The organism is Paenibacillus sp. FSL W8-0426 (genome assembly GCF_037969725.1).
Lineage (GTDB): Bacteria > Bacillota > Bacilli > Paenibacillales > Paenibacillaceae > Paenibacillus > Paenibacillus hubeiensis.
Genome location: NZ_CP150203.1, coordinates 6,067,501 through 6,298,186 on the forward strand (window position 1 = coordinate 6,067,501; position 230,686 = coordinate 6,298,186).

Here is a 230,686-nt window from a genome sequence, read left to right on the forward strand (position 1 = left end):
CATTTCATCCAGCTCTTTGCGTAAAACATAGTCCAATTCCTTGCATTCCTTATCGTTAAACAGCATACCCAGCATTAGAGTTCTCCTTTTTCAGCATATGGATAGTTATGTCATCTCTCGCCTTTCCCGCAAACAAAGGCATTCTATTTGACAACGCGGCGTCAGCAGCGGTTGCCGTTCCTCACTGAAGATTTATTGTAACTGCTGGCACCCGTTTTATTGTTATGGTCAACTTTCTGAAAAATTATGAATGTAATTGCATACAAATTTATCCACGCACAATGCTATACGTAATCGTGCTCTCTATAATGGCGGCAATAAATAACAGAATAACGATCCAACATGAAGCGGCTATCGTCGTACGCAGAAATTGTGCCCATTGCCGACCGGTCTGTTGACGTTTCTGGCCGCCAAGCTGAATCAAACTACGCAGCGCCAATCCGCCAAATTTCAGCCCAAATGCGCAGGCAATAATAATTACAGGTATTTCGATAATGCCATGAGGCAGCAATCCTTTAACAACGATATCGAACAGACTTGCACCATTACTCGTCGTAACATTAACGAGAAATCCGATCACCATCCCATTAATCAGGAGAAAAACCACTGGCAATATTCCAAAGAAAATACCGGCATATATGACCAGCACACTTTTAATGGCATTGTTGAAGAAAATGAACAAGAAGAAGTTCCACTGCACGTTGCCCCCTTGCTCCAATTGCTCACTGGCTTCGCGCAAGCCCCTGATCTGCCCCAATAATACATCTTCAAGCGCTCCCGTACTGATCCACCCAATACCGATTCCTGCGGCAAACAATATGAACGACCATACAATCGCGCTCCGAATGGAGCCCATACCTTCTAGAAAGGTGCTGAATTTAAACATGAATACCTCCTGCGGATTCTATTTTTTTCGAATTTGTACGTAAACAACCTTCCGGCTTAAAGAATAACTGGGCGGTACGAGCATACATTGAAAAGTAAACAAGCATTTCTTAGGGGAGAGGGGCGCTTAGCGAAATGAACTCGTTCTATGTATTCAGCGGCAAAAAAATCAAACGGTATCTGATCGTGCTGGCTGCTGCCGTGTTTGCGATTGGAATCATCTATTTGGAAACCGGGGACGTTTCCGTATTTTCGGAGGACACGCCATCTGCTGTGTATAGTGTGCCCACCGAGAAAAAAGTAATCGCTCTTACCTTTGACATCAGTTGGGGCGATAAACGCACAGAACCGATCCTGAAAGTGCTCAAAGAGAACAACGTGCAGAAAGCAACCTTCTTTCTATCATCTCCTTGGAGCAAAACACATCCTGAAATCGTCAGTGCAATCAAAGATGCAGGGTACGAAATCGGCAGTCATGGCCACAAACACGACAACTACAGCAGAATGACGGAAGAAGAGATTCGCAAACAAATTATGACAGCTCACAGCATTTTAACCGATTTGACGGGAAAAGAACCAAACCTCCTGCGTCTGCCGAATGGCGATTTTGACAAACGTGTGCTCCAGGTCGCGAGCAGTCTGAACTATCAGGTGGTGCAGTGGGATACGGATTCCCTCGACTGGAAGAATCCAGGTGCACAGACCATTGTGGACCGCGTTGTCAGCAAAGCCCACCCCGGAGACATCGTTCTACTTCATGCAAGCGATTCTTCCAAACAAACGCATGAAGCGCTTCCTGCCATTATCGCCAAACTGCGCCAACAAGGCTACGAGTTTGCCACCGTGTCCGAACTGCTGAACCATTCCAACGTAAAGGGATCTGAAGTTCGCGATCAAGCCATTTCTCAGTAACCGCCCGAAAGGCCAAACGAAAAGAGCTAACCCGGTTAGCTCTTTTGTCATGTATCCATATACGTTTATCGACTGCTTTATGCTTCAATTTTAGGACTTCTGCCTTTACTGCTTACCGGCTGAGCTAATCCCTGCCCCTCCACAAGTCTGTGCAGCAGCAGGATCTGGTATGCATTGCACAGAAGCAATGGAACGACAATAAACACGGTGGCTGCATTAACATCGATGCGGAGTACGCCGATTGTTTCCACGATCGTTGCTGCAATCATGAAAAATAGCGTAGGCACCAGCGCGGAAATGTGGGTTTGCTTCACCTTTACGTAAGCGGTAACAATTGCCGCCGCCAAAATGATGATGCCGAGCACAACGTCCGACAATCTTTCTTGCCCCCCTGCGACAAACAACCGCAAAAACATGACATCCAGCAGCGCAAATATGGTTAGCACAATTTGAATGATTTGCCAGGCACGTTTAGGGAAAACGCCTTTGCCCATGTAATTCAAGATCAGATAAGCGAAAAAACCCATTTGCGAATAAACGCTAATCATTACGCCCGAGCCGAGCAGTATGAGGAGATAAAGCAGAATATCGGCGAGACCATTCGTCCTCTCCCCGTTGAACAACATCATAGCAATACCGGTAAAGAGGGAACCAACTGCCCCAATCAGCAGGGCTGTCCAAAACAGAAACAACCATTTACGCAAATTCAAATGTTTTCCACCCCCCGATTGTTTATTTTACCAACCTTCACAGTAAAAAACCATCATCGGCCAACATATTTCGAAGGCGCTTATCACATACTACATCCAGTATCTCATCAAGGAGGGATTATGCCTATGAAACGGCCTTTATGGCAGCTTTGCGGCGTTATGCTGGGCCTCTCCGTCGCACTGGCGGGCTGTGGTTCAGATCAGAATTATTCGGCCCCCCAGGGCAGTTATAAAGAGATGAAAACAATGGTCGTCGATATTCTCAAAAGCGATGAAGGCAAAAAAGCCGTGGAGGAGGCCATAACTGGCCAAAGCTCTTCTGGGGCCGGGGGAACACAAGGTTCTGGCCAAGGCGGAGGAGGAACAGGGACGATCGGCATGAAAATGCTGATGCCTGCGCAATCCTCAGAGCAGATCCGCATCGCGGTGAAGGATACAATTACGGCTCCGGAGTACCAGAAGGAATTTGAAAAGATCATGACGGATCCGCAATTTGCGGGAGAATTCGCCAAAGTGGTCAATGCGCAAAGCAAGCAGCTTCATATGCAGCTTATTAAAGACCCTACGTACCAAAAGTCGATCGAGGACATCATGAAGTCCCCCGAGGTGTCCAAAATGTTCATGGACATGACGAAAACACCCGAATACCGTAAACAAACCATGACGGTTATGCAGGAAGTAATGCAAAATCCGCTTTTCCGCATGGAAGTGTTAACACTGCTCAAAAAGGTTGTGCAGGATGAGTTGCAGCCGAAAGTCGAAAGCGGCGGACAACAGAAGCAGGAAGGCCAAAGCGGCCAAGGTCAAGATAGCGGCGACGGCGGGAAAGATGGAGGCGGCGACGGTGGTGGCGGTGGCGGCCAAGGTTCATAAGACAGCGAAACAAACGTTTATAACAACGGGGCAGGACATCATCCACATATATTTTGTTATGAAAGACGTCGAACTCGGCTCGCTTTAATTGGGGTACGGATTGTAATGATCAGAAAGCAATCGATCAGCCTGGGCTTTAGCGGAAATGCTGATTCAACAATAGCTCGCACCCTTCATGGATGCGAGCTTTCCTTTTTAGTCTTCAGAACTCGTTATCGATCAATTGGGCAACCTCATCATACAGAGCTCCAATACGCGTATCCGCCTTGAATACCGATGGCGAGAAATCCGGCTCTGAGACGTGGTTATCCGGTGAGCCAAGCGGAATCTGGGCAAGCAGTTTGGTGTGCAGGCTTTCAGCAAGCTGTCCGCCCCCGCCACGACCGAATATGTATTCTTTTTCACCGCATTTGCCGCACTCGTGGTAAGCCATATTCTCCACAACGCCGAGCAGTTCGTGATTGGTCTGAATCGCCATCGCTCCCGCACGGGCTGCTACAAATGCAGCGGTGGCATGAGGCGTCGTGACGATGATTTCTTTGCTCTGCGGCAGCATCTGATGAACGTCCAGAGCCACGTCGCCGGTTCCAGGCGGCAGGTCCAGCAACATATAATCCAGTTCTCCCCAATTCACGTCGGTAAAGAACTGCCGTAACATGCGTCCAAGCATGGGACCCCGCCAAATTACAGGATTGTTCTCCCGGATGAAAAATCCCATGGACATCACTTTGACGCCAAACCGTTCAACAGGCTGGATGACGCCATCCTCCACGACAGGGTATTCCTCGATGCCCATCATGTCCGGCACACTGAAACCGTAGATATCCGCATCGATCACCCCTACCTTCTTGCCTTGCCGTGCAAGCGCTGTCGCCAAATTCACCGTAACGGTTGATTTCCCCACGCCACCCTTGCCGCTTGCAATTGCAATGAAGCGTACTCCGGATTCCGGGTCAAGCAATTCATGGCCGTCAAGTCCGGCTGCATGGCCTTTTACAAGGACTTCATCCTCCTCTTCCGGTATAGAAGATTCCCCCAATACCTTATCCCGTTCGTGCTCGGATGCCGCACGGAGCCGGATATGTACATCCTCGATCCCATGCTGCAATAAAATGGCTTGTACAGCATCACGAAGAGTTTCTGTGTCCTCCGGCTTATTGTCCAGCGTTACGATGGTGAGGGACACATGATGTTCCTTTACCATGACATCTCGAATCCATTGCAGCTCCGTCAAACTAACGCCCAGTTGTGGCTCTTGCAAAGGCTGCAATAGTTCAAGGATCTGTTCCTTTGATAACATCATCAGACAGCACCTCAGCTTTATCTATTGGCATGTATTTAAATATGCTGCCTTAATTATACCACTCTCATTCTCGCCTGTGGCTACCTTTTGGGCCTTTCCCCGGACGAGTACCGCAAGATGCCATTATAGATGGATGCGGCGACCTTCCGCTGATAGTTCTCATCCGCAAGCAGTCGTGCTTCCTCAGGGTGCGACAAGAAACCAACCTCTACCAGGGCGGAAGGAATTTTCAGTGCCTGCAAAAGATACACCGTATTCACCGTTTTGGCGATCCGGTCGGTGTTTTCGAGATTGCGAATAATCTCGGACTGCAACAGATTGGCCAATGCTTCATTGTCAGGGTGGTTAGGTGTATAGAACACCTGCGCCCCGCTCCACCGGTTGGAAGGAACGCTGTTCATATGAATGCTGATAAAGAGGTCTGCCTGCTTATCCTCAATCCGTCTAACCCTCTGCTTGAGGTCCTCCGTTTTACGTTTGGAGTATCCCTTGGTGTCCGGGGAAGCCAAGTCCTGATCAATCTCCCTGGTCATGACTACCAACGCGCCAGCTTGCTGCAAGTAGTCACGAACATACAGGGCGATGGACAGGTTAATATCTTTCTCGATGACCCCCTGCTTGCTTACGGCCCCTCCATCCGGTCCTCCATGTCCTGCATCAATGGCAATGACTTTGCCGGCCAAAGGCAAGCTCCAGTATCCCGACGTTTTGGCAGAAGGGAGTTCATAAGAGACTACCGCTACAAACATGGCAAGAAGGCACAGACTGAATAAGAGCCGTTTGACCGTGCGTAAACGAATCCACAATACGAAATGTTTACCCACCTTTTTACGCATACAAAAAACCACCTCGTCCCATATAAATGACTCTAATCATCTATATGGGACGAGGTGGACAAATATACCCCTGAGCGCTAGACGCTTACTTGGTCCGTCATTTCTTCGATCAGGATCTTGGCGACCTCAGAACACGTAATTCCAGTGGAGGGCACTCTCCGTTACGGAGCAAACCACGCACTTTTGTGCCAGACAGCGTCAGATGCTGTGATTTGTCGTGCGGGCACGTTTTGCTCGATGCCATGTTGCTGCATTTGGTGCAAAAGAAGCTATGTCAAGAACAATGGCGTAATGCCCAATTCTTCAGCCGTAAAGTTCGAGAAAATCTCTTGTGCTTCATACGTGCCGTAGTAGTCGCCTACACCTTCATGGTCAGTTTCTCGCTGTCCCGCAGCAATTGTTCACGTTCTTCTCCTTGTGCGACACGCTGTACCAGCGTACCTCCATGAGGCAGAATCGTAGTTATCTTGTCAGCTCGCTGTATAGAATATGGTTATTTGTGCAGCCCGCACTCTGTTTTCTCGTTTCCGGACCAGCGGCCCGCACGTGGATCTTCGCCAGGCATGACCTGACGGGTGCAATGTTCGCAGCCGATGCTTGGATAGTTCTGATCATGAAGCGGATTGTAAATGACATTGTTCGCACGGATGTATTCCCAGACATCATCGGAAGTCCAATGGGCAATCGGATTGAATTTCATCAGCCCGAATTTCAAATCGTATTCTACCTTCTTCGCATTGGCGCGTGTAGGTGCCTGGTCCCGTCGAATTCCTGTAATCCATGCATCGTACTGGGACAAAATCCGAGTCAGCGGTTCTACTTTACGGATGTTGCAGCACGCATTCGGGTCAGATTTCCATAACTCATCCCCATGCTGTGCAGCTTGTTCCTCTGGCGTAATTTTAGGGGAAACACGAACAAAGTCAAGATTATACCGCTCTTTCAGTTTATCGCGAGTCTCATACGTTTCCTTAAAGTGAAAATCGGTATCTAAATAAAAAATGTCCGTAGACGGGCTGATCTTTTGCAGCATGTCTACAAGCACAACATCTTCTGCACCGAAGCTGCATGCAAACGTAATGTTCGGAAATGTCTCGATCGCGTAACGAATTATATCCTCGGGACTTGCGTTCTCCAACTCCTCGGCCTTCGTGCGCGCAAGCTCTTCCTTTTCGAACAAATTCATGATTGAATATCCCCCAATCTGCTTTTCAAAAAACATAAAACCGACTAAACAAATATGAATTATACATAGTATAAATCTTTCATTGGCATTGTCAATGCCTGACATTTGGCAAAAATGGCCCTCCAACGCCTGTTAAGGGCTGTTATTTTTATTCACTTCAGCTGCAGCTTTCATCAGTTTTACATTGCCAGCGAAAAAAAGTGCAAACGCAGGTCCTGACTAAAGGGAGCGCATTTCGAACAGCTGCATTCAAAGGCGTTGCTGGAGCAAGGCTTTACGAATTGTTCATCATACATCCTTTCAGACTAAAACGTTCCACGCTTCATATCAGATCGAAATTAAGGGAATAAAATGCAAGCCTGAAATGTCCTGTATTCTGTCGTTATCTCTAAGTAATGCTGATGAAATCCATAAGAAATCCTGATGACTTTCATCCATTATGAATTTAACGGCAGTTAAATCATGGTTGCAGCCCCTTTCCCTTCATCCATTCATTAAATCTGTGCCTTCCTTTGAAAGATAAAAAAAACCTCTGGCCATAGGCCAAAGGCTTTTGTCGTACAAATTAACGTTTGGAGAACTGAGGAGCGCGACGAGCCGCTTTGAGACCGTATTTTTTACGTTCTTTCATGCGTGGGTCACGAGTCAGGAATCCAGCTTTTTTCAGGGATGCACGGTACTCCGGATCTGCTTTCAGCAAAGCACGGGAGATCCCGTGACGGATTGCACCGGCTTGACCGGAGATTCCGCCGCCATGAGCGATAACCAGAACATCGTAGTTGTTCAATGTTTCAGTCAAAGTCAGTGGTTGTTTTACGATCAGTTTAAGAGTTTCCAAACCGAAGTATTCATTGATATCACGTTTATTGATGACAATGCGTCCTTCACCCGGTACGAGACGAACACGAGCTACCGAATGTTTACGACGACCTGTCCCATAGTATTGTACTTGTGCCATGAAACTGTCCTCCTTTTAATTAACCGCGAAGTTCGTAAACTTCTGGTTTTTGTGCTGCATGTGGATGCTCTGTGCCTCTGTACGCTTTGAGTCTCAGCTTCATTTGCTCGCCCATGCGAGTTTTAGGAAGCATGCCGCGAACAGCCAATTCCAACATACGTTCAGGTTTGTTTTTAACCATCTCTTCAGCAGTAGTTACTTTCAAACCACCTGGGTGCATCGAGTGACGGTAGTATTTTTTATCGGACATTTTTTTACCAGTCAATACGATTTTCTCCGCATTGATGATGATAACGAAATCACCAGTATCCACATGTGGAGTGAATTGTGGCTTATGTTTGCCGCGGATCAATGCAGCTGCTTCGCTTGCCAGGCGTCCGAGCGTTTTGCCTTCAGCATCAATGATGTGCCATTTGCGCTCAACTTCGTTTGGCTTCGCCATGTACGTGGTACGCATGAATAGTTCCTCCTTAATTGTTTCCAATCATCATTTTCATTTATCTTCGTTCGTTAAGTTATAACTTTAGGTGTTGATGGATAGTTGTTCATTGTGCAGCTCTTAATTGGGGCTGTGGGAAAGCCATTAAGAAAACACAACTTTTATATTACAGGATAAGGGACAAAATCGCAAGTATAAATTGCAGTTTCGTAAACCAAATTTATTCTTTCTTGTATTCCAGATCCCATAACATCAAACCGTGGCTTACCGCAGTAGGACCTGCAGCAGCACGATCGCACGCAGCAATCATCTTTGGCACATCAGAGGCTTTCCGCTTGCCCTCTCCGATCTGCAGCAGCGTGCCCACCATGATTCGGACCATATGCTGCAAAAAACCGTTACCGGTCACATAAATGTGAATCACACCTTGATCACGCGGGTTATCTCTGCACATGGAACGATCCACCTCAAGCCAGGCGTCGTATATGGAACGGACATGGTTATCCTTCTGCGAGTGCCTCGAAGCGAAGGTCGTAAAATCATACGTCCCTATAAAATGACGCAACCCTTCCTGCATGGCCGCGATATCCAGCTTTGCATGGTGATGGTATTGCAGTCTCCTGTTGAACACATCCGCGAATTGGTTCGCATTGATGGTATAGCGGTACGTTTTTCTTTTCGCCTCATATCGGGAGTGAAAATCAAGCGGCACCTCGATCGCATCGATCACGACAATGTCGGAAGGCAAACGGGAGTTTAACGCTACGCACCATCGTTCCACCGGAATTTGGGAAGACGTGTGGAAATTGAAAATTTGCCTGCGGGCGTGAACGCCTGCATCGGTCCTGCCGGAGCCTGTAATCTTGACCTTTTCTCCGGTTAGCTCAAAGATGGCCTTTTCAATATAATCCTGGATCGTATTCCCGTCCGGCTGCGACTGGAAGCCGTAATAAGCCGTACCGTCATAGGTCAACGTCATACACAAGTTGCGCATCATTACCTCACCTTTGTTCCATACTAAGCCTGTTCCTGTCCCGAACAGCAAAAGAAGCCCCTTTCGGAGCTTCAATTACAGCGCGGAATCCGAAATGAAGAGAAAAAAAGGGATGATCCAAAATCCTCAGATTCTGTCCCCTTTCTTATCCCATCTGTTTTTACGCGCGGTCTACCAGTTCCAGGTAAACCATAGGAGCTGCGTCACCACGACGAGGTCCCAGTTTCAGGATACGAGTGTATCCGCCTGGACGCTCAGCGTAACGAGTGGACAGTTCGCTAAACAGTTTTTGGATTGCATCTTGCTCTCCATCGATTGTTTCGCGACGAACGTAAGCTGCCACTTGACGGCGGGCATGAAGATCACCTTGCTTCGCTTTCGTGATCAGTTTTTCAGCAATAGAGCGAACCTCTTTTGCTTTAGCCTCAGTTGTCTGAATGCGTTCGTACAAGAACAGGTCGGTTACCAGATCGCGGAACAAAGCTTTACGCGCGCTGGAGTTACGGCCCAACTTTTGGTATGCCATTGTTTTCCCTCCTCCACACAAGCACTCGGCTGGTTATTCTTCTGTACGAAGTCCCAGTCCCAATTCCTCGAGCTTCTCTTGAACTTCTTCCAAAGACTTGCGACCCAGGTTGCGCACCTTCATCATGTCTTCTTCCGTTTTCGTGGTCAGCTCTTGTACCGTGTTGATGCCGGCACGTTTGAGGCAATTGTAGGAACGAACAGAGAGATCCAACTCTTCGATCGTCATTTCGAGCACTTTTTCTTTTTTGTCTTCTTCTTTTTCAACCATGATCTCTGCGTCTTTCGCTTCGTCTGTAAGACCTACGAAGAGCATCAGATGCTCGGTCAAAATTTTAGCGCCAAGGCTTACTGCCTCTTCCGGACGAATACTTCCGTCAGTCCAAACTTCCAACGTGAGCTTGTCATAGTTGGTTACCTGGCCGACACGCGTATTTTCCACGGCATAATTGACGCGACTGATCGGGGTAAAGATCGAATCGACAGGGATGACGCCGATCGGCTGGTCATCGCGTTTGTTCCGATCTGCCTGGACGTAGCCGCGACCGCGATTGGCAAAAATACGCATATGAAGTCTCGAACCTGGTCCAAGCGTAGCGATATGCAGATCCGGGTTAAGGATCTCCACGTCGGAATCCGCACGAATGTCTCCTGCCGTTACAACTCCTTCGCCTTCAGCATCAATCTCGAGCACTTTCTCCTCGTCCGAATGAATCTTCAGCGACAAAGCTTTCAGGTTCAGGATAATTTCCGTCACATCTTCCATTACGCCAGGAACTGTAGCAAATTCATGTAGAACGCCATCGATTTGAACCGAAGACACTGCCGCACCCGGCAGCGAGGAGAGCAAAATACGGCGAAGCGAGTTGCCCAGCGTCGTACCGTACCCGCGCTCCAGCGGTTCTACTACGAATTTCCCATAGGTGCCATCATCGTTGACGTTTACCGTCTCAATTTTCGGCTTTTCGATTTCAATCACTGCAATACCCCTCCTTCAAAACGTCGGTCCTCTATGAAACATTTACCTTCTCTTGCGAAAACATGTAGTAGTATGCCTAAACAACCATTATTAGCAGATTGCACGGTTTTTATACCACACGCAGGGGCAAATCTCATTAGACACGACGACGTTTTGGAGGACGGCATCCGTTATGCGGGACTGGAGTCACGTCTTTGATCAGGTTAACTTCAAGACCAGCGGCTTGCAAAGAGCGGATCGCAGCTTCACGGCCAGCGCCTGGTCCTTTAACCATAACCTCAACGGCTTTCATACCATGTTCCATTGCAGCTTTGGCAGCAGTCTCAGCAGCCATTTGTGCAGCAAACGGAGTCGATTTACGGGAACCTCTGAATCCGAGGCCGCCGGAACTTGCCCACGAAATTGCGTTTCCGTGAGGATCCGTAATGGTAACGATGGTGTTATTGAACGTGGAGCGGATATGTGCCACGCCAGATTCAATATTTTTACGGTCACGACGTTTAGTACGTACGACTTTTTTCGGTTTAGCCATTTTCTCTTATCCCCCCTTATTATTTCTTCTTGTTCGCTACAGTACGACGAGGACCTTTACGAGTACGGGCATTCGTTTTCGTACGTTGTCCGCGAACAGGCAGACCACGACGATGACGAACTCCACGGTAACATCCGATCTCCGTCAAACGTTTAATATTCAAAGAGATTTCACGACGCAGGTCACCTTCTACTTTGACCTCTTTGTCGATACTTTCACGCAATTTGCTGACTTCATCTTCCGTCAAATCACGAACACGAGTGTCCGGATTGATGCCTGTAGAGCTCAGAATTTTCTGGGAAGTCGTTTTACCGATTCCGAAAATATAAGTCAAGGCGATCTCAACGCGCTTATCACGTGGCAAATCCACACCAGCTATACGTGCCATTTTACGCTACACCCCCTTCATTAACCTTGTTTTTGTTTGTGTTTCGGATTTTCACAGATAACCATTACATTCCCTTTGCGGCGAATGACTTTGCATTTTTCGCAAATCGGTTTGACCGAAGGTCTTACCTTCATGTGAATTACCTCCTCAAAGTTTTGCTTAGCAAAACTCTCTTCGTAAGCATTGACCTGGTTTTACCATTGTAAAACCGGCTTCGAAGCTTTCGCAAGTTTTGCCGGGCAAAACCCGCTCATAAGCTTCACAGTTCATTGCAACTGTCTACAACTATTTACGGTAAGTTATGCGACCTTTTGTCAAGTCATAAGGCGATAACTGTACAACCACTTTGTCTCCAGTCAGGATCCGGATGAAGTGCATCCGCAACTTGCCGGAAACGTGAGCGAGAATTTGGTGACCATTCTCAAGCTCAACCTTGAACGTCGCGTTCGGAAGCGGTTCAAGGACGGTACCTTCCACTTCAATGACATCTTCCTTGGCCATAATTCAGTCTCCTTTCTCTTCAGCTTGAATGTTGGTGGATTCCAGAAACGAATGCACCGCATAGCGCAGCTTTCCGTTCGTCACCCGCCCACTCTCGTTTAAACTGTTTACGACCTCGCTGCTAATCATCGGCTGGAGCTCCAGATGAAGAATATTTTTCTTCTTGGGCTGATCAAACTTACGTTTGTCTCCATCCGCAATATATACGAACCTGCTGTCCGCGATAGCAACAATTACTGCGGCTTGGTCCGCATTGCGGCCTTTACGGATCTTCACAAGTTGACCGAGCTGCGGAGTAGAGGTATTGTTCATGCCTTATCACCTACGCATTCAGTTTTGTGAAAATTTCCATGCCATCGGGCGTAACTGCCACGGTGTGTTCAAAGTGGGCGCATAATGAGCCATCTACTGTGACGACGGTCCAATTATCCTCCAATGTTCTCACATACCGTTTGCCTGCGTTAACCATCGGCTCAATGGCCAGCACCATGCCCGCTTTGAGCCGTGGTCCCCGATCAGGGAGACCGTAGTTCGGAATATCAGGATCTTCGTGCAGCTCCGCGCCTATGCCGTGACCGGTATATTCGCGAACGACTGAAAAGCCTGCATCCTCGATATATTTTTGAATCGCATGAGATATTGTAAACAAGCGAACGTCCGGTTTAACCAGCGCCAGACCTGCGTATAACGAAGCCTCGGTAACGTCCAGAAGACGCTCGGCTTCTTCGGAAATACGGCCGACTGGATAAGTCCAGGCAGAATCTCCATGATACCCCTGGTACTGCGCGCCAATGTCAAACGTAACGATATCGCCTTCGTTCAACTTGCGTTTGCCGGGAAATCCATGCACCAACTCTTCATTGACTGAAGCGCACACACTGGCAGGAAAACCGTTATAACCTTTGAAAGACGGCACAGCTCCTTGACTACGGATATATTGATCGGCCATATGGTCAAGTTCACCAGTCGTAATTCCGGGAGCGATATGCTCTGCCAGGAGCCGATGCGTTTCCGCAACAATCCTCCCTGCTTCCCTCATCAAGCCCAGTTCCGTTTCTGACTTACCAATGATCATTCAATTAACCCCGCAACAAGGACACGATTTCTTGAGAAACCTGTTCGATCTCTTGCTCTCCGTCAATTTGGCGAAGGAGATCCTTGTTCTCATAGAACGTGAGGAGTGGTGCTGTTTTGTTGATATATTCGTCAAGGCGTGTGCCTACGCTCTCCTCGTTATCATCCGAGCGTTGGTATAACTCGCCTCCGCATTTATCACAAATACCTTCCTGCTTAGGCGGATTAAACACGACATGATAGGTAGCTCCGCAATTTTTGCAAATCCGGCGTCCGGTAAGACGAGCCAGCAGCTTGTTGCGGTCTACTTTCAGATTGATGACATGATCCAGACCAGAGTTCAAACGTTCCAGAATGCCATCCAGCGCTTCTGCTTGGGAAAGGGTTCTTGGAAATCCATCCAAGAGAAAACCTTCCTTGCAATCAGGCTGCTGCAAACGTTCTTCAACGATGCCGATGGTCACATCATCCGGTACGAGCAAACCTTGATCCATGTATTCCTTGGCTTTCAGGCCAATGGGAGTTCCCTGTTTAATCGCGAGGCGAAATGCATCGCCTGTTGAGATATGGGGAATACCGAACTCTTTCACGATGACGTCTGCTTGCGTTCCTTTTCCTGCCCCCGGAGGGCCCATGAATAGGATGTTCACGTTATGTCACTCCCTCCAAGACTACCCTACATCAACAAACAGCACAATAGGTGCCGGGCAAGTAAATGTTAGCTTGACCGGTACCTATTGCCTATTTATTGATAAAACCTTTGTAGTGGCGTTTGATCAATTGGCTTTCGATTTGCTTCATCGTATCCAGCGCAACACCGACAACGATCAGGAGGGAAGTTCCTCCAATTTGCGCGGATTGAGGCAAACCAGAAAGTGCGCCCAAGATTACAGGCAGTACGGAAATGACAGCCAAGAAGATGGCTCCGGCCATTGTCAAACGAGTCATGACGCGGGTCAAATATTTCTCAGTTGCTTTCCCCGGGCGAATGCCTGGGATGTAACCGCCGTTCTTTTTCATGTTATCAGCCATCTGCTGCGGATTCATCTGTACGAAAGTATAGAAGAAGGTGAAACCAAAGATCATGACAACATACAATACCATACCGAGTGGTTTGTGCGTTGTCAGGTTGGCTCCGATCCATTGTGCCCAAGCACGGTCAGCCCAGAAGTTTGCGATGATCGTAGGGAACATCAGCAGTGACGAAGCAAAGATGACAGGAATTACACCAGCTGCATTAATCTTCAGCGGAATGTGAGTATTCTGTCCACCGTACATTTTGTTGCCTACAACACGTTTGGCATATTGAACCGGAATTTTCCGAATCGCCTGCTGAATGTAAATGACCCCCATGATAATCAATACAATCACGATTGCAATGATTACACCTTTCAGGATGTTCATAAACAATTGATCAGCTTGGATGAAATCGGACTCGATGGTTTGTTTGATAATGTTAGGCGCTGTTGCCAGGATACCTGCAAAGATCAAAATCGAAATCCCGTTTCCGATGCCCTTCTCGGTGATCTGCTCACCAAGCCACATCAGGAATGATGTACCCGCTGTAAGAACAATTGCGATCAGGATATAATCTGCAAAGGTTGCATTCGGTATCATTTGAGTATTGTACAAGCGATTGAATCCGATCGAAGTACCAAACGCTTGAATCAATGCCAAAGCTACCGTTAGGTAACGCGTAAGCTGTGCCGATTTTTTCTTACCCTGCTCGCCCTGCTTAGCCCATTCTGTCAATTTAGGAATGACGTCCATGGACAGCAGCTGCACGATAATCGATGCTGTAATGTAAGGTACGATCCCGAGTGCAAAAATCGAGAACTGGAACAGCGCTCCACCCGAGAACGTATTAAGCAGCCCAAAAATTTCCTTACCTGCAGAGTTTGTTGCTTCAAAAACTGCTTTGTCAACTCCCGGTACAGGAACGAACGATCCGATGCGATAAATGATCAGGACAAAAAGGGTAAATAATACCCTTTTGCGCAGATCTTCAACCCGCCAGATATTCTTTAGGGTCTTGAACATTAAATCACCTCGGTTTTACCGCCGGCAGCTTCAATTTTCTCCACCGCAGATTGAGAAAACTTGTTAGCTTTAACAGTCAACTGTACAGTGACTTCGCCGTTACCCAGAATTTTGATGCCAGACTTAGCGTTTTTAACAACGCCGTTTGTCAGCAGCAATTCTGGAGTTACTTCAGTACCCGCAGCAAAACTGTTCAGGTCTTCAATATTCACAACCGCATATTCTTTGCGAGTTGGGTTTACGAAACCGCGTTTTGGCAAGCGACGATACAATGGATTTTGTCCACCTTCGAAGCCCGGACGCACACCACCGCCGGAACGAGCGTTTTGTCCTTTGTGACCGCGACCTGATGTTTTACCCGTACCGCTACTTGGACCGCGACCTACGCGTTTGCGCTCTTTGCGGGATCCAGGAGCTGGGGAAAGCTCATGTAACTTCATCGTTCGTTGCACCTCCTTAAAGATTTGTGGGATTTACCCGTCTTAAGCCTCGATTTCTTTAACAGAAACCAGGTGGCTTACTTTGTTGATCATACCACGAATGGCAGGATTGTCGTTTTGAACCACTTTGCTGTTGATTTTGCGCAAGCCCAATGTTTTCACAGTTGTTCTTTGCGTCTCCGGACGTCCGATCAAGCTGCGGACGAGGGTAATTTCCAATTTAGCCATGAGATTCCCCTCCTTAACCCAGAAGCTCTTCGACGGATTTGCCGCGCAGTTTTGCAACATCTTCAGCACGTTTCAAACGGGACAAACCTTCCAAAGTCGCATTGACCATGTTCATGGAATTCGAAGAACCCAGAGATTTTGTCAAAATGTCGCCCACACCAGCCAGCTCGAGAACCGCACGAACCGGACCGCCGGCGATAACTCCAGTACCTTCAGCAGCTGGTTTCAACAGAACGCGTCCTGCACCGAATTTACCAGTTACCAAGTGAGGAATCGAAGTTCCTACGAGTGGTACGTGGATCAGATTTTTCTTAGCATCTTCGATACCTTTGCGAATCGCGTCAGGTACTTCGCCTGCTTTACCGATACCAGCTCCAACCCAGCCATTGCCGTCACCGACAACAACCAGTGCGCTGAAGCTGAAACGACGTCCGCCTTTTACTACTTTAGCTACGCGATTAATATTTACAACTCTTTCAGTCAGTTCCAAAGTATTCGGATCTACACGCAACAAGTCGTTAACCTCCTTTTGAAAAATATCTTAAAACTCAAGTCCTGCTTCACGAGCCGCTTCAGCCAATGCTGCGATGCGACCATGGTACAGATAACCGCTACGGTCAAATACGATGTTCGATACACCTTTGTCTTTCGCACGTTTAGCGACGAGTTCGCCAACTTTACGAGCAGACTCAACAGATGCGCCGTTTTTGATGTCGCTGCTCAGTTCTTTGTCTACAGTAGACGCGGAAGCGATCGTTACACCAGCTACGTCATCGATGATTTGAGCGTAAATATGTTTACCAGAACGGAAAACGTTCAAACGAGGACGCGCTGCCGTTCCTTGGATTTTCTTACGAACGCGCAGATGTCTTTTCAGACGTGCCTTGTTTTTATCCTGTTTCGTAATCATCTCTGGATTTCACTCCTTTCAGGTTACCTCGCAGGCTTCAGAGATGAAGCCACGGGGTATATTAGATACACGAGAAGCAAGCAAACCGAAAGCCGCGCAAAGGCGGTAAGAGAAATCTTATTTCTTCTTACCGGCTTTACCTTCCTTACGGATGATACGCTCGCCTTCATATTTAATACCTTTACCTTTGTACGGCTCAGGTTCACGAACGGAACGGATTTTAGCAGCGTAAGCACCTACGCGCTCTTTGTCGATCCCGCGAACGATGATTTTCGTATTCGAAGGAACTTCGAATTCGATTCCCGCTTCCGGAGTGATTTCAACCGGGTGGGAGTATCCAACGTTCAGTACGATTTTATCTCCGGATTTGCTTGCACGATATCCGACCCCAACCAGTTCCAGAGATTTTGCGAAACCTTCAGTTACACCACTCACCATGTTGTTTACAACGCTACGCGTAGTTCCGTGCAAGGAACGGTGAGTTTTGTTGTCGGAAGGACGCACAACTGTAATTTCGTTGTTTTCAACTGTGACCTTCATGTCTTTGTGAAGTTCACGAGTCAACGTTCCTTTTGGACCTTTAACCGTAATAACGGAGTTTTCCAAAGTGATGTCTACACCACTTGGTACAGTGATTGGTTTGCGACCAATACGGGACATATGTTGCACCTCCTATCTTGTGACGTTATATTACCAAACGTAGCATACGACTTCGCCGCCGGCTTTTGCTTGACGAGCTTCTTTGTCCGTCATAACACCTTTGGATGTCGAGATGATCGCGATTCCGAGACCGCCGAGTACGCGAGGTACTTCGTTGCTCTTCGTGTAAACACGAAGACCTGGTTTACTGATTCTTTTCAGACCAGAGATAACGCGCTCGTTGTTTTGTCCGTATTTCAGGAAAACACGGATAATCCCTTGTTTGTTATCATCGATATATTCTGCATCACGGATGAAACCTTCACGCTTCAGAATGTCAGCGATTTGTTTTTTCATCGTCGAAGCAGGCATTTCTACCGTTTCGTGACGAACCGTGTTCGCGTTACGAATACGAGTAAGCATATCTGCAATTGGATCAGACATAGTCATTGTGAGTTAACCTCCTTCCCGTTCAGAACTTTTTACCAGCTTGCTTTTTTCACGCCAGGAATCTGGCCTTTATAAGCTAATTCACGGAAGCAAATTCTGCAAATTTTGAACTTCTGCAGCACCGAGTGTGGACGTCCGCAACGCTCACAGCGTGTATAAGCACGTACTTTGAACTTAGGTGTGCGTTGTTGTTTAACTTTCATCGAAGTTTTTGCCACTTAGCCTGACACCTCCTAAATAATTTCGGAGAAAAGGGAGTCTTTCCAGACACCCGGAAACGTTACGTCAACTTATTTTACGAAAGGCATTCCCAGTTGCGTAAGCAACTCGCGGGACTCTTCGTCAGTTTTTGCAGTAGTTACGATAACAATGTCCATACCGCGAACTTTGTCTACTTTATCGTACTCGATCTCTGGGAAGATCAATTGCTCTTTCAGACCCAGAGTGTAGTTACCACGGCCGTCAAACGCTTTGCTGGACACACCGCGGAAGTCGCGGACGCGTGGCAAAGTTACGTTGAACAATTTATCGAGGAAGTAGTACATACGCTCACCGCGCAGCGTTACTTTCACACCGATTGGCATGTTCTCACGCAGTTTGAAACCTGCGATGGATTTTTTCGCACGAGTGATTACAGGTTTTTGACCTGCGATCAGCTGCAAATCGTTTACAGCCGAATCCAACACTTTGGAGTTTTGGACTGCATCGCCCACACCCATGTTGATTACAACTTTCTCGATTTTCGGCACTTGCATTACCGTCGTATAGTTAAACTTCTGCACCAAAGCAGGAGTGATTTCGTTCAGGTAACGTTCTTTCATTCTTGATGCCATGAATCATAGCCCTCCTTTCTTGATCGGTTCGATTAGTCGATGATTTCTCCGGAACGTTTTGCAACGCGAACTTTTTTACCGTTATCCAATACTTTGTAACCGATACGGGTTACTTTTCCGCTCTTTGGATCGATATGCATCACGTTGGAAACATGAATCGGAGCTTCTTTCTCGATGATGCCGCCTTGCGGGTTTTGTTGGTTAGGCTTCTGGTGTTTTTTCACCATGTTCACACCTTCCACAAGGACGCGGTTCTCACGAGGATAAGCAGCGATGACACGGCCTTTTTTGCCTTTGTCTTTACCGCTGATCACCATAACTGTGTCTTCCTTTTTCACGTGAAGTTTGTTGTTATGGGATTCCAGAACTTTTTTCACTCTTGGCATTTCGTACACCTCCTGTTTCTCACATCACGAGCTAAGCTATTAGATAACTTCTGGAGCCAAGGAAACGATTTTCATGAAATCCTTCTCGCGAAGTTCACGAGCAACAGGTCCGAAAATACGTGTTCCGCGCGGGCTTCTGTCTTCTTTGACAACAACCGCTGCGTTTTCGTCAAAGCCGATGTAGGAACCGTCTTTACGACGTACAGAACGTTTCGTACGAACGACAACCGCTCTTACTACATCACCCTTTTTGACAACGCCGCCTGGTGTTGCTTGTTTTACAGAGCAAACGATCAGATCGCCGATTTGAGCTGTACGACGTCCCGTACCACCCAGTACACGGATACACATCAGTTCCTTCGCACCAGAGTTGTCGGCTACAGCCAAACGTGTAAATGGTTGAATCATTTAGTTTTCCTCCTTTCAGCTATGCTGCCGAGTCATTAGATGATAACCGCTTTTTCAACGACATCAACCAGTCTCCAGCGTTTATCTTTCGAAAGCGGACGAGTTTCCATGATTTTCACGGTGTCACCGATTTTCGCAGTGTTTTCTTCGTCATGCGCTTTGAATTTTTTTGTGTATTTAATGCGTTTATGGTACAAGTCGTGTTTTTTGTAAGTTTCTACAGCAACAACGATTGTTTTGTCCATTTTGTCACTAACCACTTTACCGATTTGCACTTTACGTGCGTTACGTTCTTCGCTCATTGTTGGCCTCCTTCCTGATCACGGACGGAATATCCATCCGGTCGATATTAACCGATTCCCAGTTCTCTTTCACGGATAATGGTTTTAGCACGAGCTATTTCTTTCCGCACATCACGGATCCGAGTCGGGTTATCCAGCTGACCGGTAGCAAGTTGAAAGCGCAGATTAAAGAGTTCTTCTTTAAATCCGGCAATCTTTTGCTCGATTTCAGCAGAGGTTAGGTTGCGAAATTCAGTTGCTTTCATTTGCTTCACCACCCACTTCTTCACGTTTCACAAACTTCGTTTTGATCGGCAGTTTGTGAGCAGCCAGACGCATTGCTTCACGAGCAACTTCTTCTGGTACGCCAGCAAGTTCGAACATGATCTTGCCTGGTTTCACAATTGCTACCCATTTTTCTACGTTACCTTTACCGCTACCCATACGAACCTCGAGAGGCTTTTGAGTGATCGGTTTATCAGGGAAAATTTTGATCCATACTTTACCGCCACGTTTGATATAACGAGTCATCGCGATACGAGCCGCTTCGATCTGACGGTTAGTAATCCAAGCTGGTTCCGTTGCTTGCAGACCGTATTCGCCGAAGTTCAGCGTAGTTCCGCCTTTAGCTTGGCCTTTCATGTGACCGCGTTGTTGCTTACGGTGTTTTACACGTTTTGGTACCAACATGATTAGTTGCCTCCTTCCTTAGCAGCTTGTTTCTTAGCCGTAGGAAGAACCTCTCCACGATAGATCCATACTTTTACGCCCAGACGACCGTAAGTAGTATGAGCTTCAGCTGTACCGTAGTCGATGTCGGCACGAAGCGTATGCAGTGGAACAGTTCCTTCGCTGTAGCCTTCCGAACGTGCGATCTCAGCACCGCCAAGACGTCCGCCCACTTGAGTTTTGATCCCTTTAGCACCGGAGCGCATAGTTCTTTGAATTGCTTGTTTCAGAGCACGACGGAAAGAAACACGGCGTTCCAGTTGTTGTGCAATGCTTTCAGCAACGAGGACTGCGTCCAGGTCTTGGTTTTTGATTTCAGAGATGTTGATGTGAACTTTTTTGCCACCTGCGATTTTGGTGATTTGACCACGCAGATTTTCAACTTCCGAACCACCTTTACCGATAACCATACCTGGTTTCGCGGTGTGGATTGTTACGTTCACACGGTTTGCCGCTCTCTCGATTTCGATGCGAGATACAGCGGAGTCTTTCAGTTTATTTTTAAGGAATTCACGAATCTTCACGTCTTCCAACAAGAGATCACCGAAGTCCTTGCCTGCATACCATTTCGATTCCCAGTCACGAATAATACCGACACGAAGTCCGACTGGATTTACCTTTTGGCCCACACGTTTTCCCTCCTTCTATTTTTCAGATACCACCAAAGTGATGTGGCTAGTACGTTTGTTAATACGACTTGCACGTCCCATTGCACGAGGGCGGAAACGTTTCATTGTCGGTCCTTGGTTTACGAACACTTGAGAAACAACCAAGTTATTAACATCCATAGAGTAGTTGTGTTCCGCATTCGCAATCGCCGAGTTGAGCAATTTCTCAACAACCGGAGAAGCGGATTTCGGAGTATGGCGAAGAATGGCAACCGCCTCACCAACTTGCTTGCCGCGAATCAAGTCAACAACGAGTTGAACTTTACGAGGAGCAATGCGGATAAACTTAGCATGTGCTTTTGCTTCCATTGTGTAACCTCCTCTCAAACGTTAGAGATAATCAATTTATCTTCTTGTTTTCTTATCGTCATCTGTATGGCCTTTGTACGTACGGGTTGGAGCGAACTCACCCAGTTTGTGTCCGACCATATCCTCAGTAACATAAACCGGCACGTGTTTACGACCATCGTAAACGCCAAATGTATGTCCGATGAATTGCGGGAAAATTGTAGAACGACGGGACCACGTTTTGATGACAAGTTTCTTGCCGGAAGCGTCCATGTCTTCTACTTTTTTGAGCAGGTAGCCATCAATAAAAGGCCCTTTTTTCAAACTGCGACTCATGGTAAAATCCTCCCTTCAACCGTTGCTATTATGCATCCGTAGATGCCTCACGAAGTTATGCACAGTGTGTATTACTTCGTGCGGCGACGGATGATGTATTTATCAGAAGCTTTGTTTTTCTTACGCGTTTTGTAACCAAGAGTTGGTTTACCCCATGGAGACATAGGCGATTTACGTCCGATTGGAGCGCGGCCTTCACCACCACCGTGAGGGTGATCGTTAGGGTTCATTACTACCCCGCGAACTTCAGGACGTTGACCCAACCAACGGCTACGACCGGCTTTACCGATTTTCACGAGCTCGTGGTCTTCGTTACCTACGGAACCGATTGTTGCACGGCAAACTTTCAGAATACGGCGAACTTCTCCGGAAGAGAGACGAACGGAAACGTATTTTTCTTCTTTACCGAGCAATTGAGCTTCTGTACCAGCAGCACGAACCAACTGTCCGCCTTTACCTGGTTTCAACTCGATGTTGTGAATAACGGTACCTACTGGAATGTTTTCCAATGGGAGCGCGTTACCGATTTTGATGTCGGCTTCCGGTCCAGAGAACACTTGATCGCCAACTTTCAGACCTTTAGGCGCGATGATGTAACGTTTCTCACCATCAGCATAGTGGATCAGGGCGATGTTCGAAGTACGGTTTGGATCGTACTCGATTGTAGCAACGCGGCCCGGTATTCCATCTTTGGTCCGTTTGAAGTCAATGATACGGTATTTACGTTTGTGTCCACCACCGTGGTGACGAACCGTAATTTTACCTTGGTTGTTGCGGCCTGCCTTTTTACTCAAAGGAGCGAGCAACGATTTCTCCGGCTGATTTGTGGTGATTTCCTCAAATGTCGATACGGACATATTCCGTCTTGCCGGGGATGTCGGTTTATACTTTTTGATTGGCACGAGTTTTCCCTCCTTACTTTAGCAAGATCAATTAAACAGTTTCAAAGAACTCAAGCGATTTGCTGTCCGAAGTCAGCGTAACGAACGCTTTTTTCCACTCGGAAGTGTAACCACTGTAACGGCCATAGCGTTTTGGTTTCGCCGGAACACGAAGAGTGTTCACGTTTTTCACTTTCACGCCAAAGATCGCTTCTACAGCTTTTTTTACCTCGGTTTTGTTTGCACGGATATCGACTTCAAATACATATTTCAAGTCGTTCATCATGTCAGCAGTACGTTCCGTAATAATCGGACGTTTGATAATATCACGAGGATCCTTCATTACGCGAGCACCTCCTCTACCTTCTGAACTGCTTCCTTCGTAATGATCAGTTTGTCGTGCGCGAGCACGTCAAGAACATTAATGCCGTCAGCTGCAACGAATTTCACGCCTGGAATATTCCGTGCGGAAAGTGCAACATTATCATCGAAGCTAGGAGCTACGATCAAAGCTTTGCGGTCAACATTCAGTTTGCTCAGAATGTTAACAAATTCTTTGGTTTTTGGCGTGCTCAGTGCAAGAGCGTCCAATACGATAATGTCTTTGTCGACAACTTTGGAAGAAAGAGCCGATTTGATCGCCAAACGACGAACTTTTTTAGGCAGTTTGAACGCATAGCTCCGAGGAGTCGGACCAAATACGATACCGCCGCCTTTCCATTGTGGAGAACGAATCGAACCTTGACGAGCGCGACCTGTACCTTTTTGTTTCCAAGGCTTACGTCCACCGCCACGGACTTCGGAACGTCCTTTTACTTTGTGAGTACCCGCACGCAGGGAAGCGCGTTGCAGCAATACTGCATCGTGAAGAACATGCACGTTCGGCTCGATACCGAATACTGCATCATTCAATTCTACTTCGCCAACTTGGCTACCTTCAACATTGTAAACTGCTACTTTTGGCATTTCGTGTTCCTCCTTTCTTTAGTGGTTATTTTTTCACCGTTTCTTTAACATTCACGAAGCTGTTTTTAGGTCCTGGGATGGAGCCTTTAACGAGCAGAACGTTACGCTCAGCGTCGACTTTAACAACTTCAAGACGTTGGATCGTTACTGTTTCATGACCCATGTGTCCTGGCAAGTGTTTGCCTTTAGGAACGCGGTTCGCTTGGATGGAACCCATGGAACCCGGACCACGGTGGTAACGCGAACCGTGAGACATAGGACCAGTGCTTTGTCCCCAACGTTTGATTACGCCGGCAAAACCTTTACCTTTGGAAATACCCGTTACGTCAACAAACTCGCCTTCTGCGAAAATATCAGCTTTCAACTCTTGGCCAACTTCATAATCCGCAAGGTTGATTCCGCGAAGTTCACGAACGTAGCGCTTAGGGGCAGTGTTCGCTTTTTTGGCGTGCCCTGCTTCTGGCTTGTTAGCATTTTTCTCTTTCTTATCAGCATAGCCGATTTGAATTGCTTCGTAGCCATCATTCTCAAGATCTTTCTTTTGCAAAACAACACAAGGTCCTGCTTCGATAACTGTTACAGGAATAACATTACCTTCAGCCGTAAACACTTGAGTCATTCCAAGTTTTTTTCCTAAGATACCTTTCATGTTGACACCTCTTTTCCTTTGTACATGAGATTTATTTCATCTATTACAGTTTGATTTCGATATCTACACCGGACGGCAGATCCAAGCGCATCAAGGCATCCACAGTTTGTGGAGTCGGGTTAACGATGTCGATCAAACGTTTATGTGTACGCTGCTCGAACTGTTCCCGAGAATCCTTGTACTTGTGCACCGCACGAAGAATAGTAATGATTTGTTTTTCAGTCGGAAGCGGAATCGGACCGGATACACCAGCACCGGAACGTTTTGCTGTTTCAACAATTTTCTCCGCGGATTGATCAAGAATTCTGTGGTCGTAAGCTTTCAAACGAATACGAATTTTTTGCTTTGCCATTTTAGTCCCTCCTTCTATCGCCCAATTTGGTATCGGACATACTCCGTGAAAATTTTCCGACCACCCTCCCATGGCAAAGGGGCCGGGTGTGTCAGTAACCTCTCACATCATCGCAACGTCTCAGAACAACATTCATTATTATACAGAAAAGATAGGCGTATTGCAAGCATATTTAAGAAATACATTTAAAAGAATAATTCTTTGCAGAAACAACTCATTCAAATGTTCATTTGCTATGCCTGTTGCCTTTACCGTTTCTTCTCGTCAATGTTTGCTGTTATTCCCTGACGCCCGTTCCGATTCATAAAACAAAAGAGTTCTTTACCCGATATCGGATAAAGAACTCTTTTCCGAAGCTTCGTTCCAGTACAGCGTTACTCGTTCCAGTACAATGTTACATATAATCATTCAGCAAGAAGCCGAATTATTTTTGGATTGTTGCTACCGCACCGGCACCAACTGTACGGCCACCTTCGCGGATCGCGAAGCGAGTACCTTCTTCGATCGCGATTGGAGCGATCAGTTGTACAGTTACTGTGATGTTGTCGCCTGGCATTACCATTTCAGTACCTTCTGGCAGGTTGATGATACCTGTTACGTCAGTTGTACGGAAATAGAATTGTGGACGGTATCCTGTGAAGAAAGGTTTGTGACGTCCACCCTCTTCTTTAGTCAGGACGTAAACTTGAGCTGTGAACTCAGTGTGTGGCTTAACGGAAGCCGGTTTGGACAATACTTGTCCGCGCTCGATTTGAGTACGGTCAACACCACGCAGCAATGCGCCGATGTTGTCACCCGCTTGAGCGGAATCCAGCAATTTACGGAACATTTCAACGCCCGTAACGACGGATTTTTTAGTTTCTTCGTGGATACCAACGATTTCAACCTCGTCGCCGACTTTAACTGTACCACGCTCTACGCGGCCAGTAGCAACTGTACCACGACCAGTGATGGAGAATACGTCCTCGACTGGCATCAAGAATGGTTTTTCAGTGTCGCGCTCTGGAGTTGGGATGTAAGTATCGATTTCTTTGAACATCTCAACGATTTTTTCAGCCCAAGGACCTTCTGGGTTTTGCAGAGCTTCACGAGCGGAACCGCGAGTGATTGGAGTGTCATCGCCTGGGAACTCATATTCGTTCAACAGGTCGCGAACTTCCATTTCAACCAGTTCAAGCAACTCTTCGTCTTCAACCATGTCGCATTTGTTCAAGAATACGACGATGTAAGGAACGCCTACTTGGCGGGACAACAGGATGTGTTCGCGAGTTTGTGGCATTGGGCCGTCAGCTGCGGATACAACCAGGATCGCTCCGTCCATTTGAGCCGCGCCAGTGATCATGTTTTTAACATAGTCGGCGTGACCTGGGCAGTCAACGTGAGCGTAGTGACGAGCGTCAGTTTCGTACTCAACGTGTGCTGTGGAGATTGTGATACCGCGTTCGCGCTCTTCTGGAGCTTTGTCGATTTGATCAAAAGCGATCGCTGCGCCACCGTAAGTTTTGGACAATACAGTAGTGATTGCAGCAGTCAGAGTTGTTTTACCATGGTCAACGTGACCGATAGTACCAATGTTAACGTGTGGTTTATTACGTTCGAATTTAGCCTTTGCCATTTGAACGTGGCCTCCTTATAATAATTTGATTTATGTTTGCATCAGGTGGTATGGACTCACACGCTCATAGAGCCGTGAGTACACGTTCACCTGATGTGGAGAAACTATTCGCCGCCTTTGTTCTTGGATACGATTTCTTCAGCGATCGATTTAGGAACTTCTTCGTAGTGAGAAAGCTCCATCGAGAACACGCCGCGTCCTTGCGTACCGGAACGAAGAGTTGTAGAGTATCCGAACATTTCGGACAAAGGTACTTTAGCACGGATGATTTGGGCTCCACCACGGGAATCCATACCTTCAATGCGGCCACGACGGGAATTCAACATACCCATAACGTCACCCATGTACTCTTCCGGAACGGTTACTTCAACTTTCATGATTGGCTCAAGCAGTGCTGGTTGTGCTTTATCTTTTGCCGCTTTCAGTGCCATCGAACCGGCGATTTTAAACGCCATCTCGTTGGAATCGACATCATGATAAGAACCATCCACGATGGTAGCTTTAACGTCTACTACCGGGAAGCCTGCAATGACACCATTTTTCATTTGCTCTTCGATCCCTGCCAAAGCTGGTGCGATATACTCTCTAGGAACAGAACCACCGACGATTTTGCTGTCGAATTGGTTACCTGTACCTGGCTCGAGAGGTTCGAACTCAACCCATACGTGACCGTATTGACCACGACCACCGGACTGACGAACGAATTTACCTTCGACCCGAGCTGGCGCACGGAATGTTTCGCGGTAAGCTACTTGCGGTTTACCCACAGTCGTTTCAACCTTGAACTCACGACGCATACGGTCGATGATGATATCAAGGTGAAGCTCACCCATACCAGCCAAGATGGTTTGGCCTGTTTCTTCATCAGTATGTGCGCGAAGAGTTGGATCCTCTTCAGTCAACTTACCGAGAGCAACACCCATTTTATCTTGGTCAGCTTTAGTTTTAGGTTCTACGGCGATTTCGATTACCGGATCAGGGAAGTTCATGGACTCCAGGATAACCGGATGTTTCTCATCACACAGTGTATCACCTGTACCAGTATCTTTCAAACCTACGGCAGCTGCGATATCACCGGAGTAAACTTCAGTGATCTCTTGACGGCTGTTCGCATGCATTTGAAGGATACGGCCGATACGTTCGCGTTTACCTTTAGTAGCGTTCAATACGTAAGAACCGGATTGAAGTACGCCGGAGTAAACACGGAAGAACGTCAACTTACCAACGTAAGGGTCTGTCATGATTTTGAAAGCCAATGCGGAGAATGGCTCTTCATCAGAAGATTTACGAACCGCTTCAGTTCCGTCTTCCAGAACACCTTTGATGTCCGGTACGTCAACTGGAGCTGGCAAGAAGTCGATTACGGCATCCAGCATCAGCTGAACACCTTTGTTGCGGTACGAGGAACCACAGATAACCGGGAAGATTTTAACTTCGACTACACCTTTACGGAGAGCGGCTTTGATCTCATCAACTGTGATCTCTTCGCCTTCCAGGTATTTCATCGTCAAATCTTCGTCGAGTTCTGCAACGCGCTCGATCAGTTCGTTACGGAGTTCTTCGACTTGGTCAGCGAATTCCGCAGGAACGTCCACAACATCGATATTTTGTCCCAGGTCATCCTGGTACATATGAGCTTTTTGCTCAATGATATCGATGATGCCTTTGAAATCATTTTCCGCGCCGATTGGCAGTTGGATTGCAACAGCGTTCGCTTGAAGGCGATCACGCATGTCAGCAACAACGTTCAAGAAGTCGGCACCGATGATATCCATTTTGTTTACATATGCGATCCGAGGTACGCCATAACGGTCAGCCTGTCTCCATACGGTTTCGGACTGAGGCTCAACGCCTTCTTTCGCACTGAATACACCTACTGCTCCGTCCAATACACGAAGGGAACGTTCAACTTCAACAGTGAAGTCAACGTGTCCCGGGGTATCGATGATATTGACGCGGTGGTTTTTCCAAGAAGCGGTAGTCGCAGCGGAAGTAATCGTGATCCCGCGCTCCTGTTCCTGTTCCATCCAGTCCATTGTCGCAGCGCCTTCGTGAACTTCACCGATTTTGTGCGTACGGCCTGTGTAGAACAAGATCCGCTCAGTTGTAGTGGTTTTACCCGCGTCAATGTGAGCCATGATCCCGATATTACGTGTATTTTTCAAGGAGAACTCTCTTGCCATGAAATGGGTCTCCCTTCAAAATTGAAGTTTTTAGTATGAACTGAATCCTACCAACGGTAGTGAGCAAACGCTTTGTTCGCTTCAGCCATTTTGTGCGTGTCTTCGCGTTTTTTAACGGAAGCGCCTGTGTTGTTGGAAGCGTCGATGATCTCAGCCGCCAAACGCTCTTCCATCGTTTTCTCACCGCGGTTGCGGGAGTAGTTCACGAGCCAACGTAATCCCAGGGAAGTACGTCTCTCTGGTTTTACCTCGATTGGTACTTGGTAGTTGGCACCGCCGACACGGCGAGCTTTAACTTCCAGGACTGGCATGATATTTTTGATTGCTGCTTCAAATACTTCCATCGGGTCATTACCCGTACGTTCTTGAATCAACTTGAACGCATTGTACAGGATGCTTTGAGCAACACCGCGTTTTCCGTCGAGCATGATGCGGTTGATCAAACGAGTAACCAACTTGCTGTTGTATACCGGATCTGGCAACACGTCTCTTTTCGTAACTGGACCTTTGCGTGGCATGGATATCCCCCTTTCTTTCTTGTTCGGCTAATCCGGCTTATCTGGCAGCAGCCAGAGTCATGCCGAGATTACCGCTATTCTTTAATTAGGCTTTTTTAGCTTTTGGACGTTTCGCACCGTATTTGGAACGAGCTTGCATACGGTTGTTCACGCCTGCAGTATCAAGAGCGCCACGAACGATGTGATAACGTACCCCCGGAAGGTCTTTTACACGACCGCCACGGATCAGCACAACGCTGTGCTCTTGCAAGTTATGTCCGATACCCGGAATGTAAGCCGTCACCTCTACGCGGTTCGTCAAGCGAACACGAGCGTATTTACGAAGCGCGGAGTTCGGTTTTTTCGGAGTCATTGTACCTACACGAGTGCAGACACCACGTTTTTGTGGGGCACTGATGTTAGTAGCTTCACGTTTCAGAGCGTTGAACCCTTTTTGCAAGGCTGGCGATTTGGACTTGTAGATTTTAGCTTGGCGTCCTTTACGAACCAGTTGGTTAATAGTTGGCATGTGATTGCCACCCCCTTCCTCAATTATTCATGTTTCTTTATAAACCTTTACTCTAAGCCCACAGACCCAGGCGGTTCATAAAAAGACAAATGAAAAGTTTTTGCCTTTGAGAATCCATAAAAATGTTCCCTGACAAAAACGTTCCTAACATTATTTAACGACAGCTACCATTGCTGCCCCTACTCCAATCCCGCATGCCTTGCCGAGATTTTTCATCGTGTCCACTTTCGTGTACTTGACATTGTGCTCTTCGCACAAAGCGATGATTTTGGAAGTAAGCTGCGGATCGCAATCCTCAGCCACATAGACTTCGGAAGCCATTCCTGACTGAACCATCCGCATGGTCTGTTTGGTACCAATCTTGACATGAGCATCTTGCAGACCTTTTTCATTAGGCATCGTACATTCCTCCGAAATTGGATCAAATACAATCATCTGCTCACGCACCTTTGATATATTAGCATCTAGCGCAAGCATTGTCAATGCTAATCAGAAACATTTATCATAAAGTTTGCAACATCAGAGGACGTATAGGCACGCTCATGCCATCATCCCCTGATGCCCAAAACTCTATGTCTTTGTTCAGGTGCTAGAAAAAGCGATTAATCTACGGATACCGGCTCCAGCTCTTCTACCGAAGATTCGCCGTCTTCCGGACCGGCAAACTCGATGCTGCGGTAACGGTTCATACCCGTACCTGCAGGAATCAGTTTACCGATAATTACGTTTTCTTTCAGACCGAGCAACTGATCGACTTTTCCTTTGATCGCTGCATCTGTCAGGACACGTGTCGTCTCCTGGAAGGATGCCGCGGACAGGAAGGAATCGGTCTCCAGGGATGCTTTGGTGATCCCGAGCAGGATCGGTTTGGCAACCGCTGGCTCTTTGTTGCTGAGGAATGCCGCTTTGTTTGCTTTTTCGTACTCGTGGGTATCCACGAACGATCCTGGCAACAAGTTGGTGTCCCCTGCATCTACGATGCGGATTTTGCGCAGCATTTGACGGATCATGACTTCAACGTGTTTATCGTTGATTTCTACACCCTGGTTACGGTATACGCGCTGTACTTCCTGCAAAATGTAGTTCTGCACGCCACGTACGCCTTTGATGCGCAGCATTTCTTTCGGATCGATGGAACCGTCCGTCAACTCGTCGCCCGCTTCGATCTCCATGCCTTCGCTTACGCGCACACGGGAACCATAGGTAACCGAGTATACTTTGGACTCCGCTTCACCTTGGATTTCGATCTCGCGACGATCTTTCGCCTCGCGGATCTCTTTAACGACACCGTCAATCTCACTGATCGTAGCCTGACCTTTAGGGTTACGGGCTTCGAAGAGCTCTTGGATACGCGGCAAACCTTGCGTGATATCGTCTCCGGCTACACCACCGGTGTGGAATGTACGCATCGTCAACTGGGTTCCTGGCTCACCAATGGATTGTGCAGCGATAATACCGACTGCTTCCCCGATCTCCACATGTTTACCTGTCGCCAGGTTGCGACCGTAACATTTTTTGCAGACACCATGACGAGCACGGCAGCTGAGTACGGAGCGGATTTGCAGTTTCGTTACGCCCGCTTTGACAATCGCTTCCGCTTTATCGGAATCGATCAATTCATTGCGGTGCGCAATGATTTCATTCGTTTCCGGATGACGAACCGTCTCAAAGCAGTATCTGCCTTCGATACGGTCATAGAGATCCTCGATAACCTCTTTGCCGTCCTGGATACGGCTAACAGTGAAGCCTTTATCCGTACCGCAATCGTCTTCGCGTACGATGACATCTTGGGCTACGTCTACGAGACGACGAGTCAAGTAACCGGAGTCCGCTGTACGAAGGGCCGTATCGGCCAAACCTTTACGGGCACCGTGCGTCGAGATAAAGTACTCGAGTACCGTCAGACCTTCACGGAAGTTCGATTTGATTGGGAGTTCGATAATCCGGCCGGATGGGTTGGCCATCAGACCACGCATACCGCCCAGCTGGGTGATCTGCGATTTGTTACCCCGCGCTTTGGAGTCAACCATCATCATGATGGAATTGTAACGGTCCATCGACTTCATCAGGATATCGGTGATATCGTCTTTCGATTTCGACCAGATATCGATGATGCGGTCATAGCGCTCTTCGTTCGTGATCAGACCGCGGCGGTACTGATTCGTAACGATTTGGGCTTTTTCTTCGGACTGCTTGAGAATATCGATTTTTTCATCAGGCACGACAACGTCCGACACGGCCACGGTAATACCGGCACGGGTCGAATACGTAAATCCGAGTTGTTTGATTTTATCCAGAATAACGGCTGTTTCCGTTGTGTGATAAATTTCGAAACAACGCGCGATGATCGAACCGAGATACTCTTTTCCGACACCGCCAGCCTGAGGAGCATTCATGATCGCTTCTCTCAGATCGGCACCTTTCTCATATACAAACGAGTGCTCCGCAGTACCTTGATAAAGGTTAGCACGTGTAGCATCGTTGATATACGGGAAGCTCGCAGGGAAAATTTCGTTAAAGATGATTTTGCCGACCGTTGTCAGCAGCATCGCCTCTTGTTGTTTCTCCGTGAAGCTTGTTTTGCCCAGTGCTTTAACAGGAATAGCCACGCGTGCATGCAAACCTGCAGTACCGCGTTGATATGCGGATACAGCTTCGTTCACCGTACGCAAAATCATGCCTGTTCCCTTTTCTTCCTTGTTGTCCATGGTCAGGTAGTAAGAACCGAGGACCATATCCTGGGAAGGGGTAACAACCGGTTTACCGTCTTTCGGGTTCAAAATGTTGCCCGATGCAAGCATCAGAATCCGCGCTTCTGCTTGAGCTTCCGCAGACAAAGGAACGTGCACGGCCATTTGGTCACCGTCAAAGTCGGCATTATACGCCGTACATACGAGCGGGTGAAGACGAATTGCCTTACCTTCAACCAGAATCGGTTCAAATGCTTGAATACCAAGACGGTGAAGCGTAGGGGCACGGTTGAGCAGAACCGGATGCTCTTTAATGACTTCTTCAAGAACGTCCCAAACTTCCGGGCTTACGCGTTCGACTTTGCGTTTAGCGCTCTTGATGTTGTGGGCAAGCCCTTTATTCACAAGCTCTTTCATCACGAAAGGCTTGAACAGTTCAAGCGCCATATCTTTAGGCAGACCGCACTGATACATTTTCAGGTAAGGTCCTACGACGATAACCGAACGACCGGAGTAGTCAACACGTTTACCGAGCAAGTTTTGACGGAAACGTCCTTGTTTACCTTTCAGCATGTGGCTGAGGGATTTCAAAGGACGGTTACCAGGACCCGTTACCGGGCGTCCGCGACGGCCGTTGTCGATCAATGCGTCAACCGCTTCCTGAAGCATCCGTTTTTCGTTTTGCACGATAATGTCCGGTGCGCCAAGATCCAACAGGCGTTTCAGACGGTTGTTACGGTTGATTACACGGCGATACAGGTCATTGAGGTCAGACGTTGCGAAACGTCCGCCGTCCAGCTGTACCATTGGACGAAGTTCTGGCGGGATCACTGGAAGAACATCCATGATCATCCACTCAGGCTTATTGCCGGAATTGCGGAAAGCTTCAATGACTTCCAAACGTTTGATTGCACGGTTGCGGCGTTGTCCTTGCGCAGTGCGAAGCTCTTCTTTCAGGAAGTCGAGCTCTTTTTCCACATCAAGGTCTTGAAGCAGTTTTTTGACTGCCTCTGCACCCATGCCGGCCTGGAATCCATATCCGTATTTTTCACGGTAGCTGCGATATTCTTTCTCGGACAGCAGTTGTTTTTTCTCCAGTGGAGTTTCTCCTGGATCGGTTACTACATAAGATGCAAAATAAATAATCTCCTCAAGAGATCTTGGAGACATATCCAAAGCAAGACCCATACGGCTCGGAATACCTTTGAAGTACCAGATATGCGATACCGGAGCAGCAAGCTCGATATGCCCCATCCGTTCGCGACGTACTTTCGCACGTGTTACTTCAACGCCACAACGGTCACAGACGACGCCTTTATAACGAACGCGTTTGTATTTACCGCAATGACATTCCCAGTCTTTCGTAGGGCCAAAAATCTTTTCGCAGAACAGCCCTTCTTTTTCCGGTTTCAACGTACGATAGTTGATCGTTTCCGGTTTCTTCACTTCTCCGCGGGACCAAGAACGAATTTTTTCAGGGGAAGCAAGCCCGATCTTCATGTATTCGAAATTGTTGACGTCCAACAAGGAGCAACCCTCCTTAACCAAGTCCTGTATTCTAGGTTACGCCCTCCCCGGCCGAAGCCGGAGAAAGACGCGAGCCTGATGAAAAAACGCCGGTCAGCTATGCCCGAAGGCGATTATTCCGCTCCGACCTCTGCACCCTCGAGGTTGAGGCTGAGTTTGTCGTTCGCAGCGTCATCTTCATCGTCGATTTCTTTCATTTCAATTTCCTGTTCGTCTTCGCTCAGGATTTTGACGTCCATACCCAAGCTTTGCAGCTCTTTGATCAAAACTTTGAACGATTCAGGAACACCCGGTTCCGGAACGTTCTCGCCTTTGACGATGGACTCATACGTTTTCACACGACCTACAACGTCATCGGATTTGACGGTCAGGATTTCTTGAAGCGTGTAGGCTGCGCCGTAGGCTTCAAGCGCCCAAACCTCCATCTCCCCGAAACGCTGGCCACCGAATTGGGCTTTACCGCCCAGCGGTTGCTGCGTAACCAGAGAGTAAGGACCTGTGGAACGGGCATGGATTTTATCGTCAACCATGTGCGCCAGTTTGATCATGTGCATGACACCGACCGTAACTTCACGTTCGAAGCGTTCTCCCGTGCGGCCGTCGTACAGAACCGTTTTACCATTGCGCTGCATGCCTGCTTCTTCCATCGTATCGAAGACGTCATACTCCTTCGCTCCGTCGAATACAGGCGTTGCCACGTGAATACCCAGCTGCATCGCAGCCATACCAAGATGGACCTCAAGCACCTGACCGATGTTCATCCGCGATGGTACGCCCAGCGGGTTAAGAACGATCTGTACCGGAGTACCGTCCGGCAGGAACGGCATATCCTCTTCAGGCAGAATACGTGCCACGACCCCTTTGTTACCGTGACGTCCGGCCATTTTGTCACCCTCAGAGATTTTACGTTTCTGAGCGATATAGACACGAACCAGCTGGTTAACGCCTGGAGGCAGCTCGTCGCCGTTTTCGCGTGTAAACACTTTAACGTCGACTACGATACCGTCCGTACCATGAGGTACGCGCAGGGAAGTGTCACGAACTTCACGTGCTTTCTCACCAAAGATCGCATGCAAGAGGCGTTCCTCGGCAGTCAGTTCCGTTACGCCTTTAGGCGTTACTTTACCAACCAGGATGTCGCCGGCTGCGATTTCGGCACCGATGCGGATAATTCCGCGCTCATCCAGATTGCGAAGAGCCTCTTCGCCGACGTTCGGGATGTCACGCGTAATTTCTTCCGGTCCAAGCTTCGTATCACGTGCCTCGGACTCGTATTCCTCGATATGGATGGATGTGTACACATCTTCCTTCACGAGTTTTTCGCTCAGCAGGATCGCATCCTCGTAGTTGTAACCTTCCCAAGTCATGAAGGCAACGACTACGTTGCGGCCCAGTGCCAATTCGCCCATTTCCGTGGATGGGCCGTCAGCAAGGATATCTCCCGCTTTGACGACGTCGCCGCGTTTGACGATTGGACGTTGGTTAATGCATGTTCCTTGGTTGGAACGCATAAATTTGTGTAATTTATATTTAACGATATCGCCCTTGACCTCTTGGCCATCGATCGCTTCTATGCGACGGAGCCAGATTTCATTGGCAGAAGAACGTTCGATAATCCCGTCGTATTTGGAAACAATACATACACCGGAATCTTTTGCGGCTTTGTGTTCCATACCTGTTCCGACAAGCGGAGCTTTAGGCACGAGCAAAGGAACGGCCTGACGCTGCATGTTGGATCCCATCAACGCGCGGTTGGAGTCATCGTTCTCAAGGAACGGAATGAGCGCCGTCGCAACGGATACGACCTGCTTCGGAGATACGTCCATGTAGTCAACGCGCTCGCTCGGCATCGTCAGGATGTTATCCGACTGTTTGTTGTAACGCACGATGATCGACTCTTCGGCAAACGTTCCGTCCTCGTTCAACTTCGCATTCGCCTGAGCGACAACGTAGTTATCTTCTTCGTCCGCCGTCAGGTAGTCGATTTGCTCCGTGACTACGCCTGTTTTCGGGTCAACCCAACGATACGGCGCTTCGATGAAGCCATATTCGTTCACGCGGGCAAATGTCGACAGGGAGTTGATCAAACCGATGTTCGGTCCCTCCGGCGTCTCGATCGGACACATCCGGCCATAGTGGGATGGATGGACGTCACGGACTTCCATGCCGGCACGCTCACGCGTCAAACCGCCCGGTCCGAGTGCGGACAGACGACGTTTATGCGTCAACTCACCCAGCGGGTTCGTTTGATCCATAAACTGCGACAACTGAGAGCTGCCGAAGAACTCTTTAATCGATGCAATGACCGGACGGATGTTGATCAAAGCCTGCGGCGTGATCACGTTAGCGTCCTGGATGGACATTCTCTCGCGCACAACGCGTTCCATACGGGAAAGACCGATGCGGAATTGGTTCTGCAAGAGCTCGCCCACGGAACGCAAGCGACGGTTACCCAGATGGTCGATGTCATCCGTGCTTCCGATGCCATGCAACAAGTTCAGGAAGTAACTGATGGACGAGATGATGTCCGCAGGCGTGATGTTTTTAACCGATTTATCGATGTTCGCATTAGCAATCAGCTTGACTACTTTGCCGTCTTCAATCGGAGAGAATACATCAATCGTCTGTACCGGAATATCATTGGCATCCAATACACCGTTTGCCACATGGTATGTGCGGAACCCGACGCTTTTCTCAAGGTAGGACATGATTTCATCCAACAAGCGGCGGTCTACCATTTGGCCCGCTTCAGCGATGATCTCGCCAGTGTCCGTATCGATCAAGGACTCCGCAAGACGCTGGTTGAACAAGCGGTTTTTGATGTGAAGCTTTTTGTTGATTTTGTAACGACCTACGTTGGCGAGGTCATAACGTTTTGGATCAAAGAAGCGCGCTACGAGCAAGCTTTTCGCGTTATCCAGCGTTGGCGGCTCGCCCGGACGGAGACGCTCGTAAATCTCGATGAGTGCTTTCTCCGTGGAATCCGTGTTGTCTTTGTCCAGTGTGTTGCGAATATATTCGTCATTACCGAGAAGATCCAGAATCTCAGCGTCTGTGCCGAAACCAAGTGCACGCAGCAGAACCGTCACCGGTATTTTGCGTGTGCGGTCGATCCGGACGTAAACGATGTCCTTCGCGTCCATCTCAAGTTCCAGCCAAGCGCCACGGTTAGGAATCACTGTAGCGGTATACGTTTTTTTGGCGTTTTTATCTACTTTTGTGCTGAAGTAAACGCTAGGAGAGCGAACCAACTGGCTGACAATAACCCGTTCCGCACCATTAATAATAAATGTGCCGGTTTCGGTCATCAGCGGGAAATCTCCCATGAATACTTCCTGCTCTTTGACTTCGCCGGTTTCCTTATTAATGAGCCGGACTTTGACCCGAAGCGGTGCTGCATAAGTAACGTCACGCTCTTTGGCGTCGTCTACTGTATACTTCGGTTCACCGAGACTGTAATCGATAAATTCCAAAATCAAGTTGCCTGTGAAATCCTGGATCGGCGAGATATCCTGGAACATTTCGCGCAACCCTTCCTCCAAAAACCAATCGTAAGATTTTTGTTGGATTTCAATCAGGTTCGGAACTTCGAGTATCTCGTTAATTCGTGCATAACTGCGCCGAGTGCGTCGACCATATTGAACAAGATGTCCTGCCAACTTAAACTCACCCCTCAATGTCTACTCACATAAAAATTTCGTTGCGAACCTCTGTTTGTAACCTTATAATGGTACACATACAGAGCAAAGCAATGCATCCACAAATAAAGAAAAGCCCTTACTCGAATGTCGTTCGAAAAAAGAGCAACCTTGTATTCGGTGGATATCTTGCCAATCATACTTATCCCCAGTTTGCCCAAAATGTACATATTATACGCCAAACGTAGGCATAATATGCCCGTTCGGCGCAAAAAAGGTGGACATTTTTAGTTAGCTAAAGCCAAGTAGGGCATCTTAATACTGACATTTTATAATAATACCACGACTGGTTTTTCAAGTCAATAGTCCTATTGCTAAAAAATCTTATGCCTGCTTACTTTACAAAAAACGAAGAAAAGATTATGAAACCACCACTTCGTCCTTCGTAGCTTTAAAAATGCGATAACCTTTGTCCTTCGTAACCTCTTCCACCCTTGCAAACAAAGACTCCAGTTTAGCCTTGGCCGACGGCGCTCCTTGCTTTTTCTGAATGACCACCCATAGTGAACCACCCATCTTCAAATGATCGTACGCCTGCTCAAAAATAGCATGAACCGTGTCTTTGCCGGCTCGGATGGGCGGATTGGTCAGAATGACGTCAAAATCCGTTCTCTCCACTTCAGCAAGTAGATTGCTTTGCATCACCGTAACATTGGCAACGCCATTCGCCCGTGCATTTTCCTTGGAAAGCTCAACCGCTCTCTCGTTGATATCAATCATGGTGACATGTCCATTCGGCACAAGCTTTGCTGCCGTGAGCCCGATCGGCCCATATCCGCAGCCAACATCCAAGACAAGCGCACCTGCAGGCAATTCCATCGCATCGATCAATACTCTGCTGCCATAATCAATTCCGTTTTTGGAAAACACCCCTGCGTCCGAAACGAACCGCATTCCAAACCCGCGCAGCAGCGATTCATTCACTTTTCTGTCATGCGCCACTTGCGGTTTATCCGAATAATAATGATTGGACATGTCCTCACTCGCTTTCCATGTACAATTACAGCAACAAACCCCTTGAAGTAGTTCAAGGGGTTTGTTGTTTTGTTTAATAATGTTAGCTAGAGTAAGCTAAATTATTTAACTTCGATTGTAGCGCCTGCTTCTTCCAATTTAGCTTTGATGGATTCAGCTTCTTCTTTGCTTACTTTTTCTTTCAACGCTTTTGGAGCGTTGTCTACTACTTCTTTCGCTTCTTTCAGGCCCAGACCTGTAATTTCGCGAACTGCTTTGATTACGTTGATTTTGGACGCACCAGCGTTAGCCAGGATTACGTCGAATTCGGATTGCTCAGCTTCAGCTGCAGCAGCGCCGCCGCCTACAACAGCTACTGGAGCTGCAGCAGTTACGCCGAATTCTTCTTCGATTGCTTTAACGAGATCGTTCAGTTCCAGTACAGTCATGCCTTTGATTGCTTCCAAGATTTGCTCTTTGCTCATGATTGAACCTCCATATATAGTTTAGATTTTTTTTATTTCATTACCGCTTAAGCAGCATTCAGATCAAGAAGCTTACGCGCCTTGCTCTTCTTTTTCTGCAACAGCTTTAACCGCAAGCGCGAAGTTGCGCACTGGCGCTTGAAGCACGCTGAGGAGCATGGAAAGGAGACCTTCGCGGGATGGCAGTTCTGCCAGCGCTTTGACTTCCTCTACACCCACTACGCGACCTTCAACAACTCCACCTTTAAGTTCCAGCTTGTCGTTCTTTTTAGCGAAGTCGTTCAGAATTTTGGCTGGAGCCACAGCGTCTTCTCCGCTGAATGCAATCGCAGTAGGACCTGTCAGAACGCTATCGAGTTCAGTCAGTTCTGCTGCAGCAGTCGCACGGCGAAGCAACGTGTTTTTCAGCACTTGGAATTCGATTCCGGCTTCACGAAGTTGCTTACGCAACTCAGTTACTTGAGCAACGTTCAATCCGCGGTAGTCAACCACAACTGTCGTTGCGCTCTCGCGCAATTTTGTCGTAATTACTGCAACGGACTCTTCTTTTGCTTGAATCACTTTTGCATTTGCCAAACTGTACACCTCCTGTCAAATTTCACGTCCGGCACACCGGACTTATCCCAATAAGAAAAGCCTCCGTAGAATCACGAAGGCTTGATATATACTCATAACCGATCCGAAATCAGTCTAAGCTCTATAATCACACCTCGGTAGGAAATTAAGCCCTGAGGCACCTACTGTCTACGGTAAGCATATTCAAATATCAACGGTCAGTCACTCGGACTCACAACTCTTATAGCATATCAGAACAGAACAAGTCTGTCAACAGATATTATCTAAAAGCAGCTGCGTTCACGCGTGCGCCAGGGCCCATCGTGGAAGAAAGAGAAACGTTCTTCAGATAAACACCTTTTGCTGCCGCCGGTTTAGCACGGTTCAGAGCGTCCATGAGAGCTTTCAAGTTCTCGTTCAGTTGCTCTGCAGTGAAAGAGGCTTTACCGATCGGTGCATGAATTTGACCTGCACGATCCAGACGGTATTCGATTTTACCAGCTTTGATTTCTTGAACAGCTTTGGTTACGTCGAATGTTACCGTTCCGGCTTTAGGGTTAGGCATCAGGCCTTTACCGCCGAGCAGACGGCCCAATTTACCTACTTCACTCATCATATCAGGTGTCGCTACGCAGACATCGAATTCGAACCAGCCTTGTTGGATTTTGTTGATCATATCTGCATCGCCAACATAATCCGCGCCAGCCGCTTCCGCTTCTTTCGCTTTGTCACCTTTTGCAAATACCAATACGCGTTGTGTTTTACCTGTACCATGCGGCAGGACAACAACACCACGTACAGCCTGGTCTTGTTTACGAGGGTCTACGCCCAAACGCACTGCAGCTTCGATGGTTTCATCGAACTTAGCAGTGGCTGCCTTTTTCACAAGCTCAACAGCTTCTGAAGGCTCGTAAGTTGCTTCGCTGTCGATCAGCTTGGCAGCTTCCAGGTATTTTTTACCGTGTTTAGCCATGTTATATTCCTCCTTTGTGGTTTTAGCGGATATACCTCCCACATTGACCGGCCGCGAATCGGCCGGCTTTACGAAGCCATGTTTCCTAAGAAAAATTAGTCTTCGATGGTGATACCCATGCTACGGGCAGTACCTTCGACCATACGCATAGCGGACTCAACGTTCGCTGCATTCAGGTCAGGCATTTTTTGCTCCGCGATTTGGCGAACTGTGTCGCGTTTAACGGTAGCAACTTTTTTCTTGTTCGGTTCGCCGGAACCTTTTTCGACTTTCGCCGCAACTTTCAGCAGGACTGCTGCTGGTGGAGTTTTGGTGATGAACGTAAAGGAACGGTCCTCGAATACTGTAATTTCAACAGGAATAATCAATCCCGCTTGATCAGCTGTACGCGCATTGAACTCTTTACAGAATGCCATGATGTTGACACCCGCTTGACCCAAAGCCGGACCTACTGGAGGCGCTGGATTCGCTTTACCTGCTGGAATTTGCAGTTTTACCATTTTGATTACCTTTTTTGCCATGATTGACACCTCCTTGCGAAATAGTGGTCACCGGACCTTCCGGTCCTCCCACAAGAAACTTGAAGAGCTATATCTTCTCCACTTGGGTATATTCCAACTCAAGCGGCGTTTCCCGTCCAAACATGTTCACATGAACTTTCAACTTGCTTTTGTCTACCAAAATTTCTTCCACGGAGCCCACAAAATTCGCAAAAGGACCCACTTTGATGCGCACGGATTCCTTAATATCGAATTCAATTTTCGGCTTCGGTTCAACCATGCCCATATGCTTCAGAATTTGTTCCACTTCTTCGGGCAGCAAGGCGGTTGGCTTGGACCCGGAACCTGTCGAACCGACAAATCCCGTAACCCCTGGCGTGTTGCGAACAACATACCAAGAATCGTCCGTCTGGATCATTTCCACCAAAACATATCCGGGGTAAACTTTACGCATGACGGTTTTTTTCTTGCCGTCCTTGTTTACCACTTCTTCTTCCATAGGAACAAGAACGCGGAAAATTTTGTCTTCCATGCCCATGGACTCTACGCGTCTTTCCAAATTGGCTTTGACCTTATTCTCATACCCGGAGTAGGTATGAACAACGTACCATCTTTTTTCCATATCAAGCCACCTGGGACCCTTCTTAAATAATCGCTTCGATCACAGCGGAGATGCCGATATCAACGACCCAAAAAAACAGCGTCATAACCACAACAGTGCCTAGAACGATCAATGTGTAGTTGGTCAGCTCTTTACGATTAGGCCAGCGAACCTTTTTAAGTTCAGCCCAGCTTTCGGAGAAAAAGGAAAACAGAGATTTGAAACTGCGTTTCACGCCGACTACACCTCCCAAAAACTATCTGGTTTCGCGATGAGAAGTCTGCTCGTTACAAAACTTGCAAAATTTCTTCATCTCCATGCGGTCGGGGTGATTACGCTTGTTCTTTGTCGTTGTGTAATTTCTTTGTTTGCAATTTGTACAAGCCAAAGTAATAATTACCCGCATGATGTACACCTCCCGAAGACTTCCACTTTGAAGCAGAGTCTCTTAATTGAACCTAAAAAAAAGCCGCGAATTTAGGCCTACCTAAAACACTTTATCATAAGGGTATTTCCATGTCAACGAAAGAATCACCTTTCAGAACCTGGTAAAAGTTCCGGCCGTTACGCAGCCGCTTCACCTCTCCTTTTTTTCCTCTGCTCCTGCTCGAACCAAGCGATTACTAGTATAGTCATTTTCAAATTTTCTAAACGAAAGACAAGCAAAAAAAGACTCAACTTCCGAGCCTTTTCCGTCAACGACAACTTCTTATCCAGCTCAATGATCACGAACTTCCAAATACTTCTCCAGCTTGCGCTTGACGCGCTGAAGCGCATTATCAATCGATTTCACATGCCGATCCAGGTCTACGGCAATTTCCTGATAGGATCTTCCGTCCAAATACAGCATCAGCACTTTTCGTTCCAGGTCGCTCAGAATCTCCGACATTTTGTCTTCCAGGCCAACAAACTCTTCCTGGTTGATGATCAGTTCCTCTGGATCGCTAACCTGTGTTCCACAAATTACGTCGAGTAACGTACGATCGGATTCTTCGTCATAAATTGGCTTATCAAGTGACACATAGGAATTCAGCGGAATGTGCTTCTGCCGCGTCGCTGTCTTGATTGCCGTAATAATCTGCCTGGTAATGCACAGCTCGGCAAACGCTTTGAACGAGGCCAGCTTGTCCCCTTTGAAGTCCCGAATAGACTTGTAGAGGCCGATCATCCCTTCCTGAATGATGTCCTCCCGATCAGCCCCAATCAGAAAATAAGATCTCGCCTTGGCGCGTACGAAATTCCGATATTTGTTGATCAGATATTCCAGCGCTTCGCTCTCACCTTCACGGACCGCTTCGACAATGTCTTCGTCGCTTTGGTAATCATACTTGGATAACATGATATCTTTGAGGTCGACACTCACAGACAATCCCTCCGGCTGCAACGCAAGGTACCCCCGTTACTCTACTCTATGAAATATACGAACAGTATATATGATGCCACCTCACACCGTCAACCACGCCGTCCCTAAAAAAGATCATGAATAACATAATTGTCAAGAGTTTCAAGATTGAAATTTATGCCAGACATCGCCGAATTTCCCCGGATCACTCCCGGCGCCAGCGTTCGAATTGCTTTAATATTTCGGGACTCAGCTTGGCCCCAAGCGTATTTCGCGTGGATTTCGCCTGATCTTCTTCGAGCCGCTTTTGCAGTTCTTTTTCATTCTGCTCGACCTCGATGAGCAGCTCCCTGGCAGATACCCTTAGCGCTCCCTGACCGAAAATGACATGCTGTTCCACCATATCGCTGGTAGCTACGTAGATTTGGCGTCTTCGCGTGCTCAACTCCCGAACGAGTCTCTCGATGCATTCATCGGCCGTCTCTTTTTCCTTGGTAAAATAAATCTGAACCTTGCTCTGAGAATACGACCTGCCGAGTCCGGGCACGAGGTATGCGTCAAACACCACGATGACCCGGCGGCCGGAAAATGCCTGATAGTCCGCAAGGCGGGAAAGAAGCCGATTCCTCGCTTCCTCCAGCCCGCTTTCCGCCAATCGGGTCAGTTCCGGCCAGTCACCGATCATGTTGTACCCGTCCACAAGAAGCACATCACGGGAATCAGCCATGGCTGTTATCCTTGCGCTTGGCGCGACCGGAGCACTTCATACATGACAACGCCCGCAGCTACCGAAGCGTTGAGCGAATTGATCTGGCCTTGCATCGGCAGTTTGATGAGCACGTCGCATTTCTCGCGAATGAGCCGGCCCATGCCTTTGTTTTCGTTTCCGATCACAAGCGCTACGGGACCTGTGAACACGCCGTTGCCAAACACGTTCTCTGTCGCGGCAACGTCCGTGCCGACTACCCATACCCCTGCCTCTTTCAGCCGATCAATCGTTTGGCCCAGGTTGCTGACCCGGGCTACAGGCACGTATTCCACCGCTCCTGCCGAAGTTTTGGACACCGTAGCCGTAACGGCTGCCGAGCGGCGTTTGGGCACAATGACGCCATGAGCTCCCGTGCAGTCTGCCGTACGCAGGATGGAACCCAGGTTATGCGGATCTTCAATCTCGTCCAGCAAGATCAGGAAAGGAGGCTCGTCCTTTTTCGCAGCCGCGGCCAAAATGTCTTCTACTTCGACGTAAGCGTAGGGAGCGGCTTGGGCCACCACGCCCTGATGCTGAATGCCTGGAACCGCTTGGTCCAGCTTGCGTTTGTCCACGTGCTGGATAACGATCCCCAGTTTTTTGGCTTCCGCAATGATCGGTCCTGTCAAATGTTTTTGCGCCGTATCTGCAATCCATATTTTGTTGATGGTCCGGCCTGAACGCAGCGCCTCCGTGACGGAGTGTTTACCGGCAATCCATTCTTCTTCCATACTTCGTTCGATCCTCTCTGTAGCGCCAAGTTGTTGGGTCGGGCCGATTCGACAGCCGGTCCCCATGCTCAACTTCGCGCATTTCGTTGATTTTCCGTTTATTTCGTCAAGCTTTGGGCGTGTTCGATGCCCTGTGTAATCAACTCGATCATCCGTTCATGTTGTCCGCTGCTGTACAAATAGCCGATCAGGCATTCCAGCGCTGTGGCATGCCTGTACTCGAGCACGTCTGCATTTTTCGGAACGCTGCCCGACTTGGCGTTGCGTCCCTGCCGGACGATATCCTGTTCTTTTTCGTTCAGCAAACTTTCGATGCCTGCCAAAATTCGACTCTGGGCCTTGGCCGACACCAGCCCCGTCGCACTTCGATGCAAATGAGCGGGTCGCATATTGGGCTTGGACAGCAAATATTGTCGAACCGCGACTTCGTAAACCGCATCGCCGATGTAAGCAAGAGCGATCGGCGGAATCAGATGGGCCGGACGCGAAGGGGGATACGGGAACCAGCCCCCGGCCGAGCGTTCCGCCGAACGACCGCCGGACGAATCCACTGCCCCGCCTGCCGGCTCAGCCTGCAGATCCGCGTCGTGTCCAGTCGTTTCAGCCACGTTGGGAGCGGTGGAGTCCATGGACGTTTTCTTCAGACCCTCGCTCATTTGCGCCGCCATCTCATGCCTTGTGCCGTATCCTCCAGCAAAATGCCTTCTGCCGACAAAATGTCGCGAATTTCATCGGCTCTTGCCCAGTTTTTCGCTTTGCGCGCTTCGGTGCGCTCTTCGATCAAACGCTCGATCTCCTCGTCCAGAAGCTCCGGCTCCGCTTCCGTATAAAGGCGGAGCACGGCGTTCAATTCCGCGAACAATTCCAGCAGCGCGCGAATGTCTCCCGCATTGACCACATCCTGCTGCAGCAGAAGATTGGCTTCGGCTGCCCATTCGAACAATGCCGTGATCGCGTCAGGCGTATTGAAATCGTCCTGCATCTTTTCATGATACTGGCTGCGAATCTGTTCCAGGCGGGCTGCCAGCTCCGCCGAAGTTTCCCGTTCCACCGTCACGGCCTGCAGGCGGTGCTTGAGGTTGCCCACAGCGTTCGCGATCCGGTCCACGCTTTTCTGAGCTTGCTCCATCGTATCCTCCGTAAAGTTCAACGGATTGCGATAATGCGTCGACAACATGAAATAACGGATGGCCTCGCGTTTGTATTGTGTTCGCAAATCTTTGACCAACACGCCGTTTCCAAGCGATTTCGACATTTTTTCATTATCGATGCGGATAAAGCCGTTATGCATCCAATAATTGGCCAGCGGCTTGCCGGTCAGCACTTCGGATTGCGCGCATTCGCACTCATGGTGCGGGAACTGCAAATCCTGTCCGCCGCCATGGATATCGAGCGTGTCGCCCAAATATTCGCGCGCCATGGCCGAGCATTCGATATGCCAGCCCGGACGCCCGTCTCCCCATGGGCTCGACCAATAAATCTCTCCCGGCTTCGCGGCCTTCCAAAGCACGAAATCTTCGGGATGTTCCTTGCGCTCATCCACGCCGATGCGGATGCCGAACTGCAGCTCTTGCAGGTTTTGCTTGGACAATTTGCCATACTCGGGGAACTTGCCCGTGCGATAATAGACGTCCCCGCCGTTTTCGTAGGCATAGCCTTTGTCGACCAATTCACGGATAAAATCGATGATAAGCGGCATGTTCTCCGTTACGCGCGGATTGCTGCTCGCTCTCGGAATGCCCAATCCTTCAAGGTCTTCATAATACGCCGCGATGAACTTCTCGGCGACATGAGGCACATCTGTTCCAAGCTGCTCCGCTTTGCGGATGAGCTTGTCGTCGACATCGGTAAAATTCACGACATAATTCACTTCATGGCCGATCTGTTCAAGATAACCGCGAACCGCGTCGAAAAAGATCACCGGCCGGGCATTCCCGATGTGAATATAATCATATACGGTCGGGCCGCATACATACATTTTTACCTTCCCCTGCTCTTGGGGAACAAATTCTTCCTTCGCACGACTCATCGTATTATAAATATGAAGCGTCATAGTCACTTTCCTTTCGTCCGTTTCCGTATATAAAACTTGAACCTAAAATTCTGAACGTTAATCACCGTTCTTTGGCACGGGAGAGCGATCGTATCAACAGCCGCCTAACCGGTGCAAGCCTCCGCCAAATTAACCTTTGCTTCCCCCGTTAATTGTATCACGCTCGCGCTCGGTTTCGCGCGCTGATTGCATTGTACGCATTTCGTCCCGCAATCGTTCGATTTCCTGCTGCATGCTGCGCAAGGAGTCAACGACCGGATCGGGAAGCTGCTGGTTCAAGCGATCCACCCGTTTGCCATCCCGTTTGACGATCTTACCCGGAATGCCCACCACCGTACTATTTGGCGGAACTTCCTTCAGCACGACCGAATTGGCGCCGATATTGCTCTGATCGCCGACGCGAAATGAACCCAGCACCTTTGCACCTGACGAGATAACCACATTATTGCCAATTGTGGGGTGTCTCTTTCCCTTTTCTTTCCCGGTCCCCCCGAGGGTCACCCCCTGGTAAATGACGACATCATCGCCGATCTCGCACGTTTCGCCAATCACGACGCCCATGCCGTGGTCAATGAACAACCGCTCGCCGATCGTTGCACCAGGGTGAATCTCAATACCTGTCATAAAGCGGCTGACTTGCGAAATAACCCGTGCCAAAGAAAACCATTTCCGTTTGTACAACGCGTGTGCCATGCGGTGTGCCCATATGGCGTGCAAGCCGGAATAGGTAAACACCACCTCAAACCAACCGCGCGCCGCCGGATCGTTTTCAAATACCGCCTGAATATCCGATCTGATCTTTTTGAACATGTTCTTCCCCTCTTGTTCAGTTCTGCGTTCTCCCGCTTGCGCAGGAAACAGGATCTTCATGATCGTGCGCCAAGCTCGAATCCTCTCTCATGCATTGGTGTACCGGGATTTTTAAAGCGAACCACCATCGCGCACCCTAATGGCTTCCGCAGGATAATCGTGAGTCCGCGCTCCCAGGTGCAATAAAAAAACGCCCCTGCAGCCCGAAGCTGCAGAGGCGTTGGTCGCGGTCCCACTCTGCTTGGTTCTTTCGTAAGCAACGCAAAATATGCGTAACGCACGCAAGAACCCTCTTGCGGTCCGGTAACGGGAACCACTCGGCATAACCTATCCTGACGTTTTCCTGATCTATTCGTGCTCAGGCGGGGCCGGATTCGGCTGTGCGGCTCACGGGCGCAATTCGGCTGACGGACAGCGGATGGCTCGCAGCCACCGCTCACAGGCCTTTTCAACCCTGCGAACGGGACCATCCTCTCTGGTGCTGTCCGGTTCAGCGTACTCCTCCCGGTCCTTGCCGTTTGTATGATTAACGTAAATTGAACATCTAAAATCAAAACTTATGCCTTTGTGTTGCTATTATAGCGAAAAGGACAGAGACTGACAATAACGTTCCTTGCCTCAGACACACAAAATGTTAAACGAGTTACGCGCCTTGAACCTGTGCGTGCAGACGCTCGATGACCGTATCCTTGCCCAGCAGCACGATCGTTTGGTTCAAATCGCGACCATGGGTTTGACCGGTCAACGCTACACGAATCGGCATAAAGAGCTGTTTGCCCTTAAACCCGGTTTCCTTCTGCACTTCCTTGATCAAAGCAGCCATTTTGCTTGGCGTGAATTCATCGCTGTCCTGTACCTTATCGGCAAAAGCCTTCAGCACGGTCGGCACTTGCTCCTCTGCCAGAACGGCACTTGCTTCCTCGTCCAGTTCCAGGCTCGAGCGGAAAAACACCTCAGACAAGGCCACGATGTCGGAAGCAGCCGTCATTTGCTCTTGGTACAAACGTACAAGCGCGTGCGCCCATTCCCGCTGCTCGGACGACAATTCGGCCGGAAGGCGGCCCGCTTTTTGCAAATGCGGAATGGCCATTTCGGCAATTCGTTCCGGATCGGCATTTTTGATGTAATGGTTGTTCAGGTAGGCCAGCTTGTTCGTATCGAAAACTGCCGGGCTCTTCGACAGGCGCTTCGTATCGAAAATGGAAATCAGCTGCTCTTGCGAGAAAATTTCCTCTTCCCCTTCCGGAGACCAGCCAAGCAAGGAAATGAAATTGAACAACGCTTCGGGCAAATAACCGAGCTCTTCATACTGCGAGATGAACTGAATGACGGATTCGTCGCGTTTGCTCAGCTTTTTGTGGTTCTCGCCTACGATCAGCGTCATGTGGCCGAATATCGGCGGCTCCCAGCCGAGCGCTTCGTAAATCATCAGCTGACGCGGCGTGTTCGAAATATGATCCTCTCCCCGCAGCACGTGGGTGATTTTCATCAGATGATCGTCAATGGCAACGGCGTAGTTGTACGTGGGAATGCCGTCTTTTTTTACGATGACGAAGTCTCCGCTCTCTTTGCTGTTAAATGAAATAGTGCCCTTCACCATGTCATCGAACGTGTATACCCGCTCTTCAGGTACGCGGAAACGGATGCTAGCCACGCGGCCCTCGGCCTCGAACGCCTCAATTTGCTCCGGAGTCAGGTTCCGGTGCTTGCCTGAATAACGCGGCGTTTCGCCACGCGCGGTCTGCTCCTCACGCTCCTGCTCCAGTTCTTCTTCCGTGCAGTAGCAGCGGTATGCCAGCCCTTTATCCAATAATTCCTGCGTATATTTCCGGTAGATATCAAGGCGCTCGGTTTGGCGGTACGGTCCGTATTCGCCGCCCACATCAATGCTCTCGTCCCAATCCATGCCCAGCCATTTCAAATATTTCAGCTGGCTTTCTTCCCCGCCCGCAATGTTGCGTTTCACGTCCGTATCCTCGATACGGATGATGAATTTTCCGTTATTGTGTTTGGCATACAAGTAGTTAAACAGCGCGGTCCGGGCATTCCCGATATGCAGGTGCCCCGTCGGACTCGGCGCATAGCGCACACGAACTTCCGTGCTCATACTATCCCCTCCGTCTCTAATTCGTTGATGATACCACGGGTCCCCGAACCAGGCAAACCACGGATTGGGCAGCTATGCCTTCTCCTCGGCCCGGGAATCCAAGCTGCTCGGTCGTCGTCGCTTTGACGTTGACTTGCTCCACGTCCGCTTCAAGCGCCTTGGCAATGATCTCCGCCATTTGAGGGATATACGGAGCCATTTTCGGCTTCTGGGCAATGATGGTCGAATCAATGTTGCCCAAACGGTATCCACGCTCTTTGGCGAGCTTCCATACATGCCCAAGCAGCTTCAGACTATCGGCATCCTTGAATTCGGGATCCATATCCGGGAAATGCTTGCCGATGTCTCCCAGCGCAAGCGCCCCGAGAATGGCATCGCTGATGGCATGCAGCAGCACGTCGGCATCGGAATGCCCCAGCAAACCTTTGTCATGCGGGATCGTGACTCCGCCAATAATGCACGGGCGTCCCTCTACCAGTTGGTGTACGTCAAACCCTTGTCCTACGCGTATCATTGTTTCTTCTCTCCCCCCAGCACAAATGCGGCATAATGCAAATCTTCCGGTGTAGTCAATTTGATATTGGTATAACTGCCTTCCACAACTTTGACGGACATGCCGTGGCGCTCCGCCAGCATGGCATCGTCCGTTCCCAGAAATCCGTCCCGTTCCGCCGACTCGTGCGCATGGAGCAGGGAAGAAAGACGAAAAGCCTGCGGGGTCTGAATGCTCCACAGACTGCTGCGTTCGGGCGTTGCAATGACGATGCCCTCAGCATTGACTTGTTTGATCGTATCCTTCACCGGTACAGCCAGCACGGCAGCTCCAATGTCTATCGCGGCCTGCATGCAAGCCCGGATCTGTTCCCCGCTCACAAAAGGACGAACCCCGTCGTGAACGAGGACCCACTCGGTGCCCAGAGCTTTTAAGCCTTCATGCACCGAATGTTGCCGCTCCTTCCCTCCGGGGATGACGCGTACGCGCGATTCCAGACGATATTCCTTTACCCATTTCAGGCAGCGTTCAACGTCCGCCGCTCCAGTCACAAGCACGATTTCGCCAATGTCGTCCAAAGCGGCAAACACTTCAAGCGTATGTATGAAAACGGGCTTGTCCTGCAGCAGCAGAAACTGCTTGCTCTCATCGGTACCCATTCGGGTTCCCCGTCCTGCTGCCACAACGACAACGCCCCATTCTTTCCTCATGCCGCGATCCCTGCCTTGTCTGTCAGTTTATCGCTGATCGATATTCCCGCGCCTCGGGACGCGTTCGGGCTATCGCCAAACGACACACTACCCATCATACCGCTTTATTGGGCTTTTTCCAACAGTTTCGGTTTCGCAAAAATCATTCGTCCCGCAGAAGTCTGCAGTACGCTGGTGACGAGCACCTCCATCATCAGGCCGATGTAATCGCGCCCGCCTTCAACTACGATCATGGTGCCGTCATCCAGATAAGCGACGCCCTGACCGTTTTCCTTGCCGTCCTTGATGATCTGTACCATGATCTCTTCGCCAGGCAGCACCACCGGCTTCACTGCATTGGCAAGGTCGTTGATGTTCAACACCGAAACCCCTTGAAGCTCGCACACTTTGTTGAGGTTGAAATCGTTGGTTACCACTTTGCCCTGCAGTACTTTGGCCAGCTTGACCAGCTTGCTGTCGACCTCGGAAATCTCTTCGAAATCTCCTTCGTAGATCAAAACTTTAACGTCGAGCTCTTTCTGGATTTTGTTCAGAATGTCCAGACCACGCCGGCCGCGGTTACGCTTGAGCAGATCCGAGGAATCGGCAATATGCTGCAGCTCCTCCAGCACGAATTCCGGAATGACGATGGTTCCCTCAATGAATCCGGTTTTGCAGATATCCGCGATGCGGCCATCGATGATGACACTCGTATCCAAAATTTTGTGCTCCTCGAGCCGTCTCTCTTCTTCTGCACCATCGCCGTGTCCCCAGCGTCCGGACATCCAGAAGGCTGCCAGATCCTCTTTCTTTGCCATGGCCAGCATATATCCCGAATACGCACTGATCATCGTCAAAGCCAGCTGAAGCACTTCCCCGGATGTTCCCAACCATGCCAGGCACGGGGAGAGCAGCAGCGCAACGACAAGTCCTGTGAGGATGCCGGCTGCACCAGCAGCCAGTTCGTTCATCGGAATTTTGGCCAGTGCATCAATGCCATGATTCAATTTCGCGGCAAGCATTGTTCCTCCAATGCTGCATAATGCGATGAACAGCACCGCACCGAGAATGGTCGCTATGCCCGCGCCCAACAACCCTGCCGATTGAATCCATTCCGCCATCCAAGGGACCGATTTTCCAGCCAGTTGATATGCCGTGTAACCAAACCATGCACCGCACAATCCCGTAAAAGTTAAAATGCCTCTTTTCCACATAAGTCCCCTGCACCTCCTTCAAATGTTTTCTCATATCCAGTATGATCCAATTCGCGGATTGCTAATCCGTTAAACAAGAACTTTTTGGAAGTGAAGCAATCCTTGGTTGAAGGAGGTAAATTATTGGCATATAATGAATTCAATTCATAACCGAGGTGAGTGGGCAAAATGAGTACGCCAAGTTTACAGTCATTTCAGGATCAGGTTTCCGAGCTGTTGCTTCGTCATCGCAGTCTGATTGATGTACTGTCCAAAACGGGACAAGCCGGTGCTTCCGTGAACCGTGCCGTGTCCAAGGCCATTACCGAGTGTGGCTGCATTGAACTGCACGCCACCAAGCAGAAGTATGCTCCCGGGCGCAATATTGCGCAAAATACGCCCTTGCTCGAGACCCATGTGGAAGGTGAATTGTGCGAAAACTGCAAGGAGGTTATCAGCTCCGAACTGGGCCGCAACCTGTTTTATATGTCGGCACTCTGCAATCTGCTGAACATTAGCATGGAAGACGTCGTCGAAAGCGAGTCCCAGAAATGCTCGACGCTTGGCATGTTTAATTTGTCTTAAGTAAAATACAGATCACACGGCTTGCAAATCGTTAAGTTAATATCACTTGCATAAATCATTTCCTGGCACCTAGGTGGCATGGAAAATAAATTCAAAAAAGCACGCCTCTTTCCTTTCGGAAAATGCGTGCTTTTCTCATGTTTCTTGGATCGGCTATGCAATAATAATGAACGGCACAACGTCAATTGGAATCACCGGGAGGATTTTTCGTCCTTGCGCTTTTTGGCCCGGTTTCGGGACGCGGTGGTTCGCATGCTATGTTTCATTCCGTAGAGTGCGTATAACACCAAGGGGATAAAAATCAGTTTGGATAACTGCTCCGGGAACATCACCGCCATCCCCACGGCCAGCAATACAACCCAGGGTGCGATCCATATCGCTTTTCGCGGAAAGCCCACTTTTTTGAAATTGGGATACTTGAGGGAGCTGACCATAAGATAAGACAACAAGAGCGTGGCAATCATCATGCTGACCGGACTGATGTCTTTATTGAACAACGTCAGCGTTGCAAGCACGCCTCCGGCTGCCGGAATCGGAAGACCCGTAAAATACCCCGGGATTCCGGGACGTACGTTAAAGCGAGCCAAACGGATCGCGCCGCAGATGGGGAAGCTTGCCGTGGCGATCCATGCCAGCATGGGCAGGGTGTCCTGAAACGATACCATGAACATGATCAGCGCTGGCGCTGCTCCAAACGAAACCATGTCCGAAAGGGAATCCAATTCTTTCCCGAAGTCGCTTTGAGCATCTAGAGCCCGGGCCACCCTGCCATCCAAACCATCCAGCAGCATGGCGATGATGACCATAATGGCAGCCAAGCTGTAACTTTCGTTGATTGCCAGCAGAATCGCCATCATTCCAAGAAACAGATTGCCCAGGGTAAAGAGATTCGGAATGAATCTTGTTATCATCGTTGTTCACCTCATCGTCTTGGAACCATTCTCGCAGAACCCTATTCACGTTCAAATATTCCATTCTTATCTGTTTACGGCACCGTGGAGTTAAGGGTTACATCTGTCTGTCAATGAACATCTGCTCCTGCAGACGTTTCAGGCCTTCCTTGATCGTGCGGGCACGGACTTCACCGATGCCGTCCACCTCATCCAATTCTTCGATCGTTGCCATGATCACGTGCGGAAGCTGTTCGAACCGTTCCACCAAATTGTGAATGATCACGTTGGGAAGACGAGGTATCTTATTCAATACCCTGAATCCGCGAGGCGCAACCGATTCTTCGGATGTCGCAGCGGAGGAAGGATAACCTAACAAACGCACGATATGATGCGCGTCCAGCAATTCGTCGTCAGACAACCGTTTCAATCCCAAAATGATATCGCGGATTTTTTCATCGCTATCGTCGCGCGCATAATCCTTATAGAGCAACCAGGCTTCTTCCTCCGTTGTGCCGACCAGTTCCTCCATTTGCATCGAAATCAGCCGTCCTTCGTTGCCAAGCTCGTGAATGTAACGTTTGATTTCCATTTTGATGCGCATGACCATCTCGGTCCGTTGGATGACATTGACCACCTCCGGAATCGTCACCAGCTCTTCGAATTCCGATGCGCTAAGATTCGTCAGAGCTTGCGTGAGAACCGCCTTGTATTTCTCCAGCGTCTGGATGGCCTGATTCGCTTTCGTCAAAATGACTCCGATCTCCTTGAGCGAGTATCGCAGCGTTCCTTGATAAAGAGTAATGATATTTCTCCGTTGGGAGATGGAAACGACGAGTTTTCCCGTTTGCTTTGCCACACGTTCCGCTGTTCGGTGACGAATGCCCGTCTCTGAGGACGAGATCGATGAATCCGGGATCAGCTGAGTATTGGCATATAAAATGCGCTTCAAATCTTCGCTAAGAATGATGGCGCCGTCCATTTTGGCAAGCTCATACAAATAGTTCGGGGAGAAGTCGCAATTAATGGAGAATCCTCCATCCACCACTTCCATTACCTCGGGACTGTAGCCGACGACCAGCAATGCTCCCGTTTTGGCGCGCAGCACGTTCTCCAACCCTTCCCGGAACGGTGTGCCTGGCGCGATCAGCCTTAATAAATCATTCATTTTATCCAGTTGGCTCGAATCCTTCATCTCTTATGCCCCCTAATCTAAAGCAACCGCTAGTGCATCTGCCACAGTATTCACACCGATCAACTGTATTCCGCGGGGATGCTTCCACCCCTTCAAACTTTTTTCGGGTAAAATGACCCGTTTAAATCCAAGCTTCTCCGCTTCCTTTACGCGCTGTTCTGCACGCGATACCGCTCTGACCTCCCCCGTCAGGCCGATTTCGCCAAAAATGACGTCATCCGGCTTGGTCGGCACATCCCGCAAGCTGGATGCTATACTGACCGCGACGGCCAGGTCAACAGCAGGCTCATCCAGACGGACTCCGCCCGCCACGTTCAGATAGGCGTCTTGCGTTTGCAAAAACATGCCCATCCTTTTCTCCAGTACGGCAATGATCAGGTTTAAACGATGATGATCGATGCCTGTCGCCATCCGGCGCGGGGATGGAAAGTGGGTTGCCGATATCAGCGCCTGCAGTTCCACAAGCATCGGCCGCGTGCCTTCCATGCTGGCGACGACGGTAGATCCTGCCACGCCGAGCGGGCGCTCCGACAAAAACAATTCGGAAGGGTTGCCCACTTCGCGCAGCCCATCCTCGCCCATTTCGAAAATGCCGATCTCGTTCGTTGAGCCGAAACGGTTTTTGACCGCTCGCAACAAGCGATACGTGTGGTGACGCTCTCCCTCGAAATAAAGAACGCAATCCACCATATGCTCCAGCAAGCGGGGACCCGCAATGGCTCCTTCCTTCGTAACATGCCCCACAAGTACGGTTGCAATGCCCTTGCCTTTCGCAATTCGCATGAATCGCGAGGTACACTCCCTGACTTGGGCAACGCTGCCGGGGGCGCTGGTCACCTCGGGCAAGTACACGGTCTGGATCGAATCGATGACAAGAAAATGCGGTTGGATCTGCTCCACCGCCTCTTCAACACGTTCCATATTCGTCTCGCATAAAACGTACAATTCGGGCGATAACGCATTGAGGCGATCTGCCCGCAATTTGGTTTGTTTCACCGACTCCTCTCCCGAAACGTATAACACCCTCAAACCTGAATGGGTTAACGCATGGGATGTCTGAAGCATCAGCGTGGATTTCCCGATTCCGGGGTCTCCCCCCACCAATACAAGGGAGCCTGGAACGATGCCGCCGCCCAGCACGCGGTTCAACTCACCGATGCCCGTATGCACGCGAGGTTCCTGGCCACTATCTATGTTTATGATGGGAAGGGGTTTATCTTTACTGTCAAACAGAGGTGAATTTCTTCCCTGCGTTTTGACAATTGTTTCCGTTTCCTCCACCATGGAGTTCCAGGATTGGCAGCCCGGGCATTTGCCGTACCACTTCGGGGCTTCGTAGCCGCATTCTGTACACTGAAACTTGGTCTTTGTTTTAGCCACTTCAGCCTCCTGAAAAGTTTTATTTTATTTCAACGTTTTGCATTTTTCGACGAATTTTGACCTGAACATCCTGACAGGCAGGCATACTAAAAGTTTACCATTGTTTGAGATTTTTCGTAAAGGATTATCGTAAACTTTACACATGTTGTTGCATAGCAAAAAGAGGCCCGCCAAAAATCGGCAGGCCTCTTTGTACTTAACGTCCGATCGGCCGAAGCCGAAAGGAATAACTTTATGGTCGGATCTAGGACGGAACCCGTCCATGAAGATCCGCTTATTTGGTTTCGATTTCCTCATTGGCAGGAGCAATTTCCTTTTTCGTAACCGACAGCTCGCCGTCTTTTTCATCAATCAACAACGAATCGCCTTTCTTTACGCTGCCTGTGAGCAATTCTTCGGACAGACGATCCTCGATGTGCTTCTGAATGGCCCGGCGCAATGGACGTGCACCGTAAGCGGGATCAAAGCCTGCTTTAGCCAGGAACGCTTTGGCCGAATCCGTCAATTCGAAGTCCACATCGTAATCACGCAGACGTTTGCGCAGTTCTTCGCTCATAAGAGAAACGATCTCGGCGATATGTTTCTCTTCGAGAGAATGGAATACGATGATTTCGTCGATCCGGTTCAAGAACTCCGGACGGAAGCTTTTCTTCAGCTCATCCATCACTTTGCCCTTCATGTTGCTGTAATCGGCGCCCGCATCCATAACCGCGGTGAAGCCGAGCGTGGAATTGCGTTTGATCGCTTCAGCTCCGACATTGGATGTCAGAATGATGAGGGTATTGCGGAAGTCGACAACCCGGCCCTTGGAATCGGTCAGGCGTCCATCCTCCAGCACCTGCAGCAAGATGTTGAACACTTCAGGGTGTGCCTTCTCAACTTCGTCCAGCAATACGACGGAATATGGTTTGCGGCGCACTTTCTCGGTCAGCTGACCGCCTTCTTCATAACCAACGTATCCTGGGGGCGCTCCGACCAGACGAGCCGTGGAGTGTTTCTCGCCATATTCGGACATGTCGATGCGGATTACCGCATTTTCGTCACCGAACATCGCTTCTGCCAAGGCACGAGCCAGCTCGGTTTTACCGACCCCGGTTGGACCGAGGAAGATGAAGGAGCCCATTGGACGCTTCGGATCTTTCAGACCGGCACGTGCGCGGCGTACGGCACGGCTCACGGATTTAACGGCTTCATCCTGACCGATGACGCGTTCATGCAAAATTTGCTCCAGATTCAGCAAACGCTGAGTTTCTTCTTCTTTCAGCTTGTTCACCGGAATGCCGGTCCAGTTCGCTACGACTTGAGCGATGTCTTCCGGTGTTACTTCGGAATCGGTGCGTCCCTGTTTTTCTTTCCATTGGTTTTTGGTCAGATCCAGTTCTTCGCGAATTTTTTGTTCAGTATCGCGCAGCGCTGCCGCTTTTTCGAATTCCTGGCTTTGGACGGCTGCGTCTTTCTCCTTGCGGATATCTTCAAGACGGCCTTCCAGCTGTTTCAGATTCGGCGGAATGGTATACGAGTTCAGCCTTACTTTGGAACCCGCTTCGTCAATCAGGTCAATCGCTTTGTCCGGCAGGAAACGATCCGTAATATACCGATCGGACAGTTTCACGGCCTGTACAATGGCCTCATCCGTAATTTTCACGCGGTGATGCGCTTCGTAACGATCACGCAAGCCGTGCAAAATTTGAATGGCTTCTTCCGGAGAAGGCTGATCCACCGTAATCGGTTGGAAACGGCGCTCCAACGCAGCGTCTTTCTCGATGTATTTGCGGTACTCATCCAGCGTTGTTGCCCCGATGCATTGCAGCTCACCGCGTGCCAGCGCCGGTTTCAGGATGTTGGAAGCATCGATGGCGCCTTCGGCTCCACCTGCACCAATCAGGGTGTGCAGCTCGTCAATGAACAGCACGATGTTGCCTGCCTGACGAATTTCGTCCATGATTTTTTTCAAACGATCTTCGAATTCGCCCCGGTATTTCGTACCTGCAACGACCGAACCCATATCCAGAGTCATTACGCGTTTGTCTCGCAGCGTTTCCGGAATTTCGTTATTGATGATTTTTTGGGCAAGGCCTTCGGCAATCGCCGTTTTACCTACGCCCGGCTCCCCGATCAATACCGGGTTGTTTTTGGTGCGGCGGCTCAACACCTGAATTACGCGTTCGATTTCCTTGCTGCGGCCAATAACCGGATCAAGGTTGTTTTCTTTCGCGTATGCCGTCAAATCGCGGGCCAAGCTGTCCAGCGTTGGCGTGCTAACGTTCGCAGGTGCTCCATTATGGCTGGATACCGCTTCGCTGCTGCCAAGCAATTGCAATACTTGCTGACGAGCCTTGTTGAGGCTAATACCCAAATTGTTGAGCACACGTGCCGCAACGCCTTCACCCTCGCGGATCAGACCAAGCAAAATATGTTCTGTGCCCACATAAGTGTGGCCCAGCTTGCGTGCCTCATCCATGGACAATTCGATCACTTTTTTCGCACGAGGCGTATATGCAATGTTCGTAGGCTGCTCCTGGCCGCGGCCAATCAGCGTCTCTACTTCATCTTGAATTTTTTCCAATCCGAGTCCCAGGCCGATCAGCGCTTTGGCCGCAATGCCTTCGCCTTCTCGAATGAGGCCGAGCAAAATATGCTCTGTACCGATGTTATTGTGACCGAGACGGACAGCTTCTTCCTGCGCGAGTGCGAGCACCTTCTGGGCCCGTTCCGTAAATCTTCCAAACATCATATCTCCTGCACCTCCATGGTTTTGGATATAAGCGGGACCATTCTAATTTAAAGGCTCCGCTGTAGTAATCTTTGTTGTGATGCTTTTTTGCGGCCATATGCCGCGAATAATATCATTATATAAAAGCCGCTTTAACGCGGACGTGAAACCCAAATCGATTCTCTGGTGAAGCCGTTAGGAATTTTTGGTTGTACTGATCGTATCACGAATCAGCTGCGCACGGTAGATGTCCCGTTCATCCGCTCGCATGTCTTCCCCGAACGTTTTCTGCAAAAAGCCGGGTTGCGTCATGACGTTAAGCTCATTCATGACGGGGATGGACAATCCATCAAGGAGACCAAGGTCCACACCCAACCTGACGTCGGAAAGGCGCTGTGCCGCTTCTTTGGAATCCATGACAGCCGCATAGGACAAAATACCGTAAGAACGCATCACCCTATCCGTGATTCGCAGCCTGGAGTCCGTCATCAAACGTTTTCTCGCTGTACGTTCATGCTCGATAATTTGGAGCACCACGCCGTGCAGATTGTCGATGACTTCCTGCTCCGTCTGTCCAAGCGTAATCTGGTTGGAAATCTGGAACAGGTTTCCCATCGCCTCACTGCCTTCCCCATAGATGCCTCGTACGGTAAGCCCCACTTGGGAAACGGCCGTCAAAATACGGCCAATCTGCTGTGTCATGACCAGTGCAGGCAGATGCATCATGACCGATGCTCTGACCCCTGTGCCTACATTCGTCGGACAGCTGGTCAGATAACCTCTTCGATCATCGAAGGCATAATCCACATGGGCTTCAAAAGCATCATCGATCGAAGATGCCCTCTCCCACGCTTCCTTCACCTGAAATCCCGGATAAAGACATTGGATGCGCAGATGGTCCTCTTCGTTAATCATGATGCTGATGGATTCATCCTCGCTCAGAATGACGGCGCCATTTCTGGACTCGCTCGCCAAGCTGGGACTGATCAGATGTTTCTCGACGAGCACCCTTTTATCAAGGTCAGGGACATCTGCCAACTCCAACGTGTGGAAATTGGCAAAAGCCCGAATATCATCATGTTGAAGCACTTCGCTCAGTTTGTTCAGCACTTCTTCGGATTGCTGGTTGGTAGCCAGCATCGGAAACGGATAGTGCTGCAGGTTGCGGGCGATTCGAACGCGGCTGCTGATGACGATTTCGGAATCGGCTGCATCGCTTCGCATCCAGTCGCTTAGTGCCTGTTCCGTGAAGCGCAGACTAGGCATTTGCATATCCCTCCTACTCATGACTCTTGACCAAACTTTACTCCTGAGCCAGCCGTTTTTCAAGCTCCCGGATCTGATCGCGGATCCCCGCGGCGGCTTCGAATTCCTCTCCGGCAATGCTTTCCTGAAGGTCCTTCTTCAGATCGGCGATTTGCCGTTTCAGCTTGATGCGTCCCCCCGCTCTCGCAGGGACCTTACCCACATGAGAGGTGCTGCCATGCACCCGCTTGAATAACGGATCCAGCCGACTGTCGAAATATTTATAACATGAGCTGCAGCCGAATCGGCCGATTTTGCTAAACTGTGAATAGGTCATTCCGCACTCTTCGCATCTCAGCGATTGTGGAGAGGATGCGCCTGCGGAGCCGTTTTTGCCGGCAGGATCGAAATCAAGCAACCCCGACAACAGGTTGTGAATCGAGAATCCGCCTGCTGTTCCAGGGATAATCTCCCCTTTTTCGCGAGCACATGACTCGCAAATATGAAATTCCGTCTTTTCTCCATTTACGATTTTCGTGAAATGAAGTGTCGCCGGACGTTTGTTGCATTCCTGGCACAGCATAATGATGTACCCCCCAAACGTTTTATTTACCGAGCAACGAGATGATCATTGCTTTCAACATTCTGGCACGAATTTGATCCCGGTAAGGAAGTTTGACCATTATAATTTCCCTCGACATCGCGGCACGCATTAAAGCTGCCTCCCGCTTGCTCAGGAAACGCGCTTCCTCAAGTTGATAAATCAGCCCCTCAGCCGCCGTCTGCCCGATCTCCTCGCCTATGCTATGGTGCAAATGGTGATGTAGGTCCGAATGTGCGGGCAATTCGATCCGTTGTATCCGGACATAACCGCCGCCACCACGTTTGCTTTCGACCAGGTAACCTTTTTCGAGCGTAAAACGCGTGCTGATGACATAGTTGATCTGCGAAGGCACGCATGAGAATTGATCAGCAAGGTCGTTGCGCTGAATCTCAATCATCCCCTCGGGACTTTCATGCAAAATACTCTTCAGATATTGTTCGATAACATCAGAGATATTACGCATCGACTCATCCTCCACTGTTTGAAACGTTAAGTCAATTAGGACCCACACGCCCCCACAGAGTACAACCTCTCCCCCATTTTAACCATTCAAGGAAACAACGAATCTGCATTCCAAGCCGGCAACCGGTGGGTGAGGACGCTTGAAGTTCTGATGGAAATTCGCCTTATCACCACAAGATCAAGGCTGATTTCGACTTTCAGTTGACTTTGACTTTCTTTGACTTTGTTTACATTATAACATATTCTGTGGTTTTGCCAAGAGGGGTCTTCCTTCATTTTTTACGATTTTACACGAAATATTCCGCATATACAAAAAAACCTCTCTCCATCGTGGAAAGAAGTCCTTTTGTCTTCCATTTTCTCCGTATCTCTCGTTAAGCGCTCCATGCCCCAATCGGGAATTCCTCGCTCCCCACCGTTTCCGGCAGGACATCTCAAAAAAAGTCCAGCAGATACGTCTCCCTATTCGGAATGGCCCGTTCCAGTGCGGCCACACTCTCCGTATTGCCTTCAATACGACCCATAGCCAACAGCTCCGAAGGTCTTTTATAGCCCAAAAGCATCGTTGTTAGCGTCTGAATGCTGACCTTGACGTCTTGGCCGTTCGCGTTCGTTTCTGCAGAAGACTTCCAGATGGAGGCCGTGCCGTTTAACGCAATATTCAATTCCCATACGCCCTCATTCCACGGAGCATGTTCGTCCTGGACTTGAAGCATAAGGCGAATCGGGGAATCCAGGTCTGCAAAAGGGTACTGCGATACAAACTGCTCCACGCTCACGATTCGCGCCATAAAGTATGGAACGATCTCCTGCTGGATTCGCGGATTATCCAGTCGAAAAGCAAGATCATCGCTCGCAGGCGCCTGAAGCGTCACCTCTTCAATCATGGAATCGTGGTTGGCAATGAATGTCCAGAGCCCCTGTTTCGCTTCTTCGTTCAGGCAGACCATCTCATCGATGGTAAACTTGCGATCCTTCACCTCGTATAAAACGTAGCCCTGCGGTTGTTTGGCTGCATCGTAATACACGGCCTTCTGGCTGGTACCTTCCGTCAATACGGAGTACTCCCACCAATTTCGATCCCGAACGAGCGTTCCGTTAAACCGGCTTGCGTAAGCCTGGTATATCGTATCGAGCAGTTCGAGCTCAGGCTCACCCCGACGAATCGCACCAGGGGTCTCCTTCTTTGCAGGCAGATGCGTTACCGGGACTCGATACTTCTTGTATTCGATGTACGCTTCCCATCCGTATTTGCGGTAAAAGCCAAATGAAAATGGATGTAAAAACGAAATGCTTTGCTTGTTGCGATTCATCTCTTTTAGCGCATGGCGCAATAAGCTGGCGACCCATCCTTTGCGTCGATATTCGGGCCAGGTGGCAACCCCCGCAATCCCGCCCATGGCAAACGCCTTTTCATGAATATAGGTCTCAAAAGGAACAATGTGGAGCTTCGCTCCCAGTTGTCCTCCTTCATATACACCCCATGTGTCCTGAGCATTAAACTGACTGCGCCGCTTCTCCTTCTTTTCTTCGGTCAAAACGTACTGAAAGGCATACTGGGAGAGCGCAATGCTGTCTTCGTAGTCATCTGTCGTTAATTTGCGAATGTCCATATCCTTCTGCACCTCGTTCTCTGAATTTTCGGATTGAGCCACTATAAGCCATTGATCCAAAAGAATGTCTCATCTTATGAGTCTGTCAGAGGTACGGAACAAAGTCAATTCATGTATACTTATTATTATAAAATAAAAAAACCACCACCGATGACATCGGCAGTGGTTCTTCGCTTGGCGGCTTCCTACTCTCCCAGGACCCTGCGGTCCAAGTACCATCGGCGCTAGAGGGCTTAACGGTCGTGTTCGGGATGGGAACGTGTGGAACCCCTCCGCCATCGCCACCAAACATGATTTTTCGAAGCCTACGCTTCTCGAAATCGCTGCGAGAAAAGTTCAGCCCTTAAAGGACAGCCTATTCTCAAGCCCAGAGATTGCTCTCTGAAAACTGGATTCGAAACGAAACTTGCGATCTTAGAACCTGCATTTCTTTGGATAAGCCCTCGACCGATTAGTACTGGTCAGCTCCATGCATTGCTGCACTTCCACCCCCAGCCTATCTACCTCGTCGTCTTCAAGGGGTCTTACTAATTGGGAAATCTCATCTTGAGGGGGGCTTCACGCTTAGATGCTTTCAGCGCTTATCCCGTCCGTACATAGCTACCCAGCGGTGCTCCTGGCGGAACAACTGGTACACCAGCGGTACGTCCATCCCGGTCCTCTCGTACTAAGGACAGCTCCTCTCAAATTTCCTACGCCCACGACAGATAGGGACCGAACTGTCTCACGACGTTCTGAACCCAGCTCGCGTACCGCTTTAATGGGCGAACAGCCCAACCCTTGGGACCTACTTCAGCCCCAGGATGCGATGAGCCGACATCGAGGTGCCAAACCTCCCCGTCGATGTGGACTCTTGGGGGAGATAAGCCTGTTATCCCCAGGGTAGCTTTTATCCGTTGAGCGATGGCCCTTCCATGCGGTACCACCGGATCACTAAGCCCGACTTTCGTCCCTGCTCGACTTGTAGGTCTCGCAGTCAAGCTCCCTTATGCCTTTGCACTCTTCGAATGATTTCCAACCATTCTGAGGGAACCTTTGGGCGCCTCCGTTACTCTTTAGGAGGCGACCGCCCCAGTCAAACTGCCCACCTGACACTGTCCCCGTACCCGATCAGGGCACCAGGTTAGAACCTAGATACGATCAGGGTGGTATCCCAACGGTGCCTCCACACAAGCTGGCGCTCATGCTTCTCAGGCTCCCACCTATCCTGTACAGATCGTACCCAAATTCAATATCAAGCTGCAGTAAAGCTCCATGGGGTCTTTCCGTCTTGTCGCGGGTAACCTGCATCTTCACAGGTATTAAAATTTCACCGGATCTCTCGTTGAGACAGCGCCCAAGTCGTTACGCCATTCGTGCGGGTCAGAATTTACCTGACAAGGAATTTCGCTACCTTAGGACCGTTATAGTTACGGCCGCCGTTTACTGGGGCTTCGGTTCACAGCTTCGGGATTGCTCCCTAACCGCTCCCCTTAACCTTCCAGCACCGGGCAGGCGTCAGCCCGTATACTTCGCCTTACGGCTTCGCACAGACCTGTGTTTTTGCTAAACAGTCGCTTGGGCCTTTTCACTGCGGCCCCCTCGTGCTATTCACACTACCGGGGCACCCCTTCTCCCGAAGTTACGGGGTCATTTTGCCGAGTTCCTTAACGAGAGTTCTTCCGCGCGCCTTAGAATTCTCTTCTCGCCTACCTGTGTCGGTTTGCGGTACGGGCACCTTCATCTGGCTAGAGGCTTTTCTTGGCAGTGTGAGATCATGACCTTCGCTACTGTAATTTTCACTCCCCATCACAGCTCAGCCTTACGGTTAGCGGATTTGCCTACTAACCAGCCTCACTGCTTGGACAGGCATCCATCAGCCTGCGTCACTACCCTACTGCGTCCCCCCATCGCTCGTAACGATTTACGGTGGTACAGGAATTTCGACCTGTTGTCCTTCGACTACGCCTTTCGGCCTCGCCTTAGGTCCCGACTTACCCTGAGCGGACGAGCCTTCCTCAGGAACCCTTAGGCTTTCGGCGGATCAGATTCTCACTGATCTTTTCGTTACTCATACCGGCATTCTCACTTGTATGCTCTCCAGCGCTCCTTACGGTACACCTTCAACGTACATACAACGCTCCCCTACCCCTGATCATAAGATCAAGCCATAGCTTCGGTGGTGTGTTTAGCCCCGTTACATTTTCGGCGCAGAGTCACTCGACCAGTGAGCTATTACGCACTCTTTAAATGGTGGCTGCTTCTAAGCCAACATCCTGGTTGTCTGTGCAACTCCACATCCTTTCCCACTTAACACACACTTGGGGACCTTAGCTGATGGTCTGGGCTGTTTCCCTTTTGACAATGGATCTTAGCACTCACTGTCTGACTCCCGGAAGTAAGTCTATGGCATTCGGAGTTTGACTGAGCTTGGTAACCCTTGCGGGCCCCGCACCCAATCAGTGCTCTACCTCCACGACTCTGTTTTCCGAGGCTAGCCCTAAAGCTATTTCGGGGAGAACCAGCTATCTCCGAGTTCGATTGGAATTTCTCCGCTACCCCCACCTCATCCCCGCACTTTTCAACGTGCGTGGGTTCGGGCCTCCAGTGCGTGTTACCGCACCTTCACCCTGGACAGGGGTAGATCACCCGGTTTCGGGTCTACGTCCACGTACTATGTCGCCCTATTCAGACTCGCTTTCGCTGCGGCTCCGGCTTCTCACCTTAACCTTGCACGGGAACGTAACTCGCCGGTTCATTCTACAAAAGGCACGCCATCACCCCTAAAACGGGCTCTGACTTCTTGTAAGCACACGGTTTCAGGTTCTATTTCACTCCCCTTCCGGGGTGCTTTTCACCTTTCCCTCACGGTACTGCTTCACTATCGGTCGCTAGGAAGTATTTAGCCTTGGCAGATGGTCCTGCCGGATTCATACGGGGTTTCACGTGCCCCGCACTACTCGGGATCCGTCTCGGAGGGAGCAGACTTTCAATTACAGGGCTTTTACCTTCTATGGCGGGCCTTTCCAGACCTCTTCGTTTAACCGGCTCCTTTGTAACTCCATGTGAGACGTCCCACAACCCCAGAGAGCAAGCTCTCTGGTTTGGGCTGTTCCGCGTTCGCTCGCCGCTACTGACGGAATCACTATTGTTTTCTCTTCCTCAGGGTACTTAGATGTTTCAGTTCCCCTGGTATGCCTCTCCTGCCCTATGTATTCAGACAAGAGTAACTGGGTATTACGCCAGCTGGGTTTCCCCATTCGGACATCCCCGGATCAAAGCTTGCTTACAGCTCCCCGAGGCAGTATCGTTGTTCGCCACGTCCTTCATCGGCTCCTAGCGCCTAGGCATCCTCCGTGTGCTCTTAGTAGCTTAACCAATTGCTCGGATGAGCAATGCAGTTTTCACTAATATATAAACTTGTTGACACAAGTTCAGCTAGGATGATTGTTGATCGGTTACTTGAACCGAACAAGCATTCATCCGAAAAGGAATGTTCTAATTCGCATTTTTCGTTTCGATATCCAGTTTTCAAAGAACAAGCTATTTCAGATGAAATTCGTTGGTGGAGCCAAGCGGGATCGAACCGCTGACCTCCTGCTTGCAAGGCAGGCGCTCTCCCAGCTGAGCTATGGCCCCTCAAATTCCATCAAAACTGAACAAATGAATAAGCAATTGTTGTTGCAGATCACGTCTGCATTATTTGAATGTCTTCGTTGCAGAAGACGATTCTCCATAGAAAGGAGGTGATCCAGCCGCACCTTCCGATACGGCTACCTTGTTACGACTTCACCCCAATCATCTACCCCACCTTCGGCGGCTGGCTCCTTGCGGTTACCCCACCGACTTCGGGTGTTGTAAACTCTCGTGGTGTGACGGGCGGTGTGTACAAGACCCGGGAACGTATTCACCGCGGCATGCTGATCCGCGATTACTAGCAATTCCGACTTCATGCAGGCGAGTTGCAGCCTGCAATCCGAACTGAGACCGGCTTTTTAGGATTAGCTCCACCTCGCGGCTTCGCGGCCCGTTGTACCGGCCATTGTAGTACGTGTGTAGCCCAGGTCATAAGGGGCATGATGATTTGACGTCATCCCCACCTTCCTCCGGTTTGTCACCGGCAGTCACCTTAGAGTGCCCACCCGAAGTGCTGGCAACTAAGATCAAGGGTTGCGCTCGTTGCGGGACTTAACCCAACATCTCACGACACGAGCTGACGACAACCATGCACCACCTGTCTCCTCTGTCCCGAAGGAAAGGACTATCTCTAGCCCGGTCAGAGGGATGTCAAGACCTGGTAAGGTTCTTCGCGTTGCTTCGAATTAAACCACATACTCCACTGCTTGTGCGGGTCCCCGTCAATTCCTTTGAGTTTCAGTCTTGCGACCGTACTCCCCAGGCGGAATGCTTAATGTGTTAACTTCGGCACCAAGGGTATCGAAACCCCTAACACCTAGCATTCATCGTTTACGGCGTGGACTACCAGGGTATCTAATCCTGTTTGCTCCCCACGCTTTCGCGCCTCAGCGTCAGTTACAGCCCAGAGAGTCGCCTTCGCCACTGGTGTTCCTCCACATCTCTACGCATTTCACCGCTACACGTGGAATTCCACTCTCCTCTTCTGCACTCAAGTCATCCAGTTTCCAGTGCGATCCGGGGTTGAGCCCCGGGATTAAACACCAGACTTAAATGACCGCCTGCGCGCGCTTTACGCCCAATAATTCCGGACAACGCTTGCCCCCTACGTATTACCGCGGCTGCTGGCACGTAGTTAGCCGGGGCTTTCTTCTCAGGTACCGTCACCTTGAGAGCAGTTACTCTCCCAAGCGTTCTTCCCTGGCAACAGAGCTTTACGATCCGAAAACCTTCATCACTCACGCGGCATTGCTCCGTCAGGCTTTCGCCCATTGCGGAAGATTCCCTACTGCTGCCTCCCGTAGGAGTCTGGGCCGTGTCTCAGTCCCAGTGTGGCCGATCACCCTCTCAGGTCGGCTACGCATCGTCGCCTTGGTGAGCCGTTACCTCACCAACTAGCTAATGCGCCGCAGGCCCATCCTCAAGTGACAGATTGCTCCGTCTTTCCAGTTCTCTTCAGGCGAAGAAAACAAGTATTCGGTATTAGCTACCGTTTCCGGTAGTTGTCCCAAGCTTGAGGGCAGGTTGCCTACGTGTTACTCACCCGTCCGCCGCTAAGCATCAAGGAAGCAAGCTTCCTATCAACTCCGCTCGACTTGCATGTATTAGGCATGCCGCCAGCGTTCGTCCTGAGCCAGGATCAAACTCTCCAATAAAGATGAATTTCAGTCACGAGGTTAATCGTGATGAAAATCATCTGAGGTATTGAAAAGAGCGATTAGCTCATTTGAATCTGACGATTCATTGTATTGCACAATTGCTTATCATTTGTTCAGTTTTCAAGGAACTTGATTGTCCACAAGACGTTTGTCCCGGACAGGAATCTTATCATATCATGTCGACCATTTTCTTGTCAACACTTTTTTCGACAGCTTTCGGAGCGTTTCAACAATCATCCGTCCGAAGCGACAAGAAATAATATATCACGAATGAATTTTTAATGCAAGCATATTATTTAAATTTTTATATATTTACTGATTGCCACCGCTATATACCTGTATTCCAACCTTTTTCTCACTACCCTATCGAGTTTGGTCTCCCATCCATAAACCTTTATAATGAAGTATATGAAATTAAAGACGCTTCTTTAGTTTACAGCAACCCACTTTATAGCGAGGTGATCGTTTTTGAAGAAGTGGTTGAATTCCGCCCGCAAAGGGTATGGCAAAAAGCTGGTCTCCATTCACGCCTGGAATGCCTGGATAGTGCTGATCCTTTCAGTTACTGGACTGATGCTTGTCGGGGCATTCTGGCGGGAATTGCTCGGCATCGGGCGGATATGGCTGAAATGGCTGCATATTGTCGCTGGTCTGATGATGCTGGTCCCGGTCGGTTACTACTTACTGCTCGCGGGCAAGCATTGGAAGCAGCTCCGGAACAAACCTTGGCAGCGAACCAATACCATCGTTGTACTTACGCTGCTTATGGGATGGATTTTGTCGGGAATTGTACTGTGGCAGTTTAAGCTTTCCGGTCCCCGGTGGTCCAATGCCGCACTGTTGGTTCACGATGCGTTGACCTGGGTGGGCCTTCCTTATATGATCTACCATTCGATTACGCGATCCAAGTGGCTTAAGGAGCCCTCTCGAAGAACCATCCGTCCCGTTACCGACGATGCGATTTCCCTTCCTGTTTCAAGTACCAAAGCACCTCCGGCTTCCAAGAGCCAAAAAAGCCAATATCCAGAAAATACCGTACGCCAAGATACGCCACAGCCTGTTTACACACGGCGTTCTTTTCTCAAGACTGCAGTTGGAGCAGGACTTGCCGTTACGCTTGGGCCTACGTTTGTTTCATGGGTCGGAAAAAACCTGAACAGCAGCAACAGCATGGAAGAATTGCTGGCCAACGATCCCAATCGGATGGTACCCGCTCCTCAACCGCACTCTTCCTCCAATCCTCCGATTGGCGGCGGGGCGGAAGGCCGTTTCCGCGTGTATACAGTGACCCCGATCCCTTCATTCTCCAATGAAAACTGGTCTTTCCGCGTCGACGGACTGGTTGAGCATGCGCAGTCATGGAACTGGGAGCAATTCGTCAAGCTTCAGCGGACCGTACAGGTTAGCGATTTTCACTGCGTTACCGGATGGTCGGTGTACAAAAATACGTGGGAGGGCATTCCGCTCAGGCATTTTCTCGCACAGGCCAAAGTCCAACCCGAAGCCCACAGCGTCAAGTTTTATTCCGCCGATGGCGTCTACACCGATGCGATTACCCTTGACCAGGCGCAAATGGATGACATCATGATCGCCGTCATGCATGACGGCAAGCCGATCCCTGCCGATCTGGGCGGTCCGGTACGCCTGATCATCCCGCAAATGTATGCTTATAAGTCGGTAAAATGGCTAAACCGGATTGAGCTGATTTCCGGCGAACATATCGGATATTGGGAGGAACGCGGATATGATAAAGATGCCTGGCTTACAGGAGCGGTCGCCCGCCTTCCAAACATCCGTTGATATTCTTCCCCAAATTCACTCAAAAATAAAAATCCCCGCTAGCCGCGTCAATGCAGCTACCGGGGATTCTTTGCGTTATTTCGTTTCAGTTCGTCCGTGTTTCATTATCCTTGATTCAGCAGCCTTACAAGCTCATCCTCATCCTCGATCGTAGGAATGCCCAAATCATGCGCTTTCGCCAGCTTGCTGCCTGCTTTCTCGCCGGCGATGACCAGATCGGTCTTCTTGGATACGCTGCCGGTCACTTTGGCACCAAGTGCCTCCAGACGCTGCGTAGCCTCGTCCCGGGTCAGTTGATGCAGGGTGCCGGTAAGCACCACCGTTTTGCCGCTGAAGAATGAATCCTGCACAACGGCCGCCGGAGCTTCCGGAGCCTGAGCCTTGACGCCAAGGCTCAACATTTTCTCGATGGCTGCTTGCATGAACGGGTCCGCAAAGAAAGCTACAATGCTCTCGGCGACGATGCCGCCCACGTCCGGAAGCTCAATGAGCTCTTCCACGGTAGCGTTCATGATCGCATGAAGATCGCGGTAATGATCGGCCAGCATTTTTGTCGTCGTTTTACCGGTGTTCGGAATGCCCAGGGCATACAGGAACGAAGCGAGGTCGCGATCCTTGCTTTTCTCCAGTGCCGCCAAAAGGTTATTCGCCTTTTTCTCGCCGAACCGCTCCAGCTTCACCAAATCCTCGAATTGAAGGGTATAGAGCTCTGCCGGTTCGCGAACGCTCAATTCGTCATACAGCTGGATGGCTGTCTTCTCGCTGAACGTTTCGATATCCATGGCATCACGGGATGCAAAATGGGCAATGCGTGCCACGGTCTGCGGTTTGCATGCCAATCGGTTGTTGCAGAACAGGTGCGCTCCGCGCTGCTCGAGCGGGAAACCGCAGGCAGGGCAACTTTCCGGATAGACGATCTCCTCTCCGTCATTTTCTTCGGTTACTTTTCCGAGAATTTCCGGAATGACGTCATTGGAACGGCGGATGAACACGCGCGTGCCCAATGCGAATTTCAGGTTTTTGCGCTCGATGTCCCCCACGTTGTTCAACGTGCAGTTCTGAACCGTAACCCCTGCCAGCTCGACCGGCTCGACACGTGCGAGCGGCGTGACCTTTCCGGTACGTCCTACGTTCCAATCCACCGACTTCAGGACCGTCGTCGTCTCTTCCGCCTCGAACTTGAACGCAACGGCCCAGCGAGGGAACTTGTCCGTATATCCCAACACTTCGCGGGTGCGCATGTCCGTAATCTTGATGACCGCCCCATCGATGAGATAATCAAGCTGATCCCTGTTTTCCTGAATGGCGTCCAGCTGCTCCACCACATCCTCGAACTCATGAAAGTATGTGATCGACGGGTTTACTTTGAAACGGTTTTCGCGCAGAAAGTCCATCATCTCCTGATGGGTGGCGAACCGAAGATTGTCCGAGTACCCGACATTGTAAAAATAAGCATTCAGCCTGCGTTCCGCAGTGACCTTCGGATTGAGGTTGCGCAGCGCGCCCGCGGCGGCATTACGCGCATTTTTGAGCGGTTCGGCGGCCGTCTCGTTATATCTGCTCAATACGGACAGGTTCATGATGCCCTCGCCCTGCACTTCAATCGTTCCCGCCGTATATGGGATCTTGAGCGGAACCGATTTGATCGTTTTGACTTGCGCCAAAATGCCTTCGCCCACCGTGCCGTTGCCGCGCGTGGATGCCTGAACGAGTTCACCGTTCGTATACGTCAGGTTCAGGGTAAGACCATCGAATTTCAGCTCAATGACATAACCCGGGGCCGGCAGAGGATGATCCGGATTTTTGCTGTTGTAGTCGTTCACCAGCTTGATCACGCGGGCATTCCAACTTCTCAGCTGCTCCATGTTCTGGGCTTTGTCCAAACTCCACAGCGGGGATAGATGACGATGCGGTTCAAATCCCTTAAGCAGTTCACCACCCACGCGCTGCGTAGGCGAATCCGGCAAAACGATGCCGCTTTCCCGTTCCAGCGTAACCAGTTCGTCGTACAGAAGATCATACTCCTTGTCACTGATCTGCGGCTGGTCCAACGTGTAATACTGGTAGTTATGCTGATTGAGCTCGGTTACGAGTTGCTCCATCCGGTGCATCGGATCCATATGGGGCCATCCCTCCGTATTTAAATGGTTTATATGTGTTGTTTAAAAGCACGTCATTATGTAGAACGAACGTCAGAGCAGGTCTGGCGTTCGTTCCGTTGCAAGATTTATTATTCCACTTTGGTGATCGGGGCAAAACCGGCAAGCAGGCGTTTGACGCCAACCGGGGCCGGAAATGCAATCTGCAGCTCCGTATCGTTACCCGTGCCTTTGACGGCAACGATGGTTCCTGTCCCCCATTTGCCATGCTGTACTTTGTCGCCGGCTTTGAACGCACCTGATCCGTCCGCTGCAGAAGCAGGCTTCGACGAAACCGACGGTGTGCTCATGGTCACGCGAGAAGACGCAGCCGAAGTAACCGAGGACGTCGCCGAAGAACCGCCGCGGCTCTGACGGTCGAACAGCTTGCTTCCGCCGCTGCCGAAATTGCTGCCACCGGTGCTGCCCAACCCGCGTCCGCCGTAAGAACCGCCACCCGTACTGCTGCCGCGGCGATATCGGTCACGCGCCATTTGCGTGTCTTCTTTCAGCTCGTCGGGAATCTCGTCCAAGAAACGCGAAGGCGGATTCGCCGTAGTCCGGCCGAACAGCGTCCGCATCTGTGCACAGGAAAGGAACAATTGTTCCTCCGCCCGTGTAATGCCCACATAGGCCAGGCGGCGCTCTTCCTCCAACTCTTCGTTATCCATGAACGCACGGCTGTGCGGGAATACGCCCTCCTCCATACCGATGATGAACACGACCGGGAATTCCAGCCCCTTCGCACTGTGCATCGTCATGAGGGTTACCGCGTCGCTGCGGTCTTCCTCATCGTCATTCATCGTATCGATGTCGGCAATCAGCGCCAAATCCGTTAGGAAGGATACAAGCGTCTTGTCTTCATTGTTTTTCTCGAATTCCATCGTAACCGACAGGAACTCTTCGATATTTTCCAACCTTGCTTTCGACTCGAGCGTATTCTCGGCCTGCATTTCCGTGCGGTACTGGCTCATCTCCAATATTTTCTCTGTCAGCTCGGTCACCGACAAATACTCGACCATTTGGTGCAGTGCAGCAATCATGTCATAAAATTCAACGAGTGCATTACGCGTACGTCCTGCAAAGCCGAGGTCATCCACCACTTGCAGCACGCGATAGATGGATACGCCGCGTTCAGCCGCGGCCGCAGCCAGCTTGGCCACCGTCGTGTCGCCGATGCTGCGCTTCGGCACGTTAATGATGCGGGTCAAGCTGATATCGTCGTCCGGGTTGGAGAGCAGGCGCAGGTATGCCAGAATGTCCTTGATCTCTTTCCGGTCATAGAACTTGATGCCGCCGACGATCTGGTACGGGATATCCGATTTGATCAAAATTTCCTCGATCACCCGGGACTGGGCATTGGTCCGGTACAAGATGGCATGATCCTGATAGGATTTTCCGTTCTTTGCGTTTTTACTAATTTCGGAGGTAACGAAATACCCTTCATCATGCTCGGAATCGGCACGGTACACCTTGATCTTCGCTCCGCCTTCCTTGTCCGTCCACAATTTCTTCGGTTTGCGGCCCGAGTTCAGGGCAATGACTCCATTCGCCGCGTTCAGGATGTTGGACGTGGAACGATAGTTCTGCTCCAGCATAATGGTGCGCGCTTCGGGATAGTCCTGCTCAAAGTTCAAAATGTTGCTGATGTCGGCACCGCGCCAGCGGTAGATCGACTGGTCGCTATCGCCCACGACGCAGATGCGGTGGTGGCTGTCTGCCAGCATGCGGCACAGCATGTACTGGGCACGGTTCGTATCCTGATACTCGTCCACATGGATGTACTGGAATTTCTTTTGATAGAAATCGAGCACTTCCGGCACTTCCTTGAACAATTGGATCGTAGCCATAATGAGATCGTCAAAGTCGAGCGAGTTGTTCGCCTTCAGCCGCTTCTGGTACATGGTGTAGATCTTGGCCACGATGCCTTCGAAATAATCCCCGACCTTGCGTTCGTATTGTTCGGGTCCGATCAGTTCGTTCTTGGCCGTGCTGATCATCGCTTGAACGGCCTTCGGCTCGAACTTTTTCGTATCGATGTTCTGGTCCTTCATGCAGCTGCGAATCACGGACAGTTGGTCCGAAGAGTCCAGAATGCTGAAATTGGACGTAAATCCGATCCGTTCGATGTCGCGGCGCAAAATGCGAACGCACATGGAGTGGAAGGTGGATACCCAGATGTCGCGGCCGTCGCGGCCGACCAGCTGGGCTACCCGATCCTGCATCTCGCGGGCGGCCTTGTTTGTAAACGTGATCGCCAAAATGCCCCACGGCGGGGTCTTCCGTGTAGCGATCAAGTATGCGATCCGGTGCGTCAGCACCCGGGTTTTGCCGCTGCCCGCTCCCGCCATAATCAGCAGGGGACCGTCGGTTGCTTCGACAGCCTGACGCTGAGGCGCATTCAGCCGGGCTATGGCGTCATGTATATTTACAGGTTGCATGCATGCATGCTCCTTTCGTGATGAATTCGGTCTTGCACGTGAACAGTTGCGAGGCAAAGCTTTATTTTAACAGATTATGCGGGAGAAATGGGAGAATGGGAAGCATTGCCCGCCATACTTGTTTCAGGAGAGATTGGAAAACGCCAAACGGATCTCCGTTAGCCGATTCGGACGCTACACCGAGGCTTTAACAGCCTGCACCGTCTCCAGTGCCTTCGCCAAATCGCTGTATACGATATTGCCAACGACAACGGTATCTGCCGCCTGGGCAGCCTGGGCCGCTTTCTCGGCTCCATCGATGCCCCCACCGTAGATCAAATGCGACAGCTCCAGCTTTCGGCGCGTTTGCGCAACCAGCTCCATATCCCCAAACGTGCCGCTGTACTCCAGGTACACGACGGACAGTCCCATCAACCGTTCCGCAGTCTGGGCATACGCCACCACCGCCTCTGTGCTCAGATGGGTGTCTGCCCCCGTCATTCTGGCCACGGTCGAATCGGCATTAAGCACGATATACCCTTCCGCAATGAGCTCGTCCCAGGGAATCAGGTAACCGTATTGCTCGATGGCACGCTGGTGCTGTCCGATCAGCCACTGGCTGTCCGCCGTATTAAGCACCATTGGAATGAGATAACCATCGAAGCCGGGCACCACCGCCTCCAAATCGGAGACTTCAAGCACGCATGGCAGCTCATAACGCCGCACTCTGGACATGAGGTCTACCGTATTGTCATAAGTTACTCCCGACGAACCTCCCACCATGATGGCGTCGGTTCCGGACATGCAAACGCGATCCAACGCTTCATCGGTAATTTCCCGATCCGGGTCGAGCTTAAAAACATGTCTCCACTGCTTTATCATATCGATCAACGAACATTCCTCCAGAGGTTCTTCTGCATCTTCAAAACACTTGTAAACTAAGTCTATGCCAGCAGGGAGTGAGTGTCAATGTTCGCATAAAAAGGGGAACAAAAAAAGGAAGCCAACTACGGCTTCCACGCAACGCGGGTGTTCATCCGCTCGATTTCCTCTTCAGTGAGCACGTCGGAATATACGCCGTACACGCCCCATTTTTCATAATTGGCCACCTGATCCGTTTCATTGATCGTATGCACGTACGTAACCGCCCCTGCCCGTTTCAGCCTGGCAACGAAATCCCGGTTCACCTTGTATTCGGGCATGGTCACCGCTGCAATGTCATGATCTTGCACAAAATCCACCACCTGAGCCTCGGTATCCTGCGTAGCATACAATGTATAGATAATGGACGAAAAATCATGAATTTGCTTCACCGACTCCAGCATCGCTTCATTATAAATCTGGACCACGACCCGATCGAGCAATGCCGGATCACGCTCCTGCGCAGCATCCACCAGTGCCGTGAGCACCTGCCGGATATCCTCGTCCTGCTGCTCCTTCGTATCGGTCACGATGTACATGTCGGGATACTCGGCCAGCACGTCCATGATGCCGTCTGCATCCATCGGTTGGTACATGCCCAGAATGGGGGTGTTCATAAATTCCTCATGCGTCAGCGGGCCGGCTTGTTTTTCTTCGGGAAGCTCCTCATCTTGACCCAGCAGTTTGCTCATATTCGCCGTCCATTCATGCCTCGCCACCACCTTGCGGTCAGACGTCAGCATGAAGTCGATCTCGAACACACGCGTGCCCTTTTCGTAGTTGGCGATCATCGCTTCGTAGGCATTCGTGTAAGGCTGGTCGCGGATGCTGCCCATCGCATGGGCAATCAACCGATAAGCGGTAAAACCGTCATGCTGCTCCTCGCTCTGGCTGTCATAGGCAAAGAACAGCATGCCCACGGTCACGATCAACAACGTTATGGGAGCAATCCATCGTTTCATATCGTTCACATCCTTGAGCCCGGCTTCAATCTCAGTCTGGAAAACAACTCATTCTTTCAGGGTTCAGCGTTTATTGCTAACTACCCGGTTTTAGGGGAATGGAAACAAAAAAGTCGCCTATTGGCGACTTTTGGATGATGACACGATGTGGCCGTCTACTTTTGGGGAAGGTATTGCCCGTTTCATTCAATAAGCATTTTTCATGCCGTTGCGGATCGTTTCCCAAATGATTTTGATATCGAATAATAGCGACCAGTTCTCAATATAGAATATATCCTGTTCAATGCGGTCCTCAATAGAGGTATCTCCCCTTAATCCCTTGCTCTGGGCTAACCCCGTAATTCCCGGCCGGACGTGATGTTTGATCATGTATTTGGGAATCTCCTCACGGAACTGGTTCACATAGTACGGCCGCTCGGGACGTGGTCCAACGACGCTCATATGCCCCAACAGCACGTTGAAGAACTGCGGGAGTTCGTCCAGGCTGGTACGCCGGATGAAGCTGCCGAATGAGGTGCGGCGCGGGTCGTTCTGGGTGGACCATCCCGTATCTACCGTTCCTTCAGGCAATACCTTCATCGAGCGGAATTTGTACATGAAAAATGTACGCCGGTTCAGCCCGACCCGTTCCTGCTTGAAAATGATCGGACCAGGCGACGTCAATCGTACGCCCAAAGCGACAACAAGCATCACTGGGGCAGTGAGCACGATGGCCGCCAACGAGAAAAGGATATCGAATGCGCGTTTCAATAAGCGGTTCACGGCGATGTCAAGCGGAATATCGCGCACGTTAATCATAGGCATGCCCGCAAAGTTGTCAAAATGAGGCCGTGCCGGCAAATAGTCAAAAAAGTCGGGAATAATCAACGTTCGCACTCCCGCCTTCTCGCAGACGTCAATAATATGCGGATACTTGTCATGCGCATCGAGCGGAAGAGCAAGGATGACTTCATCGATCAGGTGTGTCGACAGGATTTCCTCCAATTGATCGATCCGTCCCAGGATCGGTTTGTAGCGCTGCTGCTCCTCTCGATCCCAAGAACGATAATCGTCAAGGAACCCATGAACTTCATAACCCAGATCCGGATAACTGCGGAGGTTGTTGTAGAACCTTTTGCCAAGAGAACCTGCGCCCAAGATCAGCACGAACTGACGATTGAAGCCCTTTTTGCGAAGTCTTCGGAGCTGCAGCTTGACGATATACCGGTAAATCAGGGTAAAAGCAACATTGCCGATCATGTACATGGCCAGATATGCGCGAGAGATGTTCACTTCTTTGAAAAAGAACATCAAACTCATTAACATAAAGAAGGCGATACCATGGATTTGGATCAATTTCATGAATTCATCCACAAAACGTTTCTTGCGTTTCGGCACGTAAAGGGAAGACATCAGGCCCGTGATGATTGCAAGCCCCCCGTATACCAAACTCCAAGCGAAGTATTTTTCAATGGGCAGTGGATCCTGATGTGTCAGCAGATCACTTTCGAACTTGATCCACCAGGCCAGCAAAAACGAGACCTGGATCACCATGAAATCTGCCGCAATATACAATTGGGTTAAAAATCGCTGATTACGACGAATCATGTGTTCACCTCGGATGATGTCTCTCGATCTGCCCCATGGCCTAATGACGAACTCTTCCGTGGAGCCGACCTGATGAGCTTATTGCGGATAAGAGACATTGAAAATTTTAGTGAAATGCCGAGCCATACGACCGTGTTCGTAAAAAGGCTATACCGCTTGGCATAATGTTTACGATGAAAAACCCACATCGCCCTATGAAACTCATAGACAATTTTCATAGGTTTGCGCCGGGCACTCGCACCCTTGTAATGCACAATATATGTACGCGGGTAATAATAAATGCCCCAACCTGCCTCTTTGATTCGGTAACACCAATCAACATCTTCTCCATACATGAAAAAGGTTTCGTCCAACCCACCAACCTGTTCCACAACCTCCCGGCGAACCAACATAAATGCACCAACAAGGCAGTCGATCGGATATTCATCATCCGGACTAAGATGCCCCAGCTGATATTGGTTAAACTTCGGGCGGTCAGGGAATAGGCGGGATAGACCAAAGGCATAATAGAACGAAGCCGATGGCGTAGGAAACCCACGTTTGCATGCTTTATCCAACGAACCATCCGGAAGAATCACCTTGCAGCCGGATGCCCCCATCTCTGGACGGCGATCCATGAATCCAATCATAACCTCCAGCGTATCCGGCTGAACGACCGTATCGGAGTTGAGCAGCAAAATGTAACGCCCTCTGGCCACCTTCATACCTTGGTTATTCGCAACGGCGAATCCCGTATTGTCACCATTGGCGATCATAAGAACCTCCGGGTATGCCGTCCGGATTGCCTCCACCGAGCCATCATGAGAAGCATTGTCGATTACGATGATCTCATAATGGTAGGCTGTCCGAGAAGCGTATACAGATTCCAGGCAATCCAGCGTCAGCTGCCGCGTATTGTAGTTGACGATGATGATGCTGACGTCTACATGTTTCGTTTGGTTGTTTTTTAATCTGCTCCACGAGGGAGCATCGATCGTTTCGGTCATTGCATAAACTCCTGACTTCATATTGCTGTGACAGCGTTCGACATTTGCGAGTATGCTGCACCGATCATTGAAATCTGGTGCCATCTACCGAAAGTATAGCATATTATGATTGAAGGGAGTCAGGGATTATTCGTAATTACGACTTCATTCTCTTTCTTTTCTATAATATGTTGTTCCTGCTTTAATAAATGAGTTATCCTGTATAGTGTTTCCGTTAACAATTATAGAGGAAGCCCCTAAGAAACAATGGTTGCCCACATGGACGAACCCGCAGATATTAACTCCAGGAGATAAAAAACAATTGTTTCCAATAACGGAGTCGTGATTTATGGTTACGCTAGGCCAAATAAAGTTTGCTTCTCCCACCTGAACATTGAAATCTACAGTTGCTCCAACAGAAATCATGGTTCCTTTTCCGATTTTCGCGGTTTTGCTTACATATGCTTTAGGATGAATCAACGATATGACCTCATAGCCCTGATTGATGATTTTTTGGTATACATCCCACCTGGCTGCAAGGTTATTGTATCCAATGGCTATGGCAATTTCGTACTCGCTCGGACTATATTTTTTTCTGACATCCTCAAAAGAACCGAGAACATCTTCTCCCTCCTTGAAATCATCAATGAATCCAATAAAATGGTGACCGCAATCCAGAACGAGCTCTCTCACATAATAAGCAAAACTTTGCGAACCATAGATGATTACGTTTTTTTTCTTCAACATCTTCACCACCCTAGTAGGTTCCGTAATATATTTATATATTTGTACTATCCTTAGGTATAATTGCATTTCAAGCTTCGTTTACACCAGTTTTTCCTAATATCCCCTTTTGAAATTTGGATTCATACAGCAGAGTTACATTGCTATGGCCCCACGTATTCCGAATATCTCAATGACAACCTCTCTGGTGCTTTATCAGCTAACTCGGGGCCAGATTGGCAGGCAGAAAAAAAGAACAATGAATCTGTTCTTTTTTCTGCCCCTCCCCATTTGCCTCGTATTCTTTAAAGTATGAGTTCCCATGTTCGGATGCCAAAGGCCCCTTGAATGCCTAGCATTATACTTCATATGCTCCGCTACCCAAATCACATGATTCTTCAGTTCACTCTATAGTAAAGTATGTGCAGATATCAGTTAGAGATTTAAACGGATACCATCTATTCGTCCTTGCATTTGGAAATCAAAAAACTTTTTAACCCTTCTCGCCAAGGACGCAAATCGAGAAAACCGTTAGTTCGGATCGACAAATGATCCATCACCGAGTTGCGTGGACGCGGTGCCGGTCGAGGAAATTGCTCGGTTGTACATGGCTCCAGTTTCGCTTGAATAGAGAGCCCCGCTATAGCTTGCGCTTCCTCGAAAATTGCCTGGGTAAACTCATACCATGTGCAGGATCCAATGTTGGATGCATGATATATGCCATACTTCTCGTCTGCCATGAGGTCAAGCAGGAATTTTGCCAAATCCACGGTGTACGTCGGTGAACCTTTCTGGTCATGAACCACCTGCAGCTTGGGCTTCTCTTGGCCGAGTTTCAGCATCGTTTTCACAAAATTATTGCCGTAAAGCCCGTATACCCACGACGTTCGCACAATAAACCACCTTGAAGACAGCGTCTGCACAAGTAATTCTCCTGCTCGCTTGGACTTTCCGTATACGCTTTGTGGGTTGGTATTATCATATTCCTGATAAGGCGTAACCGAAGCGCCGTCAAAGACGTAGTCCGTACTGATATAAATGAGCTTCGCTCCTACCTTTTCTGATGCGACCGCAACATTACGAGTTCCCACCGCATTCACCCTGTAAGCTCCATCCATATCCGTTTCGGCAGCATCAACGGCTGTATAAGCAGCACAATGAATGACTACTTCTGGTCCAAAGGAAACGATGACGTCATTAACCTTTGATTGATCCGTAATATCCATCTGATCGCGGGTGCAAGCAAGGACGGAATGTCCCTCCTTTTTCAAAAGGAGCACGACATCCCGTCCCAGTTGTCCGCTAGCCCCGGTAACTAACACCTTCATTGCTTCGTATCTCCCAAGCGGGAGCCGTATTGTTTGGCGTAATACTCCTGGTAAACGCCCGACTGAATTCGTGTCCACCATTCCTTGTTGTCCAGATACCATTGAATGGTTTCCTTAATCCCGGTCTCAAACGTGTGCTTCGGCTTCCAGCCAAGCTCGGACATCGTTTTGGTTGGGTCGATCCCGTATCTGCGGTCATGTCCAGGACGATCCTGTACATATTTAATCAGAGACTTTGGTTTGTTAAGCTGCTCCAGAATCGTTTTTACAATGTGCACGTTGGTTCGCTCGTTATTGCCGCCAATATTGTATACCTCACCGTTCCGACCCTGGTGGATAACCAGATCGATTGCACTGCAGTGATCCTCAACATAGAGCCAATCCCGGATGTTCAAGCCATCTCCATATACAGGCAATGCCTCATCCGCCAAGGCACGGGATACCATCAATGGAATCAGTTTTTCCGGGAACTGATAGGGACCATAGTTATTGGAACAGCGCGTAATGTTTACGGGCAGCCCAAAGGTTTCATGATACGCACGTACAAGCAGGTCTCCTCCTGCTTTGGACGCCGAATACGGACTGTTGGGCTGAAGCGGCGTCTCTTCCGTGAACAAACCTGTAGGGCCGAGCGACCCGTAAACCTCATCCGTCGATACCTGGACGAATTTGGTGATCCCATGTTTTTTGGCAGCTTCCAGCAGTACTTGAGTACCATTCACATTTGTTCGTACGAACACATCCGGTTCAAGAATGCTTCGGTCCACGTGGGACTCAGCCGCAAAGTTAACGACCACATCAACACCTTGGCCGATCAGGCGGTCCATCTCCGCAGCATCCGTAATATCTGCTTTAACAAAGGTATGATGCTTGTTACCTTCGAGCGATTTCAGATTTTCCAGATTCCCCGCATATGTCAAGGCGTCCACGTTAATTATTTCGTAGCTTGGATGCTGCTGCAGCATATACATCACAAAGTTGCTTCCAATAAAACCGGCACCGCCGGTAACGAGCAGTTTCATAAATTGAAACCTCCTGTATCCTTCGCTATCTATTTAAAAATTGAAATTGATCTCCGCATCCTGAAGCAGCGGGTGCTTCTGGTCCTTTTCCGATAGGACCGGATTGGATGTGGGCCAATCTATCCCAAGTGCCGGATCACTCCATAATATGCCGCGGTCATTCTCCGGGGAATAGTATTCATCCACTTTGTATAAGACTTGAGTGTTTGGAACGAGCGTACAAAATCCATGGGCAAACCCTTTCGGAACGAGCAGCTGACGATAGTTGTGCTCGCTTAAAATAAATCCTTGCCACTGCCTAAATGTCGGTGAACCTTTACGGATGTCCACAATGACATCATAGATTGATCCGGAGATAACCCGAATAAGCTTCGTTTGCGCCTTGGGGTTCAGCTGATAATGCAAACCGCGCAATACGCCTGGCTGTGCAGACAAGGATTGGTTATCTTGTATAAAGTGGTAGTTGAGTCCGTGCTGCTGCATGAGCTGATCATTGTAACTCTCCATAAAAAAACCCCGATGATCTCCGTGAACCATCGGTTCCAGTAGACTGGCTCCTTGCAGCTTCAAAGGAGTTACTTTCATGATCGGGTTCCCCCTGACTTAAATTTTCAGTTTGCCGAATTCTTCGCTAAAAATTAACTCTTGGGCAAGTTCATTCGCTCTAGCTAGTGATGCATGCGTACCCGCATCTGTCCACCAGCCTTGAAGGACATCGTAGGTAAGCTGTTCCTTTTCAATATATGCATTATTAACATCCGTGATCTCCAACTCGCCTCTTGCGGACGGTTTTAATGTCTTTATAATATCAAATACATGATGATCAAACATGTATATCCCTGTTACAGCAAAATTGCTTTTTGGGGATTGTGGTTTTTCTTCGATAGATAAAATACGATCTCCCTGAATTTCAGGTACTCCAAACCGATTTGGATCACTAACTTCTTGTATGAGGATTTTAGCCCCACAAGCTTGAGCTTTAAAATTTTCAACATAGGGCCCTATATCGTCGGCGAAAACATTGTCGCCAAGAATAACAACCATTTTTTCATTCGCTACAAACTGTTTAGCCAGGTTCAAAGCTTGAGCGATTCCTCCAGCTTCATCTTGTACTTTGTAAGTAAAAGAAACATTCATCTCGCTACCACTGCCGAGGAGATTAACTACATCTCCCATATGTTCTTTACCTGTGACAATAAGAATATCCTCAATTCCCGCCAATTTAAGTTTATAAACGGCATGAAAAATCATAGGATATTTCCCGACGGGAAGTAAGTGCTTATTCGTGACTTTAGTTAAGGGGTATAAGCGAGAACCAGTACCGCCTGCAAGAATTATACCTTTCATTTCAAACACATCCTTATTCTAGTGGTAGAAGTTGTATAACGACTCTATAACTTTACTAATATCATTGTCATCCATATTGTAATATATCGGAAGTCTTAGAATTTTGTCACTTTCCGAAGTTGTATAATGATCTGCTCCATGAAATCTGCCAAATTGTATACCTGCAGATGATGAGTGCAGTGGAATGTAATGAAACACGCTTTGAATTTCTTTACTTTTCAAAAATTGAATTAAACGTGTTCTCTCCTCGAGCGATTTGCACTTGATATAAAACATATGGGCATTATGTTCGCATTCATCAGGTATAAAAGGAAGCTTGATTCGTTCTTCTTGTTGTAATTGTTCTAGCCCGCTGAAATACTTAGCCCAGCTCTCTTTGCGATTGTCATTGATGACGTCCGCCATTTGCAGTTGAGCGTACAAAAACGCAGCATTGATTTCACTGGGTAAATAAGAAGAGCCTATATCTACCCAAGTATACTTATCCACTTGGCCTCTAAAGAAACGGGAACGGTCTGTTCCTTTCTCCCTGATTATTTCTGCTCGTTCCACGAACAATGAATCATTCACGAGCAAGGCCCCGCCTTCTCCACAATTGTAGTTCTTGGTTTCATGAAAACTATAGCAACCCAGATGCCCGATACTACCAAGATATCTTCCCTTATACCGACTCATAACTCCTTGTGCAGCATCTTCAATAACAAGCAGGTTATATTTCGCCGCTATCTCCATAATCGTGTCCATTTCACAAGACACCCCCGCATAATGAACGGGAACTATAGCTTTAGTCCGCGGAGTAATCGCAGCCTCAATTAGTGTTTCATCAATATTCATTGTATCAGGACGAATATCGACAAATACAATCTTTGCACCTCTTAAAGCAAAAGCATTAGCTGTTGAAACAAACGTATAAGAAGGGAGGATAACTTCATCTCCTTCTTTAATATCAGCTAGTATAGCGGCCATCTCCAGTGCATGAGTACAGGAGGTAGTCAGCAATGTTTTAATCGTATCAAATCTCGATTCCATCCATTTGCTGCTTAACTTGGTGAATTCCCCGTCCCCAGAAAACCGGCGATTTTGAACAGCTCTCTGAATGTACTCTTGTTCTTTACCAGTAACTCCAGGTACATTGAATAGTATCATGAGAAAAATAGCCCCTATCGTTTGGATTCATTAAACAAGCTCATAGATTGAAAATAATTACCCCTGCAATAATGAAGAGACTTGCAATAAACTTTTGTCTAGTAAACCTCTCTTTCAAGAAAATATACGAAAATAGTAGAGTACCCAGATAGTTGAGTGCAATGATTAAAGTGAAATTTTTCAAGGCCATGAATTTTAACAAATAAACCGACAGAACCGTCGAAACCAAAAAGAACATGTACCCTGTCACGATGGGAAGATTAATAGAGACTATCCCCTTACCCTTCTTCCCTTTTACTGCACCGACTTTCAGCAAAATTTGAGCCAAGCTGTTAATTAAAATCAATAACGCGCTAACCAATATAATCATTGCTTTGCGCTCTTTATATTTAGGATAATGATACCTGTCATAATAATAAGCACTCCGATTAGATTATTGAAAGTAACTTCTTCATGAAACAAAAAATAGCTAAACGCAACAATAATAATATTGTTTAATGCAGTTAATGGATAAGCAAAGGACAGGTCTAGATCCCTAAGGGTATATTGCCAGAATATAGCCTGGAAAAACAAGAAAACTAAAGACAATATATAATAGCTATTCGTAACAACCAGTAATATATGTCCTTCTCCAACGGCATCTGCAGCAAATTTTGAGAAAAGGGAAGCAGTAGATTGAGAAAGTATGCTAAAAAAAAGGAAAACATAGCTTTTTGTTAGTTCAAATTTCATTTTCTCTCCAGCCCCAAATATAATAGGAAGCATCCGGTCCGGTATGGAATAACAAATCAAAAATCGTGACATAGTGATCAAAAGGAGGGTGAAATTGATTGTATTCTGGATAATGTTTGTAATCCTTATATACTAATTTAATCCCTTCTTCTTCAAAGCGACCGTCGTCAATGTAGTCCTTGGCAGCGGGACCTGAAACATAAAGGTCCGTTCCAGACTTGTGAAGCAGGTCCAGTAATCTATCTAATTTTTTTCCTTCGCTATTAAATTCCCTCGAATCCTTAAACGTTGTCGAAATACCCAATAATTCTTTGGAAATATATTGAATCAAATATTGATTAAGCTCGGATAGACTGCACCATTTACGCTCCAAATAAACATGCTCAAGAAAGTCTTTATATATTTTAAAATAAGGTGCTTTTGAATATAAGGCGCTAATCGTTTTAAAGTGTTTTACATTCCAATTCGAATTAGGCAGCAGCACTTCACAGATCAACGAATCATTCGAATTGTTCACAGGAATTGTAAGCCACTGAGCTCCCGTCGCACTTTTGACTTTATTGCGATTTCTCCAATCGTTTTTTGTATATTGGACATCGTCATAGAAGATGAAAGTATCCACATCATTAATAATATCGAAATAACCTTTCCACGGTATATAGTTCGATTGAAGTACAGCAGTTCTGTTCATAGTTCATCCTCACTTACTTGAATACTTAAGAGTTTCGAGTTTCGCTTCCCTGTTCATATACTTTTCTAACAACAGAGATTGGCCGATCTTTAGTCTCATTAAAAATTTTGGATACATATACGCCTACTACCCCTACTGAAAAAATAATAAGGCCACTCATTAACCATATAGAAACCATCACACTGGTCCATCCGCTTATCACCGATTGAAAAAACACCTTCCGGAACACTAAAAATAACGCATAAACGAGCGATAAAAAAGCTATTAAAGACCCACTTGCCATAATAAGCAAAAGAGGCCTGCTACTGAATGAAGTAACCCCATCCATCATGAGCGTCAATTTCCTAATTAAATTATAGGAGCTTGAGCCTTTGTAAGTCTTTTTTATGGCAAAAGGCTTCTGTCTGTATCCTACTTTTTCGAACATCGCTGCCAAAAAAACGTTTTGATCTTTGAATTCTAATAGACTGCTCACATAACGTTTAGTCATTAAACGTATCGTACAAGGGTTTTTGGGGATTTTTTCGTCGGAAATCAAATTAAAGAACTTATAAAATAAATCCCCCGCAATCCTTCTATAGAAGGTCCCTTCTCTCTCTCGCTGTACCCCGAAAATAACATCAAATTCTCCATTCCCCTGCAACCATTCATTATAGAATAATTCCAGATTTTCTGGTTCCTCTTCCAGATCACAATCCAATAAAAATATCAAATCACCTCTAGCATAAGAAAGTCCGCTTAAAATTGCCTTATGATGACCAAAGTTCTTAGACAAGTCTATCACTTTAACACAAGGATCCTGTTGTTGAATACCTACTGCTACATCTAGCGAGTTATCCGGAGAACCGTCATTCACCATAATAATTTCATAGGACAATCCAAGTTTAGCGACATTTTCTTTTATTCTTGCATAAAATTCAGGAAGGTACGCGGAGGAACGGTACATAGTGGTTACAACAGAGATCTTCATAACTCTTCCCTTTCTCAGTGAATACAATTTGTAATTAGCTTGAGACTTCAATTTAGCTAGTAAACAGTGACACTATTAATTACAATAGATAACTCTCTTTCATCATCTCCAGTTCCTATCTGACTTGGAATGAAAGATTTGTCTAATTCCAAACGAATTTCAACTTTTTTGTCCTTATCTAAATCATATTTCAATTGAAACGGACCTTCCTTCAGAGATTCTACTCGATATAACGAATCATTAATATAAACCTTCATTTTTGCTTTTTTTAAAGTTTCTGGTAAACTACCCGTTATACTGACTTCACCTTGATTTCCAGTGGTTATTATTGCGGTCGCTTTCTTGTTTATCCATCTGTACCCCCCTTCATCATCGTACCATCCATCTAAATACTCAACATTATTACTAAAACTGAATCGAATTTTATTAGGGTCAATTTCAATTAGATCATATTTAGAATCGTGCACTATGAGATCGATTCCACTGGCATTTCTGATTTGATTAAGCAGCTCATAAACAAATGACCAATCTCCTGAGCTAGATTTAGGCATTATTATATATTGAGTATGATTCCATTTTAAATATTCGACCAAACTGTCCATGCTGGAAAAGACTTGAGAATTCCCTAGATAGTCCGAAGCTGAGGTGTTAACAGTTTCCATTCGGCATGAAAGTTGATTTAATACAATATCGTCGCCCAATCCCAAACATCGTTCCATACTTTCTGATTTTCTTAAATAGTTCTCAATATTTGACAATCCATTATACTCAAATAAATTACTTTTATACTTTTGTGTGTTATTTTCAGAAATCGGAAGCTGTAAGGGCGGAAGGCCATAACTCCACGATGGATGTGAAACAAACATGGTCATAAATTGCATAGGAAGAAATAGTAAAAGCGAAAAAAACAAAACTTTTCTTAATTGAAAAACAGTCGAGATATACTTAAACAAAACAATCATAGCTAGGATCAATGGAATTTGATAAACATTCCCGTCGCCACCATTCGGCATCGTGGTCCCATAATATAGCCAAGCAAGAAAAACCGGAAATATTAAAAGAAGAAAGTCCTCTTTAGATATTCTCTTAATGTTAAAAGCATTGAAAATTAAGAATAGGAAAATTAAAAGTAGAATCACATTCCCAGTCCAGAGCATTATTACATGTGCAAACGGTTGAGGATCAAAAAACATATGGTACCAACGATCCATAATATCAGTTAATTTGAATGAAGCGGATGCTGATGTATCACCAATATTTTTGGTTATGAAAGGATATTTAACCTCAAATCCAAGTGATTTCCACAAACTCCCTACAATCGGATACATAGGAACGCCAGTTATCCTATATGTCCGATAACATATTCCCAAAAACACGATAACGGAAATTGAAAAAAGAAGCATAAAATTCCATTTAAAGCCTATTCCGTTCAATACTTTTTTTAGACCAAACAAGCTCCTATTAGCTATAAAATAAATAATAACTCCGAATATAATGAGTGGTGTATATAGCATACTAGTTGACTTGCCGCCTAAAGAAAGAACAAAAGAAATAAGAGACACCCAAAAATAAAGATGTTTGGCTCCATTATCCATTTTTAAACTATTGATCCATCTCCATATATAAAGAGACCCGAGAAGAATTAGGGCAGTAGAAAACAAATCCGTTTTAGCTGTTGATGCCATATTAGAAAGAGCAGGTAAGCAGCTAATTATTGAGGTAAAGAAAAGAGATTGAAATTTATTTAACTCTAACTCTCTTAATTTGGAATATATAATGTAAATAATCAAAATAAAAAATATAACATTTACTGATAAAATGTAGCTATAGTTCCCTAAATTACTTAGAGGAATAATGAATAATTCAAAGAGTTTAGGATAAACATGAACGAAACTCAGATAACCAAGATTATCAAAAAAGGAATTGTCCCCCACTAAAACCGCTTCTGGTCTTAAACCATACCAAACAGAGTCATATTCATACGCTATCAAAGTATTTGTTTTGCCAAATTGAATCAATACTAACAGTAATAAAAAAAATGAAATTAACAATTCATTCCGCTTAAATCTAATCATTTTTTTATAAACGCTGAAGAAAAAAGGAACATTAAATCCGTTAAAGAAACTTGCAAAAGTTAAAATAAGAGTTACAATTCTCAGATCATTGAAGGTTCCGAAATTAAAAAAAGAGCAGAAAATAGCTACAAAGCTCCAAACTAGGAACCCAATCAAGAAAAACACTAGATATTGATTATGATCTTTTCCATTTTTAAAGAAATAATTTGAAATTGATCGTCCGATAGATATTATTGCTTCAAAGTAGAATAAGCAAAGTAACGCTGCTAAAAACACTCCATGGAAAATTAGAAATAAAACACTAACTATTGTTGCTAAAAAAACAGGCCAAAATCCTTTGAAAAACAAAATAAATATCAAAAAGAGCAATGAAATCAATGAAATTTCTATTAGTCCATGAATTGTTTCCGGTTGAACTAAATGCCATTTGTAAACTTTAAACAAAATATTTTTTATCGTAGTAAATTGCAATAATAATGAAAATAAAATAATGGAACCAGCCAACAAGAAATAATGCTTTTTTTGGCGTCTCAAAAAGACTTCTTTCATGTGTTCCTCCAAATAAAGGAATTAATAATAAACTTAATGTATGTTATTACAATAATAATGTGCCATTTTAAATGGATGTTAAATCCTTCTATTATTGCAGAAATGAATACCGAAAGCATCATCTTTTTCATTCTAACTTTTACCGTTGCAATAATTCTTATTATCTACTCACTTAGGTTTCTTTCCGTTCATACTCGTTGCAGTTAGGTTTTAATCAATCCTCACTACATCGTCTTCCCCAATATACTCCCCTACTTGAACCTCAATTAAATGTAGATCTATCTTCCCTGGATTTTCGACAGTATGCTCATCTCCCACGCGAATGAATGTGGATTCATTTTTACGAAGCAGGGACTGTTCCCCGTTTACTGTAATTAAAGCCGTCCCGCTTACAACGATCCAATGCTCATTACGGTGGAAATGTTTTTGAACAGTGAGTTTTTTTCCCGGCCTCACTACTACTTTTTTTATCTTATAATTCGGTGAAATGTCTAGCTCAGTATGATTTCCCCACGGTCTGTAAGCAGTAACATGATTATCGCAAAGATTAGACTTTCTCTGCTTCAGTTCATGAACGATTTCCTTTACTTTTTGAGAAGATCCTTGCCTGGAAATCATTAATGCATCAGGCGTATCTACAATCATGAGGTCTTCCACATCGATTGTAGCGATCATCCTGTCATTTGACAGGACAAGATTACGTGAAGAATTGACACTAATATAATTGTTAGCCAAAGAATTGCCCGCCTCATCTTTGGGCAACTGCTCATACAATGCTTCGAAGCTGCCAAGATCTGACCATCCAATATCGGAAGAGACGACTTTTACGTTTGTGCTGTATTCCATAACCGCATAATCGACGCTGTTAGCAGGAATGGCCTCCATCTCTTCCTTGGATATACGAATGGTGTCGTAATGCACTCTCGCATTGTTGAAAGCAGAGAGTGTCCTATCATAGATTTCTTTAGCTGCCGACTCCAACTCCTTGAGGAATACCCCGGCTTTGAACAGAAACATTCCACTATTCCAATAAAAGTTTCCCGATTTCAAATACCTTTCAGCAGTTAATAAGTCCGGTTTTTCTTTAAACGAAATCACATTGTGGCCGTCAGCCTCTATGTACCCGTATCCTGTTTCAGGATAATTCGGGTGGACCCCGAAGGTTACCATGTATCCTTCGAGGGCCAGTTCCTTAGCTGTTTCTATGCAACGAGTATATTCATGCTGATTTTGAACAACATGATCAGACGGCGTAACCAACACCAACTCATCATCTCCCACAGCCAAACAAGCCAAAGCTATAGCCGGCGCGGTATTCCGGCCGACTGGCTCCAGGATAAATTTATCAGCTTTCATCTCCAACTCATTAAGGTGATCCAATGCCAGGAAATACTGTTCCTCATTAGATACAATAAATTTTTTATCACAAAGGAGGGCATTTCTCTCCACGGTCAGTTGAAATAAAGAGCGATCTCCGATCATCTTGTTAAATTGTTTAGGATACAAAGTTCGAGATAGCGGCCATAACCGGGTACCATTCCCCCCGCATAATACAACATTTATCATAATACTTGTATCTCCTAGTCTTTAAAATCGAGAGCAAGGATGCTTCTAGCAGCTTCTCGGGTAAAGTATTTTTCGATATATTGGACAGATTCCTCGAAATAGGAATTCCATACGGTCTCATCTTGATATAATTGAATGACAGAATCAGCAAACTGATGCGCATCTTCTGCTATTGTCATAACCGTCTCAGCCTCTTCCAACCCTTCAGAACCGATCGATGTTGTAACAATAGGAACTTGGTAGTATAGCGCTTCGACTACTTTCCCTTTAACGCCCGCCCCATAACGAAGAGGCACAATAACCAGTCTAGAACGATTATAATATCTCTCCAGTTCTTCGTCGGATACAAACCCCGTGACGATTACATCGTCTGCGGATTTTGCTTTTAAATCATCAGGGGGATTCGAACCCACAATATAAAGCTTCACATTTGGAATCTGTTTCTTGATCCTACCAAAGATCTCATCCAAAAACCATACGATTCCGTCATAGTTGGGAGTATGGTTAAATCCGCCAACGAATAATATATCTTTCCTCGCATCAAATCCCTCAACATGACTAGCGTTAGCATATGGTTGGTCATAAGGAAACAATGGGATATTTCTTACCGGTTTATCCGGAAATTCCTTTTGAAGCAAGGATTGTTCATATGAACCTACAACATGAATAACATCCGCATCATTAAACAGCGAGAACTCCGTTTTCTTCCATTCTTCCGAAGATTTGATAAGATGTATATTTCCCGTTAATTCAAAATTTCTCATTTCTCTAAGGAAGTGAAGGTCATGACCGAAATAAATAATTTTTGCTGAAGTAGATTTCTTAAATATTTCCATGTACTTAATAGAGATATGTGGACGATTAAGATAAACATAATCAATGTAAGAACCATTGTTTTTAATCCATTTGTTTATATTTTTCGCATAATGGTCCCCATATAGGACCTCTATTCCAAGTTCTTGTAGATTTGAGGTATAAGGCTCATGTCTGAAGAAGTTGTCACCAATAAAAATCACATGGAAACCCATTGAAACAAATAACTTCAAATAGAAATAAGTGGCCCGGCCACCTGCATCTTTGTCATAGTGAGGAACATAATGATCCACGACGACAATAGTTTTTCTGTTTCTGCTTCGATCTCTGGCCCAGAAGACGTGTTCGGCATTAGGAAAATGATCTTTGGATAATTCTTCTCCCCATTTTTCCATGAATTTCTCTTTATTGGAAACTTGATAACTCTTAATGCCGCTGTTAGTATCTGTTCCGTGAGAGATACCTTCAAAATGCACGATAACGGATTTGGGTTGCAATAAAACCTTATAGCCTAATCGTCTAACCTCAAATGCTAGGTCTGTATCCTCAAAATAAGCTGGTACGTACCTTTCATCGAATCCCCCGAGTTCCTGCCAGATTATGTGTCTAATCAAAATAGCAGCACCGGAAATATAATCTGCTTCTTTCACATAGTTGTATTCCGGCTTCTCCGGATCATCCAAACGGCCATAATTCCAACCGCTTGCATCATTCCAAATGATTCCACCAGCTTCCTGTAATCTACCATTCGGGTACACAAGTTTAGACCCTACCATACCAATCGAAGGATCAGACTCAATAAGTTCGACAAGAGTACTCAGCCAATCTGTTTGAACGTTCGTATCATTGTTCAGGAAAAATAGATATTTTCCACGCGCTGATTTGGCAGCATTATTACAATTAAGCAGGAAGCCTCTGTTTACCCCATCTCTTACTACGGTAATGTTTTCAGCATACTGAGCAATATTAACGGTTTCATCGGTAGACATATCATCTGCAATAATGACTTCGTAAGGCAGGTCCGATGTATTTTCCAATATAGAAGCAAGGCAGGAGTAAGTATAATTCCATTGATTGTAAACCGGAATAATAATAGATACCAAGGGTGCCTCATAATACTTAAACTTTAACTTTCCGTAGTTTGTTACATTATATAATTGCAGGTCAGATTGAGGTACAGTTTCTTCATGACGTTCGACATAGGAGTCAATTCTGTTCATTAGCCGCGCAGGCTCTTCAGAACCCAAGTATCGTTTAAACTTCTTTAAATTTCCTGTATTCAACTTGGAAAGCATCAACTTCGGGTTTTTCAAAGCCTTTTTGGCAAGTTTCAAGATTACTTTTCTTTTTGAATTATGAGGAATGATCTTATCTCTTGCCATATAATATTTACTTAAAATTCGCCATCCATGGGATGCATATATATTTTCTAATCTTCTTTCACGTTCAAGCAGCTCATTGATATGACCGTCTTTATTCTTTAGTGCTACAGATGCTTGCTCTTTAAAATCAGCCAATTCTTGTTCTAAATTACTCATTTCCTTTTCTTTGACTGCAAGCTTGGCTTCAGTTTCCAACCTTTTTTTGTTAAGTTCATCTATATCATGCTCTTTTGAAGAGATTTGCAAATTCAAAGAAGAAACCAGCTGGTCAGCTTCCTTCTGTATCTGTTCAGCTTCCTTCTGGATTTGTTCAATTTGTTCATGTAATGATCGCAACTTTTCATCTTTCACCTTAATCTCCGAAAGAATCTCTTCCAAGGAAGTTATGTGCTTCAATACTCTTTCAGCATTCTGGTACTCCCTTCCTTGTCCAAATACATATTGCTGGAAACCTTTCTCCATTTTTTCGAAGATTGGAATGTAATCAAAATTTATTCCGAAAAAGCGAAGAAACTCTTCTTTCTTAGCAAAGTGATTTAGATAGTCTGAGTATTTAGCATAAAACTCATTTACGCTTCTAAACAAAATAAATTCTACAGGTATCATGATTTCGAATACCCACTCATAATCAATTACAGTAAATTGTCCTTGATCAAACGTTAAATTATCAAAAGTGAGATCTACATTGGACAAGCTAAGACACATTACATTTGTGAAAGAAGGCGTTACCCCAAACACTTCATTAAACTTTGCTTCAGGTTCGAAATTTTCAATGAAATCAAGGGGTTGCTGAAGTACCATCATTTTGTATTGGTTCAAATAAGAAAATAGTTTTTCTTTGTTTTTCTCTGTTATTTCCTTAAATAGTAGGGAATCAAATCGAGGAGAACTAATATACTCGAATGTAATGTCATTTTCACCCAAATGGGGTTTCGCTAATTTAATATTGTTCATCACGGATTTTAATTTTGCATAATTTTCTTGAATGTTGCGTATATGAAAATAAGCCTCCTCAGTTAAGGCCTTTTTTTGCGCAAACACTCCCCCAGCCGCATCCGAATAAATAATAGTTGCTGTCTGGTATTGAGGTAACCGCTCCCTATTAAATTTAGAATATATAACTTTCATGAAACAATCCCCTCATTCTTTTGAAAATATCAGAAATGAGTTGGAAAAAAAAGGGAACATCTCATTCTGAATTATATTATCAAAGGTTATTTTCTCGTTAAACAAAAGTAATCGATCACGGTCAAAGTTTGGAGAAAGTTTAAGATCGCCCGGCTTGGGTAAATAATCATCCGAAAATATTTGAGACGGCAATTTATAATCCGGCATTGGATAATAAAATTCATTATTTGAAAATCCTGCTCCATTTAACAACTCTTCAATTTCTTTTTTGCCGAAGGTCCGTACATCGTCATTTCCCAAATAATGCTCAATACTATCAAACAAACGTCCTGTATGGTCTTCAAGAGCTCCAGCCCAATATTTCAATCCATATTTGTTTTCAATAGCCACAATAAGCGTGCCATCAGGAGCAAGCATTGACTTGGCCTTCTTCAAAAAATCCAGATATGGCGACGATCCTCCCCCAAATTTACCGGAGTACTCCAGAACTCCAATTAGTGTAATGTAATCGAATTTATGACTGAACTGCATATCTTCAAAATTGCCAACCAATACCTCTATATTCTCGCGATCCTCATGCCTTCTCGCAAGAATTTCCGCTCTTTTTTTGGAAAGCTCTACAGCAGTCACTTTACTTACCTTATTACTGAAAAGTCCGGTTAGTGCTCCACATCCTGCACCGATCTCCAATAAGGTAGCTGTCTCTTCAAATGGATACCATTCAAGCAGGTTGGCTCTAAGTGGAGATAAGTGGTACAAGATAGGCCAACTAGTGTTGGTTTTAAGAATGTGATGAAAAGACTTATGATTTTCAGTGATTTGGAGCAGTTCATCTTCTACCTCTCCATCACTATACAGGTCTTCCCCATTATAGTAATTTAAGTTGAGTTTCAAAGTTTATTCCCCTTTTCTATAACCGATCTAATTGTATTTTAGTATTTAAATCCGTTATTCCAACAATAGATTTCAATAATACAACTCTAAAAAAAATAACATCGTATAATCGGTGAAACACTACCAGTTCGTCATTTTCATAACCCGTACAACCGAACGATAAGGTATAAGTACCACCTTGTAGATTCAATTGATGCGAGAAAGAAACCACTACTTCATCACCCGACTTAAAATCACCCGTAAATTCTCCACTATACCACGTGTTCGTTCCAGCAATCTCCATACCTTTAATATCCTTAACAACAAAAGCAAAAATAGGATTGGATACAGTAGAGTGAAAGCGAACCCTGATTCTAAAGGTTGTCACTTCATCGCTCTGAAAAGAATGATTTAATTTATTTAACTGATCAAACATTCCGAAATCGATAATTTCAGCTCTCTTGTCACCATACTCCAAAAAGTCCGGATGAACATCCATTTCAAGTTTCCAGTTCGTACTGGTCTCCTTTATTCCAGCATTCATTTGATATTCAGGTTCAGAAGGAGTAGTAGTCGAAAAGCTTTTTGTAAGTATTCTTTTATAAACATCAACCATCTCTTTGGGAGAGCCCTGATCTATGAGTTCACCCTCATTAAGCAATATCGCGGTGTTACAGTATCGAATTACGCTATCCAGGGAGTGAGACACAAATAAGATCGTCTTTCCGTTTTCCTTGAACTCGTCAAATTTTCTGTAACATTTAGCCTGGAAATGAATATCTCCCACAGATAGGGCTTCATCAACGATTAATATATCTGGGTCAACATTAATGGCTACAGCGAATGCAAGTCGGGCAAACATGCCACTAGAGTATGACTTGACGGGTTGTGTAATAAATTCACCTATATCAGCAAAATTTAAAATATCCTCAATTCTCTCATCTACTTGCTCTTTAGAGAGGCCCATTATTGTTCCATTTAAATATATATTTTCTAAGCCCGTATACTCCGGATTAAATCCCGCTCCAAGTTCTAACAAGGCAGATATTTTCCCGTTTACTGTAACGCTTCCGCTACTAGGTGTAAGAACTCCCGTTATAATCTTTAGAAGCGTTGATTTCCCCGAACCGTTCTTTCCAATTATAGCCAGCGCATCTCCCTTTTTAAGTTCAAAAGATACCCGATTTAATGCATTGAAATCACGATGGTAACTATTTTTAAAAGGATTTAAGCTTTCTTTCAAACGATCGACAGGTTTCTCATATATTTTATAAGTCTTTGTTAAGCCCTCGACTTTAATTGCAATATCCGAATTCATCCTTGTCCATTCTCCTTATTAAAGTACGTCTGCAAAATGCGGACGAAGTTTCTTAAACATGATCCTGCCTATAATTAGTATCGCTATAGTACAGAGCCAGAAGTTGAGCGTTAACATCGGATGCTCCCAGAACCACTTCTTATAAATGAAAGTATCTCTGTAGCCCTGAATAATATAGAATGCAGGATTGATTTTCATAAGAAAAATATATTTTTGAGGGATAATGTCTACTGAATAAAATATAGGTGTTAGCCAAAATCCAAATTGAAGTACGGTCGATACAATTTGCCCCATGTCTTTAAAGAATATGATCAAAGACGACGTAATCCACGAAACACCCAAAACTAAGGCTGATATACAAAAAATATAGTATACGATCTGGATATTATATAAATCCGGGAAGTATCCGTAGATAGCAAACATCAAAAAAATGACTGCAACAAAGAACAGATGAACCCATAAAGCCGAATAGATCTTAATGATAGGTAAGAAACTTACTTTAAAGACGACTTTCTTTACTAAATAACTATTATCTATAATTGATGTAGTTGCACCCTGTATAGAATCGGAAATGAAGAACCACGGAATCATGGCTGAAATTAGCCATAGTATAAATGGAAAGTTGTCTATGGGTGTAGACTTAAATCCGACCTGAAAAACGAACCAAAAAATCACAATTTGAATCATTGGTTGGATAAAAGCCCACAGTACTCCTAAAAAAGATCCAACGTATCTTGTTTTAAAATCTTTCTTTGTCAGTTCAAAAATAAATCGATATTTCGCATTAAATTCTACATTCCTTTTAGAGAACATCCACATATGAACCTCATTTCTATAAATTTAACACAATCTAGGAAGTAGCGGTGATTACACGCCTATGCTAAAATAATGTCGTATCTACAAGCAAAGGAGACTCAAACCTTGTCGAATCCAGTATACGGGAAACCCAAGAAGACGTCGAGCAAACTCTCTACGAGTTCGGCTTCACCGCTTCTATGGACATTGACCATAGGGCTTATCTTATTTTTACTCTGGTCATCGTTTCAAGTTGCGTTATTTAATGGTCAAACTCTGCAATACGAAAGCCCCATTTATTGGGCATTAGCGATTACAATCCTCCTTTTCATCATCTGGGCTGTAGTCTACTACAAAAGCATAAAGCTGGAGACCCAGCGGGATTGGCTCAAGATCGCCGTCATTCTGCTGCCGCTTACCTATGTACTGTCACTGATTAGTGCCGCATCGCAATATTTGGCAGTCAACATGATCTTGATCCAATGCATCTACGCCATGCTGTTCGTCATGACCATGTATCTGTTTCAGAACAAACAAATCAATCATATCATACAATCTTCCTTAATAGGAATTGCATATATAATTGTCGGCTTTGGTTTGTTGAACTGGCTTGGTGCATTCAGCTTCGCAGGTAAGTTGGTTGGTTGGTTCTCTGCAGGCGTAGTCAATGGAGTATACAACCAGGCCATCTGGAACGATTCCAATGGTCCGCGGCTTGCTTCCGTATTCCAGTATCCGAATACATATGCAGCATTCCTGATGGCCTTTCTGTTCATAGGCATATTCAGCATGATTCGTTCCAAAAAAGCATATGTCCAGCTTCTGCACGGTTTCATGCTGGTGCCGGTGATTCTGTCGCTGCTGCTGACCCTTTCGCGGACAGGGCTCGTCATGATGCCGATCGTCTTTGTTATCCTTCTTCTGCTGCTCAGACCTGCAAAGCAGATTCTTTGGTTCATCCATCTTGCCATCGCGGGGATTGGCACGATTGCCATTTTGAATCCGGTCAATACGGCCGGGCTTGAGCTTCAGCAGACATTCACAAGCGCTCTTGCAGCCAAAGGCTGGGGTTACCTGATCGCGGCCTCGATTGTCGTTGCCGCGTTATGCTGGGCTGTTCAACGCTGGATTGCGCCGCGACTGGAAGGTAAACTTCATTCCTGGGCAGAACGCAAAGGTTCCAGCCTCTGGATCCCGCTGGGCTCCATTGTGCTCACTGCGATCCTAGCGGGGCTGCTTCTGGGCACCAGCGTACGCAACATCCTGCCGGACAGCATCAGCACCCGGCTGGAGAACATCAATTTCCAACAGCACAGTGTGCTGGAACGGATTACTTTTTACAAGGATGCCTCCAAACTGTTTGCCGATTACCCGATTATTGGTGCCGGTGGTGGGGCATGGGGATCCTTGTATGTAAAATACCAGAACAACCCTTACGTCAGTGCGCAGGCACATAACTTCTTCATGCAGTATCTGGTTGAAGTCGGATTGATAGGATTCCTTGTTTTTATGTCGTTTATACTTTACATCTTCTATCAATTCGTACGAAGTTATAACCGAAGAAACGAGGAAGAACGGGAATCACATTTTGTCTACTTCATTTTGACCATGTCGATTCTGGTGCTGAGCGTTCTCGATTTCAATATGAGTTATGTCTTGATCGGCATGCTCGTCTTCCTTGGACTTGGCGGGATGGCCGCTGCAATGGAACCTCGTTCGCTTGCACGATTCAAGCTCAGCGATTCCTCTGCACGGGGAAGCTATACCGTTATTGCCGGAATATCCGTTATTGTATTATTGATTGTGTCCGTGCGTTTCCTGCAGGCCAATCACTATGCTTATGAAGCAAAAGAAGTAGCCCAAACCAGTCAAGACTTTGGGGAAATTAAAGCACCGCTGGATAAAGACCTGTCGATTCGCGGTACGCATTCCGACTCGGTGTTATTACTGTCTTCCCTCTATCAGCAAGGGTTCCAGCAAACTCAGGATGATCAGTTCTACACCGCAGCCGTAGGCCTTCTTCAAAAAGGGCTTCAGTCCGAACCGTACAACAAAAGCATGGTAACCAGGCTGATCGAGCTGTACGAACTGAAGGGCGAGAATGAGCAAGCCTTTGCCCTGCAAAAGGAATACGCAGCCAACTATGTCTGGGACATGGCATGGTACGAGAAACTGATCAACCGTTCGTTTGATCTCGGGTACCAGGCTTTGGGACAAGGGGACGCTGCCAGCAAAGAAGCCTATTTCACCGCAGGCCTGAATGCTTATCAGCATGTGGTGGATGGTGTGGAACACCTGAAGACGCTGCCTGAAGGACAGCAGCAGGGTGAGCCGTTTGAGCTGACTCCAACGATGATCCTGAATGCAGGAAAAATAAAGTATATGACCAATGATGCAGCAGGTGCGGCTGCCATCCTGAAAAGTGGAATTGCAGAGGATTTATCCGATGCAACCAACCGCGAGATTGTGAGATGGTACCTCGGCGCCTTGAGTAAAACAGGGCAGCAGGATCAGGCATTATACGACAAATTCGTTGCGGATTCTCCTGACGAAGCTGAACAGATCAAGCGCATTGCCGAAATGAACTTCTAAATGACAAACAGCCCATGAATGGATATATACGTCCACTCATGGGCTGTTTGATCTAGCGCTCCGACTCCACCACTTCCCTCAAATATTTCAACAAATCCTCTCGCAGATCGTCATGCTGAAGCGCATAATGAATCGTCGTTTCGATAAAGCCAAGTTTCTCGCCGACGTCATGGCGAAGCCCCTCAAAATGATATGCCAGTATCTCTCTCCGCTCATTCAATCGGGACAATGCATCGGTTAGCTGAATTTCCCCTCCGACACCAGCAGACTGCTGTCCAAGAATCTCAAAGATATCAGGTGTCAAAATATAACGTCCCATAATGGCCAGGTTGGATGGCGACTGTTCCGTGCTCGGCTTCTCAATCAGGCGGCGCGCTCGGAACACGCGTTCATCGGTACGGGAGACGACTTCGCCGTCCACGATTCCGTATCTGGACACTTCGCTCCAATCGACGGGCTGCACGCCGACAATGGGTGATTGCAACTCGTCATACACCTCCATCATCTGCTGCAGACACGGCGTATTGGCTTCAACAATATCGTCCCCGAGAAGTACGGCAAACGGTTCGTCTCCAATAAATTTCCGTGCACACCAGATGGCATGTCCCAGTCCCTTGGGTTCCTTTTGCCGGATATAATGAATGTCCGCCATCTCGGATGGTTTGCGAACTTCGCTGAGCAGGTCCCACTTTTGTTTGTCAGCTAAATTCTGTTCCAGCTCGAAGGAGTAATCGAAGTGGTCTTCGATCGCACGTTTCCCCTTGCCAGTCACGATGATAATGTCTTCTATTCCAGAGGCGACGGCCTCCTCGATGATGTACTGAATCGTCGGCTTGTCAACGATCGGCAGCATTTCCTTTGGCATCGCTTTGGTGGCAGGCAGAAAACGTGTCCCCAGCCCAGCCGCAGGAATAATCGCTTTACGGATTTTCATGAAAATCATGGCCCCTTTTCAAAGTTCAAACAGTCGAAATATACGATGAATTCGAAGAGTAATCCAGTCAATACTGTACACTTCATTAACACAAAATGGCTAAGTGAACCCAAGTATACCATGGTTTTTTAGGCACTGTAACAACGATACACAAATTATATTGCTTCTCATGGTACCACGAAAAGGGCGATGCCGGAATTGCTCCACTGCATCACCCTCATGTCTTGTTACACCATCAACAGCTCCCGGATATCCTGCTCGGAAAGGGCGGTGGCCCCTCCGTCTCCCGGCTCAATCACTTCGGCGATCAGATCTTTTTTGCGCTGCTGCAGCTCCAGAATCTTCTCTTCGATCGTTCCTTCCGACACAAGGCGGATAACCTGCACAACCTGCTTTTGCCCCATCCGATGGGCACGTCCGATCGCCTGCTCCTCCACGGCGGGATTCCACCACAGATCGTATAAAATGACCGTATCCGCACCCGTGAGGTTGAGGCCAGTTCCGCCTGCCTTCAAGGAAATCAAAAACAAGTCGCCTTCTCCCTCGTTGAAACGTCGGCACATGTCCACCCGGTCTTTAGCAGGCGTTTGCCCATCGAGATAGAACAAGCCATGCCCCTGTGCAAGCAGCGTCTGGCGAATCATGGCGAGCATGCTCGCAAACTGGGAGAAAATCAGCATGCGCCTGCCTGAAGCCATGGCGTCCTCCACGATGTCCAGCAGTTGTTCCATTTTGCCCGACTCGCCCCGGTAGTCTTCCACAAACAGAGCCGGGTGGCAGCACAACTGGCGCAAGCGGGTAATGCCTGCCAAAATTTTGATACGATGCTGCTGGAAACCGCCTTCTTGCAAATCGCGGGACGTTTCGTCCTGCAGTTGGGACAGATAAGCCGCGTACAGCTTCTTCTGCTCCTGGTTCAACTCCGAACGATGCACCGTTTCGATGCGGTCCGGCAGTTCTTCGAGCACGTCTTTCTTCAGGCGGCGCATGATAAATGGACGAACCATGCGGGCGATGCGCTCTGCCTGAAGATCGCGGAAGCGGCGATAGCTGGGGAACAGTCCCGGGAATATGGCCTCGAAAATGGACCACAACTCGTCCAGCGAATTTTCGACCGGCGTTCCCGTCAGGGCAAACCGGCGCGGAGCCTGGATTTGCTTCACGGCCCGAGCCGTCTGGGAAGAGGAGTTTTTGATCGCCTGCGCCTCATCCAGGATGAGCGTATGGAACGCCCTGCCCAAATACGTATCCAGATCGCGGCGAAGCAGCGGATACGACGTAATGACGACGTCAGCATGCCCCATATCCGCCAGCATCGAGGCGCGTTCCTCCTTCTGCCCGGCCGCGACAAGCACGTTCAGATGGGGCGCAAAACGCGCAAATTCATGGGCCCAGTTATACGTTAGCGATGCCGGCGCAACGACGAGCACTGGAGGATGACTTGTGATTCCATGCAAATTTCCTAACTCGCGATTCAGTTCATCGCCGGAAGGGTTTCCGTGTGCCGAAGCACCCTCCTCGCCTCCATCCGCAACAGTTCCTTCAGCATGCCATAAAGCCTCCACCTCCGGATTGTACCCGGAATCCTGCCGTTTCTCAGCCTCCTCAGCCAACTCGGCCGTAATGTACGCGATGCTTTGCAGCGTTTTGCCAAGCCCCATGTCATCGGCCAAAATGCCGCCAAAGCGGTAAAACGCGAGCGTACGCAGCCACTGGTACCCGCTGGCCTGATAATCGCGCAGCACGGAGGACAGAGTGCCTGGCAGCGCGAAGTCCATCCGGTCCGGGTCGCGCAGATCGGCAAGGAAGCGCCGGATGGCACCGCCCCACTTCACATGGCCGGATACCTCGTCCCGGCCCGGAAGCTGCAAGGCCCGGACAGCCGGCAGCTGAATGTGGCTGCCGCGAATATCGCCAGGCTCCAACCCGAGCGAGTCCGCCACGCGGGCAAAGCTGTGCATGCCTTCATTTTCAAGCGAGATAAACGTGCCGTCACGCAAGCGCATATAGGCTTTCTTTTCAACGATGTTACGCATCAGCTCCTGAATCTCCAGTTCATCCAATCCGTCCATCTCGAAGGAAATTTCGAGCCAGTCCAACCCCTTGCCGAGATCGACCCGAACTTTCGGATGAATCTGTGCGGCGGGCATCATCGCTTTGACTGCGTTCGGCACATAAACATCGGCGTATTTTTCGAGTTCAGGCACCAGGATATACAGGACGTTATAAATGGCATCCTCCTGCTCGCTCACCCAGACGCTGCCCTCCCGCTCAAGCAAAGACGCATCCAACGCGTCGATCAAATGCTGCTCACGGCGGCGGTCACGGATCAGAATCACTTTTTCTTCCTCTTCTTCGATCAAATATTCCGCGAGTGGATTGATGACCATCACTTCGTAATCGAATTCGAGGCGGGCCGTAATCCGTTCCCGATAGAAATCAAGGTACAGCTTCGGCGTGAGCGTCGGCTCCACGATCTGTTCCCGAACTTTGGCATCGATGGAAAGATGGCCGAGCATCCGTAATTCAGGCACCACATGCTGCACGAACTCGTTCACCTGATGTTCCGAGATATCAATGCTCTCCTTGATGCCGTAGGACGTAAGTGCACCCACCAAATCTTCCAGACTTCGCATCTGTGTCGGACCCAGCATGTGCAGCTCGCCTTCTACGACTGCGGCACCGTATGCCGGAAGAAGCAATACCTCGCGCAATCCCGACACTTCAAGCTGATACCCTTCCTGCTTGCCTTCGGCGATCCGATAGTACAAGGGCAGCACCCCCTGTCCCAGCGCAAGCGGACCGTTCACGAATCCGGTCCCTTCCATTCGGCTGTCCGCCTGGAGTAACAGATCGAGCAGCGGTTTCCATACCAGCGGCGCAATCAGGATGTCCCGGCTATCCGAAGCACCAAGGTAACCCGATATCGATTCCCGGTAAGCTTCTTCGCTGTGGCGCATGCGAATCAGCATCGATAGAATCTCTTGGTTGCGCGGACTGAAATAGTGACGGGACGGATCATAGGCAAAATGTTTGGTAAACAGCATCGATACACCCTTTTCGACGCTGTTCAGAAACTGCTTGACCTTTGGAACGACGTACAGACGTTTTTCGCCTACCTTGAGTTCCAGCGCCAGTTTGGCCTCTCCTTTGCGGACCTGTGCCAACTTGCAAATGAATTGGACCTGCAGTTCTTCCTGGAACGGGGAGCGCAGTTCCGGAGCTGCCATGCTTCGTTCCAATCCGTGCATGGGATTTCGTTCCCTCGCAAAGAGCGACAAAATTTCGTCCGCCGTACGATAGGAGGGTTTGTCTGCGGACCTCCCCCAGCCGGGCGCCGAGCTTGGACGGCCCGCCTGCGCCAATGAAGAAGGAAGAGATGCATGGGGGCGCTCCCATGCGTTTTCCTCTACCAAAGTCCCCATGCGGGATGAGCCTTCTCCTCCTGCCTTCGAAGATGAAGTTCCTGCAGAAACGCCAACCGAAGTCGCCGGCCGCTCACTGTGCGCATCGCTTTCCCCCCGGGTCTTCTGGGCGGCAGGTTTTGCCTGTTCCCAGCGCTCGTGAATGGTCAAGAGGACGGCGGCCACGTGCTTGCAATAGTCGTAATACGTCCCGTAGGCAGGACAATCGCAAAACGCCTCGATCTCTCCCGCCTCGTCTAGATCGATCTTCACCTTGTATCGCTTGGTTCCTCGCACGATCGCGTCATAATGCTGCTCATCCTCGCTAACAACTAGATTGGTCACACGTCCTGACTTATGGTAGTCATCCCCTCGTTTAAATGCCGTGACACCGCACAGCAATTTGATGTCCATCATTGAGAATGGCGCCACGTATCCCCCTCCTCCTTGCAAATCAATCTCCATACTCCGCCAGCAACGTATTATCAACAGATTCGTTCGTCTGTTCGTTATCGGCCGCCCGCGTTTCTTGAATGTTTCTATTGGCGGGTCCTCTACCCGCTCCGTTTATGAAAAAGACCCCAAGAGCTCCTTCAAGCAGAGATTGGGGTCCGTTCTTCGTTCTTCGTTCCTCGTTCTTCATTCATGCATGGCGCTGTTTTTGTTATTTCACCAGCTGACCGCGGGTAACGCCAAGCTGGTTGGTCGCTTTCAGCGTTTTCCATACTTGCGTGCCGCTAATTTCGCCGCGCAATGCACGGTTGTACAGATCGATAACCTCACGCACCTGCTCCGGCGTTTCTTCCAGGAACTCCACGCGGTAACGGGACACGCCCAGATCCATGAAGTTGGTCAGGTATTCTGCGCCGGACTGCTCTACCGCATTGTACACCGTGTTGCGGCAGCCTTCGTCCACACGCACCGGGTGGGACATGCCAATCCGGTCCTGTAAGGAAGCGCGATGCTCTTCGCAAGGACGACCGCAGTTCGTGTAGTCCGTGCCTTCGCTCATAAATGTGCAGTACACGCAGTGCTCTGTGTGGAACATCGGCAAATGCTGGTGAATGACCACTTCGGTGCGGTCCGTACGTGCGCGTCGGAGCAGGTCCACCATTTGTTGAATGTTCAGGTCGTAAGATGGCGTCACCCAGTCGCAGCCTGCTTCCAGGAACAATTCAACCGCTTTGTGATTGGCGATGTTCAGGGAGAAGTCGCCGATCAGCTGCGGATGCTTCGCATCCGGGTTCTCCATCCGGTGGCGCAGGTAGTAGTAGAGCGCTCCGGTGTTGCGCACCAGCACGGCATCCGGCTGCAAGCGCAAAATGTTGGCATGGTAGCCGTTCTCGCCAGGCATATGGATGCGCGGCGTCGCCAGCGCGATTTTGCGGCCTGCGGCACGCACGGCCTCCACCGCTGCCGGGAACTGCTTGATGAACTCGAAGTCGGCGTAGATCATGCCGACGCCGGCCTCGAGCGCTGCCTCCACTTGCGGCAGGCTGCGGCACAGCGCGGTCAGCTCGGCTTGACCGCGCGCCACCGGCGTTGCGGGCACGGCCGCATCGCCGTACACGTCCACCGCCCGTTTCACGTAGACGGGCGGTTTCGGGCGCTCGCCCGCGAGCTGTTCTACCGCCTGACGGCGAATGTTGTTCAGCTCGCGCATCGGGATGATGACGTCACCGTGCAGGTTGACGTCCAGCTCTTCCAGCTGGAACACGGTACCGCCGAGACGGCCAAACTGCTCTTCGAGCAGCTCATGCGTCATCGGGCGCTTCTGCGCGATGTCCAGCTCCATCTCCGAATCGACGCGCACCGTCGTGCCTTTCTGCACGTCGGTCCACCATGTGCTGAGCGGCTGCCCCGGGCTGCCGATGACTTTGACGTGTACCGGGAAGACGCGGTAAGGTTTGTCGGTCTCGAAGGTCTGGCGCAGACGTTTGTCCAGCGCAGGGTCATTCGTTTTCCATACCTTGTCGCCCACTTTCACGCGACGCAGGTCGACGTCGCTGCGGCCGGGCACGATGTCCACGATCCAGCCCTCTTGGCCTTCGCCTTCGAGTTTGACGCCTTTGCGGCGAACGTCGTAGACGCGTCCACCCTCTTCTTTTTTCGTCGGGTCGCCGGCATCGAACACAATGCCGTCCCCACGTTTAACGGGTGCATCCAATTTGACGACGACGCCGTCGCGCAGCACTTGATCCACACGCCCCAGATAGACGCCGCGGCTTTTCGGGAACGTGCCGTCCACCAGTTTTTTGTTGTTCGTGCCTTCCAGGAAACCGTGCGTAAAACCGCGCGAGAAGCTCTGCTGCAGTTCGCGAACCTCTTCCTTGCTTGGACGGGTATCGTCGCCGTCGAAATAACGGTCGATCGCCTTGCGGTATTTGCTGACCACGTTTGCCACGTATTCCGGCGTTTTGAGGCGGCCTTCGATTTTGAAGGACGTCACGCCCGCTTCGATCAATTCCGGCATCAGGTCAATCGCGGCCAAATCCTTCGGCGACAGAAGATACGCCACATCGCCCATCGGTTTGTGTTCGCCATCCACCATTAAGTCATACGGCAAACGGCAAGCCTGAGCGCATTCTCCGCGGTTCGCCGAACGTCCGCCCCACATTTCCGAGGTCAGGCACTGTCCCGAATAGGAGACGCACAACGCGCCATGGACAAATACTTCCATCGGCAGTTTCGCCTGCTCACCGATCTTTTGGATCTGCTTCAAGTTATTTTCCCGGCCAAGCACAACTCGCTCCATGTCAAACGGCTTTGTGAACTCTACCGCTTCCGGCGACGTAATCGTCATTTGAGTGGAACCGTGAATCGGGAAGTCCGGCGAAATTTCGCGGATCAGCTTCACCAATCCCAAATCCTGCACGATGACCGCATCCACGCCTGCATCCACGCAAGCGTCGATCAGTTCCTTCGCGTCCTCCAGCTCATTTTCAAAAATCAATATGTTAAAGGTCAAAAAACCTTTCACGCCATAGCTGTGCAAAAACGCCATAATTTCCGGCAGCTCGTCCATGCGGAAATTGTTCGCGCGCGCACGCGCATTGAATTTTTCGACGCCGAAAAAAATCGCATCCGCTCCGTTGGCTACCGCCGAACGCATGCAATCCCAGTCCCCTGCAGGTGCCAGAAGCTCAACGTCCTCTCTTCGAATTGCTGTTGTTGTCATTGTTTCCTCCCCGTCACCGATCCTTGGATCGGATTTCTTGCCCAACCTTCCGTCTTGGCGACTCTTATATATCTATACATTATGACTGTATTGCCCGATATTCGGGTGCGCAGTCATCCATTTCCGGTCGATCAGCAGTCATAACTCCTGAACTAGTATAGTGTATCACTTCTGTCTTGCCACATCTACGTTTTCCTGAAAAATCCGTATATTGTTACTGCAAACTTTTCCATATCATTTCAACTGCAAATTGGTAGTCATCACATGTCCTCGTATATGAAAAAACGGAAGGTCCCATGGCCCTCCGCCTACGTATTCAGATCTGACGATCTCCATATTGTTTCTTCTATTATTTGATCAAAGTAAATGAGTTCACTGCTTTTTCCAGCGCCGCCACCTGCGCCTCCGTGCTGTTGGCATCGTTCAGAGCTGTTGTGATTGTGTACGTCATGCCGCCCTGTTCAAACACAATCTGCCGGCCGCTGTACGGGATGCCGTTCTCCACCTCATGGTATCGGAAGGAAAACGCCGGAATGCCCGCAAACGTCAGTTCCTCGCTGCCGAGCAGCTTGAAATTTTTGCGTGATTTGGCCGCTTCCGCGTAGGCTTCCCGCAGCTGGCTGACCGTCATCTCCACCGAGCTGTTCGCGTTTGCGGCGATGGAAAATTCGCCTCCCGTGAACGTGTACATGACCGGCGAATACTCGAACTGGTCACTGTATGGCGTCCAATAGCGCGGGATGTTCACGCTGTACTGGTATCGTTTGGACGTGCGCTTCACCGTTTTGCTTTTATCGATCAGGTATGGATCTTCATCCAGCTGCCCGAAATTGTCAGCCACCGTATCGAAATCGATCTGCATGCTGTCCATCACCCGTTCAAACCATTTCCGATTGGCTTCCTGAGCCTCGGGGAACGAGAACTCTGCATAATAACGGTAACCGTTCTTCTGCAGGAACACATCAAACTCCGTCTGCCAACCATCTCCGAAATTGTACCGGAACTCGCTGACCTCAGCCGTCTCGCCGGCAATGTTCATCGTATAGGAACGGACAGGTTCATAGCTTTCGCCCACGAACGTTTCGCGCATCCATTGATCCAACTGGCCGCTCCATTCCTTTACGGTTGTTCTTGGGGGAGCGGAGGTCACGCGCAGCTGCAGAAATGCCCCGTTTTTGTCCTGGTACGTCATCTGATTGTTGTCCATCGACCAGCCTGCCGGTACCTGGAGCTCAATGCCATAATCTTCATTCGCCGCGAAACGCATGCCATCTTCAACGGTAGACAAATCCTTGATGCTTTTGTCCGATGCCGGAAAAGAAAGCTGGAAGGAATTCAACAGCGATGCGCGTTTGCCCAAATCTTTGTAGTTCAGGGCCTCGGAGTCGGCCAGGTACACATCGTATTGGCGGCCTTCGCTGACATATTGCCGCATCTCCCAAAAGGTTCCGTCCGGATCCTTGCCAACGATGCGAGCGTACGGCGTTTCCCCCTTGGATACAGTCTGCCTGTCGAGCACCGTGCCACCGTTTATTTTCGCCTCTTGCACGAGCTGTTGCAGCATGTCATCCGGATCAAGGGCAACCTCCTGATCGCTGACGTATACCTCGAAGTAATAACTGCCATCCGTTGATCGGAACGACATCAATCGTTCCTGGTCCCCGCTCTGCAGGAACATCAGGTCTGCCGGGTAGTTGATGGACCAGCCGTAATAGCTGTTCCCCACCTTCGTTTTATTATCGTCCAGGGCAATGTCATCCTCGTCATCCGGATCTGCCGCTTCGCTCCATTGAGGCAATCGGATGACCAGTTCTCCCGAAGCGTTCGGTGCAAGCGTGGCTCCAATGCCTGCAGCTACGGGCCGCAAGGGCACCATTAACACCCCGTTGACCATCTTGGGAGCGGCGCCCATCTCTTTTTTTACCCCGTCTACCCAGGCAATGGTACTGCCCATCGTCAGCGTGACGGTATGCGCGCCTTCCTTGATTTTGATCACGTCGTCCTTTTCCAGCCGGATTTCGCTGCCGAACGCTTTTTTGAAAATCCCCACGGGAACCATGGTGACCCCATTCGTTTGATATGGCTTGATTATCGTTTGTTTGTTCCCATTGATATAAGCCCCTGTGCTGCCGGTTTTGATCCGCAGTTCACTGGTTATCATTTCCGCCGCGGATGCCCACTGGGGCATGGACACGCCTGCGGTTAATATGCCGGTCAATATCGCTGTGCCAAGTACATGCATAACATGCTTTTTCATTTCGTTTTTCTTCCTTTCGGGATTCGCTCTGTATCATGGGTGAACACACTAATCCTATTGTTCTTCGGCATACGCCTCATCGGAATCGGAATCCGGATCAAGCCCCACGTCGGCGAAATCGACCAATGCCAGCGTACGCGTAACGATATCTCCGTCCGACTGCATCAACAGCTTCACTTTTTGCCCCGGCAAATAGCCTTTCAACAGTTCGTTGATGTCCACCATCGACGTTATGCGTGTTCCCGCAACGCTGTATAACAGATCGCCTTCCTTGATTCTGGCTTTGCTCGCTTCGGGTGACAGCACACCCGTCACGGTCAACGGGTCGTCTGTCGGAAGCCCCACGATGGCGGACCAGCTCTCTTCGAGCTCAAGTCCCAGACTTGCCCGCTTCACTTCCCCGTATTTGAAAAAATGCTGGATCACATATTGGACCGTATCCACAGGGATGGAAAACCCCATGTTTTCAATGCCCACCTCGGCGAACTTCATGGAGTTGATACCCACCACCTCGCCTTTCAGATTGACCAAAGGCCCCCCGCTATTGCCCGGGTTGATGGCCGTGTCCGTCTGGATCAGGCGATACGTTTCCTGTACGCCGCGGTTCAGACCGCTGATTACGCCGACGCTCGCCGAATTTCGCAGGGAAAACGAAATCGGCGTGCCGATCGCGATGACCGTTTCCCCAACGACGGCTTGCGAAGCTTTGGCAAAGGTCGCAGGCTGAAGCGACTTGCCATTGATTTTGATCAATGCAATATCGCTTAACGGATCGCTGTAGCTCTCGGTGATCTTATATGTATTGCCATCTGTCGTAACGACGACCGGGTTGTCCAACCCGTCAATGACGTGAGCGTTCGTGACAATCCAGCCATTCGCGCGAATTATGACGCCTGTGCCATGGGCAAGATTGTAACGGTCCGCTGTTCCTGTGGTTCCTTCGGTGGATTTGCCGATAATGCCTACTACGGAAGGTGAAACTTTTTCGATGACCTTGGGGATGGCTTCATTCCCTTTATACTGGTACAATCCTGTCTGTGCATCGTATTGCCCGCTGCCTCCCAATGCCTTGACCAGATCAGCCGTGCTGACATATACCTGTCCGTCAATCACTTTTGCCTTCATGTTCGCCGCTGCCTGTGCCGGTCCGGGTGTCAACGCAACCCCGATGGACAACACTGCAGCCATGAACACGGCCATGCTTTTTTTCCCCAATGCTTTCATTCTCTCAACCTACCCTCTTTTAATAAAACAATCTGCACGCACACATGTCATCCTGGTGGATCCTACGATTCAAACGGAAGTTTCATATGGGTAAGTTCCAATGTAACATACAAAATATTCCTGCACAATTGACTATGGACCTGATTTCTCGCAGCAACATCTCAAGGCCGTCCAGAATCTATTAAAAATAAAAAAACACCCTCCATGGAAGTTGGAAAGTGTTTGATGATTCGGGTTCTCATGCTGTTATGTACTTGTCGGTCGCATCATTCATCAGGAACCGAACCAGCCGGTAATCATGGCATAATCGGTCATCAGAAACACCAACAGACTGACGACGGCAAATCCGATGGCAAACACGTTTTTCTTTGGAGCCCGTAGCAACCGAATCAACCCGATCAAGATGATGACGGTAAACAATAGAACAAAGATGTCAAACGCATTGAAATTCGATGTACTCGCCGTGGCGGCTTCTGCAAGCAGCATGGATAGACAGACCTCCTCACCATAGTTGAACATCCAACACATCCCTGAGTTCTTTCTCTATGTTATCCGTCCCCCGCTTGCAATGCAAGCACTTTCATCCAAAAATATGAAAAACAGGATAACGAAAACGGCCCCAAACCGGGAAAGGAAAGAACTCCACTCTCTACTGAAGAACGTGAATAATAAACCTCATTCCACAATCGATAAAGAGCAGTTCCCTTTCATAGGGGGCCGTAAATCGCAATCCAGCTAATTGTCATCCAAGGTCCTGAACCCTTGGACCGCCCTTGCACCAATGATGATGGGCTTGGGCTTCGAGCGATCCATTCGGATTATTGGGTGAGCTGCAGCGCTTTGCTTCGTTCCGTATCGCGCTCCAGAATCGGTTTCAGGTACTTGCCTGTATAGGATTCCTCTACTTTCACGATATCCTCCGGCGTTCCGGTCGCCACGATCGTTCCGCCGCCGCTGCCGCCTTCCGGCCCGAGGTCGATAATGTAATCGGCGGTCTTGATGACGTCCAGGTTATGCTCGATGACAAGCACCGATTCTCCCGAATCGACCAGACGGTGCAAGACGTTAAGCAACCGGTCGATATCGTCGACATGCAGCCCGGTTGTCGGCTCGTCCAGGATGTAAATCGTTTTGCCCGTGCTCCGGCGATACAGTTCGGAAGCCAGCTTCACGCGCTGCGCTTCGCCCCCGGAAAGCGTCGTTGCCGGCTGGCCCAGGTTGACATAGCCAAGACCTACGTCAAGCAGCGTTTGCAGCTTGCGATGAATCTTCGGAATGTTTTCGAAGAACCGGGTCGCATCCTCCACCGTCATGTCGAGCACATCGGCAATGCTTTTGTTTTTGTATTTGACTTCAAGGGTTTCCCGATTGTAGCGTTTGCCCTTGCAGACTTCGCACGGAACGTAAACGTCCGGCAGGAAGTGCATCTCGATCTTGATGATGCCGTCCCCGCGGCAAGCTTCGCAGCGCCCGCCCTTGATGTTGAAACTGAAGCGGCCTTTCTTGTATCCGCGTACCTTCGCTTCATTGGTTTGCGAGAACAGGTCGCGAATGTCGTCGAAGACGCCGGTATACGTTGCCGGATTGGAACGCGGCGTACGGCCGATCGGCGATTGGTCGATATCGATGACCTTGTCCACATGCTCAAGGCCGCGAATCTCTTTATATTGTCCGGGACGAACACGTGCCCGATTCAGGTCACGCGCCAGCGTTTTATATAAAATTTCGTTCACCAGCGTGGATTTACCCGATCCGGATACCCCCGTCACCGCAGTAAACACACCCACCGGAATTTTGACGTTCAGGTTTTTGAGGTTATTCTCCTTCGCCCCGCGTATTTCCAGCCAGCGATCTCCCACGCTGCGGCGCTCGTTGCGGATCGGAATGAACTTGCGGCCGCTCAAATACTGGCCTGTCAACGAGTTTTCATTGTTCATGATCTCTTCCGGCGTTCCCTGCGCCATAATGGTTCCGCCATGAATACCAGCTCCAGGTCCGATATCGATAATATAGTCGGCTGCCATCATGGTGTCCTCGTCGTGCTCGACAACGATAAGGGTATTACCGATGTCCCGCATATGCGCAAGCGTCGCAATCAGGCGGTCGTTATCCCGCTGATGCAGCCCGATGCTCGGCTCGTCCAAAATGTACAGCACGCCCATGAGACTTGAACCGATCTGCGTAGCCAAACGGATCCGCTGGGCCTCGCCGCCCGACAACGTTCCCGCGGCACGGCTCATGGTCAGATAGTCCAAACCAACGTTCACCAGGAAGCCGAGACGGCTGTTGATTTCCTTCAGGATCAGCCGCGCAATGGATTCTTCTTTTTCGCTCAGCTGCAGCGACTCAAAGAACCGGCCGGCCTCGCCGATGGACAATCCCGTGACGTAAGCCATATTGTGGTCGTTAATGGTCACTGCCAGACTCTCGCGCTTGAGGCGTTGTCCTTTGCAAGTACCGCATGGTTTCGCGCTCATGTACCCTTCAATGAATTCGCGAATGCCGTCGGATGCCGTTTCGCGGTAACGCCGCTCAAGATTGTTCACGATGCCCTCGAACGTCACCATCGCTTCCTTGCGTTGGCCAAAATCATTTTCGTACCGGAAACGAACTTTTTCCGAACCTGTTCCGTGCAGCAATTTGTTCATTTGCTCCGCAGGCAGCTCTTCGACAGGAACGTCCTGCGGAATGTTAAAGTGCTCACACACCGATCTGAGGAATTGGGGATAGTACGTCGAAGTACCTCCCGTCCAAGCATCAAAAGCGCCTTCTTCGATCGTTTTGCTCCGATCGGGAACGAGCAGATCGGGGTCCACGATCATTTTGACGCCCAAACCGTCGCAATCCGGACAAGCACCGAACGGGCTGTTGAAAGAAAACATTCGCGGTGCCAGCTCGTCCATGCTGAAGCCGCAGATCGGACAAGCAAAGGTCGAACTGAAGCGCAGCTCCTCCTGATCGATGATATCTACCAGCAGCTGCCCTCCCGACAGATTCAATGCGGTTTCGATCGAATCGGCCAGCCGTGCTTGTACTTCTTCCTTAATGACGATCCGGTCCACGACGACTTCGATCGTATGCTTTTTGTTTTTCTCCAGCTGGATGTCTTCGGACAAGTCACGCAGCTCGCCATCTACGCGTACGCGCACAAAACCCTGTTTAGCCACGTCCGAGAACACGCTTCTGTGTTCGCCCTTGCGCCCTGAAACGATCGGCGCCAAAATCTGCAACCGCGTCCGCTCCGGATATTGCATGATGCGATCCACCATTTGCTCAACGGTCTGGGAAGTGATCTCGACCCCGTGGTCCGGACAATGCGGATGCCCGATGCGCGCAAACAGCAAACGCAAGTAGTCATAGATTTCCGTTACGGTTCCCACCGTAGAACGAGGGTTGCGGCTCGTCGTTTTCTGATCGATGGAAATGGCCGGTGACAGCCCTTCAATCGAGTCCACATCCGGCTTCTCCATCTGGCCCAGAAACTGTCTGGCATACGCCGATAACGATTCCACGTAGCGCCGCTGTCCTTCGGCATATATCGTATCAAAGGCCAGCGAGGACTTGCCCGAACCACTCAGCCCCGTCAAAACGACAAATCGGTCACGCGGGATGGTTATGTCGATGTTTTTCAAATTGTGCGCTCGCGCGCCTTTAATGACAATATTCTCGCTCGCCAATGGTTATCCACCCTTTCAACAGTCAAAATCTTGCCAACCTTCCATCCTATTAACCTTTTAACCCATTTGTTTGTTAGTACCAGTATAGACTCGTTTCTGAAATTTCAACATGGCAATATGATCGGTTCTTATTGTATAAAGCCGAATCTACCAAGCCTTACTCAACAAGAGAACGGCCGTCCGGCCGTTCTCTTGTTGCAATCATTCTTCACCATTCCCCGAATGCCAAGGAACTGCTCCGACTTATTCGGCCCGAAGTTCAAGCAGCGCGTCGCGAAGCTCGGCGGCACGTTCGAATTGCAGGTTCTTGGCAGCATCCTTCATCTCTGCCTCCAGGCGTTGAATCAGCGACTGGCGCTCCTTCTTCGACATTTTGCCGGCCGCGCCGGACAAGTATTCGTTCTTCGATTCGGCCACCTTGGTCGCCTCGATCACGTCACGCACTTTTTTGCGGATTGTCTGCGGTGTAATGCCGTGCTTCTCGTTGTACGCGATCTGGATGGAGCGGCGACGTTCCGTTTCCTTGATCGCCATGTCCATCGAATCGGTCACCTTGTCGCCATACAATATAACCCTGCCCTCGCTGTTCCTCGCGGCCCGGCCGATCGTCTGGATCAGCGAACGCTCGGAACGAAGGAATCCTTCCTTGTCGGCATCCAGAATCGCCACCAGCGATACCTCAGGCAAATCTAGTCCTTCCCTCAGCAGGTTGATGCCGATCAACACGTGGAACGTCCCCAGCCTCAGATCGCGAAGGATGGCCATCCGTTCCAGCGTTTTGATATCCGAATGCAGATATCGCACCTTGATCCCGATTTCCTTCAGGTAGTCGGTCAGGTCCTCGGCCATTTTCTTCGTCAGCGTGGTGATCAGCACGCGCTCATCCTTCTCGATCCGGTCGCGAATTTCCCCGATGAGATCATCGATCTGGCCTTTTGTAGGACGCAGGTCAATGACAGGGTCAAGCAGGCCGGTAGGTCGAATGATTTGTTCCACCATTTTATCGGTATGCTCGATTTCATATGGTCCCGGCGTTGCCGATACGTAGATGATCTGGTTCATCTTTTCCTCGAATTCCTCGAACTTGAGTGGACGGTTATCCAGTGCCGACGGCAGACGGAAGCCGTGTTCGACCAGCACGGTTTTGCGTGCCTGGTCACCGTTGTACATGGCCCGGATCTGCGGCAGCGTCACGTGCGACTCGTCGACCACAATCAGCATGTCGTCCGGAAAATAATCCAGCAGCGTATAAGGCGTGTCGCCACGTTCGCGGAACGTCAGCGGCCCCGAGTAGTTCTCGATTCCCGAACAGAAACCGACTTCCTTCATCATTTCGATATCGTACCGCGTGCGTTGCTCCAAGCGTTGGGCCTCAAGCAGCTTGCCTTGCTCGCGGAACTTCTCAAGCTGCTCCTCAAGCTCTCGTTCGATATTGACCAATGCGGCGCGCATCGTCTCTTCCTGGGTAACGAAGTGAGACGCCGGAAAGATCGCGATGTGCTCGCGCTCGCCGATCAGTTCCCCCGTCAGCACGTCGATTTCGGTAATGCGTTCGATCTCGTCGCCGAACAGCTCGACCCGGACAGCATGCTCGCCTTTCGATGCCGGGAAAATCTCGATGACGTCGCCGCGCACTCGAAAGGTGCCGCGCACGAAGTTGATGTCGTTCCGCTGGTACTGTATTTCCACCAGACGGGACAGAATCTGGTTTCGCGGTTTCTCCATGCCCACCCTGAGGGACAGCAGCATGTTGGAATATTCGTGCGGCGATCCCAAACCGTAGATGCAGGACACGCTCGCTACGATAATGACATCCCGGCGTTCGAACAGCGAACTGGTCGCCGCATGCCGCAGCTTGTCGATTTCCTCGTTGATGCTCGAATCTTTCTCGATGTAGGTATCAGAGGAAGGAATGTAGGCTTCCGGCTGGTAATAGTCGTAATAACTTACGAAATACTCCACCATGTTGTTCGGAAAAAATTCCTTGAATTCGCTCGCAAGCTGGGCAGCCAGCGTTTTGTTGTGGGCAATGACCAGCGTCGGGCGCTGCAGTTTGGCAATGGTTTGCGCAATGGTGAACGTCTTGCCCGTTCCGGTCGCCCCCAGGAGCGTCTGATACCTCTTCCCTTCCTGAACGCCCTTCACCAACTGTTCGATGGCTGCAGGCTGATCACCTTGGGGAGAAAACTCTGACTCGATTTCGAACGTTTTGTCGCTCATGATAATATCGCTCATTGCCGTATCTCACCCTATCGTCTAAAATAATAGTCACTATATATTGTCGAAGTTCCCCGAATTTTGATATGGGAAAACTTATATCAATAGGAATATTTGTTCCCGTTCAATTATACCCTGTTGATGCAAGCGATGCAAACACGAAGTGAAGACAGGAGTGGGTTATTTTATGGATATTGCGACACTTATCGGTATCATTGCCGGGATTGCCGCAGTTATCAGCGGATTTCTGTGGGAAGGGGGCCAGCTATCCGGACTTTTGCAAAAAACGGCTGCATTGATCGTTTTCGGCGGTACGATCGCCGCCGTGGCCGCCAGCTTCCCTGTACATCGGCTGCGAACGATTCCTGCCGCGCTGCGCATGGCTTTCGGGCGGGGCGGCGACGAATCGAAGCAATGGGTCGACGAACTCGTGGACATGTCTACGCTCGCCCGTCGATCAGGGGTGCTCGCACTGGAGCGCAAAGTCATGGAACATCCGAACCAATTTCTGAAAGACGGCATTCAGATGGTTGTGGACGGCACCGACCGGGACGTCGTTCGCCAGATCATGGAACTGGAGATCGATGCCGTCGAGCAGAAGCATGAAGGCTATGCCAAAATATTCGAATCTGCCGGAGGATATGCCCCTACCATGGGTATCATCGGCACCGTTATGGGTCTGATCCAGGTCCTGGGCAGCCTTACGGATCCAACCGGACTGGGTCCGGCCATTGCCGTTGCTTTCACCGCAACCTTGTATGGCGTAGCCAGCGCGAACTTGATCTTTTTGCCTATCGCCTCCAAAATCAGGTCCCGCAGCGCGGAAGAGATCCAGACCATGGAGGTCCTGCTTGAAGGCGTGCTTGCCATTCAGGCCGGAGAGAACCCGATGCTGGTACGCAAACGGCTGGAATCTTTCACCCTTGCCCATCGCCAGGTCACCCGCACTACGTTGAAGGAGGGGTTGGATGAGCCGGCGCAGTAGGCGGCGGGGAAAACGCATGTCTGCCGATCATCGGGATCGGTGGATGATTACCTATGCCGACCTGATTACCCTTTTGCTGATATTCTTCGTCATCATGTACGCCATGAGCAATCTGGACACGAGCAAGTATACGGTCGTAACCCAATCGCTGCAGAGCACGTTCAGTGAATCCCATTCCCTGCTGGAACAAGGAGAAGGCCTGGGCGGAACCGCGGGACAAGCCATTACGAAGAATCCACCGCCGTCGACGGAGGGCGAAGGAAACGGGGAAGGGCAGCAGTCGCCAGCCGATTCCGAGGAAACACCGCTTACCGAGCGGGAAGAACAATTCAGGGCTCAGGAGCAGGAATTGCAGAACCTGTACGACGTCATTACCCAATACATCAACGAAAACAATCTTGGCGAACAAATTTTCGTCGCGGATAAGCCCCAAGGCATTTCCATCACGTTAAGCGACCGCTTTCTCTTCGATCAAGGCCAGGCCGCGCTCAAAAGCGGAGCCGCACCAACGCTGGGCAAGCTTGCCAGCCTGTTCCAAGACCTGAGCATGACGATCAGCATCGAAGGGCACACGGACAATGTGCCGATCGGAGTCAAATCGCCGTATGAAGACAATTGGCAGCTTTCGGGGGAACGCGCTTTGTCGGTACTGAGGTTTTTCCTGGATGAAAAAAAACTGGATCCCGATCACTTCCAATATGCGGGTTACGCGGATACGCGTCCTGCCGCCGACAACGCCACCGCCGCGGGACGGCAAAAAAACCGGCGCGTGGAAATTACCGTATTGCGCCAGCTTCAGCCTTGATCTAACATCAACAAAAGCACGGTCCATTCGGCAAACGAACGAATCGTGCTTTTGTCATTTGGGATTTTGAAAATTTAATGGTAGTGCGATCTACTGCAATGCAAGATCCCACTTCACTCTAATGTAGATGCTGTCGGGATCTGTAAATAGCTGTTGTACAATTTTCAAGTGCTTCTGTACTACGGTTTCTTCGGTTGTCCCTAACCGGAACAGCCTACCTGCCATGAAAGCGACAGCGTACTCCTTCCAGGAGTTATATGCAGATTGTGCCTTCAATGCAATGTCCAAAAGAAGAGCGTTTGATTCGGTACGGGTAATGATGCCTACATGGGCACATTTACGACACAAATACGCATCATATGCCCAATCCCATGCTGCAATTCCTGCCGCAGGCAACTGGTACATGTAGGTTCTTACAATTAAATATTCGTGATATTTTGTATTCTCAGGCTTCAGCGATTGTATGTACTTCAGTTGTTCCTCATCGCGCATCGTATCCAGAAATGCCCTCATCTCTTCAAACAAACGGCTGTTTTCGCCACCTTTGACTCGTTCAATCCATAATAACATCGACGCTTTGTCGTGAATCTCCCAATCCTCCAGCAACGTTTCACGCATTCGTTCCCGTTCCTCCTCACCGGCTTCGAATTCATAGTCATTGCGTTTGCTCAGATGTTCAAGCTCGTAAATGACTGCGCTCATTCCCCGGAGCCAGGGCCCTTTATCCGCAAGCTTAAGGCTTGGTGGGACCTGGCCTGATAATTCCGCGCGTTTCCACCCGTTCAATGAAAATCCCCCTTATACAAAATGCAGACTGACCGGCTCCTCTGGCACAAGATACTGAAGAGGAATCATAGAAGGCCATTGTTCATAAGCAGGTTTGCGTTTCTTGAAAATATCCCGTAAGGAGAAACTTGCCCGAGACTTCTGGGCCTGCATGCCTTGATGACGCCGTATATAATCCGGGTGTTCCGGCTGTTCCCGAATCGCTTCATCGGCATAATTAAGTGCCATTTCAATGTTGCCCATATCGTAATAAACCATGCTCAAATAACTGCAAACCTCTCCTCCATGCCCTTCTTCGTAGGCCTTACCCAATTCAAGTAATGCTTCGTCTAGATGACCTGTTCGATAAGCGCAAATACCGGCATATAACCAAATATGAGAGTCTATGTTTTCCGGCGGCTCGCCATCCAAATAAATTTCAAAACATGAACGGAAGCGCTCCCAGTCTTGGGCTTCGATCAGATAACGGGCAACGAACAGCAATCCCCAAAGCTTGAGCGAAGACATATCCCACATTTTTCTAGCCATTTCGTTTAATATAGCATGACTCTCTTGAGGATCGGCATCCATGGCGCAAAGAATCGTCATTCTGGCCAGTTCCTCGTCGTCAGGGAATTGTTCCAATCCCTGTTTATAAACATCTATCGCTTGTCGACTCCACCCTTGCTCACGCAAAATATCCCCTTCCAACAAAGGGCCCCTTGAATCCCCAGGCTTACCCCGACGAAATTGGCGGATGCACTCCAAAGCCTTATCTGTTTGTCTCAACTTTGCGTATACAATAGATAGATAGTAGGGAACTTCCAGAAGATTCTCTGGTGATTGCTCCTCGCTCTGCGAAACTTCGAATGCTCGAATCGATTGTTCGTATTGCCCCAGTTTAAGGTGCGCGATGCCTTTTTGCAGCCAATCAACAGGGTAATCGTCGTCGCTTGTTTCAAGGTATCTATAGTCCTGCAACGCTTCCACGAAACATTTATTATTGTAATAAACATACGCTCTGAGCGATCGATATTCATAGGTATCCGGGTCCAGGGCAATAGCCTTGTCTGAGTATTGAATCGACAATTCATTATGTACCTGTAAATGCGCAGCATAAGCAAGAAGATGCCAGGCCTTGGCATGTTCAGGGTCCAGCTGAGTTGCCCGTTTCAGATCCGGTAACGCCTTTGCACTATTCTCCATTTCAAGGTACAGCTGCCCTCGTTCAAAATAAATCTCGAATCCGCTCTCTTTTTCGGGACGGAATGCATTTTCCGAAAGACGAAGGACTGCCGTCGCTTCCTGATTCCTATCCTGGCGATGACATGCCTGAGCCCATAAAACATACAACGCGTCATTCAGTTCATGCATAATGTGGAGCTCTCCGATATATTGGATGACTTTCTCATCCCCATGAAGCTCCTTATACTCCAATGCAACCCGATATTGAAGTTCTTCTCGGATGTCTCGATCCTGCTCGATCTCTGCATCTATGCTCATCTTTTCGGCCAGCGTCAGCCTGCATTCTCTCAACGTAATCTGTGCTCCAAAATCATGAGGGAACAGCAAAACAAGCTTTTCCAAGACACGAATAGCCTCTCTATCACTGTTGTAATGGCGATAATAGCGTACCGTTCCATGCAAGGCGTCGGGATGATCGGGATTGAGCTGCAGTACGTTGTTGTAGAAATGAAATGCCTGTACCAGTTCCCCTTCGGCCTCGCACAACCTGGCGCTATGAAGCCACCCATCGATGGCCCCTGGCTCAAGCCGTTTAAACTGTTCGAACAATATACGTGCCCTCGCCTGATCTCGCTTCCACAAGCGGAATTTACCCGCAAGCCGGATCAAATCCGGATCGTTTGCATAGATCGCCATCGCTGCATCGATATGTGACTCGGCATCCCCCATGTTACCTTGCACCATGATTTGCAGAACGATTTCCCGAATACGGAAAAATGTTTCATGATCGACATTCTGTTCGCCTTTGAACGAATCATAACGAAGCTCGTGAACCCGTTCGAGCACAATGACAGGATATCGTGCAGTTTCTTCAGGCAAAACCTTCTTCAATTCATCTTGTATCTCTGACCATGCAAAAAACTCGTCCAGTTGCTTCCAAATTACTTTAGGCAGAAACGGACGCTCGGCGAGCAACCGAAGCAATTCTGTCCCTATTTGAAATTTCATGTCCAGCCGCCACAATTCCTCCGAATGTGTCCATTCCTCCCACACTGACGGATCGTTTCGCAGAGCTAAATTCCCTAAGATTCCTCGTGCTTGATTCAAAATCAAAAGGTTGCCATCGAAGTCCCGGTGCTCAGTCTCATACATCATCGTTCTATTCCACAGTCGACGACCAGTATGTACGGAAAACTCGTTTGGTAACTGCTCCTGTTCGAATTCCTGATGTTCCATGAAAGCAGCATGGGAAGGATTGATCCAGCGATATTCGTCGGGTAAATCAAAGACCTGATTCCCGTCAGCGTCGTTAGTTTCATCTATGTCTTCTTCTGGGTGTTGGTTATATGGAACTGCCCAACGATATTCTAGGGAATAAGAGAATGATTCGTCTGGAACTTGCTCGGATATCTCGAACGTCTGCCCCGGGTGGCTAAAGGATACTGGAATAATCTCATGGTCTATATGAGAAAACGCCGACGTATCTATCTCATTTTCATATTCGTATTCATCTTCAGGATCAAATAACTCCGCAGCGCGCAGCGCTTGTTCATATGCTTCCCGAAGCTGTTGAAAGCCCACTGGATCATCCTCGGGATGAGTATGGCGAAGTTGCCGGGCGTAAGCCCTCCTGATGGCTTTAACATCATACGTATGCTCAATTTCTAATCGATTCCAAATATCCATACCCATCTCACCATAACCTTAAAAATTCCTCGATTTGATCCAAAACTCGTTTCAATTTCTCGGCTTCCTGCTTAATCTCACGCATGTCCTGTTTCTTTAACTTGTCCTCGAATCGTACCATCGCATCTACGATCACCTGACGTTGCTCCGCCAAACTTTCCTCGTACAGCCGCTCACCGCGTGCCAGCAGGAGCCTGTTTTCCAACCGCTCGCGCGGATGCACTTTGATGGCTTCGAGTTCTTTGAACCGCTCGGCGATCTCTTCAAGAGACAGCCCCGTCTCTTTCTCCTGGATGATGGCCACCTTCTTCTCACCTGTCTCCACTGAAGATACCTCCACTTCGAGAATGCCGTTAATATCGTACGTATAACGAACATCAATGGATTGCAATCCTGCAGGCGCAGGAGGCACGTTAATGGTCAATTCTCCAAGCAGGATATTGTTCTCCACCAGACGGCTCTCTCCTTGATAAGTATCTACTGCAATGGCTGTTTGATTGTCTATTAAGGTGTTATATCGCCGAACCCGGCTTACTGGAACAACCGTGTTCCGTTCGATGATCGGGTCGAATATGCCTGATTCGTACCGTCCATTCCCCAAAGATTTTGAAATTGAGGTCCCCAACGTATAAGGGCATACATCGGTCAAAATAATTTCTTCCAGATCTTCATGGCGCTCCTTCATCGCCGCCTGAATTCCAACACCAATCGCGACGGCTTCATCCGGATGCAAGGAATTGGCTGGCAGCCTGCCAAACAATTTGCCTGTAAACGAAAAAATGACTGGCATCCGGGTCGCTCCTCCGACAAGGATGATTGCATCCAGTTCGCCGAGTTTGACGGCAGCATCACGGAGCGCACGTTCAACAGGCTTTTGCAAACGTGCCAGCAGCGGCTTCGCCAACTGCTCAAAGCGGGCACGATCGATGCTGATCTCTTTTACACCGTCTTCAAACTGCAGGGTCATCGTGCAGTCACGACCAGTACTCAATGCTTGCTTGCATAGTTCTGCCTGCTTCCAGAGTGCCATCTGCACTTTGCCCGAAAGCTCGCTTTGTTCCATTTGGTGATGGCTCAAAAACAAACTGGCCAATAAACCGGTAAAATCCTCGCCACCCAGAAAATTGTCGCCAGCTACCGATTTCACTTCCATAATGCCGTCGAACAGTTCCAAAATCGAAACATCGAAGGTTCCCCCACCTAGGTCAAAGATTAGAAACTTGGTTTCCGGTTCCTGTTGATGCAAACCATATGCGATGGCGGCAGCCGTCGGTTCGCTGAGCAAACGCTCCACTTTTAGCCCTGCCAACTGCCCTGCTCGTTTGGTCGCCCTGCGCTGTGCATCATTAAAGTACGCAGGTACACTGATGACGGCTTCCGTAATTTCCTTACCCAAATAGGCCTCTGCATCGGCCTTCAACGATTTCAGAATAAATGCCGATAACTCTTCCGGCAAAAAACGATATGTACCCAAACTAAATGCTTTGCTTGTTCCCATATATCTTTTAAATACAGATGCTGTCTTGCCAGGATGTGTGATTAGCCGCTCTTTGGCGACTTCACCCACCACGATCTCCCCGTTTTCGTCCACACTAACGACCGAAGGAGTGAGGCGATTGCCTAGTGCATTTGGTATGATGACCGATTCTCCATTGATCCAACAAGATACGAGACTATTCGTTGTGCCTAAATCGATGCCAATGATTGTCATGAATGTTCGACCTTCTTTCTACTTAACTTCCATAAACGATTGAACACACGTCCCTCATGGTACAATTTAACATATATTCTTTAATACAGGACATAGGTGTTCTCTCACGAAAAATCTTTTCGCAAAACCGCACATCCAAAACGCTATAGAGGGCTGTTTTTCATGCAAAATAATAAAACCCGAATGCACTGATGAAGTGCACCCGGGTTTATTAGGTTCATGCATCTTCCCCCGTTTGGGTGGGACGGAGAATGGCAGAACCGACGGTCAGCAAAATAAGGGCCATGATTCCCAAAATCAGCAGCGGCATTCGGATGTCGGACAACGTTCCCCCTGCCGAGATCGTTTCCACGGCCTGGATCGTCCATTTCTGGGGCACAACATTCGCGATCTTCTGCATATAGTCCGGCATGATGGACAACGGCCAGAAACATCCGCCAAGCATGCATGTCGGCGTAATAATCAAGGAATTCAGCATGCCCACGTTTTGCGATTTGCGAACCAATCCGGCAACCGTACTGGCGATTCCCATGGCTACCAGCATAAATGCCCCAAGAATAAGCACATGGGTGCCGAACGGAATTCCCGCATCATAATGCAATACCCAGCGGCTGATCGCGAGAACGAGCACGATCTGTACCAGTCCGATCGCCATGCTGCCCAAAAAATTGCCGATGGCAATCTCGTGTGCGCGCACCGGCGCCGTGTATACACGCGCCATCGTCCGCTGCCTGCGGTCCTCCATAATGACGGTCACCGCACTGCTGACCAATCCCATCATGAACATGATCGTAAATCCCGTGACGTTGTTCAATCCCGGCTTTGGATAAATGCGAAGTTCTGTCGTCTTCCCGGAAATGCGGTGTTTCCCCGTTTCCGCAAGCAGCTGTTCGAATTTCCCATCCATCTCGGAAGAAGAAAGAGTTACGCTCGAACCGGCCGCTCCGTTCGCATCGTTTAACGCAGCCTGCCTTACCGCAGCAGCGGACTGGCGGAATCCCTCATCCAATCCTTCGACGGCCGCTTTGAACGCGTATGAACCTTCCGTGACCTTCAGTTCGGTCAACCGAACCGAATTCGGTTCCCCGGCCAGCAAACGCTCGGTGTATCGGGACGGAATAACCAGCCCTATGCTTCCTTTCTGCGACTGGATCTTTTCCTGTACCTCTGCCTCGCTGTCCATCGGCTGGAGCACATACTCCGACTTCAGCGAAAGCTCTTGAATCATCGCAGCGCCTGCAGCACCTTGATCCTCGTTGACATAAGGAATCACTTCCCGCATGTTGTCGTCGTTTCCCAAAAGGGCAACGGCTGCCGTTACCACGACACAAGGAAGCAGAAGATACGAGAGTATGCCTCTCTTGCGTCCCAACGTGCGCCGAATCATTAACCAGGCGATATTCAGACTATTCATGACGGCCACCCGCCTTTCCATAGATCAATACTGCGGCTGCCAACAGCACCGCGCACACCGTGCCAAGCATCGTGATATTGTGCAGGATTTCCTGTATGGGAGCGTTCAGCATCATGGCCAGAAAGCTTTGAAGGGCCCAATGATTGACGGTAAATTCGCTTATTCGCTGTACGAACTCCACGGGAATCGGGGTAAATCCTCCGCTCACAAACGTCATCGCAATAATGACGGTCTGCAGGGCGGCATTGGCTGCGGGGGCGCTTTTGAACAATGCGGATAAAATGACGCCGAGCACCATCGATGCCACCGTAATCAGCAAACACACGAGGACGACCAGCATAGGGTGCATTCCCCAATTCACGTCATACAGCCAATACGTCATCAGCACGATGACCATGCCCTGCATGAACGCAAGCAGGCTGCTTCCGGCGATTTTGCCCGCAAAGATTTCAGAGCTGCGGAGGGGAGCTGCCTGCAAACGAAGCAAGGTGTTCCGGCTCTTCTCTCCGGAAATGCTGTTAATGGCCGTCATGCCCGAATACAGCATAAACATCGCCAGCATGGATGCCGCATAATATTGGGAGGCGCTGTATGTGCCGCCGCCATTTCCCGGATGGCTGACCTCTACAGAGGGGGTCTGTCCCGAATAATCCCCGGCTTGCTGCCGGTTGACTGATGCAGCCGCCGCATCCGGTCCAAGCACTTTGGCGACGGCCGCCTGCCGGTTCAATTCGTCCGCAAATCGGGAAAATACGGTTTCCCCCAGGGCGTTCTTCACGCTATCTTTTCCCGGAATCCAAGTCATTGTGGCCTGTTCCCCCTGCGTGGCGAGCTTTTCCAAACCGGCAGGAACGACTATCGCAAAATCGAGTTCCCCGTCCCGAAGTGCACGAACGGCTGCCTCTTGGGTGGCCATGGACCGTGGTTTGACCATGCCAGCCACTGCCGGAGTGGCCACAAAAGCATTCAGCGTCTGGCTGATCGTGCCGTCCGGTTCGTGCAGGACCAAGCCTACGCGCACCGGATCGATATGATCAACTTCTTCCGAACCCATCGTACCCGAGAGAGCCGCGCCCAGAATGAAAATCAGCAGCAACGGCAAGATGAACAGATTGATGAGCACCGAGCGCATGCGTAAAATGCGCTGCAGTTCAAAGATGCAAATATGCCATACTTTTATCATCTGTTCCCCTCCTAGTCCCGCAGCGTGCGTCCGGTGAGATGGAGGAACAGCGTTTCTAAGCTCGGCTCTTCCACCTTCAGCGACTGAATGGAAATATCGTGTTTGCTGCAAATGAACAGCATATCCTGCAAATCCTGCTGTGCCGAAGGCAGCGTGATGACGAGTTCATGGCCTGCGCATTCCACCGCGTGCACGCGGGGATGAAGCCTGATCTCTTCCACGGCAGCGTCCGTGATGCCGGACGTGGCCAGCACGATTTTTTCCTCGGAAGCCACCCGTTCCCTCAGCTCAGCCTCGGTCCCGCACGCAATGACATGCCCCTGGTCCATAATGGCCACCCTGTCGCTGATCGCCGCCACTTCCTCCATGTAGTGACTGGTATATATAACGGTCGACCCCATATCGTTCAACGTTCGTACCGACTCCAGTATGTGGTTCCGCGATTGCGGATCGATTCCTACCGTAGGTTCGTCCATAATAATGACATCCGGTCGGTGCATAATGGCACAAGCAATGTTAAGCCTGCGCTTCATTCCACCGGAAAACGTGGACGGAGCATCTTTTGCTTTGTCCTGCAGGCCGACGAATTCCAGCGACTCCTGCACCCGTTCCTTGAGCAGATGGCCCCGCAAGCCGTACAGGCGAGCAAAAAAAGTGACGTTTTCAGCCGCGCTCATCGATTCGTACAACGCCAGGTCCTGCGGCACGAGCCCAAGTCTGCGTTTGACTTCTAGCGGCTTTTCTTTGACAGATATGCCGTCCAGCCGGATATCCCCCTGGTCTATTTTGAGCAGCCCGGCAATCATGCTGATGGTTGTGCTTTTCCCTGCCCCGTTCGGACCGAGCAATCCGAAGATTTCGCCCTTTCCGATGCTCAGATTCAGATGGTCTACGGACAGCTTGCTGCCATACCGTTTAACTACGTTTTCGATTTCGAGTATGCCCATGCATCACACGCTCCTCTTGTCTCCGGCTTGTCGCGTCCGGTCCTTATAGTAGTATCATAACGAACAATAGGCTGGATTGGAGGTACGAAAGGTCATGAAACGAAGGTGACTTAAGTCATCTCCTGAACCCAAAACGTCCTATGGTATAATGGCAGAGAAACGAATTCGGCAAAGCCTGCCTGTGGTTTAACCCATTTTTGTATAAAAGGATGACGCTGCCTTATGCCGATACGTGCCCTGCAATACGGTTTGATCATGATCCCCGCGCTGCTGTACATGCTGAAGCTCCCCCTCCACGATGAAGGAGCCTATACGCTGAATATTCTTATCGGGCTTGGCATTGCGGTATGGAGAGATTTCACGGACATGCGTACCTGGAGACCTCTGCTTCTTTTCGCGGAAATGCTCTGGACCTGCTGGCTCATCGCCCTATACGGCCCCTGGATGATCCTTATTTCACTATCGGTGCTGTACGTATATATGTATACTCTGGAGAAAAACCAACGCTGGTTGATGCTGGGACTGCAACTTCTGGCCACCAATGCTGCCCTGTACTTTCACTACGCTCCCGGTGCGTTGTCGCCCTGGCTGCATGCCATCCACACCGGGACGAGCGATGCCTTTCTGGACGAAGCGGCGGGACGAATCATCTGCAACTTGATGCTGCTTATTACGGCAACCCTTTCCTGGCAAGGTTCAAAAACCGCGAGCAGCCGCGAACAGCTGGAACAGGTATATGACGCCCTCCGCAAAAAGCATTACGAACTGCAGGATGCGCGGGCACAACTGCTTGCGTTCGCAAAACAATTGGAGGATGCCGCCCAGGCAGAGGAACGGACCCGCATCTCCAGACAACTGCACGACGATATCGGCCATCGTCTGATTCGAGCCAAAATGATGTCCGAAGCAGCCATCGTCACGTTGCCGGCCAAGCCCGAGCAAGGTTTGGAGATGGTGAAACAGATCCGCGACCAGTTGTCTGCCACGATGGACGATATGCGTTCCACGCTTCATAAACTTCGTCCTGCCACCCATTTGACCGAGGCTTATGCACTGGATCGGCTGCTTGAAGATGTTGGGCGTGAAACCGGCGTGAAAACCGTTTACCGCGTCACGGGTGAAGTGGTGCCGCTCTATCCAAGCTTGCAGATCGTATTGTACAAAAACGCCAAAGAGGCCCTGACCAATGCGCTGAGGCATGGGAAGGCCGGCAGTATCGATATTGAACTGCACTATTCGGCGCATGAGATATGCATGGTTGTCAGCAATGACGGCCACGCAGGCATATGTCCGCAATCCGACAACCTGCAGCGCGAGGATTCATCGCTCGAAAAGGCGCCGCCATCCCCCTCCGGCCCGAATGGCAAAACAACGCTTGCCAGCACCGGACTTGGCGTAGAAGGGATGCGCGTTCGCACAGAGCTTGTAGGCGGCGAACTGGAAATCCAGCCGGCATATCCGTATACCGTAATCACCCGCCTGCCTATCGCCCGCAAAGCTGACATGATCTGAAGAAGGAAGTGACCCCGTGCAAGAAAACACCCAGAACCCGCCCATCCGCCTTATCCTCGTTGATGACGATGCATTCATTCGCGAAAGCCTCAACGTATTGATCGGCCTGGACCCTGCCATTAACGTGATCGGAACCGCCTCCAATGGTAAGGAAGCCATGGCGCTGCTTCAAGCGGGAAACGAGGCTGACGTCGTGCTGATGGACATTCGAATGCCGGAATGTGACGGCGTTGAAGGTACGCGGCTAATCAAACAGGCCTCCCCCTCAGTGAAAGTATTGATGCTAACCACATTCGACGATGACGAATACATCATCAAAGCATTGCAGCATGGGGCCAGCGGATATTTGCTCAAAAACGTGCCGCCTGACCGTATTATCGAAGGCATCAAAACCGTGCATCGCGGTGACATGCTCATTCACCCGGATATCGCCCGCAAACTGGCGGGACTCCTGCGTCCAGCGGCTTCCCCTCCGGCGCATGAGAAGGTCGAATCCTTCGGTCTCACGCGTATGGAACAGGCCGTGGCGGAAGCCATTTCCGAGGGACTTTCCAACAAGGAGATCGCGGCCAAGCTGTTCCTGAGCGAGGGTACGGTCAAAAATTACGTTACCGACATTCTCGGCAAGTTGAACTTGCGAGACCGTACGCAAATCGCCATCTTTATGCTCAAAACATGAGAAGGTATCGTTCCGGCTCCAATTAAAAAAGGTATTCCACACCTGACCCTCAGGAGCGGAATACCCTTTTTTCTTTCAACGCCTATCCCGTTCAAACATCAACGCAGCGCTTCTTGAATCGCAGCGCAAGCATCACATTTCGGCCGACTTTTGCTCCCCTGCAGGGACTGCAGGCGGTGCCTCAAGCGCCAGCGGCGCACGGGCCTCGCGCAGGTCCTTCCGCCGGGCAAACAGCTTAAGGGTCGCCAAATGAACGAGATTGGCCGGACGCATTCGAATGGCCCACGTCTCTTCATTGTTGGGTGCGAAGATCACGCCGAGCTGATGATGCTCCCCTTCATAAATGGCCCGCTGCAGAAACTTGCTCTCTCCCTGCCGATTACGTACCTCCAGTTTGCAAAAAGCCGGGTTCATGCGCAGCGAGCGATGCAGCTCCTCCGGGGAATGCACCAAAACGCCATTGGCCTTGTAAACCGTCTCGCCGACTTCAATACCCAGCTCTTCTGCAGGGCTGTCCGGAATGACGCCCAGCACCTTCAAACCGTGTTCGGGATGAACGAATGCAGGACTGCTCATGTTTTCCTCATACCCGCTGTACCAGACCAGAAATTCATGCCCAGCAAAGGCCGCAAGGGCGGCTACCAAGACAAGCGGCGACCACCATGCCGCCAGGACAGCCAGAACCAGCAATCCTGCCCCGTAATACATCAAACGTTTGGAAGAAAGCCGGGCCTTCTGTTCAGGGAGCATGCTCTGCGTGACTTCGCTAAAGCCGATCAGCACCGGCAGCGCCATCAGCGCATAACCGCCTCCCCCGTGCAGCAATGGCGACCATGCAAGCTCAGCGCCGCTTCCCCCAACCGGAACCAAAATAAGAAGGGGGATCGGCCACAGATGGTGAAGCTGATAACCTCCCACCAATTTCCCTCGTTTGCCTTCGAACAGCAGCGGGGAAGACAACGCCACGCCTTGCATGCGCACGAGCATCGCCTCGCCCAAATGCAGCAGGGCGGCAAGCACCAGCAGGGCAGGCATGTCCAATGCCCGCAGCGTATCCATGGCACTGCCCAGCCAGCCTGAAGGCTGCCAGCCCGGCGCCAGATTCAACCCGAATTGCAGCACGCCCAGCAAACCTGCCGCGTACGCGATGCACAAATACCGTACCCGGAACAACGCCAGAAATAACGCTGCCCCCCAGAGCCAAACGAGACTGCCCCATGTGAAATGCGAACCGATGAACAAAGACAATAAGGACACGATGATACCAATCATGAATCCACCCAATACGGATCGGATCGTCTGGATCATTGAACTTTGCAAGCGGACGTGAAACAATTTGCGTTCCTGCAGCAATTGGCGTTGATACATGAGCGCAACCAAAATGATTCCTATGTAATAAAACGGCTGAACGATCATTTGCAGCATTGCTTCTCCGATCGCAGCCAGCCATGGCCAAGCCCATTCCATGATGAATGATCACTCCTCTCTTGCATCCCGTTGGAAAAACAGCCCTGCGCATTCAAAGAAAGACAGGCAACACGCTCTGGCAGATGTTTAGCGGCGTTCATCGAAACCTTCGTTTTCGCTGAAGGGCCGTATAATGGAGGCTGAGACATCCCAGAAAAAAAGAAGGCTGAAATCAGCCTTCTTTATGGCTTCGACACGGCAGTCGAAATCTCCTTCGAGATATTTTCAAGCGCGCGTTTCAGCTGTGCATCATATTGAGGATTCGCAATGCGCTCGATCAAAGCTGCCTCGAGCGATTCAGCAGTCGCCTGATCAATCTGTCCGGTTGCCTGAATGCCTTTCTGCTTCTGGAACGCCTTGACCGCTTCCTCGGTCTTCTGGTCGTAGTAACCGTCCACGCGATCCGGTTTGAAGTCAAGTCCTCTCAACATCGTCTGTGCACTCTTCACATCCGTGCTGTTGCTGTCGAATTTCAAAGGCAATTTTTCTTTGTTGATCGGCGCCACCGAGAAGTAGTCCGGCTGGTTAACCGCAATATCCGGCTTGATGCCTTTCTCGTGAATCCAGTCGCCGTTCGGCGTCAGCCATTTCGCTATGGTGATTTTCAGCAGGCTTCCATCGCCCATCTGTTTGTCATAACTCGTCTGAACCGTACCTTTACCGAAGGAATTTTCGCCGACGAGCGTTGCGCCTGCGGATTGTTTCAATGCACCGGCCAAAATTTCCGACGCGCTCGCGCTTCCTTTGTTCATGAGAACCGTAATCGGATACGGCTTTACTTTGGATGGACCGTTAGACTTGCTTTGTTCGCGCTTGCCATTTTTGTCCTCGACCTGCACGATGACCTTGCCTTTTGGAACAAACTGCTCGGCAATGTCGATCACGACTTGCAGGACGCCGCCCGGGTCATTGCGCACGTCGATGATCAAGCCTTTCATGTTCTGCTTCTCCAGCTTGGCGAGCTCTTCCTTGAAGCGTTCGCCCGTATTCATCGAGAATTGCGTAATCGAAATAACCCCGACGCCGTTGTCCTCCATGTGGGCATAAACGGTCTCCATGTCGATGTCATCGCGCACGATCGTGAATTCGATGGCTTCCGTCGAACCGGCGCGTTTCACCTGGATCTTGGCTTCGCTGCCTTTTGGCCCTCTGATTTTGTTAACGGCTTTGTTCAGCTCGAGCCCTTGCAGGGATTCACCGTTAACGGAGAGGATAATGTCTTTGGCGCGAATGCCCGCTTTTTCGGCCGGCGAACCTTTGATCGGGGACACGACAACAACGTTGCCGTCTTGCGAAGATACTTCGGCCCCGATGCCCGTAAACGAGCCTTCGATGGACTCTTCGAACTGGGCCGCCGTTTCCTGGGCCATGTAGTTGGAGTACGGGTCGCCGAGGGATTCCATCATGCCGTTGATCGCCCCGTCGATCAGTTTGGTTCGATCCACGTCTTTATAATAGTTGTTCGAGATCAAATCCATCGCGGTTTGAATCTTCTTCAAATCGTTCTTCTGCTGCGTGCTGCCCGTTACGCTCGCCAGCAAGCCTTCACCTGGGGTGGTTCTGGCCGCAATGCCGGGATACGTCATCAACACCATGGTTAGCAGGCTTCCCCCGAGGAGGCCCAGAATAACCAGCAGCAGCGCCGATCTTTTCTTCATCATCCGTTTGCCACCGCCTTTGTTTTCGAAGGAGTCTCTCTCACAGCCCGGCTCCTTCGGCATATTGCTTCCCTGAACATGCCAGCTTAGTATATGTCTAGCTTGTACGGATTATGATCTTTCCATTCCCGGGCAGATGCCGTGTCTACAAGTAGTTCATCGGATTGACAGGGTTATCGTTGTCCCGTACCTCAAAATGAAGGTGAGGACCGGTCGAGTTGCCGGTATTGCCCGATTCCGCGATTTTGTCTCCGCGGGATACGTTGTCACCTTTGCTCACGCTGATGCTGTTCAAGTGGCCGTACAGCGTCCACAAGCCGCCGCCATGGTCCACGATGACCGTGTTTCCGTATCCGTTCATCCATTCGGCCACGATGACGATGCCGTCGGATGCGGCATGTACGCTCGTACCGATCGGCACGGCGAAGTCAACGCCGTTGTGCATCTTGCCCACTTCGCCCGTAATCGGATGCGTGCGGCGTCCAAACGGCGAGGAGACATATCCTCCGGAGACGGGTTTGGAGAAGATGCCGCTGCCGGAACTGTACGAAGAACCTCCGTCTGAACTTACCTTGGTCGTTGTCTTCGCAGAGGCTGCGGCTGCAGCTTGGGCTTTCGCCTTGGCTGCTGCCAAGGCCTTTGCTTTGGCCGCGGCTGCGGCTTGTTGTTCGCGCAGCTTGTTTTTCTCCTGCAGCAATGCGGAACGTTTGCTGGCGATTTGCAGCAGCATGGTCTCCTGCTCCTGCGTTGCCTCTTCCGACTCTTCAATTTTAGCATCATAAGAGGCGAGAAGCACCTGCTTCTCCTTCTCTTTCTGGTCCAGCTGCGCTTTGCGCTGCTTTTTCTGTGCGTACAGGCTCTTGGCTTCAGCATACTGCTTGTCCAAATCCGCCTTTTTTTCCACGACAAGCTGTTTGTCTTTTTTGTGCTCATCGAGCAGATGCTGATCTTGGTCCACGATCGTTTTCAGAGAATCCGCACGTGTCAGGAAATCCGAAAAACTCGTGGAGGACAGCAGAACATCCAGATACGAAACGGCACCGTCCGTGTACATCAGGCGCACCCGCGACTCGAGCAATTTTTGGCGGGAAACGATGCGCTCTTCTGCAGCCTTAAGCTCCTTTTTCGTGGTTCGGAGATCTTCTTCCGTATTCTCGATCTCCAGGGTAACGTTCGTCAGTTCGTCGCTGACCACGTTGATCTGCTCCATGACGATCTTCAGGTATGCATTGGTTTTGTTTTTGTAATGTTGGGCCTTCTGCTTGTTGGCAGCGGCTTTTTGCTGCTCTTTTTTGGCGGCAGCCGCTTTGCTCTCCAACTGCTGAATCTGCTTGTCAATATCGCTGATGCTTTGCGCATATCCGTCAGAAGCTTGAAAGGTCAAACCGGCCAATAACGATAAGGCCAGCAGCGAAGCTGTTTTTTTCAAAATGGTGATCCCCCATCCTATGAATTCACGAGAAAGCAACCTGCACAGGTGGTGAACAGCATGTTCCTGCTTTCTTCATCTAAAAGACTCCGTCAATGTACATATCGTCAAACAGGGTCCGTTAGTGAACCTGCTTTGCCATTCGATTTCGACAAAATTCGCAATTTCCAATCATTCGCGCCGTCCGCAGCTTACACTTGAAGCGACTTGCGGATGGACAACGTGCTTCCCAAAATACCTACGAGCACACCCAAAACCACAAGCAATGTACCCATAAGGAACCAAATATCCCCGAGCGGGATCAAATTGAGCATCTGCATGAACATATCCTGGGAAATGGTCGCCATCAGGCGGCTGTACCCAAAGAATAGCACCGCTACCGTAACGACCGAGCCGATCAGACCGATCAATGCCCCTTCAATGAAGAAAGGCCAGCGGATGAACGTGTTCGTGGCACCGACCAGCTTCATGATGCCAATCTCCCGGCGACGGGCCAGAATCGTTACGCGAATCGTATTCGAGATCAGGAACATGGACATCAGACCCAGCCCGCCGACAAAAATAAAGCCGATGTTGCGCACAAGCTTCGTAAACTTAAAGAGGACTTCTACCGTTTCTTTGCCGTAGTTCACTTTCATGATCGGTTTTTCCGGATGCTTCTCATTGAGGGCTTCGATTTTTTGCGCCACAAAAGTGACGGTTTCCGGTTCGATGACCTCGACTTCGATCGTCTCCGGCAGCGGATTGTTGTCCACGTCAAAACCGTCAAGCACGTTGTCTGCGCTATCGCCGAGCCGTTCGCGGAATTCCTTCAGCCCTTCCTCCTTCGAAACGAAGCGGATTTCCTTCACTTCAGGCATGGCGCTGATCTCCTGCTCCAGCGTATTGCGCATCTGCTCGTCCACGTTGAGCTCAAGGAAGGTGCTGATCTGCACCTGGCTGTCCACTTGATTCGCCATGGAATTCACGTTGAGCACCAGCAGCATGAACACGCCCAAAATAAGCAGCGAGACAATAATCGACATGATTGAGGCCACCGACATCCAGCCATTACGGAATACGTTTTTGAATCCCTCCCGCAAATGGCGCACGAGAGTGCTAAAATTCATAACCGTACTCCCCTCTCATCTGGTCGCGCACGATTTGACCGCGCTCAATGGCGATAACCCGTTTGCGCATCGTGTTGACGATATCCTTGTTGTGGGTCGCCATTACGATCGTCGTTCCCCGGAAATTGATCTCGTCCAGCAGCTGCATGATGCCCCAGGACGTCTCCGGATCAAGGTTGCCCGTAGGCTCGTCCGCGATAATGACGGACGGATTGTTCACGATGGCCCGCGCAATCGCAATGCGCTGCTGTTCGCCGCCCGACAGTTGGGAAGGCTCGCGATTCGCTTTTCCTTTCAAACCGACGAGGTCGAGCACTTCCAGTACCCGTTTCTTGATATGGCGCTTTGGCGCCTCGATGACTTCCATCGCAAAGGCTACGTTCTCATACGCGGTCATTTTCGGCAGCAGCCGGAAATCCTGAAAAATAACGCCGATATTGCGGCGTACGTAAGGGATTTTGCGCGGCTTCAGCTTGCCGATATTAAATCCGTTGATGGAGATCTGTCCTTTGGTCGGAATTTCTTCCCGGTACATCAATTTCATAAATGTCGATTTACCCGCCCCGGACGGACCGACAATATAAACGAATTCGTTGCGGTCGATCTTCACCGACACCCCTTGTAATGCGTGGGTACCATTGGGATAGGTCTTCCACACGTCCTGCATTTCAATCACATCATCACTTCCTGCTCGCATAGTTAGCCATTATACTTTCGACATCATACCGTCATTTCCTTTAAAAAAGACTGAATTTCATCAGCAATCCCGCATTCTCCCTTTTTCGAGCCCGAAGAATGGCTGCACATGAAATTTATTGTAACAAATTTGTTACCTTTTGAGTACCCGAAAGTTTTCCAACCTTGGATCATATAGATAAAGCATGTTGCAAATGACGGAACAACAGAAGCCAAAAGGAGCGTACGCTGATGAAAAAAATACATTTGACGGTCATTGCCCTCTTTTCGTTACTCCTTCTCGGTTCCGCTTCTTACGGTGTGCTCTATATGTACGTGAACCAGCCTAACCTCCCCAAAGAAGTCGTCGTTGGCGGTTGGTCCGTGGGGGGACAGCCCCGTAAAAGTGTTTTGAGCACGCTGGACGAGCGATTGCAACAGCTATCGGACTGGCCCGTCTCGCTTGAAGTGGTCGAACCGGAACCCCAAACACTGCAATTCACGGCATCCGAAACGGGAGCCCGCTATGGGGCAGACGCATTCCGGTCCGCCGTTAAGGCGTTGGAGGAAGGGGATGTATGGGAACGTGCCTATGCGCGCTATCATTTCGCCGAGACGTGGTCGCTGGACATGTCGTATGATGCAGGCATCCTCAAGAAGAGATTGAATCCGGAATGGGAAAAAGAGACCTTCGGATCGCCCGCGAACGCCGTCCGCCGCATCACCGCAGGCGACAAAGTACAATACATCCCCGAGAAAGGCGCCCGCCGGATCGCCTGGGATGAGCTGGCAAGCCTGATGGCAGCCAAGCTGCCTCATGATTTTACCGGAATTGACTCCGCCACGGAACGCAAACCCGTGTCGGTTCGGCTCCCTCTGTACACCCAGCAACCCGAGGTGACCGTGCATTCGCTGCAGCAGGAAGGCATCGAACGGAAAATCGTCCAGTTCTCCACAAGCTTGGGAAACAGCAGCAACGGACGGATACATAACGTCAGCTCGGCGGCCCAGGCGGTAGACGGCATGATTCTGCCTCCGGGGGGCATGTTCGATTATGAAAAGGTCATTCGCAAGGCCGAAAAAGAATACGGCTTCCGTGAAGCTCCGGTGATCGTGAACGGCCGCTTGACGCCAGGCATCGGTGGCGGCATCTGCCAAGTATCGAGCACCGTATACAATGCCGCCCTTTTGACGGGACTGGACATCGTCGAGCGCCGCAATCATTCCCTGCCGGTCAAGTATTTGCCGAAAGGACTTGATGCCACTTTTGCCTCGGGGGCGATCAATTTCCGTTTCAAAAACAATACCGGGAAGTCGCTGCTAATCCATGCCAAGGTTCAGGGCGGATACCTCACCGTCAAATTTTTCGGCACATTCCCCGAGAATGTCACCTATGAGCTGGAATCCCGGACGGTCGAAACGCTCGGCGTTCCGGTGAAATACGTCTCAAGCAACGTGCTGCCCGAAGGCGTAGAGCAGGTTCTCCAAAACGGCCAACCGGGATATATCGTAGAAACCGTTCGCATCAAAAAAGTCGACGGCAAGGTCGTGGAAACCCAAACGATCTCGCGAGACACGTACAAAGCACAAAACCGCCTGATTGCCCGCTCGGGCCACAGCAGCCTGCCCGATCTGCAGGAACCGTCCGTCGTGGAGGATGGGGTCAGCAGCAGCAGCCCCTGAGGGAAAGTTTGGAGATGATGGTCCCGAGGGCAGGGCGAACAGGTCATGCAGGGTCAATCTCGGGTGAGTTCAATGTAGGCATGCGAAGGCGCAGAAGGTTTATGCATCTATCGACATAGTTTGCTGAAGAGCATGACGCGGTATTTGCAACAGAAGCTTCCATAGATTGCACTTGTGTATTCATGTGCCCGATGTGATAAAAGGAGCACAACCTAATACGAACGGTGAGGTTCGGATGGTTGCGCTCCTTTATCATTCTCCAGGTGTGCTCGGGGCCGGTAGGCTGGTTCACTGCGACTTGGGGCTAATCGCGAGTACGCTTACGAACTTCACACGCGTTATATGGAGGCTTTTGCACACTCAAAAATTGTAACGAACCCAGGACACGCTATTCATAGGAAAATGCGCTGTTTAGGCGCAATCCCCTTGAAATAACGTGCGTCAGGTTCATTACAATTTTCCACATGCTGATTTTCACGGAATAAGGTGCCTCAGATTCGTTACAGCTTGTTCGCTCCACATCAAAAGGACCGCCCCTGTCATATTTATGACTGGACGGTCCCTCGATGATGTTAGTGATGCGGATAATTAACATTCATTGTGTATGTTTGCGTTCGTTTGCTGCATGTACGATTCTGTTTTGATGGATCACGCCAAGCATGGATTGGATGCTCCTCCACAACGCTTGCCTGCTGCCGATGCTTCGAACGAGTCGTTCATTGCAATAGCAAGTTTGCGTGATGGAATATGCTCAGCAAAACATGAACCAAACTTCCCACTTAGTGGCCTGCGGTATACTCTCCCTGCTCCTCGCCCACAACCATTTTGTCCTTGCCCATAAAAAACGCGGCGATCAAGGCCAACGCGGCCGGAATGATGGCCCAGGCAAACAGCTGCACGATGGAAGAGGAGAGCGCATGCGTGATCGCCTCCAGCACTTGCGGCGGGATCGCCTGCCTAAGCTCCGGCGAGAGCAGCGCATGCGGGTCGGTCAGGTCCACGCCCTGCGGTATGCCGCCTGCGGCTGCTCCGCTGCCCGCCGCGCCGCCACCAAGAGCCTCGCTCATTTTTTGCGTGAAAACTTGCCCCTGCACGATTCCGAAAATGGTGATGCCCATCGTCATGCCCAAGGATCGCAGAAAATTCAGCGTTGAACTCGCGGCACCGCGCTGGCGCGGCTCGAACGCGTTCATGGCCGCATTGCTGAGCACCGAGAAGGAACCGCCCACGCCGAGACCAATCAACACCATGAAAATCCGGATCGTCCACAAGGAAGAGTTCTCATCCAATGTCGTCAGCAGACCAAGTCCAACCACGAGCAGTGCAAGCGTAGGAATCATGATGCTGCGATACCGGACTTTGGTCATCAACACACCGCCCATCGAGGCCGTGACGACGGAACCCAGCATCATCGGCAGCAGTACGAGCCCCGAATTCGTGGCTTTTCCGCCGAGCACACCCTGAATGAAAATCGGAATGTACACCGAAGCGGTAATGAATGCCGCCCCGCTGAACATCGCCATGACATTGCTGGACCAGTACACCCGGGTGCGGAACATGGCAAACGAAATGATCGGTTCCTTCGCTTTGCTCTCCGCATACAGAAACAGCAGGGTCAACGCGGCGAATCCGGCAAACAAGCCGAGAATCTGCGCCGAATCCCATGCATACGCCTTACCGCCAAGCTCGAGCGCAAAGATCAGGCACACGACCGCGCCGATCAGCGTCGCCGCCCCCAGCCAGTCGATCTGCTGGGATTGATGCTGATGCGACTCCTTATAGAAAAACGCGATAAACACAAACGCGATCAGGCCAAGCGGCAAATTAATGTAAAATACCCATTCCCATGCCGCGTATTGCGTGATATACGCCCCGAGGAGCGGGCCGAATACGCTGGATAGTCCGAATACCGCGCCGAACAAACCACCTAGCTTGCCTCTCGCTTCCGGCGCAACCACGTCAAACATAATCGTGAACGCAATCGGCACCAAAGCGCCTGCCCCGATCCCTTGCACGGCCCGGTACATTGTCAGTTCAACGATCGACGTTGCCGTGCCGCACAAGGCAGATCCCAGCATAAATACCAATATGCCGAACACGAAAAATTTCTTGCGTCCGTACATGTCGGACAATTTGCCGAAAATCGGCATGCCTGCCATCTCGGCGACCATGTAGGCGGAGGTGACCCATACGAATTTGTCCAGTCCCCCGAGTTTGCCGACGATGTCCCCCATCGCCGTAGCCACGATGGTATTGTCCATCGAAGCCATCAGGATGCTGAGCAGCAGCCCTGCCAGCACCAATCCAATATTGTTTTTCCGTACAGCCATCGTAATCCAATCTCTCCATTCCGCGATCTATTCAATTTTCGACTGGACTAGTATAGCCGAAATGCTTCCGGGGTTAATCAGTCCCGAGACCGATTGCGCTGCTCCCTAACCTCCGCTTGAGGATGGACCTGCAGCGATTCCGTATATTCCACCAAACCGATTCGGCATCCCGGGCCGATGACGACCCGATGACCCCTGACGACGTCAACCTCAGCGTCCTCCAATTCGATAACGTCTCCTTCAATCGCGTGCGCCTTCAGCGTCGCCACGGCATGCTGCCCGAGCAGCCCTTGAATCAGCCTTCCACGGCCCCGCCCGATCTCAATTCGGGAACCGCCGATCTCATGGACCCTGGATGGACCTTTCAATTGAATGCTCAGCTGTTCGGCGCTCAGCATGCCCCCTACCTCAATGCGCCCGGTTAGCCGAATCCGCTCTGCCTGGCAGTTTCCGGCCACATGCAGCTCGCCTAACACTTTTACCTCTTCCGCCTTAAGATCATATTGGCTTTCTCGACCGGAAGCGGTTGTTTCGTTCCCCGGAGCCTGGGCCCTGCCTCCATCCTCGGCAGCCACCAAAGCGAGGGTTCCCGTCACTTTGATTTCGGTCGCATCAAGCGAACCCTTCACCACCGATGTCCCGGTGCACTTGAATTGGCGACAGCGCGTAGCACCATTAAACGTGGAGTCACCCACGACTTTGACTTTGCGGTATTCACCGCCTGCCCAGCTGCTCTCCCCGGTAATGCTGATGTCCCCAGGCTGCGCCGATGAACCCTTAGCTTGACGATCCATATACGATTCCACCTTCCTCTCTCCTCACATCGCTTCTCTTATATACGTTTGCTGCTGCCTACAACGGCATCCCCATCGACATCCAACATGTTCGAATATTCGACCAGCCGGATTTTGCATCCTCGTCCAATATGGACTTTGCCGCCTCGCACGATATCCGCTTCCGTATTCTCAAGCACGACTTCGTCTCCCTCGATCAGATCGGCCTTGAAAGATGGTTTGCCGCCCAGACCGATGCTTTTCCAGAACCCGCCTTGTTCCCCGCTGCGGATATCGATGGTTTCACCCCCAACTTCCTTGGCCGAAGAGGCCGTATGAAGCCTGATCTCCACAGACCCTGCGTTCAGCAAACCACTGATTTTGATGTTGCCCTGCACATGGAGCGATTCGCACTGCACATCGCCATCAACGCTGACCATGCCGCCAATGTCGATACGCTCCCCATCCACTCTTCCGTGCACGCTGCATTTTCCGTTGACATCCAATTCAGGACTTTTCAAATCGCCGTGAATGGTCGCCAGCCCGTCAATGCGAGCGCGCTCACAGCGGAGAGGGCCGTTCATCGTACACACGCCGTTGATCGTGGCGCTCTCTGCATCTACCCCACCCTCAAGGCGCAATGTTCCATTGACGTCCATGGAGGTGCAATCCAGGTCTCCGTTGATTTTGGCCACCCCATCGATCCGCACGCGATGGAACTGCCCTCCGGCCGCCTTGCTCACACCAGATACATTCAGATCATTGCGCAAATCCCGTTCTTCCATGTGCAATCTCTCCCTATCCCAATTTGAGTTTCAATTCTTCCATGAACGTGCCGAGCGGCAATCGCAGGACGACCTTTACCCCGTCGTCAAAGTAAATCTCCGCTCCCGCGCCGGCCAGCATGAATGCAGGCACGCCCATTTTGCGCAATAACAGCAGCTCGCACGGCTTGCCGGCAAACCGATAATAATGCTCCGCCATGACGCCAATGAGCAGAGCTCCCTCCTGGCGTGTAATGTCCCCGCCCATAAGCAGCTTCTCCAGAACGTAAAGCATCATGATCTGCTCAAGTGCATACTGCGGCTGCTCGCGTCCAGCTTCCTTCAATAAACCAAGCGAAAGCTCCGTAACAATGTTTCGGTCTATCAGCTGTTTTGCTGACATCTGTACTTCCCCAAGGGTAGGCGAGAACACATCGGCCAATTCGTCCAAGGACAAGCCGTCTTTCATATTCAAAATTTTATCGATGCGCTGCAGTATTTGCTGTCTTGGGAAAAACGTCTCCTGCCCGGTAAAAGAAGACTTTCGGACAAACCATTCCTCGGGAATGAGGTTTTTCCGTTTCCAGCGGTACAACTGGCCGTAGGATATGCCCGTCAGGTCCAGCAATTCTTTTTTGGAGATCAAATCATCCGTCATTTTCGAACCTCCCTTTCGTCGCAAACATCGTAACATAACATTGTTACGTTGTAAATCATAATTCAATGCTTCCCGGGAAACACACTTCTATACCCGGAGATGAAACCCGCTCCAACGGCACCGTTAACAAAAATAAACGACGGACTCCCCCGTCAGGAAAGTCCGCCGCTCTCGGCACGGATATCTTCTTCGTTTGTTTCCTTACTTCTTCTCCATTCCGTTTTCCGGCAGCAACGCTTTAATTCTGAATGCCATACGCAGACGCAGCGTTTCCTCCGGATCTTTAAGACTCCGGCCGATAATCTCCTCGCATTTTTCCAATCGGTAAATAACCGTATTGCGATGGATGTACAGCCGCTTCGCCGTTTCGGCAAGTTGGCAATGGGTCTCCAGGTAAACAGACAACGTCTGGAGCAGCATATGATGATCCTTAAGCGTCTCATCTGTGAAACCTTGCATCGTGTCGGTGTAAAACTTCCGCAAATGCTCGTGTGGGATCATGCGCAAAATTTCGGGCACTTCTTTGGGCTGATAATGTTCAATAAAACGTGTCTTGCCCGCCATGCTGCCGAAGTATAGCGCTTCGTTCGCTTCCTTATAAGAGACAGGGATTTGGGCAAGAGGCTGCGCATAACCGCTGACGCCGAACGACAGTTCCGCTCCGTAATGAGCAGCGATTTTGATCTGAAGGCGTTCCAGAAGCGCCACAAAAGAAGGTTCAACCTCTTTCCACTCCTGGACCAGCGGCATCAAGATCACGTATGAGCGATCATGGTTGAACAAAAGCAGCGGATGGCGGAAATGGGCCAGTTCCGCTTCGAGATGTTCGGCGATGCGGTCCTGCTCCGCTTTGTACTGCATAAACGAGGTCGTTTTGTCGGTACCATCGAGCTTGCCGACCGCGCAGATATACCGCTGGTGTGAAGACAGGCCGAATTCCCGGCCTCGGCTGGCGATCTCCTCACTGCTCGAGAACGAACCCCCGATGAAGTTAGCGAAAAACTCGTTCTGGATCTGGCGACGATTTTGCTTGAGCGCGTTGTCCTTCATCAGCTCGAACGCGATGACATTGGTCGCTTGTTCCACGGTCAGAATACTCGAACGTTCGGTCGGCAAAACGAAACCCTCAATACAGAGGTAATGCAGTTGTCTATGGGTATATACCGGAAACAGCGTGATCGTCTGTCGTTCTTCGTCCAGCAAGGAGAAAGCGGAGAAAATGGAAGGTGCCACATGAACACGACTGCCTCCGGACAGCATATTTTCAAAACGAACCGCGGTGGAGGCAGCGGAGAAGCGACCGCAGATCGGCTGCAGGTAAGGACCAAGCAGAAGAACAGGCAACCGCAGCAGGGAAGCCAGTTGGTCCAGCAGCTTCGGAATGCCCTGGCCGCTCATAATCTGCTGAGTGAATTGTCGATGCGTCTTCATGGCATTGTGCAGTTCGGTTGTCCGCACGTCGAGGATATGACTCAACGATTTATTGACAATATCCCCGAGTGACGGTTCCACAGGCAGTTCCATCAGCGGCAGTCCCAGCTCGTCCGCAAGCCGGACCGCCGACTCGGGAATACCGCCAAGGAACCGTTTGCTTTTTATGCCGAGGGCCGCACAGTCCTGACGACTCATCTGCCGGATCAACTCCAGGAGTGCCGGCAGATCGTCCTTAAAATGAAAGGCCGTCGTAACAAGCAATTCATTTCTTTTCAGGTAAGGAATGATATCGGGGGCATCCATCATATTGACGGTGTAAACTTCCCGATTCACCCCCTTCGCTCCCGCGACAATGGCAGTCCCATCAAACACCGGCAGCTTCAGCAGATCATCCAGTTTCATCGTTCCCTCACCCTTTGGTTAACATGACTAATAAATTTTCTAATTCTTCTACATTTACGTGAATGATTTCCCTTTTGTTTTATTTTACGATTAATTAATCATATTGCCAAGTTAACAAATATAACACCGGTTGGAAAGCTTGTGGTGCCGGAATGGGGAGAGATTACATTGATGATCGAACAGCCGAATCCGTCAGCCTTATCCGAACAGGTCGAAAACATGATCGAATGGCTGGCCTCCCACGGGGGAGACGAAAGCGGCGGGGTGACACGGCTGCTGTATGACCCCGCCTGGATAGCTGCCCAGCGGGCAATCAAAGAGAAAATGGAAAAAATCGGGTTGTCTGCCCGCTACGACGATGTCGGCAATCTCTTCGGCCGCGTTGCCGGCCGTGATCCTGAAGCGCGTGTCATACTGACAGGTTCGCATATCGACACAGTGAAAGACGGCGGCAAATATGACGGAGCCTACGGCATCGTCGCCGCGCTGATTGCCGTGGAATATTTACTGACCCATTATGGCCTGCCACTCAAGCCGATCGAGGTTGTGTCCCTATGCGAAGAAGAAGGAAGCCGCTTTCCGATGACCTACTGGGGCTCCGGCAATATTACCGGAGTCAAGAGCCGGAAGAAGGTTCGCGACATCAAGGACGCCAACGCCGTTCCGTTCGAGCAAGCGATGCGGGATGCCGGGTTCGGATTCGGACAGCATCCGCAGCCGGAGCGCCGCGACCTGGAATGCTTTATCGAACTGCACATCGAGCAAGGCCAGGTGTTGGAGCGCGAAGGGAAATCCATCGGCGTTGTCAGTCATATCGTCGGACAGCGCCGCTACGATATTACGGTTCGCGGCGAGAGCAATCATGCCGGCACGACGCCGATGCATTGGCGTCACGATGCGATGTTTACCGCAGCCGAATTGATCCGACTGCTAACGCTTCGTGCCAAAGCGGACGAGAGCGGACTGGTCGCCACCGTCGGCCGGATGGATGTCAAGCCAAATGTCGGAAACGTGATTGCTAGAGAGGTCACCTTCAGCTTGGACGTGCGGCACAGCGATGCGGAGAGAATACGGTTGTTCTGCGAGGAATGCTTTGGCGAATTCGAGAACATCGCGGCCGAACATGGAACAGACGTCGTTTGCCGGAAATGGATGGACGAGTCGCCGGTCGCGATGGACTCTGTACTGAGCGCGACTGCCGAAGATATTTTGAAGCAGAAAGGCATTTCGTACAAAACGATGACCAGCGGGGCGGGACATGACTCACAGGTATTCGGGATCTATTGTCCGACGGCGCTGTTGTTTGTACCGAGCCGGGGCGGCATCAGCCACTCGCCGGAGGAATTTACGAATACGGAAGATTTGCAGCGCGGTGTGCGCCTGCTGATCGACTTGCTGTATAAGTTGGCTTATTGAACAAACAATCAGGAGGCGTTACGAGATGACGAAGTACCGGGAAATCCATGCACCTTTGAGAACGATTATGACGCCGGGGCCGGTCGAGGCTGATCCAAGAGTGCTGCGCGCGATGGCGACGCCGATTCTGGGCCAATTCGATCCGGAATTCACGCGGATGATGAACGAAACCATGGACATGCTGCGGCAGACGTTCCAGACGGCGAACCAGTGGGCCTTCCCTGTCGACGGCACTTCCCGCTCCGGACTGGAAGCCGTACTCTGCAGTCTGATCGAACCAGGCGACAAGGTACTCATTCCGATCTTCGGCCGCTTTGGCCATCTGTTGACCGAGATTGCAGAGCGTTATGGTGCCGAGCTTCACTTCATGGAGTGTCCATGGGGCGAAGTGTTCGACCAACAAGCCGTCATCGATGAAGTTGAGCGCATACAGCCGAAAATTTTAGCCATTGTGCACGGAGAAACTTCAACAGGCTGCATGCAGCCATTGGACAAAATCGGACCAGCTTGTCGCGAGCGAGGCGTGCTGACAGTCGTCGATGCGGTCGCTTCGATCGGCGGCGCGCCGGTCAAAGTGGACGAATGGCAGCTTGACGCGGTCATCGGCGGAACGCAGAAATGCATTTCCGTGCCGTCCGGGATGGCTCCAGTCACCTATAACGAGCAAGTCGAGCGCATTCTGGCGAGCCGGAAAAAGGTCGAGCGCGGCGTCGCGATCGACAGTGACCGCCGGAACGTCGCGCAGCCGATCCGCAGCAACTACCTGGATTTAAGCCAGCTGCAGGATTACTGGGGACCGCGCAGGCTGAATCATCATACGGAGGCCACGTCCATGCTGTACGCGCTGCGCGAAGGCCTGCGCATTCTGCTCGACGAAGGACTCGAAGAACGCTTCGAGAGACATAAACTGCACGAAAAGGCACTGATGGCCGGCATCCGAGGCATGGGCCTGGAGTTATTCAACGACGTCGCATGGAAGCTGCCGGTCGTGACTTGCGTGAATATTCCGGCAGGTGTCGACGGCGAGTCCGTCCGAACCATGCTTCTACAACAGTTCGGCATCGAGATTGCCAGCTCATTCGGCCCGCTTCACGGGAAGATTTGGCGGATCGGCACGATGGGCTACAGCTGCCGCAAAGAGAACGTCCTCTTCGTTCTGTCCGCGCTGGAAGCTGTGCTGATCAGACATAACGCTCCGATCGTGATCGGACGCGGCGTGCAAGAGGCGCTTGATGTGTATGAACAAGCACGGTTAGATGTTGCATCGCAAAGCTAAGACGGGCTACGACGCGAAGAACAAGACGCGGCGTCCGTTCACACTGATTTTCAGTTACAAAGGATTCCGGAAACCTCCGGAATCCTTTTGCATAAATTCAGCTTCGATGAAAAGCGTTCTGCGCATGGATGCGCCGCTTGAACGGATTCAACGAAGCTCCAAGCGGAAGGTGAAGTATGAACCATTTGATCTCGCTGCGCTCGGGTCTGGCAGGGCTGCAGTGGCTGTTTTTTTTGTTCACGAATACGGTCGTCATCCCGATCACCGTCGGAGCAGCCTTCGGGCTGCCGCAGGAGAAAATTCAATTTTTGATTCAATGCTCATTTGTCCTGACAGGGCTTGCCTGTGTCGTACAAGCAGGGCTTGGGCATCAAAGAGCTGTCATGGAAGGACAGTCCGGATTATGGTGGGGCGTTATCCTGAGCCTCAGCGCATCCGCGCCGTCTCTGGGCATTTCGCTAACGGAACTGGGCGGCAGTCTGGCGGTCGGAATCATGATCTCAGGCGTAATCACAGTTCTGATCAGTGTATGCGGATTGGCCGCTCCATTATCGAAACTGTTTACGCCAGGTGTGATGGCAGTATTCATGTTCCTGCTCGGCTGCAGGTTGAACACGATTTTTCTCGAAGGCATGCTCGGCATATCAGCAGGTTCTTCCTCCGAAGCCTCGGTCATTCAGCCAAGCATTTTCCTCTTAGCCGCAGCAGTGGCCATTTTCGTCGCCGTTCTGTCGGTAAAAGCCAGAGCCGCGATCGGACAATATGCGCTGCTGATCGGCATTTTGGGCGGTTGGGCGCTGTTTGTGTTGATCTTCGGCGGAGAGAGCGCAACAGCCGGATCAGGCAAGCTGGAAGCGGGCTGGTTCCCGCTCGGCGGACCTTCGGATGGACTCGACACCGGTGTTGTAGCCATTGCAGTCATCGCCGGTTTAGTCAACACCTCGAATACATTCGGGGCATTGAAAGGAACCGACAGCATTTACGAACAAGAGGCATCTGGAGGCCAGTACCGACGCTCCTTCACGATCAGCGGCGTGCTCGCGGTCGTGTCCGGGCTACTGGGGCTTGTGCCATATGCACCTTATGTTTCGTCCGTGGGTTTTCTCCAGCAAACCCGCATCCGGGATCGGCTCCCCTTCGTGATCGGCGGTTTGCTGTTCTTCGGAATCGGCCTGATTCCGGCAGTCAGTGCTGTACTGACGCAACTGCCGCTAAGCATCGGGAGCGCCGTGCTGTTGGTGACGTATTTGCGGCTGCTTGGCTCTTCGCTGCAATATTTCGGCCAAATTCGTATGGATGTGGCGAACCTGTACCGGACGGCAGCGCCTTTATTTGTCGGAATTATCGTTATGGGATTGCCGTCATCAACCTTCTCTTCGCTGCCCCCACTGCTGCGTCCACTGCTCGGAAACGGCCTGCTGGTCGGCATTTTACTGGCATTGCTGCTGGACCGGGTCCGCTTCCGCTCCGCACGGTAAGCAGGGGCAGCGGGCTTGAACGATGATCGAGTACATGATTAAGGAGAAGCCCATTCTTCCCGGAGCGCTCTCCACCTCGATTCATAAACGAAAGGAGAAACATAATGAGAGGAATACACGAGGTTCATACAGAGGTATCAAAACGAAACGCTGAGGCGGAAAATAATCCGCCCAAGGCCGACAAACGGGGAGCTTTCGTCGACGCTTCAATCAAGCTGCCGTGCACCGGAACAGGCCGGCTCACCGGATTGACTTTTGCAGTCAAAGACGTCTTCGACATCAAGGACGTAACAAGCGGTGCCGGCAACCCGGATTGGCTGCGCACGCACAAACCCGCCGAATCTACCGCTCCGGCATTACTGGCCTTGTTGGCAAACGGCGCAAAACTCGAAGGCACGACGCAGACCGACGAGCTGATGTACAGCCTGAACGGGGAGAACGCCCATTACGGAACGCCGGTCAACCCCGCCGCACCCGACCGGATCCCCGGCGGTTCGTCAAGCGGTTCGGCCGTCGCGGCTGCGGCGGGGCTGGTCGACTTTGCCATAGGAACGGATACTGGCGGTTCAGTACGCATTCCATCATCATACTGCGGCCTATATGGCTTCCGCCCTACGCACGGAGCCGTATCGTCAGAAGGCGTCATTCCACTGGCACGCAGTTTTGATACGGTCGGCTGGATGAGCCGGACTGCGAACGTTTTATTAGACGTCGGAAGCGTTCTGCTGGAACAGAGCAAAGGCACTTCGAATTTTGAGCGGGTCAGCAAAACCTTCAGTGAAAACGCGGAAGTTCACCCATCCGGCAGCGACATACCGCAATTCACGCGTTTTTTCACGGCGGAAGAAGCATGGGGCCTGCTCGAAGCCGAAGACCGCTCGCTTCTGAATACGAAGCTCCGACAGCTTACCGACTGGCAGAATGGTGGATCCGCAGTCCGATTGACAGGACATACGGAGAGCCTGACTGACTGGTCGGCGGCGTTCCGCGTGCTTCAGGGGTTGGAAATCGCTCGGGAACACGGTGAATGGATAACAAATGAGCGTCCGAAGTTTGGCCCGGGAATCGCGGAACGTTTTGCATGGGCCGGAACACTCGAGGAATCCACCAGCACGTCAGAAGCCGAACTGCGCGTCCGCATTCGGAGCAAGCTCGTTGAACTGCTGGGCGAAGACGGGCTCCTGGCAATACCGACCGCACCAGGCCCCGCTCCACTGCTTGGGCTGCAAGGTCTGGAAGCCGAGGATTACCGGGCGAAGACCATGCAATTGTCCTGTATCGCGGGACTTTCGGGCCTGCCCCAGGTTACCATCCCCGTGATCCGCCAGGACGGGCTACCGCTTGGACTTTCCTTTATCGGCGGTCCGAATACGGATATGAAACTGCTGCACTGGACAGCAAAACATGTTACGGAAGAGGTGCGCGGATGAAACTCGCAACAATTGTACACGAACAACGGGAGCAAGCCGCCTTTTTGACGGATCGGGGCATCATCCCGCTGGTATGGCTGAACGAACGGGAAGGGACGGATTGGGAAACGGATCTGTTGGCATTGCTGCAAAAAAACAAACTAAACACTCTGCTCGGCTGGTATACCGGCGGCGGAAAGACTCTCCTCACTGAACTGCCTGCCCTCGTGCACGGACAAGTCTCTTATCGTGCACTTTACCGCCAGCCGGGAAAAATGATTGGCGTAGGCATGAACTATATGGCAAAAGCAATCGAGCTGTCCGGACGTCCGCCGGAGGAAGAGCCGGTCATTTTCCTCAAGCCAGACACATCGCTGATCGGTCCCGGCGAGTGCATCCGTCTCCCGGATCGAGCGGGGCAAATCACCGCGGAAGCAGAGCTGGCGATCGTCGTCGGCCAAACGTGCAAGGGAATCAGTGAAGAGGAAGCCATGAGTGTCGTGGCCGGTTTCACGACCTCGCTCGACATGACTGCCAAGGATATCCACTCTCGCAATCCCCGATTCATGCAGCGCGCCAAGAGCTTCGACACGTTTCTGAGCCTGGGCGCCACCCTCACTACAGTTGATGAATATGCGAGCCTGGCGGAACTGGAGGTCGAGACCGTGCTGAATGGTGAAGTGGCGCACCGTAATACCGTCAGCAGGATGATGTTCTCCCCTGCTTACCTGATCTCTTTCCTCTCACATGTGATGACGCTGCATCCGGGAGATATTATTTTAACAGGAACGCCCGGTTCCGTCGTGATCAAACAGGGAGACAAGGTAGAATGCCGAATCGCCGGGCTGAAAACACTGAGCAATATCGTGGAGACCTGAATCAAATTCCTTGTACTTTTACACATCAAAACCCGGAAATATAGCGCTTACAATATAAACTTACGCGATATGTAATATTTTTTTAGTCAAATTCAACAGCAAACCCAATGACAATCTACGTTTTTGTCAATGATTTATGAAGATAAGGTGATAAAATAAGAAACATAAACCAAAGGTCAGTATACATTACATATTAGAGTAATGTTATCTTACATTAAATCATCTGGGATATATGCAAAAGGCTGGCCGAACGGTCGTTTAATCTTCAAACCGACCAGCCTTGCACACCCAATAAAAACGAGGGAGTGGGTCGAGTATGTCTACGAATTTGGCAGGTCGAGTGTTGGAGGAGACGCAGCTGCAGGAAAAGATCAGTGTGGACGACTCCCTGAAACCGAAGCAAGAGAGCGACAGAAAGATTGGACCGGTATCTTACATGTTTATGTGGATCGGGGACGGCGTGAACCTCGGCAACATGACGCTCGGGGCGAGCCTGATTGCCGCTGGCGTCGCTACGCTCAATGTGTTTCAGACATTTGTAGCCGCGATCATTGCGATCGGTATCATTTCCGTTATTTTCGCCCTGAACGACCGATTCGGCTACCGGACGGGCATCCCTTACGTTGTTCAGCTGCGGATGTCGTTCGGCATCAAGGGCTCGATGATTTCCTCATTCCTGCGCGGCGTGCCTGCCATCGTCTGGTACGGTTTCCAGAGTTGGGTCGGGGCAACGGCGCTGAATGAAATTGTGAAGGTGCTGAGTAGCGGCAGCTTCGACAGCATCCCGATTTGTTTCGTGGTGCTGCAGGCGGTTCAGATCGTTCTCTCGCTTTATGGCTTTCATGCGATCAAGTGGGTGGAGACGCTCGCTTCCGTTGTCATCATGCTGGCCCTCGTCTACGTGTTCGGCATCTTGCTCAATTCCCACAGCACGGCAATTGCCGAGCATTGGGTGAACGCTCAGGGGACATGGGGACTTCCCTTCTTCGCCTTCATCATGGTATTTCTCGGCAACTATGCGGCGATCTTCCTGAGCGCAGCGGACTATTCCCGTGAGCTCAAAAGCGGCATCAGCGACAAAAAGCGCAGTATGCTTTACTTCTTGCCCATCTTTATCGCCTACGGCTTCGTCCTGACGATCGGGGCCATGATGGCCGCGGCGACAGGCATTTCCAATCCGGTCAAAGCATTCGCCGTCATCGTCGACAATCCGTATATCACCGTTGGTGTGTCCGCCTTCATCGTCATCGGTGCGGTTGCCGTCAACATGGTGGCCAACATCGTACCGCCAGCTTACGTCATCTCGCTCGTTACCAAGCTGAAATACAAAGCATCCGTCATTATAACCGGATTACTCGCGCTCTGCTCCTTCCCTTGGGTACTCGTGCAGGATTCTTCGGCCAAAGGCTTAAACATGTTCATCCTGATCTACTCCGCTTTCCTTGGTCCGATCGTCGCAATTATGTTAGTCGAATACTACATTTTGCGCAAACAGAAGGTCGATACGGTAGAGCTGTATCTGGAAAACGGCGCTTTCAAAGGCTATAATCCGAGCGCCATACTCGCCATGCTGATCGGAGCAGGTGCAGCATTCCTACTGGTCGACATCGGCTGGATCATCGGATTTACCGTAGCGGGCATCGCATACCTACTGCTGAGCAAACTCGCTTTCAAAGGCTCATCGTTCAAGAAGGGCACGATTTTTGAATAAACGGTCTGAACTATACATTGGAAACCACCTAAGAGGAGAGATGCGCATGGAACGTTACGATCTGATTGTACGCGGCGGCAGCGTGGTGCTGCCGGACGGCGTCACGAAAGTCGATGTCGGGGTCAAGGATGGAAAAATCGCGGCAATCGCCGCCAAACTGGAGGGCGAAACAGAGCAGGAGTGGGACGCGGCGGGACTCCATGTGCTTCCAGGCATGATCGACGTGCACGTTCATTTCAGCGAGCCGGGCCGCGAGCATTGGGAAGGCTTTACGACCGGATCAGCCATGATGGCTGCCGGCGGCTGCACCACCTTCTTCGATATGCCGCTGAACGGCATTCCGTCTACGGTGAATGAGGAGGCTCTGCTGGATAAGGCTCGTCTTGGAAACGAAAAGTCGCTCGTCGATTTCGGCCTTTGGGGCGGACTCGTGCCGGGTAACGAAGACGATCTGCAGCCTTTGGCGGAATCTGGCGTGATTGGATTCAAAGCGTTCCTGTCCACGACAGGCAACAAAGAATTCGAAGCCGTGGACGACATGACGCTCCTGAACGGCATGAAAAAGATTGCAGCACTCGGCAAGGTACTGGCCTTGCATTCCGAGAGCGCAGCAATCACCAACTGGCTGAAAGCGGAAAAGGAAGCGGCGGGACTAGTGAGTGCTGACGACTATCTGGAGACTCGCCCGATTCTCGCCGAAGTTGAAGCGGTGGAACGCGCGCTGCATTATTCGGAAATAACCGGCTGCGCGCTGCATTTTGTGCATATCAGTTCGGCTGCGGCCGTGGCGAAAATCGAGGCGGCGAAGGCTCGCGGCATGAATGTAACGGTTGAGACGTGCCCGCATTATCTGCTCTTTAATCACAATAGCCTGCGGGAAAAAGGCAGCATCGCCAAGTGCGCGCCTCCACTGCGGGAAGCAGACGAGCAGCAACGGCTAATCGCCCTGCTGGCACAAGGCAAATTCGATATGTTGTCGTCGGACCATTCACCGTGTCCGTACGAGATGAAGGACCCGAAAGATTATAACCTCTTTCAGGCCTGGGGCGGCATTAGCGGCGGACAGTTCACGCTGCTGTCGGCCCTGGAACTGGCACTGGCGCACGACATCCCGCTCGAGCAGGTCGCCGCGTGGACGGCATCGAATCCGGCGAAGCGCTTCGGTCTCGCGGGCAGCAAAGGCACCATTGCCATCGGGATGGATGCCGATCTGGCGATCGTCGATTTGAACGTAGCGTTTACGGTAACGGAAGAAAATTATTATGCGAAACATAAGCAGAGCCTGTATATCGGACATACCTTCCCGTGCAGCGTGGCCGGTACCGTCGTTCGGGGACATATCGTCGCTCGCAGCGGCGAAGTGTCGACGGAGGCTGCGACAGGCAGCTGGCAGAAGCCATGAATAGATACGAATCACAAAGAAGCAGGTTGAGAGATCAACCCGCTTTTTTTCGTTTAAGCATGCTGCTACCCTTCTATTTTCATCGCTAACGGGATACCGTTCGAGAAATCCATATTCATGATTGCAAAAGAGGGACAATCCATTTAATCTTGGTATAAACACGAATGAAAGGGGTTACTTCACGTTATGGCACTGATCACTTGCAACTTTTATTCCGATACGCTTGGCTTGAGCACAAGTATGCACGTCATTCTCCCGCAGCAAACCCACACCCAGATCGGCATGGAAAATGTAACGGGCAAAGGACTTCATCCTACCCTGTATTTACTGCACGGTTTGTCCGACGACGATTCCATTTGGCTGCGCCGCACCTCAATCGAACGTTATGTGGCTCAGCTCGGCATTGCCGTCGTCATGCCGCAAGTCCATCGCAGCTTCTACACCGACATGGCCGAAGGCGGACGGTACTGGAGCTTTATCAGCGAAGAGCTGCCCGCGCTTGCGCGCTCGTTCTTCCCGTTGTCCGACCGCCGGGAGGACAACTTCGTTGCCGGCCTCTCCATGGGCGGATACGGCGCTTTCAAGCTTGCGCTGCGCAAGCCGGACCAGTATGCGGCCGCAGCCAGCTTGTCCGGCGCGCTCGACATGGCAGCGCACATGGACAACGCTTCCGGCGCACTGAGTCGCGCGGAGCTGGAACGCATTTTCGGGCCGAGCATCGCCGGGACGGAAAACGATCTGTTCCATCTGCTGAAGGAAAGCCAAGCTTCCACAGGACCTCGCCCTCTTTTATACCAATGCTGCGGCACAGAGGATTTCCTCTACGAAGACAATCAAACGTTCCGACAGGCCTGTGCACAGACAGACTTCCAACTGACTTACGAAGAAGGGCCTGGGGCTCACGAATGGGGATATTGGGATGCGAAAATCCAGGATGTCCTGAAATGGCTGCCATTGGCGAAGAAAGAATAGTCGGCGAGCGAGAGCGATCGGAGCAGAATTTTACGTTCTGCCCGCTTCGTCTTTTACCAAAAAAAGAAGCAGGAACGAGAGCTTACGCTCTCACCCTGCTTCTTTGTATATAACCAGTCATTTCGGACCAAACATTAACCGCGGTTTTCGATCCACTGCTCCGTCAGCTCGAGCACCTTTTCGCTGCGTGCAATCGCTTCGGCAACCTGGCCGGATGCCGTTCCGCCGTAAACGTTACGGGCGTTGACCACCGCCTCCGGCTGCAGCACATCATAGATGCGCTCATCGAACAGCGGGGAGAACTGGCGGAATTCGTCGATCGTCAGATCGAGCAAATATTTGCCGTTCTGGATGCAGTAGAGCACCGTTTTGCCGATGACTTCATGCGCTTGGCGGAAAGGCAGCCCTTCGCCCACGAGGAAGTCGGCGATGTCCGTTGCGTTGGAGAAGTCCTGATTGACGGCCTGACGCATGCGACCTTTGTTGACTTTCATCGTCGCGATCATTGGAGCGAACAATTGCAATGCGCCTTCCAACGTAGCCACCGTATCGAACATGCCTTCCTTGTCTTCCTGCATGTCTTTGTTGTAAGCAAGCGGGAGAGATTTCAGCACCGTGAGCAAGCCCATCAGATTGCCGTATACCCGTCCGGTTTTGCCGCGAACGAGTTCCGGTACGTCCGGGTTTTTCTTCTGCGGCATGATGCTGCTGCCCGTGCAGAACGCATCGTCCAGCTCCACGAAGCCAAACTCCGTGCTGCTCCACAGCACCAATTCCTCGCTCAGTCGGGAAAGGTGAGTCATGATCAGGGACGCCGCTGCCAGGAACTCGACGATAAAGTCGCGGTCGCTGACCGCATCCAGACTGTTTTCGTACACGCCGTCGAACCCGAGCTGCTCGGCCACGAAGTGGCGATCGATCGGGAACGTCGTTCCGGCAAGCGCTCCGGCGCCCAGCGGCAGCACGTTAATGCGTTTGTAGCTGTCCATCAGCCGCTCTGCATCGCGTTGGAACATGGACACGTAAGCCATCAAATGATGCGCAAACAGGATCGGCTGCGCACGCTGCAAATGCGTATATCCCGGCACGATCGTATCCAGATTGTCCTTCGCTTGCCCGATCAACGCTTGCTGCAGCGCATGCAGCATGCCGACAAAACCAACCACGCGCTCGCGCAGGTACAAGTGCATGTCCGTCGCGACCTGGTCGTTCCGGCTGCGCCCCGTATGCAATTTACCGCCAACCGGGCCGATCGTTTCGATCAGGTTTTTCTCGATGTTCATATGAATGTCTTCGTCAGATACCGAGAACTCCACTTCGCCTGCACGGATTTTGTGCAGCACGGTAATCAGGCCTTCCTTGATCGTTTCCACGTCTTCGGCAGGCAAAATGCCGCATTTGCCGAGCATCGTCACATGGGCCAAACTGCCTTGAATGTCTTCCTCAGCCAGCGCTTTGTCAAAGTTGATGGATGCCGTGTACTCCTCCACCAGATGATTCGTTTGTTTCGTAAAACGTCCGCCCCACAGCTTGCTCACGGTGAATATTCCCCTTTCGCTCATGGACAAAGCCGCTCCTGCCGAAGTTTCGGCAAGAACGGCCCGCCTTGTCATTGATTATGCATGCCAACGCTGGCAGCTTGTATATGCACGTTCCGAGCCATTAAAAACGCCCGGCGCCCGCGAATTAGTTTTTGTTTTGCTCTACGCCGGAGTTCACTTTCAGGCGCAGCGCGTTCAAGCGGATAAAGCCGGTTGCATCTCCTTGGTCATACGCTTGCGTCGGATCCGCTTCCATCGTGGCGATGTCCGGATTGTACAGGCTGACAGGGCTTTGAACCCCTGCGCCGATAATGTTGCCTTTGTACAGCTTCACGCGCACGGTTCCGGTCACGTTTTTCTGACTTTCGGTCACGAGCGCTTGCAAGGCAAGGCGTTCAGGCGCAAACCAGAAGCCGTTGTATACCAGCGTGCTGTAACGCGTAATCAGGCTGTCGCGCAGGTTCATCACTTCGCGGTCCATCGTGATGGATTCCATTTTGCGGTGAGCGGTGAACAGGATTGTACCGCCCGGCGTCTCGTATACCCCGCGGCTTTTCATGCCGACGAAGCGGTTTTCCACCATGTCGACGCGTCCGATGCCGTGTTTGCCGCCCAGCTCGTTCAGTTTCTCCATGACTTGCAGCGGACTCAAACGTTCGCCGTTCAATGCCACGCAATCGCCTTTTTCGAATTCCAGCTCCAGATATTCCGGTTGATCCGGCGCATCCTCAGGAGAGCTGCTGAGCAGGAACATGTCTTTATTTTCTTCGGAGCTTGGATCGAACCAAGGATCTTCCAGCACGCCGCTTTCATAGCTGATGTGCAGCAGGTTGCGGTCCATGGAATATGGTTTTGCTGCGGAAGCCGTAACTGGAATGCCGTGTTTCTCGGCATATGCGATCATTTCCGCACGTCCAGGGAATTGGTTGCGGAATTCTTCCAAACGCCAAGGCGCGATCACTTGAATATCCGGTGTCAATGCAGCTGCGTTCAGCTCGAAGCGAACTTGGTCATTCCCTTTGCCCGTAGCGCCGTGAGCGATCGCCGTAGCGCCTTCGGCGCGGGCGATGTCCACCATGCGTTTGGCGATCAGCGGACGCGCGATGCTTGTGCCGAGCAGGTATTGTCCCTCATACAGAGCGCCTGCCTGGAACATCGGATAGATAAAATCTTTCGCGAACTCGTCGCGCAGATCGTCGATGTACACTTTGGACGCGCCCGTTGCGAGTGCTTTCTCTTCCAGTCCGTCCAACTCTTCTTTCTGACCGATATCTGCCGTGAAGGCGATGATTTCCGCATCATATGTTTCTTTCAGCCATTTCAAAATGACCGATGTGTCCAGTCCGCCGGAATAGGCGAGTACGATTTTTTCCTTAGCCATTGTCGCTTCCCCCAAAGTTGATATCCGTGAATATGTTGGGTTGCGCACACCACTCCGATTGCAGTACCATCTTCCGATCTTCGTTATCCCCGGATTTTTTGATCACCCTATAAACGGGCAAATCCGGTGATAAAGGCGAGCGCTTCGCTTCTCCAGATTGGTTCTGCACTCTCCGTTAATGCACAAACATCAAATCCACTTCTATCAAAAAATATAATTAATAAATAATGATAAGTCTCGCTTGCTCTATCATCGCTAACCCCGCCCTCAAAATCAACCATTTTGAGGCAAACGGCGGTTATTCGCTCATTAACGCGGCCATCAAGGCCTTCTGTGCATGCAAACGGTTCTCGGCTTGATCGAAGATGACGGAGTTCGGGCCGTCAATGACGCCTTCGCTCACTTCTTCGCCGCGGTGCGCCGGCAGGCAGTGCAAGAACAGATAGTCCGGCTTTGCGCCTTTCATCAATTCTTCGTCCACTTGGTAGGCCGCAAATGCTTGCTCGCGCACTTTTTGCTCCTCTTCAAAGCCCATGCTCGCCCATACGTCCGTGTATACCACGTCCGCGTCCTTCACAGCTTCATGCGGATCGTAAGTTACCGTAACTTCAGAGCCGCTTTCCTTCGCGATGCTGCGTGTCTGCTCTACGATGGCGCTGTCCGGCTCGTATCCCTTCGGCGTAGCGACTGCGACATGGATGCCCATTTTCGCCGCGCCCAGCATGAGGGAATGCGCCATGTTGTTGCCATCGCCCACGTATGCCAGCTTCAAGCCTTCAAGCTTGCCTTTGTGCTCCAGCACCGTTTGGAAATCAGCCAGCACCTGGCACGGATGGGCTGCATCGCTCAGACCGTTGATGACCGGAATATCGGCATGTTCCGCCAGTTCAGTCACGTTATGGTGTCCGAACGTACGGATCATGATTCCGTCCAGATAGCGGGACAATACTTTCGCCGTATCATGCGTCGTCTCTCCGCGACCGAGCTGAATATCGTTTTTGCTGAGGAACAGCGCGTGTCCGCCCAACTGGAACATGCCTACTTCAAAAGATACCCGCGTACGCGTGGACGATTTTTCGAAAATAAGTCCGATCGTTTTGCCTTTCAGCGGCTGATAAGGCACGCCGTTTTTCTGTTTTCCTTTGATCTCGATGGCCAGATCGAGCAAATAACGGATTTCCTCTGCCGTATAGTCCGTGAACTCGATGAAATCCCGGCCTCTAAGGTCGATTTTTTTGATTTCGGTTTGCGATGCTTGCGTCATTATTCGTATCCTCCTTCATTCCGGTTCCCTGCACCCGCCTGGGCAGAAAAGAAAACCCATTCTCTTCTGCATTCTCACGCGGCGCCATGCGGCTGCAGGGATTCAGCTGTACATGTTCACCCGGAGGGCCGGAAGTGGCCCCCGGAGCAAACGAAATATTTTAACCAACCTTCAATTGAAGAGTGGACTTACAAAATTATGCGTTTTTAGCAGCAACATGCTCTTGGATCAGTTCCGTAACGAGGGTTACCGCCTGATCAACCTCTTCCTTGCTCACCAACAGGTTAGGCAGCAGACGAATCACGTTCGGTCCTGCATTGACGAACAGAATGCCGCGCTTTTGCCCGGCCGTAATGATATCGCCGACCGGCTCCGCGCACTCGATGCCCACGATCAGCCCGAGGCCGCGCACCTCCTTCACGAACGGAATGTCTGCGAGCTTCTCGCGCAGCGCATTCATCAGATATTCGCCCGTCTCTGCAGCACGCTCCGGCACACGTTCCTCCAGCATCGTTTCCACGGTGGCGATCACCACCGACGAAGCGAGCGGCGTACCGCCAAACGTAGTCGCATGGCTGCCCGGCGTAAACGCATCTTTCAGATATCCTTTACCCAGCATGGCGCCCACAGGGAAGCCGCTTCCGATCCCTTTGGCGACCGTGAAAATATCCGGCTCAATGCCATAATGCTCATGCGCAAACAGCTTGCCTGTCCGTCCCATGCCCGTTTGCACCTCATCCACGATCAGCAGCAATCCGTGCTCGTCGCACAGCTTCCGGATATGCTCGACGAATTCGCGTTTGACCGGATGCACGCCGCCTTCTGCCTGCACCATTTCAATCATGATCGCCGCCGTTTTGGGCCCGATGGCTGCTTCGAGCGCTTCTGTATCATGGAGCGGTACGGTCACGAAACCGGCCGGGAGCGGAAGGAAACCTTCCTTCACTTTATCCTGGCCTGTTGCCGTCAACGTTGCCAAGGTGCGTCCATGGAAAGATTGGGCAAACGTGATCACTTCATAGCGGTCCGTACCCTTCACTTTCTGGTGATAGCGGCGCGCCAGCTTGATGGCCGCTTCGTTCGCTTCCGCTCCGCTATTGCAGAAGAACACCGCGTCCGCGCACGTATTCGCCGTCAACAGCGCTGCCGCTTTCTCCTGGCCGGGAATCTGGAACAGGTTGGATACGTGCCACAGCTCATCGATCTGCGCTTTCAGCTTCGCCGCGATTTGATCGGGCGCATGGCCAAGGCTCGTTACCGCAAGACCGCTCATGAAGTCCAAGTATTTGTTGCCTTGATCGTCCCATACCCAGCTGCCTTTGCCCTTAACAAGACTGATGGGATACCGCGAATATGTCTGAAAAAGCGAGCTCTCCGTTTGCCCGGAAGGCGCCGCCCCAGCCGCTACGGCACCCGCTACCGCCGTAGCGGCGCCGATTTGTTCATTGTCTTTTGCCATCGCCGTTTCACTCTCCTGTTCCTTAATGAATGCGTAGGGAATGCCGATTAAGAGGCTGCAACGAAATAAAGCATCGCTACTTTCCTTGCAGCTCCTAAGGCATCCGGATAATGCGCGTACCGATCGCTTCTCCGCCAAGCACGCGGCTCAAAATTTGCGGTTCGCTGCCATCCACGATAACGACCTCGCGGACGTCGCCATGAATGCAGGCAATGGCCGCGCGCACTTTCGGAATCATGCCGCCATAGATTTCTCCGGTCTGAATCATGTCCTCGATCTCCTGCACGGAGACGGAAGGCAGCACCTTTTTCTCGCCGCGTACCGTCTTCATGATGCCAGGCACGTCCGTCACGACGATCATGCGGCTTACGCCAAGGTGGGATGCTACTGCTCCAGCCGCCGTGTCGGCGTTGATATTGTAGCGCTGCCCGCTCACATCCACGCCCACCGGCGCGATGACAGGCATGTAACCCATGTCCACAACGCCTTGAATAATCGGCGCTTCCACACCAGTCACTTCACCAACCCAGCCGATTTCAGCGTGGTTCGTTACCGGTCTGGCCTGGATGAGTCCCCCGTCCACGCCGGACAATCCGATCGCCCGGCCTCCTACGCGCTGGATCAGGCGAACGATCTGTTTGTTGATGCTGCCCGCGAGCACCATCTCCACGACATCCAACACCGCTTCGGTCGTCTTGCGCAACCCGTTCACGAATTCGGTCTCGATGCCGAGCTTTGCCAAATTGTCCGAGATCGCCGGGCCGCCGCCGTGCACAATGACGGGCTGAATGCCCTGAGCCTGCAGATCCCGCAGATCCGCAAAAAACGATTCCGGCAACGCCGCCAGCGTGCTTCCTCCACATTTCATCACAAAGCGCTGCTTGCCCGCTTCGGTCCAAGCCCCGTTCTGTTCGCTTGGCAAAGTTGTTGAACTCATGACGCCACCCCTTTCACTGATGAATTAACATTGAACCAATGATTTTTACACGGAGACACTACGTGGTCATGTAAATGTCTAGTTCAACCTATCCAAATGCTCTATTATGTGCGGTATGCCGCATTGATTCGTACATAGTCGTAAGTCAAGTCGCAGCCCCATGCGATGGCGGAACCTTCGCCATGGTTCAAGTCGACCACGATGCGAACGGTATCGCCTTGCAGGTAGGCCAGCGCCGCCTCTTCATCGAAAACTACCGGACTGGACTGCTTCAGCACCGAAATGTCGCCCAAACGGATGTCCACCGTATTCGGGTTAACAGGCTGGCCTGCACGCCCTACAGCCGCGATAATGCGCCCCCAGTTGGCATCGGCGCCGAACATGGCGGACTTCACCAGGCTGGACCCGATCACGGTCTTGGCGATCGCCTGTGCGGAGTCATCGCTAACTGCCCCGGTTACTTGGACTTCCACCAGTTTCGTGGCGCCTTCGCCGTCTCGGGCGATCGCTTTGGCCAGCACTTCGCACACATAAATGAATCCAGCCGCAAAAGCTTCCCAGTCGGCATGCTCAGGCGTCAGCTCTTCATTGTCGGCCAAGCCGCTGGCCAAGGCCACCAGCATATCGTTGGTGCTCATGTCCCCGTCAACGGTAATCATGTTGAACGTGCGGTTGGTCGTCTGACGCAGCAATTGGTGCAAGGCCTCCGAACCGATGGCCGCATCCGTGGTCATAAAAGCAAGCATCGTCGCCATGTTCGGGTGGATCATGCCCGAGCCTTTGGCCGCACCCGCAATCGTTACCGTTTTGCCGTTTACTTCAACGGATACGCAAGCTTCCTTTTTCACCAGATCCGTGGTCAGGATTGCTTGGGAAAATTGTTCCGCCTGCTCCGCATCCACGCCCAGGTTTGCCGGCAATGCGGCAATGCCTGCATGCACCGCGTCCATTTTCAGCAATTCGCCAATGACACCCGTCGATGCCACGGCAACATCGTCCTCGGCTACGCCCAGCTCGCGTGCAGCCGCAGCGCGCATGGCGTACGCATCGTCCTCGCCCTGCTGCCCCGTGCAAGCATTCGCATTGCCGCTGTTCACTACCACCGCTTGCAGGCGGCCGTTCACGAGACTTTCGCGAGTGACCTTGAGCGGGGCTGCCTGGAATACATTCGTTGTATATACCGCAGCCGCAGCCGCCGGCACGTCGCAGCGAATGGCGCCGATATCGTTGCGCGATGTTTTTTTCAGCCCGCAGTGCAATCCGCCAGCAGCGAACCCGCGCGGGGTTACGATTGTTCCGTTCTTAATGACGGCAAAAGCCTGTTGTTCCACATTTGTTCCCATATGTTATCCCCCGTCAGGCGTTCGGCTGCATGCCGACCTCCGCCGCTTTCATGAACCGCTACCCCGATGAAACAGGACCGGGAGTGACCGGCAGCTTGCACCGATGCACTCCTTGCGTGCCCATTTCTTATGGATATACAGGCGTCATGTTCAGTCCGAGGTTCTCCTCCCATCCCATCATCAGATTCATATTTTGAATGGCTTGCCCGGAAGCCCCTTTGACCAGGTTGTCGATGACGGAAATAATCGTCAGTCTGCCTGTGCGAGGGTCTGCCGAAAATCCGATATCGCAGTAGTTCGAGCCGTACACTTCTTTCGTCGCAGGCCAGATGCCTGGCTCCCGAACGCGGACGAAAGGCCGGTTCTCGTAGTATTTGCGATACAAGTCTACCATTTCGCGGTCCGTATGTTCCCCGGTAAGGCTCGCATACATCGTGCTCATGATCCCGCGCGTCATCGGTACAAGATGCGTCGTGAACGTCACCGTTACCGGCTTTCCGGCAATCAGGCCGAGAACTTGCTCAATCTCCGGAATGTGCTGGTGTTTGTTCAGCTTGTAGACCCTGAAGTTTTCGTTCATCTCGGCATAATGATGAGGAAGTCCAATGCCTCTTCCCGCACCGGATACGCCGGATTTCGCATCGATGATGATGGTGGACGGATCGATCCAGCCTGCTTCCACAGCCGGAATCAGTCCCAGCAGCGTAGCCGTCGGGTAACACCCCGGATTGGAAATGAAATTCCGATCCTTCACCTGATCGCCGAACACTTCAGCCATGCCGTATACCGCTTCTTCCAACAATGCCGCCGGCGCAGCAGGGTGTTTGTACCACTGTTCGTAGGATGCTCCGTCTTTCAACCGGAAATCGCCCGAGAGATCGATGACTTTCAGTCCAACCTCAAGCAGGCTCGGCACAAGCTTGGCGCTTACTCCGGATGGAGTCGCAGTGAATACCAAATCAGCGCGTGTCGCAATCTCGGCCGGATCAACGCCGTCGAGCGGCCTTCGCACAACCCCCGTCAGATGCGGGAATCCATCCGCGATGGATTCGCCGCTGCTGGATGATGAGATCACAGACGTAATCTCAACATGCGGATGATGTTGTAAAAAACGAATCAGTTCCACCCCGCCGTAGCCGGTGGAACCGACGATTGCCACTTTCAATTTGCTATTCACTCTCGCTCCCCCAATCCCGCTGCATACGCCGTATAGTCTATGTCGCGCTTCGTTTCCCGATTACCTTAAAGTCAATCGGAGCGCCTATCCGTCGCTTCTATGCATATTTGTGTATTATTATACATCCACATTTATATAAATACAACACTCTGCCATGAATTTCACATGCTTTCTCTTTCAGCTCGAAACATATCTTTCCAATATCTGCGGACGAACTACGTCACTTCTGCTAAAATACGTAGTAAGAGGCCACATTACATACAAAGATTACGTGGCCAATTTTGCCGCTCGGCAATTAAATGACATCTATTTTGAATCACGGAGGGCTACAGTGCACATCGAATCCATCTTGCTTATCGTACTTCTGGGCCTGAACATCATTTTCGCAGCAGCGGTCGTCTTCTTCGAACGGAAGGATGCCAGCGCATCCTGGGCTTGGCTGCTCGTCCTCAACTTTATTCCAGTGCTCGGATTCGTACTATATTTATTAACCGGCCAGAATCTGACCCGTTACAGGCTGTTCCAGTGGAAAGAACGCAAAAAGCTCGGTTTGGAGGAACGCATCTCCGCCCAGCTGGAGCAGCTGAAAGACCACCGAGGGCCTTTCCTCAACACGGCCACCGAAAGCCATCAGGACATGATCTACATGAACCTGAAGCAGAACGGCGCGCTCCTGACGGAGGACAATGACGTCGAAATCATTACGGACGGCATGGATAAGTTCCAACGTTTGCTGAACGATATCGAGGCGGCCCAAGACCATGTCCACGTGCAATATTACATCTATAGAGGCGACCGCCTGGGCAAAAAAATCCGCGATGCCCTCATCCGCAAAGCGAGGCAAGGCATTAAGGTCCGCGTCCTGTACGACGCGCTTGGCTCGCGCAGGGTCTCAAACCGTTTTTTCAAAGAGCTCCGCGAAGCGGGAGGTTTGGTGGAAGTCTTTTTCCCATCCAAATTCAGCCTCATCAACCTGCGCATGAACTATCGCAATCATCGTAAAATCGTCATCATTGACGGCAATCTCGGATACACGGGCGGGTTCAATGTCGGCGACGAATATTTGGGGTTAAACTCCAAATTCGGCTATTGGCGCGACACACACCTGCGCATTCAGGGGAATGCCGTTCACGCGCTCCAGACCCGGTTCCTGCTCGATTGGAACGAAGCATCCAAACAGCATGACACGCCTTACGTGCCCGAACATTTCCCGAAAATCCAAGGTACGGGATCCACGGCCATGCAAATTGTGTCCAGCGGCCCTGATGCCGAGATCGAGCACATTAAGAACAGTTACCTGAAAATGATTAACGGGGCCAAACAATCCATCATGATCCAGACGCCGTATTTCATTCCGGACGCGAGCGTGTTCGAATCCATTCGCCTTGCCTGCCTGTCGGGCATTGACGTGCGAATCTTGATTCCGAACAAGCCCGACCACGCGTTTGTATATTGGGCCACGTTATCCTACATCGGCGAGCTGCTCAAAGTGGGGGCAAAAGCATTCGTTTACGACAACGGCTTCATTCATGCCAAAACGCTCATCATTGACCGCATGGTCGCATCCGTGGGAACGGCGAACATCGACTATCGCAGCTTCCGCCTGAACTTTGAGGTCAACGCCTTCATGTACGATGAAGGCATCGCCTCCAAACTGGCGAACACGTTCGAACACGATCTGAAAGTATCCCGGGAAATGACGATGGACGAATACAATCGGCGCAGCATCGTCATTCGCTTTAAAGAAGCCATCTCGCGGCTGCTCTCTCCGATTCTGTAAAATGCAAAAAGCAGGAAATCCCAGTCTGATGGGCTGGAGGATTTCCTGCTTTTCTTTGAATATCACGTTGTCCTGCTCGAGCAACCGATATCGCCTTTTTTTGACTGAGTACACTCTGCCTGTGACGATTAAACATGCTCCCGTTTGAAACCTTCGCCAAGCACCTCATGCGCATTGCTGATAATGACAAAAGCCCCCGGGTCCACGGACCGGATCAATGCTTTAAGTCTTGGCACCTCGCTCTGTCCAACCACGACCATCAGCACCGTCCGCTGGTTATCCGTATAACCTCCCCGTGCTTCCAGCTTGGTCAATCCACGATCCAGATCGGCGAGAATGATCTGTGTGATCGGTTCGATCTCGTTAGAGATGATGTATGCGACCTTGGAGCTGCCAAAACCCATTTCGACGCCATCAATCACTTTGCCGGTAATATACAGACCGATGAGGGCATAGAGCGACTGTTCCAGCGACAGCACAAAGCCCGCCAAAATGATCACCGTTGCATCCATGATTACGACGCAAATCGAATAACTGAGTCCGCTGTATTTCTGCACGATGCGAGCCATGATGCTCATGCCGCCCGTCGATCCCCGGCCGCGGTATACGATCCCGATTCCCAGTCCCGCGCCGATCCCCCCGTATAATGAACCGAGCAGCGGATTCATCGTTGGCACCGTCCAATCCTTCGTCAAATATACGAAGAGCGGCAGTACGATGCTGCCGAGCACGGAACGCACGCCATACTGTTTGCCGATCAACACGAACCCTGCGATCAGGAGCGGAATATTCAGTGCCCACTGGGTGTACGCCGGTTCCAGGCCAAGCCACTCTTTCCCCAGAATGGAGATGCCTGACACACCGCCCGAAGCGATCTGGTTCGGCAGTAAAAACAGATTGAAGGCCACGGCGATCAAAAACGATCCCACGATAATCAAGGCCGTATCCATAGCGGTCCGCCAGGGGCCGTTCAAGGGAATAAAGTTCGTCATTCTTTTCTTGCGGTTGTACTGCAAATGCGGTTGTTCCTGCATGTCATCTTGCTCTCCTTTGTTGTCCATAGTGCTATATATGCCATCCCGCCGATACGGGGATTACCAATGATGTTTAGAGATTTGTATTCAAGTTATATAAACCGCAATAATCATTCACATTAGGCCACTGCGTGCGCTGTACCATCTTCCGATCGCTGTTATCCCCAGATTTTTTGGATTCCCCTTTCTGAAGGGGAACATCCGGCTGCATCGTGCGCGCACAAAAAAAGCTCCTGTATAGACCAGCATACGCCTACACGTATCCAGTCCATACAGGAACTCGATTAATCGGTTTCCACTTTAATTTGGCTGCGCAAATAACCATCGATGAATGCATCGAGGTCGCCGTCCATTACCGCTCCGGTATTTCCCGTTTCCACAGAAGTACGGTGATCCTTTACCATACTATAGGGATGGAATACATAGGAGCGAATCTGGCTTCCCCATGCAATATCCGACTGTTCCCCTCGGATTTCATCCAGCTCTTTTTGCTGCTCTTCAATTTTACGCTCATACAGCTTCGAACGAAGCATCGTCATGGCCCGCTCGCGGTTTTTGATCTGTGAACGCTCGTTCTGGCACGTTACAACGACGCCTGTCGGGATATGCGTAATCCGTACTGCCGAGTCCGTCGTATTGATGTGCTGTCCACCCGCGCCGCTCGCGCGGTAGGTATCGATCTTGAGATCTTCCGTCCGGATGTCGATCTCGACCGTATCATCGATCTCTGGCACGACGTCGCAGGATACGAAGGAAGTATGGCGACGGCCGGAGGAGTCGAACGGCGAGATGCGCACCAAACGATGCACGCCTTTCTCCGCTTTCAGATATCCGTAGGCATTGTGCCCCTTGATCGAAAGCGTTACGCTCTTGATGCCCGCCTCGTCACCCGGCAAATAATCGAGCACTTCGACCTTGAAACCGCGTTTCTCGGCCCACCGCGTATACATTCTCAGCAGCATCTGGCCCCAGTCCTGAGACTCGGTACCGCCGGCACCCGGATGCAGCTCCAATATGGCGTTCATTTTGTCGTATGGCTGGTTCAGCAGCAGTTGGAGCTCGAATTGCTCCAGCTTTTCCACAATGGCGGCTACGCTGCCGCTTACCTCTGCCGCGAGATCATCGTCGCCCTCTTCTTCAGCCAGCTCGACCATCATGGCCGCATCATCATAATCCTGCTGCAGCTTGTTGTATTGGTCTACCGAACCCTTGACCGCATTCATTTCGGCGATGACGGATTGCGCTTTTTCATTATCGTCCCAGAAATCGGGCGCAGACATTTTCTCTTCGAAGTTCTCAATCATTTCCTTTTTGAGATCTAAGTCAAAGAGACCCCCTAAGGTTTGTTAGTTTCTTGCTGATTTCACGCAGGTCATGCTTTACGCTTGGATCAATCATGTGCAATTCCTCTTTTCATTAAAGTAAGCTCCCGGCAACCGAGGAACCCATAGGTTATCCTATGAAATCCCCGGCTGCAAGGAGCCATGTGTCCTGACTATATATTATTTCCTATTCTTGGCCATGGCAATGTTTGTACTTTTTGCCGCTGCCGCATGGGCACAGATCGTTGCGTCCCACTTGATCGGCTACGCGCACCGGGCGTTTCTCGGCAGGCTCGCCGCTGGTAGAGATTTTGCTCTCGTCCACGACCGCCTGACGCTCCTGATTACTTTCGATTTGGGCCCGCATTACGTATGTGGCCACTTCTTCCTGGATCGAAGCGATCATCTGATGGAACATTTCGAAACCTTCGAATTGGTACTCGCGCAGCGGATCGGTACCGCCATACGCACGCAAGTGAATCCCTTGGCGAAGCTGATCCATCGCATCGATGTGGTCCATCCATTTGCTGTCGACCGCACGAAGCACAACCACTTTTTCGAACTCGCGTACCATTTCAGGTCCGATTCGTTCTTCACGGGCGTTGTATTTCTTCTCTACTTTGTCGAAGAGATACTCGACGATCTCCTCGGCTTCTTTGCCCCACAGATCATCCTTGGTCACGGCGCCGTCATCCAGCAATTTGCTGTTCATGTAGTCGGCCACTTCCTGCAGCTCCCAGTTCTCCGGAATTTCGTCGCTGCAGTGCGCTTCGACAATACGCTCGATGGACGGTTTGATCATATCCATGACGATTTGTTTGATATTGTCGGATTCGAGCACCTCGCGGCGCTGTTTGTAAATGATCTCACGCTGTTGGTTCATGACGTCATCGTACTGGAGAACGACTTTGCGGACGTCGAAGTTGTTGCCTTCAACGCGCTTCTGCGCCGACTCTACCGCACGGGTAATCATGCGGCTTTCGATCGGCTGGTCTTCGTCAAAGCCCAGGCGCTCCATCATGTTCAGCACGTTGTCCGCGCCAAAACGTTTCATCAGTTCGTCGCCCATCGACAGATAGAACTGCGTGGAACCAGGGTCGCCCTGACGTCCCGCGCGTCCGCGAAGCTGATTATCGATCCGGCGCGATTCGTGGCGTTCCGTACCGATGATATGAAGGCCCCCGAGCTCGGCCACGCCTTCGCCCAGGATGATGTCCGTCCCCCGTCCGGCCATGTTGGTCGCGATCGTTACCGCGCCCGCCTGGCCCGCGCCGGAGATGATTTCAGCCTCTTCCGCATGGTACTTGGCGTTCAATACCTGGTGACGCACGCCACGGCGTTTCAGCATGTCCGAGATGCGCTCGGAGTTCTCGATGGACACCGTACCGACGAGAACCGGCTGTTTTTTCGCGTGGCGTTCCACGATCTCTTCCACCACGGCTTTGAATTTGCCGTCAACGCTTTTGTAGACGACGTCGGCGTTGTCGATCCGTTTGTTCGGACGGTTCGTCGGAATTTGCAATACTTCAAGCCCGTAAATCTTCTTGAACTCTTCTTCTTCCGTTTTGGCCGTACCCGTCATACCCGCCAGCTTGCGGTACATCCGGAAATAGTTCTGGAACGTAATCGTTGCAAGCGTCATGCTCTCGTTCTGTACCTCGATGCCCTCTTTGGCCTCGATCGCTTGGTGCAGGCCATCGCTGTAGCGGCGTCCGGACATCAGGCGGCCCGTGAACTCGTCAACGATCATGACTTCCTCGTCGCTTACCACATAGTCTACGTCCCGGCGCATGATGACATTGGCTTTCAGCGCCTGCACGATATGGTGGTTCAGTGTTACGTTGGCATGGTCGTACAGGTTTTCAATGCCGAACGCTTTCTCGGATTTTGCAACACCCGCTTCGGTCAAAGCTACGGATTTCACCTTGATATCTACGGTAAAATCCTCTTCCGGCGTCAGACGTTTCACGAAACGGTCCGCTGCGTAATACAGGTCGGTCGACTTCTGGGCTTGTCCGGAGATAATCAGCGGCGTACGCGCTTCGTCGATCAGGATGGAGTCCACTTCGTCAATGATACAGAAGAACAATGGACGTTGTACCATTTGTTCTTTGTAGAGCACCATGTTATCGCGCAAATAGTCGAAACCGAATTCGTTGTTCGTTCCGTACGTAATATCGCAAGCATATGCGTGCTGCTTAAGAGCATGGTCCATGCCGCTCAGGTTGACCCCGACGGTCATGCCCAGGAATTCGTAAATTTGTCCCATTTCGGCACTGTCGCGTTGAGCCAGATAATCGTTGACCGTCACGACGTGCGCGCCCTTGGATTCCAGTGCATTCAAATACACCGGCAGCGTTCCTACCAGCGTTTTACCTTCACCCGTTTTCATCTCGGCAATCCGGCCTTCGTGCAGCGCAATACCGCCAAGCATCTGTACGTCATAGTGGCGTTTGCCGAGCACACGGCGAGATGCCTCACGCACGGTAGCAAATGCTTCCGGCAGAAGCTCATCCGTCGTTTCTCCCTTTTCGATCCGGGCACGGAACTCCTCTGTTTTCCCCTTCAGCTGCTCATCGGAGAGAGCCTGAAATTCCGGTTCCATTTTATTAATGACGTCGACCGTCTTCATCAGACGTTTAACATCGCGTTCATTCATGTCTCCGAAGATCTTTTTGACAAGTCCTAGCATGGTATACCCCTTTCGTGCAAAACAGAATAGCCCCCCTGTTGCCGCACAGCGGCATCTTCGGATGATATCATCCACTTGCCCGGGGGTGACAATGTAATACAATACTATGAGATGAATCAACTCCAGGCTTGCAAGGGTCCCTCATGAAGCCGATTCGGTATTCAACCGGACCCGGGCCCATCCAAAATGAATCCGGAATCCAAGCCGGACGAATCATGTTCATGGTGCTGTGCCTGTCATTGATAATGATTGGTGATCATTCGTTGACAATTCCCCATCAGGACAATGATTCTCTTTCATAAATTGTAACAGTTTGTAAGAGACGCCGCAACACGGCACGGCCGACTTCTTTGATCTTTCGCCGCTCCTTTGGATGAAGAATAGTGCAAAAAATCATAGCCGTTAGCCGAAGCGTTCGCCTTCATAAGCGCATTCAAATCAAAACGTCCTCAGTATGAGGTTCTTTGGCGGGAAACTGGATCGCATTAGGTATGCTAGTCGCAAACCTGAGATTATATCCTACCCATGTATTAGACGCAGAAGCATAGGGAATAGTTTCACTAAACGGCATCCGAAACTTTTTCCACTCCTCCTAGGAAAATCCAAAACCAAAAGAGCCCCATCCCGATTGGATGTAGGCTCTTGTTATATCGGATCCAGGAATCAAAGATTCCCCATGTTCAAGTACGTATTAAATTAAGTATTCATTTCATACCGCAAGCGTTTGAAACAAGCCCATTATCCTTGCTCGATCAAACCGTATTTTCCATCATTCCGTTTGTACACGACGCTAACCTCTTCATTCTCAATGTTGGAAAAAACAAAGAAATTGTGGCCGACCATGTTCATCTGCAGAATGGCTTCTTCCACATCCATCGGCTTCAGCATGAAACGCTTCGTCCGGACCACTTCCAGATCGTCGTCCACTTCGGCATCCAGCTCGGCTGTAGCCGCAATTCCGGTGGGATCCTCCACAAAGAAGTTTTTCAGGCCGCTGTCCTGGCGGAACTTGCGGTTCAATTTCGTTTTATGTTTGCGAATCTGACGTTCCAGCTTGTCAATGACAGCGTCAATGGAAGCGTACATGTCATCGCTCTTGTCTTCGGCGCGGAGCACCAGACCTTTCAAAGGAATCGTTACTTCCACCGCATGCAAACCTCTGGTCGTACTTAAAGTAACCGTACCGTCAGAGTTAAGGGGTGCATCGAAATACTTCTCGAGTCTGCTCAATTTTTTGTCGACGTAATCTCTCAAAGCATCGGTAACCTCGATTTGTTGACCTCGAATACTTAAATTCATAGGGCACTCCTCCTTTTCCTTTGCTCCTTCATTATACCACGAATGTAAGCGCCATGTAAAAACTCCGGGTGTCCGAATAATGACATCTGCACGAGCCAGTTCTTCCAGCATAGGCCAATCGCCATATTTCGCGATTTCTCGCCATTTTTAGGCGTTATCCTTGATATATAAACCCCACTAATCAATCACACAAGGCCACTGCGAGCGCAGTACCATCTTTCGATCGCTGTTATCCCCCGATTTTTTTGATTCCCTTTTTCTAAGGGAAAAATCCGGTGATAAATGCGAACGCTCCGCTTCTCCAGATTGGTTCTGCCTCTCCGTTAACGTGTGTATGTTTTTTTGCGGTTTATATAGAAGTTTTTATAAAAACGGCGCTTGAGTATGTAAATTAACCGTTTTTTCGCTGTACCAATCGCTGTGGCACGAAGAGAAGACCAATCTATGAACGCAGGCTCTCGCTGATCCGGGCGGGCGGCTTCCGTTGACAACTTCTTCTCCCCTGCCCATACGGCCTGTATACGCGGCGTTTCATGCCCTGATCAGCCGGTTTTCCCAATTCAATTTCCCAACAAAAAAAGACCCTGGCCTGAGCCAAGGTCCTACGCTAGCGTTAATTCAATTCGGTAACCATCAAACCATGTATGTAGGTCGGAATCGCCCGGATGATTATAATTTGATTACGTTAGCTGCTTGCGGTCCACGCGCGCCTTCGACGATGTCGAATTCAACGGATTGACCTTCTTCCAAAGTTTTGAAGCCTTCGGATTGAATTGCGGAGAAGTGTACGAATACGTCGCCGCCGTCTTCAGTTTCGATGAAACCGTAACCTTTTTCTGCGTTGAACCATTTTACTTTACCTTGCATGCACTAACATTCCCTTCGTCATCAAATGAAGTGAAGCCTCAGCTCGAAAACCTAGCTCACAACTCAGACTATACCATCCAAACTTATCCATTGTCAATTGGTAATGCAAATGTTTTTCTGGAATTAATTTGTAGATTAATGATGAATTATGAGGAAAGATGGGTTTTCCAGTACTATACCAGCTTAAAGGCTACATGATAAGAAGAAATTAACCACTTTTCGAAAAAAGTAAACAGCCCCATAAAAAAATAATTAGCGAAAGACGCACCGTCTTATAACATGGTAAAATCAAGGAGAACAAACATCATCGATCAGGGGGAAAATACATTCATGCATTCGCGCTTCAGAAACAGAACTCCACTTTATGTTTTACTGTTAGCCATCCTGTTCGCAGGATTATGGGCTACGACCTTCTCGGATACAGCCGAGGCCAAGGGGGAACGCATACCTGCAGAGGAATTAAAGAAGATGAGCCGATTGTCTTTCACGTTGAAAGACGCCTACCAAACGCAATATACCGTCTATATTTTCGCCAAAGACGAAGATTCGACAATCTTGTCGGAAGAAGATTACTGGACGGGAAACCAGATCGGAGACGTAAATTACACGGGTACATATCAAGCAGCACTCGTCAAAAAAGGAACAAGCTACGGAATAGTCCAGTCGGTTAACCTTGATCTGCATTCCATCACAATGCCCCAGACCTGGCACTATACCGTCAAAAGCAAAGATGCCGGAACCCCGGATATGCTGGTGATCACGGAGTGGGGATCTTCCAACTTCAATCTGGCCAAAACGTTCATTATCCGTTCTGGAGAACTGCAACGCCTAAAGTTTGTCGATCATAAAGGAAAACAGATGGAGAACGGATACGGTTACCCCGCAGGTCGAGATGAAGGTATTCGCATGCTGTCGGATGCTCAAGTCCAATTCAGATTCTACAACAATACCGTATTCAAGTATGAAGTCAGCACTTTTAAACTGAATGTTAGCCAATCGAAACTGCACCTTACCGAGTCTCGCTATGTGAATATCGACCAGCCTGGCTGGCCCAACTCCGGCATCGGGGATCACGCCTACTTGGAGAGCCTTAAATCCGCCGCCAAGCAAGGGATACTTCCAGGTCAACCTGGCATCAAACTGGGCATGAAACACTCAGCGCTTCAGTCCCTTTTGAAGAAGGCCCGGTCTAGAGAAAACGGGGAATGGGGCGGGTATTACATCTATCCCCATTACGCCATCGGCTTTACCGATTATGTTCATGAATTGAACAAAAATTCGCGGATTATGGTATTCAATCTGTTCGTGGAAGAACGCAATCTGTACCCGGATACGGTCAAATTTTGGCTTGGCAAGCCCAAGTATGAAGGGTTTAACGAGGCAGAGGGCGGCTACGACATGATTTACAAGTTCGGGGATCGAACGTTGTCGTTCCACTATGCAGACGAATTTGAAGATCAAATCTATCTGGCAACGATATATTGAGTGCTGAAAAGAAGATGTTAGTATATCGTAAAATAAACAAGCCCCCAAAAATATCATGGTGGGCTTGTTATGAGTTCAAATCCTTAGGAGTACCTAACTTCTGGAGTCCTCTCTCCAGCCCCAAATGAAGTACGAGGCATCCAAACCTGTATGAAAAAGCAAATCAAAAATGGAAACGTAGTGGTCAAAGGGAGGGTAAAACTGACTATATTCGGGATAAGAATTATAGTCTTTATACACCAACTCTATCCCTGCTTCTTCAAATTTTGAAACTTCTATATAATTATTGGCTGATGGACCGGATACATAAACATCCGCACTCACTTTCTTCAACAGGTTCACCAGTCTGTCCAATTTTCTTCCTTCAACTTCAAATTCATTCGAATTTTTAAATGTAGCGGAAATACCCAGTAAATCTTTTGCTACATACTCATTGATGAATTGATTCAATTCCGATAGCCTATCCCACTTCTTCTCCGTATAGATATAATCCAAAAACGTTCTATATCTTTTGAAGTATGGGGCCTTGGAATACAATGCGTTTAATGTTTTATAGTGTTACAAAGCCCAGATGCTTCCCCTAGTTGGATGTCGGCCAAAATTGCAGCCATTTCAAGGGCATGAGTACAGGATGTGGTCAATAACGCATTGGATGCATCGAATTTGTTTCTGAACCATAGACTGCATTTTGAAGTGAAGGCGCCATCTCCCGAGAACTTGTTCAACTTAATGGCTTCCTCAACATACTTAATTTCTGTTCCAACAATCGCGGGAACATTATAGGGGATCATCCTAAATCCCTCCTTAGCATCATTACAAAAATTTCGGGTCATTCCTTACTTTGTCCATCATCCGTGCAAAAACTGCGTTCGGATCAAATATCTCTCCCGCACGATCCTTAGCCTTTTTTCTTTCTTGTAACCGGAATTCTTCACTGATTATCCAATGATCAATGTAGTTATCCAATTCTTCCAGACTATTGATCAGATTGGCTCCACCCAATACATGAGAAACATCCCCGATTGGATAAGATATGACAGGGACTCCTTCGTATAATGCATAAGCTGCAGAGGTCCCACCTCCGATTCTTGGAGGATTTAAATATATATCGCAAATGGAGTAGAGCGCAGATAGGTCATTTTGATATCCCATAAAAATAATATTTTCACTTAATGTATTAAAACTTTGAAAATGAGAACGCTCAATATCACCTACAATGAGTATCTTGATTTTGGGTTTTCTTGCAAGCAGAGAGTCAAGACCTTCAAGAAAATCTACGGAAAGATCTTCAACCAACCTGTTCCCTACAATGACGATGCTTAGATCTGACTCCGTTAATCCCCATTCTTCCCTGAACAATTTCTTTCCAGTACTGAATGCGGTGTAAGCAAGCTCACTCTCTACTAGCTGTTGCTCGCGGTCCTCCAAATACTTAAGCATTTTATAGTCAGACTCTTTGGTTTTTCGAAACAATACGGAGAAGGTTCCCATTGTAATAGGGAATTCCATTGTACAAGGTATAGTAATAACTGGCACATAGTTGGAGCATAGATCAGCTGTCAAATTTGATCCGCCTATGGAAAGAACGCATTCGGGCCTTACTTCTTTGATCATCTCGAAAATATAATTCATCTCTGAAATCGAGGGCATGCTCGCTTTGAATTGATAAAAGGTAAAGTTGTGCTCATCCAAAATATTAGGTTGGTTATATTGTTCAAAATAAGTATACTTTTTACCGTCAAAGTATGGAGTTGCCATTTCTCTTGGCATATCAGCCGTATTTATAAGGATTACATTTTTACCCATTTGATTTAACAGCATTTCGCAATAATCAATGGTTATTTTTGTAGGCGCATGATTTTTGGTAAGGAATTGATTGGTTATTACAACAACCAGACCAGAATTTCTGTTTTGGAGAGGTATCCACACATCTTTGCTAAAATTGGCGTTAAAAAAGTTATAAATATTTTCATATAACTGATTAAATCTTAAACCCAGTTTTTCTCTTAATTCAGGCATGCCAAATAATTTACTCATAAGCTGCCAATAAATAAAAATATACGACTCTGCATCAATTTCAGCATTATTCTCCATAATACCCATTATTCTGTTCAGGGCATTGTATGAATTCGACTTTGATAGCAGAAAAGAATCGATAAAAATCTGAATTCTCCAATCATATCCATAACCTTTAAGCTCCATTAGGCTTTCTATACCGGGTATATCATTTATTTGGTTTTCTTGTGCCGCATTTTCAAAAAGGTCATTCAAGTTATTAATGGCCACTTCAATCGAAGAACCCTGATTTATAATCTGCTCTATGGAGTTAACCATAATACAACCCCTCCCGAACATCCATCAGGATGTTTATCCAGTTCATTTAATTAATATATCGGCTTGCAGTCTGAATATCATAAGGCGATATCTTCTTTCACGCATCGGAAACCTTAACCCACGAAGCTATCATTCGTTTCACGTCCCTTGAAAAAAATAGAACCAGCTGCGCTCAAAGGCAACACCGGTTCTACCTCACCAATTCATATAATTTAATTTTTTCTGGCTACAATCTGAAGCTGACCAAGATATTCAGAACCCGAGGAAATTTGAAGGATCTCAAAATCATGCATTTTCATCAAGATACGCAACGAAATATGATCATACAAGATGACATGCAGGGGTGGGTCTAAATGTCTCCATTGACTCCCCCTATGATAACTAGCACTGGAATTGACATTAGGGGTATTGGCCACAAATAGCCCGCCTTTTTTCAATATCCTCTTAACATTCTTCATGAAATTATGAGGAGTCGGAATATGTTCTATGACATCCCATGCAGTTACTACGTCAAAACTCTCATCTTCATATAATTCATCGTTCAGAGTTCCTGTAATAATGTTTAATCCATAGTTTTCCCGGCCTTCATTGGCAGCTTTTTCAGAAACCTCTATTCCAGCCACAGTCCAATAACGGAATTGCGCTTCGGCCAGAAAATGTCCCGTAGAGCAGCCGATATCGAGCAGTACCCCTCTCGGGTAACGCGTCTGATTAACGAAAGATTCAACCAAATCCATTCTAATTTCGTAGTTACGCATCATCCCAGGTGTGATGTCCGAGATCTCTGTGCTCCAACCCATCTTTTGCCGATGCTCTTTGGAATAATACATATTCTGATAAAATAAGGTCAAATACTCCTCCGTTGGTTGAGGATCCATAAAAACGGAACCACAGTTATTGCATCGATGCAGACTAGTATCAAAACGGTCGTGTCCCTCGATATGGTACAACTCGGCGTAGCTTTGCCCGCTGCAAATGGGGCAAGCGTTTAATTCATCTTTGTATTGGTACCCTTTCGTTGTTCCGGTTTGTGACCGATTCGGTCCTTGGGATTCATAGGAACTCAAAACACCGATAATTTCATTAGCCCTATGTTTATAGGTATGCTTATCCAAAATGTGATTGTAAAGTTCGCCAACCAATTCTTCCCTTTCGTTCCTATGGGTCAAGTAATAATCGGCCTTCACCAATAAATCCTCAAGACTGACAAACGATATTGCTTCCCATGCATCAGGAAAAACAAGTTCCATATCCTTTTTGTAGTCGCTTAATACAAATCCTTTGGAAGCAAATACATCGAATACTCGATTATTAACGGATGTCTCCAATTGAAGTGAGGATATGTTCAAATTCACAGCATGCAGTTGATACACCTGGGACAATTCCTCATAAGGAATAGCCGGATGATTAATGGTATACTCATTCAGTTTCTGCTGGGAGCCATAAATATGCATGTCCACGCCAATGAGGCTTCCAAGAACTTGCCTTCTAAAGATCGAACTTCCTCGTACGTGAATAGGGCCGTAGATGTTGGTCCAAAATTCCTCAGGATAATTTTTATAAAGAAAGGCAATAGGCTGAAACTCTTCTAAAGAGAGTGCCTTCATGCAAATATCATATACCGGAATGTGGAAATCAGCTGATTTTTGATGGATAACATAATCGATGAATCTTTGTTCGATATGGTAATTCATTTGATCGAAGGGAGGACATAGATTCATGCTTCCGACGAATGCAAGCTGGTTTTCTTGTCTCTGAATATCGGGAATAGGATGAAACTTTCTTGGATTCGTCGCCAGCAAAATCGGGTGAACCCGATTAATACCTTTTTCAATAAGTATTCTTTGGAAATAACTATCCCACACAAAATGATAATAGAACGAAGGATTCTCAATGAATTCATTTTGATGGACCTTATCCAAAACAACAATGGGGTTATCATAGTGAAGGCAAATTACAGGAATTCCGCTATTCCTCCATACAAAATCGCCCCATTTATCCCTTATGATACCTTTATAACCATAACCTATGATATAATCCGGTTTGAAATTGAGAACCGAATGGTAACCTATGGTATTGAAATTTCCATCTAAGGGAACAGTCAGTACTTCTGCTCCAACCTCTTCAAATGCCTGAGCGTAATCATGAATAACATGGGGTCCAATTTGCCCTTTACCTTGCAAAAATGCGATCTTCAAGACTTCATCTCCCAATAATCCGTCTATAGTCTGTTCATTTCATAAAAAAAATTAAAACAGCCTGGTTCTTTTGATTCAAACAAGCTAACCAAAAGTCCAGGCTACTCCATATGAGTGACAACATGAAATATATGCTGTACCTAAACCCGCATAAAGTGTCATTACGAAGAGCAATGCCCTAATTCGGAAAGTTATCCGCCATCAATAGCAACACGGATAGCCTTAACGACATCCTTAACATCTTCGGTTGTCATCTTGGGAAATAACGGCAGCGTGATCGCAGTCTCGTAGTATCTCTCTGCATTTGGGCACAGTCCCTTAGCAAAGCCAAGTTGGTGATAATATGGCTGCAGATAAACCGGAATATAGTGAACGTTTACTCCAATGTTGAGTTCTCTTAATTTTTCAAATATCTCTTTTCGAGTGCGCTCAAAAAATTCGGGAAGAAAACGAACAACGTACAGATGCCAGCTGGAATTGGCCTTGGGATGCTGATACGGCAGGACAAGCCCGGGAATATCAGCCAATTCCCTATTGTACAACTCGATGATCTCCCTACGTCTGTGAACAAAACGATCCAGCTTGTCCATCTGGGATACGCCTAATGCTGCCTGAATATCGGTCATCCGATAATTGTAGCCCAGCGATTGCATCTCGTAATACCATGGGCCGTCGTTTCTGGTCATTTCATCCGGATTACGAGTCATGCCATGACTCCGGAACTGAATTAACTTTCGATAAAATTCCTCATTATCCGTGACGATTAATCCGCCTTCTCCCGTCGTTACATGTTTAACGGGATGAAAGCTAAACATCGTCATATCCGCCCATGTTCCCACTTTACGACCATCATAATCAGCTCCAAGCGAATGGGCCGCATCTTCGATCACAATAAGCCCATGTTTTCGGGCTATTTCGGAGATTCGGTCCATTTCGGCAGGTTGGCCTGCAAAATCAACAGCGATAATCGCTTTAGTGTTAGGTGTGATTTTTCCTTCCAATTCATTCGGATCTATATTATATGTTTCTAGGTTGATATCACAGAACACCGGGGTTCCGCCTTGATAAAGCACGCAATTGCTGCTTGCCAGAAATGTCAGCGGAGTCGTTATGACTTCGTCACCCACCCCAATTCCGGCCGCAAAACAAGAGCCATGCAGTGCGGCTGTTCCATTGGTGAAGGCCACACCATACTTGGCCCCAACATAGTCGGCTACTTTTTGTTCGAAGGCCTGGATCGCAGGCCCTTGCGTCAGAAAATCGCTTCTCAATACATCGATGACGGATTCAATATCCGTTTCATCCAGCCACTGCTGACCATATGGAAGCATACTGGATCTGGGCTGAAATGATTCGCTCATGTATTCCCCTCCTATTGAAGACCACCTTGTGCAATCCACTGTGTTGTGCGGGCAATTCCTTCTTCAAGGGACACCTCAGGTTCCCAGTCAAGCAGTTTTTTCGCCTTTGCTGAATTACAGAGCAGCTTCTCAATTTCGCTTTGGGGATGAATGTGCTCCACATGTTTGATTTTTTTTGGGTCCTTAGCTATGAGTTGAGCCAAGTCATTCACCGAGATATCTCTACCTAATCCTGCATTTACTACCTCACCGTTTACGGCGTCGCTGAATCCAGCGGCCACCACAAAACGGGCACAATCCTCGACATACAGCAAATCGCGCGTCTGCGTACCGGAACCGTAAATGTTCAGCGTTTTACCATCCAGTTCATTTTTGATGAAGATGGCCACTACGCCACCCTCCCCACCCGTTTTCTGAAAAGGACCGTACGTATTGAACGGACGGATGACCACAGTAGGCAAGCCATAAGCATAATAATAGGAGAGAACCATGTTTTCAGCGCCAATCTTGGCTCCCGCGTACGGAGAAGCCGGTTTGGTTGGATGCAGCTCATCGATCCCCTTTTCATCCGCGCAACGATCATATACCATACATGTACTCATAAACACTACTTTGGTGTGATGTTTACGGCATTGTTCAAGGATGTAGAAGGTTCCAACCGTATCATTATTAAAGGTAGTCCGGGGATCGTCAATCGAATCCTGTACATTAATGGAGGCTCCCAAATGATAACATATCGAGAATTGGTGTTTGTCAAACAAATCGCTCAACAAGTTCTCATCCAGAATGGTCCCTTCGATAAAAGCTTTCAAGTTAGGATGATTCTCAAACTCCGCAATATTCGAAGCGCGACCATTGGACAAGTCATCCAGAATCCATACAGAATGGCCTTCTTCCAATAGACGCTTTGCCACCCAACGTCCAATAAAACCGGCGCCGCCCGTTAACAAAATATTATGTGCCATTTTAGATAACCTCCCAGGTAAGTGGTGTTCCTTTAGTTACGTCTTTGGATACTGCGCGCCCCAAAAGCTCATCCAAATATTTCGTAGGCAGGCCCAACCCTGGGCGGATCGCCTTAATGTTATCCTTTGTCAATATATCTCCTTTGTTTAGATCCTTGGATATATATAAAGACCGCCGGTGTTTAAGAGACGGTTTCTCTCGCTCCGTTGCCCCATAAGTGATCTGTCCTAGTGACTGCCAAGCTCTCTCCGATTCCGTCACAAGTGCAGCCAGCTCCTCCGGCTCTAAGGAGAATGCGGAGTCCACTCCACCATCCGAACGTCTCAAAGTAAAATGTTTTTCGATCACAACGGCTCCCAGAGCCACTGCAGCTACAGAAACACCAACTCCCATGGTATGATCCGAGATACCGACGGAACAACCGAATAATTGCTCCAAATGGGGGATGGTCATTATATTGGTATTTTCAGGTGTTGCTGGATACGTGCTCGTACATTTGAGCAGCACCAAATCTTTACAACCGGCTTCACGGGCAGCCCTAACGGTCTCATCCAATTCAGCAATGGAGGCCATCCCGGTAGATATAATCAAAGGTTTCCCTGTTGCAGCCACTTTGCGGATCAACTGAATATCCGTATTCTCAAATGAGGCAATCTTGTAGGCCGGAACATTCAAACTCTCTAGGAAGTCCACCGCTGTTTCATCAAAAGGAGTGCTGAATGCCAGCATTCCCAGTTCAGCTGCCCGGTCAAAGATCGGCTTATGCCACTCCCATGGCGTATAGGCCTCCTGGTATAAAGAATAAAGGGAATTTCCCTTCCAGAGGCTATTAGGATCTTCAATAAAAAAATCGCCTTCATGGATATCCAAGGTCATGGTGTCTGCGGTGTAGGTCTGAAGCTTCAATGCATCCGCTCCAGCTTTTGCAGCTGCCTCTACGATTTGCAAAGCGCGCTCCAGGGACTGATTGTGATTTCCCGACATCTCTGCGATGACAAACGGTTTATGGTTGCGACCGATCCATCGATCGCCAATCTGTAAATGCATTATAAATCCCTCCCTAATTCCTGTTCATGATTTAAGTTAATGGAGTACTTATATTCTACGCATTCTTCTCCTTCATGTTGGAAAATGCCCTTTAATTCAAATCCTGCCTTTTCAAAAGTTACGACTGACGGTCTATTTCTGGTTTTGATGAGGGCCTTTAATTGATTACTCCCCAATTTCACGGAATTTCCTTCTACGAATTGGATAAATTCGATGAGGATTTTGCTTCCTAATCCCTTGCCCCGGAGCTTTTTGTCTATTAAAAAACTGATGACCCCATTTTGGTCTACACGCAAGAACCCTAATGGTTCTTCTGTCATCCCATCCTCAGCGATGTATAAATGAACGGTATCATCCGCCATTTTCTCTACGAACCATTTCTCATGATCTTCTTTAGATATCTTACTGGTATTGAAGGACATATTCCTTGTGACTTCATCGTTAGCCCACTCATAAAGCAGCCATATATCAGAAGACTTCACAATTCTAAATTTCATTCCATTCCCATCTCCCAAATATAATCATCCACGAGTTAACATTGAAATCACAGGATGCTCACCTTTTTTGTGCAGTAGCTTATTAAACTCAAGACAGTTTTTCCTTATCTGTTCCATAGGAGCCGAAAATGCAAGACAAGACTTCAGGAAACTTAAAATATCAATTTCCTTGACACTCTCGCTTCTCCCCAAATTGAATACTAACTCCTGTTGTCCAGCAGCTAACGTACCTTCAATTTGATTATCCGCAACAATAATGATCCCAGAGGGAACCCCCATGAAGCACCGTTCAATCATAGTAGTTCCTCCAGCACCAATAGCGAAGTCCGCATTCGCAAGCAATGTAGGCATGTGGGTACTTTTATAAAATGAAACACCTTTCAAAGGCAAACATCTGCGGTGTAATTCTTCCTTTATTGGATTAATCGGCCCTGCTACAATATGAAAGTGACTTCCAATCAACTGACTTGAATGTTTCTCTATAGTACTTAATATTTTTGATATTTCGTTGGTAGGGTCACCACCACCAAAATTAACAACAAATTCGATTTCAGAGTTTTTTTTCTTTTGTTTGTGTTGATGTTGGTAATAATCCGGATGTAATAGAAAAAATGTTGGTCCCAAAAAAAGTTCGGCGTGCTGCGGAACGAGTCCTACATACCTTTTACCCTGATTAGATTGCATATTTTGGTCGAGCAGAGCATCACAATCATGCTTTCGGTTTGCCAAGTCGTCGATAACCAAGATCTTGTGGACGACCGGACGCAGTCTTTCTTCCCACATTTCATCTATTCGGTAGTGATCGATAATCAGCCAATCTATTTTTTTGTTTTTTATAAGTTCTATTGTACATTCGGCGTCTATACGTGCATCGAATACATGTAATGAGTGTTCCTTCGTCTTCGATACTTCAAATTTCTCGAGCTTTAACTGCTCTTCCAGATTTATCGGAAAATCCGAATTACAAATAAAGCCGATTTGAACTTCACCCGTTTTCTTCAGCATCTTGGCCAAGGTTAAACAACGCGTAAAATGTCCCATACCCATAGAAGAAGAAGCACTCGTGCGAATAACAACATATTTCATAAACTCCCCCATCTCTGGTCCTGGATCCGGTGTTTATTCCCCTAACGCCTTCTGTTTAATATTGGCATTTATCGCTTCCAAATCAGGCCTCTCCGAAAGAAGTTGGTGGATATCACCCCAATGGAAAATATCCCCATTGTATAACAACTCATAAATTAGGGAAATTAATCTCCAATCCTCCGGCGTATCCAATGTAAGTCGATATTTCGATTCATCACTGGTATTAGCATACTTATGAATTTTAAACAACTCGGGGTGCTGATATATATATGGAGTTACGTGCTCATGTTCGTAATCAAGGGTTGCCTCCAGTTGGCATTTTCTTAAGGCTTCGAAGGTAAACACCTCCGTATCCAACCCCCGGGGAAAAGTGGCACTCAGACTGCTGCTCGAATAATCATAATCACTTTTTAGAAAATGCTGAATTACTTTATCTGAAATGACTGGATCAAGGAGCGGACAGTCAGAGGTGATACGAACGATATGATCGGCATCAAATCTCTTGGCAGCTTCATAATATCGATTAAGGACATTACTCTCGCTGCCCCTGTAGGAGGCTACCCCGTATCGTTCAGCCTCATCGCAGATGATTAAATCTTCTTCCAACTGAGAAGTTGCTACTATAACCTGGTCCACTGAGGAAAGCGCAAGGCAACGAGTGATTACATGGCCGAGAACTGAACGATCTTTTAGAATCTTCATCACTTTTCCGGGCAGGCGGCTCGAACCCATGCGAGCTTGAATAATAGCTACTGTTTTCATAGACTTCTCCCCCTTATTTAACCAGACCTTCTGTCTCCAGCCAATCCGAAATCAGGCTTTTTGAGATTGGATTAAACTGTAGGGAATCGAAGTCAGGATCCTCATTACGTCTGATATTACCACTGTATAACGCGGGAATTACAAACATATTTTCTGTTTCCTCTGCCACTGCATATTCATCCATTGTCATTAACTCTTCATATCTCTTTTCGCCAGGTCGAAGCCCAATATTCCGTATTTCAACTTCTGAATCGATTCGATAACGTTTCGTTACCAAATCAATCATGACTTCTGCCAAGTCGCCTATACGGATGACCGGCATTTTCAGAACGAATACCTCCCCGCCCTGCGCTCTATTATTCGCCTGAAGTATAAGCTCTATCGCTTGAGATGGCGTCATCATGTATCGAAGCATATTAGAGTCCGTTACGGTTATTCTTCTGTTCTCCAGGATTTGCTTTTTGAATAGAGGAATAACAGAGCCTCTTGATCCCATGACGTTTCCAAACCTTACGGATGAAAAAATGGTTCCTTTTGAGCCTTTTTGAAATTCGGCAGCCGAAATCAATCTTTCGGCCGTAAGCTTGGTAGCCCCATACGTATTGGTTGGTGAAATCGCCTTATCCGTACTTGTGAACAGCACTTTGGTGACATTATTTTCCAAGGCTGCCTGTATCACATTTTGCGTGCCTATTACATTGGTTTGAACGGCTTCGAAGGGATTATATTCACACGAAGGGACATGCTTCATTGCAGCGAGGTGAAATACATAATCAATTCCCTCCATGGCTCTTGTCAAGCGCTGCAGGTCTCTTACGTCACCGATCAGGTATCTAAGCCGATTTGCATCTTTTTGAAACTCAATGTTCATTTCATATTGCTTATGTTCGTCCCTGCTAAAGATCCGGATCACTTGGGGCTCTTCCAGCAATAACCTTCTTACAAGGTGATTGCCGATCGTCCCGCTTCCACCAATAATGAGAATTTTTTTACCATAGTATTCGTTGTACATCACTCATAACCGCCCTCTACATATTAATGGCATCAATTCTTCGGACAGACTCTTCGAAAACAGTTTTCAGCATCGGAATCTTGCTTTCAATTTGATTCACCAGAGATCCCAGATGGTTATGAATAAGGTCCGCTTTTCGAATCAAATTTTGCTCCATCGCAATTAAAGGCTGATGCTGGTCAAAATGCGCAATTTCAAGAGGCAAAACAATCTCATAAATGGTTGCAAACCATTCTCTAAAGACGATATCAGACCAGGCTGTTTCAATTTCGGCAATGGTCCGCTGGCACTTGGCGGGCTTAATCCGGCTAAGTTCCCGAATCGTATTTATCTTTTTCCGTAGTACGGACAGTTCAGCTTTCATCCCGGTTAAATCTTCCATCGTATTTATGATCTTTTCTTTTACGCGATGTATTGAATCCTGATCAACCCGATCTATTTCGCTGTTAAAGATACCGGCTACCTGATTCGCATCGAATTCACGATCCCGAATAAGTTCGTACACCTCTTCTACCGGCATCCATGTGGTGCCTTCCAGAACTGCTCCATATCTTGTGGAATTGATAAACTCGATTCCGGGCAAAGCTTCGAATAGATTTTCAAGTGAAACTTTCATAAAAATAAAGCTATCGCTTGCTTGATTATAAGATCCTTGAACGTTCGGAACCTTATGAGGCGCCTTTTCTACCAAGGAGGCTATTTTTTCATCATCGATATGTTCAACCCCGTCGGCATAAAACTGCCCTCCCGGGAAAGACAGGTCTTGGCCCATCATGATGATTCTTCTCGCTCCCATCCACACGGCAGCCTGAATCGCTGTTCCCGTTACCGTTGGAGTCGGTGACAGTGCTGTTTGAGCTTTATCTATCTCCATAAAATATTGGGATACCTCATCATTGCTCATTACAGCATGTATTTTATGATCCGTTTTTCGATCCGTAATTTCATAATAAGACGTAGACGCATATAGTAGAGGTGTCTCCAATGTCCTCGGATCCGAGAACACTTTTCCATTGATCGGACCACCGTCCAACGTAACAGCAATGTGCGGCTGTATACCATGTTTAACAAGGGCTTGAATGCTTGAGCCAGCACTTAGTATGAGCGCATGAGGGTATAAGCGTTTAATCCACTCTATATCCGCCTTCAAAGAAGGGCCTGAAGCTACAACTACAGCCGTACTATTTGGAAAAACATTCCTCAAGCTTTCGATCGGAGTGGATGACAGCATATCCGCCATTTGGTAGAGTCCGTTACGAACCCAATCTTCCTTAAAAAATTGGTGGGTTTTCAGGTTCGAGTCATACGTCACTTGAAACTCTTCAAACTTGCTCTTGATCCCTCTCAAAACATCCATCTCTTGCTCCAAATAATAGCGAAGAGCCACAAAGGCAAGAGTCTGCTGCATATGGACAGCGGCCATATAGAAAACTGCATTTAATTGATCTTCCCCAATGCCTATATAATACAGGTTCCGATGGTTCAGCAAATCCCTAAGATCATAATTTACTATAGTTTTGTAAAATTGATGTACGTCAGGCTCGTACACATACAACAGCCGATCAGGGTACATCTCCAACAAATCGGCTATGGCCAAGCCTTGGGCAAACCCATATATGAAGATGCATCCCGTGCTTTCAACCGATTCGCGAACAGCCTGAAGCCATTCATGATCCCGTTCAACGCGTTCAATATAAGTGAAGGTGTCTTCCTCAAGGGAAGTTTCGAACGAAGCGAATTTATGTGCAACATGAGAAAAACGTTCTTTCAGTACATTTAAATTTAACATTAAATTCGACAAATCCACATACCACCATTCTGGGCTTTATATTTCATTTATCGGTATACGCTGAATGGAAATGAACATTTCCTCAAAAATACTGAAATGAAGGAGGGACGCGCTCTCCCCTATTGTAAAGATAATGAAAACGCAACTTCCAACTCTGTTCCGTTAACTTCGCCAGGTTCTAACTTCCCCTGGTTTCTCTTGCCCCAATCGTCACCAAAAAACACAAATGACCCATACGAAGAGTGCTTTTCTCAAAGCGCTCTCCGTATGGGTCCAAGTTTTTGGTGAAGTTATTTTCGCTGGTCAATAAACAGACCATCTATCATATACGATTGATGATATGCATTTTGCTGAACACGAATTACTCCCTGTTTCTGCGTCCATTCCCCTGCTTCATCTTTGAGCTGATGCATCCGACGAAGAATGCTGCTATCAAAACCGAGGATGTTTTGAATCATTTCACGATGCTGATCATTAATTTCGGATCGAAGCAATTGAAGCTCCTTCATAATTTCTTCCCTTGTTTCGGTCATCCGTGTAAATTCTTCATGATCCCATTGGTCCAAATGTTGAACCGCCTCTTCGGTGATCTCTTGCAGCTTCCCGAGTAAAATATCAACCTCGCCCGTACTCATCAAGCTCCACCAGGAATTCCGGAGACTTTACTTGCTTCCATCCAAGCTTCACGCAGCTCCAACAAGTGCTCCAATACTTCATTGGCTTTGGTTGCATCCTTGCGAACATTGGATTGAATCAAAAGGTGCAGCATATACTCATATATTGCCAATAGATCTTTGGATATGCTGTAATCAAAATTAAGGGAAGAAATCAGCTCGTTGACGATAGCCTGAGCCTTACAAAGATTATTGTTCGCTTTCTCGTGGTTACGTTCACTAATACCTTCTATTCCAGCCCGGACGAATCGAATCGCCCCATCGTACAACATAATCAGCAATTTGGATTTCGATGCGGTTTGGGCTTGGGCTTGCTGATATTTCTGATAGGGTGAGTTGATCAATGTCTTCGTTCCTCCTTTTAAATCCTAGAAACCAGCCAGTGCCGATGAAGTTGAATTATACCTGTTTATAGCTGTCTCCATAGCGGTGAATTTTTTATAATAGTTGGTTTCGATTCTGTTCAGTTTACTGGTCAGCTCGCCGATGCGACGGTCCAAAGCTGTAAGTGCTTCCCCCATGGTGCTATTGGCCATAAATGTTGAAGTCAGATCTTTGCTTACTTGGGAAGTACCAGCAGTCTCTGCCATCTGCTGTAAAGATACATTGGTGATTTTACGCATTTTTGCAAGCAAACCGTCCGATTGTTTATAGTCATTATCCGTAAAGGATGAACTATAATTGGTTGAGAAGAAATTGGTCACAATATCCGGATCTTTTTCCAAAGCTTCTTTGAGCTTGTCCGTATCCAGCTGCAATTTACCATTGGTCTGATACGTGCCTGTTGTAATCCCGAGCTCCGTCAGCATCAAAGGTTTTTTGACGGTTGATGTGGTGCCATCGGCATTAGTAACCTCAACCGTTCTCCCGATATCCACGCCTTGCAGCATCGCTGTTCTCATATCCGATATGGTTCTCTGCAATATGCTGTCGTTTTTGAGCATGCCGCTTTTGGCTTTATCGGTCCAGAGCTTCGCTTCCTCATCACTCATTCCAGCTCGTTCTTCTGTAGACAATGGCGCATATTTTTTATAGCGTTCTTCACTAACTTTACTATTCAAGGAAGATAAAACGTCATTGTAGGCATCCACGAAGCCTTGAACCGCCTCTACGACTTTATCTGTATCCTTGGAGATCGCAATCCGGGAGGCTGTGCCGTTTGTTGGAGTTGTTTCATTAAGCGTTAATGCAACTCCATTGATATCAAAGGTGTTGGATGATTTAGTAACCGTAAGCCCATTGATGACAGCTTCGGCGTCTAGCCCCGTTTTCACGTTCAGGCCAAACGCACTGGTGATCCCGGGATCGATTTGCAAAGCACTGGTTGATCCCGTAGTTTTGCTTGTCAGGGACAAACCAGTTTTGGGATCATAAATAGCGGTTACTCCCGCAGTTTTATTGTTATTTACTTTCGCTACAAAAGCATCGATCGTATCTCCGGCATCCAGGTCGATCTGGGCATTGCCTATTTGGTACGTTCCTGTAGCAATGCCAAGCCCTCCAAGCGTTGTGGACGAACTTTTTTCGGTCCAGTTTTCCGAAACCCCGCTTGAGGCCGTCGCCAAGCGATTTACTCTCACTTCAAGCATACCGCTCGCTGACGATGAGGCTACAGCAGTCACTGCCGTAGTATTTCCGGTAACGGTTGCCTTCTGGGCATTCATCACGGTGCTTGAACTTAGTTTTGTTATTTTGTCTTGAAGAAACGTGACCATCTTAGTGCTCACTTCTCTGTAACTTTCCCTCTTCCATTCCATAAGCTGTTTTTGTTGATTCAGTTTATTGAGAGGTACGCTTTCTGCAGTCATCAGCTTTTTGACGATTGCATCAATATCCAGACCGGACGAAAAACCTGAAATTCTGGTAACCATTCACTTCTCCTCCTCATTATATTTTTTTGTCTACGATGATTCCCGTGATCTCCATCATCTTCGCAACCACGTCCAAAATTTTTTCAGGCGGGATTTCACGAATCAGGTCCCCGGTTTCTTTATTCAAAACTTTGATTGTAATGGCGTGTGTTTTATCATGCACAGATATTTCCAATGTTCTCTGGGGTCCCTGAATGGCCTCGATGGCTCTCTGCAATTCCCGAATAGATTGTTCCTGGGTTTGATGCAGCTTGGGTATGGTGGTTACGGGTGGGGGCTGCAAAGTTGAATCGACATCATTCGGATTGGAGGACGAATCGCTTTTTGGATAGGGCCTCATTGGTCCAGGCAAGTTCCCACTAATTCCGTTCGAAATACTCGAGTCCATACTTTCCCTCCATTTGGTTTAAAATAAAATATCCAGCTTCTTCCCATCGTTAACTTATATATCGGTAAAATTTCGCTATTCTTTATGAATTTCAAGAAATTTAATTAAAAAAAGGCCCCGCTTGTAGCGAGGCCTTTCCAAACATGTTTTCGAAATTAACGCAGCAAGGACAGAACGCCTTGTGGCGCAGAGTTCGCTTGAGCAAGCATGGATTGGGAAGCTTGCAGCAAGATGTTGTTTTTGGACAGGGCAACCATTTCTTTCGCCATGTCAGTATCACGAATACGGGACTCGGAAGCAGTCAAGTTCTCAACTGTTGTTCCCAAGTTATTGGAAGTGTACTCCAGACGGTTTTGTACCGCACCCAGGTTCGCACGTTGTGTAGCCACTTTTTCAATCGCTGAGCTAATATTGGACAAAGATGTTCCTGCACTCAAGTTCGAGAAGCCGGTTGTCACAACTTTAGCAATGTTAATTTTGAATTTAGAATCATCCGCTTGGATGGATACGCTCGAAGTAGCAGCACCTTTGATTTTGATGCCGTTGAAGTTCGTGTTAGACATGATGGAGTCAATTTGTTTACCAAGCTGTCTCAACTCAGCGTTGATGTTGGATTTGTCTCCGGAGCCATATGTTCCGTTTTCTTTTTGCACGTTCAGTTCTTTCATACGTCCCAGCATGGAGCTGACTTCGTTCATTGCGCCCTCTGCAGTTTGTGCGAAGGAGATCCCGTCTTGAACGTTACGTTGAGCTTGCTCCAAACCACGGATTTGACCGCGCATTTTCTCGGAGATCGAAAGACCTGCAGCATCGTCAGCTGCACGGTTGATGCGCAGACCGGAAGACAATTTCTCCATGTTTTTGCTTGCGTTCGCACTGTTCAGACCCATGTTGCGGTGTGTATTTACTGCTTGAAGATTGTGGTTGATAATCATTTGATTTTCCTCCCTGAAATGGTAATATTCCCACATCCATGTGGTATAAGCGTCTTCACAGGTCGGCCGCCCCGAAGATTTCTCGCTCTATTATATATATCGACACCATGCCGTAACTTGTTTATAGCTTGGCCACAATTTTATACATATTTTTTTAAAATACAAACGGTGTATTAAGAACCGTTATTCCCGCGATTCAGTTTTTTGACCTCATCCTTCAGTTTAGACAGATCCATGACAGCATCCTGGTTGCTTTGCTGAATGGCATCAAGAATTTCTTTGCGATAGATTTCGATGTCACGGGGCGCGGTTATTCCTATTTTTACATTCTCGCCATCTACCGAAATCACGTTAAGAATGATATTATCTGCAATCACAATCGATTCGCCTTTCTTCCTTGATAAAACCAGCATTAAACCTCTCCTCCTTCTTCCTCTCTTTTCCACAGATAATGCTTTGTCCTGTAATCCGTATTCTGAAGAACAATCTGCTTGCCAAGCTTTTTCTCCCGATTGAATACCACAGGAGCCAGCAAGTTAGCCGAGGATTTGGACATCTCGCTGTGAATCGTAATAATGCTGCGAACCAAGACCTGGCCAGGATCTGTTATGGAAAGCTCATCCACGTTCTCGGGAGAAAGTTCAAACTCATAATCCACTTTAAAGTCGAAGGGATTAATTGTAATAAACGAGATCGCCGGATTGTCAACCGCGGTCAACAGGCTAAATACTTCGTCATGCTGTTGTATTTCAAAGGCTTTTAGTTCTTCAAAGCCAGGCAGACCTTTCGAAAAGGTATAAATCTCTTTCATTGTTGTTTCATTCACAAGTCTCACCTCAGGATTCATTTTTTAATCTGAATAAAAAAGCTATGGACCGTTCCATGGCCATAGCTTAATTGTTTGTGCAACTATTGAACAGATATCATTCATTTAACGCATAAAGTCCATCAAAGAAGGCTGCATGATTTGGGCAGAAGATTTTAGCGAAGCCTGGTATATCGTCTGCGCGGAGGTAGCCTGAATCATCAAACTTGCGACATCTGCATCCTCTGTCTTCGCCTGCAGCGTAGTAAAATTCAAATTTTGATCCGTCAAGCGATTTTGAACCAACTCAACGCGATTGGACCGTGCCCCTACTTCGGACAAACTTGCCTGCATTTTAATAGATCTCGACTCGATATTTTTCAGTTCTTGCTGTACTGCGGTTTTGCTTCCGCTATTCAAAGCAGATGAAAGATTATCGAGAATTCTAAAAACATTGTCACCGTCCGTTTTGTTGCCAAAGAATTCAGAACCGGAAGTGTTGATCTGGAAGGTTACCTGCTGACTAATGGAATAAATAACCCCTTTAGTATCCGTTTCTACGTCCGCATAATCGGTTACAGTGGAGGAAAGCTGATAAGGAGCCTGGTCGTACATCTGTCCATTAAAAATGTATTTCCCCCGGATCTGGGTATTGCCGATATCAACCAGATGCTGCTTTAGTTCATCCACTTCAAGATTAACAGCCTGCAAATCTGAATCGGACAACGTCCCATTGGCCCCCTGAACAGCCAACTCTTTCAATCTCTTCATGACATCCAATGCCTGCTGCATGTTGGAATCCGTCGCGTCCAACCAGCTTACGGCTGCGTCTGTGTTAGTCTGGTATTGTTCGTTGGAGGCCAGCTCGGCGCGATAGCGCAAAGCATACGTTACACCCACCGGATCATCGGAAGGTTTATTGATTTTTCGGCCCGTGGCGATCTGATTGGACATGTTGTCCATGCGGTAAAGATTCCGATTAAGGTTACTGAGCATTTGAGTGCTCATCATGCCGGAAGTTACACGAATAGCCATCTACTTGTTACCCCTTTCTAGACATTAACGACCGACGACGCCGGTACTGTTAATGAGTTTGTTCAGCAGCTCGTCATAGGTTGTCATGAATCGGGCGGAAGCACTATAGGCATGCTGGAATTTAATAAGATTGCTCATCTCCTCATCCAGTGAAACCCCGCTCACCGACTGGCGATTCAAATCAACCTGCTCCGTCAACAGCTGCGCGTTCTGTGCCTGACGCTCGGATTCCTGTTTTTGGACCCCCAATTGTCCGACGATCGCTCCGAAATAATCATCTGAGGTTGTTGGTCTGGACCCGCCAAAATCAAATTTGGCATCCTTCAGCTGCGACAAAATCAAAGCCAGGCTGTTATTGCCCAGAACTACGCTTTCATTGGCACCTGTTCCGGTCGTTCGCATAGAAGTAGCGATCTTGTTAGGATCGTTCTGGATGTCGGTATTCAATGTAATGTTACCGGCAGTGATCGTCCCGGAACCGTCCTTGGTCGCAAAAAAATCACCGCCAGCCGTAGGCGTCGACCCGCTCAGCGTATAACCAAGGTGGTGCAAGCCATTAATCCCTTGAACCGTCACTGTCAGGTCCGATGCTAAAGTTCGGTTGTTGTTTGCATCCGAATACGTAATATTGTTGAACACCGTTCCATTCGGAAGTACGCTGCCTGCAGGAATCGTAATTTCAATATCTCCTGTGGCGAGAGTATTAGCCAGTTTGTTCATTTGGTTGCGATAATCGGCCACATGAACGTCACGCGCATAAATCATGCCGTACACTTCACCTCCACCAAGCGTTCCTGCCTGATAGGAGTTTTCGAGAATCGCGGATGTGACAGGCACAACTGCATTCCCCGTTACCGCAACTTGGCCAGCTACGGTAACCTGGTAACCGCTATCCAATTCGGCGACGTTAACGCCGACGATTTTGGACAGCTGATCCACGGCATAGTCCCGCTGGTCGCGCAAATCATTCGCATTATCCCCAAGTTGCTCTACCCTCATGATGTTGTTATTCAGGTCCGCTATGCTTTGCAGATACGAGTTAATCTCAGTCGTTTTAAGCTCAACATTATTGGTAAGGTCGTTCGTCAATGCATCCAACTGTAAACTGATCTGATTAAGGCCGTCAGTAAGCGCAAGAGTCGTTTCCTTGACAATCTTCCGGTTCGTTACGTCCTGAGGATCCTGGCTAAGGTCGGACCATGCGCTCCAGAAGTTATTGAGGACTGTACGAATCCCCGTTTCAGACGGTTCATTCATGATAGTCTCCAGCTTCTCCAACGTACTGTTTCGAACCGTCCAACCGCCAAGTGCCGTATTCTCGTTCCGATACTGCGCATCAAGGAAACCCTCTCTGACACGTCTGATGGAATTGAATTCCACCCCTGTTCCGAGCTGCCCCGGAGCCGACGTACGTAAAAATTGAATAGCATCGATGGGATCCGCTGCCGTCATGTTTACGACCTGGCGCGAGTATCCCGGTGTATTGGCATTGGAAATATTATGCCCTGTCGTATTCAGGGCAGCCGTCTGCGTAATGATACCGCGTTTGGCAGTTTCAATTGAATGGAATGTTGAAACCATCTGTTAATCCTCCATTTTAAGCCCTTGTATCAAACATTCCGGAGCGTGTCATACCATAGCTTTTCTCCGAAGGGTTCTGATATGTGGCATCAGATTCAGAATGAAACGACATTGTCTCGATAACAAAATCAAGATATGAGAGCGATTGCTGAATAAGCTGCTGATTTGCTTCGTTTAGATGTTTTACTTTCTGTAGAACATCCGTTAAAGAAGATTGGACCTGGTGTAGCAGTCTTTTTTCCTCCGGGTCAAAGACAAGCCTGGACAACTCGCTGATCGTCAGGTTTAGTCTGGACTTAATTCCCCGTCCTTCCAAAAAGCGATGGACCTGCTCAAGCCTCTCGGCCTCGATTTGCTCAATTCGCTTAACCAATTTCGATTCATGATGAGTCAATTGAATCAACACATCCACTTTATTGGAAATAATGGCCTGCTGCTTCATCTCTCCCAATTCCAACATTTCCACATGTGAAGCCTCCAGTTGCCGCAAAACACCTATGATCGGTTCGATCAGCATAGTTCCTCCTAATTATTAGGGAAGTTCTTGAAGTAAGGCAGCAGCTTGTCGGCAAGCCTTTTGCTGTCTACCTGATACGTCCCCGAGCTTATTTGTTCCTTAAGCTCCTGAATCCGCTGCGCACGCGCCGGATCCTGTATACGGCCTTGTTCCTCAAGCATTTTCATCGCCTCCGGAGAAATGGATACTTCATCCTTACGGCGGCTTTTTTTGGCGTCAGCCTGCTGCTGATTGGATTCAACGTTCCTCTGATATGAATTGATTGCACCAATTCGACTCGGTTCATTGATTTTCATTCCGAACTACACTTCCTTCCACCACAGGATTTTTTCATTATCTTGCATCTGTATGTTCTTAAACTCGATTGGGATAATTAAAAAAACCGATAATCTTTAATAAGTTTATCGGTACGAAATAAAGCAATTGTTATAGTAAAAACGGTATTTAAGCCCTCATTCCTACGAATCCCGTAGTTTGTCGACGGTTCTGTAGGTTCGCCCTCCTATGTCGTCGTTCTCCTTCTGACCTACTTCCCGTGCGGCTCCGGCCAAGTCCTTGGTCAAACGCGCACGGCAAGAGTCACACATATGCCCTTCCCTGATCAGGTTTCCGCATACTTCACAAGGATACATCAGATTCGGGGCATTCTCGACGGAGATTCGCCCTTCACGGATAAACTTTGTAATTTGTTTGATGGAAACATCCGTAGCGTCGGACAATTCCTGTATGTTAGCGCCTTTGTTTTCCCGCAAATACTCGGCGCATGTTTGATACTCCAATTCAATCTCCTTGATGCAGTTGGAACATACGTCCCTGAAATTCAAGGCATACAATCTGCCACAGCGAGGACAATTACCCAAATTCATTCCTCTATCGCCCCTCTCAAGCTTCCTCTTCCCGAATATCGATTTATTTACTACATTACCTTATTTTCTGTCGTGAAGCCATAGGGCGTTTACAAAAAATAGAGAAACAGAATGCATATATACGCAAACTGTCCCTCTTGTTGGATTACTAATTTAACGCTTTGATCGTTAAAACGGCGGACCATGCACTTGAGTTTTGTTCACTAACGGCTCTGATCCGGTATTTGTGCTGACTGGACGGGAGCTGATCTGCATGAATCCATTGGGGATCACTTGTCGTTCCAACGACTTGCCCATCCGCTTCGATCTCATAAAACGTTGCACCAACTACCGCATCCCAGCCCAATGCGATAGAGGTGCTGTCTGCTGTGCCTTTCAATACCGGTGTACCTAATAGCGTCATGCCGCTGATCAAGTCACTCCACGCGCCTACACCTGCTGCGTTCTTCGAGCGGATACGGAAGGTATGCTCCGTATTGGCAACCAGACCACTCTTCGTATATGCTACGCCCGTCACTGGTACTACGGTGCCATCAATTTCGAGGTCATAGCCCGTTGCTCCCGTTACGGCTGTCCATTTCAGCGCAATCGCTACATTTGTCGTCGTATTGATCGCCAAGCCGCTCACTGCACCAGGCACGGTGTTTTGTGTCAGGACTACTGTCCACGCACTGGTGTTGGTATCGGTCAATGCACGAATGCGGTATTTGTGTGCCGTTCCCGGCAGCAAACTGCTGTGCGTATAGGTTGGCTCGGTCACTGTACCCACAACCACGCCATCCGCTTCGACTTCATATGTTGTCGCATCGGCAATCTCTGCCCATGTCAGGGTTACCTTCGTTTCTTCTGATGTCGCTTTCAATACCGGCGTATTCAGTAAGGTAGTCCCGCTAATCGGTTCACTCCATGCGCCCGGACCTGCTGCATTCTTCGAGCGGATACGGAAGGTATGCTCCGTATTGGCAACCAGACCGCTCTTCGTATACGCTACGCCCGTCACAGGCACTACGGTGCCATCAATCTCCAGATCATAGCCCGTTGCTCCGGTTACGCCTGTCCATTTTAGCGTAATCGCTACGTTCGTCGTTGTCGTTGTATTGATCGCCAAGCCGCTTACTGCACCAGGCACGGTGTTTTGTGTCAAGACTGCTGTCCATGCACTGGTGTTGGTATCGGTCAGTGCACGAACGCGGTATTTATGTGCCGTTCCCGGCAGCAAACTGCTATGCGTGTAAATGGGCTCGTCCACTGTGCCAACAACCACGCCATCAGCCTCTACTTCATATCTTGTGGCATCGGCAATCTCTGCCCACGTCAGGGTTACCTTCGTTTCTTCCGATGTCGCTTTCAACACTGGCGTGTTCAGCAGCGTAGTCGCATTAATCGGTTCACTCCACGCGCCCGCACCTGCTGCGTTCTTCGAACGAATGCGGAAGGTGTGCTCCGTATTGGCGGCAAGACCGCTCTTCGTATATGCTACGCCCGTCACAGGCACTACGGTGCCATCAATCTCCAGATCATAGCCCGTTGCTCCGGTTACAGCTGTCCATTTCAGCGCAATCGCTGCATTCGTCGTTGTATTGATCGCCAGGCCGCTTACTGCACCCGGGATGGTATTTTGTGTCAGGACTGCTGTCCATGCACTGGTGTTGGTCTCGGTCAGTGCACGCACGCGGTATTTGTGTGCCGTTCCCGGCAATAAACTGCTATGCGTGTAAGTGGGCTCGTCCACTGTGCCGACAACCACGCCGTCCGCTTCTACTTCGTATTTCGTTGCGCCGTCAATCTCTGCCCATGTTAGGGTTACCTTCGTTTCTTCCGATGTTGCTTTCAATACCGGCGTGTTCAGCAGCGTAGTCGCATTAATCGGTTCACTCCATGCGCCCGCACCTGCTGCATTCTTCGAACGAATACGGAAGGTGTGCTCTGTATTAGCGGCAAGACCGCTCTTCGTATACGCTGCGCCCGTCACTGGCACTACAGTTCCGTCGATCTCCAGATCATAGCCCGTTGCTCCGGTAACGGCTGTCCATTTTAGCGCAATCGCTGTGTTCGTCGTTGTATTGATCGCCAAGCCATTCACCGCACCTGGCACGGTGTTTTGTGTCAGAACAGCTGTCCATGCACTGGTGTTGGTCTCGGTCAACGCACGCACGCGGTATTTATGTGCCGTTCCCGGCAGCAAACTGCTATGCGTGTAAGTAGGCTCGTCCACTGTGCCCACAACCACCCCATCGGCTTCTACTTCATATGTTGTGGCATCGGCAATTTCTGCCCATGTCAGAGTTACCTTCGTTTCTTCCGATGTTGCTTTCAACACTGGCGTATTCAGTAAGGTAGTCCCGCTAATCGGTTCACTCCATGCGCCCGGACCTGCTGCATTCTTCGAGCGGATACGGAAGGTATGCTCCGTATTGGCAACCAGGCCGCTCTTCGTATACGCTACGCCCGTCACTGGCACCACCGTGCCATCGATTTCGAGATCATAACCTGTTGCTCCGGTGACGGCTGTCCATTTCAGCGCGATCGCCACGTTTGTTGTGGAGTTGATCGCCAGGCCGCTTACTGCTCCTGGGACAGTGTTTTGTGTCAAAACTGCTGTCCACGCACTGGTGTTGGTTTCGGTCAACGCACGCACGCGGTATTTGTGTGCCGTTCCCGGCAGCAAACTGCTATGCGTGTAAGTGGGCTCGTCCACTGTGCCGACAACCACACCATCGGCCTCTACTTCGTATGTTGTGGCATCGGCAATCTCCGCCCACGTCAGGGTTACCTTCGTTTCTTCCGATGTCGCTTTCAACACTGGTGTATTCAGCAGCGTAGTTGCATTAATCGGTTCACTCCATGCACCCGGACCTGCTGCATTCTTCGAACGAATACGGAAGGTGTGCTCTGTATTAGCGGCAAGACCGCTCTTTGTATACGCTACGCCCGTCACAGGCACCACCGTTCCGTCGATTTCGAGATCATAACCCGTTGCTCCAGTGACGGCTGTCCATTTCAGCGCAATCGCCACATTTGTTGTGGAGTTGATCGCCAAGCCGCTCACTGCACCAGGCACGGTGTTTTGTGTCAGGACCGCTGTCCACGCACTGGTGTTGGTATCATTCAGCGCACGCACGCGGTATTTATGTGCCGTTCCCGGCAGTAAACTGCTATGCGTGTAAGTGGGCTCGTCCACTGTGCCGACAACCACGCCATCTGCTTCTATTTCATATTTCGTCGCACCATCAATCTCTGCCCATATCAGGGTTACCTTCGTTTCTTCCGATGTCGCTTTCAACACTGGCGTATTCAACAGCGTAGTTGCACTAATCGGTTCACTCCACGCGCCCGGACCTGCTGCATTCTTCGATCGGATACGGAAGGTATGCTCCGTATTGGCAACCAGGCCGCTCTTCGTATAGGCTACGCCTGTCACAGGCACTACCGTGCCATCAATCTCCAGGTCATAGCCCGTTGATCCGGTGACGGCTGTCCATTTCAGCGCAATCGCTACGTTTGTTGTGGAGTTGATCACCAAGCCATTCACCGCACCTGGCACGGTGTTTTGCGTTAGGATTGCCGTCCATGCACTGGTGTTGGTATCATTCAGCGCACGCACGCGGTATTTGTGTGCCGTTCCTGGCAGCAAACTGCTGTGTGTATAGGTTGGCTCGGTCACTGTGCCCACAACCATGCCATCGGCCTCTACTTCATATTTCGTCGCGCCGTCAACTGCGGGCCACGCCAACATGACTTCTTCTTGCGAAGGACTCGTTTGAATGACTGGAGTACTCAGTTGCGTTGTTACATTCAACATTTCCGTCCATTTGCCTGCCCCGCCTGCATTTTTGGATCTGATCCGGAAGGTGTGCTCTGTATTTGCACCAAGACCCGTCTTTGTATAGGTCGTACCCGTTACTGGAGTGATTACCCCATCAATCTCAAGATCATATCCGGTAGCACCTTTAATCGCATCCCAGGATATCGAAATTTTGTTCCATGCCACGTCGGTTGTTTTCAAACCATTTGCCGAATTAGGGACAACCAACTGGGTGATCGTGCTGCTCCACTCACTCTCATTGTCCGACGAAAGGGCTTTGACCGAATATGTATGACTCGAATTAGCTTCCAGACCCTCGTGTACATAGGAGGTTACATTTCCTAAATTAATGGCTTCTCCGCCATCAACAACCAATTGATACCGATCAGCGTTGTCTACGGCTGTCCATTGTATCGTGTTTTTTCCTTCTTCTGAACTTGATGACAATATCGGTTTGGCCAAGAGTGTTTTGACCTCATATACACTGCTCCAATCGCTCGTACCCAAAGGATTCAGAGCCCGGACCCTGTACGTATGGCTCGTATTCGGCGCAAGTGCATCGCTCGTAAACGTTGTACCGTAAAACGGGCCCTTAATCACGCCGTCCTCTTCGATCTCGTATTGAAAAGCCTGCTGCACATGATCCCATGACAGCATAATCGCTGATTCGTTTTTAGTCGCGCTGAGATTAGATGGAGCCGCAGGAATCTGTTCGAAAGGAGTCGGGCTGCCACCTTCTAAATCAGGATTAGCGTATTCCGCCTTTTTTGTATAGTATGGGTTCAACTTGGAGTAGAAATCTACGACTTCTCCGGTATCCGCATTAACTACAAGCGTTAATGGACTCACGTGGTAGTCATATACATAAGTCGGTGTCGGCAGCCCCAACACATCATCATTAGTGATGGTCCACTGACCAACGTTCATGCCGGATTGTCTATACGTCATTTCGGAATAAGTCTCATAGATCCGGCTAAAATCAACGAAAAATGCATGATCTATCTGTCCCGCATAGTTGGAGTTGTAGGATCCGAACTGAACCTTCGTGATATAATCCACATTTCCAAGAACGGATTGTCTGCGGGTAAAAGAGTATCCTGTAGTAGAAATATTGTAGGACCTTACCCAACTTAAATTGATGTCCTTCTGGTTCACCTGCAATTTACCGCCGTCCTTTGTCATGACGTAACGGTAATCGTTGCTAGCCGAAACAATCGTTCCCCCACCAACCGCTGCAGCCTGCGCAACCTCCCCTCCATACAAGCCAAGTTGCCCGAATACCAACGTTAAAACCAGCATTCGGACGGCCCACAAATATAAACGGCTTTTTTGTTTTCCTGGTACCACCATCGTTCTCCCCTTCAAAAGATATATTGTGCCACCTCCGGGATATGGCCGATTCTGGAAATGGCAGCAATATGTATTCTATGCCGTGAACCTAATTCCTCCTTTTAACATGGGGGTTATTTATTGTTTTTTATAAAACCGGTAAATTCAGCAAACAACATGTCTGCATATGATATGGATTAATATTAAACCATCCAAAATTCAGCATGTTTCAAACGAATTTTACGCATCTCATTATTGAAAATTAAGATCTTGCTAACGTAAGTGTATACACCTCTGTCAAAATGCCGGCTTCCCGCGCAGCCTTCAGGATGACTTCGCTGCAAGCATCAAGCGTGCTTCCTGTTGTATAGATATCGTCCACCAGCAGCAAGCGGAGCGGCGTTTGTGAAGGTATGGGATCTTCAGAACGCTGGCGGCGTCCTAAATCGGCCAACAGCTGCATCGCATCCGGCTGCAGGGCAAAGGCATGCTGCATCGTCTCGATCCGCTCCGCGCGAGACTTGAAGCTCTGTTTGGCGGTGTTGACCGGGCGGCTAATCAGGTCAACGAGCGGTAGGCGGTGCGCGGCGGCGAGGCCTGCCGCCAGCCGCTCCGCCTGGTTGAAGCCGCGCTCGGCGAGGCGTTCCCCGCTGACCGGAACATAGGTCACGGCGTCCGGCCGCCATGGCGGCAACGGTTTGCGCAGCAGCGACCCGGGTCTTCGGGTCGCTGCCGAGAGGTGGACGCCCGCGGCCATGGACGCGGGCGGGACAGGTGGATGGGGAGCGTCATCCACCCGCAACCGTGCAGAAGCGGCAGGTTGTGCCGCCAAAGCGGGGATCTCTTTTGCCACAGCCGCATTCATCTCCTCGCTCATCGCCCGGAAAGCTTGTACCACCATGGCCGTCAGAAGCGGGCCGTACCGCCCATGCCCCCGGAATTTGTACATGCCGATCCATTCCTTCATCCAGGCATTGTATTGCACGGCACTGCGGTTGCAGACAAACGAGCGCTCCCGCATATGCGGGCGAAGGCAATCGGGGCAGCCTATGCCCCGGCCGCAGCGCAAACAGCGGATCGAACGAATCCACGGAATTTGCTGTGCGCAGCGGAAGCAGATGCCGGGATAATCCGCCGACAACCTCGCTCTGGTGCCGCACGTCAGACAGGTCTCTCCCGGTGGTGCGAGCAATTGATGCAGCAGGTGAACGAGCTTGCGCAGTTGGCCGGATACTCCTTCGAACCCATTGAACATGATGGCTGAGTACCTCCGTTTACGATTTATTGGGATCCCGGCGTGTTCAAATACCCTTTGCGGCGGGCGATCGCGTTCATTTTGCGGATTTGAGCCACGGCTTTGACCTGGGAGCGCGTCCGTTTGGGAGAAGCAAACACGACCTTGCCTGCCGGATCGTCCAGCGAGCGCCCTGCCCGTCCGGCCATTTGTACCAATGACGCCTCATCGAACAGGCCGTTGTCTGCATCCAAAATGAATACGTCGCTCCGCGGAATGGTCACGCCGCGCTCCAAAATGGTCGTTGTGACGAGCAGCCGGATGTCGCGTTCCCGAAAGGCGACGACTTTGCCGCCCCGTTCGGCGTCCTGGGAAGAGGTGCCCTCGACCCGCACATGCGGAAAGCGGCGGCGAAGCAGAGACACAAACGGTTCGATCTGCGCAATGCGCGTCACGAAAACGAAAACTTGCGCGCCGCGTTTAAGGGAGATCCGGATCTGGTTTTGCAGGGAAGCCGGAAGATCGCGTTTGCGAATGCACTCCGCCACGGCGGGTAACTTCAGCAGTAATGGCACCGGCAGCGGATGGCGATGAAAACGTACCGGTACTCGGGCGTGCTCCAGTTTGCCCCAAGCCACCTCTCTTTGCATGCCGGCAGGCGGCGTAGCCGATAAGTAGACAAAGTGTCCTCCTGGTTTGCAGGACGCCGCCGCGGCATGTGCGAGCATAGGATCTCCGTGATATGGAAACGCATCGAGCTCATCAATCACAACCAGGTCAAACGCCTGGTAAAACCGCATGAGCTGGTGAGTGGTGGCAAGGGTCAGCTGTGCGTCTTTCCAACGCTCGGCGCTGCCGCCATACAGCGTGGCGAGCGAAGCGTGTGGGAACGCTTTGGCGATCCGTGGCGCCAGTTCGAGCACGACGTCCCTACGCGGTGTTGCCACGAGCGCTCTCCCTCCTCGCTCCACGACATGCTGCAGGAGCGGGAAAATCATTTCGGTCTTGCCGGCCCCGGTGACGGCCCAGAGCAAGAACCGCCCCGGCCGCCCTCCTGCGGGCGGCCGGCCCAAAAACGCCAGCGCCGCGGCAGCCGCCTCGCTCTGCGCTGCGCTAAGCCCCCACCGGGCGAGCCCGCCCCCGGTGGCACCGGCCGTGCCATGCACGGCCGCAGGCGCTGCGCTGCGCAGCAGCAGCGCACAAGCCCGGCTGCGCCCGAGCGCGAGGCATGCCTCGCAGTAGGCGCACGCCGCCAGCCCGCAGGCAGCGCAGGGCACGCGCTGCCGGGCAACGCTGCCGCAGCGGCGGCAGCGGGGCGCGCTTCGCGCGCGGGGCAGCCACGCGGCACGGCGGCGCGTGGCAAGCTCCAGGGCGGCAGCGAGCTGCAGCCGCCCGTGCAGGTGCGCGAGCTGCGCAGCCGCGCGCCAGGCAGAGGCCAGCGGCGGAGCGGTGCCCGCCAGCAGCGCCTCTGCCTCGGCCGCCAGCAGTTGGCGGCCGCGAAACCGCTCGGCCAGCAGGGCAGCATCCTGCCCAAGCTGAGCCCAGGCGGTGGCGGGATAAGGCTCCGGCATCCCGCCCGCCCCCTCTGCCGCCCAGAAAATCGCCGGGCGGCCTCTACAGGCTTCGCGTTCGCCCAAAGCCTCCTCATACTGCAGGAGTCTGCGCCGCATATACTGCTGCCAATGCTTTCTTTCCCACTGGTCCATGCCCCGCTCCGCTTCGAATCCGTTCACCAGCCAAGAAGCTTGACTCATCGCGAGCGCGCCATCCAGCAAAACCCACCGCCACGCCGCCTTCCCGCCCCTGTCTTCCACCCACCAGGCCGCATCGACCCGAATATCCAGCGACAGCTTCATGATCCATCCTTCGTCTGAACGGACGACATATAGCGCAACTTTCATACTCTCTCTCCTCCCTGTAGCACTCGAATCTCCCCAAACGGAAACCAAAAAAAGCACATACCGCCCGACAAAATATCGGGAGCATGTGCTTCATGTCCACTGGATAATCTATTTTTGATTAGCTTGTCCTCTAAATATATCGTGTATATTCGTTTTCCACAAGAACCATTCGTTCATCAACTTGATGTAAGGCCAACCTTTTGCACATGCGTCGTGGAGTCCCCTTCAGGAATCGTCTCAATAACCAAAGAATTCCCAGACTCCATCCACACTCCGTACATTTCTAAGCGAAAGTGTTCACCTCGTCCATTCTCATTTCTCGATGTGTCCAACTTGGGAAAAGTTTCTCGAAACACGCGAAACTTTTCCCCGTTCGCTTCGTCTATACTTTTAAATTAAGAATTCCAGGTACGAACAAGTGACGTATGTGCTCTCCTCACCTATGAACCAATATACAACCATAGATTGCAAAAAAATCCATTATAACTTTAATAGCAGAATTGACTACAATGACAAAAAAAGACTACAGCTGCATGCTGTAATCTTCGCTTGTGGATTTATGGCATCCATACGTGGGTTTTGCCCACATGACGACGTAATCCAATCATTCACTGCGCAGGATCACGGAGGTCAATCAGGCGATACGCTGAGCTCCCTTGTTGTTTGGACAAATCCAAATCTGCCGGAACAGCCGGCAACACCGACAGCTCCATCCCCTGCCTCAACATCAGTTTCTCTATAATGCGAACCGTCTCCGCTTCCCTGCGTTCAGCAATGACTGTCATCGTAAAGCTCTTTCCACGATAAAACAGCTCCCGGCAAAGCGTCCGTACAATACCTTCGATCCGTTGTACCTGATTGGAAGGAATGAGCACGATTTGCTCGATGCCTTCGGATTGCGGATGGGACAGATGACGGTGATGCATGACATGAACCGCCATTGCCGCCAGGAAGTAGATGAGCAGAATCATAGTCAGATGAGCAACCATGGCAACTGCACCTCCTCGAAAGGTCATGTTCACCCGTGGCGAACATCCCTGTATACGACAGTATATGCCGCACTTTCGAAAGGGTTACACTTGCTGCAGGTTTATCGCCTTGCTCTGAACATTCGTTCTGCACGTCCCTGCACTTTGTTCATTTGCAGGATTAAAGTCCATTAACCCGCATACCGGTTCAACATTTTGAACAGGCGCGAGTGATCCATAATCCGTATATGATTTCGTTTGCTGCAATTCCCCTTGCTCCTTCGGCCATTACAGCGTAACCCAGCCATACTTAATAGAGTTGATAACAGCCTGTGTACGGTCATCCACTTCCATTTTTTGCAGAATGCTGCTGACATGGTTTTTCACCGTTTTTTCGCTGATGAACAAGAACTCCCCAATCATTTTGTTGCTCTTGCCTTCAGCCATCAGGCGCAGTACCTCAGCCTCGCGACGCGTCAGCGGATTGTTGTCGCCTGCAACGAACTTCACGCCCGCCTCCTTCGACACCCCTTCGCTCATGGCTCCCGTCTCATTCAAATATGTCATGCGGCGCAGCTGCATGATCAGCTTGCCGGTGACCTTCGGATGAATGAACGCATGCCCTTCATGCACGGAACGAATCGCATTGATCAGAGATTCGGCCTCCATGTCTTTCAGCAAATATCCGTTCGCGCCTTTGCGCAACGTCTCGAACACGTAACTCTCGTCATCGTGAATGGACAAAATGATGACTTTGACGTCCGGGAACAGCTCGCGCAATTTCTCGGTCGCCTCTACCCCGTTCTCCACCGGCATATTGATGTCCATCAATACGATATCCGGTTTGTCCTGATTGCAGAACTCAAGCACCTGAATGCCGTCGCCGCATTCGCCGATGACCTCAATGTCGTCCTCCATATTCAAAATGCGTTTCAGTCCTTCGCGGAACAGCTGATGATCATCAGCGAGCAGAACCTTAATCGGTGCGTTTCCAGTATCACGGTTTTCCATCATGCTACTCCTTTCCCTTATCCACGTTTGTCGGAATATGAATCACGATTTTGGTTCCCTGATTCTCCGCGGATTCAATTTCTATTCTGCCTTCCAGTAGCTCAACCCGCTCTTTCATCCCAATCAAACCGAAATGGTTGTGCTCCTTGCTCTTCTTGGCGAGAAGCTCCGGTTTAAACCCAAGCCCATTGTCTTGAACGACAATTTTGACGAGCTGAGCCTGGTATGTAATTTCCACTACAACATAAGTGGGATAAGCATGCTTTGCGGCATTGGACAATCCCTCCTGCACGAGACGGTAAATGGCTGCCTCCATTGCAGAAGACAAGCGATGTTCCTTTCCCCTTGTTTCAAAAAGCGCGCGGATTTTCGTTTTTTCCTCAAAATCCTGCACGTATTTCCGAAGCGTGGGAATCAGGCCAAGATCATCCAGTGCCATAGGACGCAAATTGAATATCACTTTTCTCATCTCTTCAAGACTTGAGCGGACCTGGCCTTTCAAGTCTACTATTTCGGCCTGGACCATCTTAAAATCCTGCTTGGTGAGCATTCTTTCTACAATTTCCGTCCTAAGCACTAGATTGGCAAGCATCTGCGCAGGGCCGTCATGAATCTCGCGGGCAATGCGTTTTCGCTCTTCTTCCTGGGCCAAAATGATTTTCAAGCCGATCATTTGTCGGTTTTTGGCGGACTCAATGATGCGTGTCACTTGACCTAGTTCGCCAGACAGGTACTCCAGCACAACCCCCATCTGAGAACCGATCGTCTCGGCACGCTCCACAGAAGCCTCCACGTTTTTGGCGCGCTTCTGCAGATCGTCCCGACGAGCCTTCAGATACATTTCCTTCTCACGGTAAATCATCAAATCCAGCTGCAGCTGCGTGGCCTTCTCGTAGGCCTGCTTGATATCATGCTCGGAATAACGGACGAAGTCGCGACTGACCTCGGTCAAACGAATGCGGGAGCGGCGGTAGTTCAACTCCAATTGATCGACCTTTTCGATCGTTTCCGCCGCTTCCTTCAGCACGGACTTCAGCTCATCGTTGAGCGTCTTCAGCTCCTCGCGCGTGGAGTCCATAATTTCGAACATCTGATATTTGCTGTTTTCCATGACTTGTATGGCGTTTTTGATGACGCGATCTATGGCATCGGCTTGTAAATCCACGTTAATTCGACTCCATTTCTATCGTTTCCGGTATATATCATACCATATCACGATGAGATGGTAACGGTCTTCGTGTTCTGTTCCCATTTTACGGTCAATCCAAGCTGCTCGGATACGAGTCGAAGAGGGACTAAAGTCCTACCCCCACTTACGTAAGGCGCAACCGCTGCGCTCTGTCGTTTTCCGTTCAAAACGAATTCTTTCTGCCCGACCACAAGGTCGATCAATTTTCCGCCGCGGATCACGGTAATGCGTTGGTTTTTGCTATCCCAGCCCGCCTGACCGCCAAAAGCGTCGAGCACATGTTTGATCGGTACGTAGGTTGTGCCGTTTTTCAGCACGGGTGCGGCATCAATCGTTTTTTTCGTGCCGTTTACCGTCATCGATTTTTGCCCCAGCACCAGGGATGCCGTGCCTGTCGGCAAACCGACCTCGCTCGATTTGGATGGCATCGTAAACGCGATGTTGTCGAAGGCAACGGTTCCCGTTTTTGCGCGTTCATCCTGCCCCTCTTCCACGTTTACGACATAGACGCGTTTCAGTTTGGCCGGATAAGCGATATTCAGGCTGTTCAGATCAACGTTTACCGTTTTCCAACCGGTCCAATCAATCGCTTTGGCGATATCCGCGTATACCGTATTGCCGTTTGCATCGGTGAACTCGGCACGCATCCAGTTCAGACTCTTGTCGCCCATAACGTCCATCGACATGGATGTGGCTGCAGCGGATATTTCTTTGCCCGTCGTACCGTTAAGCTGTGCGTATGCATACATTTTGCCGGTTCCAGCCGTCATGTCATAGCTTAATTGCAGCACTTTGGAACCTGCTTTGTCCCCCGTTCCCGCCGCTACCGTCGCAGAACCGGTCACTCCTGCCGCATTGGTCGTGAAGCTGATCGGGTAATTCACGTTCTCGAAATTCTCCCATATCGTTTGGCTGTCTGCCGCCGTAAGCACAACTACCGTGCTGAACCCGTCATACCGCCCGATGGCATATCCGACCTGTGCTCCGGAATCCACGGAAGATACCGTGAGCTGGTCCCCGGACACTTTGCCTTTGAAGCCGATGAATTCCCATTTCAGCGAATCCGCCGGAACCGTTACGCTTTGTCCGTCCTTCGTTTTGGCCGTTACCGGAATCGAAACGGTTGCGCCGGCTTTCAGCGAGCCCATGCCCGATCCTGCCGTCAGCGAAGCCAGCTCGCTGCTGCCCAGCACCGTCACTTTAACCGAGGAAGAAACGCCGTTGCTTGTGGCCGTCAATGTCGCCGTACCCGGCTTCACGCCTTTGACCGCGCCATTGCTTACGCTCACGATGCCGTTGTTGCTGGATTTCCAGGACAGGGTAACGTTGCCCATATCAATCGGGTTGTAGTAGGTGTCATATCCTTTGGACGTATACTTGCCTTCCTGGCCGACCAAAAGCGTTTTGGCACCACTGATCGCAAAGCCTTTCAGCTTGCCTTCCGGCGCTGTAGAGAACACACCCAGGGAATTCACGACTTGACGCTGCTCCGTGCCATATTCCGTATTAAAGGTCAGGCTGGCCGTTTCCTCTCCAAGTGGCCGGGTTACCATCGTCGTGGAACCGCCGCCGTCCAGATTCATTCCTTTCCAGACGCCGATGTTGGTCATGAACGACTGCAGCTCCGTTAACGACATGCCGCTGCTGTTGCTGTTTTTCTCCGCGGCCACGATGTAAACATAACGTCCGTCCTGAGAGTAGCCGACCGCCGTTCTCGCCCGAATGCCTCCAATGCCGGAAGCCGCGATATCACGCGAAAAAGACGCCGCCTTCCCACCGTTAACCAGAATGGTATGACCGCCGATCATCGTTTGCAAATCGGATGGGTCGACCGTCTGTCCCGTTATTTTGGTCTTCAGCTTGTAATCCGTTCCCAGCTTCTGGCCAACAGCCAGATGGTTCATGATCCACGCCGCAGCCGTGCCATGTGCACGCAGAATGTACCCATCTTCAGGAACGGTCATATTGAGGGCAGCCTTATCCGAAATTTGGGTAATAACCCCGTTCTGCACAAGCACTTCGGTTGGCGTGGTCGAAGGATCGTTTGGACGTTTGGTTGAAGTCCAAGCCGGTGTATAAATATACATGGAGTTGGCATGGCTGTATTTGACGGAATCCGTTTCCACCGTATAATCTTCCTTATTAATACCACGAAGCGGGAACGTTGAACCATCATCCGCTGTTACAATGCCTTCAAAGGAATATTCGTCGATCATCGGTTTGCCGTCCTTGGTCACCGTGAGGGCATACATGCCCGAAAGCTCCGAAGGCGTCGACACGATTACGCCATCAGACACCTGTCCGCCAATCGGCGCGAGTTCGCCCGAGACGTTGAAATAATCGCCGTTCACGGCAGCTACCGCTTCGTTTTCCTTGGCCATGCCGCCCGTGCTTTGTTTGCTGTTCAGATTGCCGCCTTTGCCGGTCATGACATCCAGCTTCACGTATGGATTTTGCAAATCCACCTGCACGACATCAGCCAGCACATTCACCTTTTGTCCTGAACGCGTCGTAGTATATTGATATTTGATCAGTTTTGCGCCTGATGTCAGAATTTCCTCGCTAAGCTTGCTTGTGTTCGTTGCCGCCGCGGCAGCCACCGACCGCCACGAAGTGCCGGACCATACCTGCGATCCCGCGCCCAATACGGGAGTAATCCAGATCACGCCTGCGAGCGTGACGATCATCCATTTTTTCGTTCTGCTGCCCTTCACGTCTTTCCGTAGTTTCCCGTGTTTCCCCAGCATGTTTGAAACGACTCTCCCATCTTGTATATCAAACTTAGGCATTCCGGATTCGGTTGCCGAAAGGCAGCCAAACGATCGGATTCCTAGCATACTCTACTAGTAATAGACTGCTTTGGGCCCGAAAAGTTACGCAAGCTGCCCGAATTGGCACATCGCTTCTGCGAATAGCCGTGATCCGGCGCAACGGAAAAAACCTATCAGCAGCGAACGGCTGATAGGTTTTCTTTAGTTTACAATAATCCTTCCATGCATTCGGACCATTACATATAACCGATGTTGTTCAACATGCGCTTCAGCATCAGGACTGCTTCCGCTTTCGTGGCATTCTGCTGCGGCTCGAATTTCGTGTCGCTCGTGCCCTGCATGATGCCGGCCTGAACAACCCGGGCCACTGTATCTTTGGATACGATCTTTTTGCGATCTTTGAACCTGGACAGCGTATCTTCCGCCGACACTTGAAGTTCTGCAGGCTGATCGACATAACTCATCGCCCGTGCCATCATGAGGGCCATCTGCTCCCGCGTGATCAAGCTGTTGGGCTTGAAGGTTCCGTCCTGGTATCCGCCGATGATTTCTGCCTCCGCAGCTGCTCCGATATAAGCAACCGTCGTGCTGTTTCCAGGAAGATCGCTGAACTTCTGAGCCGCTTCCCGATTTCCCTTTAGTCCCAATCCCTTGGCGATCAGTTCGGCGAATTCTGCTCTGGTAATTTTCTGGTCAGGCTTAAGGGTGGCTTGAGCGGCAGGGCTGATGATCCATTTTGACGTCAATTCCGTCAGCGCTTCCCGCTGCCAACTTTTTGCATTTGGATAACTGACCAGATGAGTGACAGGCGTAACGACCTGACTGCCGTTCAATTGCCCTCTGGCAACCATGCCGGCAGATGTAGACCGGAATGTAGTCGGAACGTAGGTTAACGTTTGCGTCGCCGGATCAATAGCAGCGAATGCAGTCAACGTCGTGGACGTATTTCCGGGAAGCTGCATCCAGAATTGACCTTTAATGTTCTGCTCCACGTTTTGATCTGTGTTTCCGTTGTAGAGCGAGACGAACACCTCTGTGACATTGGCCAATCGATTCGCATTGGAATTGGACAACATGTATTCGAACGTACCCAGCGACAACACAGGTAAGGCCTCAAGCTGCACGTTCAGGATGGCCGTTCCCGGTGCAGTCGTGATCCCTGCGCTTTGTCCCATGGAAGAGACATTCAGTTTGGACAAAGGAACAACCCATAAGCTGTCTCCGTACTTGATGCCAAATGTACCTGTCCGATAGTTGGACACCAGCTGCGACAGGGCATGGAATGGAATCCCTACGTAGGCCGATGCTTCGCTGGAAGGCACCTCGAACACGACCGGCTGAGCAAGCTTACTGTTTGAAGCTGCATATGAGAAAGCCTGTGCAAGTTTCGTGCCATCCAACGTGTATTGCCGAGTCGAACGGCTATTTTTCGACACTGTGATTTGGGAAGTGGCCATCTCATTTTTCATGACATACATCGCTTGGCCAAACCCCGACTCCGCTGCACTCATTTCCGTGAGCCAAGTCGGACGTCCTTCCACCGTTGTTGGATTGTCGGTGGTTGTGCTTCCGCTTTGCTGCACGGACATCGGTCCGAATGCTGCAATGGCATTGGAGGCCGCATCCCTGATCGGCACGGCCCCCGGCGTGTAACTTACGGTGCCCGTTTGTCCGGCGGAGGCTGACGCCGCCAATTTCAGAGTAACTACGCTGCCGGAAGCGGAAGCGGAGCTCACGGAAACTGCACTGCCCCCCATTTGTACATAGAACTGAGCAGGCGTCAAGGCCGATTCCGTTTTGACTGCATTGCGGAAGTTGATCTGAATGGTATCCCCCTGCAACGAAGCTGACAGGATCATGCCGTTGCCGTACGTATATTTCACCGGCTCCAGGTTCAAGTATCCTGCAGGGTTGCCGTTTAAGTCAGTTAGGCGGGCTGTTCCCGGCACGTACGACAATGTTACGGTTTGCGTGCTCGTCACGGCTGACGCCAACGTCAGCGTCACGACATTATCCTCAATTTCCGAATCGTTGACGAATACCGCTTTGCCGTCGGCCAACACGGAGTATTGGCTTTTCAACGGTTTGTTGGTCCGGCTTAGCGGTTCGTTATAACGCATCCAAAGCTTGTTCCCGCTCACTTCGGCACCCGTAAATTCAGGCGGCTTGGTGTCGATGCTGTTGCGGACGTAAAATCCACTAAAACCGGCAAGCGCTTGGCCGCGGCTATCTTTCACGGGATATGTCCCTGGCTGATAGGATACCTGAACAACCTCACCGTTCTGAATGGCACGGCTCAGATTAAGAGATACTACTGACCCGTTATTGCCTGACATGCTGGCAATGTCGACGCTTGATCCGTCTGCGGTAACGCTAAATTGTTTCACCGCATCGGAGGAAGCAATGTAGACACTTTCAGGGTAGTACAACGTAATCGTGCTGTTATAAACCGTTCCTTCCCTTGGTTTGGACATGATGGAATCCAGGCCGTTCTCCACTTCTCGTAACGAGAATCCAACTGCCGGATTCAACGACAGATCCTGGATTCGTCGCATCCCTGTTCCTGGAGTGTAAGAGATCCGGACTACTTGTCCCACGGCTACGCCCGTATCGAGCACGACATAGACGCTATCCCCGGACACATATGCAGTATTCACGCTGCGTGTCTCTCCGTTCACCGTTACCGTGAAGCTGGATGGAAACGAATCGGTGCCAGAAAGATATTCGTCATACGTCAACCGAATGATCGTGTTGCTGTACATTTTGGCCGTCTTGAGCACAGGTGCCGTCCGATCCGGACTTAATGTCCTGAACGTCCAGGACGCAGACCCGTTCAGGCCGGCAAACAGATTGCCTGACTTGTCCCGCAATTCCCCGCCCGGAATATCCACGGTATAGGTCGTATTGCCCAACAAGCTGCTCAGCAGGATGACGCGGAGCTGCCGATTGTTCGAAGCATTGACTACCGTCGATGTCGGAATGACGGATCCGTTCGAGCTTTTCAGCGTGACTGATCCTTGGTAATTGGGATCCAGTTCCTTATTGAATGTAACGGTAAATTCACCGGTTAACGCCACATTGCTAGCTCCGTTGGACGGGGACAAAGATGACACTGTGATCGCGGTCGGATCGGATTGGAAGGCCGTAAAGCTCCATCCCCCCAAGGCGATTCCGGCGATATCATTGCCCGCGCTGTCCTTCACGGCTCCGTCCGGAATGACTACGGAGTATGTATTGCTGTTCACAAAATTGTTTACGGGGTCGATCATGAGCGTATTTCCGCTAATCGTTACTCGCGGCGACCCGGCAGCAACATTAACAGTTTCGCTTACTGAGGATCCCTGATAGATCTGGATTAATCCTGTACCAATGGAGATCGCACCACTGTATGTGATCTGGATGTTGGAGCTTAGCGGTACGGATACGGCCCCTTTGAGCGGAGAAAATGCCGTTGCCGTGACAGTGCTTTGGACCTTTATGGAGAAGTTCCATGTTTTCCCTGTCGGCCCACTGACCCCTTCCTGGGTGTCACCTACGGTCACGAATGCATTATCATCCATTTCCACGTAATATCGACCTGTCTGCAAAGCATCGTGAGCAATTGAAATTTCTTTCCCTTGCGGGAGATCAGTCCCTGCGAACGTAACCTCGCTGCTATTAACATCTACCTCATCGATTAACAGATTGCTGTCATAGCTTTTGATTCGTATTTTCCCACTCGGGTTTTCAGCCTTTTTGACTTCTTCCGAGAAGACCACTTTTAATGGTGCCGTGCCGTCCGTTACCGTCGTATCTGCGGCAGGGTATATGGATTCGATCGCACTTGCCCAATCCTGAGCAGCATAAGCCCTGTTCGTTTCGCCGAACGGAATGCCGGACCAGCCTGTTGCAGCCAGCAAAACCACCAGCAGGACAATCATGCCTTTTTGCATCAATTCTTTTAAGCTCACCTTTCTTTCCTCCTTCTCCTGATATCAACCGTCTGATACACAGACTTCATGATGTATATCGGTTTCGGTGGAAAATTTAATTAGCCATATGTAAATGATTAGGAATGAAACTCTGTGAAAATGTGGATACGCAAAAAGCCCCGATTCCTCGTTAAAGGATCGGGGCTTCAACACATTCGAACGGTGCAGCCGAGCTTACAGGCCCGCTTGGGATTTCAACGTATCCGCTTTGTCCACGCGTTCCCAAGGTACATCCAGGTCTGTACGGCCGAAGTGGCCGTATGCAGCCGTTTGTTTGTAGATCGGGCGACGCAGGTCCAGCATGCGGATGATGCCTGCAGGACGAAGGTCAAAGTTGTTGCGAACGAGTTCAACCAGCTTCTCTTCGCTGACTTTGCCTGTGCCGTATGTATCGACGTTGATCGATACCGGGTTGGCTACGCCGATCGCATAAGCAAGCTGAATTTCCACCTTGTCCGCCAGACCGGCAGCCACAAGGTTTTTAGCCACATAACGAGCTGCATACGCTGCGGAACGGTCTACTTTCGTCGGATCTTTACCGGAGAAGGCACCGCCGCCATGACGGGCATAACCGCCATACGTATCAACGATGATTTTGCGTCCGGTCAAACCGGCATCGCCTTGAGGTCCGCCAATCACGAAACGGCCGGTCGGGTTGATGAAATATTTGGTCTGCTCGTCCAGTAATTCAGCCGGAACGACAGGCAGGATCACATGCTCCTTGATATCTTTCTGGATTTGCTCCAGGGTTATTTCTTCGGCATGCTGCGTGGACACGACGATGGTATCGACGCGTACAGGCTTGTCGCCATCGTATTCAATGGTGACTTGCGTTTTGCCGTCCGGACGAAGGTACTCCAACGTACCGTTTTTGCGGACTTCAGCAAGACGACGCGCGATCCGGTGGGACAAAGCAATTGGCAATGGCATAAGTTCAGGTGTTTCGTTTGTGGCAAAACCAAACATCAAACCTTGGTCGCCTGCACCGATATTTTCAGTTTCACGAGCCATTTGCTCTGGATCACGATTCTCCAGCGCAGCGTTTACGCCTTGGGCAATATCCGCAGACTGCTCATTCAGGGAAGTCAGGACTGCGCAAGTGTTGTAATCGAAACCGTATTTGGCACGAGTATATCCGATCTCCTTCACCGTGTTGCGTACGATGGACGGAATGTCCACGTATTCCGATGCAGAGCTGATTTCACCGATAACAAGCACAAGGCCTGTAGCCACCGAAACCTCGCACGCCACGCGCGCATTGGGGTCATTCGCCAGGAATGCGTCCAATACGGCGTCAGAGATCTGGTCACAGATTTTATCCGGATGTCCTTCGGTCACAGACTCCGATGTGAATAAATGCCGGCCTTTCACAGACATTGAAGCTCAACCTCCCATAACTTGTAGTATGGCTATTGCCCGAATAAAACATTTACGGTAATTTCGTTAGTTGTACGCGCATTCTGGTTTTCACGAGAAACCAAAGAATGACCTACGTTGGCGAAAATGAAATTGTTCAGGTAATTGCCTCGAGATTCCAATAAAAAATCAACCTTTTCCGCTCGGGAAAAGGTTGCATACCTCAAATGCCATCTTATCGCATTTGTCAAACGGTGTCAATTATAGCAGTAGGGAATAAAACCTTGGAAAATGCCTATAAAGACTGCTCTGCCTGACGGATGAGCCGCTTGGTGATCTCCCCGCCAACCGATCCGTTTTCACGCGAGGTGAGATGCCCCCACCCTTTGTATTGACCGTAAGAATGATTGCCGATTTCCCCCAGCTCGGAACCGAATTCCGTATCTGCCCCAGCCGATCCTCTGCTGCCATACCCAACGTTCAAACCGAATTCAGCCGCGATTTCGTACTTCATTTGATCCAACATCTGCCGGCTCTCCGGCACGACCTTACGATTGCTTCTCGCCACGATAAACTGCACCTCCGAATGATGGTTTAGTACAGTTATAGGGTAAACCGCCTGGTCATGGGTTAGCCGTATTAATGTTTGTTAGAACTGGTTAATCTGGACAAGGCATGATTTTCATGAATGTATAATTACCGTCAACACTGCACAACTTATTTCAGAGTATAACCGCCGCGAACCATGACAGTCAGGCTGTATTTGTTGCCTTCCACGACCTGAATGCCCCGTCCTTCCTTCGGAATCGTAAGCAAATGGTTCATTGGCGCCGCTTGACCATTGATCAAATCAACACCATCCGTCAGGTCGGCCACGCCGTTGGTGCCTTCGCTGATGATGACCGCTTTCCCGCTGCGAACGATGAATTCCGTTCCTGTTGATCCGATCAACTGTTGTCCAGGCTTCACAGTGACGATCTCCAAAGCCTCGGAAGCGCCGGAAGCAAGAGGAGGAAGCTCGGTTGCACTACCGGCACTACCCGCATTTGCAGAAGAGGACGCATTGTTGCCAGTACTGGCTGCATTTCCTGCATTCCCGGTATTTCCGGCATTCCCCGTTCCTGAACTAATACCGCCCCCAAGCGCCTTCTGAATCTGCTGATCCACATAGCTTTTCGTAACGACAGGATCATCCGCCGTTCCCGGCTGAATGGTTCCCGCGCCCGTAGCCGTATTGCTGTATACGGACCCGATCCACACACCTGCGCCTATGGCCAGTGCAGCCAGGGACACTTTCATATAAGATTTCATTAAACTACCTTCCTTTCTAATTCCATATAGACTTTCTATCACTCTATCATAGCTTAGTAGGAAGATTCTACATTTTCTCGCAACTTACTCCCCGCCTGGTAGGTTGCCTACTGCCGGGGCAAATCCCATCGCTTGCGTGGCCAACTTAATCCGTTGCCCTTGAAACTCATCATAGATAGCGATCGTGTAAGCACCGCTTCGTCTATCATCAAAAACAACGTCCTGGATGGTCCAATTAATGAACTGGTTATTGCCTTCTTTTAAATCCTTGTCCAATATAATTTCTTTATCAAAAGATTTTCCTGTCGGCTCGATGATTTGCAATATTAACTTATGCTCATTTTCAGGCAGGTTTAAATCGTTAATTCGGGATGCATCATAATTCCAAGAAAGATTGACCGTTGTTCCGCCACTTAACGTAGCTTTGAAATCCTTGGTTTCTAATGTATATGGATAAATATTTATATGTTTGATTGTCTCTTGCGCCGATTCCTGGTCAGGTTTGAGCGCAAAAGATACTGCATCGACATAACCTTTTCCCGACGTTCCTTGGGTTCCTTGAGTTCCTGTCGTGCTTTCACCTGCCACGGTTTGGCCAACCAGCAGTTTCATGTCTGACACAATCGTTTTTCGCGGAATTTTTGCCCATACGGTTACTAATGCAGAGTTGCCCGGCCCGGCAGGATAATCAATCTGCTTCACGGTTGTTTTATAATACTCGCCATTTTTGGATTCATAGTACCCCGTTAACTTAGCCAAATCAACTTGACGGTCTTCTACGTTTTTAACCTCTAGCTCGGTATACACGATATCGGAAGATGTTCCCGGATAGATCAAAGTTCGTTTCACTTTCATTTCGGCTTTCTTCCCGGAGGCGTTAATCGCATAATTATTCCCTACGTCAATTGTCGGAATCGCAGGCAGCTGTCCAATATGCGTAAGTCGGATCAACTCGGAGGAGTTTTCACCAGTAACTTCTGATAATGCTACCTGCAGTTGAGTTACGTCCAGATTGGTAGGGAGTGTAGTCAACAAATGGATATCAACGGACATCCCCGGTCCGAGAAGAGCGGAGCTCTGGCTCGTTAACAATTGCGTATCCGGAATATCGGCAGAATCAATAGACAACATTCCCTTTAGCTCAGGAAGTTTAAGCGTGTTGGTTGAGATGTTGCGTAAAGTAACTCTCGCAGACAAAACATCAGCATTTTCCCATGGCAGACGCTGAATCGAATTCCATGTAACCCCTAATGTCCCATTCTGTAATTGGAGGGTGTTTTCAGCACCGATCGATTTTTGCAAAGAAGTAGCTTCTGGCATAATATAAACTCCCGCAGGGTAGGAGAATTTAATTTCCTTGCTTTCAGCATTTTCAGCTTTAGGTGTGTTCATAACCAGCCTTAATGTTCCACTGGCCTCCTCATACGGAAGCTTAAAGGTCAAACGAATTAAACGCTCCTCATCGGGCTTTAATTTCAGATCGTCCAGCGCTTTCGTTGTTAAAGGATAATCATTTCCCTTGGCGTTCTGCACCGAAAATTCGTACTTGGGCACAGCAACTTCACGGGAGCCGATATTTTTTAGCCTGAAGCTGACCGTATAATAGTTATTCCAGTGAACCTGGCTATAGCTAACGTCCTTGACCTGTGTCTCGATCTTTCCTTTGTTATCTTCAAGCGTAATGACATTCTTTTTACCCACTACGATCTCAGAACTTTTTATCGTAGAAGCTTTTGGCATCTGCATGGTCGCTAGCGGAATAACCGATTTATCGGCTTCATTCTCCTGCACCATAATGAGCTCTGCTCCATCCAATTTAACCTTTTTGGGAATGGTAGTAATGTAGTTAATGCTTTTGGACTCCTGAGGCTGGAGACTATAAGTCGCTTCATTGGCATTTATGTTCAATGGATAACTACTGCCGCCAGCTGTCCTCAGTATCCATTTCACTGCCGGATTCTCTAAACCTTTGTAACCGACGTTGTGCAAATTGATTTTGACGCTTGCATAATTGTTGGTGTCAGAAGCAGCGAACGTTTGCAAGCTTTGGACTTTGATTTTTACAGGTACATCATTGATACGAACCTTTTTGGACGTGTTCATTGGGGTTGCCACCACATAGGATGATGGAATATTAATTTTGCCGAGCACATTCTCATAATTCGGTTTACTGAAATCCCATTTCACGATTTCGAAATTGAGATTGCTCAACTGGACGTTTTTACCCACAGTAGTCACATATGTAACGGATAACGTCGATCCAGCCGCAACACTTTTTTTCTCCGCATCCTGGGCCAGCAATTTGGAAGTATAACTTGTTCCACCCTTACTGCGAACCTTTGTCCAATAATCAACCAGCTGCAAGCTTTTTTTCTCATTGTTCGTATATGTGAGGGTATATGTAACAAGCTTGCCTTCATCCTGTGTCAGTACATTCACATCCGAAATTTTGACACTGCTTTTGTTCGATAGCTTGACACCCGGAACATTGGCCAGCGTTTTTAAGGTTGTTTTCGTTTGGGATATGGATTTCGAAGCATTTGCAGCTTGTACAGCTGGCAGATCATGTACCCAAACGATTGGAGTGATTCCCAGCACGACACTTGCGATCATGACTTTCCTCAGATTATTTTTCACACGAAACCTCCAAACATTAATTTCCATAGTATCTACAGTATAGACGATATTTTAGAGGAGGAAGTTTCAAAGATATTACTATTTGCCAATTCAATTTGAATTTTAAATTTACGCTTAGCCACAGTCTTATATAGCAACATAAATATGTTACTGTTCATGTATTCTGTTTATAATTCGACAGCAAAATACAACCTAGTAAAAACATAAAAAAGGCCCCACGAATTTCGTGGGGCCTCTTTCAATCGAGCTACAATTAAGGAGCTACGATTGTGCTGTTTTGAGCTGCAACTGTGATTGCGCCCAGAGCGTTGCCATTTTTATCAGCTACTGCTTTAGCGGATTCGTTGTTCGTTCCGTTGAATTTCAACGATACGAGTGCGTTTCCGTTGCCTGCTTGAGTAGCTGTAGCTGTAGCTGTTACTGTGATTTGGTTAGTACCATCTACTTTAACAGTGTCAATCTTAACTTCATCAGAACCAATGTTCAGAGTGAACAGTTCTTTAACGAAAGCATCTGTTACTTTGTCACTTTGATAAACATTTTCAGATACAGTGATTTTAGCAGTGTAAACATTTCCTGTTTTAGTGAATCCACCACTTACAAATGTTGGAGCGATACCATCTTGAACCTGAATTGGAGTTTTGATTTCAGCAATTCTGTTTCCATAAGCATCTTGAGTTTGTGGTGAAGATACAGTGCTTACGAATACGCCAGCCAGACTTACTGGGATTGCATCGTCAGCAAATTTCAGCAACAATGTTTTGTTGTTGTCTGTCAATGTGTAAGAAGTTGGTTGGGAAGAAACGCCAGTTACGGAGAAATCACTCAAGTTAACGTTGGACAATGCAGCGTCAAATTTGATTTTGATTTCTTTGCGGCTAGTAGCGTATACAGCATCAGTTACGCCGATTGTAGAACCGCCCAGCGAATCTCCAATAGTGAAACCATTGTTATTGAAGTATTTACCTTCGGAATCTTTGATGTAGCTTGCAGTAACTTCAACTTTACCAGTCCAATCAAAACCAGCTGGAACAGTACCAGTAACAGCAAGACGTACAGTGTTTGTAGAGATCAAGTTAATATCATTGTTTTCTTTCGCAATCTGGAAGGATTTACCATTCGCATCTTTAACAACATATTTTGCTGCTTCCAAAGCGTTTCCTTCACCAGTTGTTGCCAAAGTTTTGTTAAATTGAACATAGATGTAGTTCGGCTTAGCTTTTGTTACATCAGCCCATACACGAGTAACTTTACCGTTTTGAGCTGTGTTAGCGTTCAGAGTAGCAGTGTAAGGCAACAATACGTTACCAACATATGCAGTATCTACAACACCGGACACAGTCAATGTGTAAGTAGCGTCAGCATTCAAGCTGCTACCCAGGTTTACAACAACAGTTTTGTTGCTATCTGTGTATACAGGTTTGATTACTGGATGTCCGTTAGAATCAACTCCTGCGATGGAAGGAACTTTACCGTCAGAGTTTTTCAGCACATAGTTGTCAGCATTTGTTGCGGAATCAACTTTCAACGATTTGCTGAATTGGAACTTAGCATAGTAGTTTCCGTTCTCAACGTAGAAGTCTGTGCTTACAACAGTAGGACGAATAGTATCCAGTGTTGGAACCACTTTAGCATCTACAGAAGCAGAGTTGTTGCTGTAGTCACTTACGGAAGCCAAGTGAATAACGTTTTCACTGTAGTTCAATGGGTTGTTGAACTTCAGAGTTACTTTGTTGTCATTGATTTCGATCGATTGTGCACTGTTTCCAGTTACGTTTGCATATGCACTTGCAACGCTCTTCACAGTTTCGTCGAATTCAACAGTTACTTCTTTCAAGTCGTTGGACTTAACAGAAACAACTTGTGGCGCAGCTGTATCTACCGTTGCAGTGAATTTGCTTTCTACTGGAACGATTGTCAGACCGGAGAAGTCTTTAACATCGCTCACACGCAGCGTGTGTTCACCTGCAGTCAGATCTGTAGTTACGATTGCCGTGTTAGGGTAAACGTATTTTACAGAAGCAGCAATCACGTTGTTGTCAACGCGGAAAGAAGTAGCGTTAACTGTAGATTGTTGAACTGGCTCGCTGAATACAACTTTGAACGCTTTAGTTCCGAGTGCTTTTACTTCTTTCACTTCTGGAACTGCTACATCAAGTGGAGTAAACTCAACTTTTTGTGTGAATGTTTTTGTACCATCAGCGTTTTTAACGTTGTTGATTTGCAGGCTAGTCGCTCTTTGGTTAGTCAAAGAAGAAGAGTTTGCATCGATCAACAATGTTACAGTTGTTTTATCATCGGACAATGTAGCGCTTTTGAAAGAGATTCCGCTAATAACATAGTTATTAGTGCTTTCAGCAGTAGAAGGATCTACAGTACCGTCGAATTTAACTGTGATTTCTTTCAAGTTAGTCGCGGATACGGAAGATACTGCTTGAGCTACTGTAGTTACATAAGTAACTTTTTCAGTGAACTCTTTATCTTTGTAAGTAAATTTCACTTCAGTTTCTTTGTTAGCTTCGAGAGCTTTATCCAAAGTCACTTTTACAGTTTCGCCGTCGCTGATTGTGAAAGTAACGACTTTACCTGCTTCACTTACTTCATATTTTGTAACTTTCAGGTTTTGCGCTTGGTCAATTGCGTAAGCAGCGCCTACGAGCAATTCACGGGAAGCGTTTTTGGTGAAGTCCAAACCGGAATCAAGCAAACCAGCGTTGATTGCCGCTTGAACATAACCTTTAGCCCAAGCTGGAGCACTGTTGTTAGTTTCAGTTGGAACTTCCAGATCCAGTGCACGAGTCAGGATTGTAGCCATTTCAGCAATGGTTACTTTACCGTTGAAATCGAAGATTTTTTTCTCAGTGTTTTTACCTTCCATGATACCAGCAGCTGTTACTGCTTCGATGTAAGGTACAGCCCAGTTTTTAGCTGTGTAGTTTGGATCGTTATAGGAAAGAGTTCCAGTAACTTCTTTCAGACCCAGCAATTTAGTGATGACTTTTGCAAACTCAGCGCGAGTCATGTCTTTGTCCAGACCTGCTGTACCATTTGGATAGCCGTTGAAGATGCCTTTAGCTTTCAAAGCATCGAATTGTTGTTGAGGTGTTACTGCTGTATCACCGAATGCTACAGATGCAAACATCGAGAATGCCATTGCTGTAGACAAAGCGACGGATAAAATTTTCTTCATAACCTTTTTTTCTCCTCCTTGGGCGTTCATAACATGGGAATTTTCTTTAATAAGTTCGCTCGTGTTCCTCATATATTGTTGCACCCCCTTTCCAGAGTCCTGAGCAAGTTAATATAAATGATGTCTGTGAGCATATCACAGAAACTTGTAAACCAATCAATCATGCAAAAATAGAGTAGTTTCCTAATCCTACCTACGTATTATACAATGGGTCCCGCGTGGCGTAAAGCAATTTTTTCTAATAAATAGACAAGATTCTTCACGAGGTCATTCTTGGCAAGAGGCCCAATGTTTTTGACTCTACATCTTAAACGCAGCAAGTTTCAAAAAGTTGCGGGTTACTCAAAAAAAGTTTTAGATTTTTTTCGTTTAGCTGCCAAACAAAGAATCATTTGGTTTAAAACCGTATGCAAAAGCCTGCTGCATCAGCATTTCCACTCAACTTTAACCATGATTCACTTTAAACATTTCCCCCGCATTAACCCGGATTAAACAACATTTTCTTCAAAATAAAAATAAAAAAACACCCCATTATTGGGGTGTTCATAATTCCTGAGCCATCAATGAATCAACGAATTTTCATCGCCAAGTCGATAATTTGCGCCCGCATTTTGGGATCACTGTTCAATCTCAGGTACATATCGTCGATGGGTTGTCTGTTCTCGCGATAGGTTTTCTCATGCTTCATCGTTGTGTGGGACCAGTCGATTAGTTCGTTTTCGGCAAGAACCAGGTTGTTGTATGCATCATGGAAACCGGTCGCTTGTACAAGGCCTTCCATAACCTCTTGGCTGATTTCCTGCGTTTTGCGTGTATCTTCAATCTTTTTCTCCAGAATGACGGCTTGCTTCTCAAACTGTGTCTTCGCCTTCATGTAGCTCAACTGAGCTTTCGAATAAATCGGTTTCATTAGCTAACTTCACCCTCTAGATCATTGTGTATTTACCGATATTGTATCTTAAACTCTAGCAAATTACAAAAATAGTTATTGGTAAAATTTATTTTCCTACTATTATAAATGTGCGTTTATCAATTCGTTGATCACCGCAAAAGGACCTGCCCCCTTCGTCCAAGGGACAGGTCCTTCCTATGGCTAATCGGTCATTCGTTGATTTTAACTCAACGTTTTAGGGAATATTTTGGTGCTCTTCTTAAGCAGCTCGACGGCAATTTTCCCTGCTTCGGCACGTGTCAGATTGCCCTTTGGATTGAAGGCATACTGAGGTTTGGTTTGCCCCGCAACCGTAACAGGCGATCCTTCCATGATTTTAGCCTTGGAGACGGCCTGGATGGCCGGTCTTGCATAGGTTTCCATGCTGCCGGAATCGATGAACGACTTGGCCAATGCAGTTTGCAGTTTGGTGTCATTTGCAGCAACCTTCAATTCAAGCGCCCTTGCGATCATTACGGCTGCCTGCTCGCGTGTAAGCGGCTGGTCCGGCCCAAATACGCCATCAGTCAATCCGGTAATGATCCCTGCTCTAGCTGCGGTCTCGATGCTGTCATAATCCCACGTAATGGAGCTGGTTCCTGCCGCTACGTCCGTGAAGGTTGGTCTGTTGTCCGAAGTAATCGGCAAATTGAGGCCTTTCACGAGCAATGTAGCAAACTCACCTCTGGATGTGCGATCGTCCGTGCCAAATTGCTCAAACCGGAGCGGTGTCATAAATCCTTTGGCATACAGCGCATTAAGAATGTTTCTTGCCCATCCATGGTTGGTAACGTCGTTATAACTTCTTCTCAGCTTCATGACTTTGTAGTAGCCAAAGTTGTCGAACGGTACGGTTACCGTATGTTTCTTGGAATCCACTACACCGCCAATGCGTTTCCATTCACGATTCGGCGAATAGTAGAATACGGAAATCGTTGAACCCGCATCATCCACGACGTTCGAATCATACGTCAATGTCAGCGTCCCGCGCTGCGAAGGCTTGATCTTCCGTTCAGCAGGCAATTGCGGGTCGCCATACAGCGCTTCTGTAGTGTAAGGTCCGCTGCCATTGGTCGACGCTTTGTAATTGGAAGTGCCTCTCGTACCCGACTCTCCTAAACCACCGCTAATCCAGTAAATATCCGAAATCGGGCTGAAGTTTACGGTATCGCCAACAATGGCAGAAAATCTTCTGTAATACTCTTCAGGAACCGTCAGCGGCGACGGATCCTCGTCTGCCGTTTTGAAACCGACAATGCTGCCGTAATCGTTACGTCGTTCCACGATCCCTGTCGTTGGATCAGCAATCCCGAACAACAGCAGGTTGTTTGGATAGAACGTTTTGATGCCACTGTTATTTGTGCTTTCCATAACCGTCCCTTTCGGGAAGCTCAATTCCACGCGTTTGTTGAAGGCAGAATATTTGGTATTCACTTTTGGCGCCATGTACTGGGAGTCAACGCCTGCAGCGCCGGTATAATAAATTTCAATCGTATCCGTCGTTTTTACGCCATTACGGTCGACCGTGATTTTGATTTTGTTGGATTTGTCTTGTTTCAATCCTACGTAATCCACTGCAAAACGATCGGTTTCCGTATTTTGCAGCTTCGTTGCAGTCTCTTTATCGATGACGACGGAGGTTGCACCCTCGGCCTCGATATCAAAGTGCACAAAGTTTTTGTTCACAACGATTTGGTTGCCGGACGTTGGTTGAGGAGACAGGATGCGATAACCTGCTGCTTCGCGTACGATCTCTACCTTTTGGCTTGTTTTGGCTCCCGTTTTGTTGTACAGGTCAAGCGTATAAATATATGTCCCCGGCGTATCCGCCTTGAGGTTCCGCAAACGAACCATGAAATCCTGCTGCTGGCCTGTCCGGTCAACGATAACCGTATCGGGGCTGTTATCCAGGGCATACTGTGGATCGATGCTTGGCTCTTGCCATGTGGAAGTGCCTGCATCCGGAATGTTCAAGTCAAAAATTTTCTGCGTACCCATGCTCAAACTCATGCGTGTCGCACCTGCTCCACGAAGGACAAGGTCGAACGTCTTCAGACTGGTTGTGTACTTTTGATCACGAAACGTGAATTCCGGGGACAACGTAAGCAGGTTTTTCACCCATTGGTCATCCGGGTTATATGGCTCAACGAAATTCGGACGTTCTTTGGTTGGTGCAGGCAAGAAGCTTTGGATATTGGATACGTTGTTGTCGTTAATATAGATTCGAAGCTCTTTGGATACCTGGTTTAACTGACCTTTGTCTCCGGTTCCCGTTCCTGTAAGCACAATCCGGTTTTCCCCGAAATAGAGTGGTCCTGAATTACCATCCACCTTGATCTTCACCGAGAAGCTTCCGTCGCTGCCCAAAACAAGCTGTTGCTGTGTTGGTGTAGCTGCGGTGTCAGGGTGTGTCGTATGAACTTTAACGCCGTTAGCAAAAATTTCTGCAACAAAGTATTGGCTGTTCAGTGTCGCAAAATCCACGTATTTACCCGTAACGGTAATTTCGCGGGGCTGGTTGGCACCCATGTCATACGTTTGTCCATCGGACAAGTTTTCAACGAAAATGTAGTTTTTCGAAGCAAATGAAATGGTTGCATTGCGTCCCGCAGTGGAACCGTCAAATTTAAATTGCACGGTTTGGGTGCCGTTTTTGAAACCCGTAATGTGATAGATATATTTCGTTGCCGAAACTTTTTGCGTTAATACGATATCAATTGCGCTTGTCGCTTTAGGCAAGTATTCTGCAATAAGAGTTGTATTTTGCGGATCTCTGCTCGTTTCCACCATAATGTAGAAATCAGAGGAGCTTACGCTTGCGCCGTTCAACGGCTCGCCCGCAGGTACTGTACCTGTTCCTTTATAATCCTTGAGGTATTTCAAATCCGTAATGACCGTCTCGTTTTGCAAATAAATGAAGTTCATGTTCGTTCTTGCCGTTGTAGTGCCGTACTTAACCGACAACGAATGTTCCTGCACGCGGTCAATTACGCCTCCTGTTGATGTAAACGCAAGCGAAGGAATCGTAAAGGAAATCAACGCATACGATGGCGTATTGGCGCCTACGCTCGGAATGTTCTCAATGTTAGGCGTAATGCCAGTGACTGTGCCATCCACCGTAATTTCGGGCACCGCGCTCGCGTTGCTCACCGGAAGGAGAACCTGAACCTCTACATCCGCAGCCGCCGGATCTCCGCCGTAGGTAGGTGTATTGGACAACATGGTTTGGGCCACGCCGCCGTTCCTTTCAATCAGATCCAGCTGCGAGAATGGTTTCTCATCGTCATAATACAAAAGCGAATAATTAAAGACGTTTTTGTCTGTTCCGCTTTCGATCGTAATTTTAAGATCATTGACGCCGGCCTTCAAATTCAGTACAGGAGAATAGAACGTTCCGTCCTGGAGCAACGATGTTGGCAATGCCTGTCCATCATTGAGCGTCACGGTTACCTTGGAGGAGTTGTGAGCCGTCCCTTGCAGCGTCACTTGCTCAGCATCCACGACAATCTGAGCACCTTCATTCAGGTTTAGCGGGTCTGCTCCCCCATGCACTTGCAATTTTTCGATATAAGGCACGGAATCATACAGGATGTAGAAGCTTTCGGAGCGTTCGCTCGGTCCCTGCGATCCCGTGAAGGTCACTTTGTTCATTCCCGGGAACAGGGTAAGATTCGCTTTAAAGCGATTATCCGGACGGTCCGGGTCTACCGTGATGACCCCTGGGGCAACACGTGTGTTGTCAGGAATCCATGTACCGTCTTTCAAATTCAACAACTGTACATTCACGCCAAGCGTGGAGCCCGTCACATTGGTGAATGTACCTGTAATAGCTTGTTCACTGTTTGTTACAAGGTACGCGTTAGTACGAGACAAAAAGTCTGCCGTACCTGTCAGTTTCAAACCAACTGTATCTTTCAATTGTACATTAGCCGCATTGTCAGGAGTAAAATAACTCGTTTGTCCTGCCGCCGATGCGACTGGTGCAAGGCCTGCTGGTATCAACGTAACCACCAGCGCCAACATCATCAGCCAAATCATCGGCTTTTTCATACGCTGCATGCCATCATCTCTCCTTCTTTTAAGTCAGTTACCCTTATATATCGGTCATCAGGTTCCATTTTTTTAGTAAAAAAAGCAAATAAAACAAAAAAACCTTGTCCACGGGGGACAAGGCTTGAGGTTATTTATAATTCATATAATGGCTGAAATCAATAAGTTTCGACCCTAGGACTTGGAACGTGTTTCCGGGTTCAGTTTCATGCGCATGCGCATCAGGAAATTAATAACCGGTTTTCTGGTTTTGCTGACAAGCCCGATAACTTCCGCCCCTACCTGCAGGAAGAACATCATGATACAGATCACGACGAAAGTGACCCAGTTCGCTTCGAACATGGCTGCCGATGATTGAATGATCGCCAGTACGCCGAAGAATGCGGCAATGCCATAGATGATCAGTACCGTCTGACGATGACTGAAGCCGAGCTCACGCAAGCAGTGATGCAGGTGACCTTTGTCCGGCGAAAAAATCGGTTTCCGCTGCACCGCGCGGCGAATGATCGCGAACAGCGTATCGGAGAGCGGCACGCCGATAATAATCAGCGGGGTAATGAAGGACACGACGGCAATCTGCTTGAAGCCGAGCATGGACAGCATCGCCAGCGAGAAACCAAGGAACAACGAGCCTGAATCGCCCATGAATATTTTGGCCGGGTGGAAGTTGAAGAACAGGAACCCGATAATGCTGCCCAGCAGCACCAGACACATCAAGGCAATCATCATGTTGCCCATGAGGAACGACATGACGGCAATCGTACCGATCGCAATGCCGGATACGCCGGCAGCCAGACCATCCAGACCGTCAATCAGGTTAATGGCATTCGTTACCCCGACGATCCACAGAATGGTCAATGGAATGGATACCCATGCTTCCAAGGAGGAGTACGCGTCCTGGAAAGGAATATTGACGAAATCCACCCGAATGTTGAATCCGAACACGACGACTGATGCGGCAACGATCTGTGCAAGCAGCTTTACTTTTGCCGACAATTCGAAGCGGTCATCCAGCGCACCGGTCAATACGATAATCGTTCCGCCGACCAGGAATGCGCTGACAAAGCTCATGTCCCTTGTCGTAAACCACGCCGACACAAAAGGAAGCAATGCGGCTACTGTCACCATGAATGCGAGAAAGATGCCCAATCCGCCGAGACGCGGCATGACCCGCGTATGCACTTTGCGCGCATTTGGCTGGTCCATGGCCCCGACCTTAACCGCAAACTTCTTGACGAGCGGTGTCAGTGCAAGAGCCAGTCCCATCGACACAAGAAATCCAATGATAAAAATAGCTACCATTTGAGTATTCGACCCCCAATGATCTTACCTGTACGAATTATAAATCCCCTAATCTCTGTTTCTATATAAAGTTGATCAATACATGATAACGAAGAATGCAGAACCGATCTGGAAAAGCATAGCGTTCGCTTAAAAGCTTTCTGAAAGAAAGCTGCATCCTGCATCGGAAGCATTAGGCTTACCACCGGATTTTCCCTTTGAAAAAGGACCAACAAATCTGAGGATAATAGAGATCGGAAGATGGTGCTGCAATCGAAGTGCCATAGTATTGAGACGTATCAACGCCCCTGCATAATCCGTTCTGAATTATACGCTGAACATGGGCGAAAAGCCATCCTCAATTTTTAGCAAAAACACGTGATTTCCTCCATATTCGCCTATATTTATCGGGATTTTATCACGTTTTCTTTATCGCGCATCACTTTCAAGGCGAATTTCGGAAGCGCAAGCATCCGGCCGGCACGGCTCGGTTCCCGCAGCAACCGATAGAACCACTCAAGTCTCAGCTTCTGGAACAGCTTCGGTGCGCGTTTGCTCTTACCCGAAATCACGTCAAAACTGCCTCCGACGCCCATCATGACAGGCACTTGAAGCTTGTTCTTATACTTGTGAATCCACGGTTCCTGAGTATCGGCTCCCCGGGCAACGAACAGCAGATCCGGCGCAGCTGCGCGAATCGACTCAACCACCTGCTCATCTTCATCCGGACCGAAGTACCCGTCGCGATACCCTACAATGCGCACCGCAGGATATTGCTGTTGTAACCGTTCCGCCGTCGCTTGAATCACTTCCGGCGTGGAACCGAGCAAATATACGCCCCAGCGATAGTGTTCACCGACGCGCAGCAATTCATGTAAAAGCTCAAACCCCGGCACGCGCTCCGCCACCGGTTCACCGCAATAGTTCGCGGCCCACACGACGCCGGTGCCGTCAGGAACGATCAGCTCGGCCGACTGCATGACTTTCATCATCGCCGGATTCTCCAATGCGGCCATGACCATGATCGGATTAGCTGTAATCACCTGATGCGGCTGTTTGGACAATACCGCTTCCCGGAGAACCTCCACCGTTTCTTTCATGTCCAGCTTCGAGAACGGGATGCCATAGATCGGAACCGTAGGAACAGAACTGGTCTGATTCATCTTCATTTCACCCTTTGCGGCCCAAATAGTTAATAATTTGCTGTGCAGGCACTTTGGCTTCCTGCTTCAGCTCTGTAATGCCTTCTTCGCGCTCCTTCAACCACTGCGAGCGCTGATCCAGCAATTTGGCCACCGTTTTGGCCAGTTTGTCGGCATCCAGCGCCTTTGTATCTCCCACCGGCTCACTGTCCAGGCGAAGCAGGAACTGGTCGATCTTGGGGTCGTACGAGATGCCGACAGGCGGCACGTACTGCGAAGCCGCGTAGATCAGGCTGTGCAGGCGCATGCCGATCATGACATCGCACTTGCTGACTTCCTGCAGCATAAGCTGCGGGTCGGTCAAATCCTGCGTGATGCTGATTTCGCTGCCTTTGCCGGACACGTCTCCGATCATTTCCATCACGAAACGCGAAGCCTGCTCATCGCCTGGCAGGTGAAAGGGCATGAAACGCAGATGCACGTTTTTGTGCGTGCACAGCTTCTTTAACCCGGCCGCGATGGCATGAAGCTCTTTGCGATCCGATTCCCAGAAACGGACCGAGACGCCGATCACCGGGAGCTTGCCGTCCTTGGCCTTGGAAGACGATACAGATGCATTGCGATTTTGCGTTTCGTCAGGCAGCGGAAGCCCCATCACAGGGTCGGGCACCACATTGATCTTGTTCCACTGCAATCCGAGCTGGCGCAAATATTCGGCCGATTGCTCGTCCCGCACGGAAATGTATTTACAGCTTTTGAAAACCGAACGAATCATCGGATTAAAAATCTTTCGATTCACCGGCCCTATGCCTTGCGCATAGATAAAGGTCGGTTTCTTCATCCACTGGGCCAGCTTGATCACGCCAAGGTAATACGGAATGGACTTCAACCCGGTCGCGTCCTGCAAAAGGCTTCCGCCGCCACTGATCAGTCCGTCGCTTTCCTTGATAGCTTCGCGAACCTCTTTGAACTTCATCCGGTGCACGGACCGCACTCCATACATAGAGGCGGTCGACTCCGGGTCAATGGAGAGCACGATCGGCTCGATCGTTATGCCCGAGCGTCGGCTCTCCTCTTCCAGCGATGTCAGGATAGATTTCAGTACCGCTTCGTCTCCGCTGTTGCGAAAACCGTAATATCCCGAGATGACTAACTTTTGAGAAGTGGTGACCATTTTTTCCAACATCCTTCCGCTACTTGCCATACACCGATGGCGATGAGTCCGAAGATCAGGCCGATGCCCAGCCCCATCACGCCGCGAA

193 protein-coding genes, 1 tRNA gene, 3 rRNA genes, 1 pseudogene and 1 other annotated feature (2 of these 199 running past the window's edge) are annotated in these 230,686 nt (G+C 49.4%); of the genes and pseudogenes, 20 read left to right on the forward strand and 178 right to left on the reverse strand.

Features of this window, described 5'->3' with window-relative positions:
* On the reverse strand, positions 1 to 75 hold the beginning of the coding sequence (locus tag MKY59_RS27550; protein ID WP_236421428.1) for a hypothetical protein. The gene continues 156 nt to the left of window position 1, outside the view; the window shows 75 of its 231 coding nt (coding positions 1–75); the start codon lies at positions 73 to 75; its stop codon lies beyond the left edge, outside the window.
* 193 nt (positions 76 to 268) lie between these two features.
* A complete protein-coding gene (locus tag MKY59_RS27555) occupies positions 269 to 886 on the reverse strand; it encodes a stage II sporulation protein M (RefSeq protein ID WP_339274780.1) in 618 nt (205 codons plus the stop codon).
* A 134-nt stretch (positions 887 to 1,020) separates the two neighbouring features.
* On the opposite strand from MKY59_RS27555, the gene pdaB reads away from it, so the two are divergent.
* Complete coding sequence (pdaB, locus tag MKY59_RS27560) at positions 1,021 to 1,797, forward strand: polysaccharide deacetylase family sporulation protein PdaB (RefSeq protein ID WP_236421426.1); 777 nt, start codon at positions 1,021 to 1,023, stop codon at positions 1,795 to 1,797.
* Between the two features lie 77 nt (positions 1,798 to 1,874).
* Here pdaB and MKY59_RS27565 read toward each other — a convergent pair whose 3' ends face one another.
* Positions 1,875 to 2,507, reverse strand: a complete 633-nt coding sequence (locus tag MKY59_RS27565) for a KinB-signaling pathway activation protein (protein ID WP_339274781.1) — start codon at positions 2,505 to 2,507, stop codon at positions 1,875 to 1,877.
* A 126-nt stretch (positions 2,508 to 2,633) separates the two neighbouring features.
* On the opposite strand from MKY59_RS27565, the gene gerD reads away from it, so the two are divergent.
* Positions 2,634 to 3,380 (forward strand): spore germination lipoprotein GerD, encoded by a 747-nt coding sequence (gene gerD, locus MKY59_RS27570; protein ID WP_339274783.1) that lies wholly within the window; start codon positions 2,634 to 2,636, stop codon positions 3,378 to 3,380.
* A 202-nt stretch (positions 3,381 to 3,582) separates the two neighbouring features.
* On the opposite strand, the gene MKY59_RS27575 is transcribed toward gerD, so the two are convergent.
* The 63 genes and pseudogenes from MKY59_RS27575 to MKY59_RS27885 all read right to left on the reverse strand — a co-directional run bounded on the left by MKY59_RS27575 (position 3,583) and on the right by MKY59_RS27885 (position 51,573).
* Entirely contained in the window at positions 3,583 to 4,680 is a 1,098-nt protein-coding gene (locus MKY59_RS27575; RefSeq protein WP_339278488.1) for an Mrp/NBP35 family ATP-binding protein, read from the reverse strand.
* 83 nt (positions 4,681 to 4,763) lie between these two features.
* Positions 4,764 to 5,519, reverse strand: coding sequence for an N-acetylmuramoyl-L-alanine amidase CwlD (cwlD, locus tag MKY59_RS27580; RefSeq protein WP_236421423.1), 756 nt, complete (start codon positions 5,517 to 5,519; stop codon positions 4,764 to 4,766).
* A 77-nt stretch (positions 5,520 to 5,596) separates the two neighbouring features.
* Positions 5,597 to 5,893 (reverse strand): annotated as a pseudogene (sat, locus tag MKY59_RS27585) (sulfate adenylyltransferase); the annotation flags it as partial.
* 119 nt (positions 5,894 to 6,012) lie between these two features.
* Positions 6,013 to 6,705, reverse strand: a complete 693-nt coding sequence (locus MKY59_RS27590) for a phosphoadenylyl-sulfate reductase (RefSeq protein ID WP_339274785.1) — start codon at positions 6,703 to 6,705, stop codon at positions 6,013 to 6,015.
* Between the two features lie 565 nt (positions 6,706 to 7,270).
* Positions 7,271 to 7,663 (reverse strand): 30S ribosomal protein S9, encoded by a 393-nt coding sequence (rpsI, locus tag MKY59_RS27595; protein ID WP_236421421.1) that lies wholly within the window; start codon positions 7,661 to 7,663, stop codon positions 7,271 to 7,273.
* A 19-nt stretch (positions 7,664 to 7,682) separates the two neighbouring features.
* A complete protein-coding gene (rplM, locus tag MKY59_RS27600) occupies positions 7,683 to 8,120 on the reverse strand; it encodes a 50S ribosomal protein L13 (RefSeq protein ID WP_236421420.1) in 438 nt (145 codons plus the stop codon).
* Positions 8,121 to 8,322: 202 nt separating this feature from the next.
* Complete coding sequence (gene truA / locus MKY59_RS27605) at positions 8,323 to 9,096, reverse strand: tRNA pseudouridine(38-40) synthase TruA (RefSeq protein WP_236421432.1); 774 nt, start codon at positions 9,094 to 9,096, stop codon at positions 8,323 to 8,325.
* Between the two features lie 160 nt (positions 9,097 to 9,256).
* The gene (rplQ, locus tag MKY59_RS27610) at positions 9,257 to 9,622 is read right to left on the reverse strand and encodes a 50S ribosomal protein L17 (protein ID WP_236421419.1); all 366 of its coding nucleotides are present in this window, start codon (positions 9,620 to 9,622) and stop codon (positions 9,257 to 9,259) included.
* 33 nt (positions 9,623 to 9,655) lie between these two features.
* On the reverse strand, positions 9,656 to 10,600 hold the full coding sequence (locus MKY59_RS27615; protein WP_236421418.1) for a DNA-directed RNA polymerase subunit alpha: 945 nt from the start codon (positions 10,598 to 10,600) through the stop codon (positions 9,656 to 9,658).
* A 136-nt stretch (positions 10,601 to 10,736) separates the two neighbouring features.
* The gene (gene rpsK, locus MKY59_RS27620) at positions 10,737 to 11,132 is read right to left on the reverse strand and encodes a 30S ribosomal protein S11 (RefSeq protein ID WP_017692100.1); all 396 of its coding nucleotides are present in this window, start codon (positions 11,130 to 11,132) and stop codon (positions 10,737 to 10,739) included.
* A gap of 19 nt (positions 11,133 to 11,151) precedes the next feature.
* Positions 11,152 to 11,520, reverse strand: a complete 369-nt coding sequence (gene rpsM / locus MKY59_RS27625) for a 30S ribosomal protein S13 (RefSeq protein ID WP_095293406.1) — start codon at positions 11,518 to 11,520, stop codon at positions 11,152 to 11,154.
* A gap of 20 nt (positions 11,521 to 11,540) precedes the next feature.
* A complete protein-coding gene (gene rpmJ, locus MKY59_RS27630; protein WP_003333770.1) occupies positions 11,541 to 11,654 on the reverse strand; it encodes a 50S ribosomal protein L36 in 114 nt (37 codons plus the stop codon).
* A 151-nt stretch (positions 11,655 to 11,805) separates the two neighbouring features.
* The gene (infA, locus tag MKY59_RS27635; RefSeq protein ID WP_017692098.1) at positions 11,806 to 12,021 is read right to left on the reverse strand and encodes a translation initiation factor IF-1; all 216 of its coding nucleotides are present in this window, start codon (positions 12,019 to 12,021) and stop codon (positions 11,806 to 11,808) included.
* Between the two features lie 3 nt (positions 12,022 to 12,024).
* Entirely contained in the window at positions 12,025 to 12,333 is a 309-nt protein-coding gene (locus MKY59_RS27640) for a KOW domain-containing RNA-binding protein (RefSeq protein ID WP_236421417.1), read from the reverse strand.
* 10 nt (positions 12,334 to 12,343) lie between these two features.
* Positions 12,344 to 13,096 carry a type I methionyl aminopeptidase gene (map, locus tag MKY59_RS27645; RefSeq protein WP_339274787.1) on the reverse strand — a complete coding sequence of 251 codons (753 nt, stop codon included), beginning with the start codon at positions 13,094 to 13,096 and terminating at the stop codon, positions 12,344 to 12,346.
* Between the two features lie 4 nt (positions 13,097 to 13,100).
* A complete protein-coding gene (locus MKY59_RS27650; RefSeq protein ID WP_236421415.1) occupies positions 13,101 to 13,745 on the reverse strand; it encodes an adenylate kinase in 645 nt (214 codons plus the stop codon).
* 91 nt (positions 13,746 to 13,836) lie between these two features.
* The gene (gene secY / locus MKY59_RS27655) at positions 13,837 to 15,135 is read right to left on the reverse strand and encodes a preprotein translocase subunit SecY (protein ID WP_236421414.1); all 1,299 of its coding nucleotides are present in this window, start codon (positions 15,133 to 15,135) and stop codon (positions 13,837 to 13,839) included.
* The gene (rplO, locus tag MKY59_RS27660) at positions 15,135 to 15,575 is read right to left on the reverse strand and encodes a 50S ribosomal protein L15 (protein WP_236421413.1); all 441 of its coding nucleotides are present in this window, start codon (positions 15,573 to 15,575) and stop codon (positions 15,135 to 15,137) included. The genes secY and rplO overlap by 1 nt, the downstream gene beginning before the upstream one ends.
* 42 nt (positions 15,576 to 15,617) lie before the next feature.
* Positions 15,618 to 15,803 (reverse strand): 50S ribosomal protein L30, encoded by a 186-nt coding sequence (rpmD, locus tag MKY59_RS27665; RefSeq protein ID WP_236421412.1) that lies wholly within the window; start codon positions 15,801 to 15,803, stop codon positions 15,618 to 15,620.
* A 13-nt stretch (positions 15,804 to 15,816) separates the two neighbouring features.
* Positions 15,817 to 16,314, reverse strand: coding sequence for a 30S ribosomal protein S5 (rpsE, locus tag MKY59_RS27670; protein WP_236421431.1), 498 nt, complete (start codon positions 16,312 to 16,314; stop codon positions 15,817 to 15,819).
* A 30-nt stretch (positions 16,315 to 16,344) separates the two neighbouring features.
* Positions 16,345 to 16,713 (reverse strand): 50S ribosomal protein L18, encoded by a 369-nt coding sequence (rplR, locus tag MKY59_RS27675; RefSeq protein ID WP_236421411.1) that lies wholly within the window; start codon positions 16,711 to 16,713, stop codon positions 16,345 to 16,347.
* A 117-nt stretch (positions 16,714 to 16,830) separates the two neighbouring features.
* Positions 16,831 to 17,373 (reverse strand): 50S ribosomal protein L6, encoded by a 543-nt coding sequence (gene rplF, locus MKY59_RS27680; RefSeq protein ID WP_236421410.1) that lies wholly within the window; start codon positions 17,371 to 17,373, stop codon positions 16,831 to 16,833.
* Between the two features lie 30 nt (positions 17,374 to 17,403).
* Positions 17,404 to 17,802 (reverse strand): 30S ribosomal protein S8, encoded by a 399-nt coding sequence (gene rpsH / locus MKY59_RS27685; RefSeq protein ID WP_236421409.1) that lies wholly within the window; start codon positions 17,800 to 17,802, stop codon positions 17,404 to 17,406.
* Positions 17,803 to 17,834: 32 nt separating this feature from the next.
* Positions 17,835 to 18,020 (reverse strand): type Z 30S ribosomal protein S14, encoded by a 186-nt coding sequence (locus MKY59_RS27690; RefSeq protein WP_013312154.1) that lies wholly within the window; start codon positions 18,018 to 18,020, stop codon positions 17,835 to 17,837.
* A gap of 72 nt (positions 18,021 to 18,092) precedes the next feature.
* The gene (gene rplE / locus MKY59_RS27695) at positions 18,093 to 18,635 is read right to left on the reverse strand and encodes a 50S ribosomal protein L5 (RefSeq protein ID WP_236421408.1); all 543 of its coding nucleotides are present in this window, start codon (positions 18,633 to 18,635) and stop codon (positions 18,093 to 18,095) included.
* A 32-nt stretch (positions 18,636 to 18,667) separates the two neighbouring features.
* Positions 18,668 to 19,021 carry a 50S ribosomal protein L24 gene (gene rplX, locus MKY59_RS27700; protein ID WP_090924672.1) on the reverse strand — a complete coding sequence of 118 codons (354 nt, stop codon included), beginning with the start codon at positions 19,019 to 19,021 and terminating at the stop codon, positions 18,668 to 18,670.
* A 39-nt stretch (positions 19,022 to 19,060) separates the two neighbouring features.
* Positions 19,061 to 19,429: a 50S ribosomal protein L14 gene (rplN, locus tag MKY59_RS27705; RefSeq protein WP_236421407.1), complete on the reverse strand. Its 369-nt coding sequence runs from the start codon at positions 19,427 to 19,429 to the stop codon at positions 19,061 to 19,063.
* A 35-nt stretch (positions 19,430 to 19,464) separates the two neighbouring features.
* Positions 19,465 to 19,731 carry a 30S ribosomal protein S17 gene (gene rpsQ, locus MKY59_RS27710; protein ID WP_236421406.1) on the reverse strand — a complete coding sequence of 89 codons (267 nt, stop codon included), beginning with the start codon at positions 19,729 to 19,731 and terminating at the stop codon, positions 19,465 to 19,467.
* 47 nt (positions 19,732 to 19,778) lie between these two features.
* Complete coding sequence (gene rpmC, locus MKY59_RS27715) at positions 19,779 to 19,976, reverse strand: 50S ribosomal protein L29 (RefSeq protein WP_236421405.1); 198 nt, start codon at positions 19,974 to 19,976, stop codon at positions 19,779 to 19,781.
* Positions 19,963 to 20,400 (reverse strand): 50S ribosomal protein L16, encoded by a 438-nt coding sequence (gene rplP, locus MKY59_RS27720; RefSeq protein ID WP_236421404.1) that lies wholly within the window; start codon positions 20,398 to 20,400, stop codon positions 19,963 to 19,965. Before rplP ends, rpmC begins: the two co-directional genes overlap by 14 nt.
* A gap of 2 nt (positions 20,401 to 20,402) precedes the next feature.
* The gene (gene rpsC / locus MKY59_RS27725; RefSeq protein WP_236421403.1) at positions 20,403 to 21,068 is read right to left on the reverse strand and encodes a 30S ribosomal protein S3; all 666 of its coding nucleotides are present in this window, start codon (positions 21,066 to 21,068) and stop codon (positions 20,403 to 20,405) included.
* Between the two features lie 15 nt (positions 21,069 to 21,083).
* Positions 21,084 to 21,416 carry a 50S ribosomal protein L22 gene (gene rplV / locus MKY59_RS27730; protein ID WP_236421402.1) on the reverse strand — a complete coding sequence of 111 codons (333 nt, stop codon included), beginning with the start codon at positions 21,414 to 21,416 and terminating at the stop codon, positions 21,084 to 21,086.
* A 36-nt stretch (positions 21,417 to 21,452) separates the two neighbouring features.
* Positions 21,453 to 21,731 carry a 30S ribosomal protein S19 gene (gene rpsS / locus MKY59_RS27735; RefSeq protein ID WP_236421401.1) on the reverse strand — a complete coding sequence of 93 codons (279 nt, stop codon included), beginning with the start codon at positions 21,729 to 21,731 and terminating at the stop codon, positions 21,453 to 21,455.
* Positions 21,732 to 21,802: 71 nt separating this feature from the next.
* Positions 21,803 to 22,633, reverse strand: a complete 831-nt coding sequence (gene rplB / locus MKY59_RS27740; protein WP_236421400.1) for a 50S ribosomal protein L2 — start codon at positions 22,631 to 22,633, stop codon at positions 21,803 to 21,805.
* Positions 22,634 to 22,664: 31 nt separating this feature from the next.
* Positions 22,665 to 22,955, reverse strand: a complete 291-nt coding sequence (gene rplW / locus MKY59_RS27745; protein WP_236421399.1) for a 50S ribosomal protein L23 — start codon at positions 22,953 to 22,955, stop codon at positions 22,665 to 22,667.
* On the reverse strand, positions 22,955 to 23,578 hold the full coding sequence (rplD, locus tag MKY59_RS27750; protein WP_236421398.1) for a 50S ribosomal protein L4: 624 nt from the start codon (positions 23,576 to 23,578) through the stop codon (positions 22,955 to 22,957). The genes rplW and rplD overlap by 1 nt, the downstream gene beginning before the upstream one ends.
* Positions 23,579 to 23,603: 25 nt before the next feature.
* On the reverse strand, positions 23,604 to 24,227 hold the full coding sequence (gene rplC, locus MKY59_RS27755; RefSeq protein ID WP_236421397.1) for a 50S ribosomal protein L3: 624 nt from the start codon (positions 24,225 to 24,227) through the stop codon (positions 23,604 to 23,606).
* A 43-nt stretch (positions 24,228 to 24,270) separates the two neighbouring features.
* Positions 24,271 to 24,579: a 30S ribosomal protein S10 gene (gene rpsJ, locus MKY59_RS27760; RefSeq protein WP_017692074.1), complete on the reverse strand. Its 309-nt coding sequence runs from the start codon at positions 24,577 to 24,579 to the stop codon at positions 24,271 to 24,273.
* 424 nt (positions 24,580 to 25,003) lie between these two features.
* Positions 25,004 to 26,194 (reverse strand): elongation factor Tu, encoded by a 1,191-nt coding sequence (gene tuf / locus MKY59_RS27765; protein ID WP_236421396.1) that lies wholly within the window; start codon positions 26,192 to 26,194, stop codon positions 25,004 to 25,006.
* A 104-nt stretch (positions 26,195 to 26,298) separates the two neighbouring features.
* Positions 26,299 to 28,377, reverse strand: a complete 2,079-nt coding sequence (gene fusA / locus MKY59_RS27770; RefSeq protein WP_236421395.1) for an elongation factor G — start codon at positions 28,375 to 28,377, stop codon at positions 26,299 to 26,301.
* 47 nt (positions 28,378 to 28,424) lie between these two features.
* On the reverse strand, positions 28,425 to 28,895 hold the full coding sequence (gene rpsG, locus MKY59_RS27775; protein ID WP_007432586.1) for a 30S ribosomal protein S7: 471 nt from the start codon (positions 28,893 to 28,895) through the stop codon (positions 28,425 to 28,427).
* An 85-nt stretch (positions 28,896 to 28,980) separates the two neighbouring features.
* Positions 28,981 to 29,403: a 30S ribosomal protein S12 gene (rpsL, locus tag MKY59_RS27780; protein ID WP_236421394.1), complete on the reverse strand. Its 423-nt coding sequence runs from the start codon at positions 29,401 to 29,403 to the stop codon at positions 28,981 to 28,983.
* 150 nt (positions 29,404 to 29,553) lie between these two features.
* Complete coding sequence (locus MKY59_RS27785; protein WP_236421393.1) at positions 29,554 to 29,802, reverse strand: ribosomal L7Ae/L30e/S12e/Gadd45 family protein; 249 nt, start codon at positions 29,800 to 29,802, stop codon at positions 29,554 to 29,556.
* A 203-nt stretch (positions 29,803 to 30,005) separates the two neighbouring features.
* Positions 30,006 to 33,620: a DNA-directed RNA polymerase subunit beta' gene (rpoC, locus tag MKY59_RS27790; RefSeq protein ID WP_236421392.1), complete on the reverse strand. Its 3,615-nt coding sequence runs from the start codon at positions 33,618 to 33,620 to the stop codon at positions 30,006 to 30,008.
* A 113-nt stretch (positions 33,621 to 33,733) separates the two neighbouring features.
* Positions 33,734 to 37,279, reverse strand: a complete 3,546-nt coding sequence (gene rpoB / locus MKY59_RS27795; protein WP_236421391.1) for a DNA-directed RNA polymerase subunit beta — start codon at positions 37,277 to 37,279, stop codon at positions 33,734 to 33,736.
* A gap of 399 nt (positions 37,280 to 37,678) precedes the next feature.
* Positions 37,679 to 38,293 carry a class I SAM-dependent methyltransferase gene (locus MKY59_RS27800; RefSeq protein ID WP_236421390.1) on the reverse strand — a complete coding sequence of 205 codons (615 nt, stop codon included), beginning with the start codon at positions 38,291 to 38,293 and terminating at the stop codon, positions 37,679 to 37,681.
* Positions 38,294 to 38,394: 101 nt separating this feature from the next.
* Positions 38,395 to 38,757: a 50S ribosomal protein L7/L12 gene (rplL, locus tag MKY59_RS27805; RefSeq protein ID WP_236421389.1), complete on the reverse strand. Its 363-nt coding sequence runs from the start codon at positions 38,755 to 38,757 to the stop codon at positions 38,395 to 38,397.
* A gap of 72 nt (positions 38,758 to 38,829) precedes the next feature.
* Positions 38,830 to 39,333, reverse strand: a complete 504-nt coding sequence (gene rplJ, locus MKY59_RS27810) for a 50S ribosomal protein L10 (protein WP_236421388.1) — start codon at positions 39,331 to 39,333, stop codon at positions 38,830 to 38,832.
* A gap of 43 nt (positions 39,334 to 39,376) precedes the next feature.
* Positions 39,377 to 39,525: a sequence feature (ribosomal protein L10 leader region), on the reverse strand.
* A 67-nt stretch (positions 39,526 to 39,592) separates the two neighbouring features.
* Complete coding sequence (gene rplA / locus MKY59_RS27815) at positions 39,593 to 40,285, reverse strand: 50S ribosomal protein L1 (protein ID WP_236421387.1); 693 nt, start codon at positions 40,283 to 40,285, stop codon at positions 39,593 to 39,595.
* A gap of 95 nt (positions 40,286 to 40,380) precedes the next feature.
* Positions 40,381 to 40,806, reverse strand: coding sequence for a 50S ribosomal protein L11 (rplK, locus tag MKY59_RS27820; protein ID WP_236421386.1), 426 nt, complete (start codon positions 40,804 to 40,806; stop codon positions 40,381 to 40,383).
* Between the two features lie 67 nt (positions 40,807 to 40,873).
* Positions 40,874 to 41,407, reverse strand: coding sequence for a transcription termination/antitermination protein NusG (gene nusG, locus MKY59_RS27825; protein WP_236421385.1), 534 nt, complete (start codon positions 41,405 to 41,407; stop codon positions 40,874 to 40,876).
* A gap of 22 nt (positions 41,408 to 41,429) precedes the next feature.
* Positions 41,430 to 41,621, reverse strand: coding sequence for a preprotein translocase subunit SecE (gene secE, locus MKY59_RS27830; protein ID WP_236421384.1), 192 nt, complete (start codon positions 41,619 to 41,621; stop codon positions 41,430 to 41,432).
* Between the two features lie 21 nt (positions 41,622 to 41,642).
* Positions 41,643 to 41,792, reverse strand: coding sequence for a 50S ribosomal protein L33 (gene rpmG / locus MKY59_RS27835; protein ID WP_072735843.1), 150 nt, complete (start codon positions 41,790 to 41,792; stop codon positions 41,643 to 41,645).
* 312 nt (positions 41,793 to 42,104) lie between these two features.
* A complete protein-coding gene (sigH, locus tag MKY59_RS27840; protein WP_236421383.1) occupies positions 42,105 to 42,749 on the reverse strand; it encodes an RNA polymerase sporulation sigma factor SigH in 645 nt (214 codons plus the stop codon).
* A 184-nt stretch (positions 42,750 to 42,933) separates the two neighbouring features.
* Positions 42,934 to 43,455 carry an NYN domain-containing protein gene (locus MKY59_RS27845; protein WP_236421382.1) on the reverse strand — a complete coding sequence of 174 codons (522 nt, stop codon included), beginning with the start codon at positions 43,453 to 43,455 and terminating at the stop codon, positions 42,934 to 42,936.
* 5 nt (positions 43,456 to 43,460) lie between these two features.
* Positions 43,461 to 44,207, reverse strand: coding sequence for a 23S rRNA (guanosine(2251)-2'-O)-methyltransferase RlmB (gene rlmB, locus MKY59_RS27850; protein ID WP_339274795.1), 747 nt, complete (start codon positions 44,205 to 44,207; stop codon positions 43,461 to 43,463).
* Positions 44,208 to 44,305: 98 nt separating this feature from the next.
* On the reverse strand, positions 44,306 to 44,863 hold the full coding sequence (locus tag MKY59_RS27855) for a ribonuclease III domain-containing protein (protein WP_339274797.1): 558 nt from the start codon (positions 44,861 to 44,863) through the stop codon (positions 44,306 to 44,308).
* The gene (cysS, locus tag MKY59_RS27860) at positions 44,860 to 46,260 is read right to left on the reverse strand and encodes a cysteine--tRNA ligase (RefSeq protein ID WP_339274799.1); all 1,401 of its coding nucleotides are present in this window, start codon (positions 46,258 to 46,260) and stop codon (positions 44,860 to 44,862) included. Before cysS ends, MKY59_RS27855 begins: the two co-directional genes overlap by 4 nt.
* 129 nt (positions 46,261 to 46,389) lie before the next feature.
* Positions 46,390 to 47,070 carry a serine O-acetyltransferase gene (cysE, locus tag MKY59_RS27865; RefSeq protein WP_236421379.1) on the reverse strand — a complete coding sequence of 227 codons (681 nt, stop codon included), beginning with the start codon at positions 47,068 to 47,070 and terminating at the stop codon, positions 46,390 to 46,392.
* A gap of 643 nt (positions 47,071 to 47,713) precedes the next feature.
* Entirely contained in the window at positions 47,714 to 49,177 is a 1,464-nt protein-coding gene (gene gltX, locus MKY59_RS27870; RefSeq protein ID WP_236421378.1) for a glutamate--tRNA ligase, read from the reverse strand.
* A gap of 16 nt (positions 49,178 to 49,193) precedes the next feature.
* Positions 49,194 to 49,691, reverse strand: a complete 498-nt coding sequence (gene ispF / locus MKY59_RS27875) for a 2-C-methyl-D-erythritol 2,4-cyclodiphosphate synthase (RefSeq protein ID WP_339274801.1) — start codon at positions 49,689 to 49,691, stop codon at positions 49,194 to 49,196.
* Positions 49,688 to 50,380 (reverse strand): 2-C-methyl-D-erythritol 4-phosphate cytidylyltransferase, encoded by a 693-nt coding sequence (gene ispD, locus MKY59_RS27880; RefSeq protein ID WP_236421376.1) that lies wholly within the window; start codon positions 50,378 to 50,380, stop codon positions 49,688 to 49,690. Before ispD ends, ispF begins: the two co-directional genes overlap by 4 nt.
* A 104-nt stretch (positions 50,381 to 50,484) precedes the next feature.
* A complete protein-coding gene (locus MKY59_RS27885) occupies positions 50,485 to 51,573 on the reverse strand; it encodes a PIN/TRAM domain-containing protein (protein WP_236421375.1) in 1,089 nt (362 codons plus the stop codon).
* Between the two features lie 168 nt (positions 51,574 to 51,741).
* On the opposite strand from MKY59_RS27885, the gene MKY59_RS27890 reads away from it, so the two are divergent.
* Positions 51,742 to 52,137 (forward strand): DUF1573 domain-containing protein, encoded by a 396-nt coding sequence (locus tag MKY59_RS27890; RefSeq protein ID WP_339274804.1) that lies wholly within the window; start codon positions 51,742 to 51,744, stop codon positions 52,135 to 52,137.
* A 191-nt stretch (positions 52,138 to 52,328) separates the two neighbouring features.
* Here MKY59_RS27890 and pssA read toward each other — a convergent pair whose 3' ends face one another.
* The 12 genes from pssA to MKY59_RS27950 all read right to left on the reverse strand — a co-directional run bounded on the left by pssA (position 52,329) and on the right by MKY59_RS27950 (position 67,509).
* Entirely contained in the window at positions 52,329 to 53,048 is a 720-nt protein-coding gene (pssA, locus tag MKY59_RS27895; protein WP_236421373.1) for a CDP-diacylglycerol--serine O-phosphatidyltransferase, read from the reverse strand.
* 97 nt (positions 53,049 to 53,145) lie between these two features.
* Positions 53,146 to 54,222: a DNA integrity scanning diadenylate cyclase DisA gene (gene disA / locus MKY59_RS27900; RefSeq protein WP_236421372.1), complete on the reverse strand. Its 1,077-nt coding sequence runs from the start codon at positions 54,220 to 54,222 to the stop codon at positions 53,146 to 53,148.
* 12 nt (positions 54,223 to 54,234) lie between these two features.
* Positions 54,235 to 55,602: a DNA repair protein RadA gene (gene radA, locus MKY59_RS27905; RefSeq protein ID WP_236421371.1), complete on the reverse strand. Its 1,368-nt coding sequence runs from the start codon at positions 55,600 to 55,602 to the stop codon at positions 54,235 to 54,237.
* A gap of 274 nt (positions 55,603 to 55,876) precedes the next feature.
* Positions 55,877 to 58,336, reverse strand: a complete 2,460-nt coding sequence (gene clpC, locus MKY59_RS27910; RefSeq protein WP_236421370.1) for an ATP-dependent protease ATP-binding subunit ClpC — start codon at positions 58,334 to 58,336, stop codon at positions 55,877 to 55,879.
* 174 nt (positions 58,337 to 58,510) lie between these two features.
* Positions 58,511 to 59,581 (reverse strand): protein arginine kinase, encoded by a 1,071-nt coding sequence (locus MKY59_RS27915; RefSeq protein ID WP_236421369.1) that lies wholly within the window; start codon positions 59,579 to 59,581, stop codon positions 58,511 to 58,513.
* Positions 59,582 to 59,618: 37 nt separating this feature from the next.
* Positions 59,619 to 60,143 carry a UvrB/UvrC motif-containing protein gene (locus tag MKY59_RS27920; protein WP_236421368.1) on the reverse strand — a complete coding sequence of 175 codons (525 nt, stop codon included), beginning with the start codon at positions 60,141 to 60,143 and terminating at the stop codon, positions 59,619 to 59,621.
* 22 nt (positions 60,144 to 60,165) lie between these two features.
* On the reverse strand, positions 60,166 to 60,627 hold the full coding sequence (locus MKY59_RS27925) for a CtsR family transcriptional regulator (protein WP_236421367.1): 462 nt from the start codon (positions 60,625 to 60,627) through the stop codon (positions 60,166 to 60,168).
* A gap of 433 nt (positions 60,628 to 61,060) precedes the next feature.
* Positions 61,061 to 62,239: a GNAT family N-acetyltransferase gene (locus tag MKY59_RS27930; protein ID WP_339278489.1), complete on the reverse strand. Its 1,179-nt coding sequence runs from the start codon at positions 62,237 to 62,239 to the stop codon at positions 61,061 to 61,063.
* Between the two features lie 172 nt (positions 62,240 to 62,411).
* Positions 62,412 to 62,528 (reverse strand): 5S ribosomal RNA (gene rrf, locus MKY59_RS27935).
* Between the two features lie 142 nt (positions 62,529 to 62,670).
* Positions 62,671 to 65,596, reverse strand: a 23S ribosomal RNA gene (locus MKY59_RS27940).
* A 185-nt stretch (positions 65,597 to 65,781) separates the two neighbouring features.
* Positions 65,782 to 65,857 (reverse strand) — tRNA-Ala (locus MKY59_RS27945).
* Positions 65,858 to 65,957: 100 nt separating this feature from the next.
* Positions 65,958 to 67,509: ribosomal RNA gene (locus tag MKY59_RS27950) — 16S ribosomal RNA — on the reverse strand.
* Together the 16S, 23S and 5S rRNA genes with 1 tRNA gene alongside form the textbook arrangement of a ribosomal RNA operon.
* 471 nt (positions 67,510 to 67,980) lie before the next feature.
* Between MKY59_RS27950 and MKY59_RS27955 the strand changes: the two genes are divergently transcribed.
* Positions 67,981 to 69,312: a molybdopterin-dependent oxidoreductase gene (locus MKY59_RS27955; RefSeq protein WP_339274808.1), complete on the forward strand. Its 1,332-nt coding sequence runs from the start codon at positions 67,981 to 67,983 to the stop codon at positions 69,310 to 69,312.
* A gap of 104 nt (positions 69,313 to 69,416) precedes the next feature.
* Here the strand turns inward: MKY59_RS27955 and ligA are convergent, their stop codons facing one another.
* The 21 genes from ligA to MKY59_RS28060 all read right to left on the reverse strand — a co-directional run bounded on the left by ligA (position 69,417) and on the right by MKY59_RS28060 (position 96,787).
* The gene (gene ligA, locus MKY59_RS27960; RefSeq protein WP_339274809.1) at positions 69,417 to 71,432 is read right to left on the reverse strand and encodes an NAD-dependent DNA ligase LigA; all 2,016 of its coding nucleotides are present in this window, start codon (positions 71,430 to 71,432) and stop codon (positions 69,417 to 69,419) included.
* A 110-nt stretch (positions 71,433 to 71,542) separates the two neighbouring features.
* On the reverse strand, positions 71,543 to 73,891 hold the full coding sequence (pcrA, locus tag MKY59_RS27965) for a DNA helicase PcrA (protein ID WP_339274811.1): 2,349 nt from the start codon (positions 73,889 to 73,891) through the stop codon (positions 71,543 to 71,545).
* Between the two features lie 174 nt (positions 73,892 to 74,065).
* Positions 74,066 to 74,761 (reverse strand): heptaprenylglyceryl phosphate synthase, encoded by a 696-nt coding sequence (locus MKY59_RS27970; RefSeq protein WP_339274813.1) that lies wholly within the window; start codon positions 74,759 to 74,761, stop codon positions 74,066 to 74,068.
* A gap of 116 nt (positions 74,762 to 74,877) precedes the next feature.
* On the reverse strand, positions 74,878 to 75,753 hold the full coding sequence (locus tag MKY59_RS27975; RefSeq protein ID WP_339274814.1) for a phosphatidylinositol-specific phospholipase C/glycerophosphodiester phosphodiesterase family protein: 876 nt from the start codon (positions 75,751 to 75,753) through the stop codon (positions 74,878 to 74,880).
* 186 nt (positions 75,754 to 75,939) lie between these two features.
* The gene (locus tag MKY59_RS27980) at positions 75,940 to 77,340 is read right to left on the reverse strand and encodes an undecaprenyl-phosphate glucose phosphotransferase (RefSeq protein ID WP_339274815.1); all 1,401 of its coding nucleotides are present in this window, start codon (positions 77,338 to 77,340) and stop codon (positions 75,940 to 75,942) included.
* The gene (locus tag MKY59_RS27985) at positions 77,337 to 78,326 is read right to left on the reverse strand and encodes a glycosyltransferase family 2 protein (RefSeq protein ID WP_236420858.1); all 990 of its coding nucleotides are present in this window, start codon (positions 78,324 to 78,326) and stop codon (positions 77,337 to 77,339) included. Before MKY59_RS27985 ends, MKY59_RS27980 begins: the two co-directional genes overlap by 4 nt.
* 144 nt (positions 78,327 to 78,470) lie before the next feature.
* Positions 78,471 to 79,052 (reverse strand): DapH/DapD/GlmU-related protein, encoded by a 582-nt coding sequence (locus MKY59_RS27990; RefSeq protein WP_339274817.1) that lies wholly within the window; start codon positions 79,050 to 79,052, stop codon positions 78,471 to 78,473.
* Between the two features lie 434 nt (positions 79,053 to 79,486).
* Positions 79,487 to 80,356 carry a dTDP-4-dehydrorhamnose reductase gene (gene rfbD, locus MKY59_RS27995; RefSeq protein WP_339274819.1) on the reverse strand — a complete coding sequence of 290 codons (870 nt, stop codon included), beginning with the start codon at positions 80,354 to 80,356 and terminating at the stop codon, positions 79,487 to 79,489.
* Positions 80,353 to 81,378, reverse strand: a complete 1,026-nt coding sequence (rfbB, locus tag MKY59_RS28000) for a dTDP-glucose 4,6-dehydratase (RefSeq protein ID WP_339274821.1) — start codon at positions 81,376 to 81,378, stop codon at positions 80,353 to 80,355. The genes rfbD and rfbB overlap by 4 nt, the downstream gene beginning before the upstream one ends.
* A gap of 33 nt (positions 81,379 to 81,411) precedes the next feature.
* Positions 81,412 to 81,963: a dTDP-4-dehydrorhamnose 3,5-epimerase gene (gene rfbC, locus MKY59_RS28005; RefSeq protein ID WP_339274823.1), complete on the reverse strand. Its 552-nt coding sequence runs from the start codon at positions 81,961 to 81,963 to the stop codon at positions 81,412 to 81,414.
* An 18-nt stretch (positions 81,964 to 81,981) separates the two neighbouring features.
* Positions 81,982 to 82,725 carry a sugar phosphate nucleotidyltransferase gene (locus MKY59_RS28010; RefSeq protein ID WP_339274825.1) on the reverse strand — a complete coding sequence of 248 codons (744 nt, stop codon included), beginning with the start codon at positions 82,723 to 82,725 and terminating at the stop codon, positions 81,982 to 81,984.
* 18 nt (positions 82,726 to 82,743) lie between these two features.
* Complete coding sequence (rffA, locus tag MKY59_RS28015; protein ID WP_339274827.1) at positions 82,744 to 83,871, reverse strand: dTDP-4-amino-4,6-dideoxygalactose transaminase; 1,128 nt, start codon at positions 83,869 to 83,871, stop codon at positions 82,744 to 82,746.
* Between the two features lie 366 nt (positions 83,872 to 84,237).
* Positions 84,238 to 84,603: an EamA family transporter gene (locus tag MKY59_RS28020; protein WP_339274829.1), complete on the reverse strand. Its 366-nt coding sequence runs from the start codon at positions 84,601 to 84,603 to the stop codon at positions 84,238 to 84,240.
* Positions 84,593 to 85,294 carry a WbqC family protein gene (locus tag MKY59_RS28025; RefSeq protein ID WP_339274830.1) on the reverse strand — a complete coding sequence of 234 codons (702 nt, stop codon included), beginning with the start codon at positions 85,292 to 85,294 and terminating at the stop codon, positions 84,593 to 84,595. The genes MKY59_RS28020 and MKY59_RS28025 overlap by 11 nt, the downstream gene beginning before the upstream one ends.
* Positions 85,295 to 85,319: 25 nt before the next feature.
* On the reverse strand, positions 85,320 to 86,264 hold the full coding sequence (locus MKY59_RS28030) for a glycosyltransferase family 2 protein (RefSeq protein WP_339274831.1): 945 nt from the start codon (positions 86,262 to 86,264) through the stop codon (positions 85,320 to 85,322).
* 56 nt (positions 86,265 to 86,320) lie between these two features.
* On the reverse strand, positions 86,321 to 88,888 hold the full coding sequence (locus MKY59_RS28035; protein ID WP_339274833.1) for a hypothetical protein: 2,568 nt from the start codon (positions 88,886 to 88,888) through the stop codon (positions 86,321 to 86,323).
* Positions 88,889 to 89,098: 210 nt separating this feature from the next.
* Positions 89,099 to 90,454 (reverse strand): mannose-1-phosphate guanylyltransferase/mannose-6-phosphate isomerase, encoded by a 1,356-nt coding sequence (locus MKY59_RS28040; protein WP_339274834.1) that lies wholly within the window; start codon positions 90,452 to 90,454, stop codon positions 89,099 to 89,101.
* 14 nt (positions 90,455 to 90,468) lie between these two features.
* Positions 90,469 to 93,777, reverse strand: coding sequence for a glycosyltransferase (locus MKY59_RS28045; protein WP_339274835.1), 3,309 nt, complete (start codon positions 93,775 to 93,777; stop codon positions 90,469 to 90,471).
* Between the two features lie 12 nt (positions 93,778 to 93,789).
* Entirely contained in the window at positions 93,790 to 94,671 is an 882-nt protein-coding gene (locus MKY59_RS28050; RefSeq protein ID WP_339274836.1) for a class I SAM-dependent methyltransferase, read from the reverse strand.
* A gap of 16 nt (positions 94,672 to 94,687) precedes the next feature.
* Positions 94,688 to 95,968: an ABC transporter ATP-binding protein gene (locus MKY59_RS28055; RefSeq protein ID WP_339274838.1), complete on the reverse strand. Its 1,281-nt coding sequence runs from the start codon at positions 95,966 to 95,968 to the stop codon at positions 94,688 to 94,690.
* Positions 95,969 to 95,986: 18 nt separating this feature from the next.
* On the reverse strand, positions 95,987 to 96,787 hold the full coding sequence (locus MKY59_RS28060; protein WP_339274840.1) for an ABC transporter permease: 801 nt from the start codon (positions 96,785 to 96,787) through the stop codon (positions 95,987 to 95,989).
* 102 nt (positions 96,788 to 96,889) lie between these two features.
* Here MKY59_RS28060 and MKY59_RS28065 point away from each other — a divergent pair, with 102 nt between their 5' ends.
* Positions 96,890 to 99,355, forward strand: a complete 2,466-nt coding sequence (locus tag MKY59_RS28065; protein WP_339274842.1) for an O-antigen ligase family protein — start codon at positions 96,890 to 96,892, stop codon at positions 99,353 to 99,355.
* Positions 99,356 to 99,407: 52 nt separating this feature from the next.
* Here MKY59_RS28065 and galU read toward each other — a convergent pair whose 3' ends face one another.
* The 8 genes from galU to uvrB form a co-directional block, all read right to left on the reverse strand.
* On the reverse strand, positions 99,408 to 100,289 hold the full coding sequence (gene galU / locus MKY59_RS28070) for a UTP--glucose-1-phosphate uridylyltransferase GalU (RefSeq protein WP_339274844.1): 882 nt from the start codon (positions 100,287 to 100,289) through the stop codon (positions 99,408 to 99,410).
* A gap of 227 nt (positions 100,290 to 100,516) precedes the next feature.
* Complete coding sequence (locus MKY59_RS28075) at positions 100,517 to 104,125, reverse strand: DEAD/DEAH box helicase (RefSeq protein WP_339274846.1); 3,609 nt, start codon at positions 104,123 to 104,125, stop codon at positions 100,517 to 100,519.
* Between the two features lie 232 nt (positions 104,126 to 104,357).
* Positions 104,358 to 106,871 (reverse strand): U32 family peptidase, encoded by a 2,514-nt coding sequence (locus MKY59_RS28080; protein ID WP_236420875.1) that lies wholly within the window; start codon positions 106,869 to 106,871, stop codon positions 104,358 to 104,360.
* Positions 106,872 to 107,220: 349 nt separating this feature from the next.
* Positions 107,221 to 109,128, reverse strand: coding sequence for a stalk domain-containing protein (locus MKY59_RS28085; protein WP_339274849.1), 1,908 nt, complete (start codon positions 109,126 to 109,128; stop codon positions 107,221 to 107,223).
* A gap of 54 nt (positions 109,129 to 109,182) precedes the next feature.
* Entirely contained in the window at positions 109,183 to 110,352 is a 1,170-nt protein-coding gene (locus MKY59_RS28090; RefSeq protein WP_339274851.1) for a trypsin-like peptidase domain-containing protein, read from the reverse strand.
* A 273-nt stretch (positions 110,353 to 110,625) separates the two neighbouring features.
* Positions 110,626 to 110,838: a hypothetical protein gene (locus MKY59_RS28095; RefSeq protein WP_236420878.1), complete on the reverse strand. Its 213-nt coding sequence runs from the start codon at positions 110,836 to 110,838 to the stop codon at positions 110,626 to 110,628.
* A 332-nt stretch (positions 110,839 to 111,170) separates the two neighbouring features.
* Positions 111,171 to 114,029, reverse strand: coding sequence for an excinuclease ABC subunit UvrA (gene uvrA / locus MKY59_RS28100; protein WP_339274854.1), 2,859 nt, complete (start codon positions 114,027 to 114,029; stop codon positions 111,171 to 111,173).
* A 243-nt stretch (positions 114,030 to 114,272) separates the two neighbouring features.
* Complete coding sequence (gene uvrB, locus MKY59_RS28105) at positions 114,273 to 116,264, reverse strand: excinuclease ABC subunit UvrB (protein ID WP_236420880.1); 1,992 nt, start codon at positions 116,262 to 116,264, stop codon at positions 114,273 to 114,275.
* Positions 116,265 to 116,433: 169 nt separating this feature from the next.
* Here uvrB and MKY59_RS28110 point away from each other — a divergent pair, with 169 nt between their 5' ends.
* Together MKY59_RS28110 and MKY59_RS28115 are read left to right on the forward strand one after the other, a co-directional pair.
* Positions 116,434 to 117,231 (forward strand): flagellar motor protein, encoded by a 798-nt coding sequence (locus tag MKY59_RS28110; RefSeq protein ID WP_236420881.1) that lies wholly within the window; start codon positions 116,434 to 116,436, stop codon positions 117,229 to 117,231.
* A complete protein-coding gene (locus MKY59_RS28115; RefSeq protein ID WP_339274857.1) occupies positions 117,215 to 118,036 on the forward strand; it encodes a flagellar motor protein MotB in 822 nt (273 codons plus the stop codon). The genes MKY59_RS28110 and MKY59_RS28115 overlap by 17 nt, the downstream gene beginning before the upstream one ends.
* Positions 118,037 to 118,126: 90 nt before the next feature.
* Here MKY59_RS28115 and MKY59_RS28120 read toward each other — a convergent pair whose 3' ends face one another.
* The 6 genes from MKY59_RS28120 to MKY59_RS28145 all read right to left on the reverse strand — a co-directional run bounded on the left by MKY59_RS28120 (position 118,127) and on the right by MKY59_RS28145 (position 126,927).
* A complete protein-coding gene (locus tag MKY59_RS28120) occupies positions 118,127 to 118,822 on the reverse strand; it encodes a DUF1266 domain-containing protein (protein WP_339274858.1) in 696 nt (231 codons plus the stop codon).
* A gap of 12 nt (positions 118,823 to 118,834) precedes the next feature.
* A complete protein-coding gene (locus tag MKY59_RS28125; protein WP_339274859.1) occupies positions 118,835 to 121,672 on the reverse strand; it encodes a tetratricopeptide repeat protein in 2,838 nt (945 codons plus the stop codon).
* 7 nt (positions 121,673 to 121,679) lie between these two features.
* Positions 121,680 to 123,383, reverse strand: a complete 1,704-nt coding sequence (locus MKY59_RS28130; protein WP_339274860.1) for a molecular chaperone HscC — start codon at positions 123,381 to 123,383, stop codon at positions 121,680 to 121,682.
* A 217-nt stretch (positions 123,384 to 123,600) separates the two neighbouring features.
* The gene (locus tag MKY59_RS28135; RefSeq protein WP_339274862.1) at positions 123,601 to 124,797 is read right to left on the reverse strand and encodes an ABC transporter permease; all 1,197 of its coding nucleotides are present in this window, start codon (positions 124,795 to 124,797) and stop codon (positions 123,601 to 123,603) included.
* Positions 124,790 to 125,980 (reverse strand): ABC transporter permease, encoded by a 1,191-nt coding sequence (locus MKY59_RS28140; protein ID WP_339274864.1) that lies wholly within the window; start codon positions 125,978 to 125,980, stop codon positions 124,790 to 124,792. The genes MKY59_RS28135 and MKY59_RS28140 overlap by 8 nt, the downstream gene beginning before the upstream one ends.
* Before the next feature lie 11 nt (positions 125,981 to 125,991).
* Positions 125,992 to 126,927: an ABC transporter ATP-binding protein gene (locus MKY59_RS28145; protein WP_290371498.1), complete on the reverse strand. Its 936-nt coding sequence runs from the start codon at positions 126,925 to 126,927 to the stop codon at positions 125,992 to 125,994.
* Between the two features lie 222 nt (positions 126,928 to 127,149).
* Here MKY59_RS28145 and MKY59_RS28150 point away from each other — a divergent pair, with 222 nt between their 5' ends.
* Both MKY59_RS28150 and MKY59_RS28155 read left to right on the forward strand, forming a co-directional pair.
* Positions 127,150 to 128,439 carry a sensor histidine kinase gene (locus MKY59_RS28150; protein WP_339274866.1) on the forward strand — a complete coding sequence of 430 codons (1,290 nt, stop codon included), beginning with the start codon at positions 127,150 to 127,152 and terminating at the stop codon, positions 128,437 to 128,439.
* 16 nt (positions 128,440 to 128,455) lie between these two features.
* Positions 128,456 to 129,118, forward strand: coding sequence for a response regulator transcription factor (locus MKY59_RS28155; RefSeq protein WP_236420886.1), 663 nt, complete (start codon positions 128,456 to 128,458; stop codon positions 129,116 to 129,118).
* A 132-nt stretch (positions 129,119 to 129,250) separates the two neighbouring features.
* Here MKY59_RS28155 and MKY59_RS28160 read toward each other — a convergent pair whose 3' ends face one another.
* The 5 genes from MKY59_RS28160 to ftsE all read right to left on the reverse strand — a co-directional run bounded on the left by MKY59_RS28160 (position 129,251) and on the right by ftsE (position 135,457).
* Complete coding sequence (locus tag MKY59_RS28160; protein WP_339274868.1) at positions 129,251 to 130,585, reverse strand: PDZ domain-containing protein; 1,335 nt, start codon at positions 130,583 to 130,585, stop codon at positions 129,251 to 129,253.
* 182 nt (positions 130,586 to 130,767) lie between these two features.
* The gene (locus MKY59_RS28165; RefSeq protein WP_339274870.1) at positions 130,768 to 132,246 is read right to left on the reverse strand and encodes a S41 family peptidase; all 1,479 of its coding nucleotides are present in this window, start codon (positions 132,244 to 132,246) and stop codon (positions 130,768 to 130,770) included.
* Positions 132,247 to 132,388: 142 nt separating this feature from the next.
* Positions 132,389 to 133,672, reverse strand: coding sequence for a M23 family metallopeptidase (locus MKY59_RS28170; protein WP_236420889.1), 1,284 nt, complete (start codon positions 133,670 to 133,672; stop codon positions 132,389 to 132,391).
* Positions 133,673 to 133,863: 191 nt separating this feature from the next.
* Positions 133,864 to 134,781, reverse strand: a complete 918-nt coding sequence (ftsX, locus tag MKY59_RS28175; RefSeq protein ID WP_236420890.1) for a permease-like cell division protein FtsX — start codon at positions 134,779 to 134,781, stop codon at positions 133,864 to 133,866.
* Entirely contained in the window at positions 134,771 to 135,457 is a 687-nt protein-coding gene (gene ftsE, locus MKY59_RS28180) for a cell division ATP-binding protein FtsE (RefSeq protein ID WP_236420891.1), read from the reverse strand. Before ftsE ends, ftsX begins: the two co-directional genes overlap by 11 nt.
* 251 nt (positions 135,458 to 135,708) lie before the next feature.
* On the opposite strand from ftsE, the gene MKY59_RS28185 reads away from it, so the two are divergent.
* Positions 135,709 to 137,139 (forward strand): VanW family protein, encoded by a 1,431-nt coding sequence (locus MKY59_RS28185; RefSeq protein WP_339274873.1) that lies wholly within the window; start codon positions 135,709 to 135,711, stop codon positions 137,137 to 137,139.
* A 779-nt stretch (positions 137,140 to 137,918) separates the two neighbouring features.
* On the opposite strand, the gene MKY59_RS28190 is transcribed toward MKY59_RS28185, so the two are convergent.
* The 5 genes from MKY59_RS28190 to MKY59_RS28210 form a co-directional block, all read right to left on the reverse strand.
* Positions 137,919 to 139,469 carry an MDR family MFS transporter gene (locus tag MKY59_RS28190; protein WP_339274875.1) on the reverse strand — a complete coding sequence of 517 codons (1,551 nt, stop codon included), beginning with the start codon at positions 139,467 to 139,469 and terminating at the stop codon, positions 137,919 to 137,921.
* Between the two features lie 77 nt (positions 139,470 to 139,546).
* Positions 139,547 to 140,263, reverse strand: coding sequence for a hypothetical protein (locus MKY59_RS28195; protein WP_339274876.1), 717 nt, complete (start codon positions 140,261 to 140,263; stop codon positions 139,547 to 139,549).
* 38 nt (positions 140,264 to 140,301) lie between these two features.
* Positions 140,302 to 141,027, reverse strand: coding sequence for a polymer-forming cytoskeletal protein (locus MKY59_RS28200; RefSeq protein ID WP_339274878.1), 726 nt, complete (start codon positions 141,025 to 141,027; stop codon positions 140,302 to 140,304).
* A gap of 13 nt (positions 141,028 to 141,040) precedes the next feature.
* Positions 141,041 to 141,664, reverse strand: a complete 624-nt coding sequence (locus MKY59_RS28205) for a YhbD family protein (protein WP_339274880.1) — start codon at positions 141,662 to 141,664, stop codon at positions 141,041 to 141,043.
* Positions 141,665 to 141,865: 201 nt separating this feature from the next.
* Positions 141,866 to 143,500 carry a PucR family transcriptional regulator gene (locus MKY59_RS28210; protein WP_339274882.1) on the reverse strand — a complete coding sequence of 545 codons (1,635 nt, stop codon included), beginning with the start codon at positions 143,498 to 143,500 and terminating at the stop codon, positions 141,866 to 141,868.
* A gap of 171 nt (positions 143,501 to 143,671) precedes the next feature.
* On the opposite strand from MKY59_RS28210, the gene allC reads away from it, so the two are divergent.
* From allC to MKY59_RS28250, 8 genes are all read left to right on the forward strand, one after another.
* Positions 143,672 to 144,916, forward strand: a complete 1,245-nt coding sequence (allC, locus tag MKY59_RS28215) for an allantoate deiminase (protein WP_339278490.1) — start codon at positions 143,672 to 143,674, stop codon at positions 144,914 to 144,916.
* A 25-nt stretch (positions 144,917 to 144,941) separates the two neighbouring features.
* Positions 144,942 to 146,192 (forward strand): alanine--glyoxylate aminotransferase family protein, encoded by a 1,251-nt coding sequence (locus tag MKY59_RS28220; RefSeq protein ID WP_339274884.1) that lies wholly within the window; start codon positions 144,942 to 144,944, stop codon positions 146,190 to 146,192.
* Positions 146,193 to 146,368: 176 nt separating this feature from the next.
* Positions 146,369 to 147,670 carry a uracil/xanthine transporter gene (locus MKY59_RS28225; RefSeq protein ID WP_339274886.1) on the forward strand — a complete coding sequence of 434 codons (1,302 nt, stop codon included), beginning with the start codon at positions 146,369 to 146,371 and terminating at the stop codon, positions 147,668 to 147,670.
* A 104-nt stretch (positions 147,671 to 147,774) separates the two neighbouring features.
* Complete coding sequence (locus MKY59_RS28230; protein ID WP_339274888.1) at positions 147,775 to 149,100, forward strand: amidase family protein; 1,326 nt, start codon at positions 147,775 to 147,777, stop codon at positions 149,098 to 149,100.
* The gene (locus tag MKY59_RS28235; protein ID WP_339274889.1) at positions 149,097 to 149,957 is read left to right on the forward strand and encodes a fumarylacetoacetate hydrolase family protein; all 861 of its coding nucleotides are present in this window, start codon (positions 149,097 to 149,099) and stop codon (positions 149,955 to 149,957) included. Before MKY59_RS28230 ends, MKY59_RS28235 begins: the two co-directional genes overlap by 4 nt.
* A gap of 316 nt (positions 149,958 to 150,273) precedes the next feature.
* Positions 150,274 to 151,668 carry an NCS1 family transporter gene (locus MKY59_RS28240; protein ID WP_236420902.1) on the forward strand — a complete coding sequence of 465 codons (1,395 nt, stop codon included), beginning with the start codon at positions 150,274 to 150,276 and terminating at the stop codon, positions 151,666 to 151,668.
* A gap of 46 nt (positions 151,669 to 151,714) precedes the next feature.
* Positions 151,715 to 153,070 carry an allantoinase gene (locus MKY59_RS28245; RefSeq protein WP_339274891.1) on the forward strand — a complete coding sequence of 452 codons (1,356 nt, stop codon included), beginning with the start codon at positions 151,715 to 151,717 and terminating at the stop codon, positions 153,068 to 153,070.
* Positions 153,071 to 153,256: 186 nt separating this feature from the next.
* Positions 153,257 to 154,042, forward strand: a complete 786-nt coding sequence (locus tag MKY59_RS28250; RefSeq protein WP_339274893.1) for an alpha/beta hydrolase family protein — start codon at positions 153,257 to 153,259, stop codon at positions 154,040 to 154,042.
* 134 nt (positions 154,043 to 154,176) lie between these two features.
* Here the strand turns inward: MKY59_RS28250 and argH are convergent, their stop codons facing one another.
* The 7 genes from argH to argC all read right to left on the reverse strand — a co-directional run bounded on the left by argH (position 154,177) and on the right by argC (position 163,144).
* Entirely contained in the window at positions 154,177 to 155,580 is a 1,404-nt protein-coding gene (gene argH / locus MKY59_RS28255) for an argininosuccinate lyase (RefSeq protein ID WP_236420946.1), read from the reverse strand.
* 148 nt (positions 155,581 to 155,728) lie between these two features.
* Positions 155,729 to 156,964 (reverse strand): argininosuccinate synthase, encoded by a 1,236-nt coding sequence (locus MKY59_RS28260; RefSeq protein WP_339274895.1) that lies wholly within the window; start codon positions 156,962 to 156,964, stop codon positions 155,729 to 155,731.
* A 298-nt stretch (positions 156,965 to 157,262) separates the two neighbouring features.
* Positions 157,263 to 158,228 (reverse strand): ornithine carbamoyltransferase, encoded by a 966-nt coding sequence (gene argF, locus MKY59_RS28265; protein WP_339274896.1) that lies wholly within the window; start codon positions 158,226 to 158,228, stop codon positions 157,263 to 157,265.
* 196 nt (positions 158,229 to 158,424) lie between these two features.
* A complete protein-coding gene (locus MKY59_RS28270) occupies positions 158,425 to 159,687 on the reverse strand; it encodes an acetylornithine transaminase (RefSeq protein ID WP_236420907.1) in 1,263 nt (420 codons plus the stop codon).
* A gap of 94 nt (positions 159,688 to 159,781) precedes the next feature.
* Positions 159,782 to 160,555, reverse strand: a complete 774-nt coding sequence (argB, locus tag MKY59_RS28275) for an acetylglutamate kinase (RefSeq protein ID WP_236420947.1) — start codon at positions 160,553 to 160,555, stop codon at positions 159,782 to 159,784.
* Between the two features lie 173 nt (positions 160,556 to 160,728).
* Complete coding sequence (gene argJ / locus MKY59_RS28280) at positions 160,729 to 161,967, reverse strand: bifunctional glutamate N-acetyltransferase/amino-acid acetyltransferase ArgJ (RefSeq protein WP_339274899.1); 1,239 nt, start codon at positions 161,965 to 161,967, stop codon at positions 160,729 to 160,731.
* A 127-nt stretch (positions 161,968 to 162,094) separates the two neighbouring features.
* A complete protein-coding gene (gene argC / locus MKY59_RS28285) occupies positions 162,095 to 163,144 on the reverse strand; it encodes an N-acetyl-gamma-glutamyl-phosphate reductase (protein ID WP_339274900.1) in 1,050 nt (349 codons plus the stop codon).
* A 331-nt stretch (positions 163,145 to 163,475) separates the two neighbouring features.
* Here argC and cls point away from each other — a divergent pair, with 331 nt between their 5' ends.
* Positions 163,476 to 164,924 (forward strand): cardiolipin synthase, encoded by a 1,449-nt coding sequence (gene cls, locus MKY59_RS28290; protein ID WP_339274901.1) that lies wholly within the window; start codon positions 163,476 to 163,478, stop codon positions 164,922 to 164,924.
* Between the two features lie 128 nt (positions 164,925 to 165,052).
* Here cls and MKY59_RS28295 read toward each other — a convergent pair whose 3' ends face one another.
* The 5 genes from MKY59_RS28295 to MKY59_RS28315 all read right to left on the reverse strand — a co-directional run bounded on the left by MKY59_RS28295 (position 165,053) and on the right by MKY59_RS28315 (position 172,138).
* On the reverse strand, positions 165,053 to 165,916 hold the full coding sequence (locus MKY59_RS28295; RefSeq protein WP_339278491.1) for a YitT family protein: 864 nt from the start codon (positions 165,914 to 165,916) through the stop codon (positions 165,053 to 165,055).
* 326 nt (positions 165,917 to 166,242) lie between these two features.
* Positions 166,243 to 167,356 (reverse strand): peptide chain release factor 2 gene (gene prfB / locus MKY59_RS28300; protein WP_236420911.1). Its coding sequence is split into 2 segments (ribosomal slippage): positions 166,243 to 167,283 and positions 167,285 to 167,356, totalling 1,113 coding nucleotides; the frame shifts between segments, so codons are not numbered across the junction.
* Between the two features lie 111 nt (positions 167,357 to 167,467).
* Positions 167,468 to 169,972, reverse strand: a complete 2,505-nt coding sequence (secA, locus tag MKY59_RS28305) for a preprotein translocase subunit SecA (protein ID WP_236420912.1) — start codon at positions 169,970 to 169,972, stop codon at positions 167,468 to 167,470.
* Between the two features lie 738 nt (positions 169,973 to 170,710).
* Complete coding sequence (gene raiA / locus MKY59_RS28310) at positions 170,711 to 171,271, reverse strand: ribosome-associated translation inhibitor RaiA (RefSeq protein WP_339274904.1); 561 nt, start codon at positions 171,269 to 171,271, stop codon at positions 170,711 to 170,713.
* Between the two features lie 669 nt (positions 171,272 to 171,940).
* A complete protein-coding gene (locus MKY59_RS28315; RefSeq protein ID WP_024631599.1) occupies positions 171,941 to 172,138 on the reverse strand; it encodes a cold shock domain-containing protein in 198 nt (65 codons plus the stop codon).
* Positions 172,139 to 172,468: 330 nt separating this feature from the next.
* Here MKY59_RS28315 and MKY59_RS28320 point away from each other — a divergent pair, with 330 nt between their 5' ends.
* Positions 172,469 to 173,623 carry a hypothetical protein gene (locus tag MKY59_RS28320; protein WP_339274906.1) on the forward strand — a complete coding sequence of 385 codons (1,155 nt, stop codon included), beginning with the start codon at positions 172,469 to 172,471 and terminating at the stop codon, positions 173,621 to 173,623.
* A 93-nt stretch (positions 173,624 to 173,716) separates the two neighbouring features.
* On the opposite strand, the gene MKY59_RS28325 is transcribed toward MKY59_RS28320, so the two are convergent.
* The 43 genes from MKY59_RS28325 to MKY59_RS28535 all read right to left on the reverse strand — a co-directional run.
* Positions 173,717 to 174,160, reverse strand: coding sequence for a WbqC family protein (locus tag MKY59_RS28325; RefSeq protein WP_339274908.1), 444 nt, complete (start codon positions 174,158 to 174,160; stop codon positions 173,717 to 173,719).
* Between the two features lie 5 nt (positions 174,161 to 174,165).
* Positions 174,166 to 174,414: a hypothetical protein gene (locus tag MKY59_RS28330; RefSeq protein ID WP_339274910.1), complete on the reverse strand. Its 249-nt coding sequence runs from the start codon at positions 174,412 to 174,414 to the stop codon at positions 174,166 to 174,168.
* Positions 174,415 to 174,436: 22 nt separating this feature from the next.
* The gene (locus MKY59_RS28335) at positions 174,437 to 175,957 is read right to left on the reverse strand and encodes a glycosyltransferase (RefSeq protein WP_339274912.1); all 1,521 of its coding nucleotides are present in this window, start codon (positions 175,955 to 175,957) and stop codon (positions 174,437 to 174,439) included.
* Positions 175,958 to 176,169: 212 nt separating this feature from the next.
* Positions 176,170 to 178,155 carry a methyltransferase domain-containing protein gene (locus MKY59_RS28340; RefSeq protein WP_339274913.1) on the reverse strand — a complete coding sequence of 662 codons (1,986 nt, stop codon included), beginning with the start codon at positions 178,153 to 178,155 and terminating at the stop codon, positions 176,170 to 176,172.
* A gap of 191 nt (positions 178,156 to 178,346) precedes the next feature.
* Complete coding sequence (pseC, locus tag MKY59_RS28345; protein WP_339274914.1) at positions 178,347 to 179,516, reverse strand: UDP-4-amino-4,6-dideoxy-N-acetyl-beta-L-altrosamine transaminase; 1,170 nt, start codon at positions 179,514 to 179,516, stop codon at positions 178,347 to 178,349.
* Positions 179,517 to 179,527: 11 nt separating this feature from the next.
* Entirely contained in the window at positions 179,528 to 180,481 is a 954-nt protein-coding gene (locus MKY59_RS28350; RefSeq protein WP_236420920.1) for a GDP-mannose 4,6-dehydratase, read from the reverse strand.
* Between the two features lies 1 nt (position 180,482).
* Complete coding sequence (gene pseI, locus MKY59_RS28355; protein ID WP_339274916.1) at positions 180,483 to 181,529, reverse strand: pseudaminic acid synthase; 1,047 nt, start codon at positions 181,527 to 181,529, stop codon at positions 180,483 to 180,485.
* Entirely contained in the window at positions 181,529 to 182,026 is a 498-nt protein-coding gene (locus MKY59_RS28360) for a GNAT family protein (protein WP_339274917.1), read from the reverse strand. The genes pseI and MKY59_RS28360 overlap by 1 nt, the downstream gene beginning before the upstream one ends.
* Before the next feature lie 24 nt (positions 182,027 to 182,050).
* Complete coding sequence (gene pseG, locus MKY59_RS28365; protein ID WP_339274919.1) at positions 182,051 to 183,112, reverse strand: UDP-2,4-diacetamido-2,4,6-trideoxy-beta-L-altropyranose hydrolase; 1,062 nt, start codon at positions 183,110 to 183,112, stop codon at positions 182,051 to 182,053.
* A 33-nt stretch (positions 183,113 to 183,145) separates the two neighbouring features.
* Positions 183,146 to 183,874: a glycosyltransferase family protein gene (locus tag MKY59_RS28370; RefSeq protein WP_339274921.1), complete on the reverse strand. Its 729-nt coding sequence runs from the start codon at positions 183,872 to 183,874 to the stop codon at positions 183,146 to 183,148.
* A gap of 13 nt (positions 183,875 to 183,887) precedes the next feature.
* Positions 183,888 to 184,886 (reverse strand): UDP-N-acetylglucosamine 4,6-dehydratase family protein, encoded by a 999-nt coding sequence (locus tag MKY59_RS28375; RefSeq protein ID WP_339274923.1) that lies wholly within the window; start codon positions 184,884 to 184,886, stop codon positions 183,888 to 183,890.
* Positions 184,887 to 184,902: 16 nt separating this feature from the next.
* The gene (locus tag MKY59_RS28380; protein ID WP_339274925.1) at positions 184,903 to 186,687 is read right to left on the reverse strand and encodes a 6-hydroxymethylpterin diphosphokinase MptE-like protein; all 1,785 of its coding nucleotides are present in this window, start codon (positions 186,685 to 186,687) and stop codon (positions 184,903 to 184,905) included.
* Between the two features lie 278 nt (positions 186,688 to 186,965).
* Complete coding sequence (locus tag MKY59_RS28385) at positions 186,966 to 187,241, reverse strand: hypothetical protein (RefSeq protein ID WP_339274926.1); 276 nt, start codon at positions 187,239 to 187,241, stop codon at positions 186,966 to 186,968.
* A gap of 68 nt (positions 187,242 to 187,309) precedes the next feature.
* Positions 187,310 to 187,693 carry a flagellar export chaperone FliS gene (fliS, locus tag MKY59_RS28390; protein WP_339274927.1) on the reverse strand — a complete coding sequence of 128 codons (384 nt, stop codon included), beginning with the start codon at positions 187,691 to 187,693 and terminating at the stop codon, positions 187,310 to 187,312.
* A 24-nt stretch (positions 187,694 to 187,717) separates the two neighbouring features.
* Positions 187,718 to 189,220 carry a flagellar filament capping protein FliD gene (fliD, locus tag MKY59_RS28395; protein WP_339274928.1) on the reverse strand — a complete coding sequence of 501 codons (1,503 nt, stop codon included), beginning with the start codon at positions 189,218 to 189,220 and terminating at the stop codon, positions 187,718 to 187,720.
* A gap of 16 nt (positions 189,221 to 189,236) precedes the next feature.
* Positions 189,237 to 189,608, reverse strand: a complete 372-nt coding sequence (locus tag MKY59_RS28400) for a flagellar protein FlaG (RefSeq protein WP_339274929.1) — start codon at positions 189,606 to 189,608, stop codon at positions 189,237 to 189,239.
* A 155-nt stretch (positions 189,609 to 189,763) separates the two neighbouring features.
* On the reverse strand, positions 189,764 to 190,543 hold the full coding sequence (locus MKY59_RS28405; RefSeq protein ID WP_339274930.1) for a flagellin: 780 nt from the start codon (positions 190,541 to 190,543) through the stop codon (positions 189,764 to 189,766).
* A 173-nt stretch (positions 190,544 to 190,716) separates the two neighbouring features.
* Entirely contained in the window at positions 190,717 to 190,956 is a 240-nt protein-coding gene (gene csrA, locus MKY59_RS28410) for a carbon storage regulator CsrA (protein ID WP_339274932.1), read from the reverse strand.
* Positions 190,956 to 191,369, reverse strand: a complete 414-nt coding sequence (locus MKY59_RS28415) for a flagellar assembly protein FliW (protein ID WP_339274934.1) — start codon at positions 191,367 to 191,369, stop codon at positions 190,956 to 190,958. The genes csrA and MKY59_RS28415 overlap by 1 nt, the downstream gene beginning before the upstream one ends.
* Positions 191,370 to 191,474: 105 nt before the next feature.
* Complete coding sequence (gene flgL / locus MKY59_RS28420; RefSeq protein ID WP_339274935.1) at positions 191,475 to 192,383, reverse strand: flagellar hook-associated protein FlgL; 909 nt, start codon at positions 192,381 to 192,383, stop codon at positions 191,475 to 191,477.
* A 24-nt stretch (positions 192,384 to 192,407) separates the two neighbouring features.
* Positions 192,408 to 193,964, reverse strand: coding sequence for a flagellar hook-associated protein FlgK (gene flgK / locus MKY59_RS28425; protein ID WP_339274936.1), 1,557 nt, complete (start codon positions 193,962 to 193,964; stop codon positions 192,408 to 192,410).
* 16 nt (positions 193,965 to 193,980) lie between these two features.
* Complete coding sequence (locus tag MKY59_RS28430) at positions 193,981 to 194,481, reverse strand: flagellar protein FlgN (RefSeq protein WP_236420936.1); 501 nt, start codon at positions 194,479 to 194,481, stop codon at positions 193,981 to 193,983.
* An 8-nt stretch (positions 194,482 to 194,489) separates the two neighbouring features.
* Entirely contained in the window at positions 194,490 to 194,777 is a 288-nt protein-coding gene (gene flgM / locus MKY59_RS28435; protein ID WP_339274938.1) for a flagellar biosynthesis anti-sigma factor FlgM, read from the reverse strand.
* Between the two features lie 162 nt (positions 194,778 to 194,939).
* A complete protein-coding gene (locus MKY59_RS28440) occupies positions 194,940 to 195,347 on the reverse strand; it encodes a TIGR03826 family flagellar region protein (RefSeq protein WP_339274939.1) in 408 nt (135 codons plus the stop codon).
* Between the two features lie 148 nt (positions 195,348 to 195,495).
* Positions 195,496 to 200,502 carry a fibronectin type III domain-containing protein gene (locus MKY59_RS28445; protein WP_339274940.1) on the reverse strand — a complete coding sequence of 1,669 codons (5,007 nt, stop codon included), beginning with the start codon at positions 200,500 to 200,502 and terminating at the stop codon, positions 195,496 to 195,498.
* A 241-nt stretch (positions 200,503 to 200,743) separates the two neighbouring features.
* Positions 200,744 to 201,736, reverse strand: coding sequence for a ComF family protein (locus tag MKY59_RS28450; protein WP_339274942.1), 993 nt, complete (start codon positions 201,734 to 201,736; stop codon positions 200,744 to 200,746).
* A 26-nt stretch (positions 201,737 to 201,762) separates the two neighbouring features.
* Complete coding sequence (locus MKY59_RS28455; RefSeq protein WP_339274943.1) at positions 201,763 to 202,992, reverse strand: helicase-related protein; 1,230 nt, start codon at positions 202,990 to 202,992, stop codon at positions 201,763 to 201,765.
* Between the two features lie 1,232 nt (positions 202,993 to 204,224).
* Positions 204,225 to 204,605, reverse strand: a complete 381-nt coding sequence (locus tag MKY59_RS28460) for a hypothetical protein (RefSeq protein ID WP_236420940.1) — start codon at positions 204,603 to 204,605, stop codon at positions 204,225 to 204,227.
* A gap of 267 nt (positions 204,606 to 204,872) precedes the next feature.
* Positions 204,873 to 205,595 carry a response regulator transcription factor gene (locus MKY59_RS28465; RefSeq protein ID WP_236420949.1) on the reverse strand — a complete coding sequence of 241 codons (723 nt, stop codon included), beginning with the start codon at positions 205,593 to 205,595 and terminating at the stop codon, positions 204,873 to 204,875.
* A 4-nt stretch (positions 205,596 to 205,599) separates the two neighbouring features.
* Positions 205,600 to 206,760, reverse strand: a complete 1,161-nt coding sequence (locus MKY59_RS28470; protein WP_236420941.1) for a sensor histidine kinase — start codon at positions 206,758 to 206,760, stop codon at positions 205,600 to 205,602.
* A gap of 47 nt (positions 206,761 to 206,807) precedes the next feature.
* Positions 206,808 to 209,531 (reverse strand): stalk domain-containing protein, encoded by a 2,724-nt coding sequence (locus tag MKY59_RS28475; protein WP_339274945.1) that lies wholly within the window; start codon positions 209,529 to 209,531, stop codon positions 206,808 to 206,810.
* Positions 209,532 to 209,791: 260 nt separating this feature from the next.
* On the reverse strand, positions 209,792 to 213,505 hold the full coding sequence (locus MKY59_RS28480; RefSeq protein ID WP_339274946.1) for an Ig-like domain-containing protein: 3,714 nt from the start codon (positions 213,503 to 213,505) through the stop codon (positions 209,792 to 209,794).
* 195 nt (positions 213,506 to 213,700) lie between these two features.
* Positions 213,701 to 214,903, reverse strand: a complete 1,203-nt coding sequence (gene metK, locus MKY59_RS28485) for a methionine adenosyltransferase (protein WP_236412985.1) — start codon at positions 214,901 to 214,903, stop codon at positions 213,701 to 213,703.
* Between the two features lie 274 nt (positions 214,904 to 215,177).
* Positions 215,178 to 215,450, reverse strand: a complete 273-nt coding sequence (locus MKY59_RS28490; RefSeq protein ID WP_290371414.1) for an alpha/beta-type small acid-soluble spore protein — start codon at positions 215,448 to 215,450, stop codon at positions 215,178 to 215,180.
* Positions 215,451 to 215,599: 149 nt separating this feature from the next.
* Positions 215,600 to 216,193: a hypothetical protein gene (locus MKY59_RS28495; protein WP_339274948.1), complete on the reverse strand. Its 594-nt coding sequence runs from the start codon at positions 216,191 to 216,193 to the stop codon at positions 215,600 to 215,602.
* 84 nt (positions 216,194 to 216,277) lie between these two features.
* Positions 216,278 to 218,830: a hypothetical protein gene (locus tag MKY59_RS28500; protein ID WP_339274949.1), complete on the reverse strand. Its 2,553-nt coding sequence runs from the start codon at positions 218,828 to 218,830 to the stop codon at positions 216,278 to 216,280.
* Between the two features lie 253 nt (positions 218,831 to 219,083).
* Positions 219,084 to 222,092, reverse strand: coding sequence for an S-layer homology domain-containing protein (locus MKY59_RS28505; protein WP_339274950.1), 3,009 nt, complete (start codon positions 222,090 to 222,092; stop codon positions 219,084 to 219,086).
* A 496-nt stretch (positions 222,093 to 222,588) separates the two neighbouring features.
* On the reverse strand, positions 222,589 to 222,930 hold the full coding sequence (locus MKY59_RS28510; protein WP_236412993.1) for a hypothetical protein: 342 nt from the start codon (positions 222,928 to 222,930) through the stop codon (positions 222,589 to 222,591).
* Positions 222,931 to 223,134: 204 nt separating this feature from the next.
* A complete protein-coding gene (locus MKY59_RS28515; RefSeq protein WP_339274952.1) occupies positions 223,135 to 227,010 on the reverse strand; it encodes an S-layer homology domain-containing protein in 3,876 nt (1,291 codons plus the stop codon).
* Between the two features lie 165 nt (positions 227,011 to 227,175).
* A complete protein-coding gene (locus MKY59_RS28520; RefSeq protein ID WP_339274953.1) occupies positions 227,176 to 228,303 on the reverse strand; it encodes an MraY family glycosyltransferase in 1,128 nt (375 codons plus the stop codon).
* Positions 228,304 to 228,686: 383 nt separating this feature from the next.
* Positions 228,687 to 229,451 carry a WecB/TagA/CpsF family glycosyltransferase gene (locus MKY59_RS28525; RefSeq protein ID WP_236412996.1) on the reverse strand — a complete coding sequence of 255 codons (765 nt, stop codon included), beginning with the start codon at positions 229,449 to 229,451 and terminating at the stop codon, positions 228,687 to 228,689.
* A 1-nt stretch (position 229,452) separates the two neighbouring features.
* Positions 229,453 to 230,598: a polysaccharide pyruvyl transferase CsaB gene (gene csaB / locus MKY59_RS28530; protein ID WP_236412997.1), complete on the reverse strand. Its 1,146-nt coding sequence runs from the start codon at positions 230,596 to 230,598 to the stop codon at positions 229,453 to 229,455.
* Positions 230,574 to 230,686: the 3' portion of a DUF5693 family protein gene (locus tag MKY59_RS28535; RefSeq protein WP_339274954.1), read on the reverse strand. The gene runs 1,909 nt beyond the window's last position; the window shows 113 of its 2,022 coding nt (coding positions 1,910–2,022); the start codon falls outside the window, past its right edge — the gene reads right to left on this strand; the stop codon is at positions 230,574 to 230,576. The genes csaB and MKY59_RS28535 overlap by 25 nt, the downstream gene beginning before the upstream one ends.

What these genes read in the sequence shown, in the direction of transcription:
- MKY59_RS28190 (WP_339274875.1), bottom strand. Translation starts at nt 139,469, where the DNA reads ATGGCTGTACGGAAAAACAATATTGGATTGGTGCTGGCAGGGCTGCTG.
- rpsI (WP_236421421.1), bottom strand. Translation starts at nt 7,663, where the DNA reads ATGGCACAAGTACAATACTATGGGACAGGTCGTCGTAAACATTCGGTA.
- rplW (WP_236421399.1), bottom strand. Translation starts at nt 22,955, where the DNA reads ATGAAGGATCCTCGTGATATTATCAAACGTCCGATTATTACGGAACGT.
- raiA (WP_339274904.1), bottom strand. Translation starts at nt 171,271, where the DNA reads ATGAATTTAAGTATTCGAGGTCAACAAATCGAGGTTACCGATGCTTTG.
- MKY59_RS27590 (WP_339274785.1), bottom strand. Translation starts at nt 6,705, where the DNA reads ATGAATTTGTTCGAAAAGGAAGAGCTTGCGCGCACGAAGGCCGAGGAG.
- MKY59_RS28260 (WP_339274895.1), bottom strand. Translation starts at nt 156,964, where the DNA reads ATGGCTAAGGAAAAAATCGTACTCGCCTATTCCGGCGGACTGGACACA.
- rpsS (WP_236421401.1), bottom strand. Translation starts at nt 21,731, where the DNA reads ATGAGTCGCAGTTTGAAAAAAGGGCCTTTTATTGATGGCTACCTGCTC.
- MKY59_RS28375 (WP_339274923.1), bottom strand. Translation starts at nt 184,886, where the DNA reads ATGTACAACGAATACTATGGTAAAAAAATTCTCATTATTGGTGGAAGC.
- fliD (WP_339274928.1), bottom strand. Translation starts at nt 189,220, where the DNA reads ATGGTTACCAGAATTTCAGGTTTTTCGTCCGGTCTGGATATTGATGCA.
- MKY59_RS28110 (WP_236420881.1), top strand. Translation starts at nt 116,434, where the DNA reads ATGGATATTGCGACACTTATCGGTATCATTGCCGGGATTGCCGCAGTT.
- MKY59_RS27785 (WP_236421393.1), bottom strand. Translation starts at nt 29,802, where the DNA reads ATGCCTAATGAAAAAGGTCTGCAAGATGCTCATGTCAAGATTGGTACC.
- MKY59_RS28295 (WP_339278491.1), bottom strand. Translation starts at nt 165,916, where the DNA reads ATGACGAACTTTATTCCCTTGAACGGCCCCTGGCGGACCGCTATGGAT.
- rplE (WP_236421408.1), bottom strand. Translation starts at nt 18,635, where the DNA reads ATGGCATCAAGAATGAAAGAACGTTACCTGAACGAAATCACTCCTGCT.
- MKY59_RS28185 (WP_339274873.1), top strand. Translation starts at nt 135,709, where the DNA reads ATGAAAAAAATACATTTGACGGTCATTGCCCTCTTTTCGTTACTCCTT.
- MKY59_RS27800 (WP_236421390.1), bottom strand. Translation starts at nt 38,293, where the DNA reads ATGTCCAATCATTATTATTCGGATAAACCGCAAGTGGCGCATGACAGA.
- rplL (WP_236421389.1), bottom strand. Translation starts at nt 38,757, where the DNA reads ATGAGCAAAGAGCAAATCTTGGAAGCAATCAAAGGCATGACTGTACTG.
- MKY59_RS28460 (WP_236420940.1), bottom strand. Translation starts at nt 204,605, where the DNA reads ATGGTTGCTCATCTGACTATGATTCTGCTCATCTACTTCCTGGCGGCA.
- MKY59_RS28320 (WP_339274906.1), top strand. Translation starts at nt 172,469, where the DNA reads ATGCATTCGCGCTTCAGAAACAGAACTCCACTTTATGTTTTACTGTTA.
- rpmJ (WP_003333770.1), bottom strand. Translation starts at nt 11,654, where the DNA reads ATGAAGGTAAGACCTTCGGTCAAACCGATTTGCGAAAAATGCAAAGTC.
- MKY59_RS27990 (WP_339274817.1), bottom strand. Translation starts at nt 79,052, where the DNA reads ATGTTGAAGAAAAAAAACGTAATCATCTATGGTTCGCAAAGTTTTGCT.
- uvrB (WP_236420880.1), bottom strand. Translation starts at nt 116,264, where the DNA reads ATGAGCGATATTATCATGAGCGACAAAACGTTCGAAATCGAGTCAGAG.
- MKY59_RS27845 (WP_236421382.1), bottom strand. Translation starts at nt 43,455, where the DNA reads ATGGCTGATTCCCGTGATGTGCTTCTTGTGGACGGGTACAACATGATC.
- rfbC (WP_339274823.1), bottom strand. Translation starts at nt 81,963, where the DNA reads ATGAAAGTAACTCCTTTGAAGCTGCAAGGAGCCAGTCTACTGGAACCG.
- argJ (WP_339274899.1), bottom strand. Translation starts at nt 161,967, where the DNA reads ATGGGAACAAATGTGGAACAACAGGCTTTTGCCGTCATTAAGAACGGA.
- MKY59_RS28135 (WP_339274862.1), bottom strand. Translation starts at nt 124,797, where the DNA reads ATGAATAGTCTGAATATCGCCTGGTTAATGATTCGGCGCACGTTGGGA.
- MKY59_RS28330 (WP_339274910.1), bottom strand. Translation starts at nt 174,414, where the DNA reads ATGATCCCCTATAATGTTCCCGCGATTGTTGGAACAGAAATTAAGTAT.
- csaB (WP_236412997.1), bottom strand. Translation starts at nt 230,598, where the DNA reads ATGGTCACCACTTCTCAAAAGTTAGTCATCTCGGGATATTACGGTTTT.
- rplA (WP_236421387.1), bottom strand. Translation starts at nt 40,285, where the DNA reads ATGGCTAAACACGGTAAAAAATACCTGGAAGCTGCCAAGCTGATCGAC.
- argF (WP_339274896.1), bottom strand. Translation starts at nt 158,228, where the DNA reads ATGACGCAAGCATCGCAAACCGAAATCAAAAAAATCGACCTTAGAGGC.
- MKY59_RS28030 (WP_339274831.1), bottom strand. Translation starts at nt 86,264, where the DNA reads ATGAAGATCTCTGTTGTAACCACTATGTACCGTTCCTCCGCGTACCTT.
- pssA (WP_236421373.1), bottom strand. Translation starts at nt 53,048, where the DNA reads ATGATAACAAGATTCATTCCGAATCTCTTTACCCTGGGCAATCTGTTT.
- MKY59_RS28250 (WP_339274893.1), top strand. Translation starts at nt 153,257, where the DNA reads ATGGCACTGATCACTTGCAACTTTTATTCCGATACGCTTGGCTTGAGC.
- pseG (WP_339274919.1), bottom strand. Translation starts at nt 183,112, where the DNA reads ATGAAATATGTTGTTATTCGCACGAGTGCTTCTTCTTCTATGGGTATG.
- MKY59_RS28235 (WP_339274889.1), top strand. Translation starts at nt 149,097, where the DNA reads ATGAAACTCGCAACAATTGTACACGAACAACGGGAGCAAGCCGCCTTT.
- MKY59_RS27980 (WP_339274815.1), bottom strand. Translation starts at nt 77,340, where the DNA reads ATGATTCGTCGTAATCAGCGATTTTTAACCCAATTGTATATTGCGGCA.
- map (WP_339274787.1), bottom strand. Translation starts at nt 13,096, where the DNA reads ATGATCATTGGTAAGTCAGAAACGGAACTGGGCTTGATGAGGGAAGCA.
- MKY59_RS28450 (WP_339274942.1), bottom strand. Translation starts at nt 201,736, where the DNA reads ATGTTCAATGGGTTCGAAGGAGTATCCGGCCAACTGCGCAAGCTCGTT.
- MKY59_RS28360 (WP_339274917.1), bottom strand. Translation starts at nt 182,026, where the DNA reads ATGAAATTTAGAATTGTGAAGTCTTCTGATATATGGCTGCTTTATGAG.
- rplP (WP_236421404.1), bottom strand. Translation starts at nt 20,400, where the DNA reads ATGTTGGTACCAAAACGTGTAAAACACCGTAAGCAACAACGCGGTCAC.
- rffA (WP_339274827.1), bottom strand. Translation starts at nt 83,871, where the DNA reads ATGATACTATTCAATGTACCTGGAGTTACTGGTAAAGAACAAGAGTAC.
- rplK (WP_236421386.1), bottom strand. Translation starts at nt 40,806, where the DNA reads ATGGCAAAAAAGGTAATCAAAATGGTAAAACTGCAAATTCCAGCAGGT.
- rplC (WP_236421397.1), bottom strand. Translation starts at nt 24,227, where the DNA reads ATGAAAGGTATCTTAGGAAAAAAACTTGGAATGACTCAAGTGTTTACG.
- secA (WP_236420912.1), bottom strand. Translation starts at nt 169,972, where the DNA reads ATGCTAGGACTTGTCAAAAAGATCTTCGGAGACATGAATGAACGCGAT.
- pseC (WP_339274914.1), bottom strand. Translation starts at nt 179,516, where the DNA reads ATGAGCGAATCATTTCAGCCCAGATCCAGTATGCTTCCATATGGTCAG.
- gerD (WP_339274783.1), top strand. Translation starts at nt 2,634, where the DNA reads ATGAAACGGCCTTTATGGCAGCTTTGCGGCGTTATGCTGGGCCTCTCC.
- disA (WP_236421372.1), bottom strand. Translation starts at nt 54,222, where the DNA reads ATGAAGGATTCGAGCCAACTGGATAAAATGAATGATTTATTAAGGCTG.
- MKY59_RS28495 (WP_339274948.1), bottom strand. Translation starts at nt 216,193, where the DNA reads ATGAAATCTTATATGAAAGTGTCCCTGGCTGCACTGGCCATAGGCGCA.
- MKY59_RS28010 (WP_339274825.1), bottom strand. Translation starts at nt 82,725, where the DNA reads ATGAAAGGTATAATTCTTGCAGGCGGTACTGGTTCTCGCTTATACCCC.
- MKY59_RS28085 (WP_339274849.1), bottom strand. Translation starts at nt 109,128, where the DNA reads ATGAAAAAGCATGTTATGCATGTACTTGGCACAGCGATATTGACCGGC.
- MKY59_RS28035 (WP_339274833.1), bottom strand. Translation starts at nt 88,888, where the DNA reads ATGAAAGAAGTCTTTTTGAGACGCCAAAAAAAGCATTATTTCTTGTTG.
- rplX (WP_090924672.1), bottom strand. Translation starts at nt 19,021, where the DNA reads ATGCCAAGAGTGAAAAAAGTTCTGGAATCCCATAACAACAAACTTCAC.
- MKY59_RS28335 (WP_339274912.1), bottom strand. Translation starts at nt 175,957, where the DNA reads ATGGTTAACTCCATAGAGCAGATTATAAATCAGGGTTCTTCGATTGAA.
- flgK (WP_339274936.1), bottom strand. Translation starts at nt 193,964, where the DNA reads ATGGTTTCAACATTCCATTCAATTGAAACTGCCAAACGCGGTATCATT.
- ispD (WP_236421376.1), bottom strand. Translation starts at nt 50,380, where the DNA reads ATGAGGAAAGAATGGGGCGTTGTCGTTGTGGCAGCAGGACGGGGAACC.
- rpsL (WP_236421394.1), bottom strand. Translation starts at nt 29,403, where the DNA reads ATGCCAACTATTAACCAACTGGTTCGTAAAGGACGCCAAGCTAAAATC.
- MKY59_RS28200 (WP_339274878.1), bottom strand. Translation starts at nt 141,027, where the DNA reads ATGGAAGAACGGGATTTGCGCAATGATCTGAATGTATCTGGTGTGAGC.
- clpC (WP_236421370.1), bottom strand. Translation starts at nt 58,336, where the DNA reads ATGATGTTTGGAAGATTTACGGAACGGGCCCAGAAGGTGCTCGCACTC.
- MKY59_RS27985 (WP_236420858.1), bottom strand. Translation starts at nt 78,326, where the DNA reads ATGACCGAAACGATCGATGCTCCCTCGTGGAGCAGATTAAAAAACAAC.
- MKY59_RS27925 (WP_236421367.1), bottom strand. Translation starts at nt 60,627, where the DNA reads ATGCGTAATATCTCTGATGTTATCGAACAATATCTGAAGAGTATTTTG.
- MKY59_RS27930 (WP_339278489.1), bottom strand. Translation starts at nt 62,239, where the DNA reads ATGGACATTCGCAAATTAACGACAGATGACTACGAAGACAGCATTGCG.
- MKY59_RS28150 (WP_339274866.1), top strand. Translation starts at nt 127,150, where the DNA reads ATGCCGATACGTGCCCTGCAATACGGTTTGATCATGATCCCCGCGCTG.
- MKY59_RS28225 (WP_339274886.1), top strand. Translation starts at nt 146,369, where the DNA reads ATGAACCATTTGATCTCGCTGCGCTCGGGTCTGGCAGGGCTGCAGTGG.
- rplO (WP_236421413.1), bottom strand. Translation starts at nt 15,575, where the DNA reads ATGAAGTTACATGAGCTTTCCCCAGCTCCTGGATCCCGCAAAGAGCGC.
- metK (WP_236412985.1), bottom strand. Translation starts at nt 214,903, where the DNA reads ATGTCTGTGAAAGGCCGGCATTTATTCACATCGGAGTCTGTGACCGAA.
- MKY59_RS27885 (WP_236421375.1), bottom strand. Translation starts at nt 51,573, where the DNA reads ATGTGGAAAAGAGGCATTTTAACTTTTACGGGATTGTGCGGTGCATGG.
- rplV (WP_236421402.1), bottom strand. Translation starts at nt 21,416, where the DNA reads ATGGAAGCAAAAGCACATGCTAAGTTTATCCGCATTGCTCCTCGTAAA.
- rpmC (WP_236421405.1), bottom strand. Translation starts at nt 19,976, where the DNA reads ATGAAAGCAACTGAATTTCGCAACCTAACCTCTGCTGAAATCGAGCAA.
- ftsX (WP_236420890.1), bottom strand. Translation starts at nt 134,781, where the DNA reads ATGAATTTTAGCACTCTCGTGCGCCATTTGCGGGAGGGATTCAAAAAC.
- MKY59_RS28505 (WP_339274950.1), bottom strand. Translation starts at nt 222,092, where the DNA reads ATGAGGAACACGAGCGAACTTATTAAAGAAAATTCCCATGTTATGAAC.
- MKY59_RS28165 (WP_339274870.1), bottom strand. Translation starts at nt 132,246, where the DNA reads ATGATGAAGAAAAGATCGGCGCTGCTGCTGGTTATTCTGGGCCTCCTC.
- allC (WP_339278490.1), top strand. Translation starts at nt 143,672, where the DNA reads ATGATCGAACAGCCGAATCCGTCAGCCTTATCCGAACAGGTCGAAAAC.
- MKY59_RS28245 (WP_339274891.1), top strand. Translation starts at nt 151,715, where the DNA reads ATGGAACGTTACGATCTGATTGTACGCGGCGGCAGCGTGGTGCTGCCG.
- MKY59_RS27555 (WP_339274780.1), bottom strand. Translation starts at nt 886, where the DNA reads ATGTTTAAATTCAGCACCTTTCTAGAAGGTATGGGCTCCATTCGGAGC.
- gltX (WP_236421378.1), bottom strand. Translation starts at nt 49,177, where the DNA reads ATGAGCACGGAAGTTCGTGTGCGCTATGCGCCGAGTCCGACGGGGCAC.
- MKY59_RS28130 (WP_339274860.1), bottom strand. Translation starts at nt 123,383, where the DNA reads ATGACAATCATTGGCATCGATTTAGGCACAACGAATAGTCTCGTATCT.
- MKY59_RS27915 (WP_236421369.1), bottom strand. Translation starts at nt 59,581, where the DNA reads ATGCCTAGTCTGCGCTTCACGGAACAGGCACTAAGCGACTGGATGCGA.
- MKY59_RS28025 (WP_339274830.1), bottom strand. Translation starts at nt 85,294, where the DNA reads ATGAACAGAACTGCTGTACTTCAATCGAACTATATACCGTGGAAAGGT.
- rpmD (WP_236421412.1), bottom strand. Translation starts at nt 15,803, where the DNA reads ATGGCTAAATTGGAAATTACCCTCGTCCGCAGCTTGATCGGACGTCCG.
- MKY59_RS27890 (WP_339274804.1), top strand. Translation starts at nt 51,742, where the DNA reads ATGAGTACGCCAAGTTTACAGTCATTTCAGGATCAGGTTTCCGAGCTG.
- MKY59_RS28510 (WP_236412993.1), bottom strand. Translation starts at nt 222,930, where the DNA reads ATGAAACCGATTTATTCGAAAGCTCAGTTGAGCTACATGAAGGCGAAG.
- galU (WP_339274844.1), bottom strand. Translation starts at nt 100,289, where the DNA reads ATGAAAATCCGTAAAGCGATTATTCCTGCGGCTGGGCTGGGGACACGT.
- rpsQ (WP_236421406.1), bottom strand. Translation starts at nt 19,731, where the DNA reads ATGAGCGAAGAACGTAACGCACGTAAAGTGCAAATCGGTAAAGTGGTT.
- MKY59_RS27920 (WP_236421368.1), bottom strand. Translation starts at nt 60,143, where the DNA reads ATGCTGTGCCAGGAATGCAACAAACGTCCGGCGACACTTCATTTCACG.
- rpsK (WP_017692100.1), bottom strand. Translation starts at nt 11,132, where the DNA reads ATGGCTAAACCGAAAAAAGTCGTACGTACTAAACGTCGTGACCGTAAA.
- MKY59_RS28445 (WP_339274940.1), bottom strand. Translation starts at nt 200,502, where the DNA reads ATGGTGGTACCAGGAAAACAAAAAAGCCGTTTATATTTGTGGGCCGTC.
- rplM (WP_236421420.1), bottom strand. Translation starts at nt 8,120, where the DNA reads ATGCGTACCACGTACATGGCGAAGCCAAACGAAGTTGAGCGCAAATGG.
- flgL (WP_339274935.1), bottom strand. Translation starts at nt 192,383, where the DNA reads ATGGCTATTCGTGTAACTTCCGGCATGATGAGCACTCAAATGCTCAGT.
- secY (WP_236421414.1), bottom strand. Translation starts at nt 15,135, where the DNA reads ATGTTCAAGACCCTAAAGAATATCTGGCGGGTTGAAGATCTGCGCAAA.
- MKY59_RS28400 (WP_339274929.1), bottom strand. Translation starts at nt 189,608, where the DNA reads ATGGACTCGAGTATTTCGAACGGAATTAGTGGGAACTTGCCTGGACCA.
- cysE (WP_236421379.1), bottom strand. Translation starts at nt 47,070, where the DNA reads ATGTTCAAAAAGATCAGATCGGATATTCAGGCGGTATTTGAAAACGAT.
- rplF (WP_236421410.1), bottom strand. Translation starts at nt 17,373, where the DNA reads ATGTCCCGTATTGGTCGCAAACCAATCACTGTACCAAGTGGTGTAGAC.
- rpsH (WP_236421409.1), bottom strand. Translation starts at nt 17,802, where the DNA reads ATGACTATGTCTGATCCAATTGCAGATATGCTTACTCGTATTCGTAAC.
- rlmB (WP_339274795.1), bottom strand. Translation starts at nt 44,207, where the DNA reads ATGGAAGAAGAATGGATTGCCGGTAAACACTCCGTCACGGAGGCGCTG.
- MKY59_RS28080 (WP_236420875.1), bottom strand. Translation starts at nt 106,871, where the DNA reads ATGACAACAACAGCAATTCGAAGAGAGGACGTTGAGCTTCTGGCACCT.
- MKY59_RS28205 (WP_339274880.1), bottom strand. Translation starts at nt 141,664, where the DNA reads ATGACGGATGATTTGATCTCCAAAAAAGAATTGCTGGACCTGACGGGC.
- MKY59_RS28405 (WP_339274930.1), bottom strand. Translation starts at nt 190,543, where the DNA reads ATGATTATCAACCACAATCTTCAAGCAGTAAATACACACCGCAACATG.
- rpsG (WP_007432586.1), bottom strand. Translation starts at nt 28,895, where the DNA reads ATGCCACGCAAAGGTCCAGTTACGAAAAGAGACGTGTTGCCAGATCCG.
- ispF (WP_339274801.1), bottom strand. Translation starts at nt 49,691, where the DNA reads ATGATACGCGTAGGACAAGGGTTTGACGTACACCAACTGGTAGAGGGA.
- MKY59_RS28525 (WP_236412996.1), bottom strand. Translation starts at nt 229,451, where the DNA reads ATGAAGATGAATCAGACCAGTTCTGTTCCTACGGTTCCGATCTATGGC.
- MKY59_RS28040 (WP_339274834.1), bottom strand. Translation starts at nt 90,454, where the DNA reads ATGATAAATGTTGTATTATGCGGGGGGAATGGTACCCGGTTATGGCCG.
- MKY59_RS28090 (WP_339274851.1), bottom strand. Translation starts at nt 110,352, where the DNA reads ATGAAAGCATTGGGGAAAAAAAGCATGGCCGTGTTCATGGCTGCAGTG.
- csrA (WP_339274932.1), bottom strand. Translation starts at nt 190,956, where the DNA reads ATGCTGGTTTTATCAAGGAAGAAAGGCGAATCGATTGTGATTGCAGAT.
- MKY59_RS28520 (WP_339274953.1), bottom strand. Translation starts at nt 228,303, where the DNA reads ATGGTAGCTATTTTTATCATTGGATTTCTTGTGTCGATGGGACTGGCT.
- MKY59_RS28430 (WP_236420936.1), bottom strand. Translation starts at nt 194,481, where the DNA reads ATGCTGATCGAACCGATCATAGGTGTTTTGCGGCAACTGGAGGCTTCA.
- MKY59_RS28095 (WP_236420878.1), bottom strand. Translation starts at nt 110,838, where the DNA reads ATGCTGCTTGCAGAAGCCGCCACGGCGAGTACATCGAATTTCAATGCG.
- MKY59_RS28145 (WP_290371498.1), bottom strand. Translation starts at nt 126,927, where the DNA reads ATGGGCATACTCGAAATCGAAAACGTAGTTAAACGGTATGGCAGCAAG.
- rplN (WP_236421407.1), bottom strand. Translation starts at nt 19,429, where the DNA reads ATGATTCAACCATTTACACGTTTGGCTGTAGCCGACAACTCTGGTGCG.
- cysS (WP_339274799.1), bottom strand. Translation starts at nt 46,260, where the DNA reads ATGACGCTTCATATTTATAATACGATGAGTCGTGCGAAGGAAGAATTT.
- cwlD (WP_236421423.1), bottom strand. Translation starts at nt 5,519, where the DNA reads ATGCGTAAAAAGGTGGGTAAACATTTCGTATTGTGGATTCGTTTACGC.
- rplR (WP_236421411.1), bottom strand. Translation starts at nt 16,713, where the DNA reads ATGATTACGAAACAGGATAAAAACAAGGCACGTCTGAAAAGACATCTG.
- nusG (WP_236421385.1), bottom strand. Translation starts at nt 41,407, where the DNA reads ATGGAAAAAAGATGGTACGTTGTTCATACCTACTCCGGGTATGAGAAT.
- MKY59_RS28020 (WP_339274829.1), bottom strand. Translation starts at nt 84,603, where the DNA reads ATGAAATTTGAACTAACAAAAAGCTATGTTTTCCTTTTTTTTAGCATA.
- MKY59_RS28475 (WP_339274945.1), bottom strand. Translation starts at nt 209,531, where the DNA reads ATGCTGGGGAAACACGGGAAACTACGGAAAGACGTGAAGGGCAGCAGA.
- MKY59_RS28125 (WP_339274859.1), bottom strand. Translation starts at nt 121,672, where the DNA reads ATGGATATTTGGAATCGATTAGAAATTGAGCATACGTATGATGTTAAA.
- MKY59_RS28230 (WP_339274888.1), top strand. Translation starts at nt 147,775, where the DNA reads ATGAGAGGAATACACGAGGTTCATACAGAGGTATCAAAACGAAACGCT.
- rpsM (WP_095293406.1), bottom strand. Translation starts at nt 11,520, where the DNA reads ATGGCACGTATAGCTGGTGTGGATTTGCCACGTGATAAGCGCGTTGAG.
- pcrA (WP_339274811.1), bottom strand. Translation starts at nt 73,891, where the DNA reads ATGCAACCTGTAAATATACATGACGCCATAGCCCGGCTGAATGCGCCT.
- tuf (WP_236421396.1), bottom strand. Translation starts at nt 26,194, where the DNA reads ATGGCAAAGGCTAAATTCGAACGTAATAAACCACACGTTAACATTGGT.
- pseI (WP_339274916.1), bottom strand. Translation starts at nt 181,529, where the DNA reads ATGCATTTACAGATTGGCGATCGATGGATCGGTCGCAACCATAAACCG.
- MKY59_RS28115 (WP_339274857.1), top strand. Translation starts at nt 117,215, where the DNA reads ATGAGCCGGCGCAGTAGGCGGCGGGGAAAACGCATGTCTGCCGATCAT.
- MKY59_RS28055 (WP_339274838.1), bottom strand. Translation starts at nt 95,968, where the DNA reads ATGAATTCGGATATTGCAATTAAAGTCGAGGGCTTAACAAAGACTTAT.
- rplD (WP_236421398.1), bottom strand. Translation starts at nt 23,578, where the DNA reads ATGCCAAAAGTAGCAGTTTACAATGTTGAAGGTAGCCAAGTTGGCGAA.
- MKY59_RS28270 (WP_236420907.1), bottom strand. Translation starts at nt 159,687, where the DNA reads ATGGCAAAAGACAATGAACAAATCGGCGCCGCTACGGCGGTAGCGGGT.
- MKY59_RS28465 (WP_236420949.1), bottom strand. Translation starts at nt 205,595, where the DNA reads ATGGAAAACCGTGATACTGGAAACGCACCGATTAAGGTTCTGCTCGCT.
- MKY59_RS28240 (WP_236420902.1), top strand. Translation starts at nt 150,274, where the DNA reads ATGTCTACGAATTTGGCAGGTCGAGTGTTGGAGGAGACGCAGCTGCAG.
- flgM (WP_339274938.1), bottom strand. Translation starts at nt 194,777, where the DNA reads ATGAAAATCAATGAACCGAGTCGAATTGGTGCAATCAATTCATATCAG.
- MKY59_RS28195 (WP_339274876.1), bottom strand. Translation starts at nt 140,263, where the DNA reads ATGGATCGTCAAGCTAAGGGTTCATCGGCGCAGCCTGGGGACATCAGC.
- MKY59_RS27855 (WP_339274797.1), bottom strand. Translation starts at nt 44,863, where the DNA reads ATGAGCGAGGGTCTGAAGAAAACGTCCATGGACTCCACCGCTCCCAAC.
- truA (WP_236421432.1), bottom strand. Translation starts at nt 9,096, where the DNA reads ATGCGCAACTTGTGTATGACGTTGACCTATGACGGTACGGCTTATTAC.
- rplQ (WP_236421419.1), bottom strand. Translation starts at nt 9,622, where the DNA reads ATGGCATACCAAAAGTTGGGCCGTAACTCCAGCGCGCGTAAAGCTTTG.
- rfbD (WP_339274819.1), bottom strand. Translation starts at nt 80,356, where the DNA reads ATGAAGGTGTTAGTTACCGGGGCTAGCGGACAACTGGGACGGGATGTC.
- MKY59_RS27975 (WP_339274814.1), bottom strand. Translation starts at nt 75,753, where the DNA reads ATGAAACGATGGATTGCTCCCATAACGTTGTTGATCGTGACCGTGGGC.
- MKY59_RS28140 (WP_339274864.1), bottom strand. Translation starts at nt 125,980, where the DNA reads ATGATAAAAGTATGGCATATTTGCATCTTTGAACTGCAGCGCATTTTA.
- MKY59_RS28370 (WP_339274921.1), bottom strand. Translation starts at nt 183,874, where the DNA reads ATGAAAACAGTAGCTATTATTCAAGCTCGCATGGGTTCGAGCCGCCTG.
- infA (WP_017692098.1), bottom strand. Translation starts at nt 12,021, where the DNA reads ATGGCCAAGGAAGATGTCATTGAAGTGGAAGGTACCGTCCTTGAACCG.
- MKY59_RS28220 (WP_339274884.1), top strand. Translation starts at nt 144,942, where the DNA reads ATGACGAAGTACCGGGAAATCCATGCACCTTTGAGAACGATTATGACG.
- MKY59_RS27575 (WP_339278488.1), bottom strand. Translation starts at nt 4,680, where the DNA reads ATGTTATCAAAGGAACAGATCCTTGAACTATTGCAGCCTTTGCAAGAG.
- MKY59_RS28045 (WP_339274835.1), bottom strand. Translation starts at nt 93,777, where the DNA reads ATGAAAGTTATATATTCTAAATTTAATAGGGAGCGGTTACCTCAATAC.
- MKY59_RS28160 (WP_339274868.1), bottom strand. Translation starts at nt 130,585, where the DNA reads ATGGAATGGGCTTGGCCATGGCTGGCTGCGATCGGAGAAGCAATGCTG.
- pdaB (WP_236421426.1), top strand. Translation starts at nt 1,021, where the DNA reads ATGAACTCGTTCTATGTATTCAGCGGCAAAAAAATCAAACGGTATCTG.
- MKY59_RS28060 (WP_339274840.1), bottom strand. Translation starts at nt 96,787, where the DNA reads ATGTGGATGTTCTCTAAAAGGAATGTAGAATTTAATGCGAAATATCGA.
- argB (WP_236420947.1), bottom strand. Translation starts at nt 160,555, where the DNA reads ATGAAATGTGGAGGAAGCACGCTGGCGGCGTTGCCGGAATCGTTTTTT.
- ligA (WP_339274809.1), bottom strand. Translation starts at nt 71,432, where the DNA reads ATGGATCCGATGCACCGGATGGAGCAACTCGTAACCGAGCTCAATCAG.
- MKY59_RS28515 (WP_339274952.1), bottom strand. Translation starts at nt 227,010, where the DNA reads ATGCAGCGTATGAAAAAGCCGATGATTTGGCTGATGATGTTGGCGCTG.
- rfbB (WP_339274821.1), bottom strand. Translation starts at nt 81,378, where the DNA reads ATGAAACTGCTCGTTACCGGCGGTGCCGGTTTTATTGGAAGCAACTTT.
- rpsJ (WP_017692074.1), bottom strand. Translation starts at nt 24,579, where the DNA reads ATGGCAAAGCAAAAAATTCGTATTCGTTTGAAAGCTTACGACCACAGA.
- MKY59_RS28350 (WP_236420920.1), bottom strand. Translation starts at nt 180,481, where the DNA reads ATGGCACATAATATTTTGTTAACGGGCGGCGCCGGTTTTATTGGACGT.
- MKY59_RS28210 (WP_339274882.1), bottom strand. Translation starts at nt 143,500, where the DNA reads ATGAAACTGGATGATCTGCTGAAGCTGCCGGTGTTTGATGGGACTGCC.
- MKY59_RS27640 (WP_236421417.1), bottom strand. Translation starts at nt 12,333, where the DNA reads ATGAACAATACCTCTACTCCGCAGCTCGGTCAACTTGTGAAGATCCGT.
- fusA (WP_236421395.1), bottom strand. Translation starts at nt 28,377, where the DNA reads ATGGCAAGAGAGTTCTCCTTGAAAAATACACGTAATATCGGGATCATG.
- MKY59_RS28315 (WP_024631599.1), bottom strand. Translation starts at nt 172,138, where the DNA reads ATGCAAGGTAAAGTAAAATGGTTCAACGCAGAAAAAGGTTACGGTTTC.
- rpmG (WP_072735843.1), bottom strand. Translation starts at nt 41,792, where the DNA reads ATGCGGGTAATTATTACTTTGGCTTGTACAAATTGCAAACAAAGAAAT.
- MKY59_RS28440 (WP_339274939.1), bottom strand. Translation starts at nt 195,347, where the DNA reads ATGAATTTGGGTAATTGTCCTCGCTGTGGCAGATTGTATGCCTTGAAT.